Genomic DNA, 171,992 nt, shown 5'->3' on the forward strand with positions numbered 1-171,992 from the left:
GAACCGGCCGACGGCCCCTTCGGGGACCTGGTCGGCCGGCTCATCGGGCTGGCGTCCTAGTCGCTCAGCTCTCGAACTTCCGGTACGACGGGTCCAGGTCGCGGACCTCGGCGGAGGCGTGCAGGGCGAGGCCGTCGCCCGGCTTCACGTGCTGCCGCAGCAGTTCCAGCACGGCCTCGGTGAGGCGGGCCTTGGTCTCCTCGGTGCGGCCCGCGAGCAGCCCCAGGGTGACGTGCACGACGGCGTGCCCCCCGGTGTCGGGGCCGACCGTGGTGTCCTCGCCGCGGCGGAACTGCGTCTTGCAGGCCGGCGGCTTGGCGGCCGCGATCTCGACGACGGCGGTGTGCAGCGCCCGCGCGAACGCGGGCCGGTCGAAGTCGTCCGCGAGCCGGGCGGAGTAGTCGACGGTGATCTGCGGCATGAGCCCTCCCGTTGCGTGAACAGCAGGGCTCACCCTAACCGCAGACCGTCAGCGTCCTGCCGCCGTCCTGCGCCCGTCAGCCGGTCCGCTGGAACACGGCGACCGTACGGCCCGGCACGGTGAACGTGCCGGTCCTCGCCGCGTACGAGGACTCCTTCACCACCGGGTCCGCGCCCGCCGCCTGCACCGGATGCAGCCGGTGGCCGGTGCCGGCCGCCGCCTCGATCCGCTGCTCCCGCTGCCGCGGAGTGGCGTTGAAGACGACCACGAGGTCACCGAGGAGCATGGTGATCACGCCGGGCGTCTCCTCCTTGCCGGAGAGCGGGAAGGAGAGCCGGGACTGCACCTGCCCCGCCGTGGCGAGGGAGAAGTCCTGCTCGCTCGTACGGATCTTCAGCAGGTCCCGGTACGCCGCCGAGGCGCCGGTGATCTGCGGGCAGCCGACCTCGACCGTGCCGAGCAGCGGCTTGGCGTACGGCCACTTGTCCTGGTTGTCCGCGGCCGGGGGCAGTCCGCGGCCGAAGCCGTTGCCGTCGGCGCAGTTCCAGTGGATGGCGTTGAACCAGTCGCCGCTGTCGTAGGAGTTGCGGTCCAGCGACTTGGAGCGCAGCAGGTCGGTGCCGGCCTGGGAGAGCGCCGGGCCCTGCGAGAGGGAGGCGGTCGCCATGGCGAGGACCTGCATACGGGCCCGGTCGTCGGCGCTCACGGTCGCGGGCAGCTTGAAGGCGAGCGCGTCGAACAGGGACTCGTTGTCGTGCGCGTCGGCGTAGGCGAGGGCGTCGCCCGGGGCCTCGGCGTATCCGGCGGGGGCGCCGTTGTAGTCGACCTCGGAGCCCTTGACCTGCTTGCCGTCGGTGCCCGTGAAGGTGTAGTCGGCGAGGTTGCCGGTCAGGCCGACCTTGATGAGGTCCTGGTAGTGCAGGAGGCGGGCCCTCTGCTCGGCCTCGGTGCCGTTGGCCTTCGAGCCGTTGGGCTCGGTGAACAGGCCCGAGGCGAAGCCCTGGACGCCGGGGTCCTCGTCGAAGGGGCCGCCGCCGCGCACCGCGTCGCGGGCGCGGTCGGAGAAGGTCGCGATGCCGGTGCCGGCCATGTTCTTCTGGGTGGCCTGCGTGAAGCGGGCGTCGTCGGCGACCTCGCCGAAGTTCCAGCCCTCGCCGTACAGGATGATCTTCTTGCCGTCGACACCGTCCTTCTCGAGCGTCAGCGCGTCGAGGGCCTCGCGTACGGCGAGGATGTTGGCCTTCGGGTGGTGGCCCATGAGGTCGAAGCGGAAGCCGTCGACCTTGTACTCCTTGGCCCAGGTGACGATCGAGTCGACGACGAGCCTGCCCATCATGGCGTTCTCGGTGGCGGTGCCCGCGCAGCAGGTGCTGTTCGCCACCGAGCCGTCGGCGAGGAGCCGCTGGTAGTAGCCGGGGACGATCCGGTCGAGGACGCTGGTCTCGGCCTGGCCGCTCGCCGCGGTGTGGTTGTAGACGACGTCCATGACGACCCGCAGGCCGTCCTCGTTGAGCGCCTTGACCATCTCGCGGAACTCGACCGTGCGGGCGGTGCCGTCCGGGTCGGTGGCGTAGGACCCCTCGGGGACCGTGTAGTGGTACGGGTCGTAGCCCCAGTTGTAGGCGTCCTTGGCGGCGGCCTTCGCCACGCACTCCTGCTGCTGGTCGGAGTCGGCCGGGAGCGCGGCGAGGTCGCAGTCGACGGTGGCCTGGTCGGACTTCTTCTCGGGGACGGTGGCGATGTCGAAGGCCGGGAGGAGGTGGACGTACGAGGTGCCCGACTCCGCGAGTTCGCGCAGGTGCTCGGAGCCGTCGCTGTCCTTGTCGGTGAAGGCGAGGTAGGTGCCCTTGTGGTCCGGGTCCGCCGTCCGGTCCGCGACGGAGAAGTCGCGGATGTGCAGCTCCTGGATCTGGGCGTCCCCGAGCGGCACGGCCTTGGGCTTGTCGTAGTCGTGCCAGCCGCGCGGGGCGAGGGAGCGGTCGCCCAGGTCGACGACGAGGCTGCGCTCGGAGTCGGTGGTCAGGGCGAGCGAGTAGGGGTCGGTGACCTTGTTGGTGACGACCTTGCCGGCGTCGGGCGCCCACACCTGGACGACGTAGCGGTAGGCCTTGCCCTTCCAGGAGCGCGGGCCGGTGGCGGACCAGACGCCGGTGTCGTCGTCGCGCCGCATGCGGACCGTGCGGTCGCCGATCTCCAGCTTCACGCTCTGCGCGGTCGGCGCCCACACGGAGAGCGTGGGCCGGCCGTGGCGGAAGGCCGGGCCGAGGTCGGCCTCGGTCGCGTCGGCCGCGTACAGGTCGTCCAGGACGCCGGCGATCTGCACGCCCGTCGCCGCGAGCACGGCCCCTCCCCCCGTGCCTGATGCCTGGGAGGTGCCCCCAGCGGCGCGCTGGGAGGCGACGACCTGGCCGCGCAGGGCCTCGCGGACCCGGTCGCGGTCGCGCGGGTCGACGGACCAGGCGGTGACGTCACGCAGGTGCGGGAACCTCGCCTTCTGGGCGTCGGTGAGCGTGGTCTCGGTGAGGCGGAGCCAGGTGATGTCGTCGCCGCCGGTCAGGGTGCCGTTCTCGGCTTTGACGGTGCCGGTGCGGGAGGCGAGCAGCTGGGTGGAGGCGGCGCCCTCGGAGCCGTTCCAGACGAGGGTGTTCCGGTCGATCCAGACCGCCTCGGAGGTGGTGAGGTCGACGGCCGCCGCCGAGCCGGCCGGCTGCGGCAGCAGGTACTTCTCCTCGCCGCTCACCAGCCACACCTCGTGGCCGTGGGCCTTGAGGTCCAGGGCCTGGTCGGTGGGCAGGTCCTTCTCGTCGCCCTTGTGGACGATGTAGCTGAGACTGCCGGCACCCTCGGTGAGCGGTACCTCGAAGACCGCGCCATAGGAGTCGGTCTTCACCGGCCGCAGGGGCTTCGACCAGTCGGTGGGGTTCGCGGCGCCGCCCCAGACGTGCAGTCCCCACCCGTCGTAGTCGCCGTCGGCGCGGTGGTAGTGGAGGACGGCCTTGGTGGTGTCCTGGGCGGGGTAGTCGGGCCGCTCGGTGGCGACCTGCTCCTCGCCCTGCTCGATCCACACCTCGCCGGTCCGCGTGACGTCGATGGCGCGGTCGGCGGCGACGTCCTTGTTGCCGTCCTTGTCGATGACGAGGAAGTCGACGTCGCTCGCGCCGGGCCGGAGCTTGACGTAGGCGAAGGCGCCGTAGGCGTCACGGCCGGTGAAGGGGTGGCTGTCGGGCCAGGTGGTCGCCTCGCCGTCGGCGAGGTCGCCCCAGGCGTACAGGCCCCAGTCCTCGTAGTTCCCGTCCGCCCGCTTGTAGTGGACGATCGCGTAGTCGCGGGAGACGGCGGCGGGGGGCTGCTCGACGGGCGGGGTGCCGGTCGTGGAAGCGGCCGTGGTGCTCGCCGTACGGCCCGCCGAGTCGACGACGACCGCCTTGTAGCGCAGGGCGGTGCCGGCGGGGGTGTCCTCGCCGATGGTGTGGGTGACCTTGTAGGGGGCGTGGTCGGCGGAGCCGAGGGTGCGCCACTTGCCGTCGCCGGTCTGGGCGGCGAAGACGACGCGGTTGAGCTGTCCCCCGGTGACGTCGGCGGTCAGCTCGACGGTGCCGGTGGCGCCGGGCTCGGGGGCGGTGAGGGTGAGGGCCGGCTCGGTGGCGGGCTCGGCGAGCCGGCCGGCGGCCTCGAGGACGATGGCCGACCCGGCGGGCACCGTGACGGTGACCTTCTTGTCGGCGCCGGACCGCACGGTGGCGTCGGTGCCGTAGAGGCCCCGGAACGTCATGCCGGCCGAGCCGGTCGCGAAGGTCGCGGTCTTCGCCTCGCCCGCGTTGTTGAAGGCGACGACGTACTCGGTGCCGCGTTCGGCGTCGGTGCGGGAGAAGGCGTAGACACCGGCGCCGTCGGCCGCGTAGCGCTCGGTCTGCACTCCGTCGGCGAGGGCGGGGTGAGCCTTGCGCAGCTTGGCGAGAGCACTGATCTGCTGGTAGAGCGGTGCTCGCGTGTCGTACGCGTCGTCGGCGTGGGTGCGGTCGGTGCCGAGCTGGTCGTCGTCCAGGTAGTCGGCGGTGCGGGAGGCGAACATCGGCTGGCGGGCGTCCTTGTCGCCGCCCGCGCCGGTGAAGCCCTGCTCGTCGCCGTAGTAGACGACGGGGTTGCCCCGGCTGAGGAACATCAGCTCGTTGGCGAGCCGGTCCTTCTTCAGCAGTTCGGCGTCGGTGGCCTTCGGGTCGTCCTGCTCGAGGAAGGTGCCGAAGCGCCCCATGTCGTGGTTGCCGAGGAAGGTGACCTGCTCGTAGGCGTTGGCCTTGTCGGTCGTGTACTTCCAGTCGTCGCCGAAGACGGCCGCCAGCTTCTTGGCGCTGCCGCCCTGGGAGGCGTAGGCGCGGGCCGCGTCCTGGAAGGGGAAGTCCAGCGTGGAGTCCAGCCGGCCCTGGGTGACGTACGGGGAGGTGACGGCCGTGTCGGCGGAGTAGACCTCGCCGAACATGAAGAAGTCGTCGCGTCCCTTCTTCGCCGCGTACGCGTCGAGCGCGGTCGCCCACCGCGTCCAGAACTCCATGTTGACGTGCTTGACCGTGTCGATGCGGAAGCCGTCGATGGCGAAGTCCTTCACCCACCGCTGGTAGATCTTCTCCATGCCGCTGACGACCTCGGGCCGTTCGGTCCACAGGTCGTCGAGACCGGAGAAGTCGCCGTAGGTGGCGGACTCGCCGGCCCAGGTGGAGTCGCCGCGGTTGTGGTACATCGCCGGGTCGTTGAGCCACTTCGGGACCTTGAGGTCCTTCTTCGCGGCGGGGACGACCGGCGTACGCGGGAAGGAGCCGGCGTCCACGCGGGGGAACCGGCGGTCGCCGTTGGCGTAGTCGGCGTCGTCGAAGGGCTCGCCGTCCTTGGTCAGGTACGGGAAGGCGCCCTTGGAGAGGTAGCCGTAGGACTTCTCCACGTAGTCGACGACGTCGGCGGTGTGGTTGGTGATGACGTCGAAGAAGACCTTCATGCCCTTGGCGTGCGCCTTGGAGATGAGGTTCTTGAGATCCTGGTTGGTACCGAAGTGCGGGTCGACCTGGGTGAAGTCGGTGATCCAGTAGCCGTGGTAGCCGGCGGAGGCGTTCTCCCCCGTGCCCTGCACGGGCTGGTTCTTGAAGAGGGGCGCCATCCAGATGGAGGTGGTGCCCAGGCCCTTGATGTAGTCGAGCTTCTGGGTCAGGCCCTTGAGGTCGCCGCCCTGGTAGAAGCCCTTGTCGGTGGGGTCGTAGCCGGTCGCGAGCCGGGTGCCGGTCAGGCCGCCCTTGTCGTTGCGGGTGTCGCCGTTGGCGAAGCGGTCCGGCAGGACGAAGTAGAACTGCTCGCGGGTGAGGTCGTGCCGGGCGCCGGCCTTCGCGAGCTTGGCGTCGGACGGGGGCGCGGGCGGAGTGTCGGCCCGCGCGGCGAGGGGCGGGAGGAGGGCTGCGGCGAGCGCGGTCACGGTGACGGCCGCGACCCGTCTCGCTCGTGCGGTGCGGCGCGCGACAGGCACCGGCCATCTCGGTATCACAGGCGTGAACTCCTTGCGACTACGGCTCGATCGGGTCCGACCCCGGCGAGACCGTAGCGCTGCCGCAAGGCTTGCAGCAAGACTTGCGCAAGTAACGGAAAGGATTTTCACAGGACTTGCCCCCGTGCGTTCCGGCTGGGCCCACGCGCGAGGCCCGCCGCTCCCCGTGGGGGCGGCGGGCCTCGTAGGCTTGCGTGTTGCCGGGGGTCAGGCCCGGGTCCACCACACCGTCGTGTCCGCCGGCACCTTCGCCTCGCCGGCCGCCTCGGTGACCTCACCGCTGGCCAGCAGCACCCGCCCGTAGGCGGGCATCGCCACCGACTCGCCGGTGGTGTTGGCGACGCACACGAAGTCCCCGCGCCGGAAGGCGACGACGCCCTCGGGGGCGCGCAGCCACTCGACGGCGTCGCCCGCGCCCAGGTCGGCCTGCTCGCGGCGGGTGGCGAGCGCGGCGCGGTACAGCTCCAGGGTCGAGCCGGGCTCGCCGGTCTGCGCCTCGACGCTCAGCTCGCCCCAGCCCGCCGGCTGCGGCAGCCAGCTGCCGCCGTCGCCGAAGCCGTACGACGACCCCGTGCGCGTCCAGGGGATCGGCACCCGGCAGCCGTCGCGGAAGCCGTCCTGGCCCGCGCCCCGGAAGTACGCCGGGTCCTGGCGCACCTCGTCCGGCAGGTCGACGACGTCCGGCAGGCCCAGCTCCTCGCCCTGGTAGACGTAGGCCGAGCCGGGCAGCGCCAGCATGAGGAGGGTGGCCGCCCGGGCCCTGCGCAGGCCCAGTTCGCGGTCGCCGGCCAGGCGGATCTGGGTGCCGAGCCCCGCCGGGTTGGCGAAGCGGGTGGCGTGCCGGGTGACGTCGTGGTTGGAGAGGACCCAGGTGGCCGGGGCGCCGACCGGGCGCATGGCGTCCAGGGTGCGGTCGATGACCGTGCGCAGCTCCTCGGCGTCCCAGTGGGTGCCCAGGTACTGGAAGTTGAAGGCCTGGTGCAGCTCGTCGGGGCGGACGTAGTTCGCGGTGCGCTCGACGGTCGGGGTCCACGCCTCGGCGACGAAGATGCGCTCACCGGAGTACTCGTCCAGGATGCGGCGCCACTGGCGGTAGATGTCGTGGACGCCGTCCTGGTCGAAGAACGGCATGACATCGTTGCCCAGCAGCTTCAGCTGCTCGTGTGATCCAAGGTCGGGCAGGCCCTCGGCCTTCACCATGCCGTGCGCGACGTCGATCCGGAAGCCGTCGACACCCATGTCCAGCCAGAAGCGCAGGATGGAGCGGAACTCGTCACCGACGGCCGGGTGATCCCAGTTGAAGTCGGGCTGCTCGGGGGCGAACAGGTGCAGGTACCACTCCCCCGGCGTGCCGTCGGGCTCGGTGACCCGGGTCCAGGCGGGGCCGCCGAAGATGGACTCCCAGTCGTTGGGCGGCAGTTCGCCCCTCTCGCCCTTGCCGGGGCGGAAGTGGTAGCGGTCGCGCGACGGCGAGCCGGGGCCCTCGGCGAGGGCGCGCTTGAACCACTCGTACTGGTCGGAGGAGTGGTTCGGGACCAGGTCGACGATGACGCGCAGGTCCAGCGCGTGGGCGTCGCGGATCAGCGCGTCGGCGTCCAGCAGGGAGCCGAACATGGGGTCCACGGCCCGGTAGTCGGCGACGTCGTAGCCGGCGTCGGCCTGCGGCGAGGCGTAGAAGGGGCTGAGCCACACGGCGTCCACGCCGAGGTCGCGCAGGTACGGCAGGCGGGTGCGGACACCCTCCAGGTCGCCCATGCCGTCGCCGTTGCTGTCGGCGAAGCTGCGCGGATACACCTGGTAGATGACCGCGTCCCGCCACCAGTCGTGGCGCCCTGCGACGGTGGCGACGGCGGAGGTGGGGGCCGGTGCGGCGGAGTGCTGCTGGCTCATGTCGTCCTTGTGATGTGACGGAGTTCCGGTCATGGAGGCACGGGTGGGGGACGAGGCGGCCGGCCGCGGTGCAGCGGGGTCGGATGGGCACCGCGGCCGGACGTTTTCCCGGCGGGGCGTCAGCCCTTGGTGCCGCCGGCGGTGAGGCCGGTCACCAGGTTCTTCTGCACCAGGTAGAAGAACGCGGAGACGGGTATCGCGACGAGTACGGCGGTGGCCGCCATCAGATGGCGCTGCGCGTCGTGCTCGCTGACGAAGCTCTGCAGGCCGACCGCGAAGGTGTACTTCGTGTCGCTCAGCATGAACGTCGAGGCGAAGGCGACCTCGCCGAAGGCGGTGATGAAGCTGTAGAAGCCGGCGACCGCGAGGCCCGGCCGGGCGAGCGGCAGGATCAGCCGGAAGAAGGTGCCGAAGGGGGTCAGCCCGTCGACGCGCCCGGCCTCGTCGATCTCGAACGGGATGGTGTCGAAGTAGCCCTTGAGCAGCCACGCGCAGTACGGCACCGCGGTCGAGCAGTAGACGAGGATCAGGCCGAGGTAGCTGTCGACGAGCTGGAGCTCGGACAGGATCTGGTACATCGGCACGATCAGTACGGCGATGGGGAACATCTGGGTGACCAGCAGCACCCACATGAGCTTGCGGTAGCCGGGGAAGCGCATCCGCGAGACCGCGTAGCCGGTGGTGGCGGCGACCATGACGCCGATGACCGTGGTGCCCAGCGAGACGATCAGCGAACTCTTCAGCCAGTCGAAGAAGTTGGTCTCCTGGAGCACGAACACGTAGTTGTCGAAGGTCATCTTCGACCAGATGCGCCCGGGGTGCAGGTAGTCGTTCTTGTCCGGGCCGAGCGAGAGGTAGACCAGCCAGGCGACGGGGAAGAGCGCGATGAGGCTCGCGACGGTCAGGGTGCCGTGGGAGGCGAGGGAGGCGGCGCGGCTGCGTTCGCCGCGGCCACGCACCTTGCGGGGCCGTTCGGTGGACGCGGTGTCCTGCTCCGCCGGGGCCTTGGTCGGCATGGTGGTAGTACTCATGGCGGCTCCTGCCTCAGTTCGCGAGCTGCTGCTCATTGCGGTTCAGCCAGCGGCGGTAGAAGGAGGTGAAGACGATCAGGATGGCCAGCAGCAGCATGCCGTAGGCCGCGGACTGCGCGAAGTCGCGCGGCTGCTGACCGAAGCCGAGGTGGTACGCCCAGGTGACGAGGATCTGGGCCTCGGGTGCGGTGTTGCCGAACAGCAGGAAGATCACGGCGAACTGGTTGAAGGTCCAGATGATGCCGAGCAGGACGACGGTGGAGCTGACGGACCTGAGGCCGGGCAGGGTGACGTAGCGGAACCGCTGCCAGGCGTTCGCGCCGTCCATCTCGGAGGCCTCGTACAGGCTGTTGTCGATGGACTGCAGGCCGCCGAGGAGCGAGACCATCATGAACGGCACACCGCACCAGGTGTTGACCATGATCGCGGAGAACCGCTGCCAGAAGGTGTCCTCCAGCCACGCGGGCGTCGGCAGGTGCAGCCAGTCCAGGGCCGAGTTGACGATGCCGGCGTCGGCGAGCATGAAGCGCCAGCCGAAGACGGTGACGAAGGTGGGCACGGCCCACGGCAGGACCAGGATCAGCCGGTAGAAGGTGCGGCCGCGCAGCTTCTGGTTGAGCAGCAGGGCGAGGCCGAGGCCGATGAAGAAGTGCAGGCCGACGCAGACCGCCGTCCACACGATGGTCCAGATGAAGTGCGACCAGAAGCGGTCGTAGGCGGTCTCGCCCCACAGGATGTCGGCGTAGTTGTCCAGGCCGACGAACTTGTAGGTGGCCTCGATCTCGTTGACGCCGATCGTGCGCCCGGTGTTGAGGCTGTTGGCGTCGGTGAGGGTGAGGTAGAGGCCGTACCCCAGCGGGTACAGCACGAGGACGCCGATCACGACGGCCACCGGCGCGATCATGGCGTAGGCGTACCAGTGCTTCTGGTACCCGTCTTTCAGACGCCGGCCGAGGCCGGGCCGCGGGGTGCGGTCACCGCGGCGCTTGCCGGTCGCGCGGTCGATGGCGACTGTCATGGTTCGACACCTTCGGGAGCATCAGGACGAGCGGAACGTCAGGGGGTACGGCGCTCGGTGCGGTGGCCGCCGGGTCCCTCCCCTCCGGTAGGGGACCCGGCGGCCACGCGGACTCACTTACTGAAGTCCGGCACCAGCTTGGCGATCGCGGTCTCGGCGTCGTCCAGGCCCTCGTCCAGGGACTTCTTGCCGCCGGCGATCTGCGGCAGCTCGTCGTCGAGCGGGGTCCACAGGGAGCTGTACTCCGGCAGGGCCGGGCGCGGCTGGGCGGCGGGCAGCACCGTCTGGAAGCCGGCGATGCCCGGGTCGGCCTTGACCTTCGCGGTGTAGGCGTCGTCGCGGGTCGGCAGCGTGGAGTTCTTCAGGGCGACGGTCTCCTGGGACTTCGCCGAGGTCATGAACTTCACGAACTTCAGCGACGCCTCCTGGTGGGCCTTGTCCGAGCCGGCGTACACCGACAGGTTGTGGCCGCCGGTCGGGGCGCCCGCCTTGCCGGTGGAGCCGGCCGGGACGGTGGCGATGCCGAGGTTGTTCTTGTCCTTGAAGGCGGAGCCCTTGTAGAAGTTGGTGATCTCCCACGGGCCCTGGATGATCGAGGCGACCTTGCCGCTGACGAACGCCTCCTGGATGTGGGCGTAGGCGTCGGCGGTGACGTCGGCCTTGTGCAGGCCCTTGCCCTCGAAGAGGCTCAGCCAGGTGCCGTACGCCTTCTTCGCCTCGGGCGAGTTGACGGTGATCTTCTTGCCCTCGGCGTCGACCGTGTCGGTGCCCTCGCCGTACAGGAACGGCTGCGCGTAGTAGGCGGCCGTGGAGGCCCAGTAGCCGTCGGCGCCGGTCTTGTCCTTGATGGTGGCGGCGGCCTTCTTCAGGTCGTCCCAGGTCTTGGGGGCCTCGACGCCGGCCTTCTCGAAGAGTTCCTTGTTGTAGACGAAGGCGAGGGTGTCGGTGACCAGCGGGACGCCGTAGGTCTTGCCCTCGTACTTGGCCTGCTCGATCAGGTTGGGCTGGAACTTGTCCTGCTCGGCGAGGGCCTCGGTGCCGTCCAGCGGCAGGAAGAAGCCCTTCTTGGCGAAGGCGGGGGTCCAGCCGACCTCGGCGCGCAGCACGTCGGGGGCGCCCTTGGAACCGGCGGCGGTGTCGAACTTGTTCTGCGCCTGGTCGAAGGGGACGTTGACGTAGTTGACCTTGACGTCCTTGTTGGCGGCCTCGAACTCCTTGACCAGGGCCTGGTAGGTCGGCGCCTCGTTGGTCGCGTTCGAGGTGTCCCAGTACGTGATGGTGACCGGTCCGCCCGACTCGCTGTCGCTGCCGCCGTCCCCGCCGCAGGCCGTCGCCGCGAGGGCGAGGGACGCCACCAGAGCGGTGGCCGCTATGCCACGCCGCATGAGTTCTCCTTGAGGGTGAAAGCCCGTGTGGTGCAGGGTGCGGGCCCGTCCGCCGCTCCTGCCGACACCGACCGCGTCCTTGCCGCCGTCGGGCGACGTGAACGTAACAGCGTTGTAAGCGGCGCGAAAGGTCTTGCAGCAAAAAAGTGCAAGAGATCTCCGAAGTTATCCGTGTGTGACCTCCTGGCGACCGTCATGAGACGCTTGTTTACGGGGGCCGAGCGGTATCGGGCCGGTTGTGCAAGACTCTGCAAGCTCTTGCCGCCATTTTCTCGAGGGAGCGCGATGACGCAGCAGCCCGCGCCGGGCCGTCCGACGGGCCGTCCAACAGGCCGCCCACGGCGCCCGATCGGTGTGCAAGGCGGCGGCCGACAGGTACAGTCCACCCCTGTGACCACACGGCTTGCCGACATCGCCGCCCAGGCGGGGGTGAGCGAAGCGACGGTCAGCCGCGTCCTCAACGGGAAGCCGGGCGTCGCCGCCACCACCCGACAGTCCGTACTCGCCGCCCTCGACGTCCTGGGCTACGAACGCCCCGTGCGGCTGCGGCAGCGCAGCGAGGGCCTGGTCGGCCTGATCACGCCGGAGCTGGAGAACCCGATATTCCCGGCGCTGGCCCAGGTCATCGGCCAGGCGCTGACACGTCAGGGCTACACGCCGGTGCTCGCCACCCAGACCCCGGGCGGTTCCACGGAGGACGAGCTGACGGAGATGCTGGTCGACCGCGGGGTCGCCGGCATCATCTACGTATCGGGGCTGCACGCCGACACCACCGCCGACATGCAGCGCTACGAACGGCTGCGCGCGCAGGGCGTGCCGTTCGTCCTCGTCGACGGTTTCTCGTCGAAGGTGCAGGCGCCGTTCATCTCCCCCGACGATCGCGCCGCGATGAGCCTCGCGGTCACGCACCTCGTCTCGCTCGGTCACACCCGCATCGGGCTGGCCCTCGGGCCGAAGCGGTTCGTGCCGGTGCAGCGCAAGATCGAGGGCTTCGTCCGCACCATCCAGGAGCAACTGGATCTGAGTGCCGAGACCGTGGAGACGGATCTCGTCCAGCACTCCCTCTACACCCTGGAGGGCGGCCAGGCGGCGGCCACCGCTCTCATCGAGCGGAACTGCACGGCGGTGGTCTGCGCCAGCGACATGATGGCGCTGGGCGCCATACGGGCCGCCCGGCAGCGGGGCCTGGACGTGCCCAAGGACTTCTCGGTCGTCGGATTCGACGACTCGCCGCTGATCGCCTTCACCGACCCGCCGCTGACGACCGTCCGCAAGCCGGTCCCGGCGATGGGGCAGGCGGCGGTGCGCACCCTGCTGGAGGAGATCGGCGGAACGCCCGCACCGCACAGTGAGTTCGTGTTCATGCCGGAGCTGGTGGTGCGCGGCTCGACGGCGTCGGCGCCGGGTGAGCGCAACCGGCCCTGACCCCTGCCCCGGGGTGGCCGGATGCGACCAGGATCCGACTGGGGGATGATCGGTGGGAGAAGGCTTTTCTGGCAGACTTCATGCCTATGGGTGACGCGACCGTGAGGACTCCGGAACGCCTCGACGAGGCCGTTCCGCACCCCGTCACGGAGAAGACGGGGCGAGGGCCGCTGCGCCGTCTCCGCGCACCCCGCCGGCCCCGGCTGTGGTTCGAGATCCTGCTGATCGCCGTCAGTTACTGGACGTACTCCCTCGTCCGCAACGCGGTACCGGAGCAGCGGACGCAGGCCCTGCGCAACGCCGACTGGATCTGGCGCGTCGAGCAGCAGCTGGGCATCGCCGTCGAGCAGTCCGTCAACCATGCCGTGAACTCGGTGACTTGGCTGGTCGTCGGCATGAACTATTACTACGCCACGCTGCACTTCGTGGTGACCCTGGGCGTGCTGGTGTGGCTCTACCGCAGCCACCCCGGGCGGTACGCGGCGACCCGGCTCGTGCTCTTCGCGACGACGGGCGTCGCCCTGGTCGGTTACTACCTGTATCCGCTCGCCCCGCCCCGTCTGATGAACGGCGGGCACTTCATCGACACGGTGATGGTCCACGAGACCTGGGGTTCGATGGCGTCCGGCGACCTGAAGAACATGTCGAACCAGTACGCGGCGATGCCGTCGATGCACATCGGGTGGTCGGTGTGGTGCGGGCTGACCATCTTCGCGCTGGCTTCCGTGCCGTGGGTGCGGGTGCTGGGGCTGGTCTATCCGGCGCTGACCCTGGTCGTGATCGTCGCCACCGCCAACCACTTCTGGCTGGACGCGGTGGGCGGGGTGCTGTGTCTGGGGTTCGGGTACGCGGTGGCGGCGGCCTGGTACGGCAGCCTGCCGTACGCGTTGCCGCGGACGGTGGCGGCGCGGTGGCGGGCGTGGTCGCCCACGCGGGCGTAGGGCCGGCCGCTCCGGGGCGGGCTCCTGCCCGCGTGGGACGGTCTCCTGCCTGTGGCGGGACGGCTCCTGTCCTGTGGCCGGGCGGCTCCTGCCCGTAGCGGACGACTCCTGCCCGTGGCGGGACGGCTTCTGCCCGCGCGGCGGGACGGCTCCTCAGGGGTGCCGAGCTGGGTGGGTGACCTCCCAGGCCGCCTCGACCATCCGGAAGATCTCGTCCAGCGCGGCCTCCGGATCGGGCGCCTCGCGGGCCAGCGAATAGGCGTCGATCGCGAACCTCGCGATCGTCCGACAGGCCGTCGTGCTCTGCGCCAGGCCGGGATCGGCGGCGATGACCGTCGCCAGCGACTCCGCGTGGCGCAGCCTCATCGACTCCTCGTACTCCCGCAGCGCGGGTGTGCCGTCGACCAGGCGCCGGACCGGGGCGGCGCCGTCCGCCGTGCAGTGCCGCACCAGGGCCAGGACCTCGCGGCGCAACGCGGGGACGAGCGGCTCGTCCGGGCCCCGGTCGGTGACCGCCCGCGCGAGGCGCAGCTCGAAGTCCTGGTCCTGCTCGAACACCAGGGCCTCTTTCGAGGCGAAGTGGGAGAAGAGCGTGGTGACGGCGACGTCGGCCTCGGCGGCCACGTCCCGGATGCCCACCGCGTCGTAGCCGTGTTCCAGGAAGAGCCGCAGGGCGGCGTCGGCGATCTTCTGGCGGGTCGCGGCCTTCTTGCGTTCCCGGCGCCCGGTCGGCACGGTCATGCCCTGACACTACCAAACCCAAAGGTGCAACCGTTAGTGCAACCGTTTCGAAAACCTAACCGTTAGTGTTACGGTCGCCGGCATGAGGAAAGTGAGCTTCGCCGAGTTCGGCGGTCCCAACGTCCTGCACCTCGTGGACGCCGAGGAGCCCCACGCGGGCCCCGGCCAGATACGCGTCGCCGTGCGGGCCGCGGGCGTCAACCCCGTCGACTGGCGGGTCCGTGAGGGCCAGATGCTGAAGGCCCATCCGATCGAGCTGCCCGCCGGAGTCGGGCTGGACGCGTCGGGGGTGGTGGACGAGGTCGGCGAGGGCGTCGAGGACGTCGAGGTCGGCGACCATGTGTTCGGCGAGGGTTCGAGCACCTATGCCGAGTTCGCCGTGCTGAGCGCCTGGGCCCGGATGCCCGAGGGGCTGACCTTCGAAGAGGCGGCCGGATACCCCTCCGTGGTGGAGACCGCGCTGCGCGTCATCCGCGAGGTCGGGGTGCGGCCCGGGCAGACTCTGCTGGTCAGCGGCGCGTCCGGGGGTGTCGGGTCGGCGGTGCTGCAGATCGCCCGCGAGCGCGGCATCACGGTGATCGGCACGGCCGGGGCCGCGAACCAGGACTATCTGCGGAGCCTGGGCGCCCAGGCCACGACGTACGGCGAGGGCTGGGTCGAGCGGGTGCGGCGGCTCGGCCACGTCGACGCGGCGCTCGATCTGGCCGGCTCGGGCGTGATCCGCGAGCTGGTCGAGCTGACGGGTGATCCGAGCAGGGTGGTGTCCATCGCCGACCTCGGCGCGCCGGAGGCCGGGGTCCGGTTCTCCGGCGTGGCCGGGAGCGTGCCGGACGCGCTCGCCGAGGCCGTCGGCCTCATCTCACGGGGCGAACTTCACATCCCCGTGGAGAAGTCGTACACGCTCGCCGAGGCCGCGGCGGCGCACATCGACAGCCAGGCCGGTCACTCGCGCGGGCGGCGGGTGGTGATCGTCTGAGCCCTGATCCGGACACGCCCTAGGCGTAGAACAGGTCCTCCACCACCGCCCGGGCCCGGCGGGCCGTGCGGCGGTACTCGTCGAGCATGTCGCCCGCGTGGCCCGGGCCGTGGCCCAGGTAGCGGCCCACCGCCGCCAGCTCGCGGGGGTCGGTCGGGAAGGTGTCGGCGGCCCGGCCGCGCACCAGCATCACCGCGTTGCGGACGCGCGTCGCCAGCACCCACGCCTCGTCGAGGGTCCCGGCGTGCTCCGCCGAGATGAGCCCGGCGTCGCAGGCGGCGGACAGGGCCTGGCGCGTCCGGGTGGTGCGCAGCCCCCGCTCCGCGTGCCCGTGCCGCAACTGGAGCAGCTGCACCGTCCACTCCACGTCGGACAGCCCGCCCGGCCCCAGCTTGGCGTGCAGCTTGGGATCGGCGCCGCGCGGCAGCCGCTCGGACTCCATCCGGGCCTTGAGCCGCCGGATCTCCCGTACGGCGTCCTCCCCGAGCCCGTCCGCCGGGTACCGCAGCGGATCGACCAGCTCGATGAAGCGCCGCCCCAGATCCGCGTCGCCGGCGACGAACTCGGCCCGCAGCAGCGCGTGCCGCTCCCACACCAGCGACCAGCGCCGGTAGTAGGCCTCGTACGACTTCAGGGTGCGCACCAGCGGACCGGACTTGCCCTCGGGACGCAGGTCGGCGTCGATGAGGAGGGGCGGGTCGGCGCTGGGGACCTGGAGCAGGCGGCGCATCTCGGAGACGACCTTGTTCGCCGCGTCCGACGCCTCCCGCTCGTCGACCCCGTCCCGCGGCTCGTGCACGAACAGCACGTCCGCGTCCGAGCCGTAGCCCAGCTCGTGGCCGCCGAACCGGCCCATGCCGATGATCGCGAACCGGGTCGGCAGCGTGTCGCCCCAGCCTTCCCGTACGACGGCCCGGAGCGTGCCCGCCAGGGTCGCCGCCGTCAGGTCGGACACGGCGCCGCCGACCAGGTCCACCAGGGCGCCCTGGTCGGCCTCGACGGGCTGCGCCTCGGTGCCGTAGGAACCGATGATGTCCGCGGCGGCCGTACGGAACAGCTCCCGGCGCCGGACCCCGCGCGCCGCCGTGACCGCCTGCACCGCGCCGTCGGCGCGGCGGACCGCGGCGAGTGTCTCCTGTTCCAGCGGGAGCCGCCCGCGCGGCGCCAGCCCGCCGGCGTTCCCGTCCCCGAGCAGGGCGACGGCCTCGGGCGCCCGCATCAGCAGGTCGGGGGCGAGCCGCCCGGCGGACAGCACCCGGGCGAGGTTCTCGGCCGCGGCGCCCTCGTCCCGCAGCAGCCGCAGGTACCAGGGCGTCGTGCCGAGCGCGTCGGAGACCTTGCGGAAGTTGAGCAGGCCGGTGTCCGGGTCGGCGGAGTCGGCGAACCAGCCGAGCAGCACGGGCAGCAGGGTCCGCTGGATGGCCGCCTTGCGGGTGACGCCGGACGCCAGCGCCTCCAGGTGCCGGAGCGCGGCGGCCGGGTCGGCGTACCCGAGGGCGACCATCCGCTCCCGCGCCGCCTCGGGGCTCAGCCGGGCCTCGCCGGGCGCCAGCTGGGCGACGGCGTCGAGCAGCGGCCGGTAGAACAGCTTCTCGTGCAGCCGGCGTACGACGGACGCGTGCCGCTTCCACGCGCGCAGCAGCCCGGTGACCGGGTCGGTGCGCAGCCCCAGGGAGCGGCCGAGGCGCCGCAGGTCGGCCTCCTCCTCGGGGACGAGGTGGGTGCGTCGCAGCCGGTGGAGCTGGATGCGGTGCTCCATGGAACGCAGGAAGCGGTACGCGTCGTCGAGCTGGGCGGCGTCCGCCCGGCCGACGTACCCGCCCGCGGCGAGGGCCTCCAGCGCGTCCAGTGTCGTGCCGCTGTGCAGGGAGGTGTCGGACCGTCCGTGCACCAGCTGGAGCAGCTGGACGGCGAACTCGACGTCCCTGAGCCCGCCCGGACCCAGTTTCAGCTGCCGGTCGACCTCGGCGACGGGGATGGTCTCCACCACCCGGCGGCGCATCTTCTGCACGTCCGGGACGAAGTTCTCGCGGTCGGCGGCCTGCCACACCAGGGGTTGGAGGGCGGCCACGTACTCGGCGCCGAGCCCGGCGTCGCCGGCCACCGGACGGGCCTTGAGCAGCGCCTGGAACTCCCAGGTCTTGGCCCAGCGCTGGTAGTAGGCGAGGTGGCTGCTGAGGGTGCGCACCAGCGGGCCGTTGCGCCCCTCGGGGCGGAGATTGGCGTCGACGGGCCAGATGGAGCCCTCGACGGTGGTCTCGGAGCAGATCCGCATCAGGTGCGAGGCGAGTGCGGTCGCGGCGCGCATCGCCCTGGCCTCGTCGTCCACCCCCTCCGCGGGTTCCCCCACGAAGATGACGTCCACGTCGGAGACGTAGTTCAGTTCGTGTCCGCCGCACTTGCCCATCGCGATCACCGCGAGCCGGCAGAGCGCGGCGTCCTCGGGCGCGGCGGCCTCGGCGAGGGCGAGGGCGGCGCGCAGCGTGGCGGTGGCGAGGTCGGCCAGCTCTGCGGCGGTCTCGGCGACGTCGATGGTGCCGCACACGTCGCGGGCGGCGATGGACAGCAGGCAGCGCCGGTAGGCGACGCGCAGGGAGACGGGGTCGGTGGCCTCGGCGAGGCCGTGCTCGAACTCCGGCACCCCGCGGTGCAGGTCCCGCGGCTCGTACGTGACCAGGGCCTGCCAGTCGCCGGCGTGCCGGGCGAGGTGGTCGGCGAGCGCCTCGGAGGCGCCGAGCACGCCGAGGAGACGGTCGCGCAGCGGCTTGGCCGCTATCAGGGTGTCCAGCAGCTCCCGGCGGGCGGTGGGGCCGGGCTGCGCCTCCAGGAGCCGGACCAGGCCGTGCAGGGCGAGGTCCGGGTCGGCGGTGGCGCCCAGCGCCTCCAGCAGCACCGGGTCGCTGCGGACCGGGGCCAGCTCCACGCCGTCCAGCAGCCGCTCGGCGGCCGAGGGATCGGTGAAGCCGTGCCGGAGCAGCCGCGTGAAGGTACTGCTCCTGCGCCCCGGCGCCGTCATCTCGGCCTCCTGTCGGACCTGTGGGGTCTCGGACTGCGGATCCCGGACCCGTGGATCCGGACCCGTGGATCCCGGACCTTCGGATCAAGGTCGTACGGCTGAGCGTAACCGGGGAGGCGCGCGCGGGCGCCGGAGCGTACCGCCCACCTCTTCCGGTGGCCCGCTCCACACTCGTACGATATCTTGTACAAGCCGCGAAGGGAGGCACCGGTATGTCCATTACCGCCAGCGAAGCCCGTCAGAACCTGTTCCCGCTGATAGAGCAGGTCAACGAGGACCACGCCCCGGTGCACATCACCTCCCGCAAGGGAAACGCCGTGCTCATGTCCGAGGAGGACTTCACGGCCTGGACGGAGACGGTGCATCTCCTGCGCTCCCCCAAGAACGCCCGCCGCCTGCTCGACTCCATCGCCGAGGCCGACTCCGGCGGCGCACGGCGGCGTGAGCTGATCGATCCGGACGCGGAGCGCCCGTGAAGATCACTTTCACGTCGCACGGCTGGGAGGACTACGTCCACTGGGCCGAGAGCGACCGGAAGGTGACCAAGCGGATCAACAAACTGATCACCGACATCACACGTGACCCGTTCAAGGGCATCGGCAAGCCCGAGCCGCTGAAGGGCGACCTGTCGGGCTACTGGTCACGACGCATCGACGACACACACCGCCTGGTGTACAAGCCCGCCGACGGCGTGCTGGTCATCGTGCAGGCCCGGTACCACTACTGACAGCGCCGTACCCCTGCCGACAGAACCGACATCACGACATCGTGCTCGACAAGGAAGTCGAAGGAGCCATGCCATGGACTTCACGCTCGAAGTGATCCCGCTGCCCGTGACCGACATCGACCGGGCCCGGGACTTCTACCGGGACAAGGTCGGCTTCCACGTCGACATCGACCAGGAGGTCATGCCGGGGATGCGCATCGTCCAGCTGACGCCGCCCGGCTCGGGCTGCTCGATCGCCCTCGGCGAGGCCATCTGGGACATGGCGCAGGGCCAGACCGCGCCGGCCCCCGGCTCGTACCAGGGACTCCAGCTGTGCGTCACCGACATCAAGGCCGCCCACGCGGAGCTGGTGGGGCGCGGCCTGGAGGTCTCCGAGCCGGTGCAGTACGCGCCGGACGACGGCGCCACGTTCATGTACTTCAAGGACCCGGACGGCAACGGCTGGGCGGTCCAGGAGTACCGCCGCCGGGCGACGGAGCCGCTGCACCAGGTGCTGGCGGACCAGAAGCGGCCGGGCCAGGGCGCCTGACCTCGCCGGACAGGCCCCGGCCCCGTCCGGCCGGGTCAGCCGGTCTCCCGCCACCGGTCGGTGATCGGGAGCCGGCGGTCTCACGTCCGAGGCTTCGCGCCCCGCTCCGCCAGCAGGTCCGCCATCAGCCGGATCTCCGACTCCTGCGACTCGACCATCCCCCGCGCCAGCCGCTTCTCCACGCCGACCGTGCACGTGTCGGCGCACCCCTCGGCCATGTGGACGCCGCCCTTGTGATGCTCGGTCATGAGCTGGAGGTAGTAGACCTCCGCCCGCTTCCCGTCGAGCGTGGCCAGTTTCTCCATCTCGGCGTCGGTGGCCATCCCCGGCATCAGCGAGCCCTCCCCGGCGGAGGGCATCTCGCCCATGCCCATCCAGGTCATCGGCGGGTCGGACGACACCTTCGGCAGTCCCCACAGGTCGAGCCAGCCGATCATCATGCCCCGCTGGTTGGCCTGGGTCTGCGCGATGTCGTACGCGAGGCGCCGCACCTCCTCGTCCTCGGTGCGGTCGCGCACGATGTACGACATCTCCACGGCCTGCTGGTGGTGCACCGACATGTCCCGCGCGAAGCCGGCGTCCGCCGAGTCGGCGGACGGGACGCGGCCCGCGCCGTCGTCCCCGGCGACGGCGTAGGTGATCCCGCCGGCGCCGACGAGGACGGCGGCGGCCGCCCCCGCGATCCAGCCGGCCCGTTTCGGTGTCACCGCGACAGGCCGTTCGTGCAGGCGGCACCCGGCTCCGGGGTCTGCTCGCCCTGCACGAACTTCTCGAAGAACTTGTCCACGTTCGGGTCGTCGGCGCCCGTCACCGTGCGCTGGTGCCCCCAGGCGGTGAGCATGATCGGGTCCTTCTGCTTACCGACCGGGCTCATCAGCGAGTACGGCGTCTTCTTCACCTTCGCCGCCAGCTTCTCCACGTCGGCCTCGGGCGCCTTGTCGGTGTACGTCACCCAGACGGCACCGTGCTCCAGCGAGTGCACGGCGTTCTCGTTCTCCAGCGGCTCGGTGTAGACGTCGCCGTTGCAGTTCATCCAGACCTGGTTGTGGTCGCCGCCGACCGGGGGCTCGGCCGGGTAGGACACCTTCTTGGTGACGTGGTTGCGGGACAGGTCCCCCTTCCAGGTCCGCACCCCGTCCGCCCCGGCGACGAACTTGCCGGAGGACTTGCCGTCCGAGGCCGTGGCGTCGTCGGAGTCGCCGGACTGCGACCGGACGAGGACGACCCCGCCGACGACGAGACCGGCGACGACCACGGCACTGGCCGCGATGGTGAGGATCCGGTTCCGGCGGTCGCGGGCCTCCTCGGCGCGCCGCATCTCGGCTATGCGTGTCTGTCGCGCCGTGTTGCTGCTCTTCTTGGCGGAACCCATGGGGAGTGCCCTTCTGGGAAAAGGGAGGCGGTGGAGTCCGCTGATCGTAATGGCGGAGGAGGGCGGAATCGTAGGGAGATCACAGGATCCGTCGCCGCGGAAGCCCAGGAATGGCCCGATCGAACAGGTGGCCTCTACGCTGCGGGGAGGGCCGGTGGTCCGATCGAGGCCCGCAACGCGTACGAAACCGTGCTGTGGTGTGATGCTCGGGTGCCCGACCGCCTCCCGCCGTACCGGAGCCAGGCGGCCTGACCAGCAAGGATGGGGAAGCGGAAGATGGACAAGCAGCAGGAGTTCGTGATCCGGACGCTGGAGGAGCGCGACATCCGGTTCGTACGCCTGTGGTTCACGGACGTACTGGGCTTCCTCAAGTCCGTCGCCGTGGCCCCGGCCGAGCTGGAGCAGGCCTTCGACGAGGGCATCGGCTTCGACGGCTCCGCGATCGAGGGCTTCGCCCGGGTCTACGAGTCCGACATGATCGCCAAGCCGGACCCCTCCACCTTCCAGGTCCTGCCCTGGCGTGCGGAGGCCCCCGGCACGGCCCGCATGTTCTGCGACATCCTCATGCCGGACGGCTCCCCGTCCTTCGCCGACCCGCGCTACGTCCTCAAGCGCGCCCTGGCCCGCACCTCCGACCTGGGCTTCACCTTCTACACCCACCCGGAGATCGAGTTCTTCCTGCTGAAGGACAAGCCCGTCGACGGCACGGTCCCCACCCCCGCCGACAACTCCGGCTACTTCGACCACACCCCGCAGAACATCGGCATGGACTTCCGCCGCCAGGCGATCACCATGCTGGAGTCGATGGGCATCTCGGTGGAGTTCTCCCACCACGAGGGCGCCCCCGGCCAGCAGGAGATCGACCTGCGTTACGCCGACGCGCTCTCCACCGCCGACAACATCATGACCTTCCGCCTGGTCATGAAGCAGGTCGCGCTGGAGCAGGGCCTCCAGGCCACCTTCATGCCGAAGCCGTTCTCGGAGTACCCGGGCTCGGGGATGCACTCCCACCTCTCCCTCTTCGAGGGCGACCGCAACGCGTTCTACGAGTCCGGCGCCGAGTACCAGCTCTCCAAGGTCGGCCGCTCCTTCATCGCGGGCCTGCTGCGGCACGCGGCGGAGATCTCGGCGGTCACCAACCAGTGGGTGAACAGCTACAAGCGCATCTGGGGCGGCTCCGAGCGCACGGCGGGCGCGGGCGGCGAGGCCCCGTCCTACATCTGCTGGGGCCACAACAACCGCTCGGCCCTGGTCCGCGTCCCCATGTACAAGCCCGGCAAGACCGGCTCGGCCCGCGTCGAGGTCCGCTCCATCGACTCCGGCGCCAACCCGTACCTGACCTACGCCGTCCTCCTCGCCGCCGGCCTCAAGGGCATCGAGGAGGGCTACGAACTCCCGCCGGGCGCCGAGGACGACGTCTGGGCCCTGTCCGACTCGGAACGCCGCGCGCTGGGCATCGAGCCCCTCCCCCAGAACCTCGGCGAGGCCCTCGCCCTGATGGAACGCAGCGACCTGGTCGCCGAGACCCTCGGCGAGCACGTCTTCGACTTCTTCCTGCGCAACAAGCGGCAGGAGTGGGAGGAGTACCGGTCGCAGGTCACCGCCTTCGAGCTGCGGAAGTCGCTGCCGGTGCTGTAGTGCGGGTCAGCGGACGGATGCGTCCCGTTGCCATGGCAGAGGGGCCGGCGGTCGACTGATCGCCGGCCCCGACGTGTTACTCCCCCCGAGCCGGCCTTCGGCCCGGGGCCGACCCCGAAAATCCTTCGGACCCGCACACCGTTCATCGCTCGGTCGCACGGACTGGGCGTGGTGGAGGCGGATCGGGCCGGCTGCGCGCGACGCGGCTCGGGAGGGCTCTTCTTATCGGTGGGTAGCGTGAAGACGCGGGCTCATTCCCTGACCGCATGGGCACACTGATGGACGCGAAGACGCCGGGGACGAGGCTCCGACAGCGCGCGGATGGTCGGCCGTTCAGCAGCGTGCTTGGATCAGTGCGCGGCACGCCGGTGATCGGTCCGGACTCCCCCGACTCCGCGTTCCGGGCGGGCGTGCCTCACCGCTCCCATTCGTTCGCACGAAAGGAAAGACCTGCCATGAACCTCGTCCCCCAGGTCGAAACGGCTGAGATCTCCGACACGGACCTGGACCAGGTGTCCGGCGGCACCATCGGCGTCGACGCCGGTGCGGCCGTCATAACCGCCGGTGGTGCGGTCGGTACCGGTTTCCACGCGGAGGCCGGCCCGCTCTCGGTCACGGCCGGTCTGGGCGCCTCGGCGGCCTTCGGCGGCGCCTCGGCGCAGGGCCACGCGCACACGACCATGGTCTGAGCCGCCCGGCTGAGCCCCGGACCACCGTGTCCGGGGCTCACTCCTCGCCGGTGCCGGCCACGAACGCCGCCCACGAGGCCGTGGGCACGGCCAGACGGGGGCCGTCGGGGCGCTTGGAGTCGCGGACGTGGATGGTGGCGGGGGTTATCGCGACCTCGACGCAGTCGTTGCCGTCTCCGCTGCTGCTGTAGCTGCTCCTGAACCATGCCAGGGCGGGAGCGTCCGGGGTGGTTATGGGGATGCGGATCATGACTCTCCAAGCATCTGCTCGATGACGGCCCGCGACTCTCGGGGCGTGAGAGCCTGGGCCCGGATCATGCCATAGCGCAGTTCAAGGATTCTGAGCTGCTTCGGATCGGTCACCGGCCGCCCCGCAAACGCTCCCTCGGAGCGCGCAACCGCACTGCCGTCGGGGAACTTGAGCACTTCGATCAGACCGCCCGTCCCGACGTGCTCCTCGCGGTCGGTCGGCATCACCTGAATCGAAACGTTCCGCAACTCCCCCAGCTCCAGTAGTCGTTCGAGCTGTCGACGCCACACCATTCTGCCTCCGACCGGGCGGCGGAGCGTCGCTTCCTCCTGGACGAAGCTGAGTGTGGGCGCCGGTGACCGCTCGAAGACCGACCGGCGGGCCATCCGCGCGGCCACCATGCGTTCCGTCTCCTCTTCCGTGTACGCGGGAAGCCACGTGTCGAACAGCGCGCGCATGTGTGCCTCGGTCTGCAACAGGCCGTGGACGTTGTGAGTGCTGTACAGCCCGAGCTCGACCGCACTGGCCTCCAGCTTCGCCAGTTCGCGGACCCGCTTCGGGTACCGGACCTTCGCGACGTCCTCCCACATCGCCGTCAGCAGCCCGCCTGCCCGCAGCACCTCGTCGGCTCGGTGCAGGTACTCCCGCCGAGGGATCCGCTTCCCGCCCTCCACCTTGTAGACGAGGTCCTCCCCGTACCCGACGGCCACTCCGAAGTCGCCCGCCCGCATCCCCACCGCCTCGCGGCGCAGCTTCAGTTGCCGCCCCACGGTGGTGAGGACGGCCACGCCCCACTCGTCGTCCGGGTCGACCTCCCAACCCGGCTCGTCCGTCCCGCCGTTCACCGACATCCGCACCCCTCCGCCCTGCGCGTCGTATCGCGACGTGCGTCACGGTAGACGGATGATCGACGCACCGTGACGGGATACGGCCCCCGTCACCCCGACGTGGGGCGCGGTCCTCAGCGGCGTGCCGTCTCCACGGCCTCCGGCACGTGCCCGGCGACCACACGTTCCCGCCCGGTGACCGGAGCGGCGGCGGCCCGGCGCCGGTCCACGGCGTAGGCCGCGCCCGCGACCCCCAGACCGAGCAGCGCCAGCCCCGCGCCCGCCGTCGCCGGGGACGTGGCGCCGTAGCCCGCCGCGAGGGCGAGGCCGCCGATCCAGGCACCGCCGGCGTTGGCGAGGTTGAAGGCGGCCTGGTTGGCCGAGGAGGCCAGGGAGGGGGCCGCGGCGGCCTTCTCCATGACCATCAGCTGGAGGGGCGAGCCGGTGATGAAGGCGGCCATGCCGAGCAGGGCCACGGCGAGGGCCGCGCTGACCTCCGTGCGCATCAGGAGCGGGAAGAGGGCGAGGACCGCGACCAGGGAGGCGAGACCGCCGAAGAGGGTGCCGCGCAGGGAGTGGTCGGCCAGCCGGCCGCCCAGCAGGTTGCCCGCGGTGGCGCCGACGCCGAAGAGGGCGAGCAGCAGCGTCACGCTGGCCTCGGCGAAGCCGGCGGCGTCCGTGAGCATCGGCGTGATGTAGCTGTACGCGGAGAAGAGCGCGCCGAAGCCCGCGACGGTCGTGCCGAGGGCCAGCCAGACGGGGACGGAGCGCAGGGCGGCCAGTTCGCCGCGCAGGCCGGCGCCGGCAGCGGGGGCGTGGTCGCGGGGTATCAGGGCGACCAGCGCCGCTATCGCCGCGACGCCGATGGCGCTCACGCCGAGGAAGGTCGCCCGCCAGCCGAGCTGCTGGCCCATGGCGGTGGCGGCGGGGACGCCGACGATGTTGGCGACGGTGAGGCCCAGGAACATCAGGGAGACGGAGCGGGCCTTGCGTTCCGGCGCGACCATGCCGGTGGCGACCACCGCGCCGACGCCGAAGAAGGCGCCGTGCGGCAGGCCGCTGACGAAGCGGGCGGCGAGGAGGGAGACCTCGCCGGGGGCGAACGCCGACAGCGCGTTGCCGGCCACGAAGAGCGCCATCAGGGCGATCAGGACCGTGCGGCGGGACATCCGTGCCGTCGCCGCCGCCAGCAGCGGGGCGCCGATGACGACGCCGAGGGCGTAGGCCGAGACCAGGTGGCCGGCGCTGGGGATCGAGATGTTCAGGTCGTCCGCGACGTCGGGCAGCAGGCCCATCATCACGAACTCGGTGGTACCGATGCCGAAGGCGCCCACGGCAAGGGCGAGCAGGGCCAGGGGCATGAAGGGTCTCGCCTTTCGAGAGCGGAGGTGCGTACGGGAGATCTTCGCTATGTTCCCGTACGGAACAAAGCCTCTCAGGCCGAGTATTCCGTGAGGTGACGCGTGGGTTTCCGGCAGCTGCCCAAACGGGGCTGACCAGGGACTTTCAGGATGCCGTTGTGTCGACCCTCACACGCGCGGCGATCGGGAGGTGGTCGCTGCCGGTCGCCGGGAGGGTCCAGCTGGTCGTCGGTTCGACGCCGGAGACCAGGATCTGGTCGATACGGGCCATCGGGAAGGACGCCGGCCAGCTGAACCCGAAGCCGTCGCCCACGGCGCCCTGCGGGGAGCGCATCTGAGAGGTGATCGCGGTGAGCGCGCGGTCGTTCATGGTGCCGTTGAGGTCGCCGAGCAGGATCTTGCGGGGCAGCTTCTCGTCGGCGATGGCCTCACCGAGGGCCTCGGCACTCTTGTCCCGCTGCCGGGCGGTGAAACCGGCCTCCAGCTTCACCCGTACGGACGGCAGGTGGGCGACGTACACGGCGACCGGCCCGGACGGGGTGGCGACGGTGGCGCGCATCGCACGCTTCCAGCCCAGTTCGATGTCGACCGCCTTCACGCCGCTGACCGGGTACTTGCTCCACAGCCCGACGGTGCCGACGACCGCGTGATGGGGGTACTTCGCCGCGAGCGCCTTCTCGTACGTCGGTACGGCGGACGCCTTCAGCTCCTCCAGAGCCATCACGTCGGCACCGGCGGCGGCCACGGCGCGGGCGGTGCCGGCCGGGTCGGCGTTGTCGGCGTTGACGTTGTGCGTGGCCACCGTGAGGTCGCCGCCGGTGCCGGTCTTGTCGAAGAGCAGGCCGCCGAAGAGGTTGAACCACACGGCCACCGGCAGCAGGAGCGCGATCAGCGCCGTCGCCGACTTGCGGGCGAGCGCGATCACCAGGAGCACCGGGACCAGCAGGCCGAACCACGGCAGGAAGGTCTCCGTGAGGCTGCCGAGGTTGCCGATGGCGTTCGGAATGCGCGAGTGGGCCGCCATGACGACGGCCAGGACCACGGCCACCGCGGCGGTGATCAGGCCCCGGCGCCAGATCCGCGGGTCACCGCGCCAGCCGGTGACCGCCCGTTCGAACAGGCGCCGAAGCCGGGGTCCCCGACGCTCGGGCCCCGAGCCGCCGCCGTCCGTCTCCGTCATGTACGCCTGCTGCGCCATACCGTCGCCTCACTACCTGCCGTGCAACACCGTCGCCCCCTGTGACTCAGCACCCTAGGGGATGATCGGTTCCGAACCCGCCGTCCCGTGACGGCCGTACTGGCACGAGGACGTACGAGTCGGCGTCCGGAGTTCCGAACAGCGGCGACACGGGCCGCTCTGTGACACAACGAGCACATTCGGCCCCCGCCTTCTCCCTCCCGGATCCGGCCGTCCTGAGGGCCCACTAGCCGCCGGGACGCACAAGGTGCCACCATGGAAGGGATCCGGGGACACCGTCAGGGTGCCTCGAGATGACATGAAGGAGCCGTTGCCATGACGCAGCTTTCGGCTGCCCCGACGCCTCAGAGCCGGCCCTCCGACGGGAGCAAGGCGCTGTACGGGGGCAAGAGCAACCGTCGTATCACCGTCCGGGACATCACCGCCGCCAAGGAGCGCGGCGAGAAGTGGCCCATGCTCACCGCCTACGACGCGATGACCGCGTCCGTCTTCGACGAGGCCGGCATCCCGGTCATGCTCGTCGGCGACTCCGCGGGCAACTGCCACCTCGGCTACGAGACCACCGTGCCCGTCACGCTGGACGAGATGACCATGCTCTCGGCCGCGGTCGTGCGGGGCACCGGTCGCGCCCTGATCGTCGGCGACCTGCCCTTCGGTTCCTACCAGGAGGGCCCGGTGCAGGCGCTGCGCTCGGCCACCCGGCTGGTGAAGGAGGCGGGCGTGGGGGCCGTGAAGCTGGAGGGCGGTGAGCGGTCGCACGAGCAGATCCGGCTGCTCGTCGAGTCCGGCATCCCCGTGATGGCGCACATCGGCCTCACCCCGCAGTCCGTCAACGCCATGGGCTACCGGGTGCAGGGCCGGGGCGAGGAGGCGGCCCAGCAGCTGCTGCGCGACGCCAAGGCGGTGCAGGACGCGGGCGCCTTCGCGGTCGTCCTGGAACTGGTGCCGGCCGAGCTGGCCGCCGAGGTGACGCGGACGCTGCACATCCCGACGGTCGGTATCGGCGCGGGTCCGGACACGGACGCGCAGGTGCTGGTGTGGACCGACATGCTCGGGCTGACCGGCGGCCGGATGCCGAAGTTCGTCAAGCAGTACGCCGACCTGCGCCGGGTCATGGGCGACGCGGCGCGGGCGTTCGCCGAGGACGTCGTCGGCGGAACGTTCCCGCAGGAGGAGCACTCCGTCCACTGAGCCATCGCGGTACGACACCGGCCCCGCCGATCTTCCCCCGTCGGCGGGGCCGGTGCTTTCCGGCCTCGGGTTCCCGGCGCCGCCCTCCGTCCTGTCGGCGGGCTGTCGGCGGTGCCGGAGGGCTGTCGGTGGGCTGTCGGTGGGATGTCGGCGGTTTGTCGGCGGGGGCTGACAACGTCGTCGGCATGAAGCGAATCGACAAGAACCCTCCGGCCGCGGGCAGCGCGGTCACCGTGCGGGGGCTGGTCAAGCACTACGGCGAGACCAAGGCGCTGGACGGCGTGGACCTGGATGTGCGCGAGGGCACCGTGATGGGTGTGCTCGGGCCGAACGGCGCCGGCAAGACCACCCTCGTCCGCATCCTGTCCACCCTCATCACACCCGACGCCGGCCGGGCGCACGTCGCCGGCTACGACGTCGTACGGCAGCCGCGGCAGCTGCGGCGGGTGATAGGACTCACCGGGCAGTACGCGTCCGTGGACGAGAAGCTCCCCGGCTGGGAGAACCTCTACATGATCGGCCGGCTGCTCGACCTGCCCCGCGGGGACGCCCGCGCACGGGCCGACGAACTGCTGGAGCGGTTCTCGCTCGCCGAGGCAGGCAAGCGTCCCGCGGCCACCTACTCGGGCGGCATGCGGCGGCGGCTGGACCTGGCGGCCTCCATGATCGGGCGCCCGGCGGTGCTGTACCTGGACGAGCCCACCACCGGACTGGACCCGCGCACCCGCAACGAGGTGTGGGACGAGGTCAAGCGCATGGTCGGCGACGGTGTCACCGTGCTGCTCACCACCCAGTACATGGAGGAGGCCGAGCAGCTCGCCTCCCAGCTGACCGTGGTGGACCGCGGCAAGGTCATCGCGAACGGCGGCATCGAGGAGCTGAAGGCCAAGGTAGGCGGCCGCACCCTGCGCGTCCGCCCGGCCGACCCGCTCCAGCTGCGTCCGCTCGCCGCCTTCCTGGACGAGCTGGGCATCACCGGGCTCGCCAGCTCCACGGTGGACGCGCAGCGCGGTGCCGTCCTGGTACCGATCCTCAGCGACGAGCAGCTGACCGCCGTGGTCGGCGCGGTCACCGCGCGCGGCGTCACGATCGCCTCCATCACCACCGAACTGCCCAGCCTGGACGAGGTCTTCCTGTCCCTCACCGGCCACCGCGCCAGTGCCCCGCAGGACGCCGCGCCCACCGAAGCCCGCGAGGAGGTCGCCGTATGAGCGCCACCACCGTCAGTCCCGACGCCCGGATCACCCCGCGCGGGCATCTGCGGCACACCGGTGCCCTGGTCCGCCGCAACCTGCTGTGGATCCGGCAGGACCCGGAGTCGATGTTCGACGCCCTGCTGATGCCGGTCGTCTTCACCCTGCTGTTCGTGTACGTCTTCGGCGGGTCGATCGGCCAGGCCCTGGGCGGCGGGCAGGACGGCTATGTGCAGTACGTGATCCCCGGGATGATCGCGATGATGAGCATGACGCTGTCCCAGGGCGTCGGCACCGGGTTCAGCCAGGACTTCAACTCCGGGGTCATGGACCGCTTCCGGTCCCTGCCGATCGGGCGCGGCTCGGTGCTCTTCGCGAAGATCGCGGTGGAGATGCTGCGGATGCTGTTCGCCACCGCCGTGCTGATGATCGTCGCCGTCCTGGTCGGCTTCGACATCCAGAGCTGGCCCGGTCTGTTCGCGGCGGTGGGCCTGTCCGCGGTGTTCGCCTCGTCGATCATGTGGGTGTTCCTCACCCTGGGCGTGATCCTGAAGAACGCGCAGTCCGTGCAGGCGATGGGATTCATGGTGCTGTTCCCGCTGCAGTTCGGGTCCTCGATCTTCGCGCCGACGCAGTCGATGCCGGGCTGGCTGCAGGCCTTCACCGACTACAACCCCCTCTCCACGCTCGCCGACGCGGCGCGCGGGCTGATGGTGGGCGGCCCGGTCGCGCACGACCTGTGGATCACGCTCGGCTGGTCGGTGGCGATCACGGCGGTGATGGCGCCGGTCGCCATCCACAAGTTCCGTACGAAGACCTGATCCGACCCGGCTCAGACGAGGGCGACGGCCTCCTGAACGGAGAGGCCGGTGCCCTCGGCGTACGCGGCCTCGTACGCCTCACCGCCGATCACCTCGCGGACCCGCTCGGTGGCCCGGGCGCGCGCGTCCCGCTCCAGGCCCATCGAGACGTGGTCGCGCGGCAGCATCGCGTCGGCGGCGCCGATGCAGCGTGCGGCGTCCGCGGCCCGGCACCCGCCGTCCACGCGGGCCAGCGCCATCGCGGCGATGGTCAGGTACCCGGAGCGCATGTGCGGGGCGATGGCCGCGGACAGCGGGTCCTCGGCCCGCGCCAGCGACTTGCGGACCTTGTCCAGGCACTCCTCGTGCCGGTCCTCCAGGGTGGCGATCCACGCCTCCGCGGCGAGGATGAAGGCGTCGAAGACGATGAAATGCGAGAGGGTGAAGTCCTGCCGCAGCAGCCGCAGCTGCACCTTCGCCTCGGCGGTCCGGCCGGTCATGCCGAGCCGGCCGGCGAGGAAGAGCCGGGCGGCCGGCATGGCGCCGTTGTGCCCGCTCCCCTCGGTCCGGCCGATCACCCCGTACAGGATGCGCTCGCCCTCCGCACCGTCGCCCGCCTCCAGCAGCACGCTGCCGAGGCGGGCCTCCAGGACGTCCACCTGGGCGTGCGCGCCGAGCCGTTCGGCGTGTTCCGCGGCGGCCCGGTAGTCGGCGGCGGCGAGCCGGTACTCGCCCTTGCGCTCACGGGCCTCGGCGCGGGCGGCGAGCGCCTCGGCGGTGCCCCAGGCGTCGCCGAGGCGGCGGTAGATCTCCAGCGCCTCGTCGGCGTCGCCGGCCGCGTCGCCCGCCCACTCGGTGCGGTTGGCGAGGAAGTTGGCGCGCATCTGGAGGCTGCCGGCCAGCGCCCAGTCGTATCCCGGCGTCTCGCGGGAGGTGCGCACGGCGGCGTCCATGATCACGCGCAGCCGCTCCATGTCGCCGGAGAGCATCACGGCGAAGAACCAGAGCAGGCCGGGAGGGGCGCAGTTCTGGGGCATGCCCGGTTCGTACGTCTCGGCGATGACCCGCAGTTTCCGCTTCGCCTCCGGTTTCTGCCAGACCTCCAGCTCGGTGTCCATGCAGGCGAGATGGGCGAGATGGACCCCGCGCCGGGCCTCGACGAGCACCTCGCCGGTCATCGGCGGCGGGGCGGCAGTGCACCGCTCCCACACCGGCTCGGCACGGCGGACCGGCTCCGTGAACGGGTCCGGGCCGAGGGTCATGACCTCGCTGAACCAGTTCCTGGCCTCCACCCGCAGGTCGCGCATCTGCCAGTACCAGACCAGCGACAGCGACAGGCTCAGCGCCTCCTGCTCGTCGCGCTCGGCGATGGCGTGCCGCAGGGCGGTGCGCAGGTTCTCGTACTCGCGCTCCAGCCGCTCGATGGCGGCCAGCTGTCGCGGGCCGCGCAGCAACGGGTCGGTGGTGCGGGCGAGTTCGCGGTAGTACGTCAGGTGCGCGCGCTCGGCGCCGGCGCGGCCGCCGGCCTCGTCGAGGCGTTCCCCGGCGTACTCGGCGACGGTCTCCAGGAGCCGGTAGCGCATGCCGTCGCCGCCGGACGGCGCGGCGACGACCAGGGACTTGTCGACCAGGGAGCCGAGGGCCTCCAGCGCGGCGGGGCCGCACACCGCCTCGGCGGCGGCGAGGTCGCAGCCGCCCGCGAAGACGGACAGGCGCATCAGGACGTCCCGTTCGTCCTCGTCGAGCAGGTCCCAGGACCAGTCGACGACCGCGCGCAGCGTCTGCTGCCGGGGCAGGACGGTGCGGCTGCCGGAGGTGAGCAGACGGAAGCGGTCGTCGAGGCGGCCGGCGATCTGGCGCGGGGTGAGCATGCGCAGCCGGGCGGCGGCCAGTTCGATGGCCAGCGGCAGACCGTCGAGGCGGCGGCAGATCTCGGCGCAGGCCGCCGCGGTCTCCTCGTCGGCGTCGGTGCGGAAGCCGGGGCGGGCGGCGGCGCCCCGGTCGGCGAGCAGCCGGAGCGCGGCCGGCTCGGGCAGCGGCTCCACCGGGCGCAGTGACTCCCCCGGTACGCCGAGGGGTTCGCGGCTGGTGGCGAGGACGGTCAGGCCGGGACAGCGGGCGAGCAGTTCCTCGGTGAGGCGGGCGGCGGCGTCGACGACGTGTTCGCAGTTGTCGAGGACGATCAGCATGCGGCGCCGGCCGCAGTGCTCGACGAGGCGCTCGACGGCGGTGGCCTGCCGGTCGGAGGCGGCGACGGCCCGCATCTCCTCGGCGCCGGCGCCGTACAGCACGGTCTCGCGGGCGCCGACGGCGGTCAGTACGGCCTCCGGTACGGCGCCGGGGTCGTCGACGGGGGCCAGCTCGGCCAGCCACACGCCGTCCCGCGCCGTGTCCCCGGCGCCCTCGGCGACCTCCTGCGACAACCGGGTCTTTCCGGCGCCGCCGGGCCCGAGGAGGGTGACGAGACGGGTGGTCGCCAGGTCGGCGCGCAGGGCCTCGATGTCGGCGTCCCGGCCGACGAAGGAGGTGAGCCGGGCGCGGAGGTTGCCCCGGGGGCGGGAGGCGGCCGGAGCGACCGGGGCGGCACGGCCCTCGGCCGCGGTGGGTGCGGCTGGCTCGGCGGGCGTCGCGGGCGACCCGGGGGCGGCGGGCGTCCCGGAGGTCCCGGGCGCCCCGGAAGTCCCGGGATACGCGGATGTCCCGGACATCTCAGGATGCGCGGACGCCCCGGGCGCCCCGGACGCCCCGGGATGCGCGGTTCCCGGCGCCGGAGGCTTCGCGGTTGCCCCGGACGCCAGGCGCGTCCCGGGCGGAGCTGGCGGAGCTGGCGGAGCTGGCGGAGCTGGCGGAGCTGGCGCTGGATTGAGCAGTTCCCCGTGCAAAGCTCGGAGTTCCGGCCCCGGGTCGGTGCCGAGCCGGTCCGCGAGGAGCCGGCGTACGGCGTCGTAGGCGGCCAGCGCCTCGGCGGTGCGGCCGGTGTCGCGCAGGGCGCGCAGCCGCAGGGCCTGGAGGGGCTCGTCCAGGGGGTGGCCGTCGCACAGGGCGGTCAGCTCGGGCAGGGAGTGTTCGGCCTGTCCGAGGTCGAGGGCGGCGGTGTGACGGGCGCGCAGGGCGTCCAGGTGCCGTATCTCCCAGCGGGCCGCCTCGGCGGTGCGGTCGGGCAGGTCGGCGAGGGCGGGGCCGCGCCACAGGGTGAGGGCGTCGTCGAGCACGACGGCCGCCTTGGCGGGGGCGCCGTCGGCCAGGGCACGGGTGCCCTCGCCGGCCAGCCGGTCGAAGCGGTGCAGGTCGACGTCGTCCGGGGCGGCGGCGAGCCGGTAACCGCCGTCGGCCGAGGCGACGGCGCCCGCGCCGAGCGTCCGGCGCAGCCGCCCGACCAGGGCCTGCAAGGCACCGGGTGCGTCGGCGGGCGGGTCGCCGTCCCACACCTCCCGCACCAGCAGGCCCGCGGGCAGGGTGCGGCCGGGCCGGAGCGCGAGGACGGTCAGCAGCGCGCGCAGCCGCGCCCCGCCGAGCGGGACGGCCGTGCCGTCGGGGCGGAGTACCTGTGTGGTGCCGAGGATGCGATAGCGCACGGGGTCCATTGTCCCCGCTGCCGTCGAAGCCGGTCACGGGGTTCGTCGGCGCGGCGCGCGGACCCGTCCCGAAGCCCCCGGAACCTCCTGCCGCCCGTGAGACGTCTTCCCGGTGCGCCCGGTACGGTCGGGCAGTCCCCCCGCGGGTCCCGCGCCGCACACCCGAGAGTCCAGGGAGTCCCATGACCACCGCCACCGCCCGCCCCAGCGACCGGCGGATCAGTCCGGTGTTCCTCGGGATCGTCGCCGTCGCCGCGGTCACGGGCTGGGCCGTCTGGACCGGGTTCGCCGAGCAGCCGGGCCTGGCCGTGTTCCTGTTCGTGACGGCCGCGTGGGTCGTGTCCTTGTGCCTGCACGAGTACGCGCACGCGCGCACCGCGCTGCACAGCGGCGACATCTCGGTCGGCGCGAAGGGCTATCTCACGCTGAACCCGGTGAAGTACACGCACGCCCTGCTGAGCATCGTGCTCCCGGTGCTGTTCGTGATCATGGGCGGGATCGGTCTGCCGGGCGGTGCGGTCTTCATCGAGCGCGGGCGGATCCGGGGTCGCTGGCGGCACAGCCTGATCTCGGCGGCGGGTCCGCTGACGAACGTCCTGTTCGCCGTGGTGTGCACGGCGCCGTTCTGGCTGGACGCGCTGGACGGTGTGCCGCGCGACTTCCGGATCGCGCTGGCCTTCCTCGCGCTGCTCCAGGTCACGGCGGCGATCCTGAACTTCCTGCCGGTGCCGGGCCTGGACGGCTACGGGGTGATCGAGCCGTGGCTGTCGTACCACGTGCGGCGGCAGGTGGAGCCGCTCGCGCCGTTCGGGCTGCTGATCGTGTTCGCGCTGCTGTGGATCCCGGCCGTCAACGGTGTGTTCTTCGACGCGGTCGACGCGATCCTGCGCGGTCTCGGCATCGGCGAGATCGACACGTACTGCGGCTTCGAGCTGTACCGCTTCTGGCAGACGGACCCGCTGTGCTCGGTCAGCCCGTGACGGACGTGGAGCGGCGGGCGTCCCTGCCGCGCTTGACGTAGTACCAGCACATGTTGGACGACAGCCCCGACAGCAGCACCCACACGACGCCGATCAGCACGCTGCCCTGCACGAAGGACACGACGGCGGCGGCCACGGCGAGTACGCAGACGGCCAGGGCGTAGAGGGCGAGGCGGGGCATGGTGCGGGCTCCTGTCGGGGGACACGGCGGGCACTGCGGGTGCCGTGTCGCGGTCTGGCTGGCACCCACCAGTGTCCCCCATCGCCTCACACGTCCGTGACGCGGAGTCCGGCGTGTGCCTTGTAGCGGCGGTTGACGGAGATCAGGTTGGCGACCAGCGACTCGACCTGGTGGGCGCCTCGCAGCCGCCCGGCGTAGACGCCGCGCATGCCGGGGATGCGCCCGGCGAGGGCCTGGACGATCTCCACGTCGGCGCGGACCTCGCCCAGCACCATGACGTCGGTGTCGATCTCGTCGATCTCCGGGTCCTGGAGGAGGACGGCGGACAGGTGGTGGAAGGCGGCCGTGACCCGGCTGTCCGGGAGCAGGGCGGCGGCCTGCTCGGCGGCGCTGCCCTCCTCGGGCTTGAGCGCGTAGGCGCCCTTCTTGTCGAAGCCGAGCGGGTTGACGCAGTCGACGACGAGCTTGCCGGACAGTTCCTCGCGCAGGGATTCGAGGGTCTTGCCGTGGCCGTCCCAGGGCACGGCGACGATCACGACGTCGCTGCGGCGGGCGGTCTCGGCGTTGTCGGCGCCCTCGACGCCGTGCCCGATCTCCTCGGCGGCGGCCTCGGCGCGCTCGGCGGCGCGCGAGCCGACGATCACCTTCTGGCCGGCCTTGGCGAGGCGGTAGGCCAGGCCCTTGCCCTGGGGGCCGGTGCCGCCGAGCACGCCGACGACCAGCCCGGATACGTCGGGCAGGTCCCAGGGGTCCTTGGCGGGGGCCTTCTGTGCAGCACTGTCGGTAGAGGTCATGGGCCGACCCTACGTCCGTCCCGGCCGCCGGTCGGGTTCAGGTCCCGCCCAGTGCCGGGTCGTTCCCGGGCCGTCCCCGGGTCGGGCGAATCCGGGGCGAATGCCGGGTCGCGCGGGCCGGGTTGCGGCAGGATGCGGGCCCATGGACGCCGTACGGGTCGCGCTGCTGCGGGAAGTGCTCGCCGGGACCGAGTGGCTGGGGGCCACCCGGAGGTTCGCGGGGGCCCTGCGGGGCTCCGTGGTCCCGCACGGGGGCGGGCTGCTGCTCGTGGGCACCGCCGAGTACGAGCCCTGGCATCTGGCGGCGCACCTGGTGGACGAGGCGGCCTGGTCCGGGACGCCGGAGCTGGCCCCCACGCTCGTACGGCACGACGCGCGCCCTTCGGACCCGGCGCATCTCGCGGTGGGTCCGGGGCGGCTGGCGGCGGCCCGGCGCGGGGAGACGCTGCTCGTGGTGACGCCGGACGACCCCGGTGCCCCGCTGCTGGAACGGGTGCACGACGCCCGCCGGGCCGGCGCGACGGTGCTGGCGCTGGGCACCGGCGAGCGGGAGCTGACGGCGATGGCGCACGAGACGCTGACCGTGCCGGACGGCGCCGAGCTGGACCTGGACACGGTGCAGCACCTGGTCAGCGCGGCGGCCGGGGAGAACGCGGTGCCGCCGCCCCGGGGCCGCCGCCGCTTCCGGGACCGCCTGTCCCGCCTGGCCGACCACCTGACGGCCCCGCCGCCGACCGGCTGGTAGCCACCGCCTCCGGACCCGCGCGCGGCGGTCGCCGCCGCGGTGACCGTGGAGAGGTGACCCGTCAGTCCTCCTCCGCGCGCCCCGCGGAGGGGGAGTCGTGCCACTTGGGGTCGTTCTCCCACTCGAGGTTGCGCTCGCGGGCGGTCCGCATCGCCTGCTCGGCCTCCGTGCGGGAGGCGTACGGTCCGAAACGGTCCTTTCCCGGGCAGTCCGGGCCCTCCTCGACCTTCTGGTGCTCCAGGCAGTAGTACCACTCGCCCGGTTTTCCGACCGTGCGCTTCTTGAACAGGGCCATGACCGGCTCCTTTCGCCAGGGACATGCTCTCGTATGCCCGCTGGTTAGACTCGCTGACATGTCTGGCCAGTCGCTGCTCGTACCAGGGGAGCTGTCTCCCACCCGTTCCGTACCCGGAAACATCCGCCGTCCCGAATACGTGGGCAAACCCGCGCCGACGCCGTACACCGGACCGGAGGTGCAGACGCCCGAGACGATCGAGGCGATGCGCGTGGCCGGGCGGATCGCCGCGCGGGCGATGGAGGAGGCCGCGAAGCTGATCGCGCCCGGCGTCACGACGGACGAGCTGGACCGGGTGGCGCACGCGTACATGTGCGACCACGGCGCCTACCCCTCGACGCTGGGCTACCGCGGTTTCCCCAAGTCCCTGTGCAGCTCGGTCAACGAGGTCATCTGCCACGGCATCCCCGACTCCACGGTGCTGCGCGACGGTGACATCGTCAACCTCGACGTGACGGCGTACATCGGCGGCGTGCACGGCGACAACAACGCGACCTACCTGGTCGGCGACGTGGACGAGGAGAGCCGGCTGCTGGTCGAGCGGACCCGGGAGTCCCTCGCCCGCGCCATCAAGGCGGTCAAGCCGGGCCGGCAGATCAACATCATCGGCCGGGTCATCGAGTCGTACGCGAAGCGGTTCGGGTACGGGGTGGTGCGGGACTTCACCGGCCACGGGATCAACTCGTCGTTCCACTCGGGGCTCATCGTCCCGCACTACGACAGCCCGCACGCCACCACCGTCATCCAGCCCGGGATGACCTTCACGATCGAGCCGATGCTGACGCTCGGGACGCACGAGTACGACATGTGGGACGACGGCTGGACGGTCGTGACCAAGGACCGCAAGCGGACGGCGCAGTTCGAGCACACGCTCGTGGTGACCGACTCCGGGGCCGAGATCCTGACCCTTCCGTAGCCTCACCACGCCCTTCACGGCCCGCTCTCCTGGGAGGGCGGGCCTTTTCGTGCCCGGGTACGCTTTTACCGACAGGACGTCGGAAAGACTATTGACTTAGGTAAGCCTAACCATAGAAAATCAGGCCCCATGGACTCCTTCTCGACCCTCATCCGCACGGCCTCCCACGAGCAGCACGTGGAGGCGGAGACCTCCACCTTCATGAGCGACCTGCTCGGCGGCCGGCTCGGTGTCGACGCGTACGCGCGCTACACCGAGCAGCTGTGGTTCGTCTACGAGGCCTTGGAGGCCGGCGCCGGGCGGCTGGCGTCGGACCCGGTGGCCGGGCCGTTCGTCCGGCCGGAGCTGATGCGGCTGGCCTCCCTGGAGCGGGACCTGGCGCATCTGCGCGGGCCGGGCTGGCGCACGGGGCTGACCGCCCTGCCCGCGACCGAGGAGTACGCGGCCCGGGTGCGCGAGTGCGCCGAGCGCTGGCCGGCCGGGTACGTCGCCCACCACTACACGCGGTACCTCGGCGACCTGTCCGGCGGTCAGATCATCCGCGACAAGGCGGAGCGGACGTGGGGCTTCGCCAAGAAGGGCGACGGGGTCCGCTTCTACGTCTTCGAGGAGATCACCAACCCGGCCGCGTTCAAGCGCGAGTACCGCGAACTGCTGGACGGCATCCACGCGGACGACCTGGAGAAGCAGCGGGTCGTCGCCGAGTGCAAGCGGGCCTTCGCTCTGAACACCGCCGTCTTCCGGGGGCTGGGCGAGGAGTTCCCACTGTCCGCGTGAGCACGAGCAGACCCACCCCGAAGACGGACCGGTCCCCCTCGGCCACGGTGGCCGAGGGGGACCCGGAGCGAACGGCCGACCGACTCAGTTGTCGATGTCGTAGTCGTCGCTGCGGCAGTTGATGCCCCCGAAGTACACGTCGCTGCCGACGATGTCCGTAGAGACGTTGCCGAAGTACGGGCTGCAGGTGGCGTCCTCGTCACCGTGCAGCGGGCCGTCGAAGCCGTCGAAGGCGGTGGCCGTCGCGGCGCCGCCGGCCGTCATGGCGGCGGTCAGCAGGACGGTGGCGAGGGCTGAGCGGATGCGCATGGGGTGCCTCTCACGTGAGGGAACGGTCAGCCCAGAGGTAACCCCTCGCGCCGGCGCGCACACGCGGTTCCACCCGTACGGCGGCGCCCGTCACCGCTCCAGACGCACCCGGCCCCCGATCTCGACCCAGCCCTCGGGCTGCGGCGCCGTCAGGATCTGCGAGCCGGCCCCCTGTGCGATGTTGAGGGCCCGGCCCAGCCGTTCGGTCAGCAGCAGCGCCGCGGCGCCCGTCGCCTCGTCCTCGTCGATGCCGTCGTCGCGGCCCGGGAAGGCGCGGGCCCGGACCCGCCCCGCCGACTCGTCCTCCCAGGCCCAGGCGTAAAGCCACTCCCCCGGCGGCGGCACCGGCAGGTCGTCGACCTCGGCGACGGTGGCGTACTGGCGCAGGGTGCGCGGCGGGGCCCACTCGGGGCGGGCCTCGATCCAGCTGAACTCGCCGTCCAGGCGGGTGCCCACCACCCCGGCCGGGGTGACGAGCTCGGGCACGTCGAGCAGCCAGGCCGTGCCGACGCAGGGGTGGCCGGCGAACGGCAGGCGCAGGGCGGGCGTGTAGATGTCGACGACGCCGCGCTCGGGATCGTCGACGAACACGGTCTCGCTGAAGCCGAGTTTCGCGGCGAGCTCCTGCCGCCCGGCGGGGTCCGGCAGTACGGAGCCGTCCCGGACGACGCCGAGCTCGTTGCCGTATCCGCCGTTCGGCGCACAGAAGACGCGCAGTACGTCGTAGTCAGTCACCGGGGCATTCAAGCATCGCCCGCCGGCGGCCAGGTCGGCCTGGCGGCCTCGTCGAACGGCAGGACGGCGCGTGTCTCCGCGTACGCCCGCGCCAGGACGGCGCGCCCGGCGTTCGGTGTCCGGGCCCGCAGGGCGGTTTACCGCTGCGTCCGCCGCTTGCGCGCGGCGAACACCGCGCCCGCGCCGATCGCGACCGCGACGCCGGCCGCGGCGCCCAGGGCCGGGCCCGGGATGTCCGCGCCGGTGGAGGCCAGGCTGCCGCCGACCGTGCCGCCCGTGGTCGTGCCGGTGCCGCCGATGGTGGCGCCGGTGCCGCCGGTCGTCGAGCCGGTGCCGCCGGTCGTCGAGCCGGACGTGCCGCCGGTACCGCCGGCGGTGCCCGAGCCGCTGGTGCCGCCCGCGCCGCCGCCGTCGGGCAGTTCGGCGTCGTCGCTCAGCGCCACCGACAGGTCGACCGCGTCGAGTGCCGTGCCGGCCGGGTAGTTGCCGAAGATCTTCGCGCCGGCCGCGGTGAGCGTGGCGGCGACGCCGTCGACGGTGATGACGTCGTTCCGTGCGGTCAGGTCGGCGGACTCGGCCTTCAGGTCGGCCAGGACGACGCCCTTGGTCCGGGTGCCGAGGCTGTTCACGTCGGCGCTCAGCTCGCCGGTGCCGCCGTCGAGCGTGGCCTTGAGGTTGCTGAGGGTCAGGTCGAGGCCGTAGGTGCCGTTGGTCTCGTGGCCCTTGAAGTTCACGGCGCCCCGGAAGGAGGCGGTGAGCCTGTCGGCGTCGGTGTCGTAGGTGCCGGTGGCGTCCTGGAAGGTGAAGGCGCCGTTGCCGGCCGCCTGGGCGGCGCCGCCCGAGACGGTGACCCTGCCCTTGGCGATGGAGCCGACGACGTACGCGCGGAAGGACTCCTTCACGCCCCAGCCGAGGGTGCCGTCGGCTATCTCGCCCTTGGCCGGGGCCTCGGTGGCGGTGGCCGTGGCCGTGGCCGTGGCGGAGGGGAACGCGCTGGTGCTCGCGGTCGCGGTCGGGTCCGGCTCGGTCGGGGTGGTCCCGGTGGCCGTCGGCTCCGGGGCCCCGGTCTGCGTCTGCGTCGCTGTCGCCGTCGCCGTCGCCGTCGGGGAGGGTCCGGTGGTGGGAGCGCTGGTGGTGGGCGTGGGGCTGGGCTCCGGCGTCTTCCGCGCCACCGTCAGCGGGTCGCCCGCCGCGCCGTTGTAGCTCGCGCTGCCGAAGACCTCCGCGGCCTCCTCGGTCAGCGTGGTCGCCATGTCCGTCATCGCGCGGGTGACGGTGACCTTGGCGAGCGGCACGTCGTCCTCGGTGGTGCCGCCTCGGGTCACGTCGGCGGTGATCTCGGCGTCCTTGCTGTCGAATCGCACGTCCGACAGCGTGAGCGCGAAGCCGTGCGCCTTGGACTCGATGGCCAGGCTGCCCTTGAAGGCGAGGTTCGTGGTGTGCGCGGTCGAGTCGTAGGCGCCCGTGCCGTCGACGAAGGTGAAGGCGCCGTTGCCGGCGGCCTGCGTCGCGCCGTCCGCGGGGGTGAAGCCGCCCTTGGCGAAGGTGGTGACGTAGGTGCGGTACGACTGCTTGATGCCCCACGTCAGCTCGTAGTCCTTGAGCGGGACCTCGGCCGCCGAGGCGGTGGTCGCGCCGACGGTGGCGAGGGCGGTGGCGCCGAGCGCGGCGGCCGTCGCAACGGCGGCGGCGAGTGCGGTGGAGCGGCGTCGTCTGACGGGCATGGCTCGGTTCTCCTTGGTTGGCGGGTGCTGCGGGTGGGCGATCGGTCCGGTGCGGGTTGAGCCTTCGTCCGCGGGCGCGGGGCGAGCTTTCGTCCGCGGGCATGGGTTGCGCCTTCGCCCGCGGGGGTCGGTTGCGCCGTCGCCCGCGGGCATCGGGTGCGCCTTCGCCCGCGGGTACGGGTTCAGCCCTCGTCCGAGGCGGACGCGGCGGGCTGGGCGCGGCGCCTGCGGACGGCGACGGCCACGAGGGCCGCGGCCACCAGCAGCAGGGCGCCGGCCGCGAGGGAGACGGGCAGGGCGGGGAAGTCGCCGTCGTCGGTGGCGCTCGCGACGGGTTCGGCGGAGGTGTCGGGTCCGGTGGTCCGCTCCGGCTGCGGGCTCGCGCTCGCCGTGGGCGCGTTGCCCAGGTCGGGCAGGGCGGGCAGTTCCGCGTCGGCGGTGAGGGCGACGGCCAGGGAGACCGGGTCCATCTCGGTGCCCGCCCGGTACATGCCGCCGAACGCCTCGGCGCCGCGCGCGGTGAGCTTCGCGGGGGCCTCGGTGACCCGCACCAGGCCGTCGGCCGGCTTCAGGCCCTCGGCGGTGAAGGTGACCAGGGGGACCTTCTCGCCCTGGAGGCCAGGGCTCGTCACGTCGGCGTAGAGCGTGCCCCTGCCGTCCTCGACGGTGGCCCGTACGGCACTGAGCCTCAGGTCGAGGCCGTGCGCGCCGGTGAAGCGCACCGCGCCCTCGAAGGCGCCGGTGAGGTCGCCGTCCTCGAACGTGCCCTCGCCGCCGGGGAAGCGGAAGAGGGCGCCGCCGTCCTGGGCGCCGGCGGTGAGGGCCCACTTGCCGTCGGCGATGTCGCCGGTGACGTACTCGCGGAAGGTGCGGCGTACGCCCCAGTCGACGGCGCCGTCCTGGATCTCGCCCTCCTTGGCCGTGCCGTCCGAAGTCCGCTTCGGCTCGGGCGACTTGTCCGTCTCGGTGGGCGTGCTCGACGGTTTCCGCTCCTGCTGCCGCGCCGCCGCCCGGACGTCCGCCGACAGGCTCACCGGGTCGAGGGCGGTCCCGGCGGTGTAGTACCCGGCGAAGGACTCGGCGCCCTGGGTGGTGAGGGTGGCGGGCAGGTTGTCGAGGGCCACGGCGTTGCCGCCGCCCTTCATGTCGATGCCGCCGACGGAGAGGGCGGCGAAGGGCACCTGACGGGACGTCGTGACCGCCCCGGTGCCCTTCGCCTTGCTGGTGACGTCCACGAAGAGCGTGCCGGTGGAGCCGGAGATGCTCACGGTGGGACGGCTGATGGTGAGGTCGAGCTGGTGGGCGCCCGTGCCGGTGCGGTGCCCGAGGAAGCGCACGCCGCCGGAGAAGGCGGCGCGGAAGGTGCCCGTGTCGCCGTCGTAGGCGCCGGTCGCCGAGTGGAAGCGAAAGGCGCTGCCGCCGACGGTGGCCGTTCCGCCGGTCAGGGAGTAACTCCCCTTGGCGACGGGTCCGGTGACGTAGCTCTGGAACGACGACTTGATGCCCCAGTCGAGCCGTCCGCCCTGCACGGTCCGGCTCTCGGCGTGCGCGGCGGTCACGGGGAGCAGGGCTCCGAGGACCGCCGCGCACAGCACGGTGACCAGGGTGCGAAGTCGGGCGGGCATGCGAAGTCCTCCGGATCGGGGGCCGGTAGCGAACGAAGGTAAGGCTAACCTAAGCTCTAGCCGACTGATACGGGCGGTAGACGAGAGGAACGGACACGACCGTGCGACGCTTGCGGAACCGACTGGCGGGAGCACTGCTGTCCGTGCTCGCCCTGACCCTGACCGCGACCGGGTGCGGGGGCTCCTCGGAGGCGGCGTCCGACGCCGGGACCGGCTCGGGGGCCGCCGCGGCTAAGGACTCCGTCGCCGACCGGGTCGAGCCGCTCGCGCGGAGACCCGAGCCGAAGCTCCCGGTGACCGTCCGCTCGGCCGACGGCGAGCAGGTGACGGTGGAACGGGCTGAGCGCGTCGTGCCCCTCTCCGGCAGCCTCAGCGAGATCGTCTTCACGCTCGGGCTCGGCGACCGGGTCGTCGCCCGGGACGTCACCGCCACCTTCGAGCAGGCGGCGAAGCTCCCCGTGGTCACCCGGGGCCACGACGTCTCCGCCGAGAGCGTGCTGTCGCTCAGGCCGGACCTGGTGATCGCCGAGACCACCACCGGGCCGGAGGAGGCAGTGGACCAGATCCGCGCCGCCGGTGTGCCGGTGCTGTTCGTCGAGGCGGCCGGGGGCCTGGACGACGTGGGCCCGCGCATCCGGGCGGTCGCCGACGCGCTCGGCGTACCGGCGGCCGGGACGGAACTGACACAGCGCTCGGAGGACCGGATCACGGCGGTGCGCGAGGAGGTCGAGGACGTCTCCCACGGCGACCGGCCTCGCGTCGCCTTCCTGTACCTGCGCGGCTCGGCCTCCGTCTACCTCATCGGCGGCGCGGACTCCGGCGCCGGTTCGCTGATCGAGGCGGCCGGGGCGGTGGACGCCGGGGCCGCCTCGGGCCTGGAGAAGGACTTCACCGCCATCACCAGCGAGGCGCTCGTGAAGGCGGCGCCCGACGCGATCCTCGTGATGAGCAAGGGACTCGAATCGGTCGGCGGCGTCGACGGCCTGGTGAAGATCCCCGGTGTCGCCCAGACCCCGGCCGGCCTGGACCGCCGGATCGTCTCGGTCGAGGACGGCGTACTCCTCAACTACGGCCCGCGCACCGACCAGGTGCTGAAGTCGGTCGTGGCCCAGCTCTACGGCGAGGACGGCGCCCGATGACCGTACTGGACAAGCCGGTTCGCCCCGAGCGCCCCGAGGCCCCCGCCGAGCCGGCCCCGCCCCCGCGCCGCGGCCGGCGCACCGCCGCCTGGCTGCTGACCGCCGCCCTGGTCGCCGGTCTCGCGCTCCTGGTCCCGGTCGCGGCCGGCACCGGCGCCTACCCGGTCCCGGTCGGCGACGTGCTCGGCTCACTGCTGCACCGGAGCGGGCTCGGCGGTACGGAGCTGGACCGGGTGGCCGAGTCGGTGCTGTGGAACGTGCGGTTCCCGAGGATCGTGCTGGCGCTGCTCGTCGGCGCCTCGCTGGGCTGCGCGGGCGCGCTGATGCAGGGCGTCTTCGGCAATCCGCTCGCCGAGCCGGGGGTGATCGGCGTCTCCTCGGGCGCGGCGGTCGGCGCGGTCGCCGCCATCGCGTTCGGTCTGAACTTCCTCGGCAACTGGACGGTGTCCGTCCTCGCGTTCCTCTCCGGTCTGGTCACCGTCCTGGTGGTGTACGCGATGTCCCGCTCGGGCGGCCGTACGGAGGTCGTCACGCTGATCCTCACGGGCATCGCGGTGAACGCCTTCGCGGGTGCGCTGATCGGGCTGTTCCTGTTCTTCGCGGACACGGCGGCGGTCAACCAGATCGCCTTCTGGCAACTGGGCTCGCTCGCCCAGGCGACCTGGCCGAAGGTGCTCGCGGTACTGCCCTGCGCGGCGCTCGGACTCGGGCTCGCCCCGCTGTACGCCCGCCGCCTCGACCTGCTCGCGCTCGGTGAACGCCCGGCCCGGCACCTGGGTGTGGACGTGGAGCGGCTGCGGATCGTGCTGGTCCTGGTGATCGCGCTGCTGACCGCGGCGGCCGTGAGCGTGGCCGGGGTGATCGGCTTCGTCGGACTCGTCGTCCCGCACCTGCTGCGGATGGTGGCGGGGCCGGGACACCGGTTCCTGATCCCGGGCAGCGCGCTGCTCGGCGCGCTGGTGCTGCTCGCCGCCGACCTGGCGGCCCGCACGGTCGCCGAGCCCGCCGAGCTGCCGCTCGGGGTGCTGACGGCGCTGCTGGGCAGCCCGTTCTTCTTCTGGCTGCTGCGCCGCACCCGGCGCGGGCAAGGGGGTTGGGCATGAGAGGCACGACCACGAGGACCGCGCACGCCAGGGGGCTGCTGCGCCTCGTACCGTCCCGCCCGGTGCCGCCGCCCCCGGCCGCGCCCGGCGACGTCCTCGCCGAGGCGGAGGGCCTGCGCGTCCACCTCGGCGGGCGCCCGGTCCTCGACGGGCTGGCCGTCGCCGTCCGCGCGGGCGAGGTGCTCGCCCTGGTCGGCCCCAACGGGGCGGGCAAGTCCACCCTGTTGGGCGCGCTGGCCGCCGATGTCCCGGTCGCCGAGGGGGTCGTACGCGTCCACGGCCGCCCGGTGGCGGAGTGGTCCGCGCCGGAACTGGCGCTGCGCCGGGCCGTGCTGCCCCAGTCGGCGTCGCTGTCCTTCCCGTTCCCGGTGGAGGAGGTGGTCCGGATGGGCCGGGCACCCTGGGCGGGGAGCGTCCTGGCGGACGAGGACGACGCGGCCGTGGCCGAGGCGATGGCGCACGCGGAGGTGACCGGCTTCGCCGGGCGGCCGTTCTCCGCGCTCAGCGGCGGCGAGCGGGCCCGGGTGGCGCTCGCCCGCGTCCTCGCGCAGCGCGCTCCGCTGCTGCTGCTCGACGAGCCGACCGCGGCACTGGACCTGCGGCACCAGGAGCTGGTGCTGCGGCTGTGCCGGGAACGGGCGCGGGCCGGGGACGCGGTGGCCGTCGTACTGCACGACCTCTCGCTGGCGGCGGCGTACGCGGACCGGGTCGTGGTCCTGCGCGCGGGCCGGGTCGCGGCCGACGGGCCGCCGGCGGAGGTCCTCTCGGAGGGGCTGCTGTCCGAGGTCTACGACCAGCCGGTGGAGGTACTGCCGCACCCGCGCACGGGGGCGCCGCTGGTCGTCCCGAGGCGCGAGCCGTGAAGTGACGTGACGTGAGGTCACGGTGCGGCCGCGGCACCCGGTCCCGGCGCTCACGCGCTCCCTCGCCCCGGTAGGGTTCGCCTCCGGGAAGGGGAAGGTGAAGGAACCTGATGAGCAGGGATCGCGGCCCTCGTTGGCCCCGCAGGCTTGACCGGAGCACGTTGATAGCGGCCTCGGCGACCGCTTTGTCGTTGACGGCGAGCGGATGCGTGGTGGTGCACGGCGAGCGCGAGGTGCTCCCGTCGGCCACGCGGGCCGAGGCCGCGAAGGCGCTCCAGCGGTTCATCTCCGCCTACAACGCGGCCGACAAGGCCTACGACCCCTCCCTGGACGCCGATCACACCACCGGCGCCCTCGCCGCCATCGACTCGGCGCGGCTGGAGGCGGGCCGGGTCAACAACCCGGACGGCAACCCGTCGCACACTCCGCTAAAGCTGACGGACGCGAAGTTCACGATCCCGAAGAAGGCGGGCTGGCCGCGCTGGTTCGTCGCGGACACCGAGGCCAACAAGGGCGGCGAGGCCCGCTGGCTGCTGGTCTTCACCCGCCACGGCCTGGAGGAGCCCTGGCAGGCGGCCTACCTGACGCTGGTCGCGCCCGACAAGGTGCCCGAGTTCAAGACCGACCGGGACGGCTGGGCCGAGGCCGTCCCCGCGAACTCCACCGACCTGGCCGTTCCGCCGGCCGACCTGAGCAAGGACTACACGACGTATCTGGAGAACGGCGGGAAGACCTTCGCGGACGGCGCCCACACCAGTTCCTGGCGGAAGCTGCGCGAGAAGCGGTCGATCCGTCCGGGACTGGTCACGCAGTACATCGACGAGCCGCTGACGAACGGCGACTACGCGCCGCTGGCGCTGCGCACGGAGGACGGCGGGGCGCTGGTGTTCTTCACCACGCGGCACTTCGAGAAGCAGACCTCGGCGCAGGGCGCGGCAGTGCCGACGCCGAACAAGGACGTACTGGCGCTGACGGACGGCGAGATCAAGCAGTCGCTGACGATGGAGTTCGTCTCCAACGAGATCGCGCTCGACCCGGCGGGGAACGGGCAGGTGTCGGTCCTGGGTCGGGTCCAGGGTCTGACGTCGGCGAAGGGCGAGTAGCGGCGGGTGGCGCCGCGCTCGCTCAGCGGCGCAGGGGCCAGGCCGTGCCCGCCTGGTCGCTCTCCTCGCCGGCGTGCCGGGCGCAGGCGTCGGTGAGGATCTCCAGCAGCGTCAACGGGTCCGGCAGCGGGTGCTCCGGGCCGCGTACCCAGTGCACCGTCCGGTCCTCGCCGGGCAGGTGGGCGGGCGGTACGAGGACGTAGGAGCCGCGGCAGTGCCAGCGCAGGCCCGGATGCTCGTCCATCGTCTCGGGGTGGCAGTCCAGCTCGCAGGGCCACCACTCGTCCTCGGACTCGGGGGTGCCGCGGGTGAGGGTGAACAGCAGCATGCGGCCGTCGTCGCTCTCGGCGACCGGGCCGACCTCGATACCGGCGTCGAGCAGGCGCCCAAGTGCCTCGCGACCGGCCTGGAGGGGGACGTCGAGGACGTCGTGCACCATGCCGGTCGCGGTGATGAAGTTGGCCTCGGGCTGGTGGCGGGCCCAGCGCTCGATCTGCGCGCGGTCGGTGGTGGACTGCGTCTGCCAGGCGAACGACACCGGGTGCCGCGCGGGGGTGGGACAGCCGACGCGGTCGCACGAGCAGCGGTATCCGGCCGGGTGCGCGGCGGGCGCCAGGGGCAGTCCCGCACCGGCGGCGGCGAGCAGCAGGTCCTCCCGGCCACCGTCACCGGCGGCCTCCTTGGGGCGGCGTCCGCGCAGCCATTGGGAGAGTTTGCCCTGCAGACCGCTCCGACCGCCGAACTCCGCGCTCATCTATCCCCTCGCCTCGCCGTCGTGCGCACCAGCATGCCCTATGGTCGCACCATTCGGCGCTTCGGGGCCGGGAAGGGACAAACTTCCCTGGTCAGGCTACTTCGGTCGGGCTTTTTCGGGTCGGTCTTCCCGGGACGGGCTTTCCCGGTCGGGCTTTCCCGGTCAGCGCGGGGCGAGCCCGTGGAGCGCGTAGTCGACGAGCGTGTCGGTATAGGCGTGGGTGATGGGCCCGGTGTGCTGGAGCCAGCGCTGGGCGAGCGGGGAGACGAAGAGTTCCAGTCCGATGCGCGGGTCGATCTCCGGTCGCACCTGGCCGGCGTCCTGGGCGGCGCGGAGCCGGTCGGCGTGGAGCTGGAGGGACGGCTCCAGGAGCCTGGTGACGAACTCCCGGCCGAGCTGTTCGTTGACGACGCCCTCCGCGGCCAGGGCGCGGTAGGGGGCCTCGAACTTCGGATCGCGCAGTTCGTCGACGGTGGCGCGCAGCACGAGCTTGAGGTCGGCGGCGACGTCACCGGTGTCCGGGATGGCGTACGCCTCCTCGCCCGCGGCCTGCACGGCCCGCTCGCCCAGGTCGAGGAAGGCCTCCAGCAGGACGTCGGCCTTCGAGGCCCACCAGCGGTAGATCGTCTGCTTGCCGACGCCGGCCCGGGCGGCGATGCCCTCGATGGTGGTCTTGGGGTAGCCGACCTCCGCGACGAGGGCGAGAGCGGCGTCGTAGATGGCCTGACGGGACCGTTGGCTGCGACGGGTGGCGTCGGGGTGCGGCCTGTCCGGCGCGGGAGTCGGGACGTGGGCTGGTTTCTGAGCGGCCATGTGTCGAATTTACCAGGTTGACAAGACGGTACGTCTCGCCTGGCGGTGGGGCCTCGAAGGTCAACGGGAACTGCCGCGCAAGCCCCAGGAACGGCGGCGGGAGCAGCCGGCACGGGGAGGCGGATCCGCGAGCGACGAGACGTCGTGAGTGATAGCGGCGACCCTCTGTCCGGCGCCGGTCGGCGCGGGGCAGGCCGGCCGGGCGGGGAGTGCCGTCCTGTCCGCCCCGTCCGCGCCTCCTTCGGCCAACGGCCTTACCGGCCAGGTGCGTCGGCCGGGTCGGCCTCCGGCGGAGGCCAGGGATCCCCCCAGTCCGCGTCCCGGGCGGCCTTGTAGAGGTCTCCGTGGCGCTTGGTGACCGTCCGGCGGCGGAGCTGCTCGTCGGGCTCGCACAGGTCCAGCAGTACCTGCCCCTTGCGGATCTGCGGCCGCCGGACCACCCGGGAGGGGGCGGGGGCGACCGGGAGCCGGGTGGCGGCGACGTAGCTGAACTTCTCGTCCTCGTAGGCGAGGGAGCCGCCCTTGACCTGGCGGTGCAGGGAGGAACGGCTGACCCGCGCCGCGAAGTGGCACCAGTCCGTGCCGGGGACGATGGGGCAGGCGGCACTGTGCGGGCAGGGAGCGGCGACCTGGAAGCCGGCGGAGATCAGCCGGTCGCGGGCCTCGATGACACGGGCGTACCCGTCCGGGGTGCCGGCCTCCACGATCACGACGGCCCGCGCGGCGGAGGCGGCGGTGTCGACGAGGGCGGCGCGGTCCGCGGGGGTCAGCTCGTTGAGGACGTAGGAGACGGTGACGAGATCAGTGCTCTCGACGGTGAGCGCCGCTCCGATCCGAGAGCGCTGCCAACGTACGTCCCGCAGGGCCGGCTGGGCGGCGGCGATCTCCCGTCCGAGGGCCAGCGCGGGCTCGGCCCAGTCGAGCACGGTCACCGGACGGACGCCGCCCCAGGTGGCGCCGACGGCCCAGGTGGCCGCGCCGGTCCCGCCGCCGACGTCGACATGGCTCCCGGGCACCCAACCGGGCACGGCGTCCGCGAACGCCGCCAGCGCCGACCGCACCGCGGCGAAGGTCGCCGGCATGCGGTACGCGGCGTAGGCGACGACGTCCGCGCGGTCCCGCAGGATCGGGGCGTCGGTCGGGGTGGCCCCGCGATAGTTGGCGATCAGCCGCTCCACGGCCTGCGCGGCCTGCCGCGGCGGCAGCCCGTCGACCAGGTCGGCGAGGGCGGCGCGCAGGGTCTCGGCGGGGGTGGCGGGGTCGTTCACCCGGCGATTCTACGGGGCGGGCCGAGCGCCGCCGACGGTGCGCGTCACGCCGCCCCGCAGGCGTCGCACCCGCGCCCGCACCCCGCTCAAGTCTCCCGCACGGCCCGCGCCACCCGCGTCCCCAGCGCCGCCCGCGGTCCGTTGTCCGGCGCCCGGCGGCGCGGATGGACCGTGTTGGCGAGGAGGACCGCGAAGGTGTCCGTACCCCGGTCGAGGACCAGCATCGTGCCCGTGAACCCGGTGTGCCCGGCCGCCCCGCGGCCCGCCAGCTCGCCCATGAACCACGGCTGGTCCAGGACGAACCCGAGCCCCGGCTCGGTCAGGAGCAGCTCCACGAAATCGGGCCCGAGGATCCGCGCCGGCCCGTACGAGCCGCCCGCCAGCAGCGCACGGCAGAAGACCGCGAGATCCCGCCCCGTGGAGAACAGTCCCGCGTGACCGGCCACCCCGCCCAGCGCCCAGGCGTTCTCGTCGTGGACGACGCCCCGCAGCATCCCCCGGTCCGCCTTGGCCCACGGCCTGCGCTGGTCCTCCGTCGCCGCCGCGCCCGGGCACGGCCCGAAGTGCGTCGCCGTCATGCCCAGCGGCCGGGTGATCCCGTCGTGGACGAGGACGTCGAGGCCGCGGCCGGTGATGCGTTCCAGGACCTGCTGGAGGAGCAGCATGTTCAGGTCCGAGTAGCAGTACGTGCCGGGCACCCCCACCGGCGGCTCCGCGCGCAGCCGCCGCAGTCGTTCCTCGTCGTCGGCGCAGTCGTACAGCGGGAGTTCGGGCCGCAGCCCGGAGGTGTGGGTGAGCAGCTGCCGCACCGTGAGGCCGTGCGCGGCAGCGGCCCGGAAGTCCGGCAGATACGCCCCGACCCTGGCGTCGATGCCGAGCGTGCCCCGCTCGATCTGCTGCACGGCGGCGACCGCCGTGAACACCTTGGTGAGGGACGCCAGGTCGAAGGGCGTGCCGACGGTCATCGGCACCCGGGAGCGGGCGGGCAGTTCCACGCCCGTGTCGGTGCGCGGGTCGTAGGAGGCGTAACGCACGGCCCAGCCCGCCGCCTCCTCGACGGCGAGCACGGGTCCGCGGCCGACGGCCACCACGGCGCCCGCCGCCCAGGGACGCTCGCCGGTGGTGAGGCCGTGCACCTCCTCGACGACACGGCGGAGCTGCCCGGGGTCGAGTCCGGCCCGCTCCGGGGTGCCGCTGCGCAGTCTCGGAACGCTCAGCTGTCTGCTCCCTCGCCCGTCGTCCGTCCCGTGCCGGGACGGCACATCCCCACCAGGAAGCCGAGTGCCACCAGCGCCGCCGCCAGCTGGACCACGGCCATCGGCAGGGCGGTGTCCTCCCCCGCGATCCCGACGAGCGGGGAGGCGATGGCGCCGATGAGGAAGGAGGACGTGCCGAGCAGCGCGGAGGCGGAGCCGGCGGACTTCCTGACCCGCATCAGGGCGAGCGCCTGGGTGTTGGGCATGCTGATGCCCATCGCGGACATCAGGACGAACAGCGCGGCGGCGACCGGCACGAGGCCGACGTCACCGAAGACGCCGAGGGTCATCAGCAGCAGGGCGGTCGCGGCGGCGATGACGATGAGGAGGCCGAGGCCCAGCACCCGGTCCAGCCGGACCCGCCCGACCAGGACCTTGCCGTTGATCTGCCCGACGACGATCAGGCCGATCGAGTTGAGGCCGAACAGCAGGCTGAACGTCTGCGGGGAGGCGCCGTAGATCTCCTGGATGACGAACGGGGACGCCGAGACGTAGGCGAACAGCGCGGCGAAGGTGAAGCCGCCCGCGAGCATGTACCCGGTGAAGGCGCGGTCGGTGAGCAGCCCGCGCATCGCGCGCAGGGTGTCGCCGACCCCGCCCGCGTGCCGTTCCTCCTCCGGGAGGGTCTCGGGCAGTTTGGCCCACACGACGACGCCCAGCGCCACCCCGACCACGGTGAGCACGACGAACACGCCCCGCCAGTCCGTGATCCGCAGGATCTGCCCGCCGATGAGCGGCGCGACGATCGGCGCGACTCCGGAGATCAGCATGAGGGTGGAGAAGAAGCGGGCCATGGCCACGCCGTCGTACAGGTCCCGGACGACGGCACGGGCGATGACGATCGCGGCGGCGCCCGCGAGCCCCTGCGCCAGCCGGAAGGCGACGAGGAGTTCGACGGTGGGCGCGAACGCGCACAGGGCGGTGGCGACGACGTAGATCGCGAGACCGGCCAGGAGCGGGCGGCGGCGGCCCCACTTGTCGCTCATCGGTCCGACCACCAGCTGGCCGAGCGCCATGCCGGCCAGGCAGGCGGTGAGCGTGAGCTGGACGGTCGCGGCGGGCGCGTGGAGGGACCGGGTGACCTCCGGCAGCGCCGGGAGGTACATGTCCATCGCCAGCGGCGGCGTGGCGGTCAGGCAGCCGAGGATGAGTGTGACGAGCAGGCCGGTGCGGCGGGTGGCGCGCAGCGAGCGGGCGGCCGGTCCCGTTTCCGGTCCGGCCGCCTGCGCAGGCTTCGGGGTCTTCCGTGTGGTGTCCGGTGACGTGTGCGGTATGGACGGCCCGCGCTCGGGCATGTGCCCCTCCCTCTTCGACAGATCCGCCACCTATGCTCTCAGCTCGTACGGACTTGAACGAACAGACTCGAACAACCTGAGCGAGGGTGGGGCAGCGTGTCAGCGGTGACCGGGCAGAAGGTGCGCTGGGGGATTCTGGCGACCGGCGGGATGGCGGCGACGTTCACGGCGGATCTGGTCGATCTGCCGGACGCGGAGGTCGTGGCGGTGGCCTCGCGGACGGAGGCGTCGGCGAAGGCGTTCGCGGAGCGGTTCGGGATACCGCGGGCGTACGGCGACTGGGAGACGCTGGCGCGGGACGAGGAGGTCGACGTGGTGTACGTCGCCACTCCGCACTCGGCGCACCGGACGGCCGCCGGCCTGTGCCTGGAGGCGGGGCGGAACGTGCTGTGCGAGAAGCCGTTCACGCTGAACGCGCGCGAGGCGGCGGAGCTGGTCGCGCTCGCCCGGCAGGGCGGCAGCTTCCTGATGGAAGCGATGTGGATGTACTGCAACCCGCTGGTGCGGCGGTTGAAGTCGCTGGTCGACGAAGGCGCGATCGGTGAGGTCCGCAGCGTCCAGGCGGACTTCGGGCTGGCGGGTCCCTTCCCGCCCGCGCACCGTCTCCGCGACCCCGCGCAGGGCGGCGGCGCGCTGCTCGACCTGGGGGTGTACCCGGTGTCGTTCGCCCAGCTGCTGCTCGGTGAGCCGTCGGACATCGCGGCGCGAGCGGTGCTCTCCGACGAGGGCGTCGATCTCCAGACGGGTGCACTGCTCTCCTACGAGAGCGGCGCTCTCGCTTCGGTGCACTGCTCCATCACCGGCGGAACGCCCAACTCCGCCTCGGTCACCGGCTCCAAGGGCCGCATCGACGTTCCGTACGGCTTCTTCTTCCCGGACCATTTCGTCCTGCACCGGGACGGCCAGGACCCGCGGGAGTTCCGGGCCGACGCCGCCGACGGCCCCCGGGCCAGCCTCAAGCACGAGGCCCGGGAGGTGATGCGCGCCCTGCGCGCCGGTGAGACCGAGTCCCCGCTGGTCCCGCTCGACGGCACCCTGGCCGTGATGCGGACGCTCGACGCGATCCGGGACCGCGTCGGCGTCCGCTACCCCGGCGAGGAGAGCGACGAGCCGGCCGCCGACCGCGAGGTCACGCCGGCTTGAGCCCCTGCTCCCCCACCTCCGTCACGAAGGACCCGGCGGTCGTCAGCGGCGCGCCCTGCGTGGTCACGTGGGACACCGTCTTGAAGTCGGCGCGCGCCGACTTCCGGCCGAGTGACACCGTCGCGTAGCCGCGCCGCCCGTTGAAGAACTTCAGGTGCGGGTTGGCGGTCATGAGCGTGTCCCAGTTGGACGGCTTCTCCGAGCCGTCGCGACCGCTGGTGACGGAGGTGGTCACGATCTCCGTACCCACGGTCCGGGAGCCCGGGTCGGAGAAGTCGCGCTTGATGTCGAAGCCGTAGGAGACGTGCACGTCGCCGGTGAGGACCATGAGGTTCTCGATGCCGGCGGCCTGCGCGCCGGCCAGCACCCGCTCGCGGGAGGCCGGGTAGCCGTCCCAGGAGTCCATGGAGACCTTGGACGGCGTGGTGGTCATGTTGTACCGCTGCGAGAAGGTGACCTGCTGGGGCACCACGTTCCACAGGGCGTTCGACCGGTGCCAGCCGTTGATCAGCCAGCGTTCCTGGGCATCGCCGGTCAGCGTGCGGCTCGGGTCCTCGGACTCGGGGCCGGGGAACTGCCAGCCGTCGCCGTAGGCCTGGTCGGAGCGGTACTGGCGGGTGTCGAGCACGTCGAACTGGGCCAGCCGGCCCCAGTGCAGGCGGCGGTAGAGCTTCAGGTCGGCACCGTCGGGCAGCTGCGGGCGGCGCAGCGGCATGTTCTCCCAGTAGGCCCGGTAGGCGGCGGCCCGGCGGATGAGGAACTCCTCCGGCGGGACGCTGTTCTCCGGCGTCTCGTCGGCGTAGTTGTTCTCGGTCTCGTGGTCGTCCCAGGTGACGATGAACGGGTGCGCGGCGTGCGCGGCCCGCAGGTCGGGGTCCGACTTGTAGAGGGCGTACCGCAGGCGGTAGTCCTCCAGGGTCACCGTCTCGCGCTCGAACAGGGAGGGCAGGGTGCCGGCCGGGTAGGCGCGCCGGCCGGCGACGTCGTCGACGGCGTACTCGTAGAGGTAGTCGCCGAGGTGGAAGACGACGTCCACGTCCTCCTTGGCCAGGTGCTGGTACGCGGTGTAGTAGCCCTCGTCGTACTTCTGGCAGGAGACCACGCCGAAGGTGAGGTCGGAGACCCGGCTGTGCCGCGCGGGCGCGGTGCGGGTGCGGCCGGCCGGGCTGACCCAGCGGCCGGCGCGGAAGCGGTAGTAGTAGACGTGGCCGGGCGCGAGGTGGTCCACCTCGACGTGCACGGCGTGGTGGAACTCGGGGTGGGCGGTGGCCTTGCCCCGTCTGACGACGCGGCGGAACCGTGCGTCGAGGGCGAGTTCCCAGCCCACGTCGACGCGTTTGGCGGGCAGGCCGCTGTCCGCCTGGTACGGGGCGGGGGCCAGGCGCGTCCACAGCAGGACGGAGTCGGAGTGCGGGTCGCCGGAGGCGACGCCGAGCGTGAAGGGGTCGTCGGTGAGCTGTGCCGCGTCGAGTTCGGCGGCGCTCGCGGTGCCGGCGGCCGGCAGGTTCACGGAGAAGGCCAGCGCGGCGGCGGCGCCCGTGACGGTCAGGAAGCGACGGCGGCCCAGGTGACGGGCGGCGGCGCGGAGTTCGGGAGCGTGCGAGGGCTGGGACTGGGCCTGGTGGTTCGCGGGTGTCATCCGTTCCTCCCCATGCAGTGGTTGCATGGGGCATTCGAATGGCCGGGGAAGACCCTGGCTTGGCGCGGACATGGCGATCCCATGTCGGATGGATGAGTTCCGCATGATCCGCCACGCGTACGCTGCCGACTCATGAACAACGTGAGAACCGCTGACGAGGAAAACGCCGGCGCACCGAAAGCGGCCGTCGTCACGGGCGCCGGCTCCGGCATCGGCCGGGCCGTCGCCCTCGAACTGCTGGCGGCCGGCTGGTCGGTGACCCTCGCCGGCCGGCGCGTCGAGACCCTGGAGGAGACGGCGTCACAGGCCCCCGCGGGCGGTGGGACGGCACTCCCCGTCCGTGCCGACGTGTCACGCCCCGAGGACGTGGCGGCCCTGTTCGACGCCGTACGCGACCGCTTCGGACGGCTGGACCTGCTGTTCAACAACGCCGGGACGTTCGGTCCGGGCGGCGTACCGGTCGAGGAGCTGCCCTACGACGCGTGGCGGCACGTGGTGGACACCAACCTCAACGGGGCGTTCCTGTGCGCGCAGACGGCGTACCGGCAGATGAAGGAGCAGCGCCCGCAGGGCGGCCGGATCATCAACAACGGCTCGATCTCGGCCCACACGCCGCGCCCGCACTCGGTGGCGTACACGGCGACCAAGCACGCGCTGACGGGACTGACCAAGTCACTGTCGCTGGACGGCCGCCCCTACGGCATCGCGGTCGGCCAGATCGACATCGGCAACGCGGCGACCGACATGACGGCCGGCATGCGGACCGGCGCCCTCCAGGCCAACGGGGAGACGGCACCCGAGCCCGTGATGGACGTCGCCGACGTGGCGCGCACGGTGCGGCACATGGCGGAGCTGCCCTTGGAGGCGAACGTGCAGTTCGCGACGGTCATGGCGACGGCGATGCCGTACGTGGGACGCGGCTGAGGCCGGCGCGCCTCGCTTCACACAATCGGAATACAGGAGTCCGCGGTATTGCAGCCGGTGGCGGACATATGCTCAACTCTCCTTCACGAGAGCTTCGCGAGAGCTTCACACTTGGAGCGTCGGCCTTCCGTAGCGCCGAGGCTCATGGCGATCCGCAGGCCACACCGAGGGGGGAGGCGGCAGCCGTCCCGCCGCACCGGCTGGGGGTGGATCCCGCGTGGGACCGCGGGATACACACCGGTGCGCGGAACGGCTGCCGCGCAGATCACGCGAGTGCGCGCTACGCCTGCCCGGTCTCGAACCGCGCGATCCGGCCCTCCTCGTCCACGGTGAAGTCCCACCGCGTACGCATCTCGCCCCAGGTGTCGTTGCTGTAGCGGGCGATGAGGGCACGACCGCCGTTCGACTCGTTGTCGACCTCCATGTGGCCGTGGGAGGAGAAGATCTCCTGGTCGATCCACTGGCCGAGGTCCCGGTCGTCCCCGTCGTCGGCCATGGTGGCGTCCGGGGCGAGCAGCGCGAGGAAGGCCTCGCGGTCGTGGGCGTTGACGGCGGCGACGAAGGCGCGGACGGCCGGGTCGCTGAGTCGCGTGGTCTGAATCGTCATGGCGGCAGCGTCACACCGGCTCCGCGCCCCCGCCACCCGAACGGCGCCCGCGGCGGGCCCGTGCGGCGCGGGCGGGCGACGGTGGAGAGAGTGAGACCGCCACCGTCCGCGAGGGAGTCGACGTGAACTGTTCCGACCGGCGTGATCTCGGGCTGCTGCTGCTCCGCCTGGGCACGGGCGGCGTCCTGGCCGCGCACGGCGCGCAGAAGCTGCTCGGCTGGTTCGGCGGCGGCGGCATCGAGGGCACCGGCCAGGCCATGGAGGCCATGGGCTACGCGCCGGGCCGGGCCAGCGCCACCGCGGCCGGCCTCGCGGAGGCGGGCGGCGGAACACTGCTGGCGCTGGGCCTGGCCACTCCGGCCGCGGGCGCCGCGGCGGCCGGCGCGATGGTGGGCGCCGCGGCGGTGCACGCCCCGAACGGCTTCTTCGCCCAGGCCGGCGGCTACGAGTACGCGGTGTCCCTCTGCCTGACCGCCACCGGCCTCGCGGTCACGGGCCCCGGCCGGCTCTCGCTGGACCACGCGCTGGGCCACGCGGTCAACCGGAACTGGATGGTCCCGGCCGCCCTGGCGGCGACGGCCGCGGCCACGGCGGTCGTCGTGGGGGCGCGGAACAGGCGGGTACGGAAGGCGGCGGAGGGGGAGCAGGAACCCCTGTTCGACTGACGATCCGGTCCTGACCGGCCCGGCCCCCGTGGCAGGCTGCCCCGCATGAGCGACGACCACGGCGGCACGCCCCCCGACCTCTGGAACACCATCGACGACCTGTGGAAGTGGCTGGAGTCCGACCAGACCATCGACGGCAGGGAGGGCCTCCTGCTGCGCATGCTGAAGCTGTCCGAGGAGGTCGGCGAGGTGTCCGAGGCGGTGATCGGCGCGACCGGTCAGAACCCCCGCAAGGGCATCACCCACACGTGGGACGACGTCGAGGCGGAGCTGTGCGACGTCGTGATCACCGCGCTGGTGGTACTTCGGACGCTGACGCCCCGGGCGCGGGAGGTGTTCGCGCGGCATCTGGCGCGGGTGGCGAGGCGGTCGCTGCCGTCCGGACGGAGTCCGGCAGGTGGGTGCGGTACGTGAACCCGGTGCGTGAACCCGGTGCGTGAACCCGGTGCGTGAACCCGGTGCGTGAGGTGCCGGGCCCGGGAGCGTCCCGGGCCCGGGAGCGTCCCGGGCCCGGACACTTGCGGTGGTGCGGTTTCAGCCCGTGCTGCAGGAGACCGTCGGCCAGGTCCAGTTGCCGTTGGCCTGGATGGTGGCACCCCAGTTGCTGCCGCTGCCGTTCGACTTGGCGGTCAGCGTCTGGGCACTGGGATAACTCGCGTCGACGTTCCAGGTCGACAGGACCTTCGCCGGAGACGGCACGTTCATCGTCACGGTCCAGTCGCTCGCCCCGCTCACCGAGACGCCGAGGTTGTACCGGTCGCCCCACTTCTGCCCGGCGGACAGCGTCGCGGTGCACCCGCCGCCACCACCGCCGCCACCGCCACTCCCGTCGGGAGCGACGGCACGTCCGGTCTGCGGCGAGATCATGCCCGAGCACAGCCCCTTGCTCGCCAGCGTCCGCGCGATGCGGGGTACGGCCGCGAGGGTGTTGGCCGGCCAGTCGTGCATGAGGACGACCTGGCCGTCACCCAGCCGGGAGACGGCCTGCACGATCGCGTCGGTGCTGGCGTTGTTCCAGTCCTGCGAGTCGACGTCCCAGATCACCTCGGTCAGCCCGTACTTGGCCGCGACCGACCGAAGGGTCGCGTTGGTCTCGCCGTACGGCGGACGGAACAGCTTGGGCGTACCGCCACCGGCGCTCGCGATGGCCTGCTGGGTCCGGGAGATCTCCGAGTCCATCTGCGACTGACTCAGCTGCGTCATGTGCGGGTGGGTGTAGCTGTGGTTGGCCACCCACATGCCGGCGTCGACCTGGGCCCGGACGAGGGACGGGTTCTGGGCCGCGTACTGGCCCTGGTTGAACATGGTGGCCCGCAGCCCGTTCTGCTTGAGCGCGCTGAGCAGGGCCTGGGTGTTTCCGGAGGGGCCGTCGTCGAAGGTGAGTCCGACGTAGCCGTTGCAGGCGGCGGCCCCCGCCGGGGCGGCGTCGGCGGCGACGGTGCCCGCCGCGGCCAGCGCGGCGACGGCTACCCCGGTGACGAGGGAACGCGGTGACAGGCGTGGTCCGGTGCGCATACGAGTGGGTCCTCCTCTCCTCGGGTCCTCGGGTCAGGTGTGTCAGCTCGCGCTGCAGGAGACCGAGGGCCAGGTCCAGTTGCCGTTGGCCTGGATGGTGGCGCCCCAGTTGTTGCCGCTGCCGTTCGACTTGGCGGTCAGCGTCTGGGCACTGGGATAACTCGCGTTGACGTTCCAGGTCGACAGGACCTTCGCCGGAGACGGCACGTTCATCGTCACGGTCCAGTCGCTCGCCCCGCTCACCGAGACGTCGAGGTTGTACCGGTCGCCCCACTTCTGCCCGGCGGACAGCGTCGCGGTGCACCCGCCACCACCGCCACCGCCACCGCCGCCACCGCCGCCCGTACCGCCGACCGTGATGTTGGAGCTGCCGCTGCTCTGGTAGCCCTCGGTGGCCATGATCATGTAGTAGCTGAAGTTGCCCAGCGGCATCCCGGCCCGTGCCCACGCGTCGAAGTGGTTGCCGGTGGTGATGGTGCCACCGGTCCGCTTGGACTGCCGCACGCTCCAGTACTGGTCGAAGGTGCGGGTGCCTTCGACGGACGGGGCGTTGTACCGCGTCGTCTTGTAGATGTCGTAGGTGCCGCCGTCGGTGGTCACGGTGCCCTTGTACTCGCCCGTGGGCCGGTAGGTGCCCCAGTTGTCGACGATGTAGTACTCGACGAGCGGGTTCGACGTCCACCCGTAGAGGGTCAGGTACGCGTTGCCGGACGGGTTGAAGGTGCCCGAGTACTGCACGGTCCGGCGTCCGCCGTTGCTCCAGCCCTTGCCCGCGACGAAGTTGCCGGTGTTGCGCCACGAGGTGCTGTACTGGCCGCCGGACCCCATGTCCATGGAGACGGTGCCTTGGCTGTCGGTCCAGAACGAGTAGTAGTAGCCGTTGTTGGTGCCCTCCTGATTGGTCGTGACGACCGTGCCGGCGTGGGCGGTACCCGGCAGCATCAGCGCGGCCAGGGCGGCCAGCGCGAAGGCCCACGCACTTCTGACGAGCAGCGTGACGGGGCCGCTTCTGCGACGCCCGGGTCGAACGAGCACGTCCATGGCGGGTGCTTCCTCTCCGTGGGGGTTCCGTGGGGGTGTGACAACGGCGCCAGTGTTGGTCTGCGCTCGTCGGCCGTCAACAGTTTCGGTAAATCTTTCGAAACCTTCGATTCCGCCTCGGTGCCCACAACTCGCCCACATGAGCAAGTCAACCCAACTGCGCACACAGAAAAAGCCATCCGACAAGAAGACACGCGACGCCATGATCAGAAATCACAGTACGACGTACCGAATGTTTCGACGAGCCGAGGTCCTCTGGACACGGCGGACGCGACCTCACATCCTCGGGGAGGCAGGACACCAACAGCCGCACACCGTTACCCACACCGGAGGGTGCGCCCGTGAAGTTCAGCTACGCCATGCTCCCCGACTACCCCCTGGCCGATTCCCTGGAGTCCATCCGACTCGCCGACGCATTAGGCTTCTACGCCTGTTACGCCGCCGACGAGACCTGGCACAAGGACCTCTGGCTTCTCTTCGCCGCGGCAGCCGGCCGCACCAGCCGCATTCGCCTCGGCCCGAGCGTCTCCCCGGTGACGCTGCGCGAGCCGACCCTGATCGCCCAGGCCCTCGCCACGCTCGGCGAACTCTCCGACGGCCGCGCCGAAGGCGTCCTGTCCAGCGGCAACTTCGGCCTCCTCGCCCAGTACCGAATCGACTGGGCCCGGACCAGGCCCCTCTCCCGGGTCAAGGAAGCCCTGCACGTGATGCGCACGTTCCTCGACGAGGGCGCCATCACGCACGACGGCGAATTCTTCTCCTACGACGGCCTGTTCACGTTCGCCCGCCCCGTGCAGAGCCGGCTGCCGCTGAAGCTCGGCGCGATGCGCGGACCGAAGTCCTTCGAGGCGGCCGGTGAGCTCTCGGACGGCTGCCACCACGCGCTGAGCTACACCCGCGAGGCCTACGACTACGCCGTGCACCACATCCGGGCGGGCGCCGAGCGGGCCGGCAAGGACTGGCGCTCCCTGGACATCGGCGCCTGGGTGGTCTTCGCGACCGGCCCCGACTCGGCGGCCGCCAAGGAGGCGGCACGCAGCATGGTCGGCATCTACGCGTCCTCCATGCCCGAGGAACAACTGCGCCGCAACGGCGTGGACCCGGCCGACCTGAAACCGGTCATCGACGCGATCGGCGCCGGCGACCTGGCCCGCGGCATCGAACTCACCACCCCGGAGATCGCCGACCGCCTCTCGGTCGTGGGCACGCCCGAGGAGTGCCTGGAGAAGATCGAGCGGGACATCGCTCCCAGCGGCGTGAACCACATGATCTGCGCGATCACCGACCGCACCCTGGTGAAGGCGTTCACGGGCCGGGACCTGGAGGGGGGCGGCGGACGTGGACACGCAGCTGCGACTGATCCACGAGCGGGTGATGCCGGGGTTCGGAACAACACCTCGAGATGCTCGGTGACTCGGCGTGGACAGTGGGTTGTCGAGGCAGGTAAGGACCCACGCCCGGTGATGCCAAGCGGTGGCTGAGAACAGTCCCGTAGCAGGGACGCGGTCTTGTGGCCGTCGTTCCAGGGCTCTGACACTGACGCCCAGCGGGCGGCCTGTGGTACCCGCGAGGGGGCGATCTCGTGAGGGCAGGAACGAGAGCCGGAACCGAGCGAATCGACGAACTGTTGCGGGACCGTTTGCTGATCATGGTCAACGACCGGTCGGCGATCAACGTGCTCCCGTACGTTCCGGTCCGTCGGGGCGGGCTCGTATTGACGGGCGCTGCCGCGCCCGCCAGGTGTCGGAAGATCCGCAATGCCCTGCCGGAGACTGTCGTGGTCATGGACCACGGCAGTCATACCCACCGGGTGGCCACCCCCGAAGCACCATTCGGACTCATGTCCGACCGAGGCTGGCGCGACCTGGATCTCTCCGGGCTCGAGGAAATCCTGGATGGCCAGCGCACCAACGGGGCGTCCTACGCCGTGACACCGACGTGCTTCATCCCGGTCGACGAGGCGGGGAGCGCCCAGGTGCTCGCTGCCACGATCGCTCAGGCGAACCAACTGCGCCGTGTGGACACGGTGGTCGTACTGCCGTGCAGCTGGCGATGGTTACGGCGTTGCTCCGTGTCGCTTCTCGCCGAACAGGTCCGGGCCTGCAGGCATCCTGTGGCTCTGATCATGCAGTCGGACGGAGATCCGCTCGAACGTAATCAGGTCGCCGAGGGACTGCGTCAGTTGTGCCGTTCCTGCCCCCGACTCGTGCTGTGGCGGACCGATCTGGCCGCATTCGACGCGATGGCACATGGGGCGCTGGGCGCGGCGGTCGGAGTCTCCGCCGTACTCCGGCACGGTGTGGCTCCGCAGCCAGGGAACGGAGGAGGTGGCCACAAGCCGCATCCGGTGGTCCTGGTACGGCGCCTGCTGCGCTACCACCGGGTGGCGACGCTCCAGGACTGGTTCGCCCACATCGATCCGTGGACCTGCGACTGCGCGATCTGCAAGGGCGCGGCTCTCACCCGCTTCTCGGACCGCGACGCCGACGTGATCGCCGCCCTGCAGCACAGCGTCTGCGAGCTGTACGCGCTGCACGAGGACTTGGACGCGACACTGGCCGGCGACGAGCGCATCGGCTGGTGGCGCCAGCAGCTCGCGGACGCCTGGGAATATCACCGCCTGCTGGCCACCCAAACGGGTACGGAGGTCTCGTTCCCCAAGGTTCTCCAGAGTTGGCGGCGTCAGAGTCCGGTGGCGCTGCCCAGGGCCGAGGAGCGGCGGGGTCAAAACCGGTCCGGCCCGAGCTGACGCCAGGCCTGCTCGTGGAAGAGCCACTGGGCGGCCGAGTGCCGCTCGGGCCGGTAGGGGGCGGGTTCGAGCAGCCAGCGCAGCGATTCCGGCGACTCACGCAGGGCGACACCGACACCGTAGAAGCGGGCCTTGAGGATTAGCAGGTCCATGTCGGTGCACTCCGGTTCCGGCGCAGGACGCGATACCACAACTCCGCGTGCGCAGAACGGCGCGAACTGCGAGCCATCCCGAACTGCGGCGTCCCACTCACGGGAGGAGATGCCGTGCGGCCCGTGCACGAGGACCAGCTCGACGCGGACCGCGGGCACGAGCCGCCGTACGACGACGCCTCGTTCGTCCTGCCCCAGGTCCACGACACCGGGCGGTGCGGTGCGCAGAGTCCGCAGAGTATGGGCGTCGAGCGAGGCCTGCGGTACCGGCAGGTCAACGGGCAGGTCGTGAAGGGCAGTGAGCAGCATCCGGCTGTCGACGGCACCAAGGTCGGCTGAGGAGCGTCGGCGGACCTCGTCGGCGAAGACGGTGACCACGGCCTGCACCTGTTGTCCGCGTAATCTGAGCCCAACGAGCGCCTGCTCGGCCAGCAGCATGTCTCGTGTCCTCGTCATGGTCGATCGGGCGGACTGGGGCGCGGTCGGTGCCGCGTTCCCCTGTTGTCTGTCAGCCCCGGCCGTTACGAGCGCGTTCGCCGGTGGAGCCGCGCACCCCGGCCGTGGGTCGCTCTACGATGCGCCCCGTCACGCGGCCCTGCGTACGCCTCCCGCCGCCGGCGGAGGCTCGTCCTCCACGGCGGTCTGCGGCGGGGCCAGGGGCTCTGCGAAGGAGTCGAGCACCGTCACGCCGAACCTGCGCGCGAAAGGTGTGGCCGCCATGGCCAGTGCGACGACGATCGGCCCTGTGAGCTCGCCTGCGGCTCCGGTGACTCCGAGTCCGACGGCAATGGCCACGAGAGCGCACAGGAAAAGCAACGGCACGAGCACGCGCGCCTTTGGAGAGGGCAGCGCGGTCGCGTCGGCGACCGTCTCGGGCACTTCGGCGAGACGGTCGTCGTCGACCACGCGGAAGTCCACGACGTCGGCACGCGGGCGGCTGCTGTACGTCAGGACGCTGTCGATGAGCAGCCACAGTTCGCGCTCGTGGGCCACCCTTTCCTCGCGGGTGGCACTGCCGTGGACGAGTGCGCTGTGGTGACGCAGGGCCCGGACGGCGGACGCGGTGCTCTGTGCCATGGCAAGGCGGCTTCCCGGTACGGCTCCGACGGACTCCCGGTGGGCCCTGCGGACGAGGGCCGTGCACAGTTGCTCGACCATCTGGCTCTGCCAGGCAGCCGGCGTCGACTTCGCGGGAAACTTGTGGGGACGAGTCGTGAAGCTCTCCAGGACGCCCAGTGCCACCGCGGTGACCGTGCCCGCGGGGTCCGCGTTGCGCACGGCCAAGATGTCGATGCACGTCAGCAGGGCCGACACAAGGACGAAGGCGAGATACACGCCGATTGCCCACAACGGCGAGGTGCGCCAGGCCGAGGGGACGACGACCAGCGCGAGGGCCGCACAGGCGAGCATGCCAGGTACGGCGAAGACGATCCGGCTCAGCGGTACCCACGTGCTGTGCGCTTGTACCTGGCTCACGAGCGGTTCGCTCGTGAGCACCCTTAGCTCCGGGCAGGGGCAAAGTCTCCTCGTGAGCTCGTCTTTGACGGCGCCGACGCGGCCTTCTGCTCTGCGCCGTCCGAGTCGCTTCAGCAATGGCACACGGCCGAGACGACGACCCGGTACGCGCGTGCCGCTCACCCAGGGGATGTAGTACGCGAAGAACGTGCCCGATGTCGCAAGGAGCCAGAAGTAGAAGACGAACCATAAGAAAGCCTGTCGCGTGCTCATGGGAGCAGGGTGGCAGGAGACACCGACACCGTTCAGCGAATGGTTGCCGAGGGGAGCTGACGGCGTCATCGTCCGCCCAGAACCCTTTTCGACAGCAATAGTCTGGTCTGGTTCAGACTCGCTGCTTGGGCCGGTCCCCCGGTTGCGCCCCCTGATCGTCAATAGGCGGGCGCTTCGGGAAGGCTCCGGACAGGAAGCGGTCCAGGAGCCGACCCCGCAGATCGCGCAGCTTTTCGCTCTCGCTCTCCGCGATGCGCGCCCGCTCATGCAGATGGCCGGCGAGCCGCGCGAACCGCTCGCGCACCTCCTGCGGTGGCCACCTGACCGTGATCGCGGCGAATGCCTTCCGGCTGAGTTCGCGGCCCGCGGATCCTTGTGCGGTCGCGACCAGTTCGGCGCCACGCGAGCACACCTCGTGCAGCAACCAGTACGCGTCGCACACCGACTCGGGTTCCAGCGCGAGCACGTTGCGGCCGACGGCGGCGGGCACGTGGTTCATCACAGCTCGCACACCGTCTTCCCTCGATGCGACAAGGAGGGAGCCCGGAGCGCACACGCGGCCCTCCTTACCGGAGGGCAGTCGTCGCTCCGTGGCGTACAGGTGGGGTGACTTGCTCTGCAGGATGTCCGCGGGTGCGACGAAGGCCGTGCCGGGCTCAGCCAGTGCACCTTCGTCGTCCGGCTTCGGTGGTGGCTTTCCGGCGGTGAGGTGTACGAGGCTTGCAAGGGGCCGTTCGGGCCAGGGCGTGCCGTCGCTCGCCTCACGCACGAAGTGTGCTTCGCTCAGCTTCATGGCGCACTCGGTGATACGTGCGTTCGTCGCTGCCTTCTCCTCCAGAAGCCGCACCGCTCGCAGCAGTTGCGCCCTGAGTCCGGCCGGGGGGATCGGTACGGGGAGCTTTCGCAGCGCCGTCACGCTGAGCGTGCGTTGCAAGGTCGAGCCGGTGGCCTGGCGCTCGCACCACGCGCGCACCGCCGGCGATCCGAGCCACAGATTCAGCCAGGCCGCCTCGTCGGGCTCCCTCGTGCGGATGACGGCGACGGTCCGCGACGCGTTCCAGTGCTGGAACTCCGTTTGCACGACCGCCGCTTCGCCCACGCGTCCCACCAGGACCACGACGACGTCGCCGATCTCCAGCCAGCTGCGCCTGTTCGCTTCATGGACCCGGGGTTCGATCCGCCGGGGTTCGTCGCCGCGCAGTCGTCCGTCTTGGATGTCGGCAGCGCGAATCATCGGCACACCGGTCTCGGTGTGTGCCCCGGGGCGGGTTACGCCATACCCGATGACCTGTGCGGTCGGCAGATCGCCCAGCCGTCCCACGTCCCAGCCATCGGGCAGGCGCCGCAGTCGGCCTTCCAGGCCCTCCCCCGTCACAGCTCCCCCAGCAGGTCACGCAGTTCGTCCTCGAGCCGACGTGACGTCTCGAACAGACCGAGCAGTTCGTCGGTGAGGTCGGCGGCACGCTCGGGCGCGTCGGGGAGGACGGACGGGGCGAGGGGGGCCGCAACGTGGTGCGAGGGCAGGACGTCGTACTCCGTTTCCGCGAGCTCGTCGCGGGACAGCGATCTGCACCAGCCCGGTACGTCCTCGTACGGCGCGTGGCCGGGTGCTCCGCGCCAGGCGGCGAAGGTGGCAGCGATGCGCTCTCTTGCTTCTTCGGGGACGGCTCGCCGTCCCCGCTTCACGTTCGTGGCGCTGTCACGCGCGTCGATCACGAGGAACTGCCCCGACCGATCGTTGTGCCCCCACTTGCGATACGGCTTCTTGGTCTTGCTGAAAAGCCAAAGACTCACGGGATTGCGCACATGCGGGATCAGGCCGGCGGGCAGCTCCACGACGCCGCTGAGGACGTCGTCGTCGACGAGAGCAGCGCGGATCCGGCTCTCCGCGCCCTTGGTCGTGGAGGCGGCTCCTGTGGGCAGGAGGAGCGCGCCCCGTCCGGTCGGCGACATCTTCCGCACCACGTGCTGGGCCCAGGCGAAGTTCGCATTTCCCGCGGGCGGGAGCCCGTACGGCCAGAACGGGCCCTCGCGGAGAAAGCCGTGTTCGTCCCACCCCGATTGGTTGAAGGGAGGGTTGGCCACCACCACGTCGAACTGGAGATCGGTGAACCGGTCGTCGGCCAGTGTGGACACGGGCCCGGCCAGCCGGGCGTCGGCGTCGTGCACCGAGAGATTCAGGGCGGCCGCCATCAGCGCGGTTCGGCTCACGTCCTGGCCGTACAGAGCCAGCTCATCGGGTCGGCCGCCATGGACCTCGACGTACTCGCGAGCCCGCAGGAGAAAACCTCCGGAGCCGCAGACGGGATCGTAGACCGCCTCGTCCTCCGCCGGTTCCATCAGGCTGATGAAGAGGTGAGTGACATCCGACGGGGTGTAGTAGTAGCCACCCTTGCCCAGGGTCGACGCCTGGTCCAGACAGGCGTCGAAGAGATCTTTCGGGGCTTCGGCTCTGGCCACCCAGTCGACGAGAAACGCCGCTTCGCGGTCTCGCACGCTCCCCAGGTTCGGCAGCGCCAGGCGCACGGGGAAGCCCTTCTCCAGGTCACTCAGCCCGCGATGAAGGGCCTCGGCAAGTCCGTGCCCTCCTTCTCGCCGGCGCCCTCCGCTCCGGAGCTCGCCCCATGCCTCGCGGGCCCGCGTGCCCTCGCCCCACTCGTCGGTCCTCCCCCTGTCCGCCTCATGCCGGAGGAGAACCAGAGTCATCACGGTGAGGAGTGCGTCCTGGGGTGCCAGCGCCTCGCTCAGGGCATCCAGCACGCGCCGAATCGACTGTCCCTCGGACGCTCTCTCCACCCTGACTCCCATCCGCGTACCTCGTAGCGCCGGGCCGCGGGCCCGGGTCTCCCATCATGCCTGGCGAAACTTCGTCCCCCCGCACGTAGGTCAGGACGGCGAAGGCCATCCCGAATGCCGCCACGAACGCCGCCCCGCCGGCCATGACGGCCAGGTCCACGTTCTCCGTACGCGCCAAGCGCCAGAAGGCGACCAGCAGCCCCAGGACCATCGCCACCGCCACCGCGAACGCCACCGTCGTACCGCGCTTCCCACCCACCTGCGTACTCCCATCCCCATGCAAGCTGACAAAGCCCAACAAACCGGCGGGCCACAGGGGTGCCCCGCATCGTCGCTACCCCACGCACTCTAGTGCAGCAGTCGGTTTGGCATCAACAGCAGTCCACTCGGAGGTGGACTCCAATGTAAACTTGGGTTTGGGAAACATGAATGCGCCACCCGTGACGCCCACCGGCCCGGCCCGTCGCACTTCGGCCAGTCGTGATCCCCTTCGCCGGGTTGCTCCGTCCCGCTACCATCTGAACGGGGATTTTGGCTGCCTGAGCAGCAGCAACCGATGCAGAGCGACACGAAGCGGGGATGGCACATGCGGGACGGCCGGTGGACGGCGGTCACCGACTCCGAGTTCCAGCATGAACATCGGGGCCTGGAGGCCGTCCGCGAGAAGCTCCCGGACAACGGTCCGTGGCGGGCCTGGTCGAACTTCACCTTCACCGCCCACACCGGCCACGTCCGTGAAGTGGACCTGCTGGTGATCGCCCCGGGCGGCGTCCATCTGATCGAGCTGAAGGACTGGCACGGCTCCGTCGAGTCCCGCAACGGCACCTGGCTGCAGACCCAGCCCAGCGGTCGGCAGATCCCCCACAGCAACCCGCTGCACCTGGCCAACAAGAAGGCCAAGGAACTGGCCACGCTGCTCCAGCAGCACGGCGAAAGGGTGTGGGTCTCCGAAGCCGTCTGCTTCACCGATTCCGCCCTGCGCAACCGGCTGCCCGCCCACGACCGCAACGGCGTCTTCACCGTCCACCAGCTCACCGAGATACTGAAGGAGCCGCCGAAGGACGAGTACCGCCGGATCGATGCCGCGCGCTCGCGCCGGATCAAGGCGGCGCTGGAGCGCATCGGCATCGCGCGCAGCGACGCCGAGTACAAGGTCGGCCCGTATCTGCTCAGCCGGAAGGCGTTCGACTCGGGTCCGACCTGGGCGGACTATCTCGCCCAGCACAGTGAGCTGCCGGAGGCGGCCCGCGTCCGTGTCTACCTGCGTGAGCGCGGCTCCGACGCCGAGCTGCGCGCCTCCGTCGAGCGCGCGGCACGCCGCGAGGCCGCCGTGCTTCGGTATTTCCGGCACCCCGGGGTCGTCCAGCTCAAGCAGTACGACCCCTCGGGCCACTCCGCGGGGCCCGCCCTGATCTTCGACTTCGATCCGCGGACCCTGCGCCTGGACGAGTACCTGATCCAGTACGGCGAGAAGCTCGACATCCTCAGCCGGATGGCGCTGGTGCGACAGCTCGCCGAGACGGTGCGCTCGGCGCACGGCCGCCGGATCTTCCACCGCACCCTGGCCGCCCGCGCGGTCCACGTCATCCCGCGCGGCCGTACCCCCCGGGGCGATTCCGAGAGCGAGACCGGCGCCTGGTCCAGCCCGCACCTGCAGATCTCCGACTGGCAGGTCGCCGTCCAGCGCAGCTCCGAGCACGGCGTGAGTGGCAACGGTGAGCGGTTCGCCCCCACGACCTTCTCGCGGGCGGGCGCGCATCTCGCCGAGGGCGCGGACCCGTACCTGTCGCCGGAGCTGACCGCGCTCAGGCCCGACCCGGTCGCCCTGGACGTCTACGGACTCGGAGTGCTCACCTACCTCCTGGCCACCGGCAGGCCCCCGGCCGCGAGCCAGGCCGAACTGGTGGCCCGCTACGAGGCGGGCGAGGGCCTGCGCCCCAGCTCCGTCGTGGACGGCCTCTCCCCCTACATCGACGAGCTGGTGCAGGCGGCGACCGCCTACGACGTCTCCGCCCGGCTCTCGTCGGTGGACGACTTCCTGGACATGCTGGAGGTCGTCGAGGAGGACCTGACCGAGCCTCCGACGGCCGAGGCCCCTCGCCCGGCCGAGCCCGAGAAGGATCCGCTGGACGCGGTCGCGGGCGATGTGCTGGCAGGCCGCTGGGAGGTCAGGCGCCGCCTCGGTACGGGTTCGACGAGCCGAGCGTTCCTGGTGCGGGACCTGACCGTCGGCCCCGACGTGCGCTTCTCGAAGTCACTGGCGGTACTGAAGGTCGCGACGTCGGACAGCCGAGGCGAGGTGCTGCGCCGCGAGGCCGAGGTGCTGGGCCGGCTCCGCCCGGACTCCCGCGTGATCCGCCTGGTCGAGCCGGAGCCGCAGCGCGTCGGCCCGCGCACGGTCCTGGTCATGGAGTACGTCGGCGACGAGCGCGAGGAGAGCGGGGATCCGTCCGCGACGGGGGCGAAGCGCAGGCGCCGGGAGGAGACGGTCGCCCGGCAGCTGCGCGAGTTCGGCCGCCTGTCCGTGGACCAGCTCGAGGCGTACGGCGACTACCTGTTCGGCGCGGTGGACTTCCTCGAGGGCGAGGGTGTTTGGCACCGCGACATCAAGCCCGACAACATCGCGATCCGCATCCGCCCGAACCGCACCCGCGAACTCGTACTGATCGACTTCTCGCTCGCGGGCTACCCGGTGAACGAGACCGCGGCGGGCACGGACGGCTATCTGGACCCGTTCATCGGCACGCTCACCGACCGCTCGGTCTACGACGCCCACGCCGAGCGCTACGCCCTGGCCGCCACACTGCACGAGATGGCGTCCCGGGAGCTCCCGGTGTGGGGCGACGGCAAGGTCTCCCCGCGCCAGACCGACCCGGAGAAGGAGCCGCACCCGAAGATCGCCGCCGACGCCTTCGACCCGGCGGTACGGGACGGTCTGGTCGCCTTCTTCCAGAGGGCCCTTCACCGGGACGCCTCCCAGCGCTTCCCCGACCTCAAGCCGATGCGCGACGCCTGGAAGAAGGTCTTCCTCGCCATGGACGAGGCGAAGCCCTCGTCCCGCCGCCCGTCACGGGACACGGCACCGCCCGCGCAGGTCGAGGCGGCCCGGCCCGCCCCGGACGCCGCCATCCCGGAGGCCGAGGAGGAGAGCGCCGAGCAGCAGCGTGACCGGCTGGCGGAAGGAGTCGACCGGGCCACCCTGATCTCTTCGTCCGGCTTGAGCCCGGCCGCCGAGTCCTTCGTGTACGGCCTCGGCGTCAACACGGTCGGCGCGCTGCTCGACTACAGCCAGCGCCAGCTCGTCAACGCGCCCGGTCTCGGCGCCAAGACCCGCAAGGAGGTCCTGGGCCGCATCAAGCAGTGGCGTATCAGCCTCGCGGAGCAGCCCGCCGCGCCCCTCACCCCCGAGGGCCGCAAGGCCGCGAAGGAGGAGCTGTCGGCCGTCGAGGCCGCGGCGGCCGACGCGGTGGCGGTGAACGGCGGCGCCGGTGCGGACTCACTCCCGGAGCGCGCGCTGCGCGGCGTCAGCCTCGACACCCTCGCCACGGTATTCGTGCCGCCGCTGCGCAAGGACGGCTCGAACCACAACGAGTGCGAGATGGTGCGGCTGCTGCTGCGCCTGCCCGACGAGCAGGGCGTCCTGCCGTCGGAGGTCGGCGTCTGGCCGACGCAGACGGAGGTCGCGCACGCGCTGGGCCTGTCGCGGGGCCGCATCCCGCAGATGCTGAAGAACCAGCGGACCCGCTGGAAGAAGCACCCGGCGGTACGGGCGCTGCGCGCCGAGGTCCTGGACCTTCTGCACGACCTGGGCAGGGTCGCTTCGGCGGCGGAGGTCGCGGACGCCCTGACCGTACGGCGCGGCACCCAGCTCCAGGAGCGCGAGCAGCGCCGGGCGCTGGCTCTGGCCGCCGTACGAGCTGTGGTGGAGTTGGAGCAACTCGTCCCGGACGAGGCCGAGTTCCAGCACGCCCCGAACCGCGACGCGGCAGACGAAAGCATGGGCGCGGGTCTGCTGGCGCTGGAGGTGGGCGCGGCCGACGCGCCGGACACACCGTCCGCGCCGGGCCTGCTCCACTACGCGCAGCGGCTCGGCCGTCTCGCCGACGACATGTCGGAACTCGACACTCTGCCGACCGCGGCGACCGTGGTGGCCGAGCTGGGTACCGTACCGCCGCCGAGTTCGGCGGTGCAGTGGGACGACCGACGCCTGGTGGAGATCGCGGTGGCGGCATCCCGCCATGCCGCCGCGACACCTCGCCTGGAGATCTATCCGCGCAAGCTTCCGCTGGTGCGGGCCCTGCGCCTCACCCAGGCCGGTCTGGTGCCCCTCACCCCGGGAATGCCGGAGGCCGAGCAGCCGGGCCTGACGGCCGACGCCGTCCACGAGCGGGTACTGGCCCGCTTCCCGGAGCTGCTGAACGAGCGTGGCGGGCGCAGCCTTCCCACGGCCGGACCACTGACGAGGGCGCTGCGGGAGGCCGGCTTCGACCTGGTGCTGTCGACGCGCAAGAGCACCGGGACGCTGCGCTACCTGCCGAGCAACCCTGACGGCACGTCGCTCTACCTCTCGTCGGACGCCCGACGGCAGCCGACGGGCACCGTCTCCGCGCACCGCTACTCCGACGACCCGGAACTCGCGGCGGCGGGCACGGCCGAGGACCGGCTGAAGGCCAGCGCGCGACGGGACGGCTTCCGCGTACTGACCGTGCCGACGGAGTGGACACGGGACGCGATCGACGAGCTGGGGCGCGACGACTTCGGCGGCGGCGCTGTCGTAATGTCGGTGGCCGAGCTCTTCGTGCGGGCGCTGCACGAACTGGTCGACCCTCGGCCCAAGCCGACCTGGGAGACCATCCTGCGTGCGGATGTGGCGAAGCCCGGGACGCCGGGGGCGCTGAAGTTCGCCGAGTACGCGGGGACGGCGTGGGGGCTGGTGGAGCCCCGGATCGGGGAGTTGCTGGCGCCGGACAGCGGGGGTGGGTCGGCTGCTCCTCTGCTGCTGACGGACTCCGGGGTCTTCGCCCGTTACGACGCGATGGGTGTCCTGGAGCGGCTGGCGGAGCGGTCACGGGGCGGTGGCCGCGCGCTGTGGCTGCTGTGCCCGCAGAGCGACCCGGCCCGGCCGCCACGGCTGGGGACCGTGGCGGTGCCGTACCAGTCGGGGCTCGGTGAGTGGATCGTGCTGAACGAGTTCTGGGTGCGGAACGCACACCGGTCGAAGCCGGAGAGTGCCATGGCCGGCGCCACGGCCGACGGCCTACGAGGATGACGCGCTGAGCGCGAGTGCCGCATGCGGAGCCGCTCGTGTGTGGGTGGGGACGACGACAGGAGACGTGACCAAGTGATCGACCGCAAGTCCAAGGCCCTGCTGACCGACCTGATCAAGCAGGTGAAGGCGGTCGAGGCCGACCTCGGCCAGCAGGTACGGGACGGCGAGAGCGTCCTCAAGCCACTGCGCACGGAGTACGGCAAGCTTCAGAAAGCCGACCCCGAGGGGAGCCCGAAGTGGGAAGCCTGGCTGGAGGAGCGGCTGACCGAGCTGCCGGAGGAGCGTGCCGAGCTGGTGCGGGCGGCGGAGGCGGTCGCGGGGCGACTGCGGGCCGAGTACGACCAGGCGTTCAAACTGGGCCGCACGGGTGCAACCTGGAGCGCGTGGCTGGACGAGCGGGTCACGCAGGTCGCGGTGGCGTGGGTACTGGGCACGGTGTTCGTACGGTTCTGCGAGGACAACCGGCTGATCCCTGAGCCGTACCTCACAGGGCCGGACGCCGAGCGACGGGACCTGGCGGAGGCGCGGTACCGGCAGTACGTCGAGGACGAGCAGGATCCGACGTACCGAGGGTGGCTGGAGCGGGCGTTCGCGGAACTGGGCTCCGGGCAGGCCGGCAAGCTGCTGTTCGACGAACGGCGCAACCCGCTGTATCAGATCCCGGTGTCGCACGACGGGGCTCGGGCGCTGGTGGACTTCTGGCGGGAGCGGGGGGACGACGGTGAGCTGGTCCATGATTTCACCGATCCCCTGAACGAGGACGGTACGGAGGGGTGGGACACGCGGTTCCTGGGCGACCTGTACCAGGACCTGTCGGAGGCGGCGCGGAAAACGTACGCGCTGCTCCAGACCCCGGAGTTCGTGGAAGAGTTCATCCTCGACCGGACGATGAACCCGGTGGTGCGGGAGCTGGGCGGGCGCTTCGGCGAGCTGAAGATGATCGACCCTACGTGCGGGTCGGGGCACTTCGTGCTGGGTGCGTTCCGGAGGATGGTCCAGCTGTGGGCGGACCGGGAGCCTGGGCGGGATGTGCATGAGCGGGTTCGGGATGCGTTGAACTCCGTGCACGGGGTGGATCTCAATCCGTTCGCGGTGGCTATTGCGCGGTTCCGGTTGTTGGTGGCGGCGATGGCGGCGTCGGGGGTGCGGACGCTGGCAGAGGCGGGGCGGTACGACTGGCCGATTCATTTGGCGGTGGGTGACTCACTGATCAAGTCTCGGCAGCTCGAAATGACGTTTGGAGATGAGGAGTCCGGAGATCCTTTGGCGGAGTTCTCCTACTCCACCGAAGACGTGCACGAGCACTCGGGGATCCTAGAGCAGGGTCGGTATCACGTCGTGGTGGGGAACCCACCATACATCACGGTTAGGGATAAAAATCTAAATAAACTGTACCGAGAACTCTACAAGTCATGCACAGGGACATACGCTCTAACCGTCCCCTTCGCGGAACGTTTTTTCCAACTGGCAAAGGTAGGGGAGTTCAACGGTCGCGAATATGGAATGGTCGGGCAAATCACCGCCAACTCCTTCATGCACCGTGAATTCGGAAAGCAGCTAATCGAAGATTACTTCGCACACAAGGTGGAATTGACAGAAGTCATCGACTCTTCAGGCGCGAACATCCCCGGACATACCACTCCTACCGTAATCCTGATTGGATGCAGGCGCCCCGGAAGCCAGCGAGCCAACACGATTCGGACCATTCGTGGCATTGAGGGGGAAGCTGCCGCACCTTCGAAAGGCGAGTACGGCCCCGTCTGGAAATCCATCATCGAGCAAGTAGATAACCCAGGGTTTCTAGATAGGTGGATTTCCGTAAGCGACTTGGACCGCAAACGGTACTTTGGCCGCCACCCTTGGGTTCTGATTGCTGGTGGAGTCGAGATGCTTGAACAACTAGATAAAGCGCGTCAATTTCGCGTGAAGGAAGTGGTCGAACCACCGATCGGGCGAGCGATCAGAGCCGGGGCAGACGAAGCCTATATGCGACCCTTGCGAGGTAGCTACCGCACTATCGCTGATCGGCGGGCGCTCCGTCCTCTCATGACGGGCGAGGTCGTGCGAGACTGGACGGCAAAGCCCAGGGAAGCGATTTGGTTTCCTTACGCGGAAGAGCTGCGCGAGTCAGACTTCGAAGCGGAACTATGGCCACTAAGGCGAGTCTTGGAAGCTCGACGCACATTCCAGGGAAGCATGGCTGATGCGGGTCTCAGGTGGTGGGATTACATGCAGTACACCGCCTCTGCCTACGAGACTCCCCTTTCGATCTCCTTCGCTTTCATTGCCACCCACAATCACTTCACCTTGGATAGAGGCGGTAAAGTATTCAATCGCCACGCGCCAGTCATCAAGCTGCGAGAAGGAGCGAGCGAAGAAGAACACTTGAGACTTCTCGGAATCCTCAACAGTTCGACCGCATGCGCTTGGCTCAAGATGGTCAGCTTCTGTAAGGGGAATGCCACAGCAGCAAGCGGGATTCCCGACCAGCCTTGGTCTTGGAATTATGAATTTACAGGGGCGAATCTGCTAGAACTCCCCCTACCTGAGGGATCACCCCTTAAGCTGGCCACTGCTCTCGACCATCTCGCTCAGAAGCTGGCCAGTACCGACCCTTCATCTCAATCTAAAACACCGACTATGGCCTCACTCCGCGAAGCCAGACAAAATTGGGAAGACACCCGCGACCGCATGTTTGGGCTACAGGAAGAACTGGACTGGCACACGTACAGTTTGTTCAACCTTCACTCCCGAGACCTCATTGCAAGCGAGCAGGAGATTCCCCATATCGCTCCGGGCGAACGGGCCTTCGAAATCCACCTCGCACGCCGAATGAAATGCGGCGAGTTGACAACTAAATGGTTCTCGCATCACGGCTACAGGCCCATCACACAAATTCCTGAAAGATGGCCGGAATACTACAGAGATGTGGTCCAAAAGCGCATCGAAGCCATCGAGCACAACCACGTGATCGGCATGATTGAGCGCCCCGAGTACAAGCGCCGGTGGGCTACCGAGGGGTGGGATGCGCTCCAGGAGAAGGCCCTGCGCTCTTGGCTGCTCGACAGGATCGAGAACCGCGAGCTCTGGTTCCAAGATGGCCAGCCGACCATCCTCACCCGTGCGCAGCTCGCCTCCGCGCTCTCTCTCGACGAGGACTTCGTCTCCGTCGCGGAGCTCTACGCCCCTCGCCAAGAGCTGGCAACCGTCGTCGCGGATCTCCTCGCCAACGAGCACGTCCCCTTCCTCGCCGCCCTGCGCTACAAGCCCACCGGCCTGCGGAAGCGCGCCGACTGGGAGCGCGTCTGGGATCTCCAGCGTGAGGAAGACGCCGCCCCGGACGAGCCTGCCAAGCGGAAGATCCGGGACTCGATCCCCGTACCGCCGAAGTACACGTCGGCCGACTTCCTCAAGCCGTCCTACTGGCGCGCCCGCGGGAAGCTGGACGTGCCGAAGGAGCGGTTCATCTCCTACGCCACCGGCGCGATCTCCGGTACTCCGGACCTGTTCGGCTGGGCGGGCTGGGACCACCGTGAGCAAGCTCAGGCGCTCAGTACGTACTTCACCAACCACGACGAGCTGTCCGGCGAGCAGATGACCCCGCTGCTCGCCGGCCTCCTCGAAATCCAGCCCTGGCTCAGCCAGTGGCACGACGAGTTCGACGCCCTGTACGGCGGCTCCCCCGCAGCCTTCTTCGCGGGATATCGGGCCACCCAACAGGGTGAACACGCACTGACCGACGACGACTTGCGGGCCTGGCGTCCTGGGAAGCCAAGCAAGGGCTGATCACCCTGGTGTGCCCTCCCCGCTCTCCTGCACGGAGGGCACACCATCGTCCCGCACGGTCAGCGGCTCGGCTGCGTGCACCCGTAGTGCCGGGCCCTCGTCCAGTCCGAGCACAACGGCGAGTCCGCCAGCCGCATACGACTCGGTGCGCACCGTGCGGACAGCGTGCCACTCACCCCACGCTCGCACTCGTTGCCCAGGCCGCACCATGACAGCCGCGACTTCCCGCCCGACGGGCTCGGCCACGATGTCCGGCGCCTTCAGCTCGGCCCAGACGGTTTTCCCGATTCCACCCGTGCGCTCATCCACTCCCCAGCGATGAGCCAAAGCCTCCACGAGCAACAACCCACGTCCGCCGATCTCGTCGTCCCCAGGCGCTCGCACTTCGGGCCTCCCCGCGCCCGCGTCACTGACTTCCAGCCGCAACACCCCGTCTGTCAGGGACCGCGCGATTCGTACGCCCACCTGCCGATCACTCGGCACTGGTACGCGCAGTGCGTTGGTCACCAGCTCCGAGAGCACCAATTCAGCAGTATCCAGGACATCTTCGTTGATGCCCCAGGCACTGAGCACGGCGTGCAGCATGGCGCGCGCCCGAGGAGCACTGGCGCGACTCCGCGGCAGGCGACAGGTGATCTCGTTGGTGGATGCGCTGGTCCGCTTGGTCATGGCGACCCCCGAGGGTTCGACGGCAGTGGCGAAGTCCCCGCACGACAGCTCAGGATTGCGCTGCGTGCCTCCTTCATCAGACTGAACGCCCGACAGAGCAACTCGCAACGTTGACAAGTGGATCGAAGTCCTTTCTCATCCTTTCGAGTGAGCGCCAGACGCAAGAGGACACGACTCTGCTACAAGAGAACTCATGAACATGCGCGGTACGACCGACCGGCCTTCCACCGTTCTGGGACGACAGTTGGGCGACGAGTTGCGCCGGTACCGAGAGGCAGCGGGCTTGTCCACAACCGAGGCCGCGGAGGCGCTTGACTGCACCAAGGGCAAGATCAGCCGAATGGAGAACGGCCGCGTCCTGGTACGCACTCCAGATGTGATCGCCCTGTTGCACGCCTACGGGATCACTGACCCCGCGACTCACGAGCGCCTCACCGTCCTCACACGTGCGGCGAACCGCCGGCGTCGCCAAGGCTGGTGGCACCAGTACGGCTCCGTGCTCGGTGAGACATATCGCGACCAGATCGAGATGGAGGCCGTCTGCAACAGCATCCGCACGTACCAAGTTCAGTTGGTACCCGGCCTCTTGCAGACCGCCGAGTATGGACGCGCAGTAACGGTCGCCTCGCGCGCCTGGCAGACGGCTGAAGATATCGACCAGTTCGTTCAGGTGCGACTCGCCCGACAGGAACGGCTCACGGGCGATGATCCGTTGGAGTTCTGGGCAGTACTCGCCGAAGGCGTTCTGCACCAGCAGGTCGGCGGGCCGGGCGTCATGCGCGACCAGCTCGACCACTTGGCACACATGGCCGAGCAGCCCAACATCACCGTTCAGGTGCTGCCGTTCTCTCGTGGAGCGCACTCGGGTATGTTCGGGCCTTACCTGCTGCTGAGCTTTCCGCAGATGGCATCGCTCGACCTCGTTCTGACAGAGACACCGACCGGCAACATGTGGATGGAGCAGGAGCCTGAAGTCGCTCGGTACCGTGCCTTCTTCGACGACGCACGGACAGGGGCACTGCCACCGGCGGAATCGCTCTCGCTGATCCGACGTGTAGCCAAGGAGTATCAGTCATGAGCCACAAACCTGGTATATCGCCGAACCTAGAAGCGGTGTGGCGGAGGAGCAGCTACAGCGGCGGACAGGGCGACTGCGTCGAGGTCGCCGACAACATCCCCACCCTCGTCCCCGTCCGAGACAGCAAGCGCCCCGCCGGACCGGTGATCACTTTCGCCCCCCGCGCCTGGCGCACCTTCGTCTCCCACCTGAGCTGAAGCCGGCACTCTCAAGGCCGCTCCGCCCCCCATCCAGCACGCCTACGTGCATAACTCAGAGCACCTGCGTCGCTACTCACTTTCTCCATACTATGGTTCACTTGAGTATGTTCAATATGAGCAACCTCGAAAGGTGACCCATGCCAGGCTTCGTAGGCCGCACGTCCGAGCTGGCCGCCCTCGACCGCCACCTCGACTGGGTGCGCGAGGGCCGGGGCGACCAGCGCGGACGGGCCCTGCTCCTCCGCGGCCGGCGCCGGGTCGGGAAGTCACGGCTCGTGGACCTCTTCTGTGAGCGCGCACAGGTCCCCTACGTCGTCCACCAGGCCACCCGAGGCGAGGACGCCCAACGGGAACGGGCCCGCTTTCTCGACGAGGTCCGGCACTCCTCTCTGCCCGACACCGCCCTGCTCACGGGCGTCACGACCGTCGCCGAATGGGAGACCGCCCTGCGCCAGCTCGCGGCCGTGCTCCCGGACGACTCCCCCAGCGTCGTCGTGCTCGATGAGCTGCCGTGGATGCTCGAAGGCGACCCGGTCCTGGAAGGCACCCTGCAGACCGTGTGGGACCGGGTACTGAGCCGCAAGCCCGTGCTACTCGTCCTCATCGGCAGCGATCTCGCCATGATGGAGCAGCTGTCCGCCTACGGCCGCCCCTTCCACCAACGGGGGGTGGAGATGGTCCTGGCGCCCCTCTCCCCCGCCGAGGTCATGGAAATGACCGCGCTCCCCGCCGCCGACGCCTTCGACGCGCACCTGATCACCGGCGGTCTGCCCCTCGTCTGCCAGGAGTGGGGGGAGGGTGAGAGCCGCACCGACTTCCTGTCTCGCGCCCTCGACGACCCCACCTCCCCCCTCCTCGTCTCCGCCGAGCGGGCGCTGGCCGCCGAGTTCCCGACCGCCCTCCAGGCCAGGCACGTGCTCTCCGTGATCGGCAGTGGCGAGCGGACCTTCGGGACTATCGCCGCGAAGGCCGGGGCAGCCGACCGGCCTCTCCCGCCCGGCTCCCTCACCCCCGCCCTGCACACCCTCACGGACAAGCGGCTGATCGCCGTCGACACCCCGCTCTCCGCCCGCTCCGGTGACCGCGACCGCCGCTACCGCGTCGCCGATCCCTACCTGCGCTTCTGGCTCGCCTTCCTGGAGCAGGGGATCCCGGAGATCGAGCGCGGGCGCGGGCGGATCGTGGTCGAGGCGGTCGAGCGCGGCTGGACCTCGTGGCGCGGGCGGGCGATCGAACCGGTCGTACGGGAATCCCTGGGCCGGCTGCTGCCCGACGGCACGTGGCCGCGGGTGAGAGAGGTGGGCGGCTGGTGGCCTCGTACGAACAATCCGGAGGTCGACCTCGTGGGCGCGGACCGGTTTCCGGCACGCGAGATCGGATTCGTCGGCTCGGTCAAGTGGCACGAGCGAGGCTCTTTCGACCGCCGGGCCCTGGCCTCGCTGGCCCGGGACGCCCTTGCCGTCCCAGGGACCGACGAGGACACTCCCTTGGTCGCGGTGTCCCGCTCAGGGTTCACGGTGGACGGCCTGGCGGCGACGTACGGACCCGAGCAGCTGATGGAGGCCTGGGCTTCCCCGGTGTGAGCGCCCTCCCCCGTGTCGGAACCGCCCGATACGATCGAAGGCCGTGCCCACGGGTGAGCGAGGACGGACAGTGCTCGCGGACAGCGTGCGGTGCCGGTCAGCGTTCTTGGTCCCGGTCGACGGGGACGCGCCGCGCTGCCCGGTGGACGTGGGCGTGGACGTACCGCACGAAGTACCCGAAGTAGACGAAACGCAGGAGACGCGAGACAGAGATGGCACCGACCGCCGCCACGGCCCCCCTCCTCCGGGATGTCATCGACATCAAGACGTCCATCTCCACGTCCGACTTCGTCCTGAAGCTGGCCGAGGCCGTCACCGAGGAGGGCGCCGAGCGGGCGCTGCGGGACTACGTCGTCACCGAGCGTCTTCTCGAGAATTTCGACGAGGCGCTGAGTCTGATCAAGACCGCGCTGGACGGTCAGACGTCGAAGGCCGCGTACCTGCACGGTTCGTTCGGTTCCGGTAAGTCGCACTTCATGGCCGTGCTGCACGCGCTGCTGCGGGGCGACGCGGCCGCACGTGCCCGGACCGACTTCGATCCGGTGCTGGCCAAGCACGAGTGGCTGAGCACCGACGGGAAGAAGTTCCTACTCGTGCCGTACCACATGCTGGGGGCCAAGTCCCTGGAGCAGCGGGTGCTCGGCGGGTATGTCAGTCATGTCAAGGCGCTGCGCCCCGATGCGTCCACCCCGCAGGTCTACCGGACCGACTCCCTCTTCGCGGACATCCGCGCGCTGCGGGACCGTATGGGCGACGAGAAGTTCATCGAGGGGCTCGCCGGGGCGGCGGCCGACGAGGGCTCCGTCGACGTCGACGACGAGTGGGGCGACTCCTTCGCCTGGACCCCGGCGCTTCTCGACACCGCCCTCGCCGCCGAGGAGCTGGACGGCGCCGAGGTCAACCTGAACCTGGTCAACCCGACCACCCCGGCCGAGCTGCGGGCCAAGCTGGTGCACGACGCGAGTACCAGCTGGTTCCCCGGCTTCGCGCAGAACGCCGCAGAGGACGAGCACGGCTTCATCTCGCTCGACGCCGGTCTCGCCGTCATCGCCGAGCACGCGAAGTCGCTGAAGTACGACGGACTGATCCTGTTCATGGACGAGCTGATCCTTTGGCTCGCCAACCGCATCCACGACCAGAAGTTCGTCTCCCGCGAAGCGGACAAGATCACCAACTTCGTCGAGGGTGCCGACTCGCGTCGCGCCATCCCGATCGTGTCGTTCATCGCACGGCAGCGAGACCTGCGGGAGCTGGTCGGTCAGGCGGTCTCCGGGGCTGCCGAGACGGCGATCCAGGACAGCCTCAACCTCGCCTCCGGACGCTTCGACAAGATCACGCTGGAGGACCGTAACCTCCCGCAGATCGCCCACGCCCGTCTCCTGAGGCCCAGGGACGCGGAGGCCGCCGCCCAGCTCGACGCGGCGTTCGCGAAGATCAAGCGGGTCGGGCCCCAGGTGTGGGACGTGCTGCTGGGCAGCGACGAGGGGACGACCGGTGCCGACGAGGCGTCGTTCCGGCTGACGTATCCCTTCTCGCCCTCCTTCATGGACACGCTGGTCCACATCTCCTCGGCGCTGCAGCGCTCCCGCACCGGTCTGAAGCTGATGGGGCAGTTGCTGGCCGATCACCGCGACGACGCGACGCTGGAGCAGCTCATCCCCCTCGGTGACCTGTACCCCGTCATCGCCGACGGCGGCGACAAGCCCTTCGTCGACAGTCTGAAGGCGGAGTTCCAGGCCGCGGACAAGCTGTACCGCACCAAGCTGCGGCCCTACCTCCTCGCGATGTACGACGTCACCGAGGAGGACGTCGAGCGTTACCGCCACCGCCGCGAGACCGTCACCGACCAAGGACATCTCCAGCGGTGCAAGGCGTTCGTGGGCGACGACCGGCTGATGTGCACGCTGCTGCTGTCCGCGCTGGCGCCCAGCGTGCCCGCACTGCGCGACCTGACGATCCGACGGCTCGCGGCCCTCAACCACGGGTCGGTCATCTCCCCCATCCCGGGGGCGGAAGTCGGTGCGATCCAGTCCAAGGTCGACGAGTGGGCCGCACGCTTCCCGGAGATCAAGCCCACCGGCACCAGGACCAACCCGGGCGTACGGCTCGAGCTGGCCGGCGTGGACGTGGACTCCGTCCTCGCCAACGCCAAGGTCAACGACAACCGCTCCAACCGCCGTGCCCTCGCCAAGCGGCTGCTCGCCGAGGAACTGGGCATCGAACTCCGGGAGCGGCTCACCGCGGACGAGCTGCAGTTCGTCTGGCGCGGCTCGCACCGCACGATGGAGGTCGTCTTCGGCAACATCGCCGACCACGACGACCTGCAGGACCACGACTTCGCCCCCAGCCAGGACGGGCTGTGGCGGATGATCATCGATCTGCCGTACGACGAGGGCGAGTACGGGCCGCGCGAGGACGCCAACCGCATGGCCGAGCTCCGGCGGCTTCCCGGGGACCGGCCGCGGACGGTGGGGTGGATCCCCACGCACCTTTCCACCGGCCGCTTCCACGACTTCCAGCGGCTGGTCGTCATCCACTACGCGCTCGCCGACCAGCGGCGTTTCGACACTAGCTACGCCCAGCACCTGAACGCCGACAACCGGGCGCGTGCCAAGGCACTTCTGGAAGACCAGCGCGAGACGCTCACCAAGACCGTGAAGGCGGCCTTCAAGCAGGCCTACGGTCTCGCGGCCAAGAAGCCGGGCGACGTCAACCCGGACTTCAACGAGCACCTGGAGCCGCTGCCCGACGTGCCGGATCTGCGTGTCTCCATCGGGCAGTCCCTGCGTGACGCGGCCCGGCACGTCGCGGGCAAGCTGCTGGCCCAGCAGTTCCCCGCGCACCCGGACTTCGATCCAGACGGCACGGGGACCGTCGTCAAGGTCGCCGACGCGCGGGCCGTGTTCGGACACATCCGCGCCGCGGTGGAGGCCGGTGACCGCCAGGCGGAAATCCCCGCCAACCAGCGGGCGCTCATGCGTCGCATCGCCACACCTCTTGGGCTCGGCCAGCAGAAAGAGGCGTACTTCCGGCTGTCGACCCGCTGGCCGGAGCACTTCGCCCTCCAGGCGCGCGGCGAGGCCGGTCCCGGCGATCTGAGCGTCGGCCGGCTCACCGAATGGATCGACCGTCCCGCCACGATGGGCCTGGAGCCGTTCCTCGCCCACCTCGTCATCGCGTCGTACGCGGAGATGGACGACCGCGTCTGGGTACGGGCCGGTGCGCTGCTCGATCCTCCGCCCGAGCTTTCGGCGATCAAGCCGCAGGACGCGCTGCGTTCGCAGCCGCTGCCGGAGGAGGACGTCTGGGAGGAGGCGGGCCGCCGCTACTGGGAGATCTTCGGCGAGGAGCCACCCAGGCTGCGCAGGGGCCGCATGGTCGGCCAGTTCGCCCGGCGGATCACGGAGCAGGCCCGCGCGTATCAGCCGCACGCGGCGGATCTGGTGGCGCAGTTGGAGAAGCACGCCACGGTGCTCGGCCTGGACGGCACCGACGAGTCCGGTCGGCTGGCCATCGCCCGCCGAGCCCGCGACCTGCTGGACGAACTGCGTGCGCCGGAGCAGGGCGCGGTCGGCGGTTCCGCCGCGGCCAAGCAGATCATCTCCGCCTTCGCCGGCTTCGATCTCGCCGACGTTCCGACGAGCCGCTACGGGGCGTCGGTCAAGCAGGCCGAGGCCGTCGCGGCCGCCCTGGCCACCGCGGCATGGGACATGCTCAAGCTCGCGCCCAACTACGGGCCGCAGGGCGAGGCCGTGCTGGAGGAGCTGCGCGGTGCGGCGCGTGTCGATCAGCGCACCAAGGACCTCAAGGAGGCTCTGCGGGAGGCACGGCGGTCCATCGTCGCCGTCATCGAGCGCAGCCAGGCACGCACCAGCGACCCACGACGGGCATACGCCGCTCCCGCCCCGGCCGAACCTCTCACCAAGCCCGACGCGATCAGTCTGAACACCGACGGCAGCGAGCCGCCCGTACCCTCCACCCACCCCGGGACCGGCGGCGGACCACGTGCGGGACGACGCTCGGGCGGAGGCCGGACCACAGCCTCCCGTGCGCTGGCCGAGTTGCGCACCGAACTGGCCGAACTGGCGGCTGCCGAACCCGACGCGGAGATCGAGATCAGCTGGCGGGTCGTGGAATGACCGGACGGCGGCGAGCGAAGAGGGCGTGGGAGCAGTGAGTACGGCGGCCATGGCCACCACCAGCGCGGTGCGGCTCAACACCGCGACCATCACTCAGTACCTGGGTTCGGAGCCCGGTCTCAAGCCGGACAAGCGCAGGGCCGTGCTGCTGCGCGCCGAGCCCTCCTGGGACGGCCCCGACGAACTGTCGTGGGGTGAGCAGCGACGCGCCCGGATCGCGGTGGCGCCCTCTCCTCTAGGCGTGTACGAGCTGATCCTCGCGCACCAGAAGCCGTCGGCCACCGGGCCCGACGTGCTGGTGGTACTCACCGACCGCGAGGAGGCGGAGCTCGGGCCGGACCTGCTGGCCAAGGTGCACCGGCAGCGGGTCAACGCCGTCGACACCTGGGACGTCGTACGGGAGGCGTTCGGTGCGAGCGCTCCCGATCACCGGCTGTTCGAGGAGAACTGGGCCGCCGAGGCGCTGCTGGACGCCGCTCCGCCGCACGGCGGTTGGCCGAAGCTGGCGGGCGGCGTGCTGTCACGGCGCGAGGCGCTGACCGCTCTCGCTCTGCGCAGGCTGGGTATCGGCCGCTACGACCCGGACGCGGAATCCTCCCGCTCCTCGGCGGGAGGCGGTGGTGACGAGCTGGACATTCACACTCTGCTGCGGTGGTCCCTCGCCCCTGGCGGTCCCGAACGGCTCCTGGCGCTGAGAGCTCCCGAGCGTGCCGGGCTCGTGCGGTTCCTCGGCGAGGAAGAGCAGGCCGGGCGCGCGGGGCAGGCCCTGCTCGCCCTCGTCACGGCGGAGCACGGACCGGACGCCGTCGCGTTCGGGCTGGTCTGCGCGGCGCTGTGGGGGCATGCCGACACAACGGCGGACGCCGAGGACTATCGGGCCCGGGGGCGGGCCGAGCGGTGGTTCGGAGAGGAGCCGCCCGCCGAAGGGCAGCACCTGGACGCGCTCGCGGCGGCCTTCGGACGCTCCTGTGAGGAGTTCGTCTCCGCCCTGCTGCAGACGGGGCGCGCGGACAGCGACGAAACCGCGGCGGAGGCCCGGCGGCTGACCGGCTACGTACTCGACCGGGCCGCCACCCTCGCACGTCAATTCGGGGCAGAACGGGCCGCGGGAACGAGCCCCGTGCTCGCTGCCGGGCTCGAAGCGCGCTTCACCACTGCCGGTGAGGCGCTGTCCCACGGTGCCCCCGAGCGGATCGTCCCCGCGGTGAAGGCCCTCGGCGAGCACCGGCTCGCCCGGGACCCCGATCACGGCGTCCGTATCGGTCGGGTGCGCATGGCGCAGCGGCTGACCCGTTGGCTCGCGACCGATCCCGCGGTGGAAACCGCCTCCGTGGCCGACGCCGTCGCCCGTCACGTCACCGAGACGGGCTGGGTGGACCTGGCGCTGGAGCACATCGAGTCCGGAGGCGACCCCGACCCCGCACTCCGGTCCGCGTACGACACTCTGTGCGCCTCCGCACGCGAGCGTCGGCGTGAGATCGACCGACACTTCGCCCAGATGCTCGCCGCACGGGCGGCCACCGACCGTGGTCCCGGCGGAATGTTGGCCGTCGAGACGTTCCTCCCCGAGGTCGTCGCGCCGGTGGTGAAGGCCGGAGAGCGCAGAGTGCTGCTCCTCGTACTGGACGGTATGAGCGCCGCCATCGCCGCCGAGCTCGGCGACCAACTGCGCGACCACTGGGCCGAGTACGATCCGCTGCCCCGGGCGAAGGGCACCCCTCGGCGCCGGGCGATGGCAGCCGCGCTCCCCACCGTCACGGCCGTGTCGCGGACCTCGCTGTTCGCAGCCCGGCTGATGAAGGGCACGCAGGCCGACGAGAAGAAGCTGTTCCCCGCTCACCGCTTCTGGGGCGGGGAGGATGTCGCGGTCTTCCACAAGGATGATCTGCGCGCCGAGAGCAGTGGCCAGCCGTTCGGGCCCGAACTGCGCGACGCGCTCGTGGGCGACCGCGCGCATGTGGCGGTGGTCCTCAACACCGTGGACGACCGGCTGGCCTCCGAGCAGAAGATCGGCGACGGTGCCTGGCGGCTGTCCGACATAGGGGGGCTGCGTGCGCTGCTTCGAGCCGCAGCCGACCAGGGCCGAGCAGTGATCATCACCAGCGACCACGGCCACGTCGTCGACCGGCGGTCGGCGCGCGTCGACGCCGACGGCGTACGCTCCGCCCGGCATCGTGCCCCCGGCGGGCCCCTCGCGGAGCAGGAAATCGTGCTGACGGGCCCTCGGGTCCTCGACCCGGAACCGGACAGCCGGATCGTCGCCCTCTGGGATGCCGACTCCCGGTACACATCCCGCAAGGCCGGCTACCACGGCGGTGTCGCACTGGCCGAGTTCGCCATACCGGTGATGGCCTTCCTGCCCTTCGGAGCGAAGCCGCCGAGCGGCTGGCGGGAACTGGGTAATCCCCAGCCGACCTGGTGGTCGCTGACCCACGGCGAGGAACAGCCTTCACGGACGCCGCCTTCGGCACCGGTACCGAAGAAGGCGGCGCCCAAAAAGATCAGGAGCGAGACGGCACTCGCCGGGAGCCACGAGGCGCTGTTCGACGTGGCGCTGGTTCCCTCGGCGTCCGAGGACGGTGCGCTGCTCTCCGCAGCGCTTGTGTCGCCGGTGGATGCCCTGGTCGAAGCTCTCCTGAAGTCGGAGGTCTTCACGGCTCAGGTGCAGCTGCTGGCCCGCAAACCGGACCTCGCGCGGGTGGAGCAGGCCGTACACGCTCTGCTGGACTCGGGCGGCACCCTGCCGATGACCGCTCTGGCCCAACGCGTCGGACTTCCCGCGAGTCGGCCGGCCGACGGTTTCGCCGCCGTGCTGCGGCAACTGCTCAATCACGACGGTGTCCAGGTGCTGGAGACCCTGCCGGACGGCCGGACCCTCCGGTTGCACACCGGACTGCTGCGGGACCAGTTCGAGTTGAGTTGAGGGGGAGTGATGCCTGCCCCGGGATTCCGGGGCAGGCATCGCCGCCCGTCAAGTGAGCTGGCGCAGCAGACCCGCGAACTGACGCAGGTCCTGACTCCGCTGAGCCGACAGCGGCTCGGGGTCGAAGTGCGCGATCTGATTACGGATGACGCGCACCCGGTCGAGCTGGTGCACGAACTGAACTCGGTTCACCCCCGGCCAACCCAGGGTCTGCCAGTTCTGGTCGGCCGCCGCGCACAGGGCCTCTTTGCGGTGTCCCTGCTTGTTGCGCTGATCGCCGTCGAGCAGCATCACGTACTGGCCGAACATGAGATCGGCGATCTTCCCCGTCTTCCTGTCGTTGTGCTGGACCGCGCGGATGGCTTCCTCGCCGAGCCTCGCACCAAGGCATTTACGCAGCCGGAACTCGATCTCGCCGATGACGAAGAACGGCCACGCCGTCGCGTCGAAGCGCTGGGTGATGTCCGCGGCCGTGACGATGCCGCTGATGCGCCCGTTATGAGCCCTGACCAGCACGTAGCCGTGCTCACACACGTTGGCGAGCATGGCGAAGAAGTCGTCGTGGGCGTGGGCGACCGGCGGGTCCTCCACGATCGCGTTGGACAGCGCCGCCTCCGCACCGGTGGCGTACATCTTGGCCACCGAGCGCCAGGTGACCACGCCGGCCACCGTGTACCGGTCCTCCAGGACCGGGACCTGGGAGTAGTTCTTCGTGTGCATGATGTACGTCGCCTCGGTGAGGTCCGAGGCAGGGGTGACCGAGTCGACCCCGGCGTGGGCACACGGCAGGTCTCCGACCCGGAAGGGCTGCGCGGGCAGCGCGCCGGGCAGCAGTCCCGCCTCGTCCTCTTGCTCCTCGTCGGCCGTGTCCTGCTGCTCCGGCGCCGCGGATTCCTGGGCGACGATGTGGATCTCGGACTGGCTGCCGCAGGTGGCGAAGTACGGCAGGGTCGCGAGACCGACGTCCTTCAGCCTCTGCTCGATGACCAGGATCGCCTGGTCGTTGCGGAACCGGGTGTCGAAACAGGTCAGGAGCTCGACGAGAGGTATACGGAGGCCCTTGAGCGCGAGCAGTTCGTCATCGGAGGGGTTTCGGAGCACGGCCGCGTCACCCGGCCTTCGTGTCGCGGAACACGGTGCGCTTGCCCATGGCTGACATGACCAGCTCCAGTAGTTGCTTGGACCTGCCCACGTAGAACTGCTCGAAATCGCCCGCGTGCAGCGCGCCCGGGTCGATGAGGTGTGTGCCGATCACATCGTCGAACCACTCGGGACGCATGCCCGACTCCAGCGCGAGCGTCTTGAGGTAGCCGGCGGGCGATCCGGTCATGCTCTTGCTGGCCCGGAGCGACAGAGGTGTCTTGTTGATGATCGAGTTGGCCCTGTTGCTGTAGGCCTTGTGGTTCTTGTCGATCCACGACTTGGGGAAGATCTGACGAACGTCCACGCTGTACTCGGCCAGTCGCGCCGCGTTCAGGGGCGCCTCGGTGAAGTACCAGTCCACGGCACCCTGCTTGACCAGAAGGGCGTAGATACCCTTGTAGGCGGCGCTGTTGCGTGTGCTCAGGGTGTCCAGCCGGTCGTCCAGGAAGGCCGCCTCGGCGATCGTGTCGGGGACCACCTCGGAGTTGCCCCGCAGACGCTCGACGAGTTGTTCCACGTCGCGGGTGAAGCGGCTCTCCGTCGAACCGCCGTACATCTCGCCGAGCACACCGCACCAGAACCACTGGGTGAGCAGTTCGTCGGCCGCCTCGGTGTCGGTTCTCTCGCCCAGAATGGTCCGCACGGCGGCCAGCGGTACGAGCTGGGTGCGATAGGGCAGGTCGGCAGCCCGCACGATGCACTGCCGCTCCAGGAAAGTCCCCACCCACTCGAAGGCCTCCGCCACGCGCGGAGCGAGCTGGCTGAAGTCGGCGAGCGGCAGTTCCAGCAAGTCACGGCGCTTGCAGGAGACCGCGGCGCGCGGCTCCTGCCGCTTGCGCTCCCAGGTGCGGACGAGCGCCACCGCCTGGAGGAAGTCACTGCTGCTGAGCCCGTCCTCGACGCCGGCCTCCATGCGTCCGAACACGGGGTGCGACGCGGTCAGGCCCTTCTTGATGTCCAGCCAGACATCGGGGAGTTTGAAGTAGTCGCCGTGCCGGGCCACGTACTCCTGGTTGCCCGCGTAGGTCGCCGTCAGCAGTTCGAAGACGTTGAGCGGCACACCGCCGGTGTTCACCCGCTCGAACACGGCGCATACCGCGTCCATGGTCGTCGAGGCCCCGAGCTTGATCATCGGCACTTGGAACGACTGCATACGGCTGAGCACGAACTGCTGGAACTGTCCCCAGAGCCCCCAGTTAGTGACGTCGACCTTGACGAACTCCTGGTGCCAGGCGTTGACACGCTGGGTGTCGAACACGTAGTGGAGCGGGAAGTACCCGGCGATGCACTCTCCCTCGTCGGTCGTCAGGTCAATGGTGTCCCTGCGGTTGAAGCCGGTCTTCAGGATCCGGTCCTCGGGCACGGACACGATGGCGTCGTCACGGTCGGCCGGCGATCCGATGGCCTTGGCGATGTCGATGTAGTACCAGCGCCTCAGTTCCTTACCGCGGGCGTCCACCGTCTCGACGGGGCGGTCCCGATGCAGCGCCTGGAACAGGGACGTCAGACGCTGCTGCCCGTCGAGCAGCAGGAGGTCCGGCACCCTGGCCTGCGCATCCTCGGCGCCTTTGAGCGTCCGGGTGCGGAACGGTGATGTGCCGTTGGTCTGCAGTGCCATCACCACGCCCAGCGGATAGTCGAGCGTCACAGTCGCGATGAGGGCCCGGATCCGCTCGTCGTCCCACTTCCATTCACGTTGGAAGTCCGGGAGCTGTAGCGCGCCGGACGCGACGTCCGCGAGCGCGTCGCTGAGTTTCAGACTGTCGAGTGCCACGCCGTGTCTTCCCGTGTCGTACCTGAGCGGTGGGTCACCACCGGTCACCGGCGGTGAACCTACAATTGCATCAACGGAGTTGCGGAGAGTCAAGGCAGTTGAAGGACATTCTGGGCGGCTGTCCACGGGCCCGGTCACCCAGGGGCTCCGGTTCCGTTCCACCCCCTTCACGGACTGCATCCAGACATCCGGGTCGAATGGGAGACTGTCCGGGTGAGGATAGACAGCCCTGGTGGAAGCGGGTCCGTAAGTGCTGCCCGGCGTCGCGGCGTGATCGACGCCCTGCGCCGAGGAGCCGTTCCGGAAAGCGGACTGGACCTGCTGGCGACCGGCCTGGACCGCTTCGGAACCGCGCTCGACGCGGAACTCGATGCCGTCAGGTCGGGGGCCTCGGTTTTCAAGGCCGTGCGCGGTGAGTACGGGTCGGGCAAGACGTTCTTCGCACGGTGGCTCGGCGAACGTGCCAAACGGCGCAACTTCGCCGTCGCCGAGATCCAGATCTCGGAAACCGAGACCCCGCTGCACAGACTCGAGACCGTCTACCGTCGCCTCACCGAGCGGCTGGCCACGCCCGGATTCCCGCCGAGCGCGCTCCGGCCGGTCGTGGACGCGTGGTTCTACGCCCTTGAAGAGGACGCGCTTGCCGCCGGAGCCGGCGAGCACGAACTGCCCGGCAGGGTCGAACAGCTGATGACAGCCCGGCTCACGGAGGTGTCCCGGCACGCCCCGTCGTTCTCAGCGGCCCTGCGGGGTTACCGTGCCGCGATCGAGGCGGGCGACGAGGCCACCGCCTCGGCCGTCATGGCCTGGCTGGGTGGGCAGCCGCACGTGGCCGCCGCCGCCCGCAAAAGCGCCGGGGTACGTGGCGACCTCGATCACTTCGGTGCTCTCGGCTTTCTGCAGGGATTGCTCACCGTCCTGCGCGACTCGGGGCATTCGGGGCTGCTCGTCGTCCTGGACGAGGTCGAGACCCTGCAACGGGTCCGCTCCGACGCCCGCGACAAGGCGCTGAACGCACTGCGGCAGCTCATCGACGAGGTGCACTCCGGGCGCTTCCCCGGTCTCTACCTGCTGATCACGGGCACACCCGCGTTCTACGACGGCCGACAGGGCGTGCAGCGGCTGGCCCCGCTGGCCCAGCGACTGGCCACGGACTTCACCACCGACCCCCGCTTCGACAACCTGCGTGCCGTCCAGCTCAGGCTGGACGGCTTCACCCAGGACTCGCTCGTCGCCCTCGGTCTGACCATCCGGGACCTGTACGCGTCCGGATCGTCCGCCGCCGAGCGCGTCAAGGAAGTGGCGGACAACGCGTACGTCGCCGACCTGGCCACAGCCGTCGGCGGGGCACTGGGGGGCAAGGTAGGCGTCGCGCCCCGTCTCTTCCTCAAGAAGCTCGTCGGCGACGTCCTCGACCGTGTCGACCAGTTCGAGGACTTCGATCCGCGCAGACATTACGCGCTCACGGTGAACACCTCGGAGCTGACCGAGGTCGAGCGCAACGCCGTGGCTGCCGGCGACGCCGACGACATCGAACTGGACCTTCCGTGAGCGACGTGGCACCGGAACCGATGGACCTTCTTCACTCGGGGCTGGTCCACCACGTCGTGAACACCCTGGGCTGGCCCGGCCTGCGTCCCCTCCAGGAAGAGGCGATCACCCCCCTGACGAACGGCACGGACGCCGTGCTGATCGCGCCCACCGCAGGCGGGAAGACCGAGGCCGCCTGCTTCCCGCTGCTGTCGCGGATGGCCCGGGAGAAATGGGACGGTACCTCGGTCCTCTACGTGTGTCCGCTGAAGGCGCTGCTCAACAATCTCCTGCCCCGGCTGGAGACGTACACCTCCTGGCTCGGGCGCACGGCCGCGCTGTGGCACGGCGACGTCACACATTCCCGCCGCAAACGCGTTCTGCGCGAACGACCGGATGTGCTGCTGACCACTCCCGAATCGCTGGAGGCCATGCTGGTCAGCACGAATGTCGATCATCGTGCTTTTTTCTCCGGGCTGCGGACGATCGTCGTCGACGAGGTGCACGCGTTCGCGGGCGACGACCGGGGGTGGCACCTGCTGGCCGTGCTGGAACGGTTGGAGCGGGTGGCCGGACGTCCCGTGCAGCGTGTCGGGCTGTCCGCGACCGTGGGGAACCCGGATGAACTGCTCACGTGGTTGCAGGGAGCGAGGGCCGGACAGCGCGCGGCGCGGGTCGTCGCCCCGCACCTGAGGGAGAAGGCACCAGAACTCCCGCCTCCCGGCGATGTCCAGCTCGACTACGTCGGTTCCCTGGCCAACGCCGCGACGGTGATCACGGCACTGCACCGGGGCGAGAAGCGGCTGGTCTTCTGTGAATCACGCAAGGAAGTCGAGGAACTCGGCGCCGCACTGCGTGCGAAGGGCGTGACCACCTTCCTGTCCCACGCGTCGCTGTCCGCGGACGAGCGGCGGCGGGCGGAGGAGGCCTTCGCAGAGGCTCGGGACTGCGTGATCGTCTCCACCAGCACCCTGGAACTGGGCATCGACGTCGGCGACCTCGACCGGGTCGTCCAGATCGACGCACCCAGCACGGTGGCCTCGTTCCTCCAACGCCTCGGTCGCACCGGCCGGCGGTCCGGTTCCCGCCGCAACTGCCTGTTCCTGGCCACTGACGACGGCGGCCTCCTCACTGCGGCGGCGCTCCTGCTGCTCTGGTCACGCGGTTGGGTGGAGCCGGTCACCGCTCCCCCGGAACCACGGCACATCGCCGCGCAGCAAGTGCTGGCGCTCTGCCTCCAGGAACACCGTGTCGGCGACCGGCTCTGGCCGGAATGGTGGGGAGGACTCGGCCCCTTCGGGCCCTCAGCCGAGCCGATCGTGCGCCACCTTATCGAGGAGGGCTTCCTGGACCGGGACGGCAACCTGTTGTTCATCGGCCCCGAGGCCGAGAAGCGCTTCGGCTACCGGCACTTCATGGATCTCACCGCGGTCTTCACCGCCGCCCCTGAGTTCACGGTACTGTCCGGCCGCACCGAGATCGGTACGACGGACCCCGCGCTGCTCACCGAGGAGGTCGTCGGCCCGCGCCGACTGCTGCTCGCCGGGCGCAGCTGGCAGGTGACGTACATCGACTGGTCGCGCCGCCGCTGCTTCGTCGAGCCGGTGGAGGGCGGCGGGCGGGCCCGCTGGGGCGGCGTCGGCCTGGCCCGTACCACCTCGTACGAGCTGGTCCGGGCGGCACGTGAGGTTCTGCTGGGAGCCACTCCGGCGGTCAGACTCACTCGCCGCGCGGAAGGCGCCCTCGCTCGCGTGCGTGACGAGGGCGCCGAGGTCGTGCACCACGACGGCACTGTCATCGTGCGGGGCGGCCGGGACACGAACGTCCGGTGGTGGACCTGGGCGGGCTATCGGGCCAACGCCACTCTGGCCGCCTCCCTGTCCACTATCGCCGACCCGCTGCAGCGCCCGACGGACACATACGTCCGACTGCGCGAGGACATCACGCCACAGGACTGGAAACAGGCGGCTGCGGACGCCGTCGACCACCTGCGCCTTCCGGAGGTAGACCCCCGCGCACTGGCCGGGCTCAAGTTCAACGCGGCCCTTCCGCCGCGTCTGGCCGAGGCAACGCTCGCAGCTCGAATGGCCGACCTGGACGGTGCTGCGGCGACACTGCGCGAGGCCGTCAGATTCACTATCGGCTGACGGGGAACGCCCAGGCCCGCGAAAGAGCGCCGACCAGGCGCAAAAACAGGTCACGGTACTGGCGGCAGACGAGTCGGGCTGTACGCCGGGTTCTGTTCCGGCGGGTCCTCGCGGGCCCGCCGGCGACGGCCATCCATCTAGGGCCGGCGTTGCCGCCGGCCTCGTGCGGTCTACCCGCGGACTCGGGCGGGCAGCCCTCGAACGTCCGCGCAGGGACACCCTCTCTTTCGAGAAGGCGTCCCCTCTTGACCTTGCTCCGGGTGGGGTTTACCTAGCTGCCCAGGTCACCCTGGGCACTGGTGGTCTCTTACACCACCGTTTCACCCTTACCTGAGACCGAAGTCTCCGGCGGTCTGCTTTCTGTGGCACTGTCCCGCGGGTCACCCCGGGTGGCCGTTAGCCATCACCCTGCCCTGTGGAGCCCGGACGTTCCTCGGGAAGTCCCGTGAGGGACTCCACGCGGCCGCCCGCCCGGCTCGTCTGCCGTGTCGACCATGGTACCCGGCGTGAGCGCGGCTTCGACGTGGTGGCCGTGGCCAGGACCGAGCCGGTGAGAATCAGGGCGAAGGCGGCCAGGACGGTCGCGGTCAGGGGTTCGTCCAGGAAGAGGACACCGGCCGCGACCGCGATCGCCGGGTTGACGTAGGTGATCACCGACGCACGGATCGGGCCGGCCTCCTTGATCAGTTCCAGGAAGGCCACGAAGGCCACCGCGGTGCAGACGACACCGAGGCCGGCGAGGGCGGCGAGGATGTCGGCCGGGGGCAGGGCCGCCGGGCGGGTCGCGACGGCCGCCGGCGCGTAGACGACGGCGGCCAGGACCAGGCAGGGCGTGATGAGGTGCAGCGTCGGGACGCCCTTGAGGTGGCGGGCGGCGATCAGGGGGGCCGTGGCGTAGCCGATGACCGTGACCGACACCTCCGCCAGGGAGAGGGCGTCGCCGCCGGTCAGGTGGGGCACGGTGAGGACGCCGACGCCGCCGAGACCGAGGGCCAGGCCCGTGACGCGGCGGGTGCCCAGCGACTCCGCGGCGCCGAAGAAGCGGGACAGCAGGACGCCGACGATCGGTACGCCCGCGATCAGCAGGCCCGCCGTGGAGCTGGAGAGGTGACGTTCGGCGTCGGTCAGGGTGTACCAGGGGCCGATGATCTCGATGACCGCGAACGCCAGCATCGCCTTCCAGTGCGTGCATACGTTCCGGACCAGGCCCGGTTGGCGCAGCGCGAAGGGGAGCAGGAGCAGCGCGCCCAGCGCACAGCGTGTGAACACCACTCCGGACGGGGACACGTCGTCCACCGCCACTTTGATCATCAGGTAGGGGACGCCCCAGACCACTCCCATCAGGGAGAACAGAAACCAGCCGCGTGCAGTCATGCGGCGAGTCTCGGCCGGGTCAGGCGGCGCCGTCTTGAACGCTGTTGCGGTAGGCCGCCGGGGTCACGCCGAGGACCCTGCGGAACCAGCGGGTCAGGTGCGCCTGGTCGGCGAAGCCCACCAGCGCCGCCACCTCGGCGGGGCGCAGGCCCGCGTCCAGGAGCCCGCGCGCCCTGGCCACCCGGTGCTGGGCGAGCCAGGCGTACGGGGGTATCCCCGTCGTCGTACGGAAGGCGCGCAGGAGCTGGTAGCGGGACAGGCCGAGGTCCGTGGCGAGGTCCGCCAGGGACGGCGGGGCGAGGAGTTCGTCGGCGAGGCGGTCGCGGACGACGCGGGCGATGCGGTCGGCGCCGGGGACGGTGTCGTCGGCCGCGCGGGCCGTGGAGTGGCGGCGGGCCAGCGCCGTGAGCAGCCAGGGAAGGCGGGACTCGGCCTCCAGTGGGTCGGGGCAGCGGGTCAGGTCCGTGTGCGCGGCGCGCAGGGCCGCGGCGAGTTCCGGGTCGTCGAGGACGGGTTCGCGGAAGTGCGGGAGGGTCACGGCGCGAGTTCCGTCGGCGAGGAGGGACGGGGCCGCGTACAGGGCGCGGTACGAGTAGCCGTCGGGGGCGGCCGGGCCGCCGGTGTGCATCTCGCCCGGTTCGAGGACGACGATGGAGCCCGGCCCGGAGTGGATGTGCCCGCCCCGGTAGGCGATGACCTCCAGGCCGCCGACCGTGACCCCGACCGTGAACTCGTCGTGGGCGTGCGGGGCGTAGACGTGGCGGTCGAAGCGGGCGGTCAGGAGGTCGAGGGGTGGGCCGTCCGTTCCCAGCCGGGCCCTGGTCCAGCGTGCCTGTTCGCCGCGTGCGTCCACCGCGTCCCACCCCCTGCCCCAACGGGATCAGAGGAAGTCGCTGGTGTCCAGGTCGAAAGAGAAGGGGGCGGGGAGGGTGAGCGGTTTTCCGAAGGCGACAGTGCAGTGCTGTCGGTAGTCGTCATGACCCGGATCGCTGAACAGCGTGATCGACGATTCCTGACGATCGACGAGCAGGTAGAACGGAATGGCGCCGCGCGCGTACGCACGGCGTTTGGCCTGACGGTCGGCCTTGGGCTTGCTGGAGGTCACCTCCAGCACCAGTGAGACACCGTTACAAAGCATCCAGGGCTCGGCTCCGCGATAGAGCCTGGACCTCTTGGGCGCAAAGGTGCCGTCGGGGATCACATGGTCCGCCAACAGGCCGTCGGCGTTCTTCAGCTTGAGGCCCTTGTTGCCGGAGAACTGCATGCGGGTCACGGAACGCCGGTACATCTGGTCCACGATCAGCTCGATGTAATCCTCATGGTCCCCGTCCGGCGGCGGTGTCACGACGATCTCCCCTTCGATCAGCTCCGCCCGGAACCCCTCCGGGGTGTCCAGGGCGAGAAACCACTCCAGCAAGAGGTCCTGCGTGATCGGTTCGTGGGCCATGGCAGTCATGTCACGCCCCTCCTTCGGTCGCTCGCCAGACTGGGGCATCGGCTGATCACCTGTCCGAGAGATCGGGAACCGCTCCCTCGATCGTGGCACAGGAGCAGCGTCGCTGTCCGGAAGCCGGGCTCCTCGCGCTTGACCCTGCCGCAGCGTCAACGTTTCTACTGAGGCCATGCGGATCGGAGAACTCGCCGACGTCGTCGGCGTCACCACGCGGACCGTGCGGCACTACCACCATCAGGGCCTGCTGCCCGAACCGGAGCGGCTGGCCAACGGCTATCGGACGTACGCCCTGCGGCACGTCGTCGTGCTGGCGCGGATCCGGCGGCTGACCGAGCTGGGGCTCGGGCTGGCGGAGGTGCGGGACGTGCTCGCGGACGAGGCCGGGAAGGACCTGACCGAGGTGCTGGAGGAACTGGACGCGGATCTCGCGCGGCAGGAGGCTGCGATCCGGGAGCGCCGGGTGCGGCTGCGGGCGCTGCTGGAGGCGGAGGGCGGACTGCCGGCCGAGGGGCCGGTCTCGCCGGAGCTGGCCGAGTTGTTCGCCGGGATGGGGGACGTCTCCGACTCGCCGATGGCCCTTCGGGACCGGGAGATGCTGGCGCTCCTGGAGAGCACGATGGCGCCGGAGGACCGCAAGGAGCTGCTGGCCACGCTGCGTGGCGCGCTGGGTTCGCCGGAGGCGATGGCGCGGGCCCACGCCGCCTATGCGCTGCTCGACGAGCTGGCGGACGCCGGCGTCGACGATCCGCGCGTGGCGGAGGCGGCCCGGGTGCTCGCCGACTGCCTGCCGGTGGAACTGCTGCCCGAGGCGGAGGACGGGGTACCGGACTCCGGCGGTGGTTTCCTGGGCGCCCTGTACGCCGATTTCGCGCCCGGACAGGCGGAGGCGATCCGGCAGGCCATGGAGATCGCGTCGAGGAGGCGGCGGTCATGAGGAGCCCGCGCCGCACGAAGGTCTCCCACCTCGCCGCTGTTCCGTCCCTCATGATGCGGCACGAGCTGCGGCTGCTGGCCAGTGTGTGGCTGTGGGCGGCACGGCGGACCCACGGGGCGTCGGCCGGCGGCTCCGTCTTCGGGTACTCGCGGGGGCAGGGCGCGATGATGTTCGGCTTCGGGTTCGTGTGCGTGATCGAGTCCGTGATGATGTCCGTGCTGCTGTGGGACTGGCCCACCGCGCACCACGTGGTGCTGGTGCTGGACGTGTACACCATCGTCTTCGTCATCGGGCTGCACGCCGCGTCCGTGGTCCGTCCGCACGTCCTGGATCCGGGCGGCGGCACGCTGCGGATACGCCGGGCCGTGCACGTCGACCTACGGATACCGCTGGAGCGGATCGCCTCCGTGCACCGCGAGCTGCGGACCACGCACGAGCGGGTGGACGGTGAACTCGATCTCGCCGTCGGGGCCCGGACCTCCGTGACGGTCCGTCTCGCCGAGCCCGTCGCCCACGTCACCTTCTTCGGGCGGCGGCACGAGGTGCACGTCGTGCGCTGCCACGCCGACGACCCCGGCGGTCTCGTACGGGCCGTCGAGCGGGCGCGGGAGGGGCACGCCGTACCCTGACCAGGAGCCCCGGGAGCTTGGGAGCTCGGAGTGAAGGAGTGCGTGTGCTTGTCCTGCTGCCCCCGTCGGAGGGGAAGGCCGCGTCCGGTCGCGGCGCCCCGCTGAAGCCGGAGTCGCTGTCCCTGCCGGGGCTGACCGCGGCCCGGGAGACCGTGCTCGACGAGCTGGTCGAGCTGTGCGCCGGTGACGAGGAGAAGGCGCGCGAGGTGCTCGGGCTGAGCGAGGGGCTGCGCGGCGAGGTCGCCAAGAACACCGAGCTGCGGACGGCGGGGGCGCGTCCGGCCGGGGAGATCTACACCGGTGTGCTGTACGACGCCCTGGACCTGGCCTCGCTGGACCCAGCCGCCAGGAAGCGGGCCGCCCGTTCGCTGCTGGTGTTCTCGGGGCTGTGGGGCGCGGTGCGGGTGACCGACCGGATTCCCTCCTACCGGTGCTCGATGGGCGTGAAGCTCCCCGGACTCGGGGCCCTTGGCGCGTACTGGCGGGCGCCGATGGCCGAGGTGCTGCCCGAGGCGGCCGGGGGCCGGCTGGTGCTGGACCTGCGTTCGTCGGCGTACGCGGCGGCGTGGAAGCCGAAGGGGGAGGTCGCCGGGCGGACGGCGACCGTGCGGGTGCTGCACGCGCCGACCCGCAAGGTGGTCAGCCACTTCAACAAGGCGACCAAGGGGCGGATCGTACGGAGTCTGCTGGCGTCCGGGACCGCGCCCGCGGGGCCCGCGGAGCTGGTGGAGGCGCTGCGGGACCTCGGGTACGAGGTGGAGGCCGAGGCGCCCGCGAAGGCGGGGAAGCCGTGGTCGCTGGACGTGCTGGTGGCGGACATCCACTGAGCGGATCGAAGCATTCGTTGCACGTACCGCAACGGTCATTGCACAGACTGCTCCGCGGCGGCACGATGAAGGCATGAGCTCACCGCTGCCGTCCTCCCCCGCCGCCTCGGTCCTGGACCTCGCCCCTGTCGTGCCCGTCGTGGTCGTCGACGACCTCGCGGACGCCGTGCCGCTCGCCCGGGCGCTCGTCGCCGGTGGGCTGCCCGCGATCGAGGTGACGCTGCGGACGCCGGTCGCCCTCGACGCGATCCGCGCGATCGCCGGTGAGGTGCCGGGGGCGGTGGTGGGCGCGGGCACGGTCATCGCGCCGGGGCAGGTGGGAGACGTCGTGGCGGCCGGGGCGCGGTTCCTGGTGAGCCCCGGGTGGACGGACGCGCTGCTGGAGGCGATGCGGGCGTCCGGGGTGCCGTTCCTGCCGGGGGTGTCGACCACCTCGGAGGTGGTGGCGCTGCTGGAGCGCGGGGTGCGGGAGATGAAGTTCTTCCCGGCCGAGGCCGCGGGCGGCACCGCCTACCTCAAGGCCCTCGCCGCTCCGCTGCCGCAGGCCCGCTTCTGCCCGACCGGCGGCATCACGCCGGGCTCGGCGCCGGAGTACCTGGCGCTGCCCAACGTGGGCTGTGTCGGGGGCAGTTGGATGCTCCCGAAGGACGCGGTGGCCGACCGCGACTGGGGGCGTGTGGAGGCGCTGGCCCGCGAGGCGGCGGGGCTCAGCGCAGGTGGGACGTGTCGTTGAACAGCCGGACGCTGGCGCCGCCGTCCGCGTAGTACGCCACCGCCGACAGCGACGCCGCCGACAGTTCCATGCGGAACAGCGACTCGGGCGGGGCGCCCAGGGCCAGCCGTACGAACGTCTTGATCGGCGTCACGTGGGAGACCAGCAGCACCGTGCGGCCCGCGTAGGCCGAGGCCAGCTTGTCGCGGGTCGCGGCGACCCGCGCGCCGGTCGCCGCGAAGCTCTCGCCGCCGCCGGTCGGCTCCGCGTCCGGGGAGGACAGCCAGGCGTCCAGGTCGTCCGGGTACCGCTCGCGCGCCTCGCCGAAGGTCAGTCCCTCCCAGGCACCGAAGTCGGTCTCCCGCAGACCCTCCTCGACCGTCACCTCCAGGCCCAGGCGGGCGGCGACGATGTCGGCGGTCTCGCGGGTGCGGGCCAGGGGCGAGGCGACGACCGCCTGGATCGTGCCGCGCCGGGCGAGGCTCTCGGCGACCTTCTCGGCCTGCTCCCGGCCGACGGACGACAGGGACGGGTCACTGCCGCCGCTCCCGGAGAACCGCTTCTGCGGGGTGAGGGATGTCTCCCCGTGCCGGAGGAGGACGAAGGTGGCGGGGGCGCCCATGTCGGGCGGCCCCCAGCCGGGCGAGGCCACGCTCTTCGCGGCCCGTACGTCGGCGGCGGCGGCGGTGCCGGTGGCGGGGGCGGTGCCGGCGGCCGCGGTGGCGGCGGAGCGGCGCGGGGCACCCGTGGTGCCGGGGCCGTGGTCCGTCCGTGGCGACGCCACGCTCTTCGCGGCCCGTACGTCGGCGGCGGCCGCAGCGGCGTCGGCGTCGGCGTCGGCGTCAGTGTCAGAGCCGGCGGAGTGGCGGCGACGGCCGGTGGTGGTCTCAGGGTCCGTCCGGGCCGACTGAGCGATGCGTTCGGCCACGGCGGCACCGTCGTCGGCCTCGGGGGCCCCTCGCTCCGCGTCCGCGGCAGCCGCGGCCCGGGCGTCGCGCGCTTCCAGTTCCGCCGTCGACAGGGACGGCGACCACCGCTCGCCGCGCGCCCCCGCGTCCATCGCCTCGTTGGCCAGGCGGTCGGCGTGCTTGTTGCTCGCGCGGGGGATCCACTCGTACGTCACCCGCCCCGGCGGGAAGACGCGCGCCGCCTCGGCCGCCAGCGGCTTCATGCCGGGGTGCTTGATCTTCCAGCGGCCCGACATCTGCTCGACGACGAGCTTGGAGTCCATGCGGACGTGGACGGTCGCGTCCGGGTCCAACTCCTTCGCCGCGTGCAGGCCGGCCAGCAGGCCCCGGTACTCGGCCACGTTGTTCGTGACGACCCCGAGATACTCGGCGGCCTCGACCAGGGTCTCCCCCGTAGCCGCGTCCAGCACCACGGCCCCGTAGCCCGCGGGCCCCGGGTTGCCCCGCGACCCGCCGTCGGCCTCGACGACGAACTCCCGCACCGGACCGGCCGCCGAAGCCGCCACCGAAGCTGCCACCGGACCGGCCCTACAGCCCGGAGTCGGCCGTACGCACCAGGATGCGGCGGCAGTTCTCGCAGCGGACGACCGTGTCGGGCGCCGCCGAGCGGATCTCGCTCAGCTCGGTGATCGCCAGCTCCTGGCGGCATCCCTGGCAGCTGCGCTGGTAGAGCTTGGCCGCACCGACGCCGCCCTGCTGCTCGCGCAGCTTGTCGTAGAGCTTGAGCAGGTCGTCGGGGACCGAGCCCGCGATGACCTCGCGCTCCTTGGTGACCGAGGCCGCGTCGGCGTCCAGCTCCTCGACGGCCGCGTCACGGCGCGCGGCGGCGTCGTCGAGCTTGCCCTGCACCGCGCCGACCCGCTCGGTCAGCTCGGCGACCCGCTCCTGCGCGGACTCGCGGCGCTCCATCACCTCCAGGACGACGTCCTCGAGGTCGCCCTGCCGCTTGGCGAGGGAGGCGATCTCGCGCTGGAGGTTCTCCAGGTCCTTCGGGGAGGTGACGGCGCCCGAGTCCAGGCGCTGCTGGTCGCGGGTGGCGCGCTGGCGCACCTGGTCCACGTCCTGCTCGGCCTTGGTCTGCTCGCGGGCGCAGTCGCTGTCCTCGGTCTGCGCGGCCACGAGCAGGTCGCGCAGCTGGGTGAGGTCCTTGGTCAGCGACTCGATCTCGGCGTGCTCGGGCAGGGACCTGCGCTTGTGCGCGAGCTGCTGGAGCCGCACGTCGAGGCCCTGGACGTCGAGGAGTCGGATCTGGTCGGCGGGCGCGGCTTTCAGTTGGGGGCTCCCATTGTGTCGGAGGTCGGGGCGGACGCCGCGTGGGCGGTCCAGGGGTCGGTGACCGTCTTGGAGACATGGACCCTGAGGTCCCAGCCATGCCGGTCGGAGATCTCGTCGAGCTGGGCGGCACCCAGCTCGCACCAGGGCCACTCGGTGGCCCAGTGCGCCGCGTCGAGCAGCGCGAGGGGACTGTGGGCGCGGGCCTCCGAAACGGGGTGGTGGCGGAGGTCCGCGGTGAGGAACGCGTCGACGCCGGCCGCCCGTACGTGGTCGAAGAGGCTGTCGCCGGAGCCGCCGCTGACGGCGACCGTGCGGACGGTCGCCTCCGGGTCGCCGGCGACGCGGATGCCCTGCGCGGTGGCGGGCAGCCGCTCGGCGGCGCGGGCGGCCAGCTCGCGGACGGTCAGCGGATGCTCCGGTTCGCACACCCGGCCCAGGCCCCGGCGGCCCTCGGGGTCACCCGGGTCCGGCACGAGGGGGCGTACGACGCGGAGGCCGAGGGCGCCGGCCAGCGCGTCGGAGACGCCCGGGTCGGCGGTGTCGGCGTTGGTGTGGGCGACGTGCAGCGCGATGTCGTTCTTGATGAGCGTGTGCACCACGCGGCCCTTGAAGGTGGAGGCCGCGACCGTCGTCGTCCCGCGCAGGTACAGCGGGTGGTGGGTGACGAGCAGGTCGGCGCCCAGCTTCACCGCCTCGTCGACGATCTCCTGGACCGGGTCGACGGCGAACAGGACCCGGGAGACCTCCTGGTCGGGCTCGCCCACGACGGTGCCGACCGCGTCCCAGGACTCGGCCCGCTCGGCGGGCCACAGGTTCTCCAACGCGGCGATGACTTCTGACAGACGGGGCACGTAGGCAAGGCTACCTGGCTGATCTGTGCCGTTGTACCCGCAGCGGGCCCCCGCCGCCGCCGCGCTCCGGCACAGCACACATCCTGCCCTCCCCTCAGGCGAATCGTTCCTGTGCCACACGTACGTGTGATGGGTACGACGGCCGGTCCCCCGCCCGTGCGTACGAAAACTAGCTTCGTCGCCGGAGGTGACCGAACGATGACAGCCTGTGCGATCGAGCCTTCGGCGGAACCCGGGAACGGCGGCCCCCCGCGGGCGGGCTGCACCATCACCGCGGAGGGCGCCTACGCCGCGCGACTCGCCCTGAGCGGGGACTCCTGGTACCCGGAGCGCTGGACCCTGGACGGCCCCGAGCCGTACACGGTGCCGCTGCCCGGCAACCAGCCGGAGGAGCCCGGCACCGAGGTGCAGCCGATGGGCGACGGGCGGGTCCTGGTCCACCGCGTCGCGGCCGGACGGCACGTCTTCGCGCTGCTGTACCCGACCGGGCCCGGCACCGGAGAGCTGCCGCTCGGCGCGGTCGAGTGCCCCGAGGACACCACCGTGCTGCGGCTGCTGCCGCCGGTCCCGGGCGGTGAGCGGGCGTACGCCCTCGCCGCCGGCCCGCGTGCGACGGTGCTGTGGCAGGTCGCGGGCGGTGCCCGCGGGCCGGAGCGGGTCGCCGAGATCCCCGGCCGCTGCTCGGGCGGGGCCTGGCTGGACCACACGGGCCGGATACTGGCCGTGGACCGGGAGACCGGCGGCCGCACCAAGGCGGTCGTGGTGGATCTGGAGCGGGACGGCGCGGTGTCGCCGCTGCTGCAGATCGCCGCGGACAGCGACGACCGGATACTGCTGGCCGATCCGGACAGCGGGCTGGTGCTGATCCGCTCGGACGCGCCCTCGCCGGGGCGGGAACGGCTCGGGTGGGGGGTGCTGGGCAGCACGCTGCCGGTGCGCTTCCCGGAGTGTCTGCGACTGCCGGACTGCGTCGTGACGCCGTTCGCGATCCAGCCCGGACAGGCGCTGACGCCGGAGCGCTGCGCGGTGGCACTGCGCGTGGACGGCGCGTTCGGCAGCTGGCTCGGGGTGTGGCGGCCCGCCGAGCGGCGGGTGCGTCATTTTCCGGCCCCCGAGGGGTGGTTGACGGGCGCGGGGCTGTGGACCGCGGACGGGGAGCTGCGACTGCCGTGCTCCACCCCGCGGTTGCCGTGCGGCGTGGCGCGGCTGAGCGCACGGGACGCGGGCGGCGAGCGGGCGGAGGGCGCGCGGGATGCGGAGGAATCGGCTCCGGGCGAGCCCGGCGAACCCGGCGAAACGGATGCTCCGACGCCCGCTCCGCGGCGCCCCGTACCCCTGCAACAGGCCCCGCTGGCACGGCTTGTAACGAAGTAGTGCCGGTTGGCGTGGCCGCCTGGATCCGGGCCGAGGTGTGCCGGTTACACTCGCCCGGCTGTAGGAAAGATCATGTTGACGGGGTGAATTCCTTCCGATGAACGACGCCAGCACGACCCAGCCGATGCAGGCCGACGGTGCCGACGTTCGCGAGACCGGCACCGGCCACGGCCGGCACCGAGGACCGGTCTCCATTCAGGACGGCGCGGCGACTCCACGGGGCCGCCACCGCAAGCCGGCCGAGGAGTCCGAATCGGCGGCCTGACGGCACGTCGAGAGGCAAGGCGCAGGCACAGGCACACGCACACGAAGTAAGCAGCAGGCAAGCGGCTCCGGCCCCGTTCGTCACCGCGACGGACGGGGCCGTTGTCGTCATCCGTACCGGACGACGGTGTCGGCGAGGACGGAGGCGTCGTCCCTCTCGACGGCACTCACGGCCACCCGCACCGAGCCGCCGCGGTCCGGCACCGAGCCCCCACCGTCCACCGAGCCGCCACGGTCCGGCGCCGAGCCCCCGCCGTCCGCCACCGCGGGCCGCCACATGCGCACCCGCAGCGTCTCCCCCGGGTACACGACCCCGGCGAACCGCGTGCGGTACTCGCGCACCCGGGTCACGTCACCGTCCAGCAGCGTGTCGACGACCGACTCGAGCGTGCCGCCGTAGGTGCACAGCCCGTGCAGGACGGGCCGGTCGAAGCCGGCGCGCGCCGCGAACTCCGGGTCGGCGTGGAGCGGGTTCCAGTCGCCGGAGAGCCGGTAGAGCAGGGCCTGGTCCTCGCGTGAGGGGCGCTCGACGACGTGGTCGGGCGGCTCGGCGGGCGGCGGCGCCGGGCGCCCGGACGGTCCCCGCGCACCGCCCCACCCGCCCTCTCCGCGTACGAAGATCTCGGCCTCGTCGGTCCACAGCGGCCCGTCCGCGTCGGTGACCTCGGTGCGCAGGACGAGGACGGCCGCCGTGCCCTTGTCGTACACGGCGACGATGCGGGAGGCGGCGCTCGCCCGCCCCCGCGCCGGGACGGTCCGGTGCAGGCGCAGATGCTGTCCGCCGTGCAGCACGTGGGCGAGGTCGACGTCGATGCCGGGCATGGACAGGCCGCCGATGACACCCGGGGGGCCGCCGCCCGCGACCGTCGCGAAGCTCGGCAGGACGCGCAGCCGGGACTTTGGGGTGTAGCGCGGCTCGCGGGGGTCGGTGGCGGGCGGACCGGCGCCGATACCGAGGTGATAGAGCTGGACGTCCGTGTGGCCCCAGGCGATCTCGCGGACGCGGGGTGCGGCGGCGAGCGCCTCGGCTGCGTCGATGGGCATGACTTTCCCCCGGTACCGGAACCGTGCGAAACCATGGACAGCCACGACCGTACGGGACGCCGCCCGTCCAGGACATTTGTCCCGCCGAACTCCGGACAACCGCATCTGCCGCCCGTCCCCGCCCGCTCCGTAGCGTCGCCCGTATGCCACCGAACGCACCGCCCACGACCACGACCGCACCGACCGGGACCGCACCGACCGGGACCGCAGCGCCCACGACCGCACCCCGCACCGCTCCCGCCGTCTGCCTCGCCGGAGCGGCCAAGGCGTACGGCGACGTCCGCGCCGTCGACGGCGTGGACCTGGAGATCGCGCGCGGCGAGACGGTCGCGCTGCTGGGACGCAACGGCGCGGGCAAGTCGACGGCGATCGCGCTGCTTCTCGGGCTGTGCCCGCCCGACGAGGGCAGCGTGGAGCTGTTCGGCGGGCCGCCCGGGCGGGCCGTACGCGCCGGCCGGGTGGGGGCCATGCTCCAGGAGGCACGGGCGGTCCCCCGGGTCACCGTGGGCGAGCTGGTCGCCTTCGTGGCCGGACGTTATCCGGCGCCGATGCCCGTCGAGCGGGCCCTGGAGCTGGCCGGCCTCGCCGGGCTGGCCGGGCGGCGCGTGGACCGGCTGTCCGGCGGACAGACCCAGCGCGTACGGTTCGCGGTCGCGCTGGCCGGCAACCCGGACCTGCTCGTCCTGGACGAACCCACGGCGGCCCTGGACGTGGAGGCCCGGCACACCTTCTGGAAGTCGATGCGGGCGTACGCCCGGCGCGGCAGCACGGTCCTCTTCTCGACCCACTATCTGGAGGAGGCCGACGCGCACGCCGACCGGATCCTGGTCGTCGACCGGGGACGGATCGTCGCGGACGGCACGGGCGACGAACTGCGCCGGGCGGCGGGGGGCGCCCGCGTCTCCTTCGACCTGGCCGGCCGGTCCACCGGAAACCTGACGCTGCTGCCCGGCGTGCGCGCGCTGGAGGTGCGGGGGGACCGCGCGCTGCTGCGTACCGAGGACTCCGACGCGACCGTCGTCGCCCTCGCGGAACTCGGCGCGGTACGCGGCCTGGAGGTGGTCCCGGCGTCCCTGGACGACGCGTTCCTGGCGCTGACGACGGTGGCGACGACCGCGGCGAGGGAGACCGTGCGATGAGGGACTATCTGCGGCTGGAGACGCGCCGTACGCTGCGCGACCCCGGCTTCGTCGTGGGCGGTGTCGCCATGCCCGTCCTCATGTACCTGCTCTTCACCAACCTCGGGGACGGTGACTCGGGCGGCTGGAAGACCGGCGCGATGGTCGGCATGGCCGCCTACGGCGCGGTCGGCTCGGCCCTCAACACCGGCGGCGGCGTCGCCGAGGACCGGGCGATCGGCTGGCTGCGGCAGCTGAGGGTGACCCCGATGCCCCCGCACCAGGTGGTGGTGGGCCGCGCCCTGACCGCGTCGGTCACCGTGCTTCCCGCCATCGCGGCCGTACTCGCCGCGGGCGGCCTGGTCAACGGCGTACGGCTGGACGCCTGGCAGTGGGCGGCGCTGGCGCTGCTGCTCTGGCTGGGATCGATCCCCTTCACCCTGCTCGGCCTGGGCAACGGCTACCGGCTGACCGGTCAGACCACCGGCGTGGCCAACATGGTGGCCAACCTGGGCCTGGCGGTCCTCGGCGGCCTGTGGTTCCCGCTCGCGCTGTTCCCTGAGTGGCTGCGCGCGGTCTCGGCGTACACCCCGACCAACCGCTTCGCGGAGCTGGGCACGTCGGTCGCCACGGGGCACGCGCCGCCCCCGGGTGCGATTCTCGTACTGGCGGCGTGGCTGCTGGCGTTCGGGGCGTACGCCGTCCTGTCCTACCGACGCGGCGCGGGAAACGACTGAGTGAGACGGCCGGGAAACGAGAGACGAGAAACGAAAGCGGAAGCGGAAGCGGAAGCGGAAGCGGAAAGGGGCCGACGGCCATGACCCGGACACGAGGGCGGCTGCGCGGGATCTCGTGCCGCCTGGACGCGTGGCGACTGGCACGGCGGTCCGCACCGTCCGAGGCCGGCGAGCGACCGGAACGGATCGGGCCGCCGCCCACCGGCTTCACGCTCCTGCCCTGGCTGCTGATGGGTCTGGGCAGCCTCGCGAACATCTTCCAGGGCCGCACCTCCAACCCCTGGATCGGCGGGCTCGGCCTGCTCGTCTTCAACTCGCTCTACATCTACGTGGCCATGCGCTCCTTCGACGAGGAGCGGCGCCAGTCGCCCTCCACGCGGGCGGCGCTCGCCGTCATGGCCCTGGTGACGTGCGGTCTGTCGCTGGCGTACGGGGGCAACTGGCTGCTGTTCTTCCCGCTGCTCGGGCTGGCCGCGGGGGCGGCGCTGCGCGGCCGGTGGCTGGGCCGGTGGGGCTGGTCGCTGGCGGCGCTGGCGGGTGCCGTGGCCGGCTTCAAGGACGGCTGGAACGGCCTCAACATCGCCTACGGGACCTTCCTGTCGACGATGGTGACGGCCGCGATCCTCAGCCTGTCCGACGCCGTACGGCAACTGCGCGCCGCCCGTGAGGAACTGGCCACCCGCGCGGTGGCGGAGGAGCGGCTGCGCTTCTCCCGCGACCTGCACGATCTGCTCGGGCACACGCTGTCGGTGATCGTGGTCAAGTCGGAGGCGGCCCGGCGGCTGGCCCCCCGCGACCTGGACGCGACGCTGACCCAGATCACCGACATCGAGTCGGTCGGCCGCCAGGCGCTGACCGAGGTCCGCGAGGCGGTCACGGGCTACCGCGAGGACAGCCTCGGCACCGAGCTGGACCGGGCCCGCTCGGCGCTGACCGCGGCGGACGTGGAGCCGGTGGTGCGCCGCTCCGGCCCGCCGCTGCCGCCGCAGACCGAGGCGCTGCTGGGGTGGGTGGTGCGGGAGGCGGTCACCAACGTCGTGCGGCACAGCGGGGCGAGCCGCTGCGAGATCGCGGTGTCGGGCGGCACGGAACGGGTCCGGCTGACGGTCACGGACAACGGCACGGGCGGCGACGGCCCCGCCCCGGGGCCGGGCACGGGCCTGACCGGCCTGACGGAACGCCTGGCCTCGGCCGGGGGCTCACTGAGCGCGGGTGCGGCGGCCCGGGGCGGCTTCGCGGTGACGGCGGAACTGCCGGTGGCGGCGCAGGGGGCCGCGCCGGTGGGAGTGGTGGGGGCGTCGGCATAGCGGGCGTGCCCGCGTTCGGCCCCTAATCTGACCCCCGTGACCGACGAGACTCCCCGCGCCCGTCCCATCCGTGTCCTCCTCGCCGAGGACCAGGGCATGATGCGCGGGGCGCTCGCGCTGCTGCTCGGGATGGAGGACGACATCGAGGTGGTGGCGCAGGTGGCGGCCGGGGACGAGATCGTCGGCGCCGCGCTCGCGCACCGCCCGGACGTCGCCCTCCTGGACATCGAGCTGCCGGGCCGGAGCGGCCTGGACGCCGCCGCCGAGCTGCGTGAGCGGGCGCCCGGGTGCCGGGTGCTGATCCTGACCACGTTCGGCCGCCCCGGGTACCTCCGGCGGGCCATGGAGGCGGGCGCCGCCGGTTTCCTGGTGAAGGACGGTCCCGTGGAGGAGCTGGCCGGCACGATCCGCCGGGTGCTGGACGGCGAGACGGTCGTCGACCCCGCGCTCGCCGCCGCCGCGCTCAGTGCGGGCCCCAGCCCGCTCACCGCCCGTGAGTGCGACGTCCTCAGGGCGTCCGCGGACGGCGCGACCGTCGCCGACATCGCCGCGGCCCTGCACCTCTCCGAGTCCACGGTCCGCAACTACCTCTCCGCGGCCATCGGCAAGACCGCCACCCGCAACCGCACGGAGGCGCTCCGCGAGGCCCGGCGGCAGGGGTGGCTCTGAGGCGGCTGCCGGCCGGTGCGGGCGGGCGGGCGATCCGGGCGGGCGGGGTGGATCCGGTGCGTGCGGGGTGGATCCGGGCGGCCCGCGGCTACCCCGTGATCCCTGCGGGCGGGGTGGATCCGGGCGGCCCGCGGCTACCCCGTGATCCCTGCGGGCGGGGTGGATCGGAGCGGCCCGCGGCTACCCCTGTGGCCCGCGCTTCGTCCGTTCACCCGCCGGCAGCCACACCCGCATCAGCACCGCCCCGGCGACCAGCACCACCGCCGCCGTACGGAACACCAGCGCGTACCCGTCCGTCAGCTGCACCGGCCCGGCGTCCTCTCCCCCGGCCCGGGCCGCCGCGATCGTCGACATCACGGCGAGTCCCAGCGAACCGCCCATGGTCCGGGAGGTGTTGATCAGCCCGGAGACCAGTCCGGCGTCCCCGGCCGCCGCGCCCGAGATGGCCAGCGACGCCAGCGGGGTCGCCGCCAGCCCGGCGCCCAGCATCATCAGCACCCCGGGAATCATGATCGCGGTCACGTACCCGCCGTCCGCGGTCATCGTCGACTGCCAGCCGAAGCCGACCGCCGCCACGAGCGTGCCCAGCACGGCCACGTTCCGCGCCCCGATCCTCGGCATGAACCGCGGCGCCGCCTTCGAACCGAGAACGACCGCCAGCGAGCTGGGCACGAGGGCGAGACCGGCCTCCAGCGGGGAGTAGCCCAGCACGTTCTGCGCGTACAGCGTCATGAAGAACCACATGGCGAACATCGACGAGCCGGACACCAGCATCGCCACGTTCGCCGACGCCACCGACCGCAACCGCAGCAGCCCGAGCGGCATCAGCGGCGCCGCCGTCCGTGCCTCGACGAGGAGGAACAGCGCGAGCAGCGCGAGCCCGGCGAACAGCGGCACGAGCGTCGCCGTCGCGGCCCACCCCTCGGACTCGGTCTGCGAGATGCCGTAGGCCAGGGTGGCCAGACCGGCGGTGACCAGGAGCGCGCCGGGCAGGTCGAGGCGCCGTCGTTCACCGGCCCGGCTCTCGGTCAGCCACAGCAGGGCGCCGGCCAGCACCACCGCGCCCACCGGCACGTTGATCAGCAGTACCCAGCGCCACGACAGCCCGTCCACCAGTACGCCGCCCACCAGGCCGCCCGCGGCTCCGCCGCCCGCTCCCACGGCGGTCCAGGTCGCGATCGCCCGGGCCCGCGCCGCGCCCTCCGGCACCGCCGCGGTCAGGATGGTCAGCGTCGAGGGCGCGAGTACCGCCGCCCCCAGTCCCTGCACGGCCCGCGCGGCCAGCAGCTGCCAGCCCTCCTGGGCGAGGCCGCCGCCCAGCGAGGCCAGCGTGAACAGTCCGAGCCCGACCAGGAACATCCGCTTGCGCCCGTACAGGTCGCCGGCCCGACCGCCGAGCAGCATGAAGCCCGCGAAGGCGATGGCGTAGGCGTTGACCACCCACTGGAGTCCCTGCGCGCTCAGTCCGAGGTCGGCCCGCATCGACGGCAGGGCGACGTTGACGACGGACACGTCGAGCACGACCAGGAACTGTCCGGCGCACGCGAGCGCCACGACCAGCCAGGTGGGTGGCGTGCGGCGCGGGGATATTCGGGCGGTGGTGGTGCCGGTGGCTTCGAGCATGGGTGTCATGGTCTCAACCCGGGCGTGCCCCTTGCATCGGTATTTGGTCGCCGGACCGTCCTAGGTCCCGGGACCTAGCCGGCCGGAGCCCAGCCGGCCGGCCGCCGCCCCAAGGAAAGGTCAAGAATTCGTTAGGGGCTCGAAACAACGGAATAGTTGCCCAGGCGCACGAGGTTCAGCCTGCACACATCCCCATCGCACCCGCCGGCTCCCCGGCCTGGAGGCCTCACCCCATGTCCCACACGACGACCGACGAACCCGCCCGGAAGGCGAGCGGGGCCACCGTCCCGGTGCTCGCCTTCGCGGGCATCGTCGTCGCGGTGATGCAGACCCTGCTCGTCCCGGTCATCAAGGACCTGCCCCGACTCCTGGACACCACGCCCGGCAACGCCACCTGGGTACTGACCTCTACGCTCCTGTCCGGAGCCGTCGCCACGCCGATCATGGGCCGGCTCGGCGACCTCTTCGGCAAGCGCCGCATGCTGATCGCCAGCCTGTCGGTGATGGTGGCGGGCGCGCTGCTCAGCGCGTTCACCGACGCCCTGGTCCCGATGATCGTCGGCCGTACCCTCCAGGGCTTCGCGATGGGCGCGATACCCCTCGGCATCGGCCTGATGCGCGACATGCTGCCCCGCGAGCGGCTCGGCTCGGCGATGGCGCTGATGAGCTCCTCGATCGGCGTCGGCGGCGGCCTGGCGCTGCCCGCCGCGGCCCTGGTCGCGCAGCACACCGACTGGCACGCCCTGTTCTACGGCGCCGCCGGCCTCGGCGTCCTCGCCATCGCCCTGACCCTCGCCGTCGTACCGGAGTCACCGCTGCGCGCCAAGGGCTCCTTCGACCTGCCGGGCGCGCTCGGGCTGGCGGCCGGCCTCGTCCTCTTCCTCCTGCCGATCACCAAGGGCAGCGACTGGGGCTGGTCTTCGCCGACCACGCTCGGCCTGTTCGCCGCCGCCGTCGTGGTGCTCCTCCTGTGGGGCCTGATGGAGCTTCGCCTCGCGGCCCCGCTGGTCGACCTGCGCACCACGGCCCGCCGCGAGGTACTGCTCACCAACCTCGCCTCGATCATGGTCGGCGTCTCCTTCTACGTCATCTCACTCGTCCTGCCGCAGCTCCTCCAGCTGCCCTCCGAGACCGGCTACGGCCTCGGGCAGTCGATGGTCGTCGCGGGCCTGTGCGTGGCGCCGCTGGGCCTGACGATGATGTTCACCGCGCCGGTGTACGCCCGCCTGTCCGCCCGCTACGGCCCGCGCACCACCCTGATCCTCGGCCTGGTGATCATCGGGACCGGCTACGCCGGCGGCCTCGGCCTGATGAGCGCCGCCTGGCAGACCGTCGTCACCTCGGTGCTGATCGGCGCGGGCATCGGCCTCGCCTACTCCTCCCTGCCCGCGCTGATCATCGGCGCGGTCCCGGCCTCGGAGACGGGCGCGGCCAACGGCCTCAACACCCTGATGCGGTCCATCGGCACGTCGGTGTCGAGTGCCGTCATCGGCATGGTGCTCGCCAACACGGCGAACGACGTCGGCGGTGTCGCCGTCCCCACCATGCACGGCTTCCGCGTCTCCTTCCTGATCGCCACCGCGGCGGTCGCCGTCGGCCTGGCGCTGGCCTTCTTCCTCCCCCACCGCCGCCCGGCGACGACCACGCAGCTGCGCGCGAGCAGTGAGGAGGACGCGAACCTGGCCCGCGCCGAGCAGGCACTGGCCGGGGCGAGCGTGCCCGGCGAGGGCGTGGCCGGGGAGGGCGTGGCCCGGGAGGGCGCGTCCGGTGAGGCACCGCGCGGATTCCGCGGCCGGGTGCTGGCCGCCGACGGGGCACCCGTCGCCCGTGCCAAGGTCACGCTGATCGACCGGCACGGCCGCCAGGCGGGCGCGACCCTGTCCGCCGGCGACGGCAGCTACGCCCTCGCCGTCCCCGCCGAGGGCCCGTACGTCCTGGCCGCCCGTGCCGCCGGACACGGCCCGCTCGCCCACTCGGCCACCCACACCGGCGGCGACCGTCCGGTCGACCTGGACCTGGCCCTGCCGGGCGAGACGGTCTCCGCCTGACCCGTACCGTCCCTGCTCCCGCACCCCCTGTCGCACCGCGCGACGGGGGGTGCGGCAGCATGGGGGCCGACCCACCGGCACCACCCGCACCACCGGCACACCCGCGCACCCCGCACACCCGCACCACCGAAAGGACCCTCATGTCCGCGGCACCCACCCCCGACGTCCTCGCCGCCTTCGAGGCCGCGAAGGGGTTCATGCCCGCGCACGAGGGCCTCGCCCTGTACGCGGCGGCCGTGGAGGCGGGCGGTCTCGGGCTGCCGCTGCTGGAGGTCGGCACGTACTGCGGCCGCTCGACGGTCCTGCTCGCCGACGCGGCCCGCCGGGCCGGGGTCGCCGCGCTCACCGTGGACCACCACCGGGGCAGCGAGGAGCAGCAGCCGGGCTGGGAGTACCACGACCCCGAGACGGTCGACCCCGAACTCGGCGTGATGGACACCCTCCCCGCCTTCCGCCGCACCCTCCACCGGGCCGGCCTGGAGGAGCACGTGGTGGCCCTCGTCGGCCGCTCGCCCCAGGTCGCGGCGGTCTGGAACGCGCCCCTCGGCCTCGTCTTCGTCGACGGCGGCCACACCGACGAGCACGCGAACGCCGACTACGAGGGCTGGGCGCCGCACGTGGCCGACGGCGGCCTCCTGGTCATCCACGACGTCTTCCCGGACCCGGCCGACGAGTTCACCGGCCAGGCCCCGTACCGCGTCTACCTCAGGGCACTCGCGTCCGGCGCGTTCACCGAGGTCTCCGTGACCGACTCGCTGCGCGTCCTGCGGCGAACGGGCGCGGGGATCTGAGGGCGCGGTCTAGAGTCGCTGCGTGTCGTACACAGGCCCGGACTTCGATCCTCCCCAGCCCCGCCGTTCCCCGCTGCGCCGCCCGCTGACCGTGGCGATCGCCGCGCTCGTGCCCGGGGCGCTGCTCGGGTGGGGGGTGTACGCGGCGGTCGGCGGCTCGGACGACGGTGGCGGCGGGGGCGGGAGCGGTGCGGACCGCGCGGGTGGCGTGCGGACGTCGCAGGCGCCGTCCTCCAGTGGTCCCGCGTCCCCCACCGACGACGCCAAGAGGCCCACCGACGCCTCCCCTTCCGCCACGGCGGGGAAGCCGTCCGCGTCCCCGTCGAAGTCCGCGCCCGCCGCGGCGTCCGGCCCCCTCAAGGGCAAGGTCGTGGTCATCGACCCGGGTCACAACCCGGGCAACTTCCAGCACGCCTCCGAGATCAACCGCAAGGTGAACGTCGGCACGCACTGGAAGGAGTGCGACACGACGGGCACGGCCACCAACGCGGGCTGGCCCGAGGCGAAGTTCACGCTCGACGTGGCCCACCGGCTGCGCACGCTCCTGGAGGAGCAGGGCGCCACCGTGAAACTGACGCAGGACGACGACCGTCCGTTCGGGCCCTGCGTGGACGAGCGGGCCCGGATCGGCAACGAGGCGGAGGCCGACGCCGCGATCTCGATCCACGCCGACGGATCGGGCACCGGCAACCGCGGCTTCCACGTGATCCTGCCGGGGTCGGTGCGGGACGGCGCCGCCGACACCCGGGCCATCGTCGGCCCGTCCGCCGAGCTGGGGCAGCGCATCGCGGGCAACTTCGTCCGCGCCACGGGCAGCGCGCCCTCCAACTACGTCGGTGGCGGCACCGGTCTCGTCACGCGCACGGACCTGGGCGGTCTCAATCTGTCAACGGTTCCCAAGGTGTTCATCGAGTGCGGCAATATGCGCGATAGCAAGGACGCGGCGCTGCTGACCAGTGGCGCCTGGCGGCAGAAAGCGGCGCAAGGGATGTCTGAGGGAATCGTGAGTTTCCTGCGCGGGTAGCGATCAGCGCGCTGATCCCTGCGGACAGCCTCGATGTGCGGACGATAGTGTCGTCCGTACGATGAGGGGCCACCCCCGCGCTTCACTCCGGAACCTGACGGCGACATGGTGACAGCGACGCCTCTACTGACGACGAGACGACCTACGAAGGACCTGAAGTGAATATCCGCTCCCTCACTCGAGGCGACGGCGTGGTGATCGGAGCAGCGGTGTTGCTGTTCATCGCGTCGTTCCTCGACATCTACTCGTTCGACGGTGCTCCGGACAGTGCCGAAATCCCCAGCCTGTGGGGCAGTGGGCCGGTCGTGCTCGGTGTGGTCCTGGCGGGCATCATCGGCGCCGCGCTCGTCATCGTGGCCCGCGCCCTGCCGCAGCCCAGGAAGGTGGCGGGCCTCGACCTCGGCCAGTTCGGCGTCGCGTTCACCGTCTTCGCCGCCTGGAGCGCGCTCGGCAACATCTTCGACCCCGCCGGCGCCTTCGACGGTGACGGGGGCCTCACCGACGACCTCGGTGCGGGCACGGGCCTGATCCTCGCGCTCATCGCCACGCTGGTCATGGCCGCCGCCGCCATCGCCACCCCCCTGGTCCCCGCCCTCAAGGGCACCCTGATCCCGGCCTCCCGTCCGGCCGCTCCGCAGCCCTACGGCGGCCAGCCCCAGGGTGGTTACGGCTACCCGGGCGCGCAGCAGCAGCCGTACGGCGGCCAGCCGGGCCAGCCCGGCCAGCCCGGTCAGCCCGGTCAGCCGGCTCCGTCCTTCGGCGGTCAGCCGCAGCCGGGTCAGCCGCAGCCCCAGCCGCAGGCCCCGCAGCCGCAGCAGGCGCAGGCTCAGCCGGCCGGGGACTTCTCGCCGTTCTGGTTCGCCGTGCCGGTGCCGCGTCCGCTGTTCGCGGAGGACGGCTCCCCCACGCCGATCGCCGAGCTGGCGCCGGGCACCTGGTACCTGGCCGTCGAGCAGCGCGGCGCCAACCTGGTCGCCCAGACGCAGGACGGCCGTCGCGGCGTGCTGCAGGACACCTCGGGCATCCAGCGCGGCTGACCGCGCCCGCCCGACCGTTCGGCGTCAACGGCCCCTCGCTCACCGGTACTTCCGGGCGAGGGGCCGTCGGCGTACGTCGGGACGGCGGCAGGTTTCAAACACACATCCGGGGCCAGACGGAAGTCATGTCCCCTAGAAGTCGCAGCGGATCCAGCGCCGGGACGGCCATCGCGGTGATCGCGGACATCATGGCCATCATCCTCGGGCTGTGGATCCTGATGTATCTGCTGGACGCCAACCGGGCCAACGACCTGGTGCAGTTCGTCCATGAAGTGGCCAACGTGCTCGCCGGCTGGTCACGTGACCTGTTCACCTTCGACGAAGCCTGGGCCCGCGTGGTGGCCGGCTACGGGCTGGCGGCCGTCGTCTACCTCTTCGTCGGCCACGCCGTGGCCAACCGCCTCGGCCGCCGCTGACCGTTCAGACGCAGCAGTCCGGGTCGAGGCCCCTCGGCAGGCGGTCGCCGGAGAAGACCTGGCAGGTGGCCTCGTGGCCGCCGAGCGCGGCGACGGCGAGGAGCAGGGAGCCGGCCGTCCAGGTGGTCAGTTCGCGCGGCCAGATCGCCTTGTCCTCGAAGACGTAGCCCGTCCAGTACAGGCCGCTGTCCGGGTCCCGCAGGTGCTGGATCGACTGGAGGATCTCCAGGGCGTGGTCGGACTCGCCCACCGCCCACAGGGCGAGGGCGAGTTCGGCCGACTCGCCGCCCGTCACCCACGGGTTGGGGACGACGCAGCGCACGCCGAGGTCCGGGACCACGAAGCGGTCCCAGCTCTCCGCGATGCGGGACCTGGCCTCGGTGCCGGTCAGCGCGCCGCCCAGGACCGGGTAGTACCAGTCCATCGAGTAGCGGCCCTTGTCCAGGAATCGCTCCGGGTGGCGGCGGATGGCGTGCCGCAGCGCGCCCGCCGCCAGCTCCCAGTCGGGCTGCGGCTCCTCGCGCTGTTCGGCGATGGCGAGCGCGCAGCGCAGCGCGTGGTGGATGGAGGAACTGCCGGTCAGCAGCGCGTCCGTGGTGTCCGTGCCGTCGTCGTCGCGCCGCCAGCCGATCTGCCCGCCCGGCTGCTGGAGGCGCAGTACGAACTCGACCGCCGCGTGGACGACGGGCCACATCCGGTCGAGGAACATGTCGTCGCCGGTGGCGAGGTGGTGGTGCCAGACGCCCACGGCGACGTAGGCGACGAAGTTGGTCTCCCGGCCGCGGTCGGTGACGTCGGCGAAGTCGCCGTCGGCGTAGGCGGCGTACCAGGAGCCGTCCTGGTTCTGGTGCCGGGCCAGCCACTCGTACGCCCGCTCGGCGGCGTCGTGCTCGCCGGCCGCGTCCAGGGCCATCGCCGCCTCGACGTGGTCCCACGGGTCGAGGTGGTGCCCGCGGAACCACGGGATCGCGCCGTCCTCCCGCTGCACGGCGAGGATGCCGCGGACGGTGGCCGCCGCCTCGGCGTCGGTGAGGACGCCGGGCAGGACCAGGTGTTCGGTGCGGGACGTGGTCACGCGGCGGCCACCCGCGGGAGGTGGGGCTTGGTCGCGTACGCCACGAAGCTCTTGCCGATCAGCGGGTTCAGCGCCTGCTCGGCGACCCTCGTCGCCAGCGGCTTCTTCATGATGTCCCAGACCAGCAGCTTGTGGTACGCCCGCACCGGCAGCGCCTTGTCGTTGTCGACGCCGAACGCGCACTTCAGCCACCAGTACGGCGAGTGCAGCGCGTGCGCGTGGTGGGTGCCGTAGGGCTTGAGGCCGGCCTCGCGGATGCGGGTGAGGAGCTGGTCCGCCTTGTAGATGCGGATGTGGCCGCCCTCGACCTCGTGGTAGGCGTCGGACAGCGTCCAGCAGACCTTCTCGGGGCCGTAGCGCGGCACGGTGATCGCGATGCGGCCGCCGGGCTTGAGGACGCGGACCATCTCGGCGAGGACGCCCTTGTCGTCGGGGATGTGCTCCATCACCTCGGAGATGATGACGACGTCGAAGGACTCGTCCGGGAAGGGCAGGGCCAGCGCGTCGCCCTCCATGGCGGTGGCGGTGGCGCCGGCCGGGGCCTCACCGGCCTCCTTCATCGCCGCGAACCACTTGGCGACCTCGCGGATCTCCTCGGCGTTCTGGTCCAGCGCGACGACCTGGGCGCCGCGCCGGTAGCACTCGAACGCGTGCCGGCCGGCGCCGCAGCCGAGGTCCAGCACGCGGTCGCCAGGGGCGAGCGGGAACCGGGAGAAGTCGACGGTCAGCACGTGGCCCTGCTTTCGGGGTAGACGCCGGTGTCACTGGTCGGGGTCGTCGGGGTCGCGGGGACGGTCCTCGGGGTGGTCGCCGAGGGGCCGATGGCCTCGCGGTAGCGGGCGGCCGTGCCCTCGGCGGCGCGGGCCCAGGTGAAGTGCCGCAGCACGCGCTCGCGTCCGGCCGCGCCGAGCCGGGCCCTCAGTTCACGGTCGCCGAGCAGCCGGTTGAGTCCGGCGGCCAGCGCTCCCGCGTCGCCCGGCGGCACCGCGAGGCAGGTCTCCCCGTCGGGTCCGGCGACCTCCGGGACGGCCCCGCCGGTGGTGGCGAGCAGCGCGGTGCCCGTCGCCATGGCCTCGGCGGCCGGCAGCGAGAACCCCTCGTACAGGGACGGCACGCACGCGACCTCGGCCGAGCGCACCAGGTCGACCAGTTCGGCGTCCGAGATGCCCTTGACGAACTCGACGGCGCTTTCGAGGCCGTAGCGCTCGATCGCCTGGGCGACGGGGCCCTCGGCGGGCCGCTTGCCGACGACGACGAGGTGGGCCCGGGGGTGCTCGGTGCGGGCCTTCGCCAGCGCCTCGACGAGGAAGACCAGGCCCTTGAGCGGCACGTCCGCGCTGGACGTCGTCACGATCCGGCCCGGCACCCGCGGCACCGACGGGTCGGGCGAGAACAGGTCGGTGTCGGCGCCGATGTGGACGACGTGGATGCGGTCGTCCCGTACGCCGAGGTGGTCGATGATCTCCTGGCGGGAGGTGCCGGAGACGGTGAGCACGGAGGGCAGGCGGCGCGCGACGCGCTTCTGCATGCGGGTGAAGGCGTACCAGCGGCGCACGGAGTAGCGGCGCCTGGGGCCGTCGGCGGCGTCGAGTTCCAGTTGCCGGTCGACGGTGATGGGGTGGTGGATGGTGGTGACGAGGGGCGCGCCGACGTCACCGAGCAGCCCGTAGCCGAGGGTCTGGTTGTCGTGCACGACGTCGAAGTCGCCGCGGCGGGCGCGCAGATGGCGGCGGGCGCGCAGCGAGAACGTCAGGGGTTCCGGGAAACCGCCGGTCCACATCGTGCCGACCTCGAGCGCGTCGATCCAGTCGCGGTACTCGCCCCGCTTCGGGGTGCGGAAGGGATCGGGCTGGCGGTAGAGGTCGAGGCTGGGCAGTTCGGTGAGGGACAGCCGCTCGTCGTGGCCCTCGTCGAGGACGGGGTAGGGCTGGGCGCCGATGACCTCGACGCGGTGGCCGAGGCGGGCCAGTTCGCGGGAGAGGTGGCGGACGTAGACGCCCTGGCCGCCGCAGAACGGGTTTCCCTTGTAGGTGAGGAGTGCGATACGGAGCGGTCGCAAGCCGTCGGCGGCGGGCTCCGGACGGGGACCCGTCTGACTGGCCTCAGCGGTCACTCCGGGCCCCCTTCTCACTGCGCTGTCCCGCGACACTACGCCGGGACGTTAATCTAGAACAAGTTTCAGACTTGATCGTTCGGAGGCTCCGAATCTACCGGCAGGTAGGGGCGCTGTGACGAGTGGATCAGGTGATTCACGCCACGGCACGGGGAGAAGGTGACCAAGGTGGACAACCCGGGAATGGAAGCCTCCGGTACCTCCGGCACTCCCGGTACTTCCGACGCCGCCGGCTCCGTGCGCCCCACCGCCGCACCGCCCCTCACCGAGCGGCAGCGGGAGCGCCGCCGCCGCATCCTGCACGCGACCGCCCGGCTGGCCTGCCGGGGCGGCTTCGAGGCGGTGCAGATGCGCGAGGTGGCGGAGTCGTCGCAGGTCGCCCTCGGCACGTTGTACCGCTATTTCCCGTCCAAGGTCCATCTGCTGGTGGCGACCATGCACGACCAGCTGGAGCGGCTGCACGGCACCCTGCGCAAGAGCCCGCCGACCGGCGACACGGCCGCCGACCGGGTGGCGCAGACCCTGATGCGGGCCTTCGGCGCGCTGCAGCGCGAACCCCGGCTGGCCGAGGCGATGGCCCGCGCCCTGACCTTCGCCGACCGCGGCGTCTCCCCGGAGGTCGACCAGGTCTCCCGCCAGACCACGGCGATCATCCTGGACGCGATGGGCGGCCTGGAGAACCCCACCCCCGAGCAGCTCTCCGCCATCCGCGTCATCGAACACACGTGGCACTCGACCCTGATCACCTGGCTCGCCGGCCGCGCCTCCCTCACCCAGGTACGGGTGGACATCGAGACGGTGTGCCGGCTGATCGACGTGACCGAGGCCGGAGCCCGCGGGCGGGCGCCCCGGCCCGGCTCCGTGGCCTCCGGGTAAAGTGGCGGCGTCGTCATCACACCCGTACGGGGGGAAGCCGGTGCAATTCCGGCGCTGACCCGCAACCGTGAGCCGTCCACCGTGGCCCCTTGAGGACTTGCCCGGACGGTGAGCCGGACTGCCCCGCGCGGACGTGACCGGCTCACGTGCCCGGCACCCGCCGGCGCACGGGCACCGTCGAGGCATACGGGGCCGAGCCGCCGGGGGTGCCCCGTGCTGCCCGGCCCCGCACAGGGAAAGGCACCCGCCGCTCATGAACGTCCGCCGTCGCAGCAGCGCCGCGGCTCTCGCCGCCATAGCCGTGATCGGCGCCGCCGCCGCGCCCGCGGTCGCCGCCGATCCGTCGTCCTCCCCGTCCGCGTCCACCCCGGCGGACCCCGAGTCCTCCGGGCTGTACGGCACCGCCGACCCCCAGTACGACGGTGTCTGGCGCCAGTCCCTCGCCCTGCTCGCGCAGAAGACGGTGGGCGTGATCCCGTCGTCGAAGGCCGTGGACTGGCTCACCGGCCAGCAGTGCGACAACGGCGCCTTCGCCCCGTATCGCGCCGACCCCGCCAAGGCGTGCGACGCCAAGACGATGGTCGACACCAACAGCACGGCCGCCGCCGTCCAGGCGCTGTGGGCCGTCGGCGGGCACGGCGACGCCGTCGAGGACGCCCTCGGCTGGCTGAAGTCCGCTCAGAACAAGGACGGCGGCTGGGGCTACACCCCCGGCAGCCCCAGCGAGGCCAACTCCACCTCCGTGGTCATCGGCGCCCTGGCCGCCACGGAGACCGGCCCGGAGACCTTCGAGAAGGGCGGCAGGTCCCCGTACGACGCGCTGCTGGCGGCCGCCCTGCCCTGCGCCGGCGACGGCGGTGCCTTCGGGTACCCGGACCAGGACGGCAAGCTGCTCGCCAACGCGGACGCGACCGCCGCCGGCGTCCTCGGCGCGCTCGGCAAGGGCCTGGTCACCGAGGCCGGCGAGAAGACGGCCGACGCCGCCTGCACGGACAAGCCCACCCGCGAGCAGGCCGCGGCGAACGGCGCGGCCTACCTCACCGGCGCCGTGGCCGAGGACGGCCATCTCAAGTCGGCCCTCGGCGGCTCCGCCGTCCAGCCCGACTACGGCAACACCGCCGACGCGGTCGTCGCGCTCGCCGCGCAGGGCGGCGCGGAGAAGGCGGCGAAGCCGCTGGCGTGGCTGAAGAAGAACGCAGCGAAGTGGGCCGAGCAGAGCGGACCCGCCGCCTACGCCCAGCTGATCTTCGCCGCCCACGCCACGGGCACCGACCCGCGCGCCTTCGGTGGCACGGACCTGGTGGCGGAACTGAACGCGACGGGTCCGGCTCCGCGAGGTGTCAGCACGACGGACACCGCGACCGCGAGCAGCGAGGACGACACCAAGGACGAGAAGAAGGACTCCGGCTTCGGCGTCTGGTGGTTCGTCGGCGTCTGCGTGGTCTTCGGCATCGGCATCGGCTTCCTGCTGAGCGGCCGCAACAAGAAGCAGCAGCCGTGACCCGCCGCGTCGCCCGCGTCGTCCTCCTCTTCCTGGCCGCGTTCCTGCTGATCGGGAGCGCGGGCCAGGCGCAGGCCGCCGGTTACCGCTACTGGTCCTTCTGGGACCACGACGGTGACCGCTGGGTCTACGCCACCCAGGGCCCGTCCCTCGTCCGGCCCTCCGACGGCGATGTCCAGGGCTTCCGCTTCGCGGTGAGCGAGAACTCGGGCGACGCCGCCAAGCCGCGCGGCGCCGCGGACTTCGCGTCGATCTGCGCGAAGACGCCGGCCGAGGGCGGCAGCAAGCGCGTCGCCCTCGTCCTCGACTTCGGCACGGCGTCCGACGCCCCGTCCGGCGAGACCCCGCCGGCCCCGCGCACGGCCTGCGCCCGGGTCTCCCCCGACGCGACGACGGCCGACGCCCTGGCCGCCGCGGCGGGCCCGCTGCGCTACAACACCAGCGCCCTGCTGTGCGGGATCGCGGGCTACCCGAAGTCGGGGTGCGGAGAGCAGGTCTCGCAGAAGGAGAAGGAGAAGGACGACTCGACGGCGCCCGCCGCGGCCCCGGACCAGAAGGACACGTCGGACGACGACGGCCCCTCGGTCGGCCTCTACGCGGGCATCGCCGTCGTGGCAGCCCTGGCCGGAGCGGCAACCTGGCAGGCAAGGCGGCGCGGGAATGCCACCGACTGAGCCCGCGGACAAGCGAGCTGCGGGCAGTCGTGCCGCGCCGCCTGCCGGCAGTCGTGCCGCTGGGGCGACGGGGGTCCCCCCGCTCGCGCGAAGCCGAGAGCGGGGGAGCGTGGGCACTGGGGGTACCCCCTCTGGAGGAGACACCCTGTCAGCGCCGGCAAGCGCACCCGCCCCCGCACCCGCACCCCGCCACCGGTACCGCCCGCCCCTGCACCCCGGCGCCTGGTGGCTCTGGGCACTAGCCCTGGGCACCGCCGCCACCCGCACCACCAACCCCCTCCTCCTCGCCCTCCTCATAGCCGTCTCCGCCTACGTGGTGATCACCCGCCGCCCCCACGCCCCCTGGTCCCGTTCCTACGGCGCCTTCGTCAAGCTCGCCCTCGCCGTCCTGGTCATCCGCCTCCTCTTCACCACGATCCTCGGCTCTCCCATCCCCGGCACCCACACCCTCGTCACGCTGCCCGAAGTCCCCCTCCCCGACTGGGCGCAGGGCATCCGCCTCGGCGGCCGGGTCACCGCCGAGGGCCTCACCTTCGCCCTGTACGACGCGATGAAGCTGGCCACCCTCCTCATCTGCGTCGGCGCCGCGAACGCCCTCGCCAACCCCTCCCGCCTCCTCAAGTCCCTGCCCGGCGCCCTGTACGAGATGGGCGTGGCCGTCGTCGTCGCCCTCACCTTCGCCCCGAACCTCATCGCCGACGTCCAGCGCCTGCGCGCCGCCCGCCGTCTGCGCGGCCGCCCCGACAGGGGCGTACGGGGCCTGCTCCAGGTCGGACTGCCGGTGCTGGAGGGCGCCCTGGAGCGTTCCGTCGCCCTCGCCGCCGCGATGGACGCACGCGGCTACGGCCGTACCGCCCAGGTTCCCGCCCCCGTACGCCGTGCCACCGCCGCCCTCACCCTGGGCGGCCTGCTCGGCGTCTGCGCGGGGACGTACGGGCTGCTGACCGCCGCGGGCGGCACGTACGGCATCCCCGTCCTCCTGGCCGGCGTCGCCGCCGCGCTCACGGGCCTGTGGCTCGGCGGCCGCAGGACGGTCCGCACCCGCTACCGTCCGGACCGTTGGGACGCCCGCGCCTGGCTGGTCACCGCCTCGGGCGCGGCGGTCGCGGCGCTGTTGTTCCTGGCCGCCGCGCGCGACCCGGCGGCGCTGCATCCGGGCGTGGTCCCGCTGGTCGCGCCGTCCCTCCCCCTGTGGCCGGCGGCAGCCGTACTGCTCGGCCTGCTCCCGGCGTTCGTCACCCCCGCCCCCCACCCCGTGCCCGTCAAGGAGCCGTCGTGATCCGCTTCGAGGATGTCTCCGTGACGTACGACGGGGTGGCCGAACCCACCGTCCGGGGCGTCGACTTCGAGGTCCCGGAGGGCGAACTCGTCCTGCTCGCCGGCCCGTCCGGCGTCGGCAAGTCCACGGTCCTCGGCGCGGTCAGCGGCCTCGTGCCGCACTTCACCGGCGGCACGCTGAGCGGCCGGGTCACGGTGGCCGGGCGCGACACCCGCACCCACAAGCCGCGCGAACTCGCCGACGTCGTCGGCACGGTCGGCCAGGACCCGCTCTCCCACTTCGTGACGGACACCGTCGAGGACGAGCTGGCCTACGGCATGGAGTCCCTCGGGCTGGCCCCGGACGTGATGCGCCGCCGCGTCGAGGAGACCCTCGACCTGCTGGGCCTGTCCGACCTGCGCGGCCGCCCCATCGCCACCCTCTCCGGCGGTCAGCAGCAGCGGGTCGCGATCGGCTCGGTCCTCACCCCGCACCCGGACGTCCTGGTCCTGGACGAGCCGACCTCCGCCCTCGACCCCGCCGCGGCGGAGGAGGTCCTGGCCGTCCTCCAGCGCCTCGTCCACGACCTCGGTACGACGGTCCTGATGGCCGAGCACCGCCTGGAACGCGTCATCCAGTACGCCGACCAGGTCGTCCTGCTCCCGTCCCCGGGCGCGGCACCGCTCCTCGGCCCCCCGGCGGACGTGATGGCCGTGTCCCCGGTGTACCCGCCGGTGGTGGGCCTGGGCAGGCTGGCGAACTGGTCCCCGCTGCCGCTGACGATCCGCGACGCCCGCCGCCGCGCGGCCCCGCTGCGGGACCGGCTGGCGGACCGGGAGATCCCGGACCGCGCGCCGACGACCGCCACGCTCCCGCCCTTTCCCGCCCTGCGGCCCGCCTCCTCCCGTTGGTGGCGGCGCGGGAAGTCCCCGGAGACGGCCGCCGCCCCCACCCCGTACGCCGCCGAGGTCCGCTCCCTCGCCGTCCGCCGGGACCGGATCCAGGCGCTGCGCGACGTCGACCTGACCGTCTCCCCCGGCGAGACCATCGCCCTGATGGGCCGCAACGGCGCCGGAAAGTCCACCCTGCTCTCCGCGCTCGTCGGCCTCGTCGCCCCGTCCGCGGGTTCGGTCCGCGCCGGCGACGCCGTACCGCACCGCACGGCACCCCGCGACCTCGTACGCCGGGTCGGCCTGGTCCCGCAGGAGCCGCGCGACCTGCTGTACGCCGACACGGTCGCCGCGGAGTGCCGGGCCGCCGACCGGGACGCGGAGGCGGCTCCCGGCACCTGCCGCGCCCTGCTGACCGAACTGCTCCCCGGCGTCTGCGACGACACCCACCCCCGCGACCTCTCCGAGGGCCAGCGCCTCACCCTCGCCCTGTCCGTCGTACTCACCGCCCGCCCGCCCCTGCTCCTCCTGGACGAGCCGACGCGCGGCCTGGACTACGCGGCGAAGGCCCGGCTGGCCGGCATCCTGCGCGGGCTGGCCGCCGAGGGGCACGCGATCGTGCTGGCGACGCACGACGTGGAGCTGGCCGCCGAGCTGGCCCACCGGGTCGTGCTGCTGGCCGAGGGCGAGGTCATCGCCGACGGTCCTGCGGCGGACGTGGTGGTGGCCTCGCCGTCCTTCGCGCCGCAGGTCGCCAAGGTGCTGGCCCCGCGGAAGTGGCTGACCGTCGCGCAGGTGCGGGAGGCGCTGGCATGACCGGCCCCCGGCGTGACCGCCAGGCCCGCGCCGTCCGCCTCGGCCCCCGTTCCGTCGCCGCGCTCGTGCTGGTCAGCGCGGTGGGCGTGGCCGGCTTCGGCTGGCCCTTCCTGGCGCCGCCGGACGCCTCGCTGAACGCGCACGCCCAGGACGCGCCGTGGCTGTTCGCCGGCCTGCTGGTGCTGCTGGTGGCCGTGGTCGCGGCGACGATCTCGGAGTCGGGTCTCGGCCCCAAGGCGGTGGCGATGCTCGGCGTCCTGGCGGCGGCGGGCGCGGCGCTGCGTCCGATCGGCGCGGGGACGGCCGGCCTGGAGCCGATGTTCTTCCTCATGGTCCTCAGCGGCCGGGTCCTCGGGCCGGGCTTCGGTTTCGTCCTCGGCTCGGTCACGATGTTCGCGTCCGCGCTGCTCACGGGCGGGGTGGGCCCGTGGATGCCGTTCCAGATGCTGTCGATGGGCTGGTTCACGATGGGGGCGGGCCTGCTGCCCTTCCCCGACCGCCTGCGCGGGCGCCCGGAACTGCTCGTGCTCGCCGCGTACGGCTTCCTGGCCGCGTTCGCCTACGGCACGGTGATGAACCTGGCGGGCTGGACCTTCATGAACACGCTCGCCTCGAACATCGCCTTCGACCCGGACGCGTCGATCCCCGACAACCTGGCCCGCTTCCTCGCCTACTGCCTGGCCACGTCCCTCGGCTGGGACGGCGGCCGCGCCGCCGTGACGGTCGTACTGACCCTCGCGCTCGGCGCCCCGGTCCTGAAGGCACTGCGCCGGGCCACCCGGCGGGCGGCCTTCGAAGCCGCGGGCACGTTCGGGAAGACCGACGAGGTGGGCCGCCCCTCGTGAGAGGGCTCACCCGGGGAGTGCGCGCGCCCGCAGGATTCCGTCGACGCCTCGCAGGAACGTTTCGGAGATCATGTCGGGGTCGAAGAGGCAGCCGGCCGCCATGGCACCGTCGCGGAGCATGACGAGGTGCCGGGCGTCCGGTCCGGCGGGTGCGTCGCCGATCTCCGCCAGCAGGTCCGTGACGGTGTTCAGGAACCATTGCCGGTGGGCCAGGACGGCTCGGTGGATCGGATGGGCCGGATCGGGATATTCGGCCACCGCGTTGAGGAAGGCGCAGCCGCGGAAGCCCGGGGACCGGATGCCCTCGGTGATGGACCTGCCGACGGCCCGGACCCTGTCGACGGCGGTCCGGCCGCCGGCCCGGGCGGCGGCGACCTGCCCCCGGATCCCCTGGTCGGCCTGGCCGAGATACGCGAGGACGAGGTCTTCCTTGCCCGAGAAGTGCCGGTACAGCGTGGCCCTGGTCACCTGCGCCTCCGCGGTGATCCGGTCGATGCCGACGGAGTGGATTCCCTCCGCGTAGAAGATCCGGGTCGCTGTGCCGAGCAGCCGCGCTCGCGCTTCCGACGTGCTGCCGCCTTCTGGGCTCCTGCTCATGCCGCTCAGCCTACCAAGGAGCGGAGGTAGAACGTTCGGTCTTGACAGCGGCCTCGTCGAGCCTCTTGTATCTCCTACAAGACAGAACGTTCTCCCTCACGTCGTTCTCCCTCACGTTCTCCGTCATGCAGTCAGCGGACCGCAGCACGCACCGACTCCGCCGTTCCGCGCCGCCACGCCATCCCTGAAAGGCACTCCCGTGGACACTCTCGTCAGCACGACGCCCCCCAGCGTTCCCGTGACCCTGCGCAAGCTGTACCTCCTGCGCTTCGCGTTCGCCGCCGTCTGGGCCGGCCTGCTGTTCTCCACCGCCGACACACTGGGGCCGCTCAGCGCGACGCTCCTGGTCGTCTACCCCCTGTTCGACGCGGCGGCCGCGATCGTCGACCTCCGGTCCGCCAGGGCGAGCGGCGGCACGGCGCCGGCCCTCTACGTGAACATCGCCATCAGCTCACTGGCAGTCGTCGCCCTGGCCGTCGCCGCCACGTCCGGCATCCCGGCCGTCCTCCGGGTCTGGGGAGCCTGGGCCATCGCCTCGGGTCTCGTCCAACTGGTCACGGGCGCCGTTCGCCGGCGACTGGGCGGCCAGTGGGCGATGATCATCAGCGGTGCCGTCTCCACGCTCGCCGGCGCGTCCTTCTTCGCACAGGCCGGCGGCGAAGGCCCCACGCTGGGGAGCCTCTCCGGCTACGCCTTCCTCGGCGGCGTCTTCTTCCTGGTCTCGGCGCTCCGGCTGAACCGCGCCCGAGACGGGGCATGACCCCGCCCGCCCGGACCCGCCCGGACCGCCCGGACCCGCCGGATGACCTCCGGGGCTCCGGGGCTCCGGGCCTCCGCGGCTCCGGGTCAGGGCACGTCCGAGAAGGCCGACGAGGTGAGCCGCCCCACGTGACCCGGGTCACCTACGAAGCCGGGCCGTAGACCGCGCGACGCGCATGCGGCCCCCGCCCACCGCTGTGACCTGGGCTTTGAGAGTCGCGTCACAGCGGGGCCCGCGCCTCCACGTACGACCATCACTAGCAAAGGGGGTGATTGCGGACGGATGTCCGGCCTGTTTCTCTGGACGGGTCGCCAGGCGCCGACGCCCTCACGGGCAGCGGCGCCGACGCATGCCCCCCGCCGCGCGCCACGTGGCCGGCGTGCGCCGACGCCCCTGTCCCCGAAGAAAGGCCCTCCGTTGACCGCCGCCTCCCTCCTCCGCAGTGCCGCCACCCCGAAGAAGGCGCTCGCCGGTGCCGCCCTGGCCGCGGCCGCCTGCGGCACGCTGATCGCCGCCGCGCCCGCGCAGGCCGCGACGCCGGCCTCCTCGGCGCAGGCGACCGCGAAGAAGATGATCGGCGACTCGGCCGAGTACCGGTGCTTCGCCAAGATCGTCGACCACGAGAGCGACTGGAACGTCAACGCCACCAACTCCTCCAGCGGCGCCTACGGCCTGGTCCAGGCCCTGCCGGGCTCGAAGATGGCCTCGGCCGGCTCCGACTGGAAGACCAACGCGGCCACCCAGATCGAGTGGGGTCTGGACTACATGAAGGACCGCTACGGCGGCGCCTGCGACGCCTGGAGCTTCTGGCAGGCCAACGGCTGGTACTGACCCGGCCCGCACCCCGCTCACCACAGACCGAAGGCGGCGGCCCCCGATCCCCGGGGCCGCCGCCTTCGTGCGTCCGCGCGGGCTGCGGGACCGCCGTCACCGCACCTCCGCCGGGGCGGTCCGGAACCGGCGCCGGTACTCCGTCGGTGTCGTGTCGAGCCGGCGGCGGAACGCCCTGACCAGGGTGTCGACGGTGCCGAATCCGCACGTGGAGGCGACCCGTTCCAGGGTGGCGTCGGTGGATTCGAGCTGGTGGCGCGCCACCTCGACGCGGGCCGACTCGATGTAGGCGTGCGGGGTGGTGCCGAGTTCGGTCTTGAAGATCCGGGTGAGCTGCCGGTCGCTGACGTGGGCGCAGGCGGCGAGGTCGGCGACGGTGAGCGGTTCCGCGATGTTGCGCATGATGTGGTGGCGGAGATCCTCGATGCGCCGTGTCGTGGAGACCTGCTCCAGCGGGACGCTGAACTGACTCTGCCCGCTCGGCCGCTTCAGGTACATCACCAGCTGCCGTGCGACGCGCAGCGCGACGTCCTCGCCGAGGTCGTCGGCGATGAGGGCGAGTGAGAGGTCGAGGCAGGCGCTGATGCCGGCGCCGGTCCACACGTCGCCTTCGCGGATGAAGATCGGATCGGCGTCGACCTCGACGGCCGGGTGGTCGGCGGCGAGCTGCCGCGCGGTCGACCAGTGGGTGGTGGCGCGCTTGCCGTCGAGGAGTCCGGCGGCGGCGAGGATGTGCGCCCCGACGCAGACGGACGTGACCCGGCGGGTCCGGTCCGCGAGCTGTCTCACCCGTTCCACCACGGCGGGGTCGGTGAGCGGGTGCACGCGGCGCTGGTCGTCCACCTCGACGGCGCCGGGCACGATCAGGGTGTCGATGCTCTTCGCGGGCAGTCCGGACAGTTCGTCGAAGGTGGTGTCGGGCAGGACGCGGACCCCGGCGCCGGTGGTGACCGGTGCCATGGTCTCGGCGGCGAGGACCACCTCGTAGCCCGCAGCCTCGTCCGTCTCGCGCCGGGCGAGGGAGAACACCTCCGGTGGGCCGGTGACGTCGAGCAGGTCGACGTCCTCGAAAAGGACTATGACGATCAGTCGTCTGACGCTGCTCAAGAAGGCCCCACTCCCAGCTCGGCGACGGCCATGTCGGTTTCTGCATGTTAGACGACATTGCCGACACCCGGCGGTGAGCCATAGCGTCATGGACACAGGTCACCGCACCGGTGAACCACCTCCCCCGACAAGCACGTTAGGCGACTTCCCATGCCCAGAACGACGCTGCGCCGGCTCAACGGCTTCGACGACACCCCCGCGAAGCTTGCCGAGTCCACCCTGGTCCTCGTCGACTACCAGAACACCTACACGACCGGCGTCATGGAACTGGACGGCTGGCAGGCCGCACTCGACGCCGCCGCCCAACTGCTGGCACGGGCCCGCCAGGAGGGCGCGAAGGTCATCCACGTCGTCAACGACGGCGGCGAGGGCACCCCGTACGACGTCCGCGCCGAGATCGGCGCCATCCACCCGAGTGTCGCACCGGTCGACGGCGAGCCCGTCGTCGTCAAGAAGGTGCCGAACGCGTTCGTCGACACGGACCTGGCCGAGCACGTCGACGCCGCGGGCAACAGCGACCTCGTCATCGCCGGGTTCATGACGCACATGTGCGTGGCCTTCACCGCCCAGGGCGCCTTCCTGCGCGGCAACCGCCCCACCGTCGTGGCCGACGCCAGCGCCACCCGCGCACTGCCGGTAGCGGGCCTCGAACTGGACGCCCACCAGGTGCACTACAGCGCCCTCGCCACCATCGCCGACCTCTACGGGGTCGTCGTCCCGTCCCAGAAGGAGATCTCCTGATGAAGCTGCTCCGCCCGGCCGTGGCCCTCGCCACCGCCGCCGTCCTCTCGGCCACCGTCGCCGGGTGCGGCGGGAGTTCCGAGGCCGCCACCTCCGAGGACAAGCCGTCGGCCGCCGCCACCGCCCAGAAGAACGTCGCGAAGGACACGACGACTCTGCGCAAGCTCAACGGTCTCGGCGAGACCCCGGCCACGCTCTCCGACGCCACCCTCATCCTGGTCGACTACCAGAACACCTACACCGAGGGCGTGATGGAGCTCGACGGGTGGAAGCCGGCGGTGGACAACGCCGAAGCCCTGCTGAAGCGGGCCCGCGAGGCGGGCACGCCGGTCATCCACATCGTCGACAAGGGCTACGACCTGAAGTCGAAGGCAGGCCAGATCATTCCGGCGCTCAAGCCGGCCAAGGGCGAGCCCGTCGTCGAGAAGAGCGTCCCCAACGCCTTCCACGGCACCGATCTCGCCGAGCAGGTCAAGAAGGCCGGGAACAAGAACGTCATCGTCGCCGGGTTCATGACCAACATGTGCACCCTGTTCACCGCCCAGGGCGCGTTCCTCAACGGCAACGCGCCGACCGTCGTCGCCGACGCCTCGGCGACCCGGCCGCTGCCCCTGAAGGGCAACCCGAACGGCATTCCCGCGCAGCAGGTCCACGAGGCCGCCCTCGCCACGGTCCAGGACCTCTACGGAGTCGTGGTCCCGTCGCAGAAGTCCCTGACCTGAGACCGGCGGGCCCCCACCCCGCCGACCCCACCCCACACTGAACTCCCCCCACCCTGATCTCCCCCCACGCTGTTCCCCCCACATCGCCAAAAGGCACTTCCGCTCACCAGAGAAAGCAGACAACGGGGCATGGCAACACGTAGAGGTTTTCTGGGTACCGCGTCGGCCGTCGGGGCGGCGACTCTCTTCACCGGCCAGTCGGCCTCCACCGCCTCGGCGGCGACCGCGGGAATCACCGCGACCGACGAGAAGGCGGCACGCGACGCGATACGCGCGGTCAACACCAGAATGCGCGCGAACTACGCGACCCTCAAGAGCGAACTGACGACGCAACTCAGTCCGGTCATCGTCGTCTCGAACAACGCGGTCGGCGGACGCTTCACCCTCATCAACGGCGGCAAGCAGGTCGAGACCGTCGACCCGGTCCCGGAGTACTTCGAACTGGCCAAGTCGATCGCCCACGTCCCCCTGGGCCTGTTCTCGGTACTCGCCGCCTATCTCAGCGACCAGGTCCCCAACATCCCCAACGCGGACCGCATCGACCCGCACGACCTCGACATGGTCGTCACCAAGGCACCGGGCGACAAGGGCTGGATCACCCCGCTGAACGCCTTCAAGTCCACGCTCCAGACGGCGCACACCAAGCTCGGCACCGCGAATCTCCCCCTGGACCTGGAGAATTCCTGCGACAAGATCCTGAGTGAGGCCGTCAAGTTCATCGACACCTCCGTCACGGCTCAGTCGTTCGACATGGTGTCGTTCAACCGCTTCGCCGCCACCGTCTACCCGTCCATCCGCGTCAACATGACCTTCGCCGCCACCGCGCAGATCACCGGCATCGAAGGGCTCATGAAGCGGTGGCGCACGCTGATCGGCGAGAAGGCGTGGAGCGACCTCTACGTCACGGTGCTGTCGATCTGGACCACGGCCGAGCTGAACCAGGCGTCCATCATCATCCGGCGCACCATGAACCAGGCGAAGGTGGACACCCACCTGATCGACCTGCCGACCGTGGAGACCCCCTCGGACCCGATCTTCGTGGCCCTGGACAACCTGGCGCGCATCGTCCAGGACAACGTCGCCGCCGAGATGGTCTTCAACACCGACCTCAAGGTCGCCGACGCCCTCAAGGGCAAGGAGGACCTGCTCTCCGACGAGATCCTCCAGCAGATCGGCGGAACGGCGCCCACCGCCAAGACCGCCGCCTTCGGCACGGCGGCGACGGCGACGGCCGGCGCCTGCCCGATCACCGGTCACACCGCGTCGGTGTGATCACCGGGCATCCCCCGCTTCCGGGGCGGGGGATGCCCCTCCGGGCCGCCCGGCGGCGCTCTCGCACTCGAACCACACCGTCTTGCCGTCCCCGGGCCCGGGCCCCACGCCCCACTTGCCCACCATCGCGTCCAGCAGCACCAGCCCCCGTCCGCCTTCGGCGTCGTCAGGCACCTCGCCGGCCAGGACGGGGAGCCGAGGGCAGCCGTCCGCCACCTCCACCCGGACCCCGCCCCCTCCGGCCTGCCGCAGCAACAGCAGCGTGCAGCGGCGGTCCGGGACATGCCGTACGACGTTGGCGAGCAGCTCGGTGACGCCGAGTTCGACGGCGTCGGCCAGCTCGGCGAGGTCCCACTCGCGCAGGTACGAGCGGACGATCCGCCGGACGTGCCGCGCCGAGTGGGCGCCGGCGGTGAAGCTCATCCGGTACTGGTCCGGGCGGTGGCCCACGAGGACCGAGGGAAAGTATTCGTTCACGGCACGAGCCTGACGTCGGACGACTACCGTGGGCTACGGAACGGATACAACCGGTCCCGCGGTGGACCGAGTTGGCGCGCGAGAGGGGCTCTCCGCATGACCCACGTCAACGTCCTCGACCCGGGCGCCTCGCCGCTCGACTACTACGGCTTCGAGCTGCGCCGCCATCGGGAGGCGGCCGGGCTGACACAGCGCCAGCTCGGCGACATCGTCAACTACACCGGCTCGCTGGTCGGCCAGATCGAGACCGCGCGGAAGCTGCCGACGCCGGAGTTCAGCGAACGCGTCGACGCGGCGCTGGGGACGGGCGGGTTGCTGTCGCGGCTGGTCGACCTCGTGATGCGCAGCCAGCAACCGGCATGGTTCCAACAGGTGGCCGAGTTGGAGGCGCGCGCGATCGAGATCTGCACCTTCCAGACGCACATGATCCACGGCCTCCTCCAGACCGACGCCTACGTACGGGCCGTACTCGGCACGCTCGACCCGTCCGACCTCGACGACCGCACCGCCGTTCGGCTCGCCCGCCAGCGCATCTTCGAGAAGAAGGAACCGCCGGTCTTCTGGACGGTCCTCAGCGAGGCCGCGCTGCGTCAGGAGATCGGCGGCCGGGAGACCATGCGCGGCCAACTGACCCACCTTTTGTCCTTCGAGGACAACCCCCGGATCAACGTCCAGGTACTGCCGTTCTCGGTGGGCGCGCACCCGGGACTCACCGGCGCATTCAACCTCTACCGATTCGCGCGGGACCCCGCCATCCTCTACACGGAGAGGTACGGCAGCGGGCATCCGACCGCCAATCCGGAGAGCGTCAACGACTGTTCACTCCGTTACGATCATCTCCGGGCCGCCGCGCTCTCCCTCAAGGACTCGGCGGAGTTGATCCGCCGGGTGATGGAGGAACGCTATGGGGAACAAGGCGATGCCGACGAGGATCCAGTGGCGTAAGTCCAGCTATAGCGGCGACCAGGGCGGCCAGTGCGTCGAGTGCGCGCCGCTCGGCCCGCTGACGTGGCGCAAGTCCTCGTACAGCAGCGACCAGGGCGGCGACTGCCTCGAAGTCGCCGAACTCCCCCGCCACGCCACCGTCGCCGTCCGCGACTCCAAGACCCCGGCGGGACCGGTCCTCACCCTCGCCCCCGCCACCTTCGCCGCCTTTGTCGGCTGGGCCTCCGCCGGGACGCGATGACCGCGCCGCCGGCGCTGCCGCTCAGCCCGTGACCAGCGTTTTTGCGCCAACCATGCGCTGACCTCTGCAACGTGTGATCTCCGTGTGTCTAAAGTGTGCGGGCCTCAAGGCACTTGGATCAGGCCAATCCCCTGACACACGACCGCGGCGGGCAGTCATCACCCCTGCCCGACCGGCGCCCGGTCGAGCGCGGCCTCGGGCTCGGTGACGGCCGCCCTCCGACCGAGAGGAAGCCGGCCCATGGCTGACGAAATGGTGCGCGCGGCGCAGCAGTTCATCAACACTACTTATGACAACGGCGCCAAGCTGGGCATATCGAAGCTCGACGAGAACGGCCAGACCAGCTGGACCGTCATGTACGCCCTCACCCGGGCCCTCCAATACGAACTCGGCATATCCGGCCTGTCGAACAACTTCGGCCCCGGGACGCTCTCCACACTCCAGTCGAAGTATCCGAACATCCACGCCTCGGGCGCCCCCGGGAACATCGTCCGGATCGTTCAGGCCGGGCTGTACTGCAAGGGGTACGACGGCGGCGGGATCGACGGTACGTACAGCGACCGGGTCAAGGACTCGGTACTCTCGCTGAAGTCGGACATGGGCGTCGACTTCGCCTACCCCGGCAGCGACGTGGTCCCGAAGGTCTTCAAGGGCCTGCTGAACATGGACCCGTACGTCACCGTCAACGGCGGCTCCGAGCAGATCAGGGCCGTCCAGCAGTGGATGAACGGCGAGTTCGTCAACCGCCGCGACTTCTACATCGTCCCGTGCGACGGCCACCACTCCCGGACCGTCGCCACGGCGATGCTCTACGCGGTCCAGTACACGATCGGCATGGCCGACGGCGTCGCCAACGGCAACTTCGGGCCCGGCACGAAGTCCGGTATCAAGGCGCACACGCTGTCGGTGGGGTCGTCCGGCACCTGGGTGCAGCTGTTCACCGCCGGGATGCTGCTCAACCAGCGGTCCGTGGCGTTCGGCGGCACTTTCACCTCCGCCCTGGCCGACGCGGTCCGCTCCTTCCAGTCGTTCGCCAAGCTCCCGGTGACGGGGCAGGGCGACTTCTCCACCTGGGCCTCGCTGCTGGTCTCCTACGGCGACCAGGAGCGCAAGGGCACCGCCTGCGACGGCGTCACCAGGATCACCCCCGACCGGGCCAGGGCCCTCAAGGCCGAGGGGATCAGCATCATCGGGCGTTACCTCACCAATCCGATCCCCGGTGGCGGCAAGGTGCCCGAGAAGGAGATCCAGTCCGGGGAGCTGCAGACCATCGCCGACCAGGGCATGCGCTGCTTCCCCATCTACCAGACCTTCGGCCGGGGCGCGGCCGACTTCAGCTACCCCCTGGGGCGCGCCGCGGGCCAGGCCGCGATCAACGCGGCCCTCGACCACGGGTTCAAATCGGGGACCCGGATCTTCTTCGCCGTCGACTTCGACGCCTACGACTACGAGGTCACCGACAGCATCCTGCCGCACTTCAAGGGCATTCAGGACGCGATGCGCGACGACGGCAACCGGTACACGGTCGGCGTCTACGGTCCGCGCAACGTGTGCACCCGCGTCTCCGACGCCGGCCACGCCTCGGCGTCGTTCGTGTCCGACATGTCCTCCGGGTTCTCCGGGAACTTCGGTTACCCGCTGCCCGCGAACTGGGCCTACGACCAGATCGTCACCAAGACCGTCGGCTCCGGCAGCGGAGCGATCAACATCGACGTCAACATCGCCTCCGGGCGGGACTCCGGGCAGGGGTCCTTCAACGCGCCCCGCGGTGTCAAGCCCGACACCCGCCTCAGCCCCGACGTCACCACCGCCATGGAGACCGACGTCGGCAAGTACATGGAGTCGCTCGGCTTCCCCCTCGACGGCGGGGTGCGCAGCTACCAGCACTGGAAGTGCTTCGAGCGGACCGTCACCGCGCACGACGACCTGATCACGGAGCTGTCCCTCCGGCACAACATGCGCAAGGCGCTCATCCAGACGACCGCCTACTGGGAGATGCGGCACATCTCCCCGGACGACGAGTTGGCCTGGGCCGCCGTCATCACGGCGTTCAACACGACCAGGCAGTACATCAGGGACACCTCCACCGGCATCGCCAAGCAGCGGGCGGTCACCCTCATCGGCGCCTGGAACCACGCGCTCGACAAGGGCTACGGGTCGGGTCAGCCGCGCCGGGACGTGTCGGTCGACGAGGACAAGTACAACGCGTGGAAGCAGGCGTACGACAGCGAGACGTACGCCCTCACCAGCGTCGCGCTGATCCACCGCTGGGACATCGACGGCAAGCCCGGCGGCGACGACGACTCACCGGCCCTGCGCCAGCCGACCCTGGGATACACGGACCAGGAGATCTACGAGGTCCTGCGCCGGTACCAGGGCCCCGGCGACGTCGCCTATGAGGAAGCCAAGAAGAGAATGGGGCTCTACTACGTGATGGAGAAGTACAACTCCATCTCGCGCAACCTCTGACAGGAGTACGGCACATGTCAGGCGACGAGCCCTACACCGAGCACGTGGGGGCCATCCTGGTCCTGCTGATCCTGGCCGGTCTCCTCACCGTGGTGTGGCTGACGGTCCGTGTGATCACCGGCCTGGTGCGCTCCCGCAGGAACGGCGCGACGCTCCTCGGCCCGGCGGCCGTACTGGCATGGGACGCGGCGGTCGGCATGTACACCTGGGGGCTTCTCCACCTGCTCTTCTTCGACGACCACGCCCAGGCCCAGGCCTGCGAGAAGGCCGTCGAGGGCAAGGTCACCGGGTACGAACCGACCTTCGTACCCCTGCACTTCGGCTGCCGGACCGGTGACGGGCGGGTGGTCGAGGCGGTCATCCCGTCCTACCTCAACCCCGCGACCGTACTGCTCGGAATCTGCGCTCTCGTCCTGACCTGGCTCGTCATCGCACACCACAAGAAGGGCACCCACACGTGACCACCCCTCTTTCCCGCCGCAACATACTGCGCCGTGCCGCCTTCCTGGCCGCGGGCACCGTTGTCGGCACTCAACTGCTCTCCTCGCCCGCCCTGGCGCGGCCCGAGGGCCCGGAGCCCGAAAAGCTCCGCGAGTCGGTGCGCAAGGCGCGAGAGCGCGACAAGCGCGTCCTGAGCGGCGTCCCGTCGCGCAACGGATGGGAGATGGAGAAGACCGCGGACGATCACGGGCACATCTACACCAGACCGGTACCGGGCATTCCGGTCGACGGCGTCCAGGTCCGCATGGGCGACGTCGAAACCGTGCTGGTCCACGTGATCCGCCGCTTCCACTACGAGATCGACGAACTGCGCCGGGACGACGTGACCGGCTGGCGGCACCCCTCGAAGGTGCGCAAGGGCATGGCCGAGTCGAACCAGGCGTCCGGCACGGCGGTGCAGGTCCGGCCCGGCTCCTACCCGTCCGGAGTGCGAGGCGGCTACTTCCCGCAGCAGCTGGCGGTGGTCCGGGACATCCTCGCCGAGTGCGAGGGCGTGGTTCGCTGGGGCGGCGACGACAAGCACCCGGACGAAGCGCTGTTCTACATCGACGTCGAGCCCGGCGACGGCAGGCTGCCGGAGCTGGCGGAGAAGATCGCCGACTGGGACTGGACCCCCGGCAAGGGCGCTGGTTCCGGCTCCGCCTGACGACAGGCCCTGGCGGAATGATCCGGCCGGGGCCCGGTCAACGTTTCTGTTCGAATTATCGTCTTCGCACGTGCCCCCGCCGTGCACCCCGATGACGCCGAACGGAAACCCCGACCGTGGTCCCTGCCGAACTCACCCTCTCCCGACGACCCGAACGCCGTCGGGAGAGACGTCCGAGCGACGCCCTGCGTGCCTTCGGGCACCGGCATCGCGTGCCCCTGCTCGCCACACTGCCCACCATTCCGCTGTACGCGGTGTGGTGGGTGTTTCTCGCCACCGGCGGGGGCGACCTCGCCGCGCAGGAGGCATGGGCCGACTTCGTCTCGCGGCACGGCGGTTCTGCGTACGGGCTGTTCTGGTACGGCGGGACGCACATCGTCAACTACAGCGTGATCTCGCCGTATCTGATGGCCGCGCTCGGTGTGCGCACGGTCACCGTGGTGTCCGGGCTGGCCGCCTCCTGGCTGGCGGCCGTGCTGATCATGCGGACCGGAGTGCGCAGGCCGCTGTGGCCCGTCCTGCTCGCTTCCCTCGGCCTGTGGTGCAACGTCGCCTCGGGGCGTACGACCTTCGCGCTCGGCGTCGCCTTCGGGCTGGCCGCCTGCGTGGTGCTGGTCCGGGAGCGGCGGCTCGTCCTCGCCGCCGGGTACGCCGCCCTGGCCACCATGGCGTCGCCGGTGGCCGGGCTGTACCTGGCCGTCGTGGGAGCCGGTTTCCTGCTCGTACGGGACCGCGGACGCGCCCTGGTCCTCCTCGTGCCGCCCGCCGCGGTCGTCGGGCTGACCACGCTGCTGTTCCCCTTCGCCGGGGAGCAGCCGATGCCGGCGTCCCGAATATGGCCGCCGGTCGTGCTCGGCCTCGCCGTCACGGCGCTGGCCCCGCGCGACTGGCGGGTCGCCCGGTGGAGCGGGGCCGTGTACGCGGTGGGGACCGTACTGACGTATCTCGTAGCCTCCGCCGTCGGCACGAACGTCGAGCGGTTCGCGGAGTACTTCGCACCTCCCGTGCTGCTCGCGGCCCTGCTCAGCACCGACCGGACACGGCGGATCGCCCGCGGTCTGCTGATCGTCGCCCTCGTCTTCTCCGTCGGCTGGACGGGCAAGAAGACCGCCGACGATCTGAAGGAGTACACCGTGGTGCCCGCCTGGGCCACCGAGACGGACGGTGTCGTGCGGGCACTGGAGGGGCTCGGGGCCGATCGCACGCGGGTGGAGGTGGTACCGGCCCGCGACCACCGCGAGGCGGCCGGGCTCGCGCCGCACGTCAATCTGGCCCGTGGCTGGAACCGGCAGCTCGACGTGGAACGCGCCCGTCTCTTCTACGACGGCACCTTCTCAGCGGCCACCTACCGGGACTGGCTGGACCACTGGGCGGTCGGCTTCGTCGTCCTGCCGCTCGGCAAGCCGGACGGGCCCGCCGAGGAGGAGGCACGGCTCGTGCGGGACGGCGACCTGCGGCCCGAGTGGCTGGAGCCCGTCTGGCAGGACGAGCACTGGCAGGTGTACCGGGTGCGGGACGCCGTACCGCTCGTCTCCGAGCCCGGCACCGTCGTGACGACCACCAGCGCCGACCTGGTGCTCCGCGTGGACCGGCCCGGCCCGGTGACCGTGCGGGTCGCCTGGTCGCCGTGGCTGCGGGCCGACGGCGGGTGCCTCGCCCGGGACGGCGAGTTCACCCGCCTGACGGTCGAGGCGCCGGGCGAGTACCGGCTCAGCTCCCGGTACGGTCCTTCGCCGGGGACGGAGGATCGCTGCTGAGCTGCTCGGCGGGCGGGGCGGTGCCCCTGGCCGGGGGCGGGGCGGCGGGGGTGGAGGCGGGGGCGGGGATGGCGTTCGTGGGCGGGGTGGGGTCCTTGGCCAGGATGGGGTCCTTGGCCGAGGGGGCAGGGGCCTTGGCCGCCGTCCCCGTCGCCACCCGGGCCCTCGGGCCCTGGAACAGGTACGTCAGGCCGAAGCCCGCGACGACCACGGCCGCGCCGCCCACCGCGTCCAGCAGCCAGTGGTTGCCGGTCGCCACGATCGCCGCGACGGTGAACAGGGGGTGCAGGAGGCCCAGCGCCTTCATCCACATCTTCGGGGCGATGATCGCGATCACCACTCCGCACCACAGCGACCAGCCGAAGTGCAGTGACGGCATCGCCGCGTACTGGTTGGTGAGGGCCGTCAGCGTGCCGTAGTCCGGCTTCGAGAAGTCCTGCACGCCGTGCACCGTGTCGATGATCCCGTACCCCGGCATCAGGCGCGGCGGTGCCAGCGGGTAGAGCCAGAAGCCGACCAGGGCCAGCAGCGTGGCGAAGCCGAGGGACGCGCGGGCCCAGCGGTAGTCGACCGGGCGGCGCCAGTACAGCACGCCGAGGACGGCCAGCGGGACGACGAAGTGGAACGACGTGTAGTAGAAGTCGAAGAAGTCCCGCAGCCAGCCGATCTTCACCACGGCGTGGTTGATCGCGTGCTCGATGTCGATGTGCAGGAAGCGTTCGATATCGAGGATCTGCCGGCCGTGCTCCTCCGCGCGGGCGCGGCCCGCCGAGTTGCTGCCGCCGGTCGCCGCGAGGCGGACCTGGGAGTAGGCGGCGTAGGTGACCCGGATGAGCAGGAGTTCCAGGAGGAGGTTGGGGCGGGTGAGGACCCTGCGCAGGAACGGCAGCAGGGGGATGTGCTTGAAGCGGGCCGGGACCGGGGGCGCGTAGCTCGTCGGGACCGGCGCGTCGAAGTACGGCGACGTGCGGGACAGGAACGGCACGGCGACCGCGGCGGCCAGCGCCGCGAGCAGTACGACGTTGTCGCGCAGGGGGTGGAGGGCCGCCATGTTCGGCAGGATCATCTTCGCGGGCAGCGTCATCACCAGGACGACGGCGACCGGCCACACGTACCGGTCGGAGGCCCGCTTGCCGACCCGGCCGACGACGGCGGGCAGCACCCACAGCAGCTGGTGCTGCCAGGTCGCGGGCGAGACCACGACCGCCGCACAGCCGGTGATGGCGACCGCGAGCAGCAGCTGGCCGTCGCGGGCGTAGCGCACGGCGCGGCGCAGGGCGAGGACGGCGACGGCCGCGCCGAGCAGGAGGAAGAGGGCGATCTCCAGGGGGCCGGAGAGGCCGAGCCGCAGCAGGACGCCGTGCAGCGACTGGTTGGCGAGGTCGTCGGCCTCGCCGCCCAGGCCCACGCCGGCCATGTGGTGGACCCAGTAGGTGTAGGAGTCCTGCGCCATGGCCGCCCAGGCGACGACGGTGCAGGCGAGGAACGTGACGCCGGTGGACACGGCCGCGCGTCCGCGGTCGGTGAACCACAGCAGGGGGACGAAGAGGAGGACGGTCGGCTGGAAGGCGGCGGCGACTCCGATCAGCGCGCCGCCGATCCGGTCGCCGTGTGCACCGCGTACGGCGAAGCAGCCCAGCAGGACGAGGAGGACCGGGATGATGCTGGTCTGGCCGAGCCACAGCGCGTTGCGCACCGGCAGCGAGACCATCAGCAGGCTGACGGCCACGGGCGCCGCCAGCAGTGCCGTACGGCGGCCCACCGGCTTCGGCAGGGCGCGCGCGGCGACCAGGCCGAGGGCCACGACGAGCAGCAGCGAGCCGAAGGTCCAGCCCCAGCCGAGGGCCTGTTCGGCGGCGCGGGTGAACGGTTTGAGGACCAGGCCGACGAAGGGCGTGCCGGTGAACTGCGTGGACTCGTAGAGGGACCCCTCCACGTGGAGGACCCCGTGCTCCCCGACCCAGGTCTCCAGGTCCGTCAGCCGTTCCCCGCTCGGGGTGCTGAGCACCATGGCCAGCTGTCGTACGGCGAGGACGGCGGCGACCACCCACAGGCCGAGGCGCGCGACACGCAGCCGTGCTCTGGTCGCATCGACGGCCGGGGCTCCGAAAGCCTCCGCCGGTCGCCCACTGTGCTCCGCATTCGCCACGCCTCGTCGGCCTCCCGCCCCGTTCGTACCGCGCCTGTGTGCGCGGTGTGTTGTCCTTGCGAACCCTATGAGGCTCGCACCACCCCCGGGGGGAGACGCGGGCAACCCCCGTTCAACCTGACCGCCGCCCGCTTTTCGCCCCGTCTTTTCCCGACCGTCCGGCCGTTTGTTCGGACGACGATAGTGCGGGAGCGGTGTCGACGCCTCTCGTGGGAGCGAGAAGGATCACAGGTCACGAGGGAGGAGCGCACTCCGCGTCCTGCGGATGTCCCTGCGTGCACGCCCTTTTGGTGCACTGTGCAACGAAAAGCATACCGGGCGTAAGTGGCACATCAGCGCCTATGGTCGCTTTTCAGCCCGTGGCCGGGTGCCGCGGGCTTCTTTCCGGCCCGGCGACAGCGCCGCCGTGCGGGTCGTGGAGTCCCGTCCCCGCCCCCGTCGAAAGGTAGGCGAGCGAAGCTTTGTCGGCTGCCCCCGTCGCCGCTCACCCGTCCCGCCCGGCTCCCGCGTCCCCGGCCCCCGCGTCCCCGTCGGGCGCCACCTCCGCACCCACCGTCACCGACCCCGCGCTCGTCAGGCGTGCCGTGAAGGCGGCGGCGCTCGGCAACGCGATGGAGTGGTTCGACTTCGGCGTCTACAGCTACATCGCCGTGACGCTGGGCAAGGTCTTCTTCCCGTCCGGCAACCCGACCGCCCAGCTGCTCTCCACGTTCGGCGCCTTCGCGGCGGCGTTCCTGGTCCGCCCGCTCGGCGGGATGGTCTTCGGGCCGCTCGGCGACCGGGTCGGGCGGCAGAAGGTCCTCGCGCTCACGATGATCATGATGGCGGCGGGTACGTTCGCCATCGGGCTCATCCCCTCGTACGCGACGATCGGCGTCTGGGCGCCGGTGCTGCTGCTGGTCGCACGGCTGGTGCAGGGGTTCTCCACCGGGGGTGAGTACGCGGGCGCGTCCACCTTCATCGCCGAGTACGCGCCGGACAAGCGGCGCGGGTTCCTGGGGAGCTGGCTGGAGTTCGGCACGCTGGCCGGGTACATCGGCGGTGCGGGTCTGGTGACCCTGATGACGGCACTGCTGTCCGACGGCGACCTGACGTCCTGGGGCTGGCGGATCCCGTTCCTGATCGCCGGGCCGATGGGCATCATCGGGCTGTATCTGCGGATGCGGCTGGAGGAGACGCCGGCGTTCGCGGCCGAGCTGGACAAGGCGGAGGCCACGCGGCCGAAGGTACCGCTGCGGGACATGATCACCGGCCAGTGGAGGGCGCTGCTGCTCTGCGTCGGTCTGGTGCTGGTCTTCAACGTCACCGACTACATGCTGCTGTCGTACATGCCGAGCTATCTGACGAGCGAGCTGAAGTACGACGAGACGCACGGCCTGCTCGTGGTGCTGGCCGTGATGGCCCTGATGATGATCGTCCAGCCGTTCGCCGGCGCGCTGACCGACCGGGTCGGACGGCGGCCGGTGATCGCGGCGGGCTGTGCGGGGTTCCTGCTCCTCTCCGTCCCGGCGCTGCTGCTGATCCGCGAGGGCAGCCTGCTGGCGGTGGGGCTGGGCATGGCCGCGCTCGGACTGCTGCTGGTCTGCTTCACGGCGTCGATGCCGTCCGCGCTGCCGGCGCTGTTCCCGACACGGGTGCGGTACGGCTCGCTGTCCATCGGCTTCAACGTGTCCGTGTCCCTGTTCGGCGGGACGACTCCGCTGGTGGTGACGGCGCTGATCGGGGCGACGGGCGACATGATGATGCCCGCGTACTACATGATGGCCGCGGCCGTGATCGGCGGCGTGGCGGTGTGGTTCATGTCGGAGTCGGCCGGCCGCCCGCTGCCGGGCTCGGCGCCGGCGGTCGACGGCCGCTAGTCAGCGGTGCCAGTCAGCGGGTGCTAGTCAGCGGGTGCCTGCGGCGGCCTGTGCGGGTTCGGGGGGTGCGCGTAGCGCGGTTTGTCGCGTGGTGGGTCGGGCCGCGCCGGGGGGTGTCCGTCCTCGGAACGGCGCGGAATCGGTCGGCCACAGTGGTGCGGGGCGTTGACGCGCCAACCGCTGCGGGCGGACACCCCCCGACACGTCCCTTCTCGCCGTACGCGGCTCTCCGCCCGCGGCGCCGCCGCCCCCAGCTGCGGGCAGTCGTGCCGCTGGGGCGGCACGGGTGGGCGCGGCGGCACCCCGCAGCGCCGGGCCGCGTCACCCACCCCCGGCCCGCACCCACGCCGGGCACCCCGGTAGCGCCGGGCCGTGTGCCCCCGCGCCCGCGCCGGGCGACCAGGGGACGCCGGCTCACCGACCGCACCCGACCGGAACACGCCCACGAAATCGCCCCGCCCCACCCCACCCCCCGGCTATCTTCGTTAGCACACCTACTTAGAAAAGCTAACGACGCACACGGGAGGCCCGCCATGAGCGAGTCGCAGCTCTGGGACGACGTCGACGCCTACTTCACCACCCACCTCGCCCCCGCCGACGACGCCCTGCAGGCCGCCCTGCGGGAGAGCGACGCCGCCCAGCTCCCGCGGATCAACGTCGCCGCCAACCAGGGCAAGCTGCTCCAGCTCCTCGCCCAGATCCAGGGCGCCCGCAGCATCCTGGAGATCGGCACCCTCGGCGGCTACAGCACCATCTGGCTGGCCCGCGCCCTGCCCGCGGACGGCCGCCTGGTGACGCTCGAGTACAGCGCCCGGCACGCCGAGGTCGCCACGCGCAACATCGCCCGCGCCGGCCTCGACGCTCTCGTCGACGTACGCGTGGGCCCCGCCCTGGAGTCGCTGCCGAAGCTCGCCGACGAGAACCCGCCGCCCTTCGACCTGGTCTTCATCGACGCCGACAAGGGCAACAACCCCCACTACCTGGAGTGGGCCCTGAGACTCACCAGCACCGGCAGCCTGATCGTCCTCGACAACGTGGTCCGCGGCGGCCGCGTGGCCGACGCCGACGACGCCGCCGACGACGTACGCGGCACCCGCGCCGCCATCGAGCTGATCGGCAGCCACCCGCGGCTCAGCGGTACGGCCGTCCAGACGGTCGGCAGCAAGGGGTACGACGGGTTCGCGCTGGCCCGGGTGCTGGCCTGAGGGCCGGCCAGCCGGCCCGAGGACGAGCGCGCGGCCTCACACCTCGTGGTAGAAGCCCACGTTGACGCTGCGCGGCTCCGCACGGTCCTGGACGACTATCTCGCCGCTGCCGCCCCTCGGCAGCGGCACGGTGCCGCCGTAGGCCAGGGGCCGCGCGTAGCCGTCGACGGTGAGGCGGACCTCGGAGGAGGGGTCCGGCTGCGAGCCCCGCAGCCAGGTCAGCCGCCACGTGCCGTCGGTACCGCACCGGAACTCCAGGTGGACCCGGGAGACGAACAGCCAGTCGTCCGGCGTCGACAGCCGGCACACGGACTTGTCCCGGCCGACCCGCAGCACCGCGTCGGGCTCGCTGGGCGCGTCGGCCATCTGCATGCCGGCCGTGGCACCCGCGTCCGCCGCGGTGACGGCGGCCATGGTGAGTTCGAGCACGTGCGCTCCTTCGCAGACCTCAAGACGTCCGTCGTTGGCTCGTCGCCGCCGAATGATAGATCGGCCGGTGGCGCGGTGTCCGGCACAATGGGGTCATGACCGAGCGAAAGCCACCTGGCGTCGACTTCGAGTCCTGGGTCGACAGACAGATCCGTGATGCGGACGCGCGCGGCGCGTTCGCGGAACTGCCCGGAGCGGGCAATCCCCTGCCGAGCGAGGTGGACGGCACCTACGACGAACTGTGGTGGGTCAAGCGGAAGATGGCCCGCGAGGGCTTCTCCGTGCTGCCGCCCACCCTGGCCCTGCGCAGGGAGGCGGAGGACGCCTTGGAGGCGGCGGCGAAGGCCCCGTCGGAGCGAGTGGTCCGCCGCATCGTCGAGGAGATCAACGTCAAGATCCGCGACGTCATGTTCAGGCCGCCGCCCGGCCCCCCGCTGGGTCTGAAGCCCTACGACGTCGAAGCGGTCGTACGGCAGTGGCGGGAGCGCCGGGCGGAGCGGTGACGCCTGTCGTTCACAGGCGCATCAGGCGGTCCGCCAGCTCGCGGTAGTCCCGCAGGGCCAGGCGGAGTTGTTCGGTGTCGGTGCTCGTCGCGCGGTCGTCCCCGCCGGTGTCCTGCCAGGACGTGCGCAGCGTGCGGCGGCGGTGCGTCACGGCGTCCGTGAAGCGGGCGGTGATCTCCTCCAGGACGCGGTCGGCCTCCTCGACGGAGGCACGGGGCGCGTCGACGAAGTCGGCCACCGCGTGCTGCAGCCGCTGTCCGAGCTTGTCGCACTCCTCGTGCGGGAGGAGCGTGCCCCCGTGGGCGGCCGAGGTGGTGGTGCTCTCCGTTCGCGGATCGGGGGTGAGGTCGGCACGTGTGCCGGAGGCCGAGTCGGCGCGTGGGCCGGGGGCCGAGTCGGCGCGTGGGCCGGGGGCCGGCTGGGCGTCGGCGGCCCGGTCGGTGCCGGGGGCCGTCCCACCACGGACGTCGGGTGTCTGCCTGTCCCGCTCGACGGGGATGCCGCCGGGGTTACGGGTCACATCGGACATGTGCCTCAACTCTCCTTCGGCTGGCGCTTGCTGAGCGACCAGGAGTGGTGCGGGCGGGTGTGGGCGGGCGCGGATCCGTCGCCGCCCGTTGCGGCCCGGTGGCGGCCGGCGTCGTGGCGGTCCGGGCCCACCAGGTCATCGAACAGCGCGCGGGCCTCGACCATGGACTCGCGCATCTCCTCCGTACCCGCGCCGCTGTCCTGCGCGCCGTCCACACGCGCGTGCGTCACGCGGTGCACGCGCCGGTAGCCGTCGACGTGGTGGGCGTGGTGCACGGACAGCGCCGCGAGCTGCTCCTCGTACTGCCCGCCGTCCGGGAAGCCCCGGGCACCGGCCAGCTCCGCGAGCAGCCGGTCCGCCTCGCCGACCGCCTCGCGCGGAGAGTCGACGAAGCGCTCCTGGGCCGCGGTCCAGCGCGCCTCGAAGCGCTCGCGCTCGGCCGGGTCCAGCGGCCTCTGGTGCAGTGACCCGTGCCGTTCCACGCGCTCGGCGAGTTCGCGCTCGGCTGCCTTGGTGTCGCCGTCGTGCCGGGCCACGGCCCGGTCGTATTCGGGCCCGAAGCGCCGCTTCAGGCTTCCGCCGTGCTGGGGGCCCCGCGCGCGCAGGGCCAGTACGGCCGCGACAACGAGCACGGCCGCCACGATCACGATCAAAGCGATGATCACGCCTGTGGACATGAGTGCCTTCCGGGTTCTCGGCCCTACCGGCTCTCGGAACGGGCCGGTTCGCTGTTCGGGTTGCCCCGGACTCCGCCCTCAAACGGCGCACAGCGCGCACCGACGGCGCATCGGTGCGAAAATACGCTTGCACACGGGGCGGGTGCCGTCCCGACAATGCCGGTCATGACCTGGACCGTTGCCCCGGAACCGTACGACTCCCCCGTCGCCGCCGCCCTCTGGCGCGCGTACTACACGGAGGTGAGCGACCGCTACTACCTGCTGCACGAGGGGCGGACCACCGACCCCGGCGAACTGGAGCGGGAGATCGCCGCGCACTCCGGCGCCGACCTCGTGCCGCCCCGGGGACGGTTGCTGGTCGCGCGGTACGGAGGCGAACCGGCCGGCACCTCGGGCGTACGGCTGCGGGACGACGCCACCGCCGAGCTGACCCGGGTGTTCCTGTACGAGCGGATGCGCGGCCGGGGCGGTGCCGCACTGCTCGTACGGGCCGCCGAGGACGCCGCACGGGCTCTCGGGGCCGAGCGCATGGTCCTCGACACGCGCGGCGATCTCGTCGAGGCCCGCGCCCTGTACGCCCGGCTCGGCTACTCGGAGACCGAGGCGTACAAGGAGGACCCCTACGCCGAGCACTGGTTCGTGAAACAGCTTCCGTGCCCTGTCTGAGTCACTGGGGCGAGCGGGGCGGGCAGTACGGACGGGGCGGGCAGTACGGACGGGGCGAGCGGTACCGGCGGGGCGGGGGGACGGGCGGTACCGGCGGGGTCAGCCCGCCCGTGCCGGCGTGCGCGGGTCGTGCGGGTGTTCCCGCTCCGAGCCGCACAGCTCGCCGGTGAGTTCCTTCACGAGCCGCACCAGGTCGGTCGGGCGGTCCGGGCCCCACCAGTCGCCGAGCAGCTCGGCCAGGGATTCCTCGCGGGCCTGCGCGAGCCGTTCCGCCGCCTCGCGGCCCCGGGCGGTGAGGACCAGGTCGAGTCCCTCGCGGACGGCGAGGTGCCGTTCCTCCACCTGGCGGGCGGCGGCCATGACGGTGGTCAGCGGGACGGGGCTGCGCTCGGCGAGGAGCGCCGGTTCGACCCGGCCGTACCTCCTGACCCGCAGCAGCATCCAGCTCGACGCAGGCAGCAGGTCGTAGCCCGCTCGCGCGGTGATCCGCCGGTAGACCTCCCGGCGGCCCTCGCGGGTGCCGAGCACCGACAGCGCACGGCACACCTCGTCGTGCGAGGACCGCTCCACCGGGTTGCTGGCCAGGGTCTGCGTGGCGTCCGGTGCCGTGACCGAGCCGCGCAGCCGGTCCTCCTTCAGGAACCAGGCCAGCACGAAGCCGAGGAGGGCGACGGGGGCGGCGTACAGGAAGACGTCGGTGATGGCGGAGGCGTAGGCGCTCAGTGCCTCGGGGCGCAGGGCGGGCGGCAGGGCGCCGATGCCGCGCGGGTCGGCCTTCAGGGTGTCCACCGAGACGCCGGGCGGGAGTTGGGCGCCCCGGAAGGCGTCCGTGAGCTTGTCGCCGAGGCGGCCCGCGAAGATCGTGCCGAAGACGGCGACACCGAAGGACGCGCCGATGGAGCGGAAGAAGGTCGCGCCCGAGGTGGCGACGCCCAGGTCCTCGTACGCCACGGCGTTCTGCACGATGAGGACGAGGACCTGCATCACCAGGCCGAGGCCCAGGCCGAAGACGAAGAAGTAGGCGCTCATCTCGGCGGTCGCGCTGTTCTCGTCGAGTTGGTGCAGCAGGAGCAGGCCGAGGGTGGTGACGGCGGTGCCCGCGACGGGGAACACCTTCCAGCGGCCGGTGCGGCTGACGATCTGACCGGAGACCGTCGAAGAGAGCAGCAGGCCGAACACCATCGGCAGCATGTGCACACCGGACATGGTCGGGCTGACACCCCGCACGACCTGGAGGAACGTCGGCAGGTAGGTCATCGCGCCGAACATCGCGAAGCCGACGACGAAGCTGATGACCGCGGACAGTGTGAAGGTGCGGACGCGGAAGAGCTTGAGCGGGAGGACGGGCTCGGCGGCCCTGCGCTCCACGGCCACGAAGAGGGCGGCCAGGACGACGCCCAGCACCGCCAGGCCGATGATCTGCGGCGAACCCCAGGCCCAGGTCGTGCCGCCGAGCGAGGCCACCAGCACCAGGCAGGTGGCGACGGACGCGATGAGGAGGGTACCGAGGTAGTCGATGACGTGCCGGGTGGTCCGGCGCGGGATGTGCAGCACCGCCGCGATCACGGCGAGCGCGACGACGCCGACGGGCAGGTTGATGTAGAAGACCCAGCGCCAGCTCAGATGTTCGGTGAAGACCCCGCCGAGCAGCGGTCCCAGCACGCTCGTCGCGCCGAAGACCGCGCCGAACAGGCCCTGGTAGCGGCCGCGTTCACGGGGTGGGACCAGGTCGCCGACGATCGCCATCGACAGCACCATCAGACCGCCGCCGCCCAGCCCCTGGAGGGCGCGGAAGGCGATCAGCTCGGACATGCTCTGCGCCACGCCGCACAGCGCGGAGCCGACCAGGAAGATCACGATCGCCGTCTGGAACAGCTTCTTGCGCCCGTACTGATCGCCGAGCTTGCCCCACAGCGGGGTGGCGGCGGTCGCGGCCAGCAGGTACGCGGTGACCACCCAGGACAGGTGCTCCAGGCCGCCCAGGTCGCTGACGATGGTGGGCAGCGCCGTCGACACGATGGTCTGGTCGAGGGCGGCGAGCAGCATGCCGAGGAGCAGGGCTCCGATCGAGACGAGAACACCGCTGGAGACCTGCTCCTGCCCCTGGTCGGTCGGATCCGACGCTTCGCGCACATCTCCCGCCATGAAGACCTCCCACGGGTGTCTCACCGGTCTCTCACGAGTGCACTCGCACACCTTCCATCCAGGTCGGTGTGACCCGTTATGGCCGGTTCAGTCCTGTCGGAAGCCGGTATTCCGGGGGCGTGCGCGTGGGAGTGTGGAGAAGATCTGCATAATCTCTGGAGTTCGCGAGGGGAGTCGCGAGGGGAGGGACGAACACGTGGAACAGCAGAAAGAGCCGCCGCCACAGGAGCCGCAGGGGCGGCAGGGGCAGCCCCGGGGGCACTCGTGCCCGGAGTGCGGAACGCCCAGGGCGGCGGACCGCACGCCCTCCTGCTCCTGCGGGTCGCGGGCGGCCGACGCCCTGCGCGACGCGCGTACGGCACAGGCGGCAGCGGCGGAGGACTTCGACCCGCTGCGCATACGGCCGTACGTCGAACTGGACGGGGCCGGGGAGCCGGGCACGCGGGGGACGCCCGGCCCGCCGGGGACACCGGGGACGCCGGGGACGGTGGGGACGCCAGGAACGCCGGGGACGGTGGGGACGCCAGGAACGCCGGGGACGGTGGGGACGCCAGGAACGCCGGGGACGGTGGCGCCTTCGGGGGCCTCCTCGTCCGGGACACCCGTGCCCGGAGCATCCACGCCCGGAGCACCCGCGCCCGGGACACCTACGTCCAGAGCACCCTCCTCCGGACCGGCGTCCGCGGCGGCCCCGTCCGCGTCCGTGCCGCCCTCTCCGCCCGACCCGGACGCCACCATGACGCTGCGCGCCGTCGGTGCCGAGCCGCCCGGCGCGACCGCGGAGACGACCTCCGCGCTGCCCACGCCCCTGGCGCCCCCCGGCGACGCGCCCAGCGCCCACGACCTGCGCCTGTTCGAGACCTCGGCGGACTCGTCCGCCGCCCCCTCCGGGCCCGTGGAGCCCGCGGGGCCCGGTGCGGGTGCGGGCGGTACCGGCGGACGTCCGCCGCGCAAACGGCGGCGGAGCGTCCTGCTCAGTGCGGCGGGGGCGGTCGTGGTCGTGGTGGGCGCTGCCGGGTACGCGAGCGGCCTGTTCTCCTACGAGACGCCCTCGCGGGACGGGGCGCTGCCGGACGAGGTCCGGGCGAGTGTGCCGGACCCGTCGACCAGCGAGGCTTCCGCGACCCCCGAGTCGAGCGCGCCGTCGGCCCCCCGGACCTCCGCGTCGACGTCCCCGTCCGCCTCCGCGTCCCCCAGCGCCAGTCCGTCGTCCTCGCCGTCCCCGTCGGCGTCGGCGTCGAGCGCCTCTCCCACGCCGTCCCGGTCGGCCGAACCGACGCAGAGCACGACGACCAGGCCTGCCGACGAGCCCACGCAGGAGTCCGAGGACGACGACCGCGTCCCCGACGGAGGCGTGCCCCTGCACCGCGGCGACCGGGGACCCGAGGTCGTCGAGCTCCAGCAGCGCCTGACCCAGCTGTACCTCTACACCGGCGACATCAACGGCAACTACAACCGTCAGGTCGAGGACTCGGTCCGCACCTACCAGTGGGCCCGCGGCCTCCGCGACGACGAACTCGGCGTCTACGGCCAGGACACCCGGCGCCGGCTGGAGTCGGAGACGCGGGAGCCGTAGGCGCCGCTCACGCGCGCGTCCGCCGGGGCGCTACGGGCACTACGGTCCTCGCCGGGTCTTACGGCCCTCGCCAGGCGCTACGGCCCTCGCCAGGCGCTACGGCCCCCGCCGGGCTCTACGGCCCCGGCCGGGGCTACGGCCCCCGCCGGGGCTTACGGCCCCCGCCAGGGCGGCACGGTGCGGCAGCGCGATACCGCGTCCCTCCCGGCCCGCGACACCGGCCGTCAGCCGATGTGCAGCCGCAGCGTCCCGTCCGCGCCGGCCTCCACCCGTACCCGCGTCAGGTCCTCCACGACGACGTCGGGCCCGTGGGCAGCGGCCCGCGGACCCACGCCCACGACCCGCATCCCCGCGGCGCGCGCGGCCGTGATGCCGGCGCCGGAGTCCTCGAAGGCGATGCAGTCGCCGGGGGCGATGCCCAGCTCGGCGGCGCCCTTGAGGAAACCCTCGGGGTCGGGCTTGCTGGCGCCGACCGACTCGGCGGTGACCCGCACGTCCGGCTGGGCGAGCCCGGCGGCGGCCATCCGCGCGGTGGACAGCGGCACGTCGGCCGAGGTCACCAGGGCGTGCGGCAGCCCGCGCAGCGAGGCGAGGAACTCCGGCGCCCCGGGGATCGCGACGACACCCTCGGTGTCGGCGGTCTCCTCGGCGAGCATGCGGGCGTTGTCGGCGTGGTTCTGCTCTATGGGCCGGTCCGGCAGCAGCAGCGCCATCGAGGCGTAGCCCTGCCGTCCGTGGACGACCTTCATGACCTCGTCGCCGTCCAGGCCGTGCCGGTCGGCCCAGCCCCGCCAGACGCGCTCGACGGCGGCGTCCGAGTTGACGAGGGTGCCGTCCATGTCCAGCAGCAGGGCACGGGCGGTGAGAACGGTGGTGGCGGTGGCCGTCATCGGCAGACTCCAAGGCGCGGGGAGGAAACAAGGTGACCCCGCCCGCCGGTCAGGGAGAACGGGCGGGAGCCACTTTGTTCATCCACGGTACAAAACAGAACGGGGATCGCGCCACCGCCCAGCCCGACGTTCACGAACCGTTCAGTTCTCACGTCACCGGCTCGCACGGCACCGGGACCCGCCCGACCGACGCTCAGCCGGCGATCGCCTCCCACAGGCTCCACACCCCGAGGCCCAGCATGAGCAACGCCGCGACCTTCGTGATCAGCGCCAGCGGCACCCGCTTCATCAGCGCCTTTCCGCCGACGATGCCGAGCCCGGCCACCGCCCACAGCGCGAGCACCGCGCCGAGGCCGACGGAGAGCGGGTCGTCGTAGCGGGCCGCGAGGTTCGCCGTCATGATCTGCGTGAGGTCGCCGAACTCGGCGACCAGGATGAGCATGAAGCCCGCCCCGGAGACCTTCCAGAAGGACTGGTCCTCCGGCTTGCGGATCTCCTCGTCCTCGTCGCCCTTCTTCATCAGCAGCACAGCCGCGCCGCCCAGGAACAGCACACCGGTGATCGCGTGCACGATCTGCTGCGGCAGCAGGGTCAGCACGCTGCCGGCCGCGACCGCGAGCACGACGTGCAGCAAGAAGGCGGCGGCCACGCCGGCGAAGACGTACGAGGCCCGGTAGCGGGTGCCGAGGACCAGGCCGGCGAGCGCGGTCTTGTCGGGCAGTTCGGCGAGAAAGACGACGCCGAAGACGACTGCCGTCACGGTCAGGCTGATCAAGGGTTCCTCTATCGGTCGGGGCCGCCCCACCGAGAGTGTTGGTCCTGCGCTGCGGACACCTCGGCACGGCAGCACACGGTCGCCCCCGCCGTACGGCACGGGCGTGCACTGCTTGCCGAAGGTCTCGCTGGCCGGCCCCGCGTGCGAGGCCTGCCTCCGGGCGCCGGCTCAGACGAGCTGAGCAGTATGTCGACGGTCCGGCGAAGAGCTACTCCCCTTCTGCGCCGTCCATAGTACGCGAGCCCCGGGCGGTCCCGAGAGGCGAAGGTCCCGGAGACCCGGGGGCGAGAACCCGGGCCGCCCGAGGGGCGAGAATCCGGGCCGCCCGAGGGACGAGAGCCAGGGCGGCCCGAGGGACGAAATCCGTCGCACTTGTAGACGTGCCATGCACACGTCACTAACTTCTTACCGACCGCACACCTGTACGCCATGCGGCGTCGCGAGCATTCCCCTGCCCGCGTCCCAACACCCCCACAACCCAAGGGAGTTCGCATGCCGAAGTTCTACGCGCGTCGACGGCTCGCCACCCTCGCCGCGTTCACCGGACTCATAGCCTCCGCCGGGCTCCTCAACGGCCCGGCCGCCTCCGCCGCCCTCCCCACCCCGGTCAGCGCCGCCACCGCCCGCTCCTACCTCGCCTCTCTCACCGTGAAGACCGAGAGCCGCACCGGCTACGACCGCGAGCTCTTCCCGCACTGGATCACGCAGTCCGGCTCCTGCAACACCCGCGAGACCGTCCTCAAGCGCGACGGCTCGGGCGTCGTCACCGACTCCTCCTGCGCCGCCACGAAGGGCAGCTGGTACTCCCCCTACGACGGCGCCACCTGGTCCGCCGCCTCCGACGTCGACATCGACCACCTCGTGCCGCTCGCCGAGGCCTGGGACTCGGGCGCCGGCTCCTGGAGCACCTCCCGGCGCCAGTCCTTCGCCAACGACCTGACCCGTCCCCAGCTCCTCGCGGTCACCGACAACGTCAACCAGTCCAAGGGCGACCAGGACCCGGCCACCTGGATGCCCTCGCGCAGCGCCTACCGCTGCACATACGTCCGCGCCTGGGTACAGGTGAAGTACTACTACGACCTCTCGGTCGACTCAGCCGAGAAGTCGGCGCTGCAGAACAACCTTGCGAACTGCTGACGCCCCGTCCATCGCGCGTTCGGCGCGGAGCCTCTCCGTCGGCCTCCGTCGTTCCGTACCGTACGGGGCGACGGAGGAGGGGATCACCATGGCCGGACTGCGCCTGGGACCATTGCTGAGATACACCGACGGCTCGTCGGCGACCATCTGGGTCGAGACGAACCGGCCCTGCACCACCGAGGTGCGCTGCGCCGACGGCGCCCGCGGCACGACCCGCACCTTCCAGATCGCGGGCCACCACTACGCCCTGGTCCCGGTGAACGGCCTGACACCCGGCACGGCGACGGAGTACGAGGTGCTCCTCGACGGCGCCCGCGTATGGCCGCCGGCCGACTCGCCCTTTCCTCCCTCGGTGATCGCCACGCCCCCGGCGGACGAGGGCATGCGGATCGCCTTCGGGTCCTGCCGCTGGGCAGCGCCGCCGGCCGGCGAGAAGGACCCGGTGGGCCAGGACGCGCTGGACAGCCTGGCCACCCGCATCGCGGCCGACCCGGAGGGCACGCGACCCGACGTGCTGCTCCTGCTCGGCGACCAGGTGTACGCCGACGAGATCTCCGACGCCACACGCCGCTGGATCGCCGGCCGCCGCGACCTGGCCGAGCCGCCGGGCGAACAGATCGCGGACTACGAGGAGTACACCCGCCTCTACGACGAGTCGTGGAGCGACCCCCAGGTGCGCTGGCTGCTGTCCACGGTGCCCAGTTGCATGATCTTCGACGACCACGACGTCATCGACGACTGGAACACCTCCGCCGCCTGGCTCGCCGACATGCGGGCCACGGACTGGTGGCGTGAGCGGCTGCTGAGCGGGCTGATGTCCTACTGGGTGTACCAGCAGCTGGGCAACCTCTCCCCGGACGAGCTGGCCGCCGACCCCCTCTACGCGGCCGTCCGCGAGGCCCCCGACGGCACCGACGCGCTCCGTACGTTCGCCGCGCGGGCCGACGCCGACCCGACCGCCGTCCGCTGGAGCTACCGGCGCGACTTCGGCCGCGTACGGCTGGTGATGGTCGACTCCCGCGCGGCCCGCGTCCTCAAGGAGGACAGCCGCACGATGCTCGACCCGGGCGAGGCCGCCTGGCTGCGCGAGCAGATCCTGGAGGATCGAGACTCCTACGACCATCTGCTGATCGGCACCTCCCTGCCCTGGCTGCTGCCCCATCTCGTGCACGACGTGGAGGCCTGGAGCGCCGCGATGTGCGTCGGCGAACGGGGCACGCGCTGGGCCCGGCTCGGGGAGCGGATCAGGCGCGGGGCCGACCTGGAGCACTGGTCGGCCTTCCCGACCTCCTTCGACTCGCTCGCGGACCTGATCGCCGAGGCCGGTACGGGGCCCGGGGCGCCCGCGACCGTGAGCGTGCTGTCGGGCGACGTCCACCACGCCTACGTGGCCGAGCCGTCCTGGCCGGGCCGCACGCCCGACGCCACGGTGGCCCAGCTGACCTGCTCCCCCGTCCACAACTCCGTGCCGCTCTCCATCCGTCTCGGCTTCCGCTTCGGCTGGAGCGCCCTGGCGCGTGCCCTCGGGCGGCGCGTCGCCCGGCACGGACGCTGTGCGCCGCCGGCGGTCGGCTGGCGCAAGACCGGCGGACCCTGGTTCGGCAATCAGCTCATGACGCTGACCCTGCGGGGAAGATCGGCCCGGCTGCGCCTGGAGCAGGCGCGAGCGGAGCGGGACGGGACGACCGCCCTGCGGGTGGTCACGGACCGGGAACTGGCGTAGGCCCGGGGCGGAGCCGGGTATGAGACAAGTCACACCGGCGGCTCCGCCACTTGCGGGAGCGCTCCCACCTGCGGCGGCCGCCGCGACGGGAGGGCGATCACACGCGAAAACATGGCCAGATGTTGAACTTGCAAGTACTCATTAGGCTCACCTAACGTGGGCGGCCCACTCGGTTTCGTCCCCCACCGGCCTCGACGGGCCGGCCCGACCGAAGGAGCTCCCCCCACATGTCCGGACGCCTCAACAGCGCCCAGCCCTACGCCCTCGGCCTGTTCCGCATAGTCGTCGGCCTCCTTTTCGCCTGCCACGGCGCCGCCTCCCTCTTCGGCGTCCTCGGCGGCGCGTCGGGAAGCGGCGGCACGATCGAGACCGGCACCTGGCCGAGCTGGTACGCGGCCGTGATCCAGTTGGTCGGCGGCGGCCTCGTCATGCTCGGCCTCGGCACCCGCGCCGCCGCGGTCGTCTCCTCGGGCTCCATGGCCTACGCGTACTTCAAGGTGCACCAGCCGGGCGCCCTGTGGCCGATGGAGAACGGCGGCGAGGCCGCCGCCATGTTCTGCTGGGCCTTCCTGCTGCTGGCCTTCACCGGCTCCGGCGCCTTCGGCCTGGACCAGCTGTTCGCCCGGCGCACGTCCGAGCAGGAGAAGGCAGCCGCGGAGAGCCAGACACCGGTCGCGGCCTGAGCCGAACAGGAGCGGCGCCTTCCTGAACCGGGGGCGCCGCATTCGCTCTCCCCGCCGACACTCACCCCCGCTCGTGGCGCGTGTGCATCCCGTTGCGCGTGCGCGTCCCGTGGCGCGTGCACCCTGGGCGCGCGTGTGCACCCCGCGCGCGTGAACGCACATTCGGGGGTGAACGCTCCGTGGCGAACACACGAGCCCCCTGTGAAACGTCTGTCACACCCCGGGCGTACGCTGTATGGCTGTCATCGGCCGCTCCTGCCGTCCCCGCGTCTCGCGGCATGGCCCGGCCCACGGGGGAGTAACGGGGAGTTGTCGTGGTCGAGAGTCTCGGCAGTATCGGTTCGCTGGTCAGCAGCCCATGGATCTACGCGCTGGTGGCCGTCTCGGTGCTCCTCGACATCTTCCTGCCGGTGCTGCCGAGCGGTGTCCTTGTGATCACGGCGGCCACGGCGGCGGCCGCGGGCACGGGCGCGGGCGCGGCGGCTGCCGGGCGGGTTCCGCAGGACGTCCCCGACATCCTGGTCCTGACGCTGTGCGCGGCGACCGCCTCGGTCCTCGGTGACCTCGCGGTCTACCGCCTCGCGTGGCGCGGCGGGCCACGCCTGGACCGCGCGATCGCCCGTTCCCGTCGGCTGACCACGGCGCAGGAACGTCTCGGCGGAGCCCTCGCCAGAGGCGGCGGCTCCCTCGTCGTGCTGGCCCGTTTCGCCCCCGCCGGCCGCTCGGTCGTCTCCCTCGTCGCCGGCACCGCCCACCGCCGGATCCGCGAGTTCCTGCCCTGGTCCGCCCTCGCCGGACTGGCCTGGGCCGCCTACAGCGTCGCCCTCGGCTACTTCGGCGGCCAGTGGCTGGGCGCGACGTGGCTGGCGGCAGGGGTGTCGCTGGTGGCGCTGTTCGGCGCAGGGGCGGGGGCCGCGTACCTGATGCGCCGCCAGCCCCGACCGACGGAGGCCGCGTAGAAACGCCGGGCCCGCCGCACGGCGCGCAGGTAGGCCTCGCGGCAACGGCACCCGGGCCCACCGAGCGGAAGCCGTCGGCACGCGGAGCCCCACAGAGCCCCACGGAGCCTCGTACCGGGCAACGGCCTCCGCGCGCACAGGCCCACCGAGCCCCGAACCCGAGCTATGCCACCCGGCACGCGGCACACACGGGCCCCACGGAGCCGCAGACCGCGCGAAGACCCTTGGCACCCCGCGGGTGTCACGCTGTCGGCGTCATGAGGCCCGCCACCGGATGTGACGCTGCCGGTGTCACGAGGCCCGCCGCGCGCCTCCCCGTATCTCCAGGCCGGCCAGCAGATCAGCCGTGGTCCCGGCGATGGCCTCCACGGCCTGTTCGAAGACCTCCCGGTTGTGCGCGGCGGGCGCGCGGAACCCGGAGATCTTGCGCACGTACTGCAGGGCGGCGGCCCTGATCTCGTCCTCGGTGGCCTCCTCGGCCAGCACGGGCGGACGCAGTGTCTTGATGCTGCGGCACATGACGTCAGTCTCCCCTCTCCAGGTCCACACGCCAGTCGTTCGATCTGATCCAGTGGCCCTTCGGATACTCGAAGTCGGCCTGTCCGAGCAGGGCGAACCCGGCCCCGCGGCAGACCGCGTTGGAGGCGGCGTGGTCAACGCTCGGGAACGCGTGCAGATAGCGGTGCGTCCCGTCGGTACGGGCCGCCTCCCGCACCGCACGGGCCGCCCGCACGGCGAGCCCCCGCCCCTGGAACTCCGGCAGCACCGCCCATCCGGTCTCCCAGACCTCCGCGCCCTGCCAGGTCCGCTGCCAGTACCCGATGGAGCCGACGGTCTCACCGCCGTCCGCCAGGGTCACCCGGTACATCCGCCCCGGCCCCAGCTCCGCGTACCGCCGGTGCCGGGCCGCGAGCTGCTCCTCGGTCTCCGGACCGCCCAGGTGCGCGGTCATCTCGGGGCTGTTGGTCCTGCGCAGCAGCCACAGGTCCGCCTCCGCCCAGGGGACCAGACAGACCCGCTCCCCGCCTTGTCCCGCCCGCTCCTGCACGCCGTCCATGCTCTTCACGGTAGGGCAGGGGTCTGACAGTCGGCCCGGGCGGCGACGGCCACCCTTTCGCGTGAACCACTGAGGGGAACGCGCGCCTCAAAATCGAACAGGCGTATCATTGGCGTGTGGCTACGACCTATGATTTCCCCAGTGATCTCCTCGCCGGTCAGGAGGAACTGCATCAGGTCCGGGCCGAGCTGTCGGCCCTGCTGAAGAGACTTCCCTGGTCCGTCGAACCGCTCGACGGATTCAGCGACGAGAACGGCTGGCGCAAGGTCGAACGCCCGGCCTCCCCCGGCTGGTCGGCGGACGAGCAGGCCGAGGTGGAGAAGCTCAGGCGGCGCGAGCGCGAACTCGCCGTGTTCGTCAGCACCCATCGCTACTGGTCGGAGATCACCGGCCCCGACCAGGTGAGCGCCCGCTCGGAGCTGAAACGCGCCCACGAGGCCCCGGCCGGGGAGACGCCGTCCGAGGACGCCTGACGGCTCGCTCAGCTCCGCGATCTCGGCGTTCCGCGGCTCGTCCGCGGGGAGACCAGCAGCGGGGAGGCCGACAGCGAGGACACGCGAGAGGCCCCCGGAAGATCTCCGGGGGCCTCTCGCCCGACGACAGCTGCGCCGGTCCTGGTGGGCGCGGACGGTTTCGAACCGCCGACATCCTGCTTGTAAGGCAGGCGCTCTACCCCTGAGCTACGCACCCAGGACGAGTCGACAGCCTACATGGCCCGGGGCACTGCCCGGCAAACGTGTTGACGCCGCTACCCCCTCGGCCGGGCGGCCGAGGGGGGGTTAACCCCACCCTCGATCCGGGAGTGGCCCGGATCCCGGCACGGACCCGTGCTCCGTACGGTCGAAGAGCCTCGTCGAACAAGGGCCTCCTCCGCTCCGGAAGGGCCGGACGCGGCACCTCGTAGCCGTCCCAGGGGGAGATCGTCATGGCCGCCCGCACCGTTTCCGCTCGCACGTTCGCCGCCGTCGGCACCGTCGCCGTTCTCGTGGCGGGTCTCAGCGCCTGTGCCTCCGCCTCGGACGACAAGGAGCCCGAGCACCGGTCCTTCGCCCTTCAGGGCCGCACCCTCACCGTCGACTCCGACGACTCCGCCCTGGAGATCGTCGCCTCGGACGACCACACGTCCGGGAAGGTCGAGGTCACCCGCTGGTTCTCCGGATCGGTCGCCGTCGGTTCGGATCCCGAAGTGACCTGGAAGATGGAGGACGACCGGCTGGTGCTGCGCATGAACTGCTCCGGCGTGGTCGCCGACTGCGAGGCCAGGCACCGCATCGAGGTGCCGCGTGGCATCGCCGTCAAGGTGAAGGAAGGGGACGGCAGCGTACGGGCGCGGGGGTTCCGGGACGCGCTGAACATCCGTACCGGCGACGGGTCCGTGCACGTCACCGACTCCACCGGTCCGCTGGAGCTGCGCACCGGGGACGGGTCCGTGCGCGCGGAGGTCTCCTCGCGCCGGGTGAACGCGCACACCAACGACGGCTCGGTCCGTCTCGAACTCGGCACCGTGCCCGACCTGGTGGAGTCCCGCACCGGCGACGGTTCCGTGACGATCACGCTGCCCCGGGCCACGTACAAGGTGTCCACCGAAACCGGTGACGGCGGGGTCGATGTGTCCGTGCCGCGGGACGACGCCAGCAGCCATGTGGTGAGCGCCCGGACCGGTGACGGCAAAGTCACGGTCCGAACCGCGAACTGACCGGCCCGTGTGTTCGTCCCTTACGGGTGGGAGAATGAACCCGGGCAGGACGGACGACACGGGAGAGGGATGTGACGGCGACACCATCGCAGCCGTACTCGCCGATGGTGGCGCGCGCGCAGCGCCTGCCGCACCGCCCCCACCGCCGCCGCGCGCCCGGCCCGGTCCGTGACGCGCTCACTCTCCTGGGCCTGCCGCTCCTCGCTGTACTCGCGCTGCCCGCCGCGTTCGCCGGGGGCGGCACGCGGCGCTGGTTCGGCGGGCGGGCCGAAAGCCAGCGGGCGGAGGCGCAGGCCGCGAAGGACGACGCGGCGGCCGCCTTCTACGACCTGGACACCGCTCAACGGGACCTGCGGATCTCGATAGAGACGATCGCGGCCGTCGACGCCTCCCCCGCCGCCCGGCGCGCGGTCACCGAGTTCGAGGCGCTCGGCCGGCGGATCGACGAGGCCAGCCACCAGTACATCAGCGCCGTCGACGCCCATGACCTGGACCGGGACGATCTGGAGGCGTCCGCCGCCTCCCGCGCCCGCGGTGAACTGACCGCCGCCAAGAACGAGCTCGGCCGCGTCAAGCAGGAGCTGGACCGCTTCGCCGACGGCCTCGGCCCGCTGCTCGGCAAGGCCGAGACCCAGCTGGCCCGGCTGGCGCCCGCCGTCGAACGCGCCCGGCAGGCCCTGCTCGCCGCCTCCAACGCCCTGGACGCCGCGCGGGAAGCCGGGCTGAAGGCGGACGACCTCGCCGCCCGGCTCGCCGCCCTGGGTCCGGAGCTGACCCGGCTGAACCAGGGCGCGGGACAGCACGGCGTGCCCCAGACCCTGGAGCGGGCCGAACGGGTCACCCGGGAGGCCGAGTCGGTCCGCGCCGAGGCCGAGCGGCTGCCCGAGCGCGCCGCCGAGATCGACCACCGGCTGGTCTCGCTGCGTACCCGTGCCCAGGCCCTGACCACCCGCACCGAGCAGGTCGAACCGGTACTGAGCGAGCTGCGGCGGCGGTTCACCGCCGCCTGCTGGCAGGACCTTCAGCAGGTGCCGGACCAGGCCACCGAATCGGTCCGGCAGGCCGAGCGGAAACTGACCGAGGCCCAGGCCGCCCGCGACGAACAGCGCTGGCCCGATGCCACCGCCCTCCTGTCGACGGTGCGGGCGCTGCTGAATGCGACCGACGAGGCCGTCTCAGCCGCCGGAGACCGGCTGCGGCAGCTGAACGCCGTGCAGAAGGACCCCCAGCAGGAGATCGAGCGCACCCGTTTCGCCATCCGCGACGCCCAGCGCCTGGCCATGGCGGGCCGCAACACCCCCGACCCCCGTCACGCGCGCCCGCTGGACGACGCCGTGGCCCGGCTGGAACGGGCGATCACCACACTGGAGGGCCGCCACCCCGACTACTGGCACTTCCTGACGGAGACCGAAGCGGTCCGGCAGACGGTGGCCGGCGTGGTCACCCGCATCCGGGAGGAGCGCGGGGCCGGTCACTGACCGCCGAGCGACCGCCAGTGCTCCACGCTCCGGACCCGACCCGGTTTTCGCCGTCGGACCGGGCCGCTGGACTCAGCCGGTTAACCTGTGCGCATGCCTCGCTACGAGTACCGCTGCCGGAGCTGCGGCGACACCTTCGAACTGAGCCGTCCCATGGCCGAGTCCTCCGCTCCCGCCGCCTGTCCGGTGGGCCACGACGACACGGTGAAGCTGCTGTCGACGGTCGCGGTCGGCGGTTCGGCCTCCGCCTCGGCCCCGGCACCCCCCGCGGGCGGCGGAGGCGGCTGCTGCGGCGGAGGCTGCTGCGGCTGACCTGCCGGCCCAGGTGGTTGCCGGTGCCGGTGCGACCGCGCCGGCACGTCGGCCTTACCCAGCTGCCCTCGGCCCCTTCAGCCCCTCTCAGCTGCCCAGATAGCGCAGTACCGCCAGCACTCTGCGTGAATAGCCCTCACCCCCGGTCAGTTCCAGCTTGTCGAAGATCGCGTTGATGTGCTTCTCCACCGCGCTCTGGGAGATGTGCAGCCGCCGCGCGATCGCCGCGTTGGTGTGGCCCTGCGCCATCTCTGCCAGCACGTCCCGCTCCCGCGCGGTGAGCCGCGCGAGCAGGTCGGTGTGCGTCGTGCGGCCGAGCAGCTGACGGACGACCTCCGGATCGAAGGCCGCGCGGCCGGCGGCCACCCGCTCCAGCGCGTCCAGGAACTCGTCGACCTGGACCACCCGGTCCTTGAGCAGATAACCCACTCCTTCCGTCTCACCGGTCAGCAACTCCGTCGCATACCGCTTCTCGACGTACTGCGAGAGCACCAGCACCCCGACTTCCGGCCACCGCTCGCGTATCTCCAGGGCCGCGCGCAGGCCCTCGTCCGTGTGCGTGGGCGGCATCCGGACATCGGCGACGACCACGTCCGGCGGGTCCTCGGCGACCGCCTTCAGCAGCAGCTCGGCATTGCCGACGGCCCCGAGCACCTCGTGCCCCTCCTCCGTCAGCAGCCGCACCAGCCCCTCCCGCAGCAGGGTCGAGTCCTCGGCGAGGATCACCCGCATGGCAGCTCCGCGGCCACGAGGGTGGGGCCGCCCGGCGGACTGACCACACTGAGGCTGCCGTCGAGAGCCGCGACTCGCCGGGCGAGCCCGAACAGTCCGCTGCCGGCGGCGTTCGCCCCGCCGCAGCCGTCGTCCTGGACGCTCACGTACATCCGTTCCTCCTCCGCTCTGACGGCGACGCTTATACGGGTCGGCGCCGCGTGTTTGACCGCGTTCGTGACCGCCTCGCAGACGACGAAGTACGCGACGGTCGCCACGGCCTGCTCGGGCTCCTCGGCCAGGTCGTACTCCACCCCCACCGGCACGGACGCCCGCTCGGCGACCGTCTCCAGCGCCGCGCGCAGCCCCGCCTCGTCCAGCGTGGTCGGATAGATCCGCCAGGCCACCTCGCGGAGCTCGTCCAGGGCGCGGCGGCTCTCGTCGTGGGCCTGGCCGAGCAGCCGGTCCCGGCGACCGGCGTCCTGGCTGCGGCGGGCCCGGCCGAGCAGCATGCCGAGGGCGACGAGACGCTGCTGAACGCCGTCGTGCAGGTCCCGCTCGATGCGGCGTCGTTCGTCGTTCACCGCGTCGACGACGGCGGCGCGGCTGGCGGACAGCTCGGCGATGCGCCGCTCCAGCTCCTCCTGGTGGCGGGGGCCGAGGAAGTGACGCGCCAGCTGCCCTTCCAGTCCGACCACGCCGAATATTCCCTGCACGGCGAGGAACACGAGGAAGAAGCCACCGAGACTGCCGAGGACGAACGAACCGGGGTTGCGTATGCCGTCCAGCAGGAGCCAGCCGTATATCCCGAAGGTGCCGTACCCGAGGCCGATGGCGGCGGTCAGCATCACCACCCCGCCGAGGACGCCCAGGGCCCAGTGGCAGGCCACGTACCGCAGCGCCCGCACGTCCTCGTACGCGGGCGTGACACGGAGGTCCAGCCATATCGCCAACCGGCCCCGCTCCAACTCCGCCAGTCTCCGCGCGCCCGCGAGGACCGGGCGCAGTACGCCACGCCGACCGGTCGGCCAGGCCGCCACCGGGAGCAGGGCAGCGCCGGCCAGCAGGGCGAAGAGCAGCTCGACGGCGGCCGTGGCGGTCCCCATGATGAGGCCCACCCCGCACCGCACTACGCGTCGCGCCATGTCTCGCATGATCGCGAGGCTAGCCGGGGGCGGCAGCGGCGCACACTGCGGAAAACCGCAATTCCCGCCTGCGGTGCACCGCAGGCAATCCTGCGGTCTTCCTCAGGCTGCCTTCAGCTGCGATTTTCTAGCGTGGTCGTCATGACAGCCATCGCAGCGCAGACGGCCGCGGACAGCGGTGCGGCACCGCAGTGGATCAACGACCTCATGGACGCGCTCGGCGCACCTGGCGCCGGCCTCGCCATCGCTCTGGAGAACCTCTTCCCTCCCCTGCCGAGCGAGGTGATCCTGCCGCTCGCCGGGTTCGCGGCGAGTTCCGGCCGGATGAACCTGATCGCCGTCCTGCTGTGGACGACGGCGGGTTCGGTGATAGGCGCGCTCGCGCTGTACGGGGTGGGCGCGCTGCTCGGCCGGGACCGCACGGTGGCGATAGCGGGGAAGCTGCCGCTGGTGAAGGTGTCCGACATCGAGAAGACGGAGGCCTGGTTCCTGAAGCACGGGACCAAGGCGGTGTTCTTCGGCCGGATGATCCCGATCTTCCGCAGCCTGATCTCCGTACCGGCGGGCGTGGAGCGGATGCGGCTGCCCGTCTTCCTCGCTCTGACCACGCTGGGCAGCGCGATCTGGAACACCGTCTTCGTCCTCGCGGGCTACTTGCTGGGGGACAACTGGTCCAAGGTCTCGGGCATAGCCTCCACCTACTCGAAGGTGATCCTCGCGATCGCCGCCCTGGCGCTGCTGGTCTTCATCGGCATGCGTCTGATGCGGCCGGGGGCCGGCCAACGCAGGCGGGGCCGGGGTCACGACCGCGACCGCGACCGCGACCGCGGACAGGACATACGGCCGCCGGCCGATGACGACGACCGCCCCGACACCCGGGGCGGGGCCGGCGCCGGCGGCCGGGACGGCGAGGTCAGCGAGCCGGGCTCGCCGCGCGCAGGAACTCCCGAAGGATCCGCTCCCCGGCCAGCACGCCGCGCTCGGGCAAGGCGCTGATCGCCGGAGCCGTCCAGTCGGAGTCGGCCAGCTCGCCGTGGCCGGGACGCCATCCCCGGTCGGCGGCGAGCAGCAGGTCGGCGTCGAGGAGGGAGTCTCCGGCGGCGAGGGTGAGATCGGCGCCCGTGCGGCGGGCGACCTCGTACACGGCGGCGCTCTTGGTGAGCGGCTTGGGGACCGCGTAGATCTTGCGGCCCTGGAGGGACACGGTCCAGCCGCGGTTCTCGGCCCACACGGCGAGTTCCTTCACCCAGTCCTCGGGCAGCAGTTCGCGCTCGACGACGAGATAGGCGAAGAGGTCCTCGGCGACCCGGTGCTTGCGCACCCACAGCGGGTCGGCGGTGTTCATCAGGTGGTCGCGGACCTCGGCCAGCGAGGCGCATTCGTCGGCCAGTCGTGCGGTCACCCGCGCGTGCCAGTCGGGGTCGGAGACGCCGTCCACGAGCAGGTGACCGCCGTTGGCGCAGATCGCGTACTTCGACGGAGGGCCGGGGAGGTTGATGCGCTGGTACTGCTTGCGGGTCCGGGTCGTGGTCGGCACGAAGACCGCCGTGTCACCGAGGTCGGTCAGCAGCCCGGCCGCCGTCTCGGTCATGTAGGAGAGGGGTTTGCTCTCGTAGACCTCGACGCACAGCAGCCGGGGTGCCCGCAGGTCGGGCATGGTCAGCCCGAGCGCGGCGGCCGAGTAGATCAGCGTGCGGTCGAGGTCGCTGGCGACGAGCACCGGCATCAGAGCGCCACCGCCTTGCCGTCGGCGCCGGTCGCGCCCCGCGTGTACTTGGGGTGGATCAGTCCGACGCAGGTGTAGGGGAGGTCATCGACCTCCTCGACGGGTACGCCCCGCTGTTCGGCCAGCAGGCGTACATGGTCGAGGTCGGCACCGGCGCCGGCCCGGGCCAGGACCTTCCAGGGCACGCGGCGCAGCATCACGCGCGTGGTCTCGCCGACGCCGGGCTTGACGAGGTTCACGTCGTGAATGCCGTACTCCTCGCTGATGCGCTCGACGGCGGCCCAGCCCTCCCAGGTGGGGGTGCGGTCGGCGGAGAGGAGCTCCTTGGCCTGGGCGTCGACCGTGTCCGCGACGTCCGGGAAGCGGGCGGAGACGGCGTCGAGGAAGTCCGGCGACAGGTCGGCGCCGACGAGTTCGCGGTAGAACTTCGCGCCGTGGAAGTCGTGCGGGCCGACCAGGTCGGCGCGGAGCACGGTGCGGGATATCAGGCCGGAGACGGTGGAGTTGAGGCAGGCGGAAGGGATGAGGAAGTCGTCGCGGGTGCCGTAGGTGCGTACACAGGAACCGGGGTCGGCGAGCACGGCGATCTCCGGGTCGAAGCCGGTGACGCCGTCGGAGACCTCGAAGTCGCGCAGGGCGGCGGCGAGTTCGCGGGTGATGGCGCCCTTGCCGGTCCAGCCGTCGACGAAGACGACGTCGGCGGGGTCGTGACGGTCGGCCAGCCAGCGCAGCGCGTTGGCGTCGATGCCGCGGCCCCGGACGATCGACACAGCGTAGTGAGGGAGGTCGAGACCATGACGGAACTGCGCCCAGCGGCGCATGAGGACGCCGACGGGAGTGCCCGCACGGGCGAGGGATACCAGGACGGGGCGGGGCGACCGCTCGGCGAGCACGATCTCGGTGACGGCGCCGACCGCGCGGGCCAGCCGGGTCGCGGACGTCGCCAGCGCCGCGTGGAAAAGCTCCTGGTACTGCTCGCTGGGCTGGTACTCGACGGGGAGCGACTCCGCGTAGTGCGCGCCGCCGCTCTGGATGGCCTCCTCGCGTTCCTCGGTCGGCGCCTCCAGCGTGACGTCCGAGAGGTCCTGGAGCAGCCAGCCGACCTCGTCGGGCGCGTACGAGGAGAAGTCGGGGCCGCGCAGGGGCTCGGGCAGCATGGGTGGCCTTTCGGAGGCGTGCGGGACGTACGACGGCACGACGGCGAGCAGGACGTGCGGGACGTGGGCCGCGAGCCGGGCCAGCAGTCCGTCGGGCGTGTGCAGTGCGGGGGTGTCGGCGGCCGAGTCGACGACCGCGACGACGGCGTCGAAGCCGGCGCCCGCGACGTTGTAGGCGTAGCGCTCGCCGGGGCCGTCGGCCGGGTCGTCGTGTGCGGGGAAGACCAGGCGGGTGCGTATCGCGTAGCCGGGGTCGTCGACCGCGAGGACGGGAGAACGCGTGGTGGTGGAGTAACGCACATCGGCGTCGAGGGACTGCTCCAGCGTGTGGGCCAGGCGCAGCGGGGCGTACATCAGCTCCTCGAAGCCGAGGACGAGCACGCGGCGGGCGCCCGCGGGCAGTGCCGCGGCGATCCGCTCGGCCATATCGGGCAGGGCGCTCTCCAGCCTGCCCCGCTGGGCGGCCGTGAACCCGTGCCGTCCACCGTCGGGGACTCCTCCGGGCCAGCCCAGGTCGACGCGCGCGACGGAGCCGGGCGACGACGGGGCGGGCGCCTCGGTGCCGGCGGCGGCGCCGCCCGCGAGGGTCACGGGCCGGTCCGGGGCCGGCTCGGCGGTTCGCGTCTCGTACCGGGCGACCAGTTCCTGCCCCTTCTCCAGTACGCCCTCCGGCAGCCGGACCGTGCCCGAGGCGGCCGTCACCAGGTCCACGCGGGCGCCGATCTCCCGGGCGAATTCATCGAGCCGGCCGGCGTCGGCGGGCGAGCGCATGTCGACGAGGGCCACCACGACGTACCGCTTGCGGGGATAGCGCTCGTGCAGGGCGCGAACGGTGTTGAGCACCGTGTTGCCGGTGGAGAACTCGTCGTCGACGAGGACCAGCGGCCCGTCGCCGGCCAGCAGCGCCGGGTCCTCGGGCAGCAGGAGGTGGGAGGTCGCGTGCGAGTGGGACTCCTCGAAGCCGCCCGCCCGGGCGACGCCGGCGACCGGACGGCGGGTGGAGTGCAGGTACGGCGCGGGGCCCAGGCCGTCGGCGACCGAGTGGCCGAGGCCGGTGGCGGTCTCCGCGTAGCCGAGGACGACCGCGCGCTCGGCCGCTTCGGCACCGAGCAGTTCGCGCACCCGCCTGCCGAGGGCGACGCCGTGACCGTACACGACGGAGGGAGACTGCGGGACGTGCTTGCCGAGCACGTTCGAGACGAGCAGGTGCGCCCGCTTGGGGTTGCGGCGCAGGGCGAGTCCCAGCAGGCCGGTCAGTGTGTCGTCACCGGCGAGCTCGACGCCGAGCCGCTCGGCGACCCAGCTGCCGGACCAGACTCCGGCGCGCCCCTCGGCGCGCGCCCTCTCGGTCATGTACTCGTGCCTCCCGTTGTCCACCGCGGCATGGGCCCTTGGGTCGGTCATGGATTCCTTGCGTTCGGTCGGACAGGGCGGTCAGTCGGTCAGACCGGCGGCGAGGAGTTCGACGAAGCCGATGTCCTCGTTCGCCACCCCGAAGACCTCGGCACGCAGCAGCGTGCGCTCGGCCCAGGCACGGTGGGGTTTCACCTCGTTCATCTTGTTCGTGTAGGCGGATCTCAGTACACCCCCGCCGCCGCGTTCCGGCCGCAGGATGTCCTGGGCGTCACTGAACTCCTCGTGGCTCACCACGGACAGCGCGTGCACGGGGAGCACGTGCGAGGGGTGGATGCAGGTCTTGCCCAGCAGGCCGTTGGCGCGGTCCAGGGAGATCTCCCGCAGCAGACCGTCCATCGCGTGTGCGATCAGCTTCTGGCGCAGTTCCACGGCCTGCACCTCCAGGAAGGGGCTCTGCCGCAGTTGCGGTTTGAACATCCTCTCCTGGACCCGGAAGTACTCCCATACCGGCCCGGTCACCGTGAATCCGGTGCCGTCGGCCCGGGCGAGCATGTTCACCACGTCGGAGATCACGGAGGCGACGATCTGGACGTCGTACGCCGTCATGTCGGGGCCCCTGCGCAGCCCGTACGAGGAGCAGAAGTCGGTGACGCCGAGACGCAGGGCGAGCACCCGGTCGCGGTACTTGTCGACCGCGCGGAAGATGCCCTCCAGCGTCTGCACGCGGGACTCCCGATACAGCAGGTCCGGCGACTCCAGCACGGGCATGGCGAAGAGCCGGTGGCCGGCGGCCGCCTCGGCGGCGGAGAGCGCCTCCAGGAAGGGAATGCCGCGTTGCTCGGTGAACTTCGGCAGCACGAAGCCGGACAGCAGCCGCACCGCGGGGCCGAGGCGCCTTGCGAGGTCGGGTATCTGCTCGGGTGCGCGGACCCGGACGAAGAGCAGGGGGACGTCGTCCACGGGACGGGCCGCCAGGTCCGTGAGCTGGCGGACGAGGTTCGCCTCGCCTACCGGCACGTCGGCGTCGTCGATGGAGTCCTCCAGGCACAGCACCATCGACACCACACCGCTCGCGCCCTGCTTGAGGATGTCGTCGGCGAGTCTGGGGCGGGTGGCAGGGCTGTAGAGCGTGGCGCCCAGGGCCGCGGCCAGCAGCCGGGCCGGGGAGTCCGCCGTGAAGGCGCAGGGCTCCTGGTAGAAGAGACGCTTCCGCACGTCAGGGGCTATCTGTCCGAAATGACGCATTAAAACTCCCCCGCGGTGTCTGGGCGACCTGTGAACTGTCCAAAGGTGGCCGGTAATAGTACGTACGTATCCATGTCGGAGGTTCCCACCGGGCATGAATTCCAGGTAACCCGGCCGTGTCGACGGCGGCGACCCGAGGTGAGCGGACACGACCCGAGTACCCGCCCCCGCGTTGTCGTGACCAGGACCGAGAGGGCAGGATGACGGCATGACGCACGCGATGCTGAAGGGGTCGAACGTCCCGCTGCAAGCCACCACGGTACGCGCCGTGCTGCGCTGGACACCCGGGCAGGGGGTCCCCGACATCGACGCCTCCGCTCTGCTGCTGGGGCCCGACGACCGTGTGCGTTCCGACGAGGACTTCGTCTTCTACAACCAGCCCCGGCATCCTTCGGGTCAGGTCTGGCGGCTCGGCAAGAAGCGGGTCGACGAGGGTCTGACCGACACGATCCAGACAGATCTCTCCGGGGTCGAGCCGTCCGTGGGCCGGATCCTGCTGGTCGCCTCGGCGGACGGCGTCGCCTTCGACCGGGTCCGTTCGCTGCGCATCCTGCTGCACGACGCCGCGGCCGCCGACGAGGAGCCGCTGGCGTACTTCGACGTCAAGCCGGAGACGGGCCAGGAGACGGCGCTGATCTGCGGCGAGCTGTACCGGCGCGGAGAGGGCTGGAAGTTCCGCGCGCTGGGCGAGGGCTACTCGAACGGGCTCAAGGGCCTGGCGACCGACTTCGGCATCTCGGTGGACGAGTCGGAGGGGGCGGACGACCCCGTGTCGGCCCCCCGGCCGCAACCCGTCCCGCACACACCTGCCCAGTCCACACCTGCCCAGACCACGCCTGCCCAGACCACGCCCGCCCAGGCCGCGCCCACCCCGCCGGCGGTAAGCCCCGATCAGCCGACGACCGTCCAGCCCCTCCCGGAGGTCTCGCGGCCGCTGCCCCCGGAGCAGCCCGCCGGAGTACCGGCACAGCCCGCGTACGGATATCCGCAGCAGCCGCCGACGACGCAACCGGCCTACGGCTACCCGCAGGCGGCCGGGCGGCCCGGGTACGGATATCCGCAGGCGCCCGCCGCGGCGGGGGTCACCGGCGCGCAGTCCGGCTACGGCTATCCGCCGCCGGCCACCGGGGCACCCGACCCGGACTTCCGGCTGCCACCGCAGGGACCGCAGTTCGTCGGACGGTAGCCAGACACCCGGGACGGGACGGGAGACCCGGGACGGGACGGGACGCCCGGGCGGGAAAGGCTGAGCCTCAGCGGGACAGGCTGAGCCTCAGCGGGACGGGCGGAGCCTCAGCGCTCCGCCTTGCTCTTGTGCCCCCGGCCCCACTGCAGACCCCACCCGTACAGCCGGTCCAGTTCTCCCTGGAAGCCGTACACGAACTTCACCTCACGCCGGACGAAGATCTCGTCCTTGATGTTCTCGATCATCACCACGGCGCAGGACCGAGCCTGCGGGTGGCGCTCGTCGAGGCCTATCTCGATGCGGGGACCGTTGCTCGGGTAGAGCGTGACGATGGCGTGCGTCCGGTCGAAGGCCGGGGTCTGGTCGTAGATGTAGGCGAAGAGCAGGAGGCGCTTTATGGCGTCCTTGTGGTCGAGGTTGACGTAGATCGTCTCACCGGAGGCCGAACCGAACCGGTCGTCGCCGCTGAGCTTGACGTACGGCGGGCCGTTGACGTCGCCGAGGAAGCCGCCCAGCGGCTGGACGACCCCGCGGGTGCCGTCCTGGAGCTCGTAGAGGCAGCCGAGGTCGAGGTCGACGTTGACCATGGACTGGCTGTGGCCGACGACCTCGGGGGGCTTGAGCGCCTTGAAGGGGTGCCGCAGCAGGCTCTCGCGTTGCGCGCCCATGATGTCCGAGGTCCGCATCCGCCAGGAGAGGTTGATGCGCAGATTGCCGGTCGCCGCGCCCTGTTTGGTCAGCGAGACCTGGCTGTGCCGTTTGGTCAGCTGGATGGAGTTGGTCGCCGCGCTGCCCGAGTCGAACTCGGACTCGCGACCGCGCCACAGACCGTCCAAGAAGCCCATTCCCGCCCCCACCTTCGTTCGCACCGTCGACCGTGAACCGCCGACGGGGCGGCCCCGAGGAGTCGTCCTCGTCGGCCGCCCCGCACAGAGCGTTCCTCGTCCGGGCCGTGTTCACACCGAAGGAGCAGGCGCACCGGGGGCGAACCCGGCCCGGGTACAGCGGGGTTTCACACCCCGGAGGAGACCTCCGCCTTCTCCTTGCCGCCGTCTCCCCCGGCCTCGGCGAGCCGCTTGTTGCGGCGCACGGAGGACCAGAAGGAAGCGCCGATCAGGACCACGCCGATCATGCCGGTGATGAACTCGTTGATCTCGTACCGGATGGTCACCAGGAGGACGGCGGCGAGGGCGCCGATGGCGTAGTGCGCGCCGTGCTCCAGGTAGACGTAGTCGTCGAGGGTGCCCTCGCGGACCAGGTAGACGGTCAGGGACCGGACGTACATGGCGCCGATACCGAGGCCGAGGGCCATCAGGACGATGTCGTTGGTGATGGCGAAGGCGCCGATGACGCCGTCGAAGGAGAACGACGCGTCCAGGACCTCCAGGTAGAGGAACATGAAGAACGCGGCCTTGCCGGCCAGCTTGACCGCCGACCTGGGCCTGCCGGCCCGCTCGGCCTGCTCCTCGGCCTCGTGCTCGCGCTCCTCCTCCTCTTCGAGCTTGTCCTCGAAGAAGCCGGAGAGACCGCCGACGACCAGGTAGGTGATCAGGCCGGCGATACCGGAGAGCAGGACCGTCTCGGCCTTGTCGGCGTGCGTGCCGCCGTGCTGGTGTGCGTGGGCGCCGAAGGTGATCGCGGAGACCAGGAGCACGATCAGGGCGATGCAGACCGACAGCATGTCGACCTTGCCGAGCTTGGCCAGCGGGCGCTCCAGCCGGCCCAGCCACTTGATGTCCCGGTCCTCGAAGATGAAGTCGAGGAAGATCATGAGGAGGAACATGCCACCGAAGGCGGCGATCGACGGATGGGCGTCCGTCACCAGCTCCTGGTAGC

General features: G+C 71.7%; 148 protein-coding genes, 1 tRNA gene, 1 other RNA gene, 3 pseudogenes and 1 riboswitch (1 of these 154 running past the window's edge). Of the genes and pseudogenes, 83 read left to right on the forward strand and 70 right to left on the reverse strand.

All coding sequences use genetic code 11. The annotated features are described in order from the left end of the window. A protein-coding gene (locus ACIQ6R_RS10270; RefSeq protein WP_404174605.1) for a TetR/AcrR family transcriptional regulator crosses the window boundary here: on the forward strand, positions 1 to 60 show its 3' portion. 630 nt of this gene lie to the left of the window's left edge; the window shows 60 of its 690 coding nt (coding positions 631-690); its start codon lies beyond the left edge, outside the window; its stop codon occupies positions 58 to 60. A gap of 4 nt (positions 61 to 64) precedes the next feature. Here the strand turns inward: ACIQ6R_RS10270 and ACIQ6R_RS10275 are convergent, their stop codons facing one another. The 6 genes from ACIQ6R_RS10275 to ACIQ6R_RS10300 form a co-directional block, all read right to left on the reverse strand. Beyond that, on the reverse strand, positions 65 to 421 hold the full coding sequence (locus tag ACIQ6R_RS10275) for a 5-carboxymethyl-2-hydroxymuconate Delta-isomerase (protein WP_404220109.1): 357 nt from the start codon (positions 419 to 421) through the stop codon (positions 65 to 67). Positions 422 to 497: 76 nt separating this feature from the next. Continuing rightward, entirely contained in the window at positions 498 to 5,945 is a 5,448-nt protein-coding gene (gene pulA / locus ACIQ6R_RS10280; protein WP_404220111.1) for a pullulanase-type alpha-1,6-glucosidase, read from the reverse strand. A gap of 207 nt (positions 5,946 to 6,152) precedes the next feature. Continuing rightward, positions 6,153 to 7,835: a glycoside hydrolase family 13 protein gene (locus ACIQ6R_RS10285; protein ID WP_404220113.1), complete on the reverse strand. Its 1,683-nt coding sequence runs from the start codon at positions 7,833 to 7,835 to the stop codon at positions 6,153 to 6,155. Between the two features lie 119 nt (positions 7,836 to 7,954). Beyond that, a complete protein-coding gene (locus ACIQ6R_RS10290) occupies positions 7,955 to 8,866 on the reverse strand; it encodes a sugar ABC transporter permease (RefSeq protein WP_404174614.1) in 912 nt (303 codons plus the stop codon). 13 nt (positions 8,867 to 8,879) lie between these two features. Further along, a complete protein-coding gene (locus ACIQ6R_RS10295) occupies positions 8,880 to 9,884 on the reverse strand; it encodes a carbohydrate ABC transporter permease (RefSeq protein WP_404174617.1) in 1,005 nt (334 codons plus the stop codon). Between the two features lie 113 nt (positions 9,885 to 9,997). Next, positions 9,998 to 11,269: an extracellular solute-binding protein gene (locus tag ACIQ6R_RS10300; RefSeq protein ID WP_404174620.1), complete on the reverse strand. Its 1,272-nt coding sequence runs from the start codon at positions 11,267 to 11,269 to the stop codon at positions 9,998 to 10,000. Between the two features lie 390 nt (positions 11,270 to 11,659). On the opposite strand from ACIQ6R_RS10300, the gene ACIQ6R_RS10305 reads away from it, so the two are divergent. After that, the gene (locus ACIQ6R_RS10305; RefSeq protein ID WP_404174623.1) at positions 11,660 to 12,694 is read left to right on the forward strand and encodes a LacI family DNA-binding transcriptional regulator; all 1,035 of its coding nucleotides are present in this window, start codon (positions 11,660 to 11,662) and stop codon (positions 12,692 to 12,694) included. A gap of 86 nt (positions 12,695 to 12,780) precedes the next feature. Beyond that, positions 12,781 to 13,635 carry a phosphatase PAP2 family protein gene (locus ACIQ6R_RS10310; protein WP_404174626.1) on the forward strand — a complete coding sequence of 285 codons (855 nt, stop codon included), beginning with the start codon at positions 12,781 to 12,783 and terminating at the stop codon, positions 13,633 to 13,635. A gap of 153 nt (positions 13,636 to 13,788) precedes the next feature. On the opposite strand, the gene ACIQ6R_RS10315 is transcribed toward ACIQ6R_RS10310, so the two are convergent. Next, entirely contained in the window at positions 13,789 to 14,376 is a 588-nt protein-coding gene (locus ACIQ6R_RS10315; protein WP_404220115.1) for a TetR/AcrR family transcriptional regulator, read from the reverse strand. Positions 14,377 to 14,458: 82 nt separating this feature from the next. Between ACIQ6R_RS10315 and ACIQ6R_RS10320 the strand changes: the two genes are divergently transcribed. After that, positions 14,459 to 15,352: an NADP-dependent oxidoreductase gene (locus ACIQ6R_RS10320; protein ID WP_404220117.1), complete on the forward strand. Its 894-nt coding sequence runs from the start codon at positions 14,459 to 14,461 to the stop codon at positions 15,350 to 15,352. 19 nt (positions 15,353 to 15,371) lie between these two features. Here ACIQ6R_RS10320 and ACIQ6R_RS10325 read toward each other — a convergent pair whose 3' ends face one another. Further along, positions 15,372 to 18,368 carry a bifunctional [glutamine synthetase] adenylyltransferase/[glutamine synthetase]-adenylyl-L-tyrosine phosphorylase gene (locus ACIQ6R_RS10325; RefSeq protein ID WP_404220119.1) on the reverse strand — a complete coding sequence of 999 codons (2,997 nt, stop codon included), beginning with the start codon at positions 18,366 to 18,368 and terminating at the stop codon, positions 15,372 to 15,374. Between the two features lie 212 nt (positions 18,369 to 18,580). Between ACIQ6R_RS10325 and ACIQ6R_RS10330 the strand changes: the two genes are divergently transcribed. The 3 genes from ACIQ6R_RS10330 to ACIQ6R_RS10340 all read left to right on the forward strand — a co-directional run bounded on the left by ACIQ6R_RS10330 (position 18,581) and on the right by ACIQ6R_RS10340 (position 19,624). After that, the gene (locus ACIQ6R_RS10330; protein ID WP_404174638.1) at positions 18,581 to 18,844 is read left to right on the forward strand and encodes a type II toxin-antitoxin system Phd/YefM family antitoxin; all 264 of its coding nucleotides are present in this window, start codon (positions 18,581 to 18,583) and stop codon (positions 18,842 to 18,844) included. Next, positions 18,841 to 19,095 (forward strand): Txe/YoeB family addiction module toxin, encoded by a 255-nt coding sequence (locus ACIQ6R_RS10335; RefSeq protein WP_310873687.1) that lies wholly within the window; start codon positions 18,841 to 18,843, stop codon positions 19,093 to 19,095. The genes ACIQ6R_RS10330 and ACIQ6R_RS10335 overlap by 4 nt, the downstream gene beginning before the upstream one ends. Positions 19,096 to 19,168: 73 nt before the next feature. Beyond that, entirely contained in the window at positions 19,169 to 19,624 is a 456-nt protein-coding gene (locus tag ACIQ6R_RS10340; protein ID WP_404174641.1) for a VOC family protein, read from the forward strand. Positions 19,625 to 19,704: 80 nt separating this feature from the next. On the opposite strand, the gene ACIQ6R_RS10345 is transcribed toward ACIQ6R_RS10340, so the two are convergent. Next, the gene (locus tag ACIQ6R_RS10345; protein WP_404220121.1) at positions 19,705 to 20,331 is read right to left on the reverse strand and encodes a DUF305 domain-containing protein; all 627 of its coding nucleotides are present in this window, start codon (positions 20,329 to 20,331) and stop codon (positions 19,705 to 19,707) included. Continuing rightward, positions 20,328 to 20,996: a DUF3105 domain-containing protein gene (locus ACIQ6R_RS10350; protein ID WP_404220123.1), complete on the reverse strand. Its 669-nt coding sequence runs from the start codon at positions 20,994 to 20,996 to the stop codon at positions 20,328 to 20,330. The genes ACIQ6R_RS10345 and ACIQ6R_RS10350 overlap by 4 nt, the downstream gene beginning before the upstream one ends. Positions 20,997 to 21,272: 276 nt before the next feature. Here ACIQ6R_RS10350 and glnA point away from each other — a divergent pair, with 276 nt between their 5' ends. Both glnA and ACIQ6R_RS10360 read left to right on the forward strand, forming a co-directional pair. Beyond that, a complete protein-coding gene (gene glnA / locus ACIQ6R_RS10355; RefSeq protein WP_055416613.1) occupies positions 21,273 to 22,634 on the forward strand; it encodes a type I glutamate--ammonia ligase in 1,362 nt (453 codons plus the stop codon). A 455-nt stretch (positions 22,635 to 23,089) separates the two neighbouring features. After that, positions 23,090 to 23,323, forward strand: coding sequence for a hypothetical protein (locus tag ACIQ6R_RS10360; RefSeq protein ID WP_404174652.1), 234 nt, complete (start codon positions 23,090 to 23,092; stop codon positions 23,321 to 23,323). Between the two features lie 37 nt (positions 23,324 to 23,360). Here the strand turns inward: ACIQ6R_RS10360 and ACIQ6R_RS10365 are convergent, their stop codons facing one another. From ACIQ6R_RS10365 to ACIQ6R_RS10380, 4 genes are all read right to left on the reverse strand, one after another. Beyond that, the gene (locus ACIQ6R_RS10365) at positions 23,361 to 23,573 is read right to left on the reverse strand and encodes a DUF397 domain-containing protein (RefSeq protein ID WP_404220125.1); all 213 of its coding nucleotides are present in this window, start codon (positions 23,571 to 23,573) and stop codon (positions 23,361 to 23,363) included. Next, complete coding sequence (locus ACIQ6R_RS10370) at positions 23,570 to 24,424, reverse strand: helix-turn-helix domain-containing protein (RefSeq protein ID WP_404220127.1); 855 nt, start codon at positions 24,422 to 24,424, stop codon at positions 23,570 to 23,572. The genes ACIQ6R_RS10365 and ACIQ6R_RS10370 overlap by 4 nt, the downstream gene beginning before the upstream one ends. Positions 24,425 to 24,534: 110 nt before the next feature. Then, positions 24,535 to 25,761 carry an MFS transporter gene (locus ACIQ6R_RS10375; RefSeq protein ID WP_404220129.1) on the reverse strand — a complete coding sequence of 409 codons (1,227 nt, stop codon included), beginning with the start codon at positions 25,759 to 25,761 and terminating at the stop codon, positions 24,535 to 24,537. 145 nt (positions 25,762 to 25,906) lie between these two features. Then, positions 25,907 to 26,959, reverse strand: coding sequence for an endonuclease/exonuclease/phosphatase family protein (locus tag ACIQ6R_RS10380; protein ID WP_404174663.1), 1,053 nt, complete (start codon positions 26,957 to 26,959; stop codon positions 25,907 to 25,909). A 315-nt stretch (positions 26,960 to 27,274) separates the two neighbouring features. On the opposite strand from ACIQ6R_RS10380, the gene panB reads away from it, so the two are divergent. The 3 genes from panB to ACIQ6R_RS10395 all read left to right on the forward strand — a co-directional run bounded on the left by panB (position 27,275) and on the right by ACIQ6R_RS10395 (position 30,164). Next, entirely contained in the window at positions 27,275 to 28,150 is an 876-nt protein-coding gene (gene panB, locus ACIQ6R_RS10385; protein ID WP_404220131.1) for a 3-methyl-2-oxobutanoate hydroxymethyltransferase, read from the forward strand. Between the two features lie 185 nt (positions 28,151 to 28,335). Then, positions 28,336 to 29,361: an ATP-binding cassette domain-containing protein gene (locus ACIQ6R_RS10390; RefSeq protein ID WP_404174669.1), complete on the forward strand. Its 1,026-nt coding sequence runs from the start codon at positions 28,336 to 28,338 to the stop codon at positions 29,359 to 29,361. Further along, positions 29,358 to 30,164 (forward strand): ABC transporter permease, encoded by an 807-nt coding sequence (locus ACIQ6R_RS10395; protein ID WP_375918879.1) that lies wholly within the window; start codon positions 29,358 to 29,360, stop codon positions 30,162 to 30,164. Before ACIQ6R_RS10390 ends, ACIQ6R_RS10395 begins: the two co-directional genes overlap by 4 nt. An 11-nt stretch (positions 30,165 to 30,175) precedes the next feature. Here ACIQ6R_RS10395 and ACIQ6R_RS10400 read toward each other — a convergent pair whose 3' ends face one another. Beyond that, positions 30,176 to 33,727 carry an AfsR/SARP family transcriptional regulator gene (locus ACIQ6R_RS10400; RefSeq protein ID WP_404220133.1) on the reverse strand — a complete coding sequence of 1,184 codons (3,552 nt, stop codon included), beginning with the start codon at positions 33,725 to 33,727 and terminating at the stop codon, positions 30,176 to 30,178. 173 nt (positions 33,728 to 33,900) lie between these two features. Between ACIQ6R_RS10400 and ACIQ6R_RS10405 the strand changes: the two genes are divergently transcribed. After that, positions 33,901 to 34,698 carry a site-2 protease family protein gene (locus ACIQ6R_RS10405; RefSeq protein ID WP_404174675.1) on the forward strand — a complete coding sequence of 266 codons (798 nt, stop codon included), beginning with the start codon at positions 33,901 to 33,903 and terminating at the stop codon, positions 34,696 to 34,698. Here the strand turns inward: ACIQ6R_RS10405 and ACIQ6R_RS10410 are convergent. Both ACIQ6R_RS10410 and npdG read right to left on the reverse strand, forming a co-directional pair. Beyond that, positions 34,688 to 34,879, reverse strand: a complete 192-nt coding sequence (locus ACIQ6R_RS10410) for a hypothetical protein (RefSeq protein WP_386508155.1) — start codon at positions 34,877 to 34,879, stop codon at positions 34,688 to 34,690. The genes ACIQ6R_RS10405 and ACIQ6R_RS10410 overlap by 11 nt on opposite strands. 86 nt (positions 34,880 to 34,965) lie before the next feature. Beyond that, a complete protein-coding gene (gene npdG, locus ACIQ6R_RS10415; RefSeq protein WP_404174678.1) occupies positions 34,966 to 35,673 on the reverse strand; it encodes an NADPH-dependent F420 reductase in 708 nt (235 codons plus the stop codon). A 142-nt stretch (positions 35,674 to 35,815) separates the two neighbouring features. On the opposite strand from npdG, the gene ACIQ6R_RS10420 reads away from it, so the two are divergent. Continuing rightward, complete coding sequence (locus ACIQ6R_RS10420; RefSeq protein WP_375918894.1) at positions 35,816 to 36,418, forward strand: hypothetical protein; 603 nt, start codon at positions 35,816 to 35,818, stop codon at positions 36,416 to 36,418. A 61-nt stretch (positions 36,419 to 36,479) separates the two neighbouring features. On the opposite strand, the gene ACIQ6R_RS10425 is transcribed toward ACIQ6R_RS10420, so the two are convergent. Further along, the gene (locus ACIQ6R_RS10425; protein ID WP_404174681.1) at positions 36,480 to 36,713 is read right to left on the reverse strand and encodes a hypothetical protein; all 234 of its coding nucleotides are present in this window, start codon (positions 36,711 to 36,713) and stop codon (positions 36,480 to 36,482) included. Between the two features lie 58 nt (positions 36,714 to 36,771). On the opposite strand from ACIQ6R_RS10425, the gene map reads away from it, so the two are divergent. Further along, positions 36,772 to 37,629 (forward strand): type I methionyl aminopeptidase, encoded by an 858-nt coding sequence (gene map, locus ACIQ6R_RS10430; RefSeq protein ID WP_404174684.1) that lies wholly within the window; start codon positions 36,772 to 36,774, stop codon positions 37,627 to 37,629. A gap of 129 nt (positions 37,630 to 37,758) precedes the next feature. Continuing rightward, complete coding sequence (locus tag ACIQ6R_RS10435) at positions 37,759 to 38,406, forward strand: heme oxygenase (biliverdin-producing) (RefSeq protein ID WP_404220135.1); 648 nt, start codon at positions 37,759 to 37,761, stop codon at positions 38,404 to 38,406. Positions 38,407 to 38,490: 84 nt separating this feature from the next. Here the strand turns inward: ACIQ6R_RS10435 and ACIQ6R_RS10440 are convergent, their stop codons facing one another. From ACIQ6R_RS10440 to ACIQ6R_RS10455, 4 genes are all read right to left on the reverse strand, one after another. Beyond that, complete coding sequence (locus ACIQ6R_RS10440; RefSeq protein WP_404174688.1) at positions 38,491 to 38,715, reverse strand: hypothetical protein; 225 nt, start codon at positions 38,713 to 38,715, stop codon at positions 38,491 to 38,493. A 90-nt stretch (positions 38,716 to 38,805) separates the two neighbouring features. Beyond that, complete coding sequence (locus ACIQ6R_RS10445) at positions 38,806 to 39,450, reverse strand: PhzF family phenazine biosynthesis protein (protein ID WP_404220137.1); 645 nt, start codon at positions 39,448 to 39,450, stop codon at positions 38,806 to 38,808. A gap of 137 nt (positions 39,451 to 39,587) precedes the next feature. After that, positions 39,588 to 41,174 (reverse strand): HtaA domain-containing protein, encoded by a 1,587-nt coding sequence (locus ACIQ6R_RS10450; protein ID WP_404220139.1) that lies wholly within the window; start codon positions 41,172 to 41,174, stop codon positions 39,588 to 39,590. 182 nt (positions 41,175 to 41,356) lie between these two features. Beyond that, the gene (locus tag ACIQ6R_RS10455) at positions 41,357 to 42,799 is read right to left on the reverse strand and encodes an HtaA domain-containing protein (RefSeq protein WP_404220141.1); all 1,443 of its coding nucleotides are present in this window, start codon (positions 42,797 to 42,799) and stop codon (positions 41,357 to 41,359) included. A 101-nt stretch (positions 42,800 to 42,900) separates the two neighbouring features. On the opposite strand from ACIQ6R_RS10455, the gene ACIQ6R_RS10460 reads away from it, so the two are divergent. The 5 genes and pseudogenes from ACIQ6R_RS10460 to ACIQ6R_RS10480 all read left to right on the forward strand — a co-directional run bounded on the left by ACIQ6R_RS10460 (position 42,901) and on the right by ACIQ6R_RS10480 (position 47,007). Continuing rightward, complete coding sequence (locus ACIQ6R_RS10460) at positions 42,901 to 43,938, forward strand: hemin ABC transporter substrate-binding protein (RefSeq protein WP_404220143.1); 1,038 nt, start codon at positions 42,901 to 42,903, stop codon at positions 43,936 to 43,938. Beyond that, on the forward strand, positions 43,935 to 45,041 hold the full coding sequence (locus ACIQ6R_RS10465; protein WP_404220145.1) for a FecCD family ABC transporter permease: 1,107 nt from the start codon (positions 43,935 to 43,937) through the stop codon (positions 45,039 to 45,041). Before ACIQ6R_RS10460 ends, ACIQ6R_RS10465 begins: the two co-directional genes overlap by 4 nt. Further along, positions 45,038 to 45,904 (forward strand): heme ABC transporter ATP-binding protein, encoded by an 867-nt coding sequence (locus tag ACIQ6R_RS10470; RefSeq protein WP_404220147.1) that lies wholly within the window; start codon positions 45,038 to 45,040, stop codon positions 45,902 to 45,904. The genes ACIQ6R_RS10465 and ACIQ6R_RS10470 overlap by 4 nt, the downstream gene beginning before the upstream one ends. A gap of 58 nt (positions 45,905 to 45,962) precedes the next feature. Next, positions 45,963 to 46,055: pseudogene (locus tag ACIQ6R_RS10475) on the forward strand (iron transporter); the annotation flags it as partial. Then, positions 46,015 to 47,007 (forward strand): hypothetical protein, encoded by a 993-nt coding sequence (locus tag ACIQ6R_RS10480; RefSeq protein ID WP_404220149.1) that lies wholly within the window; start codon positions 46,015 to 46,017, stop codon positions 47,005 to 47,007. The pseudogene ACIQ6R_RS10475 and the gene ACIQ6R_RS10480, both read left to right, overlap by 41 nt. A 22-nt stretch (positions 47,008 to 47,029) precedes the next feature. Here ACIQ6R_RS10480 and ACIQ6R_RS10485 read toward each other — a convergent pair whose 3' ends face one another. From ACIQ6R_RS10485 to ACIQ6R_RS10505, 5 genes are all read right to left on the reverse strand, one after another. Beyond that, complete coding sequence (locus tag ACIQ6R_RS10485) at positions 47,030 to 47,761, reverse strand: bifunctional DNA primase/polymerase (RefSeq protein WP_404174712.1); 732 nt, start codon at positions 47,759 to 47,761, stop codon at positions 47,030 to 47,032. 162 nt (positions 47,762 to 47,923) lie between these two features. Continuing rightward, entirely contained in the window at positions 47,924 to 48,574 is a 651-nt protein-coding gene (locus ACIQ6R_RS10490; protein ID WP_404174715.1) for a TetR/AcrR family transcriptional regulator, read from the reverse strand. A gap of 254 nt (positions 48,575 to 48,828) precedes the next feature. Beyond that, positions 48,829 to 49,842, reverse strand: a complete 1,014-nt coding sequence (locus ACIQ6R_RS10495; protein WP_404220151.1) for a small ribosomal subunit Rsm22 family protein — start codon at positions 49,840 to 49,842, stop codon at positions 48,829 to 48,831. Positions 49,843 to 49,928: 86 nt separating this feature from the next. Further along, positions 49,929 to 51,104 (reverse strand): serine hydrolase domain-containing protein, encoded by a 1,176-nt coding sequence (locus ACIQ6R_RS10500; RefSeq protein WP_404220153.1) that lies wholly within the window; start codon positions 51,102 to 51,104, stop codon positions 49,929 to 49,931. Continuing rightward, positions 51,056 to 52,393, reverse strand: coding sequence for a multidrug effflux MFS transporter (locus tag ACIQ6R_RS10505; protein WP_404220155.1), 1,338 nt, complete (start codon positions 52,391 to 52,393; stop codon positions 51,056 to 51,058). Before ACIQ6R_RS10505 ends, ACIQ6R_RS10500 begins: the two co-directional genes overlap by 49 nt. Before the next feature lie 105 nt (positions 52,394 to 52,498). Between ACIQ6R_RS10505 and ACIQ6R_RS10510 the strand changes: the two genes are divergently transcribed. After that, complete coding sequence (locus ACIQ6R_RS10510; protein ID WP_404175210.1) at positions 52,499 to 53,536, forward strand: Gfo/Idh/MocA family protein; 1,038 nt, start codon at positions 52,499 to 52,501, stop codon at positions 53,534 to 53,536. Here the strand turns inward: ACIQ6R_RS10510 and ACIQ6R_RS10515 are convergent. Beyond that, positions 53,523 to 55,175, reverse strand: a complete 1,653-nt coding sequence (locus tag ACIQ6R_RS10515; RefSeq protein WP_404220158.1) for an alkaline phosphatase D family protein — start codon at positions 55,173 to 55,175, stop codon at positions 53,523 to 53,525. The two genes, ACIQ6R_RS10510 and ACIQ6R_RS10515, sit on opposite strands and share 14 nt — an antisense overlap. 132 nt (positions 55,176 to 55,307) lie before the next feature. Here ACIQ6R_RS10515 and ACIQ6R_RS10520 point away from each other — a divergent pair, with 132 nt between their 5' ends. Beyond that, the gene (locus ACIQ6R_RS10520) at positions 55,308 to 56,099 is read left to right on the forward strand and encodes an SDR family oxidoreductase (protein WP_404220160.1); all 792 of its coding nucleotides are present in this window, start codon (positions 55,308 to 55,310) and stop codon (positions 56,097 to 56,099) included. Between the two features lie 280 nt (positions 56,100 to 56,379). Here the strand turns inward: ACIQ6R_RS10520 and ACIQ6R_RS10525 are convergent, their stop codons facing one another. Further along, positions 56,380 to 56,706, reverse strand: coding sequence for a nuclear transport factor 2 family protein (locus ACIQ6R_RS10525; protein ID WP_404220162.1), 327 nt, complete (start codon positions 56,704 to 56,706; stop codon positions 56,380 to 56,382). Positions 56,707 to 56,828: 122 nt separating this feature from the next. On the opposite strand from ACIQ6R_RS10525, the gene ACIQ6R_RS10530 reads away from it, so the two are divergent. Continuing rightward, positions 56,829 to 57,371 carry a DoxX family protein gene (locus tag ACIQ6R_RS10530; protein WP_404174735.1) on the forward strand — a complete coding sequence of 181 codons (543 nt, stop codon included), beginning with the start codon at positions 56,829 to 56,831 and terminating at the stop codon, positions 57,369 to 57,371. A gap of 45 nt (positions 57,372 to 57,416) precedes the next feature. Further along, positions 57,417 to 57,785, forward strand: coding sequence for a MazG-like family protein (locus tag ACIQ6R_RS10535; protein WP_404174738.1), 369 nt, complete (start codon positions 57,417 to 57,419; stop codon positions 57,783 to 57,785). A gap of 120 nt (positions 57,786 to 57,905) precedes the next feature. Here the strand turns inward: ACIQ6R_RS10535 and ACIQ6R_RS10540 are convergent, their stop codons facing one another. After that, on the reverse strand, positions 57,906 to 58,886 hold the full coding sequence (locus ACIQ6R_RS10540) for a polysaccharide deacetylase family protein (protein WP_404220164.1): 981 nt from the start codon (positions 58,884 to 58,886) through the stop codon (positions 57,906 to 57,908). 42 nt (positions 58,887 to 58,928) lie between these two features. Then, positions 58,929 to 59,927 (reverse strand): glycoside hydrolase family 11 protein, encoded by a 999-nt coding sequence (locus tag ACIQ6R_RS10545; protein WP_404220166.1) that lies wholly within the window; start codon positions 59,925 to 59,927, stop codon positions 58,929 to 58,931. Positions 59,928 to 60,268: 341 nt separating this feature from the next. Between ACIQ6R_RS10545 and ACIQ6R_RS10550 the strand changes: the two are divergent. Both ACIQ6R_RS10550 and ACIQ6R_RS10555 read left to right on the forward strand, forming a co-directional pair. Further along, positions 60,269 to 61,340: pseudogene (locus ACIQ6R_RS10550) on the forward strand (LLM class flavin-dependent oxidoreductase). A 169-nt stretch (positions 61,341 to 61,509) separates the two neighbouring features. Further along, the gene (locus ACIQ6R_RS10555) at positions 61,510 to 62,676 is read left to right on the forward strand and encodes a hypothetical protein (RefSeq protein WP_404220168.1); all 1,167 of its coding nucleotides are present in this window, start codon (positions 61,510 to 61,512) and stop codon (positions 62,674 to 62,676) included. Here ACIQ6R_RS10555 and ACIQ6R_RS10560 read toward each other — a convergent pair. From ACIQ6R_RS10560 to ACIQ6R_RS10575, 4 genes are all read right to left on the reverse strand, one after another. After that, positions 62,652 to 63,284: a hypothetical protein gene (locus ACIQ6R_RS10560; protein ID WP_404220170.1), complete on the reverse strand. Its 633-nt coding sequence runs from the start codon at positions 63,282 to 63,284 to the stop codon at positions 62,652 to 62,654. The two genes, ACIQ6R_RS10555 and ACIQ6R_RS10560, sit on opposite strands and share 25 nt — an antisense overlap. 129 nt (positions 63,285 to 63,413) lie before the next feature. After that, entirely contained in the window at positions 63,414 to 64,304 is an 891-nt protein-coding gene (locus ACIQ6R_RS10565) for a hypothetical protein (protein WP_404220172.1), read from the reverse strand. Positions 64,305 to 64,668: 364 nt separating this feature from the next. Further along, positions 64,669 to 65,931, reverse strand: a complete 1,263-nt coding sequence (locus ACIQ6R_RS10570; RefSeq protein WP_404220174.1) for a hypothetical protein — start codon at positions 65,929 to 65,931, stop codon at positions 64,669 to 64,671. Further along, on the reverse strand, positions 65,928 to 67,052 hold the full coding sequence (locus tag ACIQ6R_RS10575; RefSeq protein ID WP_404220176.1) for an N-6 DNA methylase: 1,125 nt from the start codon (positions 67,050 to 67,052) through the stop codon (positions 65,928 to 65,930). Before ACIQ6R_RS10575 ends, ACIQ6R_RS10570 begins: the two co-directional genes overlap by 4 nt. A gap of 886 nt (positions 67,053 to 67,938) precedes the next feature. Here ACIQ6R_RS10575 and pglW point away from each other — a divergent pair. Beyond that, positions 67,939 to 72,621 (forward strand): BREX system serine/threonine kinase PglW, encoded by a 4,683-nt coding sequence (gene pglW, locus ACIQ6R_RS10580; protein WP_404220318.1) that lies wholly within the window; start codon positions 67,939 to 67,941, stop codon positions 72,619 to 72,621. A gap of 72 nt (positions 72,622 to 72,693) precedes the next feature. Beyond that, positions 72,694 to 76,407 carry a BREX-2 system adenine-specific DNA-methyltransferase PglX gene (gene pglX / locus ACIQ6R_RS10585; RefSeq protein ID WP_404220179.1) on the forward strand — a complete coding sequence of 1,238 codons (3,714 nt, stop codon included), beginning with the start codon at positions 72,694 to 72,696 and terminating at the stop codon, positions 76,405 to 76,407. Here the strand turns inward: pglX and ACIQ6R_RS10590 are convergent, their stop codons facing one another. Beyond that, complete coding sequence (locus tag ACIQ6R_RS10590) at positions 76,408 to 77,076, reverse strand: ATP-binding protein (protein ID WP_404220181.1); 669 nt, start codon at positions 77,074 to 77,076, stop codon at positions 76,408 to 76,410. It lies immediately after the preceding gene. A 193-nt stretch (positions 77,077 to 77,269) separates the two neighbouring features. On the opposite strand from ACIQ6R_RS10590, the gene ACIQ6R_RS10595 reads away from it, so the two are divergent. From ACIQ6R_RS10595 to pglZ, 5 genes are all read left to right on the forward strand, one after another. Beyond that, on the forward strand, positions 77,270 to 78,154 hold the full coding sequence (locus ACIQ6R_RS10595; RefSeq protein WP_404220183.1) for a helix-turn-helix domain-containing protein: 885 nt from the start codon (positions 77,270 to 77,272) through the stop codon (positions 78,152 to 78,154). Then, positions 78,151 to 78,351: a DUF397 domain-containing protein gene (locus tag ACIQ6R_RS10600; RefSeq protein WP_404220185.1), complete on the forward strand. Its 201-nt coding sequence runs from the start codon at positions 78,151 to 78,153 to the stop codon at positions 78,349 to 78,351. Before ACIQ6R_RS10595 ends, ACIQ6R_RS10600 begins: the two co-directional genes overlap by 4 nt. Positions 78,352 to 78,491: 140 nt before the next feature. Further along, positions 78,492 to 79,937, forward strand: coding sequence for an ATP-binding protein (locus ACIQ6R_RS10605; protein ID WP_404220187.1), 1,446 nt, complete (start codon positions 78,492 to 78,494; stop codon positions 79,935 to 79,937). Between the two features lie 212 nt (positions 79,938 to 80,149). Further along, entirely contained in the window at positions 80,150 to 84,076 is a 3,927-nt protein-coding gene (locus ACIQ6R_RS10610; protein WP_404220189.1) for a phage resistance protein, read from the forward strand. Between the two features lie 49 nt (positions 84,077 to 84,125). Then, positions 84,126 to 86,999 (forward strand): BREX-2 system phosphatase PglZ, encoded by a 2,874-nt coding sequence (gene pglZ / locus ACIQ6R_RS10615; protein WP_404220191.1) that lies wholly within the window; start codon positions 84,126 to 84,128, stop codon positions 86,997 to 86,999. Between the two features lie 48 nt (positions 87,000 to 87,047). Here the strand turns inward: pglZ and ACIQ6R_RS10620 are convergent, their stop codons facing one another. After that, positions 87,048 to 88,100, reverse strand: a complete 1,053-nt coding sequence (locus ACIQ6R_RS10620) for a CBS domain-containing protein (protein WP_404220193.1) — start codon at positions 88,098 to 88,100, stop codon at positions 87,048 to 87,050. 7 nt (positions 88,101 to 88,107) lie between these two features. After that, positions 88,108 to 89,916, reverse strand: coding sequence for a DUF262 domain-containing protein (locus ACIQ6R_RS10625; RefSeq protein WP_404220195.1), 1,809 nt, complete (start codon positions 89,914 to 89,916; stop codon positions 88,108 to 88,110). 213 nt (positions 89,917 to 90,129) lie between these two features. Between ACIQ6R_RS10625 and brxD the strand changes: the two genes are divergently transcribed. Together brxD and ACIQ6R_RS10635 are read left to right on the forward strand one after the other, a co-directional pair. Next, positions 90,130 to 91,467 carry a BREX system ATP-binding protein BrxD gene (gene brxD, locus ACIQ6R_RS10630; protein WP_404220197.1) on the forward strand — a complete coding sequence of 446 codons (1,338 nt, stop codon included), beginning with the start codon at positions 90,130 to 90,132 and terminating at the stop codon, positions 91,465 to 91,467. A gap of 20 nt (positions 91,468 to 91,487) precedes the next feature. After that, positions 91,488 to 93,593: a DEAD/DEAH box helicase gene (locus ACIQ6R_RS10635; RefSeq protein ID WP_404220320.1), complete on the forward strand. Its 2,106-nt coding sequence runs from the start codon at positions 91,488 to 91,490 to the stop codon at positions 93,591 to 93,593. Between the two features lie 65 nt (positions 93,594 to 93,658). On the opposite strand, the gene rnpB is transcribed toward ACIQ6R_RS10635, so the two are convergent. The 4 genes and pseudogenes from rnpB to ACIQ6R_RS10655 form a co-directional block, all read right to left on the reverse strand. Continuing rightward, an RNA gene (gene rnpB / locus ACIQ6R_RS10640) (RNase P RNA component class A) lies at positions 93,659 to 94,072 on the reverse strand. A gap of 67 nt (positions 94,073 to 94,139) precedes the next feature. Then, positions 94,140 to 94,967: pseudogene (locus ACIQ6R_RS10645) on the reverse strand (DMT family transporter); the annotation flags it as partial. A gap of 19 nt (positions 94,968 to 94,986) precedes the next feature. Continuing rightward, positions 94,987 to 95,820: an AraC family transcriptional regulator gene (locus ACIQ6R_RS10650; RefSeq protein ID WP_404220199.1), complete on the reverse strand. Its 834-nt coding sequence runs from the start codon at positions 95,818 to 95,820 to the stop codon at positions 94,987 to 94,989. A 27-nt stretch (positions 95,821 to 95,847) separates the two neighbouring features. Then, positions 95,848 to 96,414, reverse strand: coding sequence for a Uma2 family endonuclease (locus tag ACIQ6R_RS10655; RefSeq protein WP_404175213.1), 567 nt, complete (start codon positions 96,412 to 96,414; stop codon positions 95,848 to 95,850). A gap of 175 nt (positions 96,415 to 96,589) precedes the next feature. On the opposite strand from ACIQ6R_RS10655, the gene ACIQ6R_RS10660 reads away from it, so the two are divergent. From ACIQ6R_RS10660 to eda, 4 genes are all read left to right on the forward strand, one after another. Continuing rightward, on the forward strand, positions 96,590 to 97,354 hold the full coding sequence (locus ACIQ6R_RS10660) for a MerR family transcriptional regulator (protein ID WP_404220201.1): 765 nt from the start codon (positions 96,590 to 96,592) through the stop codon (positions 97,352 to 97,354). After that, positions 97,351 to 97,983: a hypothetical protein gene (locus tag ACIQ6R_RS10665; RefSeq protein ID WP_404220203.1), complete on the forward strand. Its 633-nt coding sequence runs from the start codon at positions 97,351 to 97,353 to the stop codon at positions 97,981 to 97,983. Before ACIQ6R_RS10660 ends, ACIQ6R_RS10665 begins: the two co-directional genes overlap by 4 nt. 44 nt (positions 97,984 to 98,027) lie before the next feature. Next, positions 98,028 to 98,810: a peroxide stress protein YaaA gene (yaaA, locus tag ACIQ6R_RS10670; protein ID WP_404220205.1), complete on the forward strand. Its 783-nt coding sequence runs from the start codon at positions 98,028 to 98,030 to the stop codon at positions 98,808 to 98,810. Between the two features lie 73 nt (positions 98,811 to 98,883). Further along, positions 98,884 to 99,543: a bifunctional 4-hydroxy-2-oxoglutarate aldolase/2-dehydro-3-deoxy-phosphogluconate aldolase gene (gene eda, locus ACIQ6R_RS10675; RefSeq protein WP_404220207.1), complete on the forward strand. Its 660-nt coding sequence runs from the start codon at positions 98,884 to 98,886 to the stop codon at positions 99,541 to 99,543. On the opposite strand, the gene ACIQ6R_RS10680 is transcribed toward eda, so the two are convergent. From ACIQ6R_RS10680 to ACIQ6R_RS10690, 3 genes are read right to left on the reverse strand one after another with little or no spacing between them, the layout of a single operon-like run. Beyond that, complete coding sequence (locus ACIQ6R_RS10680; protein WP_404220322.1) at positions 99,518 to 100,972, reverse strand: bifunctional RNase H/acid phosphatase; 1,455 nt, start codon at positions 100,970 to 100,972, stop codon at positions 99,518 to 99,520. The genes eda and ACIQ6R_RS10680 overlap by 26 nt on opposite strands. A 46-nt stretch (positions 100,973 to 101,018) precedes the next feature. After that, positions 101,019 to 101,762 (reverse strand): zinc ribbon domain-containing protein, encoded by a 744-nt coding sequence (locus ACIQ6R_RS10685; RefSeq protein WP_404175219.1) that lies wholly within the window; start codon positions 101,760 to 101,762, stop codon positions 101,019 to 101,021. Continuing rightward, positions 101,759 to 102,616, reverse strand: coding sequence for a Nif3-like dinuclear metal center hexameric protein (locus tag ACIQ6R_RS10690; RefSeq protein ID WP_404174763.1), 858 nt, complete (start codon positions 102,614 to 102,616; stop codon positions 101,759 to 101,761). The genes ACIQ6R_RS10685 and ACIQ6R_RS10690 overlap by 4 nt, the downstream gene beginning before the upstream one ends. Positions 102,617 to 102,814: 198 nt before the next feature. Here ACIQ6R_RS10690 and ACIQ6R_RS10695 point away from each other — a divergent pair, with 198 nt between their 5' ends. Both ACIQ6R_RS10695 and ACIQ6R_RS10700 read left to right on the forward strand, forming a co-directional pair. Next, positions 102,815 to 103,990 (forward strand): hypothetical protein, encoded by a 1,176-nt coding sequence (locus ACIQ6R_RS10695; protein ID WP_404220209.1) that lies wholly within the window; start codon positions 102,815 to 102,817, stop codon positions 103,988 to 103,990. A 97-nt stretch (positions 103,991 to 104,087) separates the two neighbouring features. Beyond that, entirely contained in the window at positions 104,088 to 104,255 is a 168-nt protein-coding gene (locus ACIQ6R_RS10700) for a hypothetical protein (RefSeq protein ID WP_404174768.1), read from the forward strand. Between the two features lie 107 nt (positions 104,256 to 104,362). Here ACIQ6R_RS10700 and ACIQ6R_RS10705 read toward each other — a convergent pair whose 3' ends face one another. Beyond that, positions 104,363 to 105,298 (reverse strand): MaoC/PaaZ C-terminal domain-containing protein, encoded by a 936-nt coding sequence (locus ACIQ6R_RS10705; RefSeq protein WP_404220211.1) that lies wholly within the window; start codon positions 105,296 to 105,298, stop codon positions 104,363 to 104,365. A gap of 143 nt (positions 105,299 to 105,441) precedes the next feature. Between ACIQ6R_RS10705 and ACIQ6R_RS10710 the strand changes: the two genes are divergently transcribed. The 4 genes from ACIQ6R_RS10710 (at position 105,442) to ACIQ6R_RS10725 (ending at position 109,129) form a co-directional block, all read left to right on the forward strand. Next, positions 105,442 to 106,437, forward strand: a complete 996-nt coding sequence (locus ACIQ6R_RS10710) for an ABC transporter ATP-binding protein (protein ID WP_404220213.1) — start codon at positions 105,442 to 105,444, stop codon at positions 106,435 to 106,437. Beyond that, positions 106,434 to 107,153: an ABC transporter permease gene (locus tag ACIQ6R_RS10715; protein WP_404220215.1), complete on the forward strand. Its 720-nt coding sequence runs from the start codon at positions 106,434 to 106,436 to the stop codon at positions 107,151 to 107,153. Before ACIQ6R_RS10710 ends, ACIQ6R_RS10715 begins: the two co-directional genes overlap by 4 nt. Before the next feature lie 80 nt (positions 107,154 to 107,233). Continuing rightward, a complete protein-coding gene (locus ACIQ6R_RS10720) occupies positions 107,234 to 108,460 on the forward strand; it encodes a sensor histidine kinase (protein WP_404220217.1) in 1,227 nt (408 codons plus the stop codon). Between the two features lie 36 nt (positions 108,461 to 108,496). Further along, a complete protein-coding gene (locus ACIQ6R_RS10725) occupies positions 108,497 to 109,129 on the forward strand; it encodes a response regulator (RefSeq protein ID WP_404174783.1) in 633 nt (210 codons plus the stop codon). 180 nt (positions 109,130 to 109,309) lie between these two features. Here ACIQ6R_RS10725 and ACIQ6R_RS10730 read toward each other — a convergent pair whose 3' ends face one another. After that, positions 109,310 to 110,752 carry an MFS transporter gene (locus tag ACIQ6R_RS10730; protein ID WP_404174786.1) on the reverse strand — a complete coding sequence of 481 codons (1,443 nt, stop codon included), beginning with the start codon at positions 110,750 to 110,752 and terminating at the stop codon, positions 109,310 to 109,312. Between the two features lie 233 nt (positions 110,753 to 110,985). Between ACIQ6R_RS10730 and ACIQ6R_RS10735 the strand changes: the two genes are divergently transcribed. From ACIQ6R_RS10735 to ACIQ6R_RS10755, 5 genes are all read left to right on the forward strand, one after another. After that, positions 110,986 to 112,800, forward strand: coding sequence for an MFS transporter (locus ACIQ6R_RS10735; RefSeq protein ID WP_404220219.1), 1,815 nt, complete (start codon positions 110,986 to 110,988; stop codon positions 112,798 to 112,800). A 140-nt stretch (positions 112,801 to 112,940) separates the two neighbouring features. Beyond that, positions 112,941 to 113,591 carry a class I SAM-dependent methyltransferase gene (locus tag ACIQ6R_RS10740; protein WP_404220221.1) on the forward strand — a complete coding sequence of 217 codons (651 nt, stop codon included), beginning with the start codon at positions 112,941 to 112,943 and terminating at the stop codon, positions 113,589 to 113,591. A gap of 22 nt (positions 113,592 to 113,613) precedes the next feature. Further along, positions 113,614 to 114,615 carry an N-acetylmuramoyl-L-alanine amidase gene (locus ACIQ6R_RS10745; protein WP_404220223.1) on the forward strand — a complete coding sequence of 334 codons (1,002 nt, stop codon included), beginning with the start codon at positions 113,614 to 113,616 and terminating at the stop codon, positions 114,613 to 114,615. Between the two features lie 158 nt (positions 114,616 to 114,773). Then, the gene (locus ACIQ6R_RS10750; protein ID WP_404220225.1) at positions 114,774 to 115,652 is read left to right on the forward strand and encodes a hypothetical protein; all 879 of its coding nucleotides are present in this window, start codon (positions 114,774 to 114,776) and stop codon (positions 115,650 to 115,652) included. 125 nt (positions 115,653 to 115,777) lie between these two features. Further along, positions 115,778 to 116,068 carry a hypothetical protein gene (locus ACIQ6R_RS10755; protein ID WP_404174800.1) on the forward strand — a complete coding sequence of 97 codons (291 nt, stop codon included), beginning with the start codon at positions 115,778 to 115,780 and terminating at the stop codon, positions 116,066 to 116,068. A 4-nt stretch (positions 116,069 to 116,072) separates the two neighbouring features. On the opposite strand, the gene ACIQ6R_RS10760 is transcribed toward ACIQ6R_RS10755, so the two are convergent. Genes ACIQ6R_RS10760 through ACIQ6R_RS10770 form a run of 3 tightly spaced genes read right to left on the reverse strand, consistent with a single transcriptional unit; the run spans position 116,073 to position 119,256 of the window. Continuing rightward, entirely contained in the window at positions 116,073 to 117,143 is a 1,071-nt protein-coding gene (locus ACIQ6R_RS10760) for a prenyltransferase (RefSeq protein ID WP_404174803.1), read from the reverse strand. Then, on the reverse strand, positions 117,140 to 117,874 hold the full coding sequence (locus ACIQ6R_RS10765; RefSeq protein ID WP_404174806.1) for a class I SAM-dependent methyltransferase: 735 nt from the start codon (positions 117,872 to 117,874) through the stop codon (positions 117,140 to 117,142). Before ACIQ6R_RS10765 ends, ACIQ6R_RS10760 begins: the two co-directional genes overlap by 4 nt. Further along, positions 117,868 to 119,256, reverse strand: a complete 1,389-nt coding sequence (locus tag ACIQ6R_RS10770) for a glycosyltransferase family 4 protein (RefSeq protein ID WP_404220227.1) — start codon at positions 119,254 to 119,256, stop codon at positions 117,868 to 117,870. The genes ACIQ6R_RS10765 and ACIQ6R_RS10770 overlap by 7 nt, the downstream gene beginning before the upstream one ends. 183 nt (positions 119,257 to 119,439) lie before the next feature. On the opposite strand from ACIQ6R_RS10770, the gene ACIQ6R_RS10775 reads away from it, so the two are divergent. From ACIQ6R_RS10775 to ACIQ6R_RS10800, 6 genes are all read left to right on the forward strand, one after another. Then, positions 119,440 to 120,132 (forward strand): TetR family transcriptional regulator, encoded by a 693-nt coding sequence (locus ACIQ6R_RS10775; RefSeq protein ID WP_404220324.1) that lies wholly within the window; start codon positions 119,440 to 119,442, stop codon positions 120,130 to 120,132. Next, positions 120,123 to 120,278: riboswitch (cobalamin riboswitch) on the forward strand. Its footprint overlaps the gene before it by 10 nt. Positions 120,279 to 120,385: 107 nt before the next feature. Further along, the gene (locus ACIQ6R_RS10780; protein WP_404174812.1) at positions 120,386 to 121,633 is read left to right on the forward strand and encodes a prenyltransferase/squalene oxidase repeat-containing protein; all 1,248 of its coding nucleotides are present in this window, start codon (positions 120,386 to 120,388) and stop codon (positions 121,631 to 121,633) included. Beyond that, the gene (locus tag ACIQ6R_RS10785) at positions 121,630 to 122,307 is read left to right on the forward strand and encodes an SCO2322 family protein (RefSeq protein WP_404220229.1); all 678 of its coding nucleotides are present in this window, start codon (positions 121,630 to 121,632) and stop codon (positions 122,305 to 122,307) included. Before ACIQ6R_RS10780 ends, ACIQ6R_RS10785 begins: the two co-directional genes overlap by 4 nt. Positions 122,308 to 122,416: 109 nt before the next feature. Continuing rightward, positions 122,417 to 123,586 carry an energy-coupling factor transporter transmembrane component T gene (locus ACIQ6R_RS10790; protein WP_404220231.1) on the forward strand — a complete coding sequence of 390 codons (1,170 nt, stop codon included), beginning with the start codon at positions 122,417 to 122,419 and terminating at the stop codon, positions 123,584 to 123,586. Then, entirely contained in the window at positions 123,583 to 125,271 is a 1,689-nt protein-coding gene (locus ACIQ6R_RS10795; protein ID WP_404220233.1) for an ABC transporter ATP-binding protein, read from the forward strand. Before ACIQ6R_RS10790 ends, ACIQ6R_RS10795 begins: the two co-directional genes overlap by 4 nt. After that, positions 125,268 to 126,116 carry an ECF transporter S component gene (locus tag ACIQ6R_RS10800; RefSeq protein ID WP_404220235.1) on the forward strand — a complete coding sequence of 283 codons (849 nt, stop codon included), beginning with the start codon at positions 125,268 to 125,270 and terminating at the stop codon, positions 126,114 to 126,116. The genes ACIQ6R_RS10795 and ACIQ6R_RS10800 overlap by 4 nt, the downstream gene beginning before the upstream one ends. A gap of 6 nt (positions 126,117 to 126,122) precedes the next feature. Here ACIQ6R_RS10800 and ACIQ6R_RS10805 read toward each other — a convergent pair whose 3' ends face one another. After that, on the reverse strand, positions 126,123 to 126,713 hold the full coding sequence (locus ACIQ6R_RS10805; RefSeq protein ID WP_404220237.1) for a TetR/AcrR family transcriptional regulator: 591 nt from the start codon (positions 126,711 to 126,713) through the stop codon (positions 126,123 to 126,125). A 199-nt stretch (positions 126,714 to 126,912) separates the two neighbouring features. Between ACIQ6R_RS10805 and ACIQ6R_RS10810 the strand changes: the two genes are divergently transcribed. Both ACIQ6R_RS10810 and ACIQ6R_RS10815 read left to right on the forward strand, forming a co-directional pair. Then, positions 126,913 to 127,473 carry a hypothetical protein gene (locus ACIQ6R_RS10810; RefSeq protein ID WP_404220239.1) on the forward strand — a complete coding sequence of 187 codons (561 nt, stop codon included), beginning with the start codon at positions 126,913 to 126,915 and terminating at the stop codon, positions 127,471 to 127,473. A gap of 417 nt (positions 127,474 to 127,890) precedes the next feature. Beyond that, entirely contained in the window at positions 127,891 to 128,304 is a 414-nt protein-coding gene (locus tag ACIQ6R_RS10815) for a transglycosylase SLT domain-containing protein (protein WP_404220241.1), read from the forward strand. Positions 128,305 to 128,400: 96 nt separating this feature from the next. Here the strand turns inward: ACIQ6R_RS10815 and ACIQ6R_RS10820 are convergent, their stop codons facing one another. Continuing rightward, complete coding sequence (locus ACIQ6R_RS10820) at positions 128,401 to 129,411, reverse strand: GlxA family transcriptional regulator (protein ID WP_404220243.1); 1,011 nt, start codon at positions 129,409 to 129,411, stop codon at positions 128,401 to 128,403. Positions 129,412 to 129,561: 150 nt separating this feature from the next. On the opposite strand from ACIQ6R_RS10820, the gene ACIQ6R_RS10825 reads away from it, so the two are divergent. The 3 genes from ACIQ6R_RS10825 to ACIQ6R_RS10835 all read left to right on the forward strand — a co-directional run bounded on the left by ACIQ6R_RS10825 (position 129,562) and on the right by ACIQ6R_RS10835 (position 132,146). Beyond that, a complete protein-coding gene (locus ACIQ6R_RS10825) occupies positions 129,562 to 130,152 on the forward strand; it encodes an isochorismatase family protein (protein ID WP_404220245.1) in 591 nt (196 codons plus the stop codon). Then, a complete protein-coding gene (locus ACIQ6R_RS10830; RefSeq protein WP_404174832.1) occupies positions 130,152 to 130,874 on the forward strand; it encodes a cysteine hydrolase family protein in 723 nt (240 codons plus the stop codon). Before ACIQ6R_RS10825 ends, ACIQ6R_RS10830 begins: the two co-directional genes overlap by 1 nt. A 129-nt stretch (positions 130,875 to 131,003) precedes the next feature. Then, a complete protein-coding gene (locus tag ACIQ6R_RS10835; protein ID WP_404220247.1) occupies positions 131,004 to 132,146 on the forward strand; it encodes a hypothetical protein in 1,143 nt (380 codons plus the stop codon). Here ACIQ6R_RS10835 and ACIQ6R_RS10840 read toward each other — a convergent pair whose 3' ends face one another. After that, on the reverse strand, positions 132,147 to 132,623 hold the full coding sequence (locus ACIQ6R_RS10840; protein WP_404174838.1) for an ATP-binding protein: 477 nt from the start codon (positions 132,621 to 132,623) through the stop codon (positions 132,147 to 132,149). 96 nt (positions 132,624 to 132,719) lie between these two features. Between ACIQ6R_RS10840 and ACIQ6R_RS10845 the strand changes: the two genes are divergently transcribed. From ACIQ6R_RS10845 to ACIQ6R_RS10870, 6 genes are all read left to right on the forward strand, one after another. Beyond that, positions 132,720 to 133,568: a helix-turn-helix domain-containing protein gene (locus ACIQ6R_RS10845; RefSeq protein WP_404174841.1), complete on the forward strand. Its 849-nt coding sequence runs from the start codon at positions 132,720 to 132,722 to the stop codon at positions 133,566 to 133,568. Further along, the gene (locus ACIQ6R_RS10850) at positions 133,543 to 133,809 is read left to right on the forward strand and encodes a DUF397 domain-containing protein (RefSeq protein WP_404220249.1); all 267 of its coding nucleotides are present in this window, start codon (positions 133,543 to 133,545) and stop codon (positions 133,807 to 133,809) included. The genes ACIQ6R_RS10845 and ACIQ6R_RS10850 overlap by 26 nt, the downstream gene beginning before the upstream one ends. 240 nt (positions 133,810 to 134,049) lie before the next feature. Continuing rightward, positions 134,050 to 136,278 carry a glycoside hydrolase domain-containing protein gene (locus ACIQ6R_RS10855; protein WP_404220251.1) on the forward strand — a complete coding sequence of 743 codons (2,229 nt, stop codon included), beginning with the start codon at positions 134,050 to 134,052 and terminating at the stop codon, positions 136,276 to 136,278. A gap of 14 nt (positions 136,279 to 136,292) precedes the next feature. Next, positions 136,293 to 136,739 (forward strand): hypothetical protein, encoded by a 447-nt coding sequence (locus ACIQ6R_RS10860; protein WP_404220253.1) that lies wholly within the window; start codon positions 136,293 to 136,295, stop codon positions 136,737 to 136,739. Next, positions 136,736 to 137,425 (forward strand): hypothetical protein, encoded by a 690-nt coding sequence (locus ACIQ6R_RS10865; protein WP_404220255.1) that lies wholly within the window; start codon positions 136,736 to 136,738, stop codon positions 137,423 to 137,425. Before ACIQ6R_RS10860 ends, ACIQ6R_RS10865 begins: the two co-directional genes overlap by 4 nt. A 116-nt stretch (positions 137,426 to 137,541) precedes the next feature. Beyond that, a complete protein-coding gene (locus ACIQ6R_RS10870) occupies positions 137,542 to 139,182 on the forward strand; it encodes a hypothetical protein (protein ID WP_404220257.1) in 1,641 nt (546 codons plus the stop codon). Here the strand turns inward: ACIQ6R_RS10870 and ACIQ6R_RS10875 are convergent. Then, complete coding sequence (locus tag ACIQ6R_RS10875) at positions 139,136 to 141,331, reverse strand: bifunctional glycosyltransferase 87/phosphatase PAP2 family protein (protein ID WP_404220259.1); 2,196 nt, start codon at positions 141,329 to 141,331, stop codon at positions 139,136 to 139,138. The genes ACIQ6R_RS10870 and ACIQ6R_RS10875 overlap by 47 nt on opposite strands. A gap of 461 nt (positions 141,332 to 141,792) precedes the next feature. On the opposite strand from ACIQ6R_RS10875, the gene proP reads away from it, so the two are divergent. Together proP and ACIQ6R_RS10885 are read left to right on the forward strand one after the other, a co-directional pair. Continuing rightward, complete coding sequence (gene proP / locus ACIQ6R_RS10880; RefSeq protein WP_404220261.1) at positions 141,793 to 143,190, forward strand: glycine betaine/L-proline transporter ProP; 1,398 nt, start codon at positions 141,793 to 141,795, stop codon at positions 143,188 to 143,190. A 533-nt stretch (positions 143,191 to 143,723) separates the two neighbouring features. Next, positions 143,724 to 144,395, forward strand: a complete 672-nt coding sequence (locus ACIQ6R_RS10885; protein ID WP_404220263.1) for an O-methyltransferase — start codon at positions 143,724 to 143,726, stop codon at positions 144,393 to 144,395. A gap of 36 nt (positions 144,396 to 144,431) precedes the next feature. Here ACIQ6R_RS10885 and ACIQ6R_RS10890 read toward each other — a convergent pair whose 3' ends face one another. After that, positions 144,432 to 144,824: a hypothetical protein gene (locus ACIQ6R_RS10890; protein WP_404174866.1), complete on the reverse strand. Its 393-nt coding sequence runs from the start codon at positions 144,822 to 144,824 to the stop codon at positions 144,432 to 144,434. A gap of 95 nt (positions 144,825 to 144,919) precedes the next feature. Here ACIQ6R_RS10890 and ACIQ6R_RS10895 point away from each other — a divergent pair, with 95 nt between their 5' ends. Beyond that, on the forward strand, positions 144,920 to 145,327 hold the full coding sequence (locus ACIQ6R_RS10895; RefSeq protein ID WP_404220265.1) for a DUF1992 domain-containing protein: 408 nt from the start codon (positions 144,920 to 144,922) through the stop codon (positions 145,325 to 145,327). A 10-nt stretch (positions 145,328 to 145,337) separates the two neighbouring features. Here the strand turns inward: ACIQ6R_RS10895 and ACIQ6R_RS10900 are convergent, their stop codons facing one another. Next, positions 145,338 to 145,856, reverse strand: a complete 519-nt coding sequence (locus tag ACIQ6R_RS10900) for a hypothetical protein (RefSeq protein WP_404220267.1) — start codon at positions 145,854 to 145,856, stop codon at positions 145,338 to 145,340. Positions 145,857 to 145,861: 5 nt separating this feature from the next. After that, positions 145,862 to 146,533 carry a hypothetical protein gene (locus tag ACIQ6R_RS10905; protein ID WP_404220269.1) on the reverse strand — a complete coding sequence of 224 codons (672 nt, stop codon included), beginning with the start codon at positions 146,531 to 146,533 and terminating at the stop codon, positions 145,862 to 145,864. 165 nt (positions 146,534 to 146,698) lie between these two features. Between ACIQ6R_RS10905 and ACIQ6R_RS10910 the strand changes: the two genes are divergently transcribed. Next, the gene (locus tag ACIQ6R_RS10910) at positions 146,699 to 147,199 is read left to right on the forward strand and encodes a GNAT family N-acetyltransferase (protein WP_404174877.1); all 501 of its coding nucleotides are present in this window, start codon (positions 146,699 to 146,701) and stop codon (positions 147,197 to 147,199) included. Positions 147,200 to 147,298: 99 nt separating this feature from the next. Here the strand turns inward: ACIQ6R_RS10910 and ACIQ6R_RS10915 are convergent, their stop codons facing one another. After that, positions 147,299 to 149,344, reverse strand: a complete 2,046-nt coding sequence (locus ACIQ6R_RS10915; protein WP_404220271.1) for a DHA2 family efflux MFS transporter permease subunit — start codon at positions 149,342 to 149,344, stop codon at positions 147,299 to 147,301. Positions 149,345 to 150,047: 703 nt separating this feature from the next. On the opposite strand from ACIQ6R_RS10915, the gene ACIQ6R_RS10920 reads away from it, so the two are divergent. Further along, positions 150,048 to 150,920: a peptidoglycan-binding protein gene (locus ACIQ6R_RS10920; RefSeq protein WP_404220273.1), complete on the forward strand. Its 873-nt coding sequence runs from the start codon at positions 150,048 to 150,050 to the stop codon at positions 150,918 to 150,920. 224 nt (positions 150,921 to 151,144) lie between these two features. Here the strand turns inward: ACIQ6R_RS10920 and ACIQ6R_RS10925 are convergent, their stop codons facing one another. Then, a complete protein-coding gene (locus tag ACIQ6R_RS10925) occupies positions 151,145 to 151,810 on the reverse strand; it encodes an HAD family hydrolase (protein WP_404220275.1) in 666 nt (221 codons plus the stop codon). A 193-nt stretch (positions 151,811 to 152,003) separates the two neighbouring features. Continuing rightward, positions 152,004 to 152,585 carry a TMEM165/GDT1 family protein gene (locus ACIQ6R_RS10930; protein WP_404174889.1) on the reverse strand — a complete coding sequence of 194 codons (582 nt, stop codon included), beginning with the start codon at positions 152,583 to 152,585 and terminating at the stop codon, positions 152,004 to 152,006. Between the two features lie 492 nt (positions 152,586 to 153,077). On the opposite strand from ACIQ6R_RS10930, the gene ACIQ6R_RS10935 reads away from it, so the two are divergent. The 4 genes from ACIQ6R_RS10935 to ACIQ6R_RS10950 all read left to right on the forward strand — a co-directional run bounded on the left by ACIQ6R_RS10935 (position 153,078) and on the right by ACIQ6R_RS10950 (position 157,087). Continuing rightward, positions 153,078 to 153,722 carry an HNH endonuclease family protein gene (locus ACIQ6R_RS10935; RefSeq protein ID WP_404220277.1) on the forward strand — a complete coding sequence of 215 codons (645 nt, stop codon included), beginning with the start codon at positions 153,078 to 153,080 and terminating at the stop codon, positions 153,720 to 153,722. Positions 153,723 to 153,810: 88 nt separating this feature from the next. Continuing rightward, a complete protein-coding gene (locus ACIQ6R_RS10940) occupies positions 153,811 to 155,445 on the forward strand; it encodes an alkaline phosphatase D family protein (RefSeq protein ID WP_404220279.1) in 1,635 nt (544 codons plus the stop codon). Positions 155,446 to 155,672: 227 nt separating this feature from the next. After that, the gene (locus ACIQ6R_RS10945; protein ID WP_404220281.1) at positions 155,673 to 156,128 is read left to right on the forward strand and encodes a DoxX family protein; all 456 of its coding nucleotides are present in this window, start codon (positions 155,673 to 155,675) and stop codon (positions 156,126 to 156,128) included. Between the two features lie 314 nt (positions 156,129 to 156,442). After that, positions 156,443 to 157,087 carry a DedA family protein gene (locus ACIQ6R_RS10950; protein WP_404220283.1) on the forward strand — a complete coding sequence of 215 codons (645 nt, stop codon included), beginning with the start codon at positions 156,443 to 156,445 and terminating at the stop codon, positions 157,085 to 157,087. Between the two features lie 291 nt (positions 157,088 to 157,378). Here the strand turns inward: ACIQ6R_RS10950 and ACIQ6R_RS10955 are convergent, their stop codons facing one another. Both ACIQ6R_RS10955 and ACIQ6R_RS10960 read right to left on the reverse strand, forming a co-directional pair. Next, positions 157,379 to 157,606, reverse strand: a complete 228-nt coding sequence (locus tag ACIQ6R_RS10955; protein ID WP_404220286.1) for a DUF2277 domain-containing protein — start codon at positions 157,604 to 157,606, stop codon at positions 157,379 to 157,381. Positions 157,607 to 157,610: 4 nt separating this feature from the next. After that, positions 157,611 to 158,144, reverse strand: coding sequence for a GNAT family N-acetyltransferase (locus ACIQ6R_RS10960; RefSeq protein WP_404220288.1), 534 nt, complete (start codon positions 158,142 to 158,144; stop codon positions 157,611 to 157,613). A gap of 116 nt (positions 158,145 to 158,260) precedes the next feature. On the opposite strand from ACIQ6R_RS10960, the gene ACIQ6R_RS10965 reads away from it, so the two are divergent. Further along, the gene (locus tag ACIQ6R_RS10965; RefSeq protein ID WP_404174911.1) at positions 158,261 to 158,617 is read left to right on the forward strand and encodes a hypothetical protein; all 357 of its coding nucleotides are present in this window, start codon (positions 158,261 to 158,263) and stop codon (positions 158,615 to 158,617) included. 142 nt (positions 158,618 to 158,759) lie between these two features. Here the strand turns inward: ACIQ6R_RS10965 and ACIQ6R_RS10970 are convergent. Then, positions 158,760 to 158,834, reverse strand: a tRNA-Val gene (locus tag ACIQ6R_RS10970). A gap of 235 nt (positions 158,835 to 159,069) precedes the next feature. On the opposite strand from ACIQ6R_RS10970, the gene ACIQ6R_RS10975 reads away from it, so the two are divergent. From ACIQ6R_RS10975 to ACIQ6R_RS10985, 3 genes are all read left to right on the forward strand, one after another. Continuing rightward, positions 159,070 to 159,840 (forward strand): DUF4097 family beta strand repeat-containing protein, encoded by a 771-nt coding sequence (locus tag ACIQ6R_RS10975; protein WP_404220290.1) that lies wholly within the window; start codon positions 159,070 to 159,072, stop codon positions 159,838 to 159,840. A 71-nt stretch (positions 159,841 to 159,911) separates the two neighbouring features. Further along, positions 159,912 to 161,318 carry a hypothetical protein gene (locus tag ACIQ6R_RS10980; RefSeq protein ID WP_404220292.1) on the forward strand — a complete coding sequence of 469 codons (1,407 nt, stop codon included), beginning with the start codon at positions 159,912 to 159,914 and terminating at the stop codon, positions 161,316 to 161,318. A gap of 93 nt (positions 161,319 to 161,411) precedes the next feature. Further along, positions 161,412 to 161,630, forward strand: a complete 219-nt coding sequence (locus ACIQ6R_RS10985; RefSeq protein WP_404220294.1) for a zinc ribbon domain-containing protein — start codon at positions 161,412 to 161,414, stop codon at positions 161,628 to 161,630. Between the two features lie 87 nt (positions 161,631 to 161,717). Here ACIQ6R_RS10985 and ACIQ6R_RS10990 read toward each other — a convergent pair whose 3' ends face one another. Both ACIQ6R_RS10990 and ACIQ6R_RS10995 read right to left on the reverse strand, forming a co-directional pair. Then, positions 161,718 to 162,362, reverse strand: a complete 645-nt coding sequence (locus ACIQ6R_RS10990; RefSeq protein ID WP_404174922.1) for a response regulator — start codon at positions 162,360 to 162,362, stop codon at positions 161,718 to 161,720. After that, on the reverse strand, positions 162,353 to 163,495 hold the full coding sequence (locus ACIQ6R_RS10995; protein ID WP_404174925.1) for a histidine kinase: 1,143 nt from the start codon (positions 163,493 to 163,495) through the stop codon (positions 162,353 to 162,355). Before ACIQ6R_RS10995 ends, ACIQ6R_RS10990 begins: the two co-directional genes overlap by 10 nt. Positions 163,496 to 163,627: 132 nt before the next feature. On the opposite strand from ACIQ6R_RS10995, the gene ACIQ6R_RS11000 reads away from it, so the two are divergent. After that, a complete protein-coding gene (locus tag ACIQ6R_RS11000) occupies positions 163,628 to 164,482 on the forward strand; it encodes a DedA family protein (RefSeq protein ID WP_404220296.1) in 855 nt (284 codons plus the stop codon). Here ACIQ6R_RS11000 and ACIQ6R_RS11005 read toward each other — a convergent pair. From ACIQ6R_RS11005 to ACIQ6R_RS11015, 3 genes are all read right to left on the reverse strand, one after another. Beyond that, positions 164,400 to 165,212, reverse strand: a complete 813-nt coding sequence (locus ACIQ6R_RS11005) for an HAD family hydrolase (RefSeq protein WP_404220298.1) — start codon at positions 165,210 to 165,212, stop codon at positions 164,400 to 164,402. The two genes, ACIQ6R_RS11000 and ACIQ6R_RS11005, sit on opposite strands and share 83 nt — an antisense overlap. Then, positions 165,212 to 167,722, reverse strand: a complete 2,511-nt coding sequence (locus tag ACIQ6R_RS11010; protein ID WP_404220326.1) for a phosphoribosyltransferase — start codon at positions 167,720 to 167,722, stop codon at positions 165,212 to 165,214. The genes ACIQ6R_RS11005 and ACIQ6R_RS11010 overlap by 1 nt, the downstream gene beginning before the upstream one ends. An 81-nt stretch (positions 167,723 to 167,803) precedes the next feature. Further along, the gene (locus ACIQ6R_RS11015; protein ID WP_404220300.1) at positions 167,804 to 168,970 is read right to left on the reverse strand and encodes an HpcH/HpaI aldolase/citrate lyase family protein; all 1,167 of its coding nucleotides are present in this window, start codon (positions 168,968 to 168,970) and stop codon (positions 167,804 to 167,806) included. Positions 168,971 to 169,178: 208 nt separating this feature from the next. Between ACIQ6R_RS11015 and ACIQ6R_RS11020 the strand changes: the two genes are divergently transcribed. Further along, a complete protein-coding gene (locus ACIQ6R_RS11020; protein WP_404220301.1) occupies positions 169,179 to 170,156 on the forward strand; it encodes a TerD family protein in 978 nt (325 codons plus the stop codon). Positions 170,157 to 170,263: 107 nt separating this feature from the next. Here the strand turns inward: ACIQ6R_RS11020 and ACIQ6R_RS11025 are convergent, their stop codons facing one another. Beyond that, positions 170,264 to 171,001, reverse strand: coding sequence for a Tellurium resistance (locus tag ACIQ6R_RS11025; protein ID WP_404174940.1), 738 nt, complete (start codon positions 170,999 to 171,001; stop codon positions 170,264 to 170,266). A gap of 167 nt (positions 171,002 to 171,168) precedes the next feature. Then, positions 171,169 to 171,992: DUF475 domain-containing protein (locus ACIQ6R_RS11030; RefSeq protein ID WP_404220302.1), on the reverse strand; the 824-nt coding region annotated here is incomplete at its 5' end.

It is taken from the genome of Streptomyces sp. NPDC096048, from assembly GCF_044763415.1.
Classification (GTDB): Bacteria; Actinomycetota; Actinomycetes; order Streptomycetales; family Streptomycetaceae; genus Streptomyces.

Excerpts from the sequence above, each read along its gene's own strand:
- ACIQ6R_RS10275 (WP_404220109.1), bottom strand. The coding sequence starts at position 421 with ATGCCGCAGATCACCGTCGACTACTCCGCCCGGCTCGCGGACGACTTC.
- ACIQ6R_RS10285 (WP_404220113.1), bottom strand. The coding sequence starts at position 7,835 with ATGAGCCAGCAGCACTCCGCCGCACCGGCCCCCACCTCCGCCGTCGCC.
- ACIQ6R_RS10290 (WP_404174614.1), bottom strand. The coding sequence starts at position 8,866 with ATGAGTACTACCACCATGCCGACCAAGGCCCCGGCGGAGCAGGACACC.
- ACIQ6R_RS10295 (WP_404174617.1), bottom strand. The coding sequence starts at position 9,884 with ATGACAGTCGCCATCGACCGCGCGACCGGCAAGCGCCGCGGTGACCGC.
- ACIQ6R_RS10300 (WP_404174620.1), bottom strand. The coding sequence starts at position 11,269 with ATGCGGCGTGGCATAGCGGCCACCGCTCTGGTGGCGTCCCTCGCCCTC.
- ACIQ6R_RS10310 (WP_404174626.1), top strand. The coding sequence starts at position 12,781 with ATGGGTGACGCGACCGTGAGGACTCCGGAACGCCTCGACGAGGCCGTT.
- ACIQ6R_RS10315 (WP_404220115.1), bottom strand. The coding sequence starts at position 14,376 with ATGACCGTGCCGACCGGGCGCCGGGAACGCAAGAAGGCCGCGACCCGC.
- ACIQ6R_RS10320 (WP_404220117.1), top strand. The coding sequence starts at position 14,459 with ATGAGGAAAGTGAGCTTCGCCGAGTTCGGCGGTCCCAACGTCCTGCAC.
- ACIQ6R_RS10325 (WP_404220119.1), bottom strand. The coding sequence starts at position 18,368 with ATGACGGCGCCGGGGCGCAGGAGCAGTACCTTCACGCGGCTGCTCCGG.
- ACIQ6R_RS10330 (WP_404174638.1), top strand. The coding sequence starts at position 18,581 with ATGTCCATTACCGCCAGCGAAGCCCGTCAGAACCTGTTCCCGCTGATA.
- ACIQ6R_RS10340 (WP_404174641.1), top strand. The coding sequence starts at position 19,169 with ATGGACTTCACGCTCGAAGTGATCCCGCTGCCCGTGACCGACATCGAC.
- ACIQ6R_RS10350 (WP_404220123.1), bottom strand. The coding sequence starts at position 20,996 with ATGGGTTCCGCCAAGAAGAGCAGCAACACGGCGCGACAGACACGCATA.
- glnA (WP_055416613.1), top strand. The coding sequence starts at position 21,273 with ATGGACAAGCAGCAGGAGTTCGTGATCCGGACGCTGGAGGAGCGCGAC.
- ACIQ6R_RS10360 (WP_404174652.1), top strand. The coding sequence starts at position 23,090 with ATGAACCTCGTCCCCCAGGTCGAAACGGCTGAGATCTCCGACACGGAC.
- ACIQ6R_RS10365 (WP_404220125.1), bottom strand. The coding sequence starts at position 23,573 with ATGATCCGCATCCCCATAACCACCCCGGACGCTCCCGCCCTGGCATGG.
- ACIQ6R_RS10370 (WP_404220127.1), bottom strand. The coding sequence starts at position 24,424 with ATGTCGGTGAACGGCGGGACGGACGAGCCGGGTTGGGAGGTCGACCCG.
- ACIQ6R_RS10375 (WP_404220129.1), bottom strand. The coding sequence starts at position 25,761 with ATGCCCCTGGCCCTGCTCGCCCTTGCCGTGGGCGCCTTCGGCATCGGT.
- ACIQ6R_RS10380 (WP_404174663.1), bottom strand. The coding sequence starts at position 26,959 with ATGGCGCAGCAGGCGTACATGACGGAGACGGACGGCGGCGGCTCGGGG.
- panB (WP_404220131.1), top strand. The coding sequence starts at position 27,275 with ATGACGCAGCTTTCGGCTGCCCCGACGCCTCAGAGCCGGCCCTCCGAC.
- ACIQ6R_RS10390 (WP_404174669.1), top strand. The coding sequence starts at position 28,336 with ATGAAGCGAATCGACAAGAACCCTCCGGCCGCGGGCAGCGCGGTCACC.
- ACIQ6R_RS10395 (WP_375918879.1), top strand. The coding sequence starts at position 29,358 with ATGAGCGCCACCACCGTCAGTCCCGACGCCCGGATCACCCCGCGCGGG.
- ACIQ6R_RS10400 (WP_404220133.1), bottom strand. The coding sequence starts at position 33,727 with ATGGACCCCGTGCGCTATCGCATCCTCGGCACCACACAGGTACTCCGC.
- ACIQ6R_RS10405 (WP_404174675.1), top strand. The coding sequence starts at position 33,901 with ATGACCACCGCCACCGCCCGCCCCAGCGACCGGCGGATCAGTCCGGTG.
- ACIQ6R_RS10410 (WP_386508155.1), bottom strand. The coding sequence starts at position 34,879 with ATGCCCCGCCTCGCCCTCTACGCCCTGGCCGTCTGCGTACTCGCCGTG.
- npdG (WP_404174678.1), bottom strand. The coding sequence starts at position 35,673 with ATGACCTCTACCGACAGTGCTGCACAGAAGGCCCCCGCCAAGGACCCC.
- ACIQ6R_RS10420 (WP_375918894.1), top strand. The coding sequence starts at position 35,816 with ATGGACGCCGTACGGGTCGCGCTGCTGCGGGAAGTGCTCGCCGGGACC.
- ACIQ6R_RS10425 (WP_404174681.1), bottom strand. The coding sequence starts at position 36,713 with ATGGCCCTGTTCAAGAAGCGCACGGTCGGAAAACCGGGCGAGTGGTAC.
- map (WP_404174684.1), top strand. The coding sequence starts at position 36,772 with ATGTCTGGCCAGTCGCTGCTCGTACCAGGGGAGCTGTCTCCCACCCGT.
- ACIQ6R_RS10435 (WP_404220135.1), top strand. The coding sequence starts at position 37,759 with ATGGACTCCTTCTCGACCCTCATCCGCACGGCCTCCCACGAGCAGCAC.
- ACIQ6R_RS10440 (WP_404174688.1), bottom strand. The coding sequence starts at position 38,715 with ATGCGCATCCGCTCAGCCCTCGCCACCGTCCTGCTGACCGCCGCCATG.
- ACIQ6R_RS10450 (WP_404220139.1), bottom strand. The coding sequence starts at position 41,174 with ATGCCCGTCAGACGACGCCGCTCCACCGCACTCGCCGCCGCCGTTGCG.
- ACIQ6R_RS10455 (WP_404220141.1), bottom strand. The coding sequence starts at position 42,799 with ATGCCCGCCCGACTTCGCACCCTGGTCACCGTGCTGTGCGCGGCGGTC.
- ACIQ6R_RS10465 (WP_404220145.1), top strand. The coding sequence starts at position 43,935 with ATGACCGTACTGGACAAGCCGGTTCGCCCCGAGCGCCCCGAGGCCCCC.
- ACIQ6R_RS10470 (WP_404220147.1), top strand. The coding sequence starts at position 45,038 with ATGAGAGGCACGACCACGAGGACCGCGCACGCCAGGGGGCTGCTGCGC.
- ACIQ6R_RS10480 (WP_404220149.1), top strand. The coding sequence starts at position 46,015 with ATGAGCAGGGATCGCGGCCCTCGTTGGCCCCGCAGGCTTGACCGGAGC.
- ACIQ6R_RS10485 (WP_404174712.1), bottom strand. The coding sequence starts at position 47,761 with ATGAGCGCGGAGTTCGGCGGTCGGAGCGGTCTGCAGGGCAAACTCTCC.
- ACIQ6R_RS10490 (WP_404174715.1), bottom strand. The coding sequence starts at position 48,574 with ATGGCCGCTCAGAAACCAGCCCACGTCCCGACTCCCGCGCCGGACAGG.
- ACIQ6R_RS10505 (WP_404220155.1), bottom strand. The coding sequence starts at position 52,393 with ATGCCCGAGCGCGGGCCGTCCATACCGCACACGTCACCGGACACCACA.
- ACIQ6R_RS10515 (WP_404220158.1), bottom strand. The coding sequence starts at position 55,175 with ATGACACCCGCGAACCACCAGGCCCAGTCCCAGCCCTCGCACGCTCCC.
- ACIQ6R_RS10520 (WP_404220160.1), top strand. The coding sequence starts at position 55,308 with ATGAACAACGTGAGAACCGCTGACGAGGAAAACGCCGGCGCACCGAAA.
- ACIQ6R_RS10525 (WP_404220162.1), bottom strand. The coding sequence starts at position 56,706 with ATGACGATTCAGACCACGCGACTCAGCGACCCGGCCGTCCGCGCCTTC.
- ACIQ6R_RS10535 (WP_404174738.1), top strand. The coding sequence starts at position 57,417 with ATGAGCGACGACCACGGCGGCACGCCCCCCGACCTCTGGAACACCATC.
- ACIQ6R_RS10540 (WP_404220164.1), bottom strand. The coding sequence starts at position 58,886 with ATGCGCACCGGACCACGCCTGTCACCGCGTTCCCTCGTCACCGGGGTA.
- ACIQ6R_RS10545 (WP_404220166.1), bottom strand. The coding sequence starts at position 59,927 with ATGGACGTGCTCGTTCGACCCGGGCGTCGCAGAAGCGGCCCCGTCACG.
- ACIQ6R_RS10560 (WP_404220170.1), bottom strand. The coding sequence starts at position 63,284 with ATGACGAGGACACGAGACATGCTGCTGGCCGAGCAGGCGCTCGTTGGG.
- pglW (WP_404220318.1), top strand. The coding sequence starts at position 67,939 with ATGCGGGACGGCCGGTGGACGGCGGTCACCGACTCCGAGTTCCAGCAT.
- ACIQ6R_RS10590 (WP_404220181.1), bottom strand. The coding sequence starts at position 77,076 with ATGACCAAGCGGACCAGCGCATCCACCAACGAGATCACCTGTCGCCTG.
- ACIQ6R_RS10595 (WP_404220183.1), top strand. The coding sequence starts at position 77,270 with ATGAACATGCGCGGTACGACCGACCGGCCTTCCACCGTTCTGGGACGA.
- ACIQ6R_RS10600 (WP_404220185.1), top strand. The coding sequence starts at position 78,151 with ATGAGCCACAAACCTGGTATATCGCCGAACCTAGAAGCGGTGTGGCGG.
- ACIQ6R_RS10605 (WP_404220187.1), top strand. The coding sequence starts at position 78,492 with ATGCCAGGCTTCGTAGGCCGCACGTCCGAGCTGGCCGCCCTCGACCGC.
- ACIQ6R_RS10610 (WP_404220189.1), top strand. The coding sequence starts at position 80,150 with ATGGCACCGACCGCCGCCACGGCCCCCCTCCTCCGGGATGTCATCGAC.
- pglZ (WP_404220191.1), top strand. The coding sequence starts at position 84,126 with ATGGCCACCACCAGCGCGGTGCGGCTCAACACCGCGACCATCACTCAG.
- ACIQ6R_RS10635 (WP_404220320.1), top strand. The coding sequence starts at position 91,488 with ATGGACCTTCTTCACTCGGGGCTGGTCCACCACGTCGTGAACACCCTG.
- ACIQ6R_RS10655 (WP_404175213.1), bottom strand. The coding sequence starts at position 96,414 with ATGGCCCACGAACCGATCACGCAGGACCTCTTGCTGGAGTGGTTTCTC.
- ACIQ6R_RS10660 (WP_404220201.1), top strand. The coding sequence starts at position 96,590 with ATGCGGATCGGAGAACTCGCCGACGTCGTCGGCGTCACCACGCGGACC.
- ACIQ6R_RS10665 (WP_404220203.1), top strand. The coding sequence starts at position 97,351 with ATGAGGAGCCCGCGCCGCACGAAGGTCTCCCACCTCGCCGCTGTTCCG.
- eda (WP_404220207.1), top strand. The coding sequence starts at position 98,884 with ATGAGCTCACCGCTGCCGTCCTCCCCCGCCGCCTCGGTCCTGGACCTC.
- ACIQ6R_RS10695 (WP_404220209.1), top strand. The coding sequence starts at position 102,815 with ATGACAGCCTGTGCGATCGAGCCTTCGGCGGAACCCGGGAACGGCGGC.
- ACIQ6R_RS10700 (WP_404174768.1), top strand. The coding sequence starts at position 104,088 with ATGAACGACGCCAGCACGACCCAGCCGATGCAGGCCGACGGTGCCGAC.
- ACIQ6R_RS10705 (WP_404220211.1), bottom strand. The coding sequence starts at position 105,298 with ATGCCCATCGACGCAGCCGAGGCGCTCGCCGCCGCACCCCGCGTCCGC.
- ACIQ6R_RS10710 (WP_404220213.1), top strand. The coding sequence starts at position 105,442 with ATGCCACCGAACGCACCGCCCACGACCACGACCGCACCGACCGGGACC.
- ACIQ6R_RS10715 (WP_404220215.1), top strand. The coding sequence starts at position 106,434 with ATGAGGGACTATCTGCGGCTGGAGACGCGCCGTACGCTGCGCGACCCC.
- ACIQ6R_RS10720 (WP_404220217.1), top strand. The coding sequence starts at position 107,234 with ATGACCCGGACACGAGGGCGGCTGCGCGGGATCTCGTGCCGCCTGGAC.
- ACIQ6R_RS10730 (WP_404174786.1), bottom strand. The coding sequence starts at position 110,752 with ATGCTCGAAGCCACCGGCACCACCACCGCCCGAATATCCCCGCGCCGC.
- ACIQ6R_RS10735 (WP_404220219.1), top strand. The coding sequence starts at position 110,986 with ATGTCCCACACGACGACCGACGAACCCGCCCGGAAGGCGAGCGGGGCC.
- ACIQ6R_RS10740 (WP_404220221.1), top strand. The coding sequence starts at position 112,941 with ATGTCCGCGGCACCCACCCCCGACGTCCTCGCCGCCTTCGAGGCCGCG.
- ACIQ6R_RS10755 (WP_404174800.1), top strand. The coding sequence starts at position 115,778 with ATGTCCCCTAGAAGTCGCAGCGGATCCAGCGCCGGGACGGCCATCGCG.
- ACIQ6R_RS10775 (WP_404220324.1), top strand. The coding sequence starts at position 119,440 with ATGGAAGCCTCCGGTACCTCCGGCACTCCCGGTACTTCCGACGCCGCC.
- ACIQ6R_RS10780 (WP_404174812.1), top strand. The coding sequence starts at position 120,386 with ATGAACGTCCGCCGTCGCAGCAGCGCCGCGGCTCTCGCCGCCATAGCC.
- ACIQ6R_RS10800 (WP_404220235.1), top strand. The coding sequence starts at position 125,268 with ATGACCGGCCCCCGGCGTGACCGCCAGGCCCGCGCCGTCCGCCTCGGC.
- ACIQ6R_RS10805 (WP_404220237.1), bottom strand. The coding sequence starts at position 126,713 with ATGAGCAGGAGCCCAGAAGGCGGCAGCACGTCGGAAGCGCGAGCGCGG.
- ACIQ6R_RS10825 (WP_404220245.1), top strand. The coding sequence starts at position 129,562 with ATGCCCAGAACGACGCTGCGCCGGCTCAACGGCTTCGACGACACCCCC.
- ACIQ6R_RS10830 (WP_404174832.1), top strand. The coding sequence starts at position 130,152 with ATGAAGCTGCTCCGCCCGGCCGTGGCCCTCGCCACCGCCGCCGTCCTC.
- ACIQ6R_RS10835 (WP_404220247.1), top strand. The coding sequence starts at position 131,004 with ATGGCAACACGTAGAGGTTTTCTGGGTACCGCGTCGGCCGTCGGGGCG.
- ACIQ6R_RS10845 (WP_404174841.1), top strand. The coding sequence starts at position 132,720 with ATGACCCACGTCAACGTCCTCGACCCGGGCGCCTCGCCGCTCGACTAC.
- ACIQ6R_RS10850 (WP_404220249.1), top strand. The coding sequence starts at position 133,543 with ATGCCGACGAGGATCCAGTGGCGTAAGTCCAGCTATAGCGGCGACCAG.
- ACIQ6R_RS10855 (WP_404220251.1), top strand. The coding sequence starts at position 134,050 with ATGGCTGACGAAATGGTGCGCGCGGCGCAGCAGTTCATCAACACTACT.
- ACIQ6R_RS10860 (WP_404220253.1), top strand. The coding sequence starts at position 136,293 with ATGTCAGGCGACGAGCCCTACACCGAGCACGTGGGGGCCATCCTGGTC.
- ACIQ6R_RS10885 (WP_404220263.1), top strand. The coding sequence starts at position 143,724 with ATGAGCGAGTCGCAGCTCTGGGACGACGTCGACGCCTACTTCACCACC.
- ACIQ6R_RS10895 (WP_404220265.1), top strand. The coding sequence starts at position 144,920 with ATGACCGAGCGAAAGCCACCTGGCGTCGACTTCGAGTCCTGGGTCGAC.
- ACIQ6R_RS10900 (WP_404220267.1), bottom strand. The coding sequence starts at position 145,856 with ATGTCCGATGTGACCCGTAACCCCGGCGGCATCCCCGTCGAGCGGGAC.
- ACIQ6R_RS10905 (WP_404220269.1), bottom strand. The coding sequence starts at position 146,533 with ATGTCCACAGGCGTGATCATCGCTTTGATCGTGATCGTGGCGGCCGTG.
- ACIQ6R_RS10910 (WP_404174877.1), top strand. The coding sequence starts at position 146,699 with ATGACCTGGACCGTTGCCCCGGAACCGTACGACTCCCCCGTCGCCGCC.
- ACIQ6R_RS10915 (WP_404220271.1), bottom strand. The coding sequence starts at position 149,344 with ATGGCGGGAGATGTGCGCGAAGCGTCGGATCCGACCGACCAGGGGCAG.
- ACIQ6R_RS10925 (WP_404220275.1), bottom strand. The coding sequence starts at position 151,810 with ATGACGGCCACCGCCACCACCGTTCTCACCGCCCGTGCCCTGCTGCTG.
- ACIQ6R_RS10935 (WP_404220277.1), top strand. The coding sequence starts at position 153,078 with ATGCCGAAGTTCTACGCGCGTCGACGGCTCGCCACCCTCGCCGCGTTC.
- ACIQ6R_RS10940 (WP_404220279.1), top strand. The coding sequence starts at position 153,811 with ATGGCCGGACTGCGCCTGGGACCATTGCTGAGATACACCGACGGCTCG.
- ACIQ6R_RS10945 (WP_404220281.1), top strand. The coding sequence starts at position 155,673 with ATGTCCGGACGCCTCAACAGCGCCCAGCCCTACGCCCTCGGCCTGTTC.
- ACIQ6R_RS10955 (WP_404220286.1), bottom strand. The coding sequence starts at position 157,606 with ATGTGCCGCAGCATCAAGACACTGCGTCCGCCCGTGCTGGCCGAGGAG.
- ACIQ6R_RS10960 (WP_404220288.1), bottom strand. The coding sequence starts at position 158,144 with ATGGACGGCGTGCAGGAGCGGGCGGGACAAGGCGGGGAGCGGGTCTGT.
- ACIQ6R_RS10975 (WP_404220290.1), top strand. The coding sequence starts at position 159,070 with ATGGCCGCCCGCACCGTTTCCGCTCGCACGTTCGCCGCCGTCGGCACC.
- ACIQ6R_RS10985 (WP_404220294.1), top strand. The coding sequence starts at position 161,412 with ATGCCTCGCTACGAGTACCGCTGCCGGAGCTGCGGCGACACCTTCGAA.
- ACIQ6R_RS10990 (WP_404174922.1), bottom strand. The coding sequence starts at position 162,362 with ATGCGGGTGATCCTCGCCGAGGACTCGACCCTGCTGCGGGAGGGGCTG.
- ACIQ6R_RS10995 (WP_404174925.1), bottom strand. The coding sequence starts at position 163,495 with ATGCGAGACATGGCGCGACGCGTAGTGCGGTGCGGGGTGGGCCTCATC.
- ACIQ6R_RS11000 (WP_404220296.1), top strand. The coding sequence starts at position 163,628 with ATGACAGCCATCGCAGCGCAGACGGCCGCGGACAGCGGTGCGGCACCG.
- ACIQ6R_RS11005 (WP_404220298.1), bottom strand. The coding sequence starts at position 165,212 with ATGCCGGTGCTCGTCGCCAGCGACCTCGACCGCACGCTGATCTACTCG.
- ACIQ6R_RS11010 (WP_404220326.1), bottom strand. The coding sequence starts at position 167,722 with ATGACCGAGAGGGCGCGCGCCGAGGGGCGCGCCGGAGTCTGGTCCGGC.
- ACIQ6R_RS11015 (WP_404220300.1), bottom strand. The coding sequence starts at position 168,970 with ATGCGTCATTTCGGACAGATAGCCCCTGACGTGCGGAAGCGTCTCTTC.
- ACIQ6R_RS11020 (WP_404220301.1), top strand. The coding sequence starts at position 169,179 with ATGACGCACGCGATGCTGAAGGGGTCGAACGTCCCGCTGCAAGCCACC.
- ACIQ6R_RS11025 (WP_404174940.1), bottom strand. The coding sequence starts at position 171,001 with ATGGGCTTCTTGGACGGTCTGTGGCGCGGTCGCGAGTCCGAGTTCGAC.